The 228816-nt window shown below is 68.9% G+C and carries 216 protein-coding genes and 2 pseudogenes (2 of these 218 running past the window's edge); 149 read left to right on the plus strand and 69 right to left on the minus strand.

Annotated features, from left to right (window positions below; translation table 11 throughout):
* Positions 1-464, plus strand: partial view of a hypothetical protein gene (locus C2868_RS15300; RefSeq protein ID WP_146048092.1) — the 3' portion only. It extends 367 nt beyond the left edge of the window; only the last 464 of its 831 coding nucleotides appear in the window; its start codon lies beyond the left edge, outside the window; it ends in the stop codon at positions 462-464.
* 12 nt (positions 465-476) lie between these two features.
* On the opposite strand, the gene C2868_RS15305 is transcribed toward C2868_RS15300, so the two are convergent.
* Positions 477-1031 carry a pyridoxamine 5'-phosphate oxidase family protein gene (locus C2868_RS15305; RefSeq protein WP_100809778.1) on the minus strand — a complete coding sequence of 185 codons (555 nt, stop codon included), beginning with the start codon at positions 1029-1031 and terminating at the stop codon, positions 477-479.
* A gap of 108 nt (positions 1032-1139) precedes the next feature.
* Here C2868_RS15305 and C2868_RS15310 point away from each other — a divergent pair, with 108 nt between their 5' ends.
* On the plus strand, positions 1140-1757 hold the full coding sequence (locus C2868_RS15310; protein WP_100809779.1) for a cyclodeaminase/cyclohydrolase family protein: 618 nt from the start codon (positions 1140-1142) through the stop codon (positions 1755-1757).
* A 15-nt stretch (positions 1758-1772) separates the two neighbouring features.
* Here the strand turns inward: C2868_RS15310 and C2868_RS15315 are convergent, their stop codons facing one another.
* The 3 genes from C2868_RS15315 to C2868_RS15325 form a co-directional block, all read right to left on the minus strand.
* The gene (locus C2868_RS15315; RefSeq protein ID WP_100809780.1) at positions 1773-2408 is read right to left on the minus strand and encodes an NADPH-dependent F420 reductase; all 636 of its coding nucleotides are present in this window, start codon (positions 2406-2408) and stop codon (positions 1773-1775) included.
* 67 nt (positions 2409-2475) lie between these two features.
* A complete protein-coding gene (locus C2868_RS15320; RefSeq protein ID WP_181003483.1) occupies positions 2476-3747 on the minus strand; it encodes an RNA polymerase sigma factor in 1272 nt (423 codons plus the stop codon).
* Entirely contained in the window at positions 3720-4145 is a 426-nt protein-coding gene (locus C2868_RS15325) for a YciI family protein (protein ID WP_100809782.1), read from the minus strand. The genes C2868_RS15320 and C2868_RS15325 overlap by 28 nt, the downstream gene beginning before the upstream one ends.
* A gap of 158 nt (positions 4146-4303) precedes the next feature.
* Between C2868_RS15325 and C2868_RS15330 the strand changes: the two genes are divergently transcribed.
* Both C2868_RS15330 and C2868_RS15335 read left to right on the plus strand, forming a co-directional pair.
* A complete protein-coding gene (locus tag C2868_RS15330; RefSeq protein ID WP_100809783.1) occupies positions 4304-4507 on the plus strand; it encodes a hypothetical protein in 204 nt (67 codons plus the stop codon).
* A gap of 47 nt (positions 4508-4554) precedes the next feature.
* Complete coding sequence (locus C2868_RS15335) at positions 4555-5388, plus strand: aldo/keto reductase (protein ID WP_100809784.1); 834 nt, start codon at positions 4555-4557, stop codon at positions 5386-5388.
* Here the strand turns inward: C2868_RS15335 and C2868_RS15340 are convergent.
* Entirely contained in the window at positions 5385-6146 is a 762-nt protein-coding gene (locus C2868_RS15340; protein ID WP_308455403.1) for an SDR family oxidoreductase, read from the minus strand. The two genes, C2868_RS15335 and C2868_RS15340, sit on opposite strands and share 4 nt — an antisense overlap.
* An 80-nt stretch (positions 6147-6226) precedes the next feature.
* On the opposite strand from C2868_RS15340, the gene sigJ reads away from it, so the two are divergent.
* Positions 6227-7129 carry an RNA polymerase sigma factor SigJ gene (gene sigJ / locus C2868_RS15345; RefSeq protein WP_232711092.1) on the plus strand — a complete coding sequence of 301 codons (903 nt, stop codon included), beginning with the start codon at positions 6227-6229 and terminating at the stop codon, positions 7127-7129.
* On the opposite strand, the gene C2868_RS15350 is transcribed toward sigJ, so the two are convergent.
* Both C2868_RS15350 and C2868_RS15355 read right to left on the minus strand, forming a co-directional pair.
* Positions 7101-7523, minus strand: a complete 423-nt coding sequence (locus C2868_RS15350) for a VOC family protein (RefSeq protein WP_100809785.1) — start codon at positions 7521-7523, stop codon at positions 7101-7103. The two genes, sigJ and C2868_RS15350, sit on opposite strands and share 29 nt — an antisense overlap.
* A gap of 118 nt (positions 7524-7641) precedes the next feature.
* Positions 7642-8832 (minus strand): Xaa-Pro peptidase family protein, encoded by a 1191-nt coding sequence (locus C2868_RS15355; protein ID WP_181003484.1) that lies wholly within the window; start codon positions 8830-8832, stop codon positions 7642-7644.
* A gap of 136 nt (positions 8833-8968) precedes the next feature.
* Between C2868_RS15355 and C2868_RS15360 the strand changes: the two genes are divergently transcribed.
* Positions 8969-10015, plus strand: coding sequence for an extracellular solute-binding protein (locus C2868_RS15360; protein WP_100809787.1), 1047 nt, complete (start codon positions 8969-8971; stop codon positions 10013-10015).
* A gap of 32 nt (positions 10016-10047) precedes the next feature.
* Positions 10048-11304, plus strand: coding sequence for an FAD-binding protein (locus C2868_RS15365; protein WP_100809788.1), 1257 nt, complete (start codon positions 10048-10050; stop codon positions 11302-11304).
* A 36-nt stretch (positions 11305-11340) separates the two neighbouring features.
* Here C2868_RS15365 and C2868_RS15370 read toward each other — a convergent pair whose 3' ends face one another.
* The 4 genes from C2868_RS15370 to C2868_RS15385 all read right to left on the minus strand — a co-directional run bounded on the left by C2868_RS15370 (position 11341) and on the right by C2868_RS15385 (position 13486).
* Entirely contained in the window at positions 11341-11559 is a 219-nt protein-coding gene (locus C2868_RS15370) for a hypothetical protein (protein WP_100809789.1), read from the minus strand.
* Positions 11560-12305: 746 nt separating this feature from the next.
* Entirely contained in the window at positions 12306-12719 is a 414-nt protein-coding gene (locus C2868_RS15375) for a hypothetical protein (protein WP_011600627.1), read from the minus strand.
* Positions 12720-12761: 42 nt separating this feature from the next.
* Entirely contained in the window at positions 12762-13193 is a 432-nt protein-coding gene (locus C2868_RS15380; protein ID WP_011600626.1) for an OmpA family protein, read from the minus strand.
* A gap of 14 nt (positions 13194-13207) precedes the next feature.
* A complete protein-coding gene (locus C2868_RS15385) occupies positions 13208-13486 on the minus strand; it encodes a TraX family protein (RefSeq protein ID WP_258034464.1) in 279 nt (92 codons plus the stop codon).
* A gap of 109 nt (positions 13487-13595) precedes the next feature.
* Between C2868_RS15385 and C2868_RS15390 the strand changes: the two are divergent.
* A pseudogene (locus tag C2868_RS15390) lies at positions 13596-15039 on the plus strand (IS1182 family transposase).
* 194 nt (positions 15040-15233) lie between these two features.
* On the opposite strand, the gene C2868_RS15395 reads toward C2868_RS15390, so the two are convergent.
* The gene (locus tag C2868_RS15395; RefSeq protein WP_100810054.1) at positions 15234-16202 is read right to left on the minus strand and encodes a 3-methyladenine DNA glycosylase; all 969 of its coding nucleotides are present in this window, start codon (positions 16200-16202) and stop codon (positions 15234-15236) included.
* Between the two features lie 64 nt (positions 16203-16266).
* The gene (locus C2868_RS15400) at positions 16267-16983 is read right to left on the minus strand and encodes a winged helix-turn-helix domain-containing protein (RefSeq protein ID WP_100809790.1); all 717 of its coding nucleotides are present in this window, start codon (positions 16981-16983) and stop codon (positions 16267-16269) included.
* Between the two features lie 537 nt (positions 16984-17520).
* Between C2868_RS15400 and C2868_RS15405 the strand changes: the two genes are divergently transcribed.
* The 12 genes from C2868_RS15405 (at position 17521) to C2868_RS15460 (ending at position 31290) form a co-directional block, all read left to right on the plus strand.
* Positions 17521-18549: a LacI family DNA-binding transcriptional regulator gene (locus C2868_RS15405; RefSeq protein ID WP_100809791.1), complete on the plus strand. Its 1029-nt coding sequence runs from the start codon at positions 17521-17523 to the stop codon at positions 18547-18549.
* A gap of 121 nt (positions 18550-18670) precedes the next feature.
* Complete coding sequence (locus C2868_RS15410) at positions 18671-19984, plus strand: ABC transporter substrate-binding protein (protein WP_100810055.1); 1314 nt, start codon at positions 18671-18673, stop codon at positions 19982-19984.
* 72 nt (positions 19985-20056) lie between these two features.
* The gene (locus C2868_RS15415; RefSeq protein WP_100809792.1) at positions 20057-21028 is read left to right on the plus strand and encodes a carbohydrate ABC transporter permease; all 972 of its coding nucleotides are present in this window, start codon (positions 20057-20059) and stop codon (positions 21026-21028) included.
* Complete coding sequence (locus C2868_RS15420) at positions 21028-21927, plus strand: carbohydrate ABC transporter permease (protein ID WP_100809793.1); 900 nt, start codon at positions 21028-21030, stop codon at positions 21925-21927. The genes C2868_RS15415 and C2868_RS15420 overlap by 1 nt, the downstream gene beginning before the upstream one ends.
* The gene (yicI, locus tag C2868_RS15425) at positions 21927-24164 is read left to right on the plus strand and encodes an alpha-xylosidase (protein ID WP_100809794.1); all 2238 of its coding nucleotides are present in this window, start codon (positions 21927-21929) and stop codon (positions 24162-24164) included. The genes C2868_RS15420 and yicI overlap by 1 nt, the downstream gene beginning before the upstream one ends.
* Positions 24165-24166: 2 nt before the next feature.
* Positions 24167-25600, plus strand: a complete 1434-nt coding sequence (locus C2868_RS15430; protein WP_100809795.1) for a GH1 family beta-glucosidase — start codon at positions 24167-24169, stop codon at positions 25598-25600.
* A 63-nt stretch (positions 25601-25663) separates the two neighbouring features.
* Positions 25664-25963: a GNAT family N-acetyltransferase gene (locus tag C2868_RS15435; RefSeq protein ID WP_100810056.1), complete on the plus strand. Its 300-nt coding sequence runs from the start codon at positions 25664-25666 to the stop codon at positions 25961-25963.
* Between the two features lie 36 nt (positions 25964-25999).
* On the plus strand, positions 26000-26419 hold the full coding sequence (locus C2868_RS15440; RefSeq protein ID WP_100809796.1) for a DUF1622 domain-containing protein: 420 nt from the start codon (positions 26000-26002) through the stop codon (positions 26417-26419).
* A gap of 92 nt (positions 26420-26511) precedes the next feature.
* Positions 26512-26709: a hypothetical protein gene (locus C2868_RS15445; RefSeq protein WP_100809797.1), complete on the plus strand. Its 198-nt coding sequence runs from the start codon at positions 26512-26514 to the stop codon at positions 26707-26709.
* Entirely contained in the window at positions 26706-26984 is a 279-nt protein-coding gene (locus C2868_RS15450) for a hypothetical protein (RefSeq protein WP_232711093.1), read from the plus strand. The genes C2868_RS15445 and C2868_RS15450 overlap by 4 nt, the downstream gene beginning before the upstream one ends.
* 62 nt (positions 26985-27046) lie before the next feature.
* Positions 27047-28234 (plus strand): exonuclease SbcCD subunit D, encoded by a 1188-nt coding sequence (locus tag C2868_RS15455; protein WP_100809798.1) that lies wholly within the window; start codon positions 27047-27049, stop codon positions 28232-28234.
* Between the two features lie 2 nt (positions 28235-28236).
* Positions 28237-31290 (plus strand): AAA family ATPase, encoded by a 3054-nt coding sequence (locus C2868_RS15460; protein ID WP_232711115.1) that lies wholly within the window; start codon positions 28237-28239, stop codon positions 31288-31290.
* Between the two features lie 2 nt (positions 31291-31292).
* On the opposite strand, the gene C2868_RS15465 is transcribed toward C2868_RS15460, so the two are convergent.
* A complete protein-coding gene (locus C2868_RS15465; protein ID WP_100809800.1) occupies positions 31293-32249 on the minus strand; it encodes an aldo/keto reductase in 957 nt (318 codons plus the stop codon).
* A 64-nt stretch (positions 32250-32313) separates the two neighbouring features.
* Between C2868_RS15465 and C2868_RS15470 the strand changes: the two genes are divergently transcribed.
* From C2868_RS15470 to C2868_RS15490, 5 genes are all read left to right on the plus strand, one after another.
* The gene (locus C2868_RS15470) at positions 32314-32496 is read left to right on the plus strand and encodes a hypothetical protein (protein WP_100809801.1); all 183 of its coding nucleotides are present in this window, start codon (positions 32314-32316) and stop codon (positions 32494-32496) included.
* Positions 32497-32644: 148 nt separating this feature from the next.
* Entirely contained in the window at positions 32645-33658 is a 1014-nt protein-coding gene (locus tag C2868_RS15475) for a pyridoxal-phosphate dependent enzyme (RefSeq protein ID WP_100809802.1), read from the plus strand.
* The gene (locus tag C2868_RS15480; RefSeq protein WP_100809803.1) at positions 33655-34812 is read left to right on the plus strand and encodes a cystathionine gamma-synthase; all 1158 of its coding nucleotides are present in this window, start codon (positions 33655-33657) and stop codon (positions 34810-34812) included. Before C2868_RS15475 ends, C2868_RS15480 begins: the two co-directional genes overlap by 4 nt.
* A gap of 106 nt (positions 34813-34918) precedes the next feature.
* Positions 34919-35551, plus strand: coding sequence for a GntR family transcriptional regulator (locus C2868_RS15485; RefSeq protein WP_100809804.1), 633 nt, complete (start codon positions 34919-34921; stop codon positions 35549-35551).
* Positions 35552-35559: 8 nt separating this feature from the next.
* Positions 35560-36795 (plus strand): alpha-hydroxy acid oxidase, encoded by a 1236-nt coding sequence (locus C2868_RS15490; RefSeq protein WP_100809805.1) that lies wholly within the window; start codon positions 35560-35562, stop codon positions 36793-36795.
* 32 nt (positions 36796-36827) lie between these two features.
* Here the strand turns inward: C2868_RS15490 and C2868_RS15495 are convergent, their stop codons facing one another.
* Complete coding sequence (locus C2868_RS15495; RefSeq protein WP_100809806.1) at positions 36828-37871, minus strand: LacI family DNA-binding transcriptional regulator; 1044 nt, start codon at positions 37869-37871, stop codon at positions 36828-36830.
* A 121-nt stretch (positions 37872-37992) separates the two neighbouring features.
* Between C2868_RS15495 and C2868_RS15500 the strand changes: the two genes are divergently transcribed.
* A complete protein-coding gene (locus C2868_RS15500; protein ID WP_100809807.1) occupies positions 37993-39513 on the plus strand; it encodes an alpha-N-arabinofuranosidase in 1521 nt (506 codons plus the stop codon).
* Positions 39514-39545: 32 nt separating this feature from the next.
* On the opposite strand, the gene C2868_RS15505 is transcribed toward C2868_RS15500, so the two are convergent.
* The 4 genes from C2868_RS15505 to C2868_RS15520 all read right to left on the minus strand — a co-directional run bounded on the left by C2868_RS15505 (position 39546) and on the right by C2868_RS15520 (position 43550).
* Entirely contained in the window at positions 39546-40955 is a 1410-nt protein-coding gene (locus C2868_RS15505; RefSeq protein WP_100809808.1) for an aspartate aminotransferase family protein, read from the minus strand.
* A gap of 20 nt (positions 40956-40975) precedes the next feature.
* The gene (locus C2868_RS15510; protein ID WP_232711094.1) at positions 40976-41341 is read right to left on the minus strand and encodes a cupin domain-containing protein; all 366 of its coding nucleotides are present in this window, start codon (positions 41339-41341) and stop codon (positions 40976-40978) included.
* The gene (locus C2868_RS15515; protein WP_100810059.1) at positions 41338-42783 is read right to left on the minus strand and encodes an FAD-binding oxidoreductase; all 1446 of its coding nucleotides are present in this window, start codon (positions 42781-42783) and stop codon (positions 41338-41340) included. Before C2868_RS15515 ends, C2868_RS15510 begins: the two co-directional genes overlap by 4 nt.
* An 89-nt stretch (positions 42784-42872) precedes the next feature.
* Positions 42873-43550 carry a TetR/AcrR family transcriptional regulator gene (locus tag C2868_RS15520; protein ID WP_100810060.1) on the minus strand — a complete coding sequence of 226 codons (678 nt, stop codon included), beginning with the start codon at positions 43548-43550 and terminating at the stop codon, positions 42873-42875.
* 109 nt (positions 43551-43659) lie between these two features.
* On the opposite strand from C2868_RS15520, the gene C2868_RS15525 reads away from it, so the two are divergent.
* Both C2868_RS15525 and C2868_RS15530 read left to right on the plus strand, forming a co-directional pair.
* The gene (locus C2868_RS15525; RefSeq protein WP_100809809.1) at positions 43660-45084 is read left to right on the plus strand and encodes an MFS transporter; all 1425 of its coding nucleotides are present in this window, start codon (positions 43660-43662) and stop codon (positions 45082-45084) included.
* Between the two features lie 11 nt (positions 45085-45095).
* Positions 45096-45635 (plus strand): YaeQ family protein, encoded by a 540-nt coding sequence (locus C2868_RS15530; RefSeq protein ID WP_100809810.1) that lies wholly within the window; start codon positions 45096-45098, stop codon positions 45633-45635.
* Positions 45636-45640: 5 nt separating this feature from the next.
* Here the strand turns inward: C2868_RS15530 and C2868_RS17515 are convergent, their stop codons facing one another.
* Together C2868_RS17515 and C2868_RS15535 are read right to left on the minus strand one after the other, a co-directional pair.
* Positions 45641-45787, minus strand: a complete 147-nt coding sequence (locus C2868_RS17515) for a hypothetical protein (protein ID WP_157813860.1) — start codon at positions 45785-45787, stop codon at positions 45641-45643.
* An 80-nt stretch (positions 45788-45867) separates the two neighbouring features.
* Positions 45868-46272 carry an NUDIX domain-containing protein gene (locus tag C2868_RS15535; protein ID WP_100809811.1) on the minus strand — a complete coding sequence of 135 codons (405 nt, stop codon included), beginning with the start codon at positions 46270-46272 and terminating at the stop codon, positions 45868-45870.
* An 80-nt stretch (positions 46273-46352) separates the two neighbouring features.
* Here C2868_RS15535 and C2868_RS15540 point away from each other — a divergent pair, with 80 nt between their 5' ends.
* The 5 genes from C2868_RS15540 to C2868_RS15560 all read left to right on the plus strand — a co-directional run bounded on the left by C2868_RS15540 (position 46353) and on the right by C2868_RS15560 (position 52266).
* Entirely contained in the window at positions 46353-47834 is a 1482-nt protein-coding gene (locus C2868_RS15540; protein ID WP_181003486.1) for an SDR family oxidoreductase, read from the plus strand.
* Between the two features lie 197 nt (positions 47835-48031).
* On the plus strand, positions 48032-48940 hold the full coding sequence (locus C2868_RS15545; RefSeq protein WP_100809812.1) for a hypothetical protein: 909 nt from the start codon (positions 48032-48034) through the stop codon (positions 48938-48940).
* Positions 48937-50136, plus strand: a complete 1200-nt coding sequence (locus C2868_RS15550; RefSeq protein WP_100809813.1) for an acylneuraminate cytidylyltransferase — start codon at positions 48937-48939, stop codon at positions 50134-50136. Before C2868_RS15545 ends, C2868_RS15550 begins: the two co-directional genes overlap by 4 nt.
* Positions 50133-51005 carry an N-acetylneuraminate synthase family protein gene (locus C2868_RS15555; protein WP_100809814.1) on the plus strand — a complete coding sequence of 291 codons (873 nt, stop codon included), beginning with the start codon at positions 50133-50135 and terminating at the stop codon, positions 51003-51005. The genes C2868_RS15550 and C2868_RS15555 overlap by 4 nt, the downstream gene beginning before the upstream one ends.
* Before the next feature lie 10 nt (positions 51006-51015).
* A complete protein-coding gene (locus C2868_RS15560; protein ID WP_100809815.1) occupies positions 51016-52266 on the plus strand; it encodes a DUF6716 putative glycosyltransferase in 1251 nt (416 codons plus the stop codon).
* Position 52267: 1 nt separating this feature from the next.
* On the opposite strand, the gene C2868_RS15565 is transcribed toward C2868_RS15560, so the two are convergent.
* Complete coding sequence (locus tag C2868_RS15565; RefSeq protein ID WP_100810062.1) at positions 52268-53272, minus strand: LacI family DNA-binding transcriptional regulator; 1005 nt, start codon at positions 53270-53272, stop codon at positions 52268-52270.
* A gap of 139 nt (positions 53273-53411) precedes the next feature.
* Here C2868_RS15565 and C2868_RS15570 point away from each other — a divergent pair, with 139 nt between their 5' ends.
* The 7 genes from C2868_RS15570 to C2868_RS15600 are packed head-to-tail and all read left to right on the plus strand — an operon-like array spanning position 53412 to position 61891.
* Complete coding sequence (locus C2868_RS15570) at positions 53412-54698, plus strand: ABC transporter substrate-binding protein (protein WP_100809816.1); 1287 nt, start codon at positions 53412-53414, stop codon at positions 54696-54698.
* 10 nt (positions 54699-54708) lie between these two features.
* On the plus strand, positions 54709-55728 hold the full coding sequence (locus C2868_RS15575; protein ID WP_100809817.1) for a carbohydrate ABC transporter permease: 1020 nt from the start codon (positions 54709-54711) through the stop codon (positions 55726-55728).
* Positions 55725-56600, plus strand: a complete 876-nt coding sequence (locus C2868_RS15580) for a carbohydrate ABC transporter permease (protein WP_100809818.1) — start codon at positions 55725-55727, stop codon at positions 56598-56600. Before C2868_RS15575 ends, C2868_RS15580 begins: the two co-directional genes overlap by 4 nt.
* On the plus strand, positions 56597-58915 hold the full coding sequence (locus C2868_RS15585; protein ID WP_100809819.1) for a glycoside hydrolase family 3 N-terminal domain-containing protein: 2319 nt from the start codon (positions 56597-56599) through the stop codon (positions 58913-58915). Before C2868_RS15580 ends, C2868_RS15585 begins: the two co-directional genes overlap by 4 nt.
* Positions 58912-60117 carry a Gfo/Idh/MocA family protein gene (locus C2868_RS15590; protein ID WP_100809820.1) on the plus strand — a complete coding sequence of 402 codons (1206 nt, stop codon included), beginning with the start codon at positions 58912-58914 and terminating at the stop codon, positions 60115-60117. Before C2868_RS15585 ends, C2868_RS15590 begins: the two co-directional genes overlap by 4 nt.
* Positions 60114-60821: a ThuA domain-containing protein gene (locus C2868_RS15595; RefSeq protein ID WP_100809821.1), complete on the plus strand. Its 708-nt coding sequence runs from the start codon at positions 60114-60116 to the stop codon at positions 60819-60821. The genes C2868_RS15590 and C2868_RS15595 overlap by 4 nt, the downstream gene beginning before the upstream one ends.
* Positions 60794-61891: a Gfo/Idh/MocA family protein gene (locus tag C2868_RS15600; RefSeq protein ID WP_100809822.1), complete on the plus strand. Its 1098-nt coding sequence runs from the start codon at positions 60794-60796 to the stop codon at positions 61889-61891. The genes C2868_RS15595 and C2868_RS15600 overlap by 28 nt, the downstream gene beginning before the upstream one ends.
* Positions 61892-61900: 9 nt before the next feature.
* On the opposite strand, the gene C2868_RS15605 is transcribed toward C2868_RS15600, so the two are convergent.
* A complete protein-coding gene (locus C2868_RS15605) occupies positions 61901-63517 on the minus strand; it encodes an FAD-dependent oxidoreductase (protein ID WP_100809823.1) in 1617 nt (538 codons plus the stop codon).
* Between the two features lie 118 nt (positions 63518-63635).
* Between C2868_RS15605 and msrB the strand changes: the two genes are divergently transcribed.
* Entirely contained in the window at positions 63636-64145 is a 510-nt protein-coding gene (msrB, locus tag C2868_RS15610; protein WP_100809824.1) for a peptide-methionine (R)-S-oxide reductase MsrB, read from the plus strand.
* Positions 64142-64687 (plus strand): peptide-methionine (S)-S-oxide reductase MsrA, encoded by a 546-nt coding sequence (gene msrA / locus C2868_RS15615; RefSeq protein ID WP_100809825.1) that lies wholly within the window; start codon positions 64142-64144, stop codon positions 64685-64687. Before msrB ends, msrA begins: the two co-directional genes overlap by 4 nt.
* A gap of 19 nt (positions 64688-64706) precedes the next feature.
* Here the strand turns inward: msrA and C2868_RS15620 are convergent, their stop codons facing one another.
* Both C2868_RS15620 and C2868_RS15625 read right to left on the minus strand, forming a co-directional pair.
* Positions 64707-65828 carry an ice-binding family protein gene (locus C2868_RS15620; RefSeq protein ID WP_100809826.1) on the minus strand — a complete coding sequence of 374 codons (1122 nt, stop codon included), beginning with the start codon at positions 65826-65828 and terminating at the stop codon, positions 64707-64709.
* Between the two features lie 208 nt (positions 65829-66036).
* Positions 66037-67419 carry an aminomethyltransferase family protein gene (locus tag C2868_RS15625; protein ID WP_100809827.1) on the minus strand — a complete coding sequence of 461 codons (1383 nt, stop codon included), beginning with the start codon at positions 67417-67419 and terminating at the stop codon, positions 66037-66039.
* A gap of 109 nt (positions 67420-67528) precedes the next feature.
* On the opposite strand from C2868_RS15625, the gene C2868_RS15630 reads away from it, so the two are divergent.
* Positions 67529-68518, plus strand: a complete 990-nt coding sequence (locus C2868_RS15630) for a LysR family transcriptional regulator (protein WP_100809828.1) — start codon at positions 67529-67531, stop codon at positions 68516-68518.
* Here the strand turns inward: C2868_RS15630 and C2868_RS15635 are convergent.
* Positions 68464-68772, minus strand: a complete 309-nt coding sequence (locus C2868_RS15635) for an EthD family reductase (protein WP_100809829.1) — start codon at positions 68770-68772, stop codon at positions 68464-68466. The two genes, C2868_RS15630 and C2868_RS15635, sit on opposite strands and share 55 nt — an antisense overlap.
* A gap of 279 nt (positions 68773-69051) precedes the next feature.
* Between C2868_RS15635 and C2868_RS15640 the strand changes: the two genes are divergently transcribed.
* The 7 genes from C2868_RS15640 to C2868_RS15670 all read left to right on the plus strand — a co-directional run bounded on the left by C2868_RS15640 (position 69052) and on the right by C2868_RS15670 (position 76334).
* Complete coding sequence (locus C2868_RS15640; protein WP_100809830.1) at positions 69052-70020, plus strand: helix-turn-helix domain-containing protein; 969 nt, start codon at positions 69052-69054, stop codon at positions 70018-70020.
* 132 nt (positions 70021-70152) lie between these two features.
* Complete coding sequence (locus C2868_RS15645) at positions 70153-70626, plus strand: carboxymuconolactone decarboxylase family protein (protein ID WP_232711095.1); 474 nt, start codon at positions 70153-70155, stop codon at positions 70624-70626.
* Complete coding sequence (locus tag C2868_RS15650; protein WP_100809831.1) at positions 70623-71510, plus strand: NAD(P)-dependent oxidoreductase; 888 nt, start codon at positions 70623-70625, stop codon at positions 71508-71510. Before C2868_RS15645 ends, C2868_RS15650 begins: the two co-directional genes overlap by 4 nt.
* A 37-nt stretch (positions 71511-71547) precedes the next feature.
* Positions 71548-72099 (plus strand): TRAP transporter small permease, encoded by a 552-nt coding sequence (locus C2868_RS15655; RefSeq protein WP_157813861.1) that lies wholly within the window; start codon positions 71548-71550, stop codon positions 72097-72099.
* An 8-nt stretch (positions 72100-72107) separates the two neighbouring features.
* A complete protein-coding gene (locus C2868_RS15660) occupies positions 72108-73568 on the plus strand; it encodes a TRAP transporter large permease (RefSeq protein WP_100809833.1) in 1461 nt (486 codons plus the stop codon).
* Positions 73569-73732: 164 nt separating this feature from the next.
* A complete protein-coding gene (dctP, locus tag C2868_RS15665; RefSeq protein WP_157813862.1) occupies positions 73733-74887 on the plus strand; it encodes a TRAP transporter substrate-binding protein DctP in 1155 nt (384 codons plus the stop codon).
* A 37-nt stretch (positions 74888-74924) separates the two neighbouring features.
* Entirely contained in the window at positions 74925-76334 is a 1410-nt protein-coding gene (locus tag C2868_RS15670) for an aldehyde dehydrogenase family protein (protein WP_100809835.1), read from the plus strand.
* A 99-nt stretch (positions 76335-76433) separates the two neighbouring features.
* On the opposite strand, the gene C2868_RS15675 is transcribed toward C2868_RS15670, so the two are convergent.
* Both C2868_RS15675 and C2868_RS15680 read right to left on the minus strand, forming a co-directional pair.
* Positions 76434-77669 (minus strand): alpha-hydroxy acid oxidase, encoded by a 1236-nt coding sequence (locus C2868_RS15675; protein WP_157813863.1) that lies wholly within the window; start codon positions 77667-77669, stop codon positions 76434-76436.
* Positions 77666-79060 (minus strand): FAD-binding oxidoreductase, encoded by a 1395-nt coding sequence (locus C2868_RS15680; RefSeq protein ID WP_100809837.1) that lies wholly within the window; start codon positions 79058-79060, stop codon positions 77666-77668. Before C2868_RS15680 ends, C2868_RS15675 begins: the two co-directional genes overlap by 4 nt.
* A gap of 150 nt (positions 79061-79210) precedes the next feature.
* Between C2868_RS15680 and C2868_RS15685 the strand changes: the two genes are divergently transcribed.
* From C2868_RS15685 to C2868_RS15700, 4 genes are read left to right on the plus strand one after another with little or no spacing between them, the layout of a single operon-like run.
* Positions 79211-80134, plus strand: coding sequence for a fumarylacetoacetate hydrolase family protein (locus tag C2868_RS15685; protein WP_100810064.1), 924 nt, complete (start codon positions 79211-79213; stop codon positions 80132-80134).
* Entirely contained in the window at positions 80131-80577 is a 447-nt protein-coding gene (locus tag C2868_RS15690) for a nuclear transport factor 2 family protein (RefSeq protein WP_100809838.1), read from the plus strand. The genes C2868_RS15685 and C2868_RS15690 overlap by 4 nt, the downstream gene beginning before the upstream one ends.
* Positions 80578-80588: 11 nt before the next feature.
* On the plus strand, positions 80589-81551 hold the full coding sequence (locus tag C2868_RS15695; RefSeq protein ID WP_100809839.1) for a VOC family protein: 963 nt from the start codon (positions 80589-80591) through the stop codon (positions 81549-81551).
* A gap of 5 nt (positions 81552-81556) precedes the next feature.
* Positions 81557-82162 carry a carboxymuconolactone decarboxylase family protein gene (locus C2868_RS15700; RefSeq protein WP_100809840.1) on the plus strand — a complete coding sequence of 202 codons (606 nt, stop codon included), beginning with the start codon at positions 81557-81559 and terminating at the stop codon, positions 82160-82162.
* A gap of 36 nt (positions 82163-82198) precedes the next feature.
* Here the strand turns inward: C2868_RS15700 and C2868_RS15705 are convergent, their stop codons facing one another.
* From C2868_RS15705 to C2868_RS15715, 3 genes are all read right to left on the minus strand, one after another.
* On the minus strand, positions 82199-82561 hold the full coding sequence (locus tag C2868_RS15705) for a UBP-type zinc finger domain-containing protein (RefSeq protein WP_100809841.1): 363 nt from the start codon (positions 82559-82561) through the stop codon (positions 82199-82201).
* 108 nt (positions 82562-82669) lie between these two features.
* A complete protein-coding gene (locus C2868_RS15710) occupies positions 82670-83278 on the minus strand; it encodes a flavodoxin family protein (protein ID WP_100809842.1) in 609 nt (202 codons plus the stop codon).
* 110 nt (positions 83279-83388) lie between these two features.
* A complete protein-coding gene (locus C2868_RS15715; protein ID WP_103663540.1) occupies positions 83389-83964 on the minus strand; it encodes a flavin reductase family protein in 576 nt (191 codons plus the stop codon).
* Between the two features lie 264 nt (positions 83965-84228).
* Between C2868_RS15715 and C2868_RS15720 the strand changes: the two genes are divergently transcribed.
* The 4 genes from C2868_RS15720 to C2868_RS15735 all read left to right on the plus strand — a co-directional run bounded on the left by C2868_RS15720 (position 84229) and on the right by C2868_RS15735 (position 86818).
* Entirely contained in the window at positions 84229-84762 is a 534-nt protein-coding gene (locus C2868_RS15720; protein WP_100809844.1) for an NADPH-dependent FMN reductase, read from the plus strand.
* A 33-nt stretch (positions 84763-84795) separates the two neighbouring features.
* Positions 84796-85338: a flavin reductase family protein gene (locus tag C2868_RS15725; RefSeq protein ID WP_181003487.1), complete on the plus strand. Its 543-nt coding sequence runs from the start codon at positions 84796-84798 to the stop codon at positions 85336-85338.
* A 60-nt stretch (positions 85339-85398) separates the two neighbouring features.
* Positions 85399-86055, plus strand: coding sequence for a DUF1345 domain-containing protein (locus tag C2868_RS15730; RefSeq protein ID WP_100809845.1), 657 nt, complete (start codon positions 85399-85401; stop codon positions 86053-86055).
* 214 nt (positions 86056-86269) lie between these two features.
* Complete coding sequence (locus C2868_RS15735; RefSeq protein ID WP_100809846.1) at positions 86270-86818, plus strand: hypothetical protein; 549 nt, start codon at positions 86270-86272, stop codon at positions 86816-86818.
* Between the two features lie 141 nt (positions 86819-86959).
* On the opposite strand, the gene C2868_RS15740 is transcribed toward C2868_RS15735, so the two are convergent.
* Both C2868_RS15740 and C2868_RS15745 read right to left on the minus strand, forming a co-directional pair.
* A complete protein-coding gene (locus C2868_RS15740; RefSeq protein ID WP_232711096.1) occupies positions 86960-88060 on the minus strand; it encodes an acyl-CoA dehydrogenase in 1101 nt (366 codons plus the stop codon).
* The gene (locus C2868_RS15745) at positions 88057-88623 is read right to left on the minus strand and encodes a Dps family protein (protein ID WP_100809847.1); all 567 of its coding nucleotides are present in this window, start codon (positions 88621-88623) and stop codon (positions 88057-88059) included. The genes C2868_RS15740 and C2868_RS15745 overlap by 4 nt, the downstream gene beginning before the upstream one ends.
* 153 nt (positions 88624-88776) lie before the next feature.
* Between C2868_RS15745 and C2868_RS15750 the strand changes: the two genes are divergently transcribed.
* From C2868_RS15750 to C2868_RS15780, 7 genes are all read left to right on the plus strand, one after another.
* Complete coding sequence (locus C2868_RS15750) at positions 88777-89637, plus strand: transposase (protein WP_100809848.1); 861 nt, start codon at positions 88777-88779, stop codon at positions 89635-89637.
* A complete protein-coding gene (locus C2868_RS15755) occupies positions 89634-90350 on the plus strand; it encodes a GTP pyrophosphokinase family protein (protein WP_100809849.1) in 717 nt (238 codons plus the stop codon). The genes C2868_RS15750 and C2868_RS15755 overlap by 4 nt, the downstream gene beginning before the upstream one ends.
* Before the next feature lie 130 nt (positions 90351-90480).
* Positions 90481-91719 (plus strand): alpha/beta fold hydrolase, encoded by a 1239-nt coding sequence (locus C2868_RS15760; protein WP_232711097.1) that lies wholly within the window; start codon positions 90481-90483, stop codon positions 91717-91719.
* 10 nt (positions 91720-91729) lie between these two features.
* Complete coding sequence (locus tag C2868_RS15765) at positions 91730-92083, plus strand: DUF6804 family protein (protein ID WP_100809850.1); 354 nt, start codon at positions 91730-91732, stop codon at positions 92081-92083.
* 105 nt (positions 92084-92188) lie between these two features.
* Entirely contained in the window at positions 92189-93301 is a 1113-nt protein-coding gene (locus C2868_RS15770) for a 5-methyltetrahydropteroyltriglutamate--homocysteine S-methyltransferase (RefSeq protein ID WP_181003488.1), read from the plus strand.
* A 51-nt stretch (positions 93302-93352) separates the two neighbouring features.
* A complete protein-coding gene (locus tag C2868_RS15775) occupies positions 93353-94552 on the plus strand; it encodes a cation:proton antiporter (protein ID WP_100809851.1) in 1200 nt (399 codons plus the stop codon).
* Positions 94553-94587: 35 nt separating this feature from the next.
* Positions 94588-95493, plus strand: coding sequence for a TerC family protein (locus tag C2868_RS15780; RefSeq protein WP_100809852.1), 906 nt, complete (start codon positions 94588-94590; stop codon positions 95491-95493).
* A gap of 18 nt (positions 95494-95511) precedes the next feature.
* Here C2868_RS15780 and C2868_RS15785 read toward each other — a convergent pair whose 3' ends face one another.
* The 7 genes from C2868_RS15785 to C2868_RS15815 are packed head-to-tail and all read right to left on the minus strand — an operon-like array spanning position 95512 to position 103532.
* A complete protein-coding gene (locus C2868_RS15785; protein ID WP_100809853.1) occupies positions 95512-96204 on the minus strand; it encodes a response regulator in 693 nt (230 codons plus the stop codon).
* The gene (locus tag C2868_RS15790; RefSeq protein ID WP_100809854.1) at positions 96201-98795 is read right to left on the minus strand and encodes an ATP-binding protein; all 2595 of its coding nucleotides are present in this window, start codon (positions 98793-98795) and stop codon (positions 96201-96203) included. Before C2868_RS15790 ends, C2868_RS15785 begins: the two co-directional genes overlap by 4 nt.
* A 33-nt stretch (positions 98796-98828) precedes the next feature.
* On the minus strand, positions 98829-99440 hold the full coding sequence (gene kdpC, locus C2868_RS15795) for a potassium-transporting ATPase subunit KdpC (protein WP_100809855.1): 612 nt from the start codon (positions 99438-99440) through the stop codon (positions 98829-98831).
* A 21-nt stretch (positions 99441-99461) separates the two neighbouring features.
* Positions 99462-101609 carry a potassium-transporting ATPase subunit KdpB gene (kdpB, locus tag C2868_RS15800; protein ID WP_100809856.1) on the minus strand — a complete coding sequence of 716 codons (2148 nt, stop codon included), beginning with the start codon at positions 101607-101609 and terminating at the stop codon, positions 99462-99464.
* 2 nt (positions 101610-101611) lie between these two features.
* Positions 101612-103294, minus strand: coding sequence for a potassium-transporting ATPase subunit KdpA (gene kdpA, locus C2868_RS15805; protein ID WP_100810069.1), 1683 nt, complete (start codon positions 103292-103294; stop codon positions 101612-101614).
* A gap of 11 nt (positions 103295-103305) precedes the next feature.
* Entirely contained in the window at positions 103306-103395 is a 90-nt protein-coding gene (locus C2868_RS15810) for a potassium-transporting ATPase subunit F (protein ID WP_100809857.1), read from the minus strand.
* Positions 103392-103532 carry a hypothetical protein gene (locus tag C2868_RS15815; RefSeq protein ID WP_232711098.1) on the minus strand — a complete coding sequence of 47 codons (141 nt, stop codon included), beginning with the start codon at positions 103530-103532 and terminating at the stop codon, positions 103392-103394. Before C2868_RS15815 ends, C2868_RS15810 begins: the two co-directional genes overlap by 4 nt.
* Before the next feature lie 265 nt (positions 103533-103797).
* On the opposite strand from C2868_RS15815, the gene C2868_RS15820 reads away from it, so the two are divergent.
* Both C2868_RS15820 and C2868_RS15825 read left to right on the plus strand, forming a co-directional pair.
* Positions 103798-104292, plus strand: coding sequence for a glutaminase (locus C2868_RS15820; protein WP_232711099.1), 495 nt, complete (start codon positions 103798-103800; stop codon positions 104290-104292).
* A 41-nt stretch (positions 104293-104333) separates the two neighbouring features.
* Positions 104334-104651 carry an ATP-dependent DNA ligase gene (locus C2868_RS15825; protein WP_100809859.1) on the plus strand — a complete coding sequence of 106 codons (318 nt, stop codon included), beginning with the start codon at positions 104334-104336 and terminating at the stop codon, positions 104649-104651.
* Between the two features lie 172 nt (positions 104652-104823).
* On the opposite strand, the pseudogene C2868_RS15830 reads toward C2868_RS15825, so the two are convergent.
* Positions 104824-105123: pseudogene (locus C2868_RS15830) on the minus strand (hypothetical protein); the annotation flags it as partial.
* A gap of 187 nt (positions 105124-105310) precedes the next feature.
* Here C2868_RS15830 and C2868_RS17520 point away from each other — a divergent pair.
* The 10 genes from C2868_RS17520 to C2868_RS15880 all read left to right on the plus strand — a co-directional run bounded on the left by C2868_RS17520 (position 105311) and on the right by C2868_RS15880 (position 120621).
* Positions 105311-105469, plus strand: a complete 159-nt coding sequence (locus tag C2868_RS17520; RefSeq protein ID WP_157813864.1) for a hypothetical protein — start codon at positions 105311-105313, stop codon at positions 105467-105469.
* 69 nt (positions 105470-105538) lie between these two features.
* Positions 105539-107749, plus strand: a complete 2211-nt coding sequence (gene glgX / locus C2868_RS15840) for a glycogen debranching protein GlgX (RefSeq protein ID WP_103663541.1) — start codon at positions 105539-105541, stop codon at positions 107747-107749.
* Positions 107746-110124 (plus strand): malto-oligosyltrehalose synthase, encoded by a 2379-nt coding sequence (treY, locus tag C2868_RS15845; RefSeq protein WP_103663542.1) that lies wholly within the window; start codon positions 107746-107748, stop codon positions 110122-110124. The genes glgX and treY overlap by 4 nt, the downstream gene beginning before the upstream one ends.
* Positions 110125-110351: 227 nt before the next feature.
* The gene (locus C2868_RS15850) at positions 110352-111218 is read left to right on the plus strand and encodes an urea amidolyase associated protein UAAP1 (protein WP_258034465.1); all 867 of its coding nucleotides are present in this window, start codon (positions 110352-110354) and stop codon (positions 111216-111218) included.
* Between the two features lie 13 nt (positions 111219-111231).
* Positions 111232-111951 carry an urea amidolyase associated protein UAAP2 gene (locus C2868_RS15855; RefSeq protein ID WP_103663544.1) on the plus strand — a complete coding sequence of 240 codons (720 nt, stop codon included), beginning with the start codon at positions 111232-111234 and terminating at the stop codon, positions 111949-111951.
* 8 nt (positions 111952-111959) lie between these two features.
* Positions 111960-115556 carry an urea carboxylase gene (gene uca, locus C2868_RS15860; RefSeq protein WP_103663545.1) on the plus strand — a complete coding sequence of 1199 codons (3597 nt, stop codon included), beginning with the start codon at positions 111960-111962 and terminating at the stop codon, positions 115554-115556.
* Positions 115553-117241, plus strand: coding sequence for an allophanate hydrolase (atzF, locus tag C2868_RS15865; RefSeq protein WP_181003489.1), 1689 nt, complete (start codon positions 115553-115555; stop codon positions 117239-117241). Before uca ends, atzF begins: the two co-directional genes overlap by 4 nt.
* Positions 117242-117245: 4 nt before the next feature.
* A complete protein-coding gene (locus C2868_RS15870) occupies positions 117246-117914 on the plus strand; it encodes a TetR/AcrR family transcriptional regulator (RefSeq protein WP_100809865.1) in 669 nt (222 codons plus the stop codon).
* Complete coding sequence (gene treZ / locus C2868_RS15875; RefSeq protein WP_100809866.1) at positions 117911-119668, plus strand: malto-oligosyltrehalose trehalohydrolase; 1758 nt, start codon at positions 117911-117913, stop codon at positions 119666-119668. The genes C2868_RS15870 and treZ overlap by 4 nt, the downstream gene beginning before the upstream one ends.
* 128 nt (positions 119669-119796) lie before the next feature.
* The gene (locus C2868_RS15880; protein ID WP_100809867.1) at positions 119797-120621 is read left to right on the plus strand and encodes a tryptophan-rich sensory protein; all 825 of its coding nucleotides are present in this window, start codon (positions 119797-119799) and stop codon (positions 120619-120621) included.
* Between the two features lie 3 nt (positions 120622-120624).
* Here the strand turns inward: C2868_RS15880 and C2868_RS15885 are convergent, their stop codons facing one another.
* The 3 genes from C2868_RS15885 to C2868_RS15895 all read right to left on the minus strand — a co-directional run bounded on the left by C2868_RS15885 (position 120625) and on the right by C2868_RS15895 (position 122644).
* The gene (locus tag C2868_RS15885; protein WP_100809868.1) at positions 120625-121350 is read right to left on the minus strand and encodes a GMP synthase; all 726 of its coding nucleotides are present in this window, start codon (positions 121348-121350) and stop codon (positions 120625-120627) included.
* Between the two features lie 28 nt (positions 121351-121378).
* Positions 121379-121978, minus strand: coding sequence for a LysR family substrate-binding domain-containing protein (locus C2868_RS15890; protein ID WP_258034471.1), 600 nt, complete (start codon positions 121976-121978; stop codon positions 121379-121381).
* 258 nt (positions 121979-122236) lie between these two features.
* On the minus strand, positions 122237-122644 hold the full coding sequence (locus C2868_RS15895) for a transferase (protein ID WP_103663546.1): 408 nt from the start codon (positions 122642-122644) through the stop codon (positions 122237-122239).
* A gap of 172 nt (positions 122645-122816) precedes the next feature.
* Between C2868_RS15895 and C2868_RS15900 the strand changes: the two genes are divergently transcribed.
* Complete coding sequence (locus C2868_RS15900) at positions 122817-123524, plus strand: YitT family protein (RefSeq protein WP_374935790.1); 708 nt, start codon at positions 122817-122819, stop codon at positions 123522-123524.
* A gap of 50 nt (positions 123525-123574) precedes the next feature.
* Here the strand turns inward: C2868_RS15900 and C2868_RS15905 are convergent, their stop codons facing one another.
* Entirely contained in the window at positions 123575-124348 is a 774-nt protein-coding gene (locus C2868_RS15905) for a DNA-formamidopyrimidine glycosylase family protein (protein WP_100809871.1), read from the minus strand.
* The gene (locus C2868_RS15910) at positions 124341-129182 is read right to left on the minus strand and encodes a DEAD/DEAH box helicase (RefSeq protein WP_103663547.1); all 4842 of its coding nucleotides are present in this window, start codon (positions 129180-129182) and stop codon (positions 124341-124343) included. Before C2868_RS15910 ends, C2868_RS15905 begins: the two co-directional genes overlap by 8 nt.
* A gap of 157 nt (positions 129183-129339) precedes the next feature.
* Between C2868_RS15910 and C2868_RS17525 the strand changes: the two genes are divergently transcribed.
* The gene (locus C2868_RS17525) at positions 129340-130872 is read left to right on the plus strand and encodes a thioester domain-containing protein (RefSeq protein ID WP_181003490.1); all 1533 of its coding nucleotides are present in this window, start codon (positions 129340-129342) and stop codon (positions 130870-130872) included.
* 82 nt (positions 130873-130954) lie between these two features.
* Here the strand turns inward: C2868_RS17525 and C2868_RS15920 are convergent, their stop codons facing one another.
* The gene (locus C2868_RS15920; RefSeq protein ID WP_100809873.1) at positions 130955-131623 is read right to left on the minus strand and encodes an alpha/beta hydrolase; all 669 of its coding nucleotides are present in this window, start codon (positions 131621-131623) and stop codon (positions 130955-130957) included.
* Positions 131624-131775: 152 nt separating this feature from the next.
* Between C2868_RS15920 and C2868_RS15925 the strand changes: the two genes are divergently transcribed.
* The 3 genes from C2868_RS15925 (at position 131776) to C2868_RS15935 (ending at position 134982) form a co-directional block, all read left to right on the plus strand.
* On the plus strand, positions 131776-132441 hold the full coding sequence (locus tag C2868_RS15925; RefSeq protein ID WP_100809874.1) for an NUDIX hydrolase family protein: 666 nt from the start codon (positions 131776-131778) through the stop codon (positions 132439-132441).
* A gap of 17 nt (positions 132442-132458) precedes the next feature.
* The gene (locus C2868_RS15930) at positions 132459-133298 is read left to right on the plus strand and encodes a helix-turn-helix domain-containing protein (RefSeq protein ID WP_100809875.1); all 840 of its coding nucleotides are present in this window, start codon (positions 132459-132461) and stop codon (positions 133296-133298) included.
* A 328-nt stretch (positions 133299-133626) separates the two neighbouring features.
* Positions 133627-134982 carry a cell division initiation protein gene (locus C2868_RS15935; RefSeq protein WP_146048094.1) on the plus strand — a complete coding sequence of 452 codons (1356 nt, stop codon included), beginning with the start codon at positions 133627-133629 and terminating at the stop codon, positions 134980-134982.
* A 27-nt stretch (positions 134983-135009) separates the two neighbouring features.
* On the opposite strand, the gene C2868_RS15940 is transcribed toward C2868_RS15935, so the two are convergent.
* Together C2868_RS15940 and C2868_RS15945 are read right to left on the minus strand one after the other, a co-directional pair.
* Positions 135010-136080 (minus strand): low specificity L-threonine aldolase, encoded by a 1071-nt coding sequence (locus tag C2868_RS15940; protein WP_100809877.1) that lies wholly within the window; start codon positions 136078-136080, stop codon positions 135010-135012.
* A 54-nt stretch (positions 136081-136134) separates the two neighbouring features.
* Entirely contained in the window at positions 136135-137529 is a 1395-nt protein-coding gene (locus tag C2868_RS15945) for a DUF6421 family protein (RefSeq protein WP_100809878.1), read from the minus strand.
* A gap of 151 nt (positions 137530-137680) precedes the next feature.
* Here C2868_RS15945 and C2868_RS15950 point away from each other — a divergent pair, with 151 nt between their 5' ends.
* The 5 genes from C2868_RS15950 (at position 137681) to C2868_RS15970 (ending at position 142513) form a co-directional block, all read left to right on the plus strand.
* On the plus strand, positions 137681-138127 hold the full coding sequence (locus tag C2868_RS15950; protein ID WP_103663578.1) for an Lrp/AsnC family transcriptional regulator: 447 nt from the start codon (positions 137681-137683) through the stop codon (positions 138125-138127).
* Positions 138128-138203: 76 nt separating this feature from the next.
* Complete coding sequence (locus C2868_RS15955; RefSeq protein ID WP_100809879.1) at positions 138204-139493, plus strand: sensor histidine kinase; 1290 nt, start codon at positions 138204-138206, stop codon at positions 139491-139493.
* Complete coding sequence (locus C2868_RS15960) at positions 139490-140149, plus strand: response regulator transcription factor (protein ID WP_100809880.1); 660 nt, start codon at positions 139490-139492, stop codon at positions 140147-140149. Before C2868_RS15955 ends, C2868_RS15960 begins: the two co-directional genes overlap by 4 nt.
* Before the next feature lie 130 nt (positions 140150-140279).
* Positions 140280-141101: an ABC transporter ATP-binding protein gene (locus tag C2868_RS15965; RefSeq protein WP_100809881.1), complete on the plus strand. Its 822-nt coding sequence runs from the start codon at positions 140280-140282 to the stop codon at positions 141099-141101.
* Positions 141098-142513, plus strand: a complete 1416-nt coding sequence (locus tag C2868_RS15970) for an FtsX-like permease family protein (protein ID WP_232711101.1) — start codon at positions 141098-141100, stop codon at positions 142511-142513. The genes C2868_RS15965 and C2868_RS15970 overlap by 4 nt, the downstream gene beginning before the upstream one ends.
* 3 nt (positions 142514-142516) lie before the next feature.
* Here the strand turns inward: C2868_RS15970 and C2868_RS15975 are convergent, their stop codons facing one another.
* The 4 genes from C2868_RS15975 to C2868_RS15990 all read right to left on the minus strand — a co-directional run bounded on the left by C2868_RS15975 (position 142517) and on the right by C2868_RS15990 (position 145218).
* Entirely contained in the window at positions 142517-143044 is a 528-nt protein-coding gene (locus C2868_RS15975; protein ID WP_100809882.1) for a hypothetical protein, read from the minus strand.
* Between the two features lie 99 nt (positions 143045-143143).
* Positions 143144-143632 (minus strand): SprT-like domain-containing protein, encoded by a 489-nt coding sequence (locus tag C2868_RS15980; RefSeq protein ID WP_100809883.1) that lies wholly within the window; start codon positions 143630-143632, stop codon positions 143144-143146.
* 81 nt (positions 143633-143713) lie between these two features.
* Positions 143714-144241 carry a hypothetical protein gene (locus C2868_RS15985; RefSeq protein ID WP_100809884.1) on the minus strand — a complete coding sequence of 176 codons (528 nt, stop codon included), beginning with the start codon at positions 144239-144241 and terminating at the stop codon, positions 143714-143716.
* A gap of 104 nt (positions 144242-144345) precedes the next feature.
* On the minus strand, positions 144346-145218 hold the full coding sequence (locus C2868_RS15990) for a spermidine synthase (RefSeq protein WP_100809885.1): 873 nt from the start codon (positions 145216-145218) through the stop codon (positions 144346-144348).
* A gap of 62 nt (positions 145219-145280) precedes the next feature.
* On the opposite strand from C2868_RS15990, the gene pxpA reads away from it, so the two are divergent.
* From pxpA to C2868_RS16250, 52 genes are all read left to right on the plus strand, one after another.
* On the plus strand, positions 145281-146051 hold the full coding sequence (gene pxpA / locus C2868_RS15995; protein WP_232711102.1) for a 5-oxoprolinase subunit PxpA: 771 nt from the start codon (positions 145281-145283) through the stop codon (positions 146049-146051).
* Complete coding sequence (locus tag C2868_RS16000; RefSeq protein WP_258034466.1) at positions 146045-147661, plus strand: 5-oxoprolinase/urea amidolyase family protein; 1617 nt, start codon at positions 146045-146047, stop codon at positions 147659-147661. The genes pxpA and C2868_RS16000 overlap by 7 nt, the downstream gene beginning before the upstream one ends.
* Before the next feature lie 416 nt (positions 147662-148077).
* Positions 148078-151569: a DNA-directed RNA polymerase subunit beta gene (gene rpoB / locus C2868_RS16005; RefSeq protein ID WP_103663581.1), complete on the plus strand. Its 3492-nt coding sequence runs from the start codon at positions 148078-148080 to the stop codon at positions 151567-151569.
* Positions 151570-151648: 79 nt separating this feature from the next.
* On the plus strand, positions 151649-155521 hold the full coding sequence (locus C2868_RS16010; RefSeq protein ID WP_103663548.1) for a DNA-directed RNA polymerase subunit beta': 3873 nt from the start codon (positions 151649-151651) through the stop codon (positions 155519-155521).
* 154 nt (positions 155522-155675) lie between these two features.
* The gene (locus C2868_RS16015) at positions 155676-156359 is read left to right on the plus strand and encodes a hypothetical protein (protein WP_103663549.1); all 684 of its coding nucleotides are present in this window, start codon (positions 155676-155678) and stop codon (positions 156357-156359) included.
* A gap of 150 nt (positions 156360-156509) precedes the next feature.
* Positions 156510-157490 carry an ABC transporter gene (locus C2868_RS16020; RefSeq protein ID WP_100809888.1) on the plus strand — a complete coding sequence of 327 codons (981 nt, stop codon included), beginning with the start codon at positions 156510-156512 and terminating at the stop codon, positions 157488-157490.
* A 25-nt stretch (positions 157491-157515) separates the two neighbouring features.
* Positions 157516-157998 (plus strand): hypothetical protein, encoded by a 483-nt coding sequence (locus C2868_RS16025; RefSeq protein ID WP_146048095.1) that lies wholly within the window; start codon positions 157516-157518, stop codon positions 157996-157998.
* Between the two features lie 131 nt (positions 157999-158129).
* Positions 158130-158804 carry a spermidine/putrescine ABC transporter substrate-binding protein gene (locus C2868_RS16030; RefSeq protein WP_103663551.1) on the plus strand — a complete coding sequence of 225 codons (675 nt, stop codon included), beginning with the start codon at positions 158130-158132 and terminating at the stop codon, positions 158802-158804.
* 178 nt (positions 158805-158982) lie between these two features.
* Positions 158983-160122, plus strand: coding sequence for a serine/threonine-protein kinase (locus C2868_RS16035; protein WP_181003492.1), 1140 nt, complete (start codon positions 158983-158985; stop codon positions 160120-160122).
* Positions 160122-166094, plus strand: coding sequence for an Ig-like domain-containing protein (locus C2868_RS16040; RefSeq protein ID WP_103663553.1), 5973 nt, complete (start codon positions 160122-160124; stop codon positions 166092-166094). Before C2868_RS16035 ends, C2868_RS16040 begins: the two co-directional genes overlap by 1 nt.
* A gap of 37 nt (positions 166095-166131) precedes the next feature.
* Positions 166132-167097, plus strand: coding sequence for a MoxR family ATPase (locus C2868_RS16045; RefSeq protein ID WP_103663554.1), 966 nt, complete (start codon positions 166132-166134; stop codon positions 167095-167097).
* Positions 167094-168455, plus strand: a complete 1362-nt coding sequence (locus C2868_RS16050; RefSeq protein ID WP_103663555.1) for a DUF58 domain-containing protein — start codon at positions 167094-167096, stop codon at positions 168453-168455. The genes C2868_RS16045 and C2868_RS16050 overlap by 4 nt, the downstream gene beginning before the upstream one ends.
* Positions 168452-170947, plus strand: a complete 2496-nt coding sequence (locus tag C2868_RS16055) for a transglutaminase domain-containing protein (protein WP_103663556.1) — start codon at positions 168452-168454, stop codon at positions 170945-170947. The genes C2868_RS16050 and C2868_RS16055 overlap by 4 nt, the downstream gene beginning before the upstream one ends.
* Positions 170944-172413, plus strand: a complete 1470-nt coding sequence (locus C2868_RS16060; RefSeq protein ID WP_103663557.1) for a DUF5684 domain-containing protein — start codon at positions 170944-170946, stop codon at positions 172411-172413. Before C2868_RS16055 ends, C2868_RS16060 begins: the two co-directional genes overlap by 4 nt.
* Positions 172410-172904, plus strand: a complete 495-nt coding sequence (locus C2868_RS16065) for a hypothetical protein (RefSeq protein ID WP_100809896.1) — start codon at positions 172410-172412, stop codon at positions 172902-172904. The genes C2868_RS16060 and C2868_RS16065 overlap by 4 nt, the downstream gene beginning before the upstream one ends.
* A gap of 311 nt (positions 172905-173215) precedes the next feature.
* The gene (rpsL, locus tag C2868_RS16070) at positions 173216-173584 is read left to right on the plus strand and encodes a 30S ribosomal protein S12 (protein WP_036299939.1); all 369 of its coding nucleotides are present in this window, start codon (positions 173216-173218) and stop codon (positions 173582-173584) included.
* A gap of 5 nt (positions 173585-173589) precedes the next feature.
* A complete protein-coding gene (gene rpsG / locus C2868_RS16075; RefSeq protein WP_100809897.1) occupies positions 173590-174060 on the plus strand; it encodes a 30S ribosomal protein S7 in 471 nt (156 codons plus the stop codon).
* Positions 174061-174196: 136 nt separating this feature from the next.
* Entirely contained in the window at positions 174197-176311 is a 2115-nt protein-coding gene (fusA, locus tag C2868_RS16080) for an elongation factor G (protein ID WP_100809898.1), read from the plus strand.
* A 177-nt stretch (positions 176312-176488) separates the two neighbouring features.
* Entirely contained in the window at positions 176489-177682 is a 1194-nt protein-coding gene (gene tuf, locus C2868_RS16085; protein WP_100809899.1) for an elongation factor Tu, read from the plus strand.
* A 94-nt stretch (positions 177683-177776) separates the two neighbouring features.
* On the plus strand, positions 177777-178031 hold the full coding sequence (locus C2868_RS16090; protein WP_308455405.1) for a hypothetical protein: 255 nt from the start codon (positions 177777-177779) through the stop codon (positions 178029-178031).
* Positions 178032-178611: 580 nt separating this feature from the next.
* Complete coding sequence (gene rpsJ / locus C2868_RS16095) at positions 178612-178920, plus strand: 30S ribosomal protein S10 (protein WP_092547990.1); 309 nt, start codon at positions 178612-178614, stop codon at positions 178918-178920.
* A 7-nt stretch (positions 178921-178927) separates the two neighbouring features.
* Positions 178928-179587: a 50S ribosomal protein L3 gene (gene rplC / locus C2868_RS16100; protein ID WP_100809900.1), complete on the plus strand. Its 660-nt coding sequence runs from the start codon at positions 178928-178930 to the stop codon at positions 179585-179587.
* 4 nt (positions 179588-179591) lie between these two features.
* Entirely contained in the window at positions 179592-180254 is a 663-nt protein-coding gene (gene rplD / locus C2868_RS16105; protein WP_100809901.1) for a 50S ribosomal protein L4, read from the plus strand.
* The gene (gene rplW, locus C2868_RS16110; protein WP_100809902.1) at positions 180251-180562 is read left to right on the plus strand and encodes a 50S ribosomal protein L23; all 312 of its coding nucleotides are present in this window, start codon (positions 180251-180253) and stop codon (positions 180560-180562) included. Before rplD ends, rplW begins: the two co-directional genes overlap by 4 nt.
* Before the next feature lie 24 nt (positions 180563-180586).
* The gene (rplB, locus tag C2868_RS16115; protein ID WP_036299955.1) at positions 180587-181426 is read left to right on the plus strand and encodes a 50S ribosomal protein L2; all 840 of its coding nucleotides are present in this window, start codon (positions 180587-180589) and stop codon (positions 181424-181426) included.
* Between the two features lie 13 nt (positions 181427-181439).
* Entirely contained in the window at positions 181440-181721 is a 282-nt protein-coding gene (gene rpsS, locus C2868_RS16120; protein WP_100809903.1) for a 30S ribosomal protein S19, read from the plus strand.
* Between the two features lie 22 nt (positions 181722-181743).
* Positions 181744-182142, plus strand: coding sequence for a 50S ribosomal protein L22 (rplV, locus tag C2868_RS16125; RefSeq protein ID WP_036299959.1), 399 nt, complete (start codon positions 181744-181746; stop codon positions 182140-182142).
* Complete coding sequence (rpsC, locus tag C2868_RS16130; protein WP_036299961.1) at positions 182142-182903, plus strand: 30S ribosomal protein S3; 762 nt, start codon at positions 182142-182144, stop codon at positions 182901-182903. The genes rplV and rpsC overlap by 1 nt, the downstream gene beginning before the upstream one ends.
* Positions 182903-183322: a 50S ribosomal protein L16 gene (rplP, locus tag C2868_RS16135; RefSeq protein ID WP_100809904.1), complete on the plus strand. Its 420-nt coding sequence runs from the start codon at positions 182903-182905 to the stop codon at positions 183320-183322. Before rpsC ends, rplP begins: the two co-directional genes overlap by 1 nt.
* The gene (gene rpmC / locus C2868_RS16140) at positions 183322-183636 is read left to right on the plus strand and encodes a 50S ribosomal protein L29 (protein WP_100809905.1); all 315 of its coding nucleotides are present in this window, start codon (positions 183322-183324) and stop codon (positions 183634-183636) included. The genes rplP and rpmC overlap by 1 nt, the downstream gene beginning before the upstream one ends.
* 152 nt (positions 183637-183788) lie before the next feature.
* Positions 183789-184055, plus strand: a complete 267-nt coding sequence (rpsQ, locus tag C2868_RS16145; RefSeq protein ID WP_036300008.1) for a 30S ribosomal protein S17 — start codon at positions 183789-183791, stop codon at positions 184053-184055.
* Between the two features lie 34 nt (positions 184056-184089).
* Positions 184090-184458, plus strand: coding sequence for a 50S ribosomal protein L14 (gene rplN, locus C2868_RS16150; RefSeq protein WP_103663558.1), 369 nt, complete (start codon positions 184090-184092; stop codon positions 184456-184458).
* 2 nt (positions 184459-184460) lie between these two features.
* Positions 184461-184820, plus strand: coding sequence for a 50S ribosomal protein L24 (gene rplX / locus C2868_RS16155; protein WP_100809906.1), 360 nt, complete (start codon positions 184461-184463; stop codon positions 184818-184820).
* A complete protein-coding gene (rplE, locus tag C2868_RS16160; RefSeq protein ID WP_103663559.1) occupies positions 184820-185401 on the plus strand; it encodes a 50S ribosomal protein L5 in 582 nt (193 codons plus the stop codon). Before rplX ends, rplE begins: the two co-directional genes overlap by 1 nt.
* Positions 185402-185475: 74 nt before the next feature.
* Positions 185476-185874, plus strand: coding sequence for a 30S ribosomal protein S8 (rpsH, locus tag C2868_RS16165; RefSeq protein WP_103663582.1), 399 nt, complete (start codon positions 185476-185478; stop codon positions 185872-185874).
* 6 nt (positions 185875-185880) lie between these two features.
* Entirely contained in the window at positions 185881-186417 is a 537-nt protein-coding gene (gene rplF / locus C2868_RS16170; protein ID WP_103663560.1) for a 50S ribosomal protein L6, read from the plus strand.
* A 2-nt stretch (positions 186418-186419) separates the two neighbouring features.
* Entirely contained in the window at positions 186420-186779 is a 360-nt protein-coding gene (rplR, locus tag C2868_RS16175; protein ID WP_103663561.1) for a 50S ribosomal protein L18, read from the plus strand.
* Positions 186776-187474, plus strand: coding sequence for a 30S ribosomal protein S5 (gene rpsE, locus C2868_RS16180; protein ID WP_374935791.1), 699 nt, complete (start codon positions 186776-186778; stop codon positions 187472-187474). Before rplR ends, rpsE begins: the two co-directional genes overlap by 4 nt.
* Positions 187474-187659: a 50S ribosomal protein L30 gene (gene rpmD, locus C2868_RS16185; protein WP_036299980.1), complete on the plus strand. Its 186-nt coding sequence runs from the start codon at positions 187474-187476 to the stop codon at positions 187657-187659. Before rpsE ends, rpmD begins: the two co-directional genes overlap by 1 nt.
* The gene (gene rplO / locus C2868_RS17600) at positions 187659-188354 is read left to right on the plus strand and encodes a 50S ribosomal protein L15 (protein ID WP_100809908.1); all 696 of its coding nucleotides are present in this window, start codon (positions 187659-187661) and stop codon (positions 188352-188354) included. Before rpmD ends, rplO begins: the two co-directional genes overlap by 1 nt.
* 180 nt (positions 188355-188534) lie before the next feature.
* Positions 188535-189857 (plus strand): preprotein translocase subunit SecY, encoded by a 1323-nt coding sequence (gene secY, locus C2868_RS16195; protein WP_100809909.1) that lies wholly within the window; start codon positions 188535-188537, stop codon positions 189855-189857.
* Positions 189854-190450, plus strand: coding sequence for an adenylate kinase (locus tag C2868_RS16200; RefSeq protein WP_100809910.1), 597 nt, complete (start codon positions 189854-189856; stop codon positions 190448-190450). Before secY ends, C2868_RS16200 begins: the two co-directional genes overlap by 4 nt.
* Before the next feature lies 1 nt (position 190451).
* On the plus strand, positions 190452-191282 hold the full coding sequence (gene map, locus C2868_RS16205) for a type I methionyl aminopeptidase (RefSeq protein WP_100809911.1): 831 nt from the start codon (positions 190452-190454) through the stop codon (positions 191280-191282).
* A 20-nt stretch (positions 191283-191302) separates the two neighbouring features.
* Positions 191303-191983 (plus strand): thioredoxin domain-containing protein, encoded by a 681-nt coding sequence (locus C2868_RS16210; RefSeq protein ID WP_232711104.1) that lies wholly within the window; start codon positions 191303-191305, stop codon positions 191981-191983.
* Positions 191984-192188: 205 nt separating this feature from the next.
* Positions 192189-192410 carry a translation initiation factor IF-1 gene (gene infA, locus C2868_RS16215; RefSeq protein ID WP_017201569.1) on the plus strand — a complete coding sequence of 74 codons (222 nt, stop codon included), beginning with the start codon at positions 192189-192191 and terminating at the stop codon, positions 192408-192410.
* Positions 192411-192498: 88 nt separating this feature from the next.
* Positions 192499-192615 (plus strand): 50S ribosomal protein L36, encoded by a 117-nt coding sequence (gene rpmJ, locus C2868_RS16220; RefSeq protein WP_036299987.1) that lies wholly within the window; start codon positions 192499-192501, stop codon positions 192613-192615.
* Between the two features lie 163 nt (positions 192616-192778).
* Positions 192779-193159: a 30S ribosomal protein S13 gene (rpsM, locus tag C2868_RS16225; RefSeq protein ID WP_100809912.1), complete on the plus strand. Its 381-nt coding sequence runs from the start codon at positions 192779-192781 to the stop codon at positions 193157-193159.
* Positions 193160-193206: 47 nt separating this feature from the next.
* Positions 193207-193605 (plus strand): 30S ribosomal protein S11, encoded by a 399-nt coding sequence (rpsK, locus tag C2868_RS16230; protein ID WP_036299990.1) that lies wholly within the window; start codon positions 193207-193209, stop codon positions 193603-193605.
* A 175-nt stretch (positions 193606-193780) separates the two neighbouring features.
* Positions 193781-194770 (plus strand): DNA-directed RNA polymerase subunit alpha, encoded by a 990-nt coding sequence (locus C2868_RS16235; protein WP_100809913.1) that lies wholly within the window; start codon positions 193781-193783, stop codon positions 194768-194770.
* A gap of 39 nt (positions 194771-194809) precedes the next feature.
* Complete coding sequence (gene rplQ / locus C2868_RS16240) at positions 194810-195361, plus strand: 50S ribosomal protein L17 (protein ID WP_100809914.1); 552 nt, start codon at positions 194810-194812, stop codon at positions 195359-195361.
* Positions 195362-195489: 128 nt separating this feature from the next.
* Complete coding sequence (locus C2868_RS16245; RefSeq protein WP_258034467.1) at positions 195490-196158, plus strand: hypothetical protein; 669 nt, start codon at positions 195490-195492, stop codon at positions 196156-196158.
* Between the two features lie 172 nt (positions 196159-196330).
* Positions 196331-197815: a glycosyltransferase family 2 protein gene (locus C2868_RS16250; RefSeq protein ID WP_181003493.1), complete on the plus strand. Its 1485-nt coding sequence runs from the start codon at positions 196331-196333 to the stop codon at positions 197813-197815.
* 39 nt (positions 197816-197854) lie between these two features.
* Here the strand turns inward: C2868_RS16250 and C2868_RS16255 are convergent, their stop codons facing one another.
* The 3 genes from C2868_RS16255 to C2868_RS16265 all read right to left on the minus strand — a co-directional run bounded on the left by C2868_RS16255 (position 197855) and on the right by C2868_RS16265 (position 202118).
* On the minus strand, positions 197855-198922 hold the full coding sequence (locus C2868_RS16255) for a response regulator transcription factor (RefSeq protein ID WP_100810084.1): 1068 nt from the start codon (positions 198920-198922) through the stop codon (positions 197855-197857).
* A gap of 112 nt (positions 198923-199034) precedes the next feature.
* Entirely contained in the window at positions 199035-200036 is a 1002-nt protein-coding gene (locus C2868_RS16260; RefSeq protein WP_232711106.1) for a glycoside hydrolase family 6 protein, read from the minus strand.
* 72 nt (positions 200037-200108) lie between these two features.
* Positions 200109-202118, minus strand: coding sequence for an acyltransferase family protein (locus C2868_RS16265; RefSeq protein WP_100809916.1), 2010 nt, complete (start codon positions 202116-202118; stop codon positions 200109-200111).
* Between the two features lie 147 nt (positions 202119-202265).
* Between C2868_RS16265 and truA the strand changes: the two genes are divergently transcribed.
* Positions 202266-203135, plus strand: a complete 870-nt coding sequence (gene truA, locus C2868_RS16270; RefSeq protein WP_100809917.1) for a tRNA pseudouridine(38-40) synthase TruA — start codon at positions 202266-202268, stop codon at positions 203133-203135.
* Here the strand turns inward: truA and C2868_RS16275 are convergent, their stop codons facing one another.
* Together C2868_RS16275 and C2868_RS16280 are read right to left on the minus strand one after the other, a co-directional pair.
* Positions 203136-203732, minus strand: coding sequence for a TetR/AcrR family transcriptional regulator (locus C2868_RS16275; protein WP_198519491.1), 597 nt, complete (start codon positions 203730-203732; stop codon positions 203136-203138).
* A gap of 1 nt (position 203733) precedes the next feature.
* Positions 203734-204573, minus strand: coding sequence for an alpha/beta fold hydrolase (locus C2868_RS16280; RefSeq protein ID WP_100809919.1), 840 nt, complete (start codon positions 204571-204573; stop codon positions 203734-203736).
* 149 nt (positions 204574-204722) lie between these two features.
* Between C2868_RS16280 and C2868_RS16285 the strand changes: the two genes are divergently transcribed.
* Together C2868_RS16285 and C2868_RS16290 are read left to right on the plus strand one after the other, a co-directional pair.
* Positions 204723-205460, plus strand: coding sequence for an endonuclease/exonuclease/phosphatase family protein (locus C2868_RS16285; RefSeq protein WP_100809920.1), 738 nt, complete (start codon positions 204723-204725; stop codon positions 205458-205460).
* 113 nt (positions 205461-205573) lie between these two features.
* Positions 205574-207145, plus strand: a complete 1572-nt coding sequence (locus tag C2868_RS16290) for a helix-turn-helix transcriptional regulator (protein WP_157813866.1) — start codon at positions 205574-205576, stop codon at positions 207143-207145.
* 218 nt (positions 207146-207363) lie between these two features.
* Here the strand turns inward: C2868_RS16290 and C2868_RS16295 are convergent, their stop codons facing one another.
* Entirely contained in the window at positions 207364-208674 is a 1311-nt protein-coding gene (locus C2868_RS16295; RefSeq protein ID WP_100809922.1) for a UDP-glucose/GDP-mannose dehydrogenase family protein, read from the minus strand.
* Positions 208675-209216: 542 nt separating this feature from the next.
* On the opposite strand from C2868_RS16295, the gene C2868_RS16300 reads away from it, so the two are divergent.
* A complete protein-coding gene (locus C2868_RS16300) occupies positions 209217-210767 on the plus strand; it encodes an HNH endonuclease signature motif containing protein (protein ID WP_157813867.1) in 1551 nt (516 codons plus the stop codon).
* Between the two features lie 73 nt (positions 210768-210840).
* On the opposite strand, the gene C2868_RS16305 is transcribed toward C2868_RS16300, so the two are convergent.
* The 9 genes from C2868_RS16305 to C2868_RS16345 form a co-directional block, all read right to left on the minus strand.
* Complete coding sequence (locus tag C2868_RS16305) at positions 210841-213063, minus strand: malate synthase G (RefSeq protein ID WP_100809924.1); 2223 nt, start codon at positions 213061-213063, stop codon at positions 210841-210843.
* Between the two features lie 28 nt (positions 213064-213091).
* On the minus strand, positions 213092-214006 hold the full coding sequence (locus tag C2868_RS16310) for an NAD(P)-dependent oxidoreductase (RefSeq protein ID WP_100809925.1): 915 nt from the start codon (positions 214004-214006) through the stop codon (positions 213092-213094).
* 19 nt (positions 214007-214025) lie between these two features.
* Positions 214026-215174 (minus strand): mandelate racemase/muconate lactonizing enzyme family protein, encoded by a 1149-nt coding sequence (locus C2868_RS16315; protein WP_100809926.1) that lies wholly within the window; start codon positions 215172-215174, stop codon positions 214026-214028.
* A 177-nt stretch (positions 215175-215351) separates the two neighbouring features.
* Positions 215352-216500 (minus strand): hypothetical protein, encoded by a 1149-nt coding sequence (locus C2868_RS16320; RefSeq protein WP_103663562.1) that lies wholly within the window; start codon positions 216498-216500, stop codon positions 215352-215354.
* A gap of 46 nt (positions 216501-216546) precedes the next feature.
* Positions 216547-217335, minus strand: a complete 789-nt coding sequence (locus tag C2868_RS16325; protein ID WP_100809928.1) for an ABC transporter permease — start codon at positions 217333-217335, stop codon at positions 216547-216549.
* A complete protein-coding gene (locus C2868_RS16330; RefSeq protein ID WP_100809929.1) occupies positions 217332-218069 on the minus strand; it encodes an ABC transporter ATP-binding protein in 738 nt (245 codons plus the stop codon). The genes C2868_RS16325 and C2868_RS16330 overlap by 4 nt, the downstream gene beginning before the upstream one ends.
* A gap of 96 nt (positions 218070-218165) precedes the next feature.
* Complete coding sequence (locus C2868_RS16335; RefSeq protein WP_198519492.1) at positions 218166-218798, minus strand: helix-turn-helix domain-containing protein; 633 nt, start codon at positions 218796-218798, stop codon at positions 218166-218168.
* A gap of 57 nt (positions 218799-218855) precedes the next feature.
* Positions 218856-219440, minus strand: coding sequence for a nitroreductase family protein (locus tag C2868_RS16340; protein ID WP_100809930.1), 585 nt, complete (start codon positions 219438-219440; stop codon positions 218856-218858).
* Positions 219441-219497: 57 nt separating this feature from the next.
* Positions 219498-220427 (minus strand): LysR family transcriptional regulator, encoded by a 930-nt coding sequence (locus C2868_RS16345; RefSeq protein WP_181003494.1) that lies wholly within the window; start codon positions 220425-220427, stop codon positions 219498-219500.
* 87 nt (positions 220428-220514) lie between these two features.
* Between C2868_RS16345 and C2868_RS16350 the strand changes: the two genes are divergently transcribed.
* The 3 genes from C2868_RS16350 (at position 220515) to C2868_RS16360 (ending at position 223998) form a co-directional block, all read left to right on the plus strand.
* Positions 220515-222164, plus strand: coding sequence for a thiamine pyrophosphate-binding protein (locus tag C2868_RS16350; protein ID WP_198519493.1), 1650 nt, complete (start codon positions 220515-220517; stop codon positions 222162-222164).
* A gap of 66 nt (positions 222165-222230) precedes the next feature.
* On the plus strand, positions 222231-223208 hold the full coding sequence (gene folP, locus C2868_RS16355; RefSeq protein ID WP_100809933.1) for a dihydropteroate synthase: 978 nt from the start codon (positions 222231-222233) through the stop codon (positions 223206-223208).
* Positions 223209-223251: 43 nt separating this feature from the next.
* Positions 223252-223998: a dihydrofolate reductase family protein gene (locus C2868_RS16360; RefSeq protein WP_100809934.1), complete on the plus strand. Its 747-nt coding sequence runs from the start codon at positions 223252-223254 to the stop codon at positions 223996-223998.
* A 28-nt stretch (positions 223999-224026) separates the two neighbouring features.
* Here C2868_RS16360 and C2868_RS16365 read toward each other — a convergent pair whose 3' ends face one another.
* Positions 224027-224551 (minus strand): flavin reductase family protein, encoded by a 525-nt coding sequence (locus C2868_RS16365; RefSeq protein WP_100809935.1) that lies wholly within the window; start codon positions 224549-224551, stop codon positions 224027-224029.
* A gap of 211 nt (positions 224552-224762) precedes the next feature.
* Between C2868_RS16365 and C2868_RS16370 the strand changes: the two genes are divergently transcribed.
* The 3 genes from C2868_RS16370 to C2868_RS16380 form a co-directional block, all read left to right on the plus strand.
* Positions 224763-226043: an acyl-CoA dehydrogenase family protein gene (locus C2868_RS16370; protein WP_100809936.1), complete on the plus strand. Its 1281-nt coding sequence runs from the start codon at positions 224763-224765 to the stop codon at positions 226041-226043.
* 215 nt (positions 226044-226258) lie between these two features.
* Positions 226259-227431, plus strand: a complete 1173-nt coding sequence (locus C2868_RS16375; RefSeq protein WP_181003495.1) for an ABC transporter ATP-binding protein — start codon at positions 226259-226261, stop codon at positions 227429-227431.
* Positions 227428-228816, plus strand: partial view of an iron ABC transporter permease gene (locus C2868_RS16380; protein ID WP_100809938.1) — the 5' portion only. The gene runs 378 nt beyond the window's last position; only the first 1389 of its 1767 coding nucleotides appear in the window; its start codon is at positions 227428-227430; its stop codon lies beyond the right edge, outside the window. Before C2868_RS16375 ends, C2868_RS16380 begins: the two co-directional genes overlap by 4 nt.

Here is a 228816-nt window from a genome sequence, read left to right on the forward strand (position 1 = left end):
TCACCGCGACCGTCACGGGGCTCGTGTCGCGGCGCATCCAGGCGGACCCGCGCGAGATCGCGGTGCTCGGCGTCGATACCTTCGCCGAGTGGCCGGGGATCTTCGCCAACTACACCGAGAACGGCACGCGTGAACCGGCGGACGTGCCCGAGGGAGGAGCGGCGTTTCAGACGTTTCACGGCCTGTCGTTCTTCAAGATGCGGAACGGAATGTTCGCCTACGCGCCCGACCAGGCCTGCCTCATGGTCGTCGATTCGAGCAAGATCGACAGCGAGTCCAACTCGTTCGAAGGGGCGATCTTCTCCGGGTGCGCTGCGGGAATGTTCCCCGCGACCGTCGAGATCATCGTGACCTCCGGTCCACAACAACTGCCCGACGAACTGCTCGAGGCCTTTCCCGAGGGAACGGCGCTGCAGTTCGTGCTGGACGGTGACGAGGTCGTGGTGCTCAGCGACCAGGACTGACGATCGAGCGGCTCACGCCTTCGGCGGCGGGTGATGCGGGATCGGCCGCGGAGGCTGCGCCCGCTTCGAGTTGACGATGGGTCCGGTCACGGGTGTCGACCCCGAGGACGTGTCAGCCGCATCGAGTCGGATCCTTCGCCCGCTGACCGTCACCGGGCGAAGGCGGATCACGTAGGGCTTGCCGCCCCGATTCGTCGAGGCGAGTCGCAGGACACCGGATGCCTCGATCTCGGCGTCCGTGGCAGCATCCACATCGGTCTCCAGGCGCGCAGCGGGGCCGCGGGCGACGACGCTCCAGCGATAGCCGTCCTTCTCCCCATCGAACTCGATGGCCGCCTCGGGGTGATCGGCGATGATGCTCAGCTTCGATCCTGCCGCCGAACGGGCGTAGAGCGCGCCATCGTGTGCCAGGACGTTGAGGGGAAACACATCGGGCGTACCGTCGGCACCCGTGACAGCCAGGCGGCCGACCTCGGCCCCATCGACCAACTGCCAGCACTCCTCGACGCTCAGATGTTCAAAGGCGTGGGCTCCCGACACTCCGGGTCGTCCGTTGGATCGCGTCATGACACACGTCCCTCCTTCGGCTCTCCTTCGATTCAACTCCGTTAGAGCCCGCGTCGCTAGGGGTCAAGACCCCGGACGGGTCGGACGTACGTGACTAGGGTGTCGGGCATGGCCGAGGATTCGCGTGTTCCCGTCTCTCTATCGCTCGACGCGTGGCTCGATCGTCTGTCGCAACGGGGCGGCGAGCCCGGCGGGGGTGCGGCCTCGGGCGTGATGCTCGCGATCGGGGCGGCGCTGCTGCACATGGTTGCGGCGTATACCCCGGACGATGAGCGCGCACAGCGGTGCGGGCGGCGTGCGGTCGAGCTTCGCGGCGACGCGCTGCGGGCGGCGGAGGACGACGGTGTGCGTTCGGCGGCTCTCGGCGCGGCGCTCGCCGCCGACTCCTCGCCCGAGCGGGACGGACGGATCGTCGACGCCGGCACCGCGGGCGGCGAATCATCCGCGACGCTCGTGGCGATCGGTGAGGCCCTCGCCGCCGAGCTGCGCGTCCTCGCCGATCGCGGCAATCCGAACCTCATCGCGGACGTCGCGGTCGCTGCCGAGGCGATCGGTGCGGGCCTCGGCGGCGCGCTCACGAACCTGCGCGCTTGCCTCGCCCTGACCCGGCGGCATCTGCCCACGGGTCAGGCGGAGCTGCCGAGTCGCTTCGACGAGGTGGTGCGGAAGGCTGCCGCCGCGCGGGAAGACGTCGCGCTCCTCGCGCGGGCCGTCGAAGAGCGCTAGGTCAGCGCCGTCTGATCAGCGCTGCGCCGCGGCGAGGTTGGCACGAAGCTCGTCGGCGTCCTGGCGCACGCCATACGCCGGGGTGTCGCGCTCGACGCGCCAACTCTCCGCGAGCGAACCGATGTCGACGGTGTCGTAGCCGAAGGCGTCGTACAGGTCGGTCACGAACCGTGCCGCCTCGGGCGAGTCGCTCGCCGTCGCGAGAGCGCGACGCCGTGACGTTCCGGCCGGCTCGCCGTCGGTGAGGATCTGCGCCGCCACGATGTGGTTGAACGCCTTGGCGACCTTCGCGTCGGGAAGGTGGCGCTGCAGCAGCTGCGACGTCGTGACCCGCTTCTCGTCGAGCTCGACGATGTGTCCGTCGCGCTCCCAGTAGTAGTTGTTCGTGTCGAGCACGAACTTTCCCGCGAGGGGGCCCACGGGAACCGTGTCGATCGCCCGGAGCGGGACCGTCACGATGACCCATTCACCGGATTCCGCCGCCTGTTCCGGTGTTCCCGCGGTCGCGCGCGGCCCGAGCGTGTCGACGAGCTCGGTGAGTGTCTCCGGCCCTCGGGAGTTGCTGATGACGATTTCGTATCCGCGGTCGACCAGCCCCTGTGCGAGCGCTGATCCGATGCGGCCTGCCCCGATGATTCCTACGCGTGTCATGTCGAGGTCAACACCGCGCCTCCGTCCGCGCATTCCCGGGAGCGGAGAACCTGCGGGGACGCTCCCCTCAGAGGGCGTCGGCCTTCGCCTCGAGCACGGCTCGCTCGCGCTCATTGGCGGCCAAGCCTGCGGCAACCAGCAGCTCCGAGCGTGCCTCGCGGGTGCGCCCCAGCCGGGCGAGCAGTTCGCCCCGAACGCTCGGCAGCAGATGAGATCCCCTCAGGACGCCCTCCGAGGCCAGACCGTCGACGATGCGGAGCGCGCTCGCCGGGCCCGTGGCCATCGACACGGCGACCGCGCGGTTGAGTTCGACGACGGCGCTCGGCGCGATCCGGCCGAGCGCCTCATAGAGGATGACGATGCGCTCCCAATCTGTCTCGGCCACGCTCGGCGCGACGGCATGGCATTCGGCGATGGCCGCCTGCAGGGCATACGCGCCTCGTCCCCGAGCGCGGTCGCGGCCCCAGGCATCCGCTCGCGACAAAGCCGCGCGCCCACGGGCGATCTGTGCATGGTCCCATTTCGCGCGGTCCTGATCGGCGAGAAGCACCGGTGATCCATCGGCCGCCGTGCGCGCGCCGAAACGGGATGCCTGCAGCTCCATCAGGGCGAGCAGCGCCTGCACGTCGGGCTCGCGCGGCATGAGTGTCGCGAGCACCCGCCCGAGCCGGATCGCCTCATTGGCGAGCTCGACGCGGACCCACCGATCGCCCGAGGTCGCCGCATACCCCTCCGTGAAGACGAGATACACCACGCTCAGCACGCCGGTGAGGCGCTCCGGCCAGGCCGACGGATCCGGTACCTCGAACGGCACGGCCGCCGCGGCAAGGGTCTTCTTGGCGCGGGTGATGCGTGCCTGCACGGTCGCGACGGGCACCAGCAGCATCCGTGCGATCTCTTCGGTCGTCAGCCCACCGACGACGCGGAGCGTCAGTGCGACCTGCGACTCCCGCGAGAGCACCGGGTGGCACGCGATGAAGACCAGGCGCAGGACGTCGTCCTCGATCGGCTCCCACGTCTCGCCATGATCCGATCTCTCGGTTTCAACGGACAGGTCATGGGCGATCGCGGCATACCGCTCGTCGAGCCGCTCGCGTCGCCGCCACCCGTCGATCGCGCGGCGCTTCGCGACGGATGTCAACCACGCTCCCGGGTTGCGGGGCACCCCGTTCTCCGGCCAATCCTCGAGCGCCTCGACGACCGCCTGCTGCGCGACATCCTCGGCGAGCCCCACGTCTCCGGTCACCCTGACGAGGGTCGCGACGATGCGGGCTCCCTCGATGCGCCAGACGGCGTCGACGCGCCGTCGGATCAATTCGTGCCGAGTTCCTGACGCCACTGTTCTTCCTTCTGCACGTACTCGTTGTCGGCGTAGTCCGCGAAGTCCGTCTCGTCGGTCACCCGCCGCACTTCGAGCTTGCTGCCAGGACCGAGGGGGCAGCGCTTCGCCCACTCGGCGGCTTCTTCTTTCGAGGATGCCTCGATGATCCAGAATCCGTTGAACAGCTCGTGCGTCTCGCCGTAGGGGCCATCCGTCACGATCGGGACCTCGCTCGCGAAGTCGACGACGAAGCCCTCCTTCGCGTCCGCGAGGCCCTCGCCCGCGAGCAGGACGCCCGCCTTCATCATCGACTCGTTGTACGCGCCCATCGCGTTGATCACGGCTTCGAAATCCATGGTCGCGTAGTCCTCGACCGCGGCCTCGTTCGATCGCATGATCAGCATGTACTTCGTCATCTTTTGCTCCTCGTCGTTGCTCGGCCGATCCGCGGCCGCCGGTGGGGGCTCCTGCGTCCTCCTACTATCGCGTCGAACCGCGACGAGCGAAATCGACATCGTGAGCGAAGTTCCCGGTACGGCCCGCTCGCGGTCGCGCGGTGCCTACCCTGGGCGGTATGGAATACCTCATCGTGCTGGCGGTCACGGTCCTGCTCCTCGCGATCTTCCTCGTTTGGGCGTGGGTGCACTGGCGACGCACGCGCGCGATGCGTCGTGATGACCTGCGGCGGGTCGGTGATGAGACAGAGGTGACCCCGGCCGAGGCGTCGCGGCGGGCCGAGGGCGAGGCGGCCTGGACGCGCATCAGCGGCGGACTCTGACTGTCAAGGGGTCGCTCGCCGATCCCCACCTGCGTCAGGATGTCCGCATGCTCACGATTCCCGAAGTCACTCTCAACGACGGTCACCGCTTCGCAGAGCTCGGTCTCGGCACCTATGGTCTGCGCGCCGAAGAAGGGGTCGTCGCGGTCGCCTCGGCCATAGATTCGGGCTATCGGCTTCTCGACACGGCGCTGAACTACGAAAACGAGGCCGAGGTGGGCGAGGGGATTCGCCGCAGCAGCGTCGACCGCGACGAGCTCATCGTCACGACGAAGCTGCCGGGGCGCCACCACGGGTACCGCGAGACGATCGCGAGCGCGCGGGCCTCCCTCACGGAGCTCGGGCTCGACCGGATCGATCTCTATCTGATCCACTGGCCGAACCCGCGCGTCGACAAGTACGTCGACACGTGGAAGGCGATGATCCACCTCCGTGACGAGGGTCTGCTCGGCTCGATCGGCGTCTCGAACTTCACGATCGGGATGCTGGATCGCCTCGTCGACGAGACGGGCGTTGTGCCGGCTGTCAACCAGGTCGAATTGCACCCCTACTTTCCGCAGGAGCAACTGCGCGCCTATCACGCGGCCCACGGCATCCGTACCGAGAGCTGGAGCCCGCTGGCCAGGCGCAGCGAGCTCCTGGACGAACCCATCGTCCAGGAACTCGCCGAGGTGCACCGCGTCACGCCCTCGCAGCTCGTGTTGCGCTGGCACGTCGAGTTGGCCAGCACACCGATCCCGAAGTCCGCCGATCCCGAGCGCCAGCGCGAGAACGCCGACGTCTTCGGGTTCTCGCTCGGCGCCGAGGAGGTCGCCGCCATCTCGGCCCTCGAGCGCGGTCGGCTGTGGGACGGCGACCCCGAATCGCACGAAGAGTTCTAGCGGCGGACGGGTCCGAGCGCGGACAGCCACTCCGCGAAAGTCTGGCGTCCGAGCACGGCGTCGGGCGTGGCGAGCAGCGAGCCGTCGCGTTGCGCGCGACCCAGTGCCCCCGGCAACGAGATAGCGGGGATCCATCCGCGATGCCCCGTCGCGACCGCATAGGCGCGGATCATCTCGACCAGAGACTCTTCACGGGGCCCGGCGAGGTCGGGCACGCGACCCGCGGGGCCGGCCTCAACGCTGTCGATCAGCCTCTCGGCGACCTCGCGTGCAGCGACCGGCTGCGTGCGCATGCGCGGTGCCAGATGCACGGGTCCCAGCTTCGCCCGGACGTACAGTTGCGCCGCGAAGTCATGGAATTGCGTCGCGCGCTGGATGGTCCATGGCACGGCGCCGGTTTCGACGAGCGCCTCTTGCGCCACCTTGCCCGCGTAGTACCCATCGGGGGCCCGATCGACTCCCACGATCGAGAGCACCAGGTGGTGACCAACACCGGCGCGCTGCTCTGCGTCGAGAAGCATCCGTGTCGCCCGTTCGAAGAAGGCCACGGATGCATCGCGCGACGTCGTGGACAGGTTGGTGGTATCCACCACGGATTGCACGTCGGCCAGGGCGCGATCCAGGCCCCCGCCCGTCAGCACGTCGACCCCCTTCGCACGGGACAGTATCCGCACATCGTGTCCGCGCTCGCGCGCCACGTCCACGACGTGCCGCCCGACCGCCCCCGTACCGCCAGCCACCGCAATATTCATGTTCATACTGAGATGACGATTTCACTTGCCAGAATGTGAGGCGGTGGGTCGGTCAGGCCGCCGCGGTACGAGCGTGGGAGGTGCGGTTGAGCGAGACGCACGTGCCGGTGGCGGGCTCGGAGATCGCCGGTGAGCGCCACCATCTGATGAAGATCGCGTATCGCCTGCTGGGCACGGTGGCCGATGCCGAGGACGCGGTGCAAGAAGCGTTCGCGCGCTGGTACCGGCTCGCGGAAGCCGATCGCGTTGCGATCGATGTGCCGCGAGCGTGGCTGACACGGGTCACGAGCCGGATCTGCCTCGATCACCTGGGTTCGGCGCGGGCGCGTCGGGACACGTATGTGGGGGAGTGGCTGCCCGAACCTGTGCCCGCCGAATCGTATCTCGCGGCGAGTGATCCGCTGGCGCGGGCGGCGCTCGCCGAGGACGTCGGACTTGCCCTGCTGGTCGTACTCGAGACCCTCACACCGGCCGAACGGGTCGCCTTCGTGCTCCACGATGTCTTCGCGCTGCCATTCGGCGAGATCGCGGAGATCGTCGGGCGCACCCCGGCCGCGTGCAGGCAGCTTGCGACCGCCGCACGGCGCCGACTTCGCGCGGACCGAGCCTCGCGCGCTCCTCGTACGCGGCACGACGAACTCGCTCGCGTGTTCGCCGAGGCGTGCTCGGGTGGAGACCTCCACGCACTGATCGCCGTGCTCGACCCTGCGGTGGTGCTGCGATCGGACGGCGGGGGGCGCGTCTCCGCGGCGCGGCGCCCCGTTTTCGGTGCGGATGCCGTCGCGAGATTCGTACTCGGGGTGCTCCGCAAGAACCCCGAGGTCCAGGTCGAGCCGCGCCTCATGTCGGATGGCGTGGTGTTCGTCTGGCAGCGCGCGGGCCGCGCGGCCGGGGTGCTCGCGCTCCGCGCTTCGAGTGAGTGCATCACGGATGTCTGGATCGTGATGAACCCCGACAAGCTCAGGGCGTGGGACTCTGCGACGCGTTGAGCGCGATCATCCAGTCGATGCCGAACCTGTCGGTGACCATTCCGAACCGGCCGCCCCACGGCGGCGTCTCGAACGGCATTCCGATCGTGCCGCCATCGGCCAGCGCATCCCAGTATCCCTGGAGCTCGTCTTCGTCGTCACCGCTGACCGAGATCGAGAACCCCGCCGCCGGGACGTACGGCATCGAGCTCGGAGTGTCAGCGGCCATCAGCACGAAGCCCGCGGGCGACTCCAGCTGTCCATGCATGATCAGATCGTTCTCGCTCGGGTCCTGTCCCATGTCGAACGAGGCGAACGTGTCGAGTTCCAACTCGCCGCCGAACACGGATCGATAGAACTCCAGCGCGGGCCGCGCCTGATCTCGGAACGCGAGGTAAGGGTTGAGACGGGACATATCGGCTCCTCTCCGGATGCGAACGCCGCGCCGCGCGGCACGCCCAGTGTGATCCGGGCTTCCGACATCCGCAAGGGCACCGTCCGCAAGGCGTCATCCGTCAGACCGTCCCGGGCGTTCAGCCGACCATCAGCAGCTCCCGGGGGATACCGGACAGGCTCCGCAGGCCATCCGCCGTCATCGCAACGGTGTCGATCGCCGCGGCTTCGTCGTGCGCGAGCGTATCGCGCAGGATCGACTCGAAGTTCGAGACGTACCCCTCGCGCAACGTGATCCGCTGGGGACCGTCGTTGGCGAGGTAGGTGTGACCCACCCAGCTCGGCGGGAACGAGATCCCGAGCGCGTAGCCGCCCGTCCACCAGATGTCCTCGTCGGCGACGCGCTCGCGCAGCGTCCGCTCGGCCGCGGCCATGGCGATCGCGGGATCCGCGTCGAGTTCGGCGGTCGCGCAGAGCGTTTCGAGACTGGCGGCCGCGCCGGCGAGGAGGTCCGAGACACGCTGGTTGGGGCGCCCCAGGGAGAAGACGCGGCTGAGGTTGACGTGGTACCTGTCGACCACGGCGCTCGCGTCGATCGACACGATGTCGCCCGGCTCGAGTCGGCGTGTCGAGGGGAACCCATGCACATCGCGCCACGCGGTCGGGCCGGACGAGACGAGCGGATGCTGCGCCGGAACCTCCCCGCCCTGTTCCGACATCAGGTTCGTGACGAGCGCGGCCACCTCGAGCTCCGACATCCCCGGGCGCAGCCGCTCGTGCAGCGCACGAAACGTCGTGTCTGCGATGCGTGCCGCGGCGTGGACGCGTTCGAGCTCGGCCGGGGACTTGTAGACACGCAGACCGTCGACGATCCAGTCGCCCGCAACGACGGAGCAGCCGCGCGCGGTGAGCTCGGCGGCCACCCCGTTCATCACACCCGCTACGGGCGTGGGCGACGACCACTCGAGCGCAACGCGGACTCCCGGGGTGCGGCGCGCGATCTGTTCAGCGACAGTGACGTGGCCCGTGCCGTATTCGACGAACTCTGCCTCGTCGTAGAGCGCGTCGTAGAGGAGGAACTCGGCGTGGCGTGACCAGTCGAAGAAGACCGTGTCGCCGAATACCGTGTCGCCACCTGCCCACACGGCGAGTCCGACGGGAAGGCGCGGCGGGTACCAGGACGCCTCGTAGTCCGAGAGCCAGTAGAGGTTCGCCGGGGAAGTGACGAGCAGCACGTCGATGTCGGCCGCGCGCAGCGCGGTGCGGAGATCCGCGAGGCGCCGAGCGTATTCGTCCAGCGGGAAGGTGGGGTTCTCGGGGACGTTGCGCACGGACATTCCTCCTGAAAGATTGGATCCCAATGGCTTAACTGTGGATACTATCCTCACGAGGTTCGTCATCGTTCGCCTCATGCTCCTTTCGCACCACAGCACGACCTGCCCCCTGCTGCTCCCGGAAAGGCTTCACATGCGCGTTATCCGTTCTCTCACCGCCGGTTCGGCGGTTCTCGTTCTCGCCGCCCTCGTCACGTCATGCGCATCCACCGCATCCGACGGTTCCCCCGCCGAAGCGGGCGGATCGCTCGTCTGGGCCGACTACGGCGGCTCCACGAATGCGGCGTTCACCGACGTCTTCTTCGACGACTTCACCGCCGAGACCGGGATCGAGGTCATCTCGACCACGATCGCCGGGGCCGTCCAGTACGAGATGTTCGACGGGGGCGAAGGCGACTACGACCTGCAGATGACCGGGCTCGCCGAGATCGAGCTCTACCAGGACAACCTGCTCGAGTTGCCGGGCAGCGTGCCGCGCGGTGACCTCCTCCCGGACGGGGTGGAGGACTACGCCGTCGGCACGATGCAGATCGGCTACGCGCAGGGCTACCTCGACGAGACGTTCCCCGATGGCGGCCCCCAGAACTGGGCGGACTTCTGGGACGTGGAGGCTTTCCCGGGGATGCGCGCCGTTCCCGGGGAATACCACGATTTCATGTTCGAGGCCGCCCTGATCGCCGACGGGGTCGCCCCCGAAGACCTGTACCCCCTGGACTTCGATCGCGCGATCGCCAAGCTCGACGAGATCAAGCCCTACCTGACGTACTACACCGAGTACCCGCAGGTGCAGCAGCTGCTCTCGTCGGGCAGCGCCGCGATAGCCTTCGGCCCGAACGGGCTCTTCGCCGGCCTCTCGAACGAGGGACTCGATGTCACGGTCGTCTGGGACGGAGCCTTCGTCGAGGCCAACATGTTCGTGATCGCCTCGGCCGCCCCCAACTCCGAGAACGCGTTCGCGCTCGCCGAGTTCCTGGCAGACCCGGAACGTCAGGCGGCGTTCTCGGAGCGGACGAACTACGGACCCAGCATGTCCGAAGCGTTCGACTACATGGACGACGAGCTCATCGAACGCCTGCCGAATGCGCCGAGCCACACCGCGATCATCCCGGCGAACCCGAGCGGCCGCGCCGATGCCTACGAAGAGTCGGTAGACCGCTACACCGCCTGGCTCGCCGGGTAGGCGTCACGCTCCCGGGGCGACAGGATGGAGGGATGACGACCCTCAACTGGTCCGGGAACGTTCGCTTCGGCGCGAGGTCGGTGGAAAGCCCCGCCGACCTCGCGCAGTTGCGCCGTCTGGTCACCGGCAACGAGAGGGTGCGCGCGCTCGGCTCACGCCACTCGTTCAACGCGATCGCCGACACCGACGGCGTGCTGATCGACCTGTCGCGGCTCGACGTGCCCTACGAGATCGACGAGGACGCAGGCTCCGCGTGGGTTCCGGCGGCCGCTCGGTATGCCGAGATCGCGGCCACGGTCGATCGTCGTGGCCTGGCGCTGCGCAACATGGGCTCGTTGCCGCACATCTCCGTCGGCGGAGCGATCGCGACGGGGACGCACGGCTCGGGTGATGGCAACCGCATTCTCGGGGCATCCGTCACGGGTCTCGAGATCGTCCGTGCCGACGGGCGCCTCGACACGATCGAGCGTGACGATCCGCGCCTCGCGGGGTCGATCGTCGGGCTCGGCGCGCTCGGCATCACCACGCGCGTGCGCCTCGAACTCGTGCCCTCGTTCGACGTTCGGCAGGACATCTTCCTCGGCGCCCCCTGGGGTGAGGTGCTCGATGGCTTCGACGCCGTGATGGGTGCCGGCTACAGCGTCAGCCTGTTCATCGCGGAGTGGGGAACGGATGTCGTCGACCAGGTCTGGGTGAAGACGGTGACGGATGCGACGAATGCCGAACCCGCTCTGCCACCGGGCGTGACGGCCGAGCGCGCCACGCGGCAGATCGGGCCCATCGCATCCGGTCCCGCCGATTCGGTCACCCCGCAGCTCGGGGTACCGGGGCGCTGGCTCGACCGGCTGCCGCACTTCCGTCGGGACGCGCCGCCCAGCAACGCGGGCGACGAATTGCAGTCCGAGTACTTCGTGGCGCGGCAGGACGCCCCGGCGGCCCTGCTCGCGCTCCGCGCCCTCGCCGCGAGCATCGCGCCGGTGCTGCTCGTCTCGGAGGTACGCAGCATCGCGGCGGACGAGCTGTGGTTGAGCGGCGCGTACGGCCGCGAGACGATCGCCCTGCACTTCACCTGGAGGAACGATCCGGACGGCGTCGCCGCTTTGCTGCCGACGATCGAGGCGGCGCTCGCGCCCTTCGACGCCCGCCCCCACTGGGGCAAGCTCTCGGCCGCGGGTGGAGGGACGACGGTCGACCGCTACCCGAAGGGCGGGGATTTCCGTGCACTCGTCGCGGCGGAAGACCCCGACGGACGATTCACGAACCCGTACCTCGAGCGCGTTCTCGCCTGAGCGGACCGGCGCTTCAGAGGAACGGCACTTCAGAGGTCAGAGCTGGATGCCGTGGTTCTCGTCGTTCACGCCGGCGTTGCGGCCGCGCCACGATTCGTAGGCGATGAGCCAGCCGAGCGACACGGCGACGCCGATCACGATGCCGAGCCAGACATTCGACAGGCCCAAGCCCACGAGCGCTCCCGCGATGATCAGACCGATGGTCCCGAGCAGCCACTGCACCCGGCCGCGCGGCCAACGCTTCTGTCCTGACATGACCCCAGCCTAGGTGCTGTTCCAGAGTCACCGCGCTAACAGCCGCACCAGGAGCGATAGAGCGGGTGCCGATATCGCGGCCTGTAAAGCTGGGCATATCGCGGGAAACGTCCAGACAGTGCGCAAGTTCATGCACCATAACCCCTTTAATCCAAGGGGTGGGATCGGAGCCGGTGAAGCCTTTTAGGACATTCGCCGGATTCAAGACCAGATCACAGTAGCCAGGCCCTACGTACATAAGCGCCGGGATCGAGTGTGGTAGTGCAACGGTGTTCGTGTTCCAACCAGACACAGCGGATGAAAGCACGACATGCACACCGTAATGTTCAAGCGCAAACTTTTTAAGGAAGGGGAAGCCGTCCGCGTCGGCCACAAAGGCGCTGCGGGCGGCAGCGTATCGCTCGCTTGAAACTCGTTCTAGCGCAATGCCAGACAGCAGAGCTATGGCATAGGTCAAAACAGGAATCAGGGCGACGGAAAGACCGATTCCGATACGGCGTTCTATCGGATTTCCCGTTCTCACAATCCAGGGTTGTCTGGAAGCCCATAAGCCAGCCGCAACAGCTAAGGCAAACCACAGGCCGCCGAACAACATCCAGTCATTGCCGACTGCCCTGCCAGCTAGAGCAACAAGTGATACCAATGCTACCCATGCCAGCGGGGCTAGTACGTCCAATATCGCAGAAATGTTAAGCGGATGATTCTTTCGCTTAATGTCCATGATCGGCGGCCGTTTCCTTGCTGGGCTAGAACGTCGCGTCTTTCAAAGAGATTGCGCAGCCGTTGAAGTCATAGGACACGTCCGTAATGACACCGGAGGCGCGGGCCGTCTTGCCGACTGTCAACGCGGTGACGTTGGCCTTGTTGTCGGTGCCGGCGTGAATCGACACTTGGCCAGCTTTCAACAGCACGCGATAGTGAGGCTGGAAGCCTTCATTGACTGACCGGACTTCGCCAGTCATGGCCAGGCCCTTACCGACATACGTGCTATTGGCTTGCACCTGGTTGTTCTTCGCCGCTTGGCAAATCTGCGGCAGCGTATCCGTCACCATGACCGGGGCCGTGGCCTTTTGAATGTCCTTGGCGACCTGATCCAGCGCGGCGCAACCGGCAAGGGCCAGGATCGGCAAAGCAAGAGCTAGGCGGTTTATAGATTTCATGCAGCAAACTCCTTATCAGTGAAAAAAGTGGACGGCCCGTGCCTAGAACATGGGCACGTAGATCAATTCGATTTCAACACGTTGGTTCTGGTAGCGCCCTTCGGGCGTGATGTTCTCGGTCACGTAGTCGGCGGCCGACGCGAAATTCACCATGATCTTGAGCGGCGACACGCCACGATCCACCAGGTACTTGCGCGCCGACAAGGCACGCTTCAATGCCAGGATTTCATCGCGGGCGCTGGGCCGGTTCGTACTGGTGCGGCCGTTGACATAGATCATCGAGGCGGCGCGGGCGTCAGCAAGGACGGCGGCCACGTCCGCCGGCGGCTGGAACGTGGTGCTGCTGTCCGGGAAGGAAACCATCACCATCGAGGAAACAGGCGTGCTATGGGCGGTGCCGTAGTCGGCGGCCAGCGCGCCTTGCGCGAAGATCATGGACGCCAAGGAAATGGCCAGGAAGAACGCTTTACGCATCGGACAGACTCCAATCAAAAGAATAGGTATCCGGCCTTGCTCATGGGAATGCGGATCAACCAGAGCGCAGCCAGGTGCAGCGGGTAATAGGCATAGAAAGCCCAGCGCAGGCGCGGCATGGACAGATCAATGCGAGAGGCGACCAGGAGCAGCGGCAACACCGCCAAGGCCCACAGGTTGCGATTGATGAACCAGAGCGCGGCCAGGGCCAGCAGCGCGACCGCCGCGGCTGTCCAGGTGGGGCGCTTGCAATAAGACCAGATCCACCCGGCCCCGTTGCATGGCCCAAACAACCTAGGTGCGTGGGTCAGATCCTTCCGTTAACGCGCCGGGGTGAATCCGGTGGATAGCGCGGGGTGCTGGGAGAATCGATTCATGACGGTGACTGCCAGCCTGGAGGGTCTGTTCGAGGTCGAGCCGGGTGAGGCGCGGGCGCCGGGATCGGCTGCACCGGCGGGTGCGGGCAAGACGTTCCGTGGGTATGACCAGGGGCAGTGTTTCCTGCTCCCGCCGAGTCTGGATGACTGGCTGGACGAGGATGATGAGGCCCGGTTCATCTCCGAGGTCGTCGAAGAGCTCTTGGATCTGACGCCGGTCTACGCGTCGTACGCGTCCGCCTCGGGTGCGCCTCCGTATGACCCGCGGATGATGTTGAAGCTGCTGCTGTTCGCGTACGCGACGGGCGTGACCTCGTCTCGTGAGTTGGAGCGGCGCTGCAAGCGCGATATCGCCTTCCGGTGGCTGTCGGGCAACCAGGCGCCCGACTACCGGTCGCTGGCCCGGTTTCGTCGGCGTCACCTGGATGCCCTGCCGGGGTTGTTCCTGCAGGTGCTGCGGGTCTGCGCGGAGGCGGGGCTGGTGCGGTTGGGGCGGGTCGCGCTGGATGGCACGAAGCTGGCTGCGAACGCGTCGCGGCATAAGGCGATGAGCTATGACCGGATCGTGCCGAAGATCGATCAGCTCCAAGCCGAGGTCGCTGCGCTGCTCGCCGAGGCGGAGGCGGTCGATGAGGCCGAGGATCAGCAGTTCGGCCAGGACCGGCGCGGGGACCGAGGTCGCCCCGGAGCTGGCCCGCCGTGAGGGGCGCCTGGCAAAACTACGTGCCGCGAAGGACGCGATCGAGGCCGACGCCGCCGAGAAGGCGGCAGCCGTGGCGCGGAAGAAGGCCGACGCCGCCGGTCAGCCCCCTGAGCAGGCCGACGCGGCCGTCGCGACTGCGGTGGACACGGCGGCGCCGAAGCCGAAAGCGCAACGCAATTTCACCGATCCTGAGGCGCGGATGATGAAGACGGTCCGCGGCTTCGATTACGCGTTCAACGCGCAGGCCGTTGTCGATGAGGGCCACCAGATCGTGTTGAGCGCCGAGGTCACCCAGCAGGCCACCGATATCCAGCAGTTCGTCCCGATGGCCGAGCAGACCCTACGGAACCTCGACGCGGCAGGAATCGAGCGTTCCCCAGAGGTCGTCCTCGCTGACGCGGGCTACTGCTCGGAAGCCAACCTCGAAGCCGCCGACGATCTGGACGCACAGGTGTTGATCGCGACGGGACGGCAACGTCACGGCGAGAGCTTCCCTACCGCCGGCGCCCCGGACCCGGCCCCAGAGGACGCGAGCCGGCGGGAGCGGATGGCGCACGCGCTGCGCACCGAGCAGGGCCGCACCGACTACGCGCGCCGCAAAGCCATCGTTGAACCCGCGTTCGGGCAGATGAAGACCCGGCAAAACGCCGGACAGCTCCGGCTACGCGGACTCGCCGGCGCCCAAGGCGAATGGCTACTCCACACGATCTGCCACAACCTCCGCAAGCTCCGCGTCGCTACAGCCGCCGGGCTGGCGCCCGCATAGGCCTCCCCAGGGGTCCCTGGGCGTCACAGCACGCACCGACAGTCGCCACGAGCCCCTCGCCGTGCGATCCCGCACGCTCTCACACCGCAACGGCCCGCCCGTTCCCGTTCGCGACCGTCAGCGCGCGATGCCAGAGTCAACGCCGCGCGCCACGCCACCCGATTCTGACCCGCGCACCTAGGGGGCCGTGTCCGTCAGCGCGTCCGGTGATCTTCGGGGTGCAAGCGCGGTCCTCGCCGCGGCTCGCGCGCACCGCTCAGCCGGATCAGGCGGATGACGCGCTGGCGCTGCCCGGCCCACGGCGCGAGCAGTTCGAGCATGCCGTCGTCGTCGACGCGATGCCCGGTCAATGCGTAGCCGACCTCATGGGCCAGGTGGTAGTCGCCGACGCTGACGGCATCCGGATCGCCGAAGGCTCGGATGCGTGTCTCTGCCGCCGTCCAGGGGCCCACGCCGCGCACGCTCGTCAGCACGCGGTCACGATCGCCGCCGCCCGCCCCGCGTTCGGCCGCGGCCACCAGCGAACGGCCGATCCGCGCTGCCTCGACGATGGCACGCGACTGCGGTGGTTCGACCCCCGCACGATGCCAGGACCATGACGGGATGCTCCGCCACCCGTCGATCGTGGGTGGGGCGAACAGGGCCACCGGTGTCGGGCCCGGGGCTCGTTCGCCATGCCGGCGCACGAGGCTGCGCCAGGCCGCGAATGCCTGCATGCCCGTGACCTTCTGCTCGATGATCGCGCCGGCGAGCGCGTCGAAGACGAGGTCGGTGCGACCGAGCCGCAGCCCGATGCTGCGGCGATGGGCTTCCCCGAGAAGGGGGTGATCGCCGGGTCGGAAGGCCGCGGGGTCGTCGGACGCGCCGCAGAGGTCCGGGACCTGTGCGAGGGCCCACTCGGCGCCGGCACCCCATGCCGCGACGCGGACGGCACCCGAGGCATCCTGTCGCAGGGCGACCGTCGCCGTGCCCATCGGGGTGCGGCTCGCACGCCAGATGACGGGGCCATCGCGAACGATGGTCGGATCGGCGGCCCCGCGTCGCTGGAACATGACGACCTGCGCCAGGTTCAGAACGTGCGCGGGGCGGTAGACGGACTCGCGGGGAGGGGTGCGCCGGGCGACGGGCACCGCGATTGCGGTGGCGCCCACCGACGTGCCCATCGTCATGCGCCCACCATACGGCGGGGGTCCGACGCGGACACCATTCCGGATGCCGCGAAGGCGCTCAGAACCGGTCGGGGGAGGGCGTTCCGTGCCCGTAGCGGATCGAGACATCCGCGTGCCGGTCGAACCGGTAGCCGACGCCGCGCACCGTGCGCACGATGTCTTCGTACCGGCCGAGCTTGGCGCGCAGGCGTCGCACGTGCACGTCGATCGTGCGCTCGCCGGGGGCGTCGTCGTCGGTCGCTGACCAGAGCGACGACACCAGCTCCGTTCGTTCGATCGTGCGGCCTTCACGCAGGACCAGGTACTGCAGCAGCTCGAACTCCTTGTACGTGAACGCCGCGGATTCGCCGTCCAGAAGCACCTTCTTGCGCGAGATGTCGACGATCACGCCGACGGCCGAGTCCCCGGTGTCGTCCGCGTCACGCCGACTGCGGGCGACGGCGGAGGGCTCGTGCAGGGCGAGGCGAACGAGGTCGACATCGCGTCCGCCCGCGTCCGTCGGCGCGAGTGCGACGGTGGCGTACGTCTCGGCATCCGGTGCGAGGTCGGCGAGGGTCCGCCGGAGCGCTTCGACGAGGGTGCCGAGGCTGACGCCCGCGGCGGCGGCCTTCTGTTCGTCGAGGCCGACGTACAGGGCGAAGCCGCGGGGTGCCGTGCGGGCCGCAGCCGCACGCGCGGGTGGGACGGCAGGGGCTGCGGGGGAGGGAAGCGACGCCACCGGACGCAGGTGCGCGGGGCGAGCGGCGGGGGCTTCGAGAAGGGCGGTGTTCGACATGATGAGGTCTTCTTCCGGAAAGGAACCCTGCGGGTTCTCCGAGGTACTGCGAGGTGTCGGCGTGTGGCCGGGAAAGGGGTGTCCGTCGGCCCCGCCAGAGGCGGGAGCGGCACCCGGGGCCATCGCGGCCACGTCGGCGGCGGCGGGTAGGCCCGGCTGGGTCACGTGATCAGCGACACATTCGACAACAGATGGCAACGCGACACATGACGGCGCGACCGGCGCTCATCATGCCGGCACTCCGGTTCGCCTCCCAGGCGGACACAGGGCGTGCGTTGTCACTCATGCCGCCGATTATCTCCGAGATCGTCAGGATGTGTCAAACCGCCCAGGTGACGCCCCCCTCGCATCCCCCGACGGTGCACATTGTTCAGTCCGGGACACGGGCACCCGGTGGAATATGTTGCCAATTTCGACATAAGTGTTGCATTGGTGGGGTAGACCTGGCTATGGTCTGTGTCGAAGCGCTTCGACGAAGCGTTTCGATCCGCTCGAATCCTTGAAGAGCGCGGGTCGTGCAACGACGATGGAGTCCCGATGGCGAAGATTCACGAGGTGGCCGAGGCCGCCGGTGTATCGATCAGCACGGTGTCGTACGCCCTCAGCGGCAAGCGGCCGGTGTCGCCGGACACGCGTCGACGGATCGAGGACGTGGCTCGTGCTCTCGGGTACGAACCGAATGCGGGGGCCCGGATGCTCGCGGGGAGCCGCACCCACATCTTCGCGCTCACCGAGCCGTTGCGTGCTGATACCCACGCACCGACCCACATGGCGTTCGTGCTCGCTACCGCGGTCGCCGCGCGCAGGCAGGGCTACGACATCCTGCTGCTGACCGATGAACAGGCCTCGGCGGGTATGCGCCGGGTGGCGGCAAGCGATCTCGCGGACGCCGTGCTCGTGCTCGACGTCGCCCCCGAGGACGAGCGCGTCGCGATCGCGCGCTCGATCGCCATCCCGACGATCTTCATCGGGATCCCGAACGATAGCGAGGGTCTGGTCTGTGTCGACCTCGACTTCGAGGCGGCCACCCGGATGGCGGTGGATCGCGTCGCGGACGCCGGTCACCGGCGAATCGCGATGATCGGACAGCCCGCGGTCGCGTACCGACGCTCGAACTTCCCCCCGCGCGTCCGCTCCTCATACGAGGCGCACGCGCGGGCGCGCGGCCTGGCGCACTCGTTCGCGGTGAGCGGCGAGACGCAGATGGATGCGGTCACGGTTCGTGCCGGACTCGCCGCGTCGATCGATGCGGGCGCGACTGCGCTGCTGCTGCACGGGGCGGACGACATGCACGTCGTCGTCCTGGCCGAGCTCGCGGCACGCGGCCTGGAGGTGGGTCGTGACATCTCGGTCCTCTCGGTCGCCGCGTCGTTCGACAGCGCGCTGCTTCCGACCCCGCTCGACACGATCCCCCTCATTCCGCAGGCTTCGTGCGAACGTGCCGTCGAACTGGCGGTGCAGGCTCTCGGTCCGAATCGGCTGCGTCCGGCGGTTCACCTCATCGACCCGGTCTATATCGCCGCGGGCAGCGTCTCCGCGCCCGTGGCGATCGCCGAAACCGCGTGAGCGGAACAACATGCGGCAGACCATGACCTCGATCGAAGCGCTTCGACAAGACTCCGCGCCCTGCCCGCGCGCGGCCAACCGATCCCGACCAATGCGGGTCACCAAGAAAGGAGTGCCGACGATGGCACAGCAACACAACAGGAAGAAGCACACGCGACTCGTCGCCGCCGTCGGCGCGCTCGCCGTCGGCGCGCTCGCCCTCAGCTCCTGCTCCGGAGGCTCGGGCGGAGGCGAGGACGACAACACCCTGACGCTCTGGCACTACGAGGGCGCCGACAGCGCCATGGGCATCGCGTGGGCCGAGGCGATCAAGGTGTTCGAAGAAGAGACCGGTGCGACGGTGGAGTTCGAGGAGAAGAGCTTCGAGCAGATCCGCTCGACGGCGAGCCAGGTCCTCAACTCCGATGAGGCCCCGGATCTGATGGAGTTCAACAAGGGCAACGCCACCGCGGGTCTGCTGGCCAGCCAGGGACTTCTCACCGACATCAGCGACGCGGTCGAGCAATACGGGTGGGACGACAAGCTCGCCCCCGCGCTCCAGACGACCGCGAAGTACAACGAGGACGGCGTCATGGGCTCGGGTGCGTGGTACGGCATCCCGAACTACGGCGAATTCGTCACGGTCTACTACAACAAGGATGCCTTCGCGGCGGCGGGCCTCGAGATCCCGACGACGTACGACGAGTTCCTCGCCGTGATGGATGCATTCGTCGCACAGGGCGTCACGCCGCTCGCCGAGGCCGGGCTCGAGTACCCCCTGGGTCAGCTCTGGTACCAGCTCGAGCTGAGCCAGGCCGATCGCCAGTGGGTCAACGACTATCAGCTCTACGAGAACCCGGTCGATTGGCAGGGCGAAGAGGTCACCTACGCCACCGAGACCCTGCTCGACTACGTCGACAAGGGCTACATCTCGCCCGATGTGTCGGGCATCAAGGCCGAGGATGCCGGTGTCTCGTTCATCGGCGGCGACGCGCCGATCTTCGTCTCGGGCAGCTGGTGGTACGGCCGCTTCACCAATGAGATCGACGGCTTCGACTGGGGCATCTTTCCGTTCCCGGACAGCGACCTCAGCCTCGGCTCGTCCGGCAACCTGTGGGTCGTGCCGGAGCAGGCCAAGAACAAGGACCTCGCCTACGAGTTCATCGACATCACGATGCGTCCCGAGATCCAGGCCCTGATCGGCAACAACGGCGGGCTCCCCGTCGCCGCCGACGTCGCCGACATCACCGACGAGAAGAGCCTCGAGCTGATCGAGGCTTTCAACGCGGTGAACGAGGTGGACGGTCTGTCGTTCTACCCGGACTGGCCCACGCCCACGTTCTACGACGTGCTGGTCGCCCAGCTGCAGGAACTCGTGAACGGCACGAAGACCGCCGCCGAGGTTCAGGAAGGTCTCGGCGCGGAGTACGACTCCTACGTCGACGACTTCCGTTGATCCCCGATTGATACCCGGGGGCGGTCCGTCGATGTGCGGACCGCCCCCTCCACCCCCTCCCAGGAGTCGGTCATGACCGCTGTTCCGTTCGTCCGCAGAGAGCGCACGAAGCTCCCGCCCGAAGAGCCGCTGATCCCGCAGCGCGGCCGCGGGTCCGCCGGGTACTGGCTGTACCTGCTGCCCGGCTTCGTCCTGCTCACCGTGATCGTGCTCATCCCGCTCGGGTGGAACGTGTACCTCAGCTTCACCGAGTGGCGGGGCATCAAACCTCCCGAGTTCATCGGTCTCGACAACTGGATCGAGCTGATGGGCGACGCCAAGTTCTGGGCGTCCTTCCGCAACAGCATCTGGATGATCCTGGCCATGGTCGTCGCGCCGACGATCGTGGGCCTCATCCTCGCCGCTCTGCTCTTCGACCTCATCGGACGCAAGTTCGGCGGCCGCCTCGCGAGCTTCCTGCGCGCGACCTACTACCTTCCCCAGATCCTCCCCGCCGCGATCGCGGGCATCGTGATCGGCTGGATCCTGCGCCCGCAAGACGGTGCCCTCAACACGATCCTCGAGAACATCGGGCTCGGATTCCTCGCGCAGAACTGGCTGGGAAGCCCCGACACCGCTCTCGGCAGCATCATGGTCGTCCTGGTCTGGATCCAGATCGGATACCCCGTGGTCGTCTTCATGGCGGCACTGCAGCGCGTCGACCCGGAGCTCTACGAGGCCGCCGAACTGGATGGCGCGAACTGGTTCCAGCGATTCCGCGCGATCACGGTGAGCATCATCCGTCCCGAGATCTACGTCGTCACGCTCACCTGCACGATCGCCGCGCTCAAGGTCTTCGGCCCGGTCTACGTCCTGACCCGCGGCGGACCGGGCGACGCCACGATCGTGCCCGCGTACTACGCGTACAGCGAGTTCTTCCAGGCGCAGCAGGTCGGCTACGGCGCGACGATCGCCACCGCCCTCACGATCGTGATCGCGATCGTCTCCATCGTCTTCATCCGCGCGCAGAACGCCGCGGAACGCAAGGAAAGGGCGGGTCTGTGATGGTCGCCACGATCGCCGTCGCCCCGACGGACAAGAAGAAGCCCCGTGCCACCGGGCGCGCGCGTGGATCGATGACGCGCCCCCGCGGCGTCGACTGGCTCATGCTCGCCTTCGCGGTGGTCACCGCGATCCTGATCATCGCGCCGTTCTACCTGATCCTCGTGAACTCGTTCAAGTCGCCGGCGGACTACTCCAACGGGGGACCGCTCGCGCTGCCCTCGAGCCTGTACTTCGACGGCATCGTCACCTTCTGGGAGCGCGTCAACTTCCCCGAGAAGGTCTGGAACTCGGTCTTCATCTCGGGGATGGTGGCGCTGCTCGCCGTGCTTATCTCGGTGCTGAACGCCTTCGCGATCGGCATCGGCCGCGTGCGCGGACGCTCGTGGATCGTGCTGCTGTTCCTGCTCGCGAACCTGCTGCCGCAGGAGGCCCTCCTCTACCCGCTGTACTACATGTTCAAAGAGGTCGGGCTCTACAACAACGTGTGGTCGGTGATCATCATCTTCACCGTCATCCAGGCGGCCTTCGGCACCTATCTGCTCTCGGCGGTGTACGGCACCTTCCCGAAAGAGGTGCTCGAGGCCGCCGCGATAGACGGGGCGAGCCGTTGGCAGATCCTCTGGCGCGTGATCTTCCCGATCAGCCGCCCGACGCTCTCGGTGCTCCTGATCTTCTTCTTCATCTGGACGTGGAACGAGTTCCTCATCCCGCTGACGTTCCTGGTCTCGAACGCCAACCAGACCGTGCCGGTGGCCATCAGCGTCCTGCAGGGCGATCGCCTCATGGATGTCACGACCACCAGTGCCTCGGCGCTGCTCGGCCTCATCCCCACCCTTCTCTTCTTCCTCATCTTCCAGCGCACGCTGACACGCGGTATCACGGCAGGAGCAGTCAAGTAATGAAGTTCACCGATGGGTTCTGGCAACTCCGACCCGGAGTCACGGCCCTGTACGCCCAAGAGGCATACGACATCTGGCAGGTCGCCGACACCGCCGACGGGCCGGGCCTGCGGGTCACGGCGCCGACGGCCGTCATCGCCAAACGCGGCGACGTGCTCAACCGGGCGACGCTGACGGTCACGCTCTCGTCGCCCCTCGAAGGCGTCGTACGCGTTCGGATCGCCCACCACGAGGGCGGCCGGCGCGAGCCCGGTTTCGAGCTTCCCGGTGCGGTGGCGGGCGGCGTCGGCGAAGCATCCGTCACCGAGACCGCCGGCACGCTCGTGACCGGTCCGCTCACCGCGCGGATCGCGCAGGGCGCGCCCTGGGCGCTCTCGTTCGAAGAGGGCGGTCGGCGCCTCACCGGCAGCGGCCACAAGGCCCAGGGATACATGCAGTTGACCTCCGACGCGCAGGTCGACTCCGGCATCGTCGGCAACGCCCGGGCCGCGCAGGCGCGACCCGCGGCGTCCGCGTTCGTGCACGAACAGCTCGACCTCGGCGTCGGCGAGCTCGTCTACGGTCTCGGCGAGCGATTCGGCCCGCTGGTCAAGAACGGCCAGAGCGTCGAGATCTGGAACGCCGACGGCGGAACCTCGAGCGAGCAGGCGTACAAGAACGTGCCGTTGTACCTTTCGAGCCGCGGCTACGGCGTGCTCGTCAACGACACGGGCCACGTGTCGTTCGAGATCGGTTCGGAGGCCGTCGAGCGCACGCAGTTCTCGGTCTCGGGCGAGGCGCTCGAGTACTTCGTGATCGCGGGGCCGACGCCCAAGGACGTGCTCGAGCGCTACACGGCGCTCACGGGCCGCCCGCCGGTCGTGCCGGCGTGGTCGTACGGCCTCTGGCTGTCGACGAGCTTCACGACGGAGTACGACGAGGCGACGGTGACGTCCTTCATCGACGAGATGGCGCGGCGCGAGCTGCCGATCTCGGTCTTCCACTTCGACTGCTTCTGGATGCGCGAGTTCAACTGGTGCGACTTCGAGTGGGATCCCCGGGTGTTCCCGGATCCCGACGGGATGCTCGACCGCTTGCACGAGCGCGACCTGCGTGTGTGCGTCTGGATCAACCCGTACATCGCGCAGCGCTCGCCGCTGTTCGCCGAAGCCGAGGCCGCGGGCTACCTCGTCCGCCGGGCAGACGGCTCGGTCTGGCAGTGGGACCTCTGGCAGGCGGGCATGGGGCTGGTCGACTTCACCAACCCCGACGCGACCGCGTGGTTCCAGGGCAAGCTGCGCGCGCTCGTCGACCAGGGTGTCGACTGCTTCAAGACCGACTTCGGCGAGCGCATCCCGCTCGACGTGGTCTGGCACGACGGCGCAGATCCTTCTCGCATGCACAACCTCTACACGCACCTCTACAACAAGGCCGTGCACGACGTGCTGGTCGACGCGCGCGGCGCCGGCGATGCCGTCCTGTTCGCGCGTTCGGCGACGGCCGGGGGGCAGACGATGCCCGTGCACTGGGGCGGCGACTCCACGTCGACCTTCCCGTCCATGGCCGAGACGCTCCGCGGTGGGCTCTCGCTGGCCCTCAGCGGCTTCGCGCACTGGAGTCACGACATCGGCGGATTCGAGGGAACCCCGGATGCGTCGGTGTTCAAGCGCTGGACGGCCTTCGGCCTGCTCGGCAGCCACAGCCGCTTCCACGGATCGCAGTCGTACCGGGTGCCGTGGATGTTCGACGACGAGGCCGTCGAGGTCACGCGCGTCTTCACGCGGCTGAAGATGCGTCTCATGCCGTATCTGTTCCAGGTCGGCATCGACGCGACGCGCACCGGCGCGCCGATCATGCGTCCGATGGTTCTGGAGTTCCCGGATGACCCGGGCGCCGCGTACCTCGACCGTCAGTACATGCTGGGCAGCGACATCCTGGTCGCGCCGGTGTTCACCGAGTCGGGTGAGGTCGAGTTCTACCTGCCCGCGGGAACCTGGACGCACCTGCTGACGGGCGAGAAGGTCGAGGGCGGGGGCTGGCGCCGCGAGCGGCACGACTTCCTGAGCCTGCCGATCTACGTCCGGCCGGGCGCTGTGCTGCCGTGGGGTGCGCGCGAGGACCGACCCGACTACGACTATCTCGACGGTCTGACGCTGCGCGTCTTCCCGGGTGGGAGCGGTACCATCGAGGTTTCGGTGACAACCCCGGATGGCCGTTCAGCGTCGTTCCCGGTCGATCGTGCTGAGGTGACGGAGTGAACATGGGGCAGCAGGGCAACGCCGACTTCCGGGATGCGGGGCTCGTCTTCCCCGACGGCTTCACGTTCGGGTCGGCGACCGCGTCGTACCAGGTCGAGGGTGCTTTCGACGAAGACGGACGCGGGCCGTCGATCTGGGACACCTTCAGCAAGACGCCGGGCAAGGTCTGGAACGGCGACACGGGTGATGTCGCGTGCGACCACTACCACCGCTTCGCGTCCGACCTCGATCTGATGAAGGACCTCGGCCTCGGGGCCTATCGGTTCTCGATCGCCTGGCCGCGCATCCAGCCCACCGGCACGGGCGCGCCCAACCAGGCGGGGATCGACTTCTACTCGCGCCTGGTCGACGGACTGCTCGAGCGGGGCATCCGTCCCGTCGCGACGCTCTACCACTGGGACCTCCCGCAGCCGCTCGAGGACGCGGGCGGCTGGGCCGTGCGTGAGACGACGGATGCCTTCGAGAAGTACGCCGAGATCATGGGCGCGGCGCTCGGCGACCGGGTGCAGACGTGGACGACGCTCAACGAGCCGTGGTGCTCGGCCTACCTCGGCTACGGCCAGGGCGGCCATGCCCCCGGACGCCACGAGCCCGACGCGGCCCTCGCGGCCGTGCACCACCTCAACCTCGCGCACGGCCGGGCGATCCAGGCCCTCCGGGCGACCTCGACGGGTGATCCCGAGTACTCGGTGACGCTCAACTTCCACGTCCTGCGCGGACAGGGAGACGGTGCCGCGCACGCGATGCGCCGCATCGACGCGCTCGCGAACCGCGCCTTCACCGGACCCATGCTGCGCGGGGAATATCCTGCCGATCTGCTGGAGGACACGGCATCCGTCACCGACTGGTCGTTCGTGCGGGACGGCGATCTCGCGGCGATCCATCAGCCGATCGACGTGCTGGGGGTCAACTACTACTCCACCGCCACGGTCCGGCTGTGGGATGGCGTCTCGCCCAAGCAGCAGAACGACGGGCACAAGGGCGCCGAGGGCGGCACGGCGTGGCCGGGCAGCAGCGAGATCGTCGAGTTCGTCGAGCAGCCCGGGCCGTACACCGCCATGGGCTGGAACATCGCGCCCGAGGGGCTCGAAGAACTCCTGCTGTCGTTGCGCGAGCAGTTCCCCGATCAGCCGCTCATGGTCACCGAGAACGGGGCCGCCTTCGAGGATGTCGTCGCCGAGGACGGTTCGGTGCCCGATCCGGAGCGCCTGGACTACCTGCGGCGCCACTTCACGGCGGCGCATCGTGCCATGGAGGCAGGCGTCGACCTGCGCGGGTACTTCGTGTGGTCGCTGCTCGACAACTTCGAGTGGGGGTACGGCTACGCCAAGCGCTTCGGGATCGTCCGCGTCGGCTTCGACTCGCTCGAGCGCACGGTCAAGGACAGCGGGCTCTGGTACCGGGAGCTCGCCCGCACGGGTGTGCTTCCCGCCTGAACGGATGACGACACTCAGCGTGCGCCCAGCCTCGCCCGGTCGAGGCGGGCGTACGCTGTGCCGGTGACTTCGTTGACCTTCACCCACGAACCGGATGCCTCGCGGTACACCCTGCACGCCGGTTCCGACCTCGTGAGCGCCCTCGACTATCGCGACGACGGCCGTACCGTCGCGCTGACCCGGGCGTACACGGTGCCCTCGTTCCGCGGACACGGATACGCCGGCGAGATCGTCGACCGTGCCGTCGCAGCGCTCGAGCAAGCCGGCGACCGAAAAGTGCTGCCGGTGTGCTGGTACGTCGCCGAGTGGTTCGAGGCTCACCCCGAGCGCGCGGGCATCCTCGCCGAGCGCAGCCGCGCGTAGCAGGCAGCGGGACCTCGCCGCCCCTATGCTGGCCGGGTGGATACGGAGCAGGTCTTCATCGGTGTCGCGGTCGTCTTCGAGGCGGTCGGCGCGCTCGCGATGATCATCGGCGCGGTCATCGCGATCGTGCTCGGAATTCGCGCCCTCAGCCGCGGTGCCGGGGGGAGCGCGGCCTTCACGACTTTGCGCACGACCTTCGGCGGCGCCATCCTCCTCGGCCTCGAGGTGCTCGTCGCCGCGGATCTGCTTCGCACGATCACGTCGAAGCCGTCGCTCGAGGATGCCGTGATCCTGGGGATCATCGTGCTGATCCGGACCATCCTGTCGATCTCGATCCAGATCGAGATCGAGGGTGTGCTGCCGTGGCGTCGTGCGCTGCTGACCAGCGGCGCGAACGTCGTGGCGGGCGAAGTCGCCCGGGACCGCCGCGCCGCCGCGGGCCGCACGAGGACCTAGTCGCGCGGCCCGGGCCCGTCAAGCCCCTTGGTCTCGCTCCGCTCTCGGGTGATGGTTGTCTCAGACATCCGAATCCAGCATGAGGAGACCCGATGACTTCGTCACGCGACGACCTTCCCGAAGGCGTCATCAACGCCGATCCGACGGGCGGCTGGCAGAGCGGCGAGACCGAGGAGCGCGTCTCGGACGAACTCGTCGCGCCCGACGCCCCGATCGAGGGTGCTGAGGCCGGGCAAGCCGCCGACCCCGATCTGAGCGACGACGCCGACAGCGATGGGAGCGACGCATGACCCCGGGTGACCCGGCGCCGGACAAGGCCATGCCGGACCGGGACGCGGCGCACGATTCGCCGATCGTCCGCACGGGGGATATCGTCCAGAACGCGCCCGCCATGGACATGAACGACACGACGACGTCCGAGAGGGTGGACGGCATCGTCGCCCAGACCCGCGCCGATCACGCGGCCGATGGACAGGAACGCATCATCGAGGTCCTGAAGCAGCGCCTCGATCAGGCGGGCATCGAGCTCACGGACGACGAGGTGGCGGAGCTCGCACGGGGCTGACTCTCGGCGAACCGCGGCCCGGGCTCCGGGCCGATGTCGGTGGACCCGCATAGCGTGTGAGCATGCGCATCCTGCACACCTCCGACTGGCACATCGGGCGCTCGTTCCACGGGCACTCGACCGTCGCCGCGCTCGCGGTCGTGCTGGACGAAATGGTGGCGCAGGTCGCCGAGCACGACGTCGATCTGGTGGTCCTGGCCGGCGATGTCTTCGACTCGGCAACGCCCGCCGCCGGATGCTATCCGCTGCTGACCGACACGCTCGCCGCGATGCGTGCGGCGGGGGCCGAGGTCGTCGTCACGAGCGGCAATCACGACAGCGCAGCGCGACTCGGTTTTCAGGCGCCCTTCGCCGCGGCAGCGGGCATCCACATCCTCACCCGTCCCGAGCGAGTGGGTGTCCCGGTCACCCTTCACGATGAGCACGGTCCCGTTCACGTCTACGGCATCCCTTTCCTCGAGCCCTCCCTCGTGCGGCACGTATGGCCGGAGGTGACTCTTCGCACGCAAGAGCAGACGCTGGCCCACGCCATGACACTCGTCAACGACGATCGGGCCGAGCGCGGCGGACGCTCGATCGCGATCGCCCACTGCTTCGCGGCGAACGTCGAGGCGACGCCGGGCGTCGAGCGCGAGATTCGCCAGGGAACCCTCGATGTCGTACCGCTGTCGACCTTCGACGGCCCCGACTACGTCGCCCTCGGGCACATCCATGGGCGTAACGAGCTCTCGCCCCGCGTCCGGTATGCGGGGGCCCCGTTGCACTATTCGTTCGGTGAGCAGCACAAGCCTCGCGGTTCGTGGCTGATCGACCTGGATGCCTCGGGCCTCGCCTCGACCGAATGGTTGCCGCTCGCGGTGCCGCGGCGCCTCGTCACGATCTCGGCAACGCTCGAGGAGCTCCTGACCGATGTCCGCTTCGACGGCGAGACCGAGGCGTGGGTGTGCGCGCAGTACACGGATTCGACCCCGCAGCGGGATCCGATGCGGCGCCTGCTCGCCCGCTTCCCGCACTGCGCGACCGTGCAGCACGTGCCGACCCTCGTGCAGCAGATGGCCGAGAAGTCGTATGCGGCTCGGGTTCGCGAGGCGCGTGATGACCACGAGCTGATCTCGACGTTCCTCGCCCACGTGCGACAGGGGCAGGCCGCCGATGAGGCCGAGGCCGAAATCCTCGCCGACGTCATCGTCGAATGCGCCGACACCGACAGCACAGCAACGCGGCGCACGACGGACGGCGTGCTCGCGTGAGGATGCATCGCCTCGAGGTCGAGGGCTTCGGGCCGTTCCTGCGTCCCCAGGTCGTCGACTTCGACGCGTTCGCCGAGGATGGCATCTTCGTCATCTCGGGCCGGACGGGCGCGGGCAAGTCCAGCATCCTCGACGCGATCTGCTTCGCGCTGTACGGGTCGGTTCCCCGCTATGACGCGGGCGAGAAGCGCCTGCGCAGCGATCACAGCGGACCGGACGACCCGACGCTCGTCGCGCTGGAGTTCAGCGCGGGCGGCGAGCGGTGGCGTGTCGAGCGCTCACCCGAATACGAGCGCGCCAAGCGCAACGGCGCCGGGACGACCACGGCGCCGCCCCAGGCGCGGCTCTTCGTCTGGGCGGGCGAAGGCTGGGAGGGCCGCGCGGCGCGACCACGCGACGTCGGCGAGGCGCTGCACGAGATCCTTCCGCTCACGCAGGAGCAGTTCCTGCAGGTCATCCTGCTCGCGCAGAACCGGTTCGCGCGCTTCCTGCTCGCGAGTCACAGCGAGCGCCAGGCGCTCCTGCGGACACTCTTCGGAACACGCCGATTCGAGGAGTACGAGCAGGCTCTCGAGAGACGGCGCAAGGATTCCGAGGCGCGCGTCGCCCGCGATGGCGACACACTGGCGCATCACCTCGACGAGGCCGAGCGCTTGATCGCGGATCGGGCGCTCACGGGCGACGACGCGGATATGGAGGGCCCGGCCGATGCCGCGTCGCGGATCGAACGGGTTCGGCAGGCGTCACAGCGCGCGGCGTACCGGGCCGAGACGGCCGCGCTCGCGCAGGAGGCGGCCCGCGTGGCGAGGGACGCCGCCGAAGTCGCACTCGCCGACGTGCTCGCCCGCCGCGATCAGCAGGAGAGGCGTGATCGCGCGCGTCGGACCGTCGCGAACCTCGAGTCGGATGCCTCCCGCATCGTCGCCGTCCGTGCGGAACGTGACGCCGCGAACCGCGCAGAGCGGGCACGCGAGGGCATCCGCGGGCTGGACACGGCGCGCGCCGATACAGAACGCGCGGAGTCGGATCGACGCAGGGCCCTCACATCTTGGATCGCGCTCAGAGATCGCGCCGCCGCCGAAGACGCGGCCGCAGCCGGCGCCGCGAGCGAGCGCATGCCGACCACGTCTCAGCTCGCCGATCGCATCGACGAGCTGAAGCACGCGGTCGGCGGATGGACGCTCCTGCTCGCACGCGAAGAGAGCATCGCCGAGCGTCGCGCGGAGTATGCGCGGAGTCGGGCCGACCTCGCGGAGCTGACCGCTGCCGTCGAGACGAGCCGTGCGGAGCGCGGGGTCGCGATCACGCGTCGCGACGAGCTCGATGCGCGATTGATGGAACTCGCTCCGACCCTCGGCGGACGCGCTGCGGCCGAAGCTCTCCTCACGGACCTGGACGACCGCATCGCCGCGGCCGCGGAGGCCGAGCGCCTGGTGGAGGAAGCCGCCGCGGCCGAGCTGGCGGCGTTGCACGCCGACCGGGCCCTGGCCGAGGCATCCGCCGCCCTGGTGGACATGCGCGAACGGCGACTCCGTGGTCACGCGGGTGAACTCGCCGCTCAACTCGTTCCCGGTGAACCGTGCGCGGTGTGCGGGGGGACCGAGCACCCGGCGCCCGCACCGCGGGGCGAAGACCCGGTGAGCGCCGACGACATCGATGCGGCCGAAGCCCGGGTCGCGCTCGCCGTGGTGCAACAGCGCGACGCATCCGAGGCGCTGGCGCGTGTCCGCCAGGACGCGGCGGGCGCGCGTGGGCGTGCGGGCGAGCGATCGGGTGCTCAGCTCGCCGAGGACCGCACCGCGGCTGCGCGGGCTCTGGCGGTCATCGCGGATGCCGAACGCGAATCGACGATGCTGCGCGCGGAACGAGAGGACTGTGCGTCGACCCTCGCGGCGCTCGAGTCCGCGCTCGATGCCGCTGCGCCCCGCATCGAGACTCTCGACCGGTCTCTCATCGTCCTCGACGCGGGCATCGCGGCGGATGATGAGGCTCTGACGGAGGCGCGGGGCGAGTTCCCCACCGTTGCCGAGAGAATCGCCGATGCCGAGCGGATCGCCGACGCGGCAGAGCGGCTGCGGGATGCGATCGCGGTGGCGGAGCGCTGCGTACGGGCAGAAGAGACCGCGCGGGCGCGGGCCGAGGCGGACCTCGCGGAGGCCGGCTTCGAGACGGCGGATGCCGCGGTCGAGGCGCTCCGGGATGCCGCCGCACGAGCCGCGCTCGACGAGACGATCCGCGAGCACGAGACCGCGCTGGGGGCGGCGAAGGCCGTGCTCCTGGATCTCGAGCTGTTGGTGCTGCCCGACGAGCCGATCGATACGCGATCGGCCGAAACGGTGCGCCAGGATGTCCGCGACGCCTGGACCGCCGCCGTCCAGCAGACCCTCGCTGCCGATCAGACGCGCGAACGGCTCGAGGCGCTCGCACAGCAGGCGGAGCTGGCGCAATCAGGAATCGCCGCGGCCTTCGCCGAACACGAGATCATCGAACGTCTCGCCGCCACGGTCGCGGGCAAGGCCCCCAATACTCATCGGATGAAGCTCGAGACCTTCGTCCTCGCCGCCGAGCTCGAAGAGATCGTGCAGGCCGCCAACCTGCGCCTGGACGAGATGTCCGACGGCCGGTACCGTCTGCTGCACACCGACTCCCTGGCCGCCCGAGGTGCCGCCTCGGGCCTCGGGCTCGAGGTGCTGGATGCCTACACGGGACGACCGCGCCCGGCGCAGTCGCTATCGGGAGGCGAGACCTTCCTGGCCTCCCTCGCGCTCGCGCTGGGCCTGGCCGAGGTCGTCACCGGCCGCGCCGGAGGCATCGCGCTCGACACGCTGTTCATCGACGAGGGCTTCGGCTCACTCGACGCCGAGACCCTCGACACGGCCATGCGCACGCTCGACGAGCTGCGCCAGGGTGGGCGAACGGTCGGGGTCATCAGCCACGTCGAGGCGATGAAGGATCAGATCCCCGCGCAGTTGCTCGTCGCGGTGGCGGAGGACGGATCGAGCGAGGTCGCCGCGCACGCCCTCCTGCCGGTCTCGCTGACCGGCCGCGGGCGCTGAGCTCAGGTCGCGGGCGTCCAGGTCGAGACCCGGTCGAGCTCCGCGATCTCGGCGGCGGTCAGGTCCAGCGTGCCCGCCGCGAGCAGGTCCGCGACCTGGTCGACGCGCGAAGCGCTCGCGATCGGTGCGGCGACGGTCGGCTGGACGCGCAGCCAGGCCAGCGCGGTCGCGGCGATCGAGGCGCCGTGCGCCCGGCCGATGGACTCGAGCGTGTCGATGATCGCGAGTCCCTGGGGTGTGGCGTACTTCACGGCGCCCTTCGCGCGCGGTGAGGTGTCCGCGGCATCGGGGACGTCTGCCGAACGGTACTTGCCGGTCAGGAATCCGCTCGCGAGGGAGTAGTAGGGCACGAGGCCCAGACCGAACTCTTCGGCGACGGGGACGATGGTCTCTTCGACCGCGTTGCGGTGCACGAGGTTGTAGTGCGGCTGCACCGCGACCGGCTGAGCGCTACCCGCGGCGGTCGCGTAGCCGATCCACTCGCGGATCCGCTCGGCGCTGTAGTTCGACACGGCGGTGTAGCGCACGAGGCCGTCCGTGACCAGGTCGCCGAACGCCGCGACGGTCTCTTCGAGCGGCACCGTCTCGTCGTCGTAGTGGGCGTAGTACAGGTCGATGGTGTCGACGCCGAGTCGCTTGAGCGAGGCCTCGGCGGCGGCGCGGATGTTCTGCGCGGACAGGCCGCGGAAGTCGGGGTGCTGGCTGACCTTCGTCGCGACGACGACGTTCTTCGGCTGCCGAGCCGCGAGCCATTCGCCGATGATCCGCTCGCTGTCGCCACCCGTATTGCCCGGAACCCAGGCGCTGTAGGAATCAGCGGTGTCGATGAAGTCGCCGCCGCCGGCGTGGAAAGCGTCGAGGATTCGGAACGACTCGTCGCGATTCGCGGTCCACCCGAACACGTTGGCACCCAGGCAGAGGGGGAAGATATCGAGGTCGCTGGGGCCGATGCGGGTCAATGCTGCTCCTTGTTCCGAGATCTGGGTGCGACGAGGGCACCGTGGATCAGCCTAGGCTTGAACCATGAAGAGCGGCACCCTGTGGACAGTCATCGGCGTCATCGTCGCCATCATCATCGCGTGGGTGCTCGTGAACGTCCTGTTCTCGGTGCTCGCCTTCGTCTTCAAACTCTTGGCGGTCGCGGTCGTCGCGCTGATCGTGTTCGTGATCCTGCGGATGCTGTTCGCCCGGTCCTCGGACGACTGAACCGCTGGCTCTAGGCATCCCGCCGCTCGCCTATGTAAACTGGCCGCGTGCTGTCCTGTCTTTGTTGCCGCTGAGTGCCTCGCACTCCCCTCAACGACCCCTGACATCACCCGCGACAGCGTCGCGGCCCGCAGCTTGGACACATCCCGTGCGATACGCGCAGAGCGTCACAGATCTGATCGGCAACACCCCCCTCGTCCGCCTGAACAACGTCACCGATGGCATCGCCGCGACGGTGCTCGCGAAGGTCGAATACTTCAACCCCGGCGGGTCATCCAAAGACCGCATCGCGGCGAACATCCTCGACGCCGCCGAGCGTGACGGCCTGATCGGCCCGGGCGGCACCATCGTCGAACCGACGAGCGGCAATACGGGCGTCGGCCTCGCGCTCGTCGCCCAGCAACGCGGCTACCGCATGATCTTCGTCGTACCCGACAAGTTCGCGGGCCCCAAGGTCGCCGTCCTCGAGGCCTACGGTGCCGAGGTCGTCGTAACCGACACCAGCGTGCCTCCCGATGACCCCCGCTCGTACTACAGCGTCTCCGACCGCCTCGCTCGCGAGATCCCGGGCGCGTTCAAGCCCAACCAGTTCGCGAACCAGAACGGCCCGCGCGCGCACTACGAGACGACGGGTCCCGAGATCTGGAGCGCGACCGAAGGACGCGTCACGCACTTCGTCGCGGGGGTCGGCACGGGAGGCACGATCACCGGAACCGGTCGCTACCTGCGCGAGGTCTCGGGCGGCCGAACCCGGATCGTCGGCGTCGATCCGGTCGGCTCGATCTACTCCAGCTCGGACGTCCACGGTTACAAGGTCGAGGGCGTGGGCGAGGACTTCTGGCCCGAAACCTTCGACCCGTCCGTCGTGCACGAATGGCAGCGCGTGACGGATGCAGAGTCGTTCGGCATGACACGTCGTCTGGCCCGCGAAGAGGGCCTGCTCGTCGGCGGATCGAGCGGGATGGCGGTCGTCGGCGCACTCCGTGCCGCTCGAGAGCTCGGTGCCGAGGACGTCGTCGTCGTGCTGCTCCCCGACCATGGGCGGGGCTACCTCGGCAAGATCTTCGACGACGACTGGATGACCGACAACGGGTTCTCGGTCGATCACGCTGTCGAGCGGCCCGCAACATCCGCACCGAACGCCGATGGAGGCATCCGATGAACGAATCCGAGTTCGGGGGCTTCGAGAGCCTCGCCATCCACGCCGGTCAGGCGTTCGACCCGACGACGGGCGCGGTCATCCCGCCGGTGCACTTCTCGACCACCTATGCGCAGGACGGCATCGGCGGCCTCCGTGGAGGCTACGAGTACGGCCGCAGCGGCAACCCGACCCGCACGGCTCTCGAGACCCAGCTCGCGGCGATCGAGGGTGGTCGCCACGGTCTGTCGTTCGCTTCGGGGCTCGCCGCCGAGGACGCCCTGCTGCGGTCGGTTCTCAAGCCCGGCGACGAGGTGCTGCTCGGCAACGACGTCTACGGCGGCACCTACCGCCTGATCTCGCGGGTCCTCGGGCCGTGGGGAGTCGGCGTGAGGGTCGTCGACATGAGCGACCTCGACCAGGTCGCCGCCGCCCTCGAGGAGCGCCCCGCCCAGATGGTGTGGGTCGAGACTCCGAGCAACCCGCTGCTGCGCATCACCGATATCGCGGGACTCGCCCGCCTCGGGCACGCGGCCGGCGCCGTCGTCGTGGTCGACAACACGTTCGCCTCGCCCGCCCTGCAGCGCCCGCTGTCCCTCGGCGCGGACGTCGTCGTGCACTCGACGACCAAGTACCTCGGCGGGCACTCCGATGTGGTCGGTGGCGCTCTCGTCATGAACGACGACGCCCTCGCCGAGCAGGCCCGCTTCCTGCAGTTCGCGGCGGGCGCGGTGTCCGGTCCGCTCGACGCGTGGCTCACGACCCGCGGCATCAAGACACTCGGCGTGCGGATGCAGCGGCACAGCGAGAACGGTGACGCCGTCGCCCGGTTCCTCGACGCCCACCACGGCGTTGCTCATGTCTACTATCCGGGGCTCGAATCCCACCCCGGTCACGAGCTCGCCGCGCGCCAGATGTCGGCGTTCGGCGGCATCGTCTCGCTCGCCCTGCCGGATGCTGCCAGCGCCCGCCGCTTCGCCGAATCCACGCACCTGTTCCAACTCGCCGAGTCGCTCGGCGGGGTCGAGTCGCTGCTCAACTATCCCGATGCGATGACCCACGCATCCGTCCGCGGAACCGAACTCGCGGTTCCCGAGGAGGTGGTGCGCCTCTCGGTCGGCATCGAGAGCCGCGACGACCTGCTGGCGGACCTCGAGCAGGCCCTCGCCGCGGTATAGACACGGCGGGCGCGAGGCCGCGAAGGCGCGGAATTGAGAATTGCCAGGCAATGAGGATAGGTTGTCTATCAATCTAGCGTCGAGGTGGGTCTCGTGAGGTCGTCCGATGGTTGTTGCTGAAGCTCGCGTGGCGCCTGCTGCGATCGCCGACCAGCTACGAAGACGAATCGTGGCGCAGGTGCTGCCGCCCGGATCGACCGTGACCGAGGCGTACGTCGCTGCTGACTTCGGTGTCGCGCGCCCCACCGCTCGCTCGGCGATCGATCGTCTGGTGGCCGACGGGTTGCTTCGGCGCGAAGCTCATCACGCAGCCCGCGTGCCGGACTTGGGTCGGGATGAGGTGATCGACCTGTACGACGCGCGGGGAGTGATCGAGAGCGCGGCCGTGAGTCGGTTGGCGGCCGTCGGGAGCGTTCCGGAATCGGCGCTGGCGGCGCACCGCGAGTTCGCACGAGAGCCAGACTTCGCCCGCGCCGACATCGCCTTCCATCGCGCGCTGGTCACCGGCGCGCCCGGTGTTCGCCTCGCCCGCATGCATGGGGTCCTCATGGGCGAGGTGGAGTTGTGCATCGGTCGCGTGCAAGCAGCAGAGCTGATGTCGGCAGCGCACGTGGCCGCACAGCATCAAGCCATCATCGACGCTGTTCTCGCGGGCGACAGTGCTGGTGCGGCGCGCGAGATGCGGCAGCACATCACCACTTCGCGCGACGTCCTTCTCGCCCATCTCTCAGCCGAATAGGGGACTTCATGCCCAAGCGCCAACTGCCGGACGTGCGAGCGCTCAGCCAACTGATGCGGTTCGAGCGACCGGATCTCAACGGTCGGCGTCGACGTCTCGCCGCGGCTCTGACGATCGGTGATCTTCGATCGATCGCGCAGCGACGCACGCCGAAAGCGGCGTTCGACTACACCGACGGATCGGCCGAAGACGAGCTCTCGCTGGCTCGTGCAAGGCAGGCGTTCTCGGATGTCGAGTTCCACCCGTCGATCCTTCGTGATGTCTCGACGGTCGACACCCGGACGCAGATCCTGGGCGGGACATCGAGCTTGCCCTTCGGGATCGCTCCGACCGGCTTCACCCGCCTGATGCAGACCGAGGGAGAGATTGCCGGAGCGGCGGCGGCGGGCGCAGCGGGGATCCCGTTCACATTGTCGACGCTGGGGACGTCGACGATCGAGGACGTCAGGGCGGCAAACCCGTCCGGGCGCAACTGGTTCCAGCTCTACGTGATGCGCCAGCGTGAGATTTCGTTCGGTCTCGTCGAGCGCGCCGCGGAAGCCGGTTTCGACACCCTGATGTTCACGGTGGACACGCCCATAGCCGGTGCGCGTTTGCGCGATAAGCGCAACGGATTCTCCATTCCACCGCGGTTGACCCTCGGCACGATCGTGAACGCCCTTCCACGACCGTGGTGGTGGTTCGACTTCTTGACGACTCCGCCGCTGGAGTTTGCCTCTCTTTCCTCGACCGGCGGCACCGTGGGGGACCTGCTGGATGCGGCGATGGACCCTTCGGTCGTCTTCGACGATCTGGCGACGATCCGGAAGCTGTGGCGCGGAAGACTGGTCGTCAAGGGAGTGCAGAACGTCGAAGACGCCAAACGCCTCGCAGACCTGGGCGTGGACGGGATACTGCTCTCCAACCACGGTGGCCGCCAACTGGATCGGGCGCCCGTGCCGTTCCACCTGCTACCGAAAGTGGTTCGCGAGGTGGGGCGAGACACCGAGGTCATGGTCGACACGGGCATCATGAGCGGTGCGGACATCGTCGCATGTCTCGCCCTGGGCGCGAAGTTCACCCTGGTGGGTCGTGCCTACCTCTACGGGTTGATGGCGGGAGGGCGACAGGGTGTCGATCGGGCCATCGAGATTCTGTCTTCCCAGATCGTCAGGACGATGAAGCTGCTCGAGGTCACATCCATCGCGGAACTGGGTCCGAACCACGTCACACAGCTGCAGCGGTTGACGCCGATCGTCCCCTGATGCTCGCCCGCGCACGCGGCCTCCTGCCGAGCTCAGTCGGCGGTGCTCGCGAAGCCCGTAGATTCGCGCTCGATGATGCGGAAGCGGGGCATGAGGGTGCGCGGCGGCACCCGCTGGCCCTTCTCCGCGATGCGCTCGATCAACAGGTCGACGGCGAGCATCGCGATCGTGTCTCGCCCCGAATCGACGCTCGAGAGTGACGGCACGGAAAATCGCGTCTCGTCGATGTTGTCGAAGCCGATGACGGCGACATCTGCCGGAACGTCGACTCCGGCCTCGCCGAGGGCGCGCAGTGCGCCGAGGCCCAGCGTGTCGTTCAGCGCGAACAGGGCATCGAAGGGGATTCCCTCATCGAGCAGTCGCCTCGTCGCTTCCGCGCCGGCCGCGCGATTCCAAGAGGGGGTCGTCCGGATGAGCTCCGGGACGACCTCAAGGCCGGCCGCGGTCAGCGCCTGCCGGTAGCCCGTGACACGCAGACTCGCGGAACTCGTGCTGTCCCGCGTGTCCTCGAATGTCGCCTCTTCCGCGCCGATCACCGCGATGCGGCGCCGACCGGCATGCAGCAAGTGCTCGACGGCGGCTCGAGCTGATGCCGTGTTGTGCATCGTGACGTGGTCGGTCGGGCCGCCGAAGATGCGCTCGCCGAGGAGAACCAGCGGGAAGTCGACATCGAGCGCTGTCGCGTCGTCCTGTCCGAGTCCGACAGGGCTGAGCAGGAGTCCGTCCATGAACTTGCGGCGCCCGCCGGACACCGCGAGCAGCTCGGCATCGCGATCGCCGTTCGTCTGTTCGACCATGACACCGAGGCCGTGTTCCTCGGCGGCGCGGATGATCGAGTCCGCGAGCTCGGCGAAGTAGTTCTCACGCAGGGCGGGCACCGCGAGCCCGATGACGCCGGTTCGGCCCGAACGCAACCCGCGGGCGGAGAGATTGGGACGATAGCCGAGCAGGGCGATCGCCTCGAGAACCCGTTGCTTCGTCGCCGCGCGGACGTGCGGGTAGTCGTTGACCACGTTCGACACCGTCTTGATCGAGACCTGAGCGACCTCGGCCACATCGCGCAACGTGGGGCCCATCGCTGCTCCTGTCGCCGAATCGATCTCCGAAACTCTATCCACCCGCCTGTTGACAGGGGCATTCGGCCTCGCGGTATTCTCTCCACCACGGATATACAACGTTGTAAATAGGAAGAGGACCATGATCCGCGCACGCGTCACGATCGATCCCCACTTCATCGTCGGACCGGTGAACCGCCGTCTGTTCGGTTCGTTCGTCGAGCACCTGGGTCGCTGCGTCTATGACGGGATCTACGAACCCGGTCACGAGACGGCGGACGAGAACGGATTCCGGGGCGACGTCGTGGAGCTCGTGCGTGAGCTGGGAGTTTCGGCGATCCGCTACCCGGGCGGCAACTTCGTCTCGGGCTACCGGTGGGAAGACGGGGTCGGGCCGCGCGATGAACGGCCGCGACGTCTCGAACTGGCGTGGCACTCGACCGAGACGAACCAGATCGGCCTGGACGAGTTCGCGACCTGGCTCGAGCTCGTGGACGCCGAGCTGATGTACGCCGTGAACCTCGGCACCCGCGGTGTGCTCGAGGCGCTCGACGTGCTCGAGTACGCCAACATCCCGGCCGGTACGGCGCTGTCCGACATGCGCGTCGCGAATGGACACGCAGAACCCCACGACGTGCGGATGTGGTGCCTCGGCAACGAGATGGACGGCCCGTGGCAGCTCGGCCACAGCACGGCGTACGAGTACGGTCAGCTCGCGGCGCAGACCGCGAGCGCCATGCGTCAGATCGACCCCGACCTCGAACTGGTCGTGTGCGGCAGTTCGGGTGCTCAGATGCCGACGTTCGGCGAGTGGGAACGGGTCGTGCTCGAGGCGACGTACGACAACGTCGACTACATCTCGTGCCACGCGTACTACGAGCCCCAGGGCGACGATTACGGTAGCTTCCTCGCCTCCGCGGTCAATATGGATCGCTTCATCGAAGAGGTCGCGGCGACGGCCGACCACGTCAAGGCGCTCAAGCGCAGCGACAAGACGATGTACATCTCGTTCGACGAGTGGAACGTCTGGTACATGACCCGCTACAACGAGGTCGACAAGATCACGGACATCGCCGACTGGCCTGTCGCGCCGCGACTGCTCGAGGACTCGTACTCGGTGATGGATGCGGTGGTCTTCGGCAGCCTGCTGATCTCGCTCATCCGCCACGCCGACCGGGTGACGGCCGCGAGCCTCGCGCAGCTCGTGAACGTCATCGCCCCGATCATGACCGAGCCGGGCGGTCCCTCCTGGCGGCAGACGACGTTCTTCCCCTTCTCGATCACGTCGCGCCTGGCACGCGGGGTCGCGCTCGAGTTGACGCTCGAATCACCGACCTACGACACCAAGCAGTACGGTGCCGCGCCGCTCGTCGATGCCGTGGCCACGCACGATCCCGAAACGGGTGACATCGCCGTGTTCGTCGTGAACCGCAGCATGACGGAGGAGGCCGCGTTCGACATCGACACCCGCGTGCTGGGCGATGTCGAGATCGTCTCGGCGATCTCGGTGCACGACGACGACATCCATGCCGCGAACACGCTCGCGGACAGGGAGCGGGTCGCACCGCGCGAGAACACCTCGGTCCGGCTCGGTGACGCGAGCGTCGACATCACCCTGCCGCCGGTTTCGTGGACGGCCATCTCGCTCCGGGCGCGGGTCTGATCGGGCCACGTCCTGATCAGCTGTCGTCCGGATCAGACCACGTACTGATCGGAGACGTCGAGCGCGTCGTCGATGATGTCGAGGCCACGCATGAGATCGGCCTCCGAGATCACCAGCGGCGGCGCGACGTGCATGCGGTTGACGTGCGTGAACGGCCAGAGCCCCGCGCTCTTGCACGCGGCCGCGAGGGCACCCATGGGTGCCGCATCCGTCCCGCCGGCGTCGTACGGAACGAGCGGTTCGCGGGTGTGCGGATTCTTGACGAGCTCGATGGCCCAGAACAGTCCGAGACCCCGGACCTCGCCCACGGATGCGTGCCGCTCGGCCATCGCGCGCAGCCGGGGCTCGACGACGCGTTCGCCGAGGTCGCGCACGCGCTCGAGGATGCCGTCCCGCTCGAAGACCTCGAACGTCGCCACCCCCGCGGCGCAGGCCAGCGGATGCCCCGAATACGTCAGCCCGCCGGGGAACGCGACGGTGTCGAAGTGCTTCGCGATCCGGTCCGAGATCACGACACCGCCGAGCGGGACGTAGCCCGAATTGATCCCCTTGGCGAAGGTGATCAGGTCGGGCACGACATCGAAGGCCTGGAACGCGAACCATTCCCCGACGCGGCCGAAGCCGACCATGACCTCGTCGGCGATCAGCACGATGCCGTACCTGTCGCACAGGGCGCGCACCCCGGGCAGGTAGCCCGGGGGAGGCACGAGCACCCCGTTGGTGCCGACGATCGTCTCGAGGATGATCGCGCCGATCGTCGAGGCCCCCTCGAGCACGATGACCTGCTCGAGGTGCTCGAGCGCGCGCTGCGATTCCTCCTCGGTAGACGTGGCGTGGAAGGCCGACCGGTAGGCGTAGGGGCCGAAGAAGTGCGCCACCGACCCGTCGGCGGGTTCGTTCGCCCAGCGGCGCGGGTCGCCCGTCAGCGTGATCGCGGTCGAGGTGTTGCCGTGGTAGCTGCGGTACATCGACAGCACCTTGCGTTTGCCGGTGACGAGGCGCGCCATCCGCACGGCGTTCTCGTTCGCGTCGGCGCCGCCGTTGGTGAAGAACACCTTGTTCATGCCGTCGGGCGCGACCTCGGCGATCCGTCGCGCGAGCTCACCGCGCACGTCGTTCGACATGGACGGCTGGATGGTCGCCAGGCGCCCCGCCTGCCGCTGGATCGCCGCGACGAGATCGGGATGCTGGTGCCCGAGGTTCAGGTTGACGAGCTGCGAGGAGAAGTCGAGGTAGCTGTTGCCCGCATAGTCCCAGAAGGTCGCCCCGGAACCGCCCGCGACGGGGACCGGATCGATGAGGGCCTGGGCGCTCCACGAGTGGAAGACGTGGGCGCGGTCGTCGCCGCGGACGCGCGCGTCGGCGTCGGGGTCGGGGGTCGGGTAGGGGTCGGGGGTCGGGTCGGGATCGGGGGCGAAAGCGGTGGTGCTCGTGTCGGTCATGGTGATCCGTTCGGTGGGGTTCAGGGTGCGACGAGCACCTTGCGGAGGGTTGCTCGCACGGTCCAGACGGTGCTCATGCCGTCTTCGAGGCGGACGAGCACGCCGGGGCGCAACTCGATCGCGGGCAGCGCGGGCTCGACGAACTCCAGCGTCGCGTCGCCCGCCAGGACGACGAAGACCTCGTCGGTCTCGATATCGCGCGAAATGCCGACGGTGTGTTCCCACACCCCGACCTCACGTTCGGCGGTCGTGTCCAGGGCGACGTAGCGCGTCGACGGTTCTCCCTCGATGACCTTCGCCGCTTCGAGGGGTTCGAGCGCGGAGCTCAGGGCGGAAGCATCCGTCGCCGTTCCCGCGGGGATCCGGGTTTCGGGCGCGTGCGTCACGAGTCGAATCCGAGGCCGAGCGCGTCGAGGGTCTTCAGCAGCAGGTTGCGGCGGCCGCCGTTGTGGTCGGCGCGGTCGAGCGCCCAGCGCGTCATGTTGATGCCGATCGCCGCCGCGGGCTCGGGCGGGAACGGCAGCGGGCGCTTCCGCACCATGTCGAGGCGTGTGCGCTCGGTGTCGGCGCCCTCGAGCAGGTCGAGCATGACCTCTGCGGCGAACCGGGATGCGCCGACCCCGAGCCCCGTGAAGCCGGCCGCGTAAGCGATCCGTCCCGCTCGGGCCGTGCCGTAGAAGGCGCAGAACTGCGTCGACGTGTCGATCGCGCCCGCCCACTTGTGGCTGAATCGGAGGCCGTTCAGTTGCGGGAACGTCGTGAAGAAGTGGCTCGCGAGGGTCTCGTAGCTCGTGGGCCGGTTCTCGTAGGCGGGGCGGACAGCGCGACCGTAGTGGTAGACGGCGTCGTAGCCGCCGAACAGGATGCGGTTGTCGGCGCTCAAGCGGTAGTAGTGGAACTGGTTGGCCAGGTCGCTCAGGCCCTGCCGGTCCTGCCACCCGATGGAGGCCAACTGCTCGGTGCTCAGCGGCTCGGTCATGAGCACGTAGTCGTAGACGGGGACCGTCATCAGGCGGTTGCGCTTGAGGAGCGCGGGGAAGACGTTCGTCGCGAGCACGACCTGAGCCGCGCGAATCGTCCCGGTCGTGGTGATCAGGCGGATCCGCCCGTCGGCGTCGACCGGGTCGATGCGCTTGACGAGCGAGTGCTCGAAGATCTCGATGCCCCTTTCGCTCGCGACGCGGGCCAGCTCGGATGCGAGCTTTCCGGGGTGGACGAGCGCGGTGGACCGCTTCTCCCACACGCCGCCGAGGTATGTGGGGGAGCGCACCGCATCGCGGACCTGGGTCTCGTTCAATCGCGCGACGGTGCCGCCCTCGCCACGCGCCGCGGCGTCCACGACCCAGTCGTCGAGCCAATCGAGCTGGTGCTCTTCGACCGCGACGCTCATCGCGCCCACGCGTTCGAAGTCCGCGTCGGCTCCCCACACCTCCAGATCTCTCTGGACAGCGTCGAGATTGGCCAGGCCCATCCGCTCGAGGTCGTCGAGTTGGTCGGGCCACCGCGCGAGCCCGTTCTCGCGTCCGTGCGTGAGGCTCGCCTCGCAGAACCCGCCGTTGCGACCCGAAGCGGCCCATCCGATCTCCCTCGCCTCGACGAGCGCGATGCGCGCACCGGGATCGCGGCGCTGGGCGAGCAGGGCCGTCCAGAGGCCCGTGTAGCCACCGCCCACGATGACGAGGTCGGCACTGAACTCGCCCGTCAGCGCGGGGTGCGCCACTCGCGGGGGCAGATCGTCGAGCCAGAATGCGCTCTGCCGGGTGCCCGTGAGGGCGTGGCGGATGACGGATGCGGGGGGCTTCTGGCGTTCGAAGACGGTCGATCCCACGGGAATCACCCTTTCCGGAGTGGCTATCGCCCCATCCTGGCGGGTCCGCGGTGCCGCGTCGACCCGCGCTTCTGCCCGGATCCCGCCGGCTACGAAGCGGGCGAGGGGCCCGGGTGGGCAGCCGGGGTGCCGCGCACCCCGGTGATGGCCGCCTCGACGACGGCGGACGCCAGAGCGTCGATCACCGGCTCCGGCTGCCACTGCAGCGGCCCATGGACCGCGATCTCGGCGAAGCCGTGCACGGTCGCCCAGCACGCCCACTCGGCGTGGGGGCGTCGTGCCGGATCGAGGGCGCCCGCGTCACGCATCGCATCCAGTGCGTCGAGGAGCAGCTGAAACGGGGCCACGACCTCATCGTCGAGGGTGACGATCCCGGCGCTCGGCTGCTCGTCCTGCACGGCGAAGGCGAGGCTGAACAATCCGCGCTCGTCACGTGCGAAGTCGATGTATGCCAGCCCGATGCGGCGGAGTCGTTCGATCGCGGCTTCGGCGGGGGAGAGGTCTGCGGGTGCGGCGTCGATGCGGGCACGGATGGCCCGGGCCAGGGCGAGTTGGGCCTCGGCCGCCACCGCGCGCAGGAGATCGCGGCGATCCGCGAAGTGCCGATAGGCGGCATTGGGGGACACCCCGACCGCGCGGGTCACCTCGCGCATCGTGATGGCATCGGGGCCGCCCGCCCGCGCGCGCCGCAGGCCCTCCTCGACGAGTGCGTGTCGGAGGTCACCGTGATGATAGGTGCGCGCTGCGGAAGGCCGTGCTCTTGCCATTGCGTCCGAAATGTCGGGTGTGTACCGTGTGATCACGGGATGTGAACGGTGTACACATCCACGATAGTCCTCCTCGGCGGATCCGCCGAAATCTGACGAAGGAAACCGCATGACCGTGCCCGTCGCCCCTCCGAGCCAGCGCACCGTGCCGAGTCAGCGGACCGTGCGGGCGTTCTATCAGGTGCTCGCGAACACCGCGATCGCGAACGTCACCTCGAGCTACCTGTGGTGGGCGCTGACCTTCTGGGCCTACCTCGAGACGCGGTCGGTGCTCGCGACCGCGATCATCGGCGGGTCGTACATGCTGTTGGTCGCCGTGTTCGGCGTCGTGTTCGGGGTCATCGTCGACCGCACCAAGAAGAAGGCCGTGATGGTGCTGTCGAGCACGATCACGCTCGTCACGTACCTGCTCGCCGGTGCCCTCTACCTGTCGTTCCCCGAGAGTGTGCTGGTCAACTGGGGCGGACCCTGGTTCTGGGTCTTCGCGGGCGTGATCCTCGTCGGCGGAGTGGTCGAGAACCTGCGCAACATCGCCCTCTCGACCACCGTGACCTTGCTCGTTCCCGCCGATCGCCGGGACCGGGCGAACGGGCTCGTCGGTGCCGTGCAGGGCATCGCCTTCATGGTCACGAGCGTGTTCTCGGGCCTGTCCGTCGGGCTGCTCGGCATGGGCTGGACCGTCGTGATCGCGATCGTCGCAACGGCGATCGCGCTCTGCCACCTCTTCTTCGTGCCGATCCCCGAGCGCGGCATCGCCCACGTCGAGGGGGCGCCGAAGGGCTTCGGCTTCCGCGGGGTCATCCCGGCGATCGTGGTCGTGCCGGGCCTGCTCGCTTTGATCCTCTTCTCGACGTTCAACAATCTCGTCGGCGGAGTGTTCATGGCCCTGATGGACCCCTACGGCCTGACGCTGTTCTCGGTCGAGGTGTGGGGCGTCGTCCTCGGGATCACGAGCATCGGCTTCATCCTGGGTGGCGCGCTCGTCGCGAAGTTCGGCCTCGGCAAGAACCCCGTGCGCACGATGTTGCTCGTGAACGTCGGTATCGCCCTGCTCGGCATGACCTTCGCCATCCGCGAGTGGTGGTGGCTGTATGCCATCGGAATCCTCGTCTTCATGTGCCTGATGCCCATCGCCGAGGCCGCCGAGCAGACGATCATCCAGCGGGTCGTGCCCTTCGAAAAGCAGGGGAGGGTGTTCGGCTTCGCCGCGAGCCTCGAGTCCGCCGCGGCGCCGCTGTCATCGTTCCTGATCGGGCCGCTCGCGCAGTTCTGGCTCATCCCGTTCATGAACACTCAAGCCGGGCAGGACTCCCTCGGCTGGCTGCTGGGCCCGGGTCAAGCTCGCGGCATCGCGCTGGCGTTCGTCGCCGCGAGCGCGGTACTGCTGGTCGTCGTGCTGCTCGCATTCGTCTCGAAGCCCTACCGTCGCCTGACGGCGGCATACGCGGATGCGCCGCCCTCGATCACGACACAGGATGACGCTGCACCGGGCACCATGCCCGATATGCACGTCACGCACCTGCCCGCGCCGTAGACTCGGGCCCTATGGCCGCGGGCGCAGTAATCCACACCTTCGCGGTGCAACTGGCCGATGTCGACCGCGGTGTCTACGACGAGGTGACGCTGCGCGTGGCGAGGCATCCGTCCGAAACCGACGCGTACATGATGACGCGCGTGCTGGCGTACCTCCTCGAGTTCGAAGAGGGTATCGCCTTCAGCGAGGGGATCTCGTCGACGGACGAGCCCGCCGTGTTGGTCCGAGACATGACCGGTCGCATCACGGCGTGGATCGAGATCGGTGCGCCGGACGCAGCGCGCCTGCACTACGGCAGCAAGCTCGCGGAACGCACGACCGTGTACACGCACCGCGATCCCGCGAAGGTGCTCTCCGCACTGTCGGGGAAGCCGATTCACCGCGCAGACACGATCGCGCTGCACAGCTTCGACCCCGGCTTCATCGACGCAGCAGTGGCCGTGGTCGCGCGCCGGAACGCGATGACGCTGTCGGTCACCGAGCGCCAGCTCTACCTCGAACTCAACGGCGCCACCATGACGTCGGCGGTCCACGACCACCCGCTGGTGTGAGGGCGCTAGCGGTTCTTCACCCGCGTCACCGCGTCGGTGTTCTCGACGCGTGAGCTCGCCGCCCTCTTGTCGGCCTTGGCGGTGCGCTTCTCCTTGAGGGTCTTGGAGGCTGCGGTCTTGCCACTTTCCTTGCGCGCGGACTTGTCACCCATGGACGTGCTCCTTCGAGAGCCGCGGTGACCCTGTGGGGCTGACGTTACACGTCGGGGGTGTGAATCGAGCCGGGACGGAATCAGGCGGGCAGAAAATACTCGCGGGCGAGTGGCGCGACCTCGAGCCCGTCCGCGTCCGCGCGGGTTATCCAGCGCAGCTCGGCGATCTCGGCCGCGACGACGGGGTTCTGGGCACCGATGTCGGCGGAGAACACATCCGCCACCACCTCGAACCCCGGCTCGTTCGCGGCGGCGGCGGTGAACTCGCCGAGCGGACGCAGGCGATCGGGCTCGATGTTGATCCCGACTTCCTCTGCGAGCTCTCGGCTGAGCGTCTCGGCCGCTGTCTCTCCCGGCTCGGGCTTGCCGCCGGGCTGCATGAACGCGGTCGTGCCCGCTTTGCGAACCACGAGCAAGCGGCCCTCGTCGTCGATGATGACGGCGGCCGAGACGCGGATGCTGCGGTTCGTGGAGTCGGCGTGCACGTTCGCACGCTAACAGGTCGCGACCGTTCGCCGTCGAGGTGCGGCACGTACCGCCCGCGCAGACCGACGTAGAATCGCGTGTGCCCGACGAGACCTCCGCCCTGCCCGATCTGCCTCCGAGCGGCATCGACCCCGCGGAGCTGGCCATCGCGCTCAAGGTCCTCGCCGGCATGTCGGACGTCGATCAGACACATCCCGACTACGTGGCTGTTCGCCAGGCGACGGCCGCGATGTTCAAGGCCGTGAAGAAGGTCCGTCGCCGCCAGATCCGCGATGCCATCGCGCAGGCCGACCGGGAAGTCGTCGCCGCGACCGCGACGGGTGCGCCCGATCGGATCGACGACGAGACCCGTGGCATCCCGATCAGCACCGCCACGACCGCGCCGACCGCGGGCACCCTGATCAAGGCGCGCGGCTGCTACATCTGCAAGAAGCCGTACACGCTCGTGGACGCCTTCTACCACCAGCTGTGCCCGGAGTGCGCCGCCATGAGCCACGAGAAGCGCACCGCCCGCACCGACCTGACCGGTCGGCGCGCGCTGCTGACCGGCGGGCGGGCGAAGATCGGCATGTACATCGCGCTGCGGCTCCTCCGCGACGGCGCACACACGACCATCACCACGCGCTTCCCGCGCGACGCCGTGCGGCGCTTCAGCAGCCTGCCCGACTCGGCCGACTGGATCCACCGGCTCAAGATCGTCGGCATCGACCTGCGCGACCCCGCCCAGGTGATCGGCCTCGCCGACGACGTCGCCGCCACCGGGACCCTCGACATCCTGATCAACAACGCCACCCAGACGGTGCGCCGATCGCCGGGTGCATACCAACCGCTGGTCGATGCCGAACTCGCCCCGCTCCCGGATGGTCCGCTGCCCGAGCTGATCACCTTCGGGCACACGAACGACCCGCATCCGCAGGCGCTCGAGCGTTCGGTGACCGCGCATCCGATCCTCGCCGCGGCGGCCTCGCGGGCGGAGGAACTCACCGAACAGGCGATGGCGGCGGGATCGAGTTCGCTCGAACGTCTCGCCGCAGGTACGGCGATCGACGCGGGCGGGCTCCTTCCCGACCTCGATCACATCAATTCGTGGACGCAGCGCGTCGACCAGGTCGATCCGCTCGAGATGCTCGAGGTTCAGCTGGCGAACACCACCGCACCGTTCCTGCTCGTCTCGAGGCTGCGTCCCGCGCTCGCCGCCAGCCCGGCGCCGCGGACGTACATCGTGAACGTCAGCGCGATGGAAGGAGTCTTCGGTCGCGGGTACAAGGGCCCGGGGCACCCGCACACCAACATGGCCAAGGCCGCCGTGAACATGCTGACACGAACGAGTGCGCGCGAGATGTTCGAGACCGACGGCATCCTGATGACGAGCGTCGACACCGGGTGGATCACCGACGAGCGCCCGCACCCCACCAAGGTGCGTCTCGCCGAGGAGGGGTTCCATGCGCCGCTCGATCTGGTCGACGGCGCCGCCCGCGTGTACGACCCGATCGTGCGCGGCGAAGCGGGCGAGGAGTTGTTCGGCGTCTTCCTGAAGGACTACGCGCCCGGCGCCTGGTAGTCCGGGCCCTCCGCGGCGTCGAACGCGGCCTTTAGCGTCGGTCCCACCGAGCTCGCCTTCGATCCCGAGAGTTCACGCTTTCCGCTCCGATCGTTCACGCTTTCGATCCGGCCGCTTCACGCGTCTGGTCACAAGCGTTCACGCTGGTCGTGCAACGTGGAATCTCCGTCCGAACGCGCAACGGAGTGGAGGCGGGAATGAGTCCGGAACCGATGCCGGTCGTGGCCTGGGTCGAATCACCGCTGCAACTCGTGGGCGCCGCGGAGTGGGCGGCGGCGCATCGCCGTCGCGTGCCGATCGCGGGACGCCTCACGGCGCAGATGCCGGAGACGGCCGATGAACTCATCGCGCGTGGCGCACCTTTCGGTCGGTGCGAGCCGTATCTCGGCATTCCCTGGAAGTTGCTTTCGCGCCACAAGCACTGGCTCGTCGGAGACGGCTTCTCCGGACAGTTCCGCCTCGCGGCGAGCATCCTGCGGCCCCAGCGCATCACGTTCCTCGACGACGGGGCCAATGCGCTCGCCTTCGCCGACACTCTGATCGGCCGTCGACCCTTCACCCGCCCCGGGATCACCGAGCGCGGCCTGACCACCCACATCGCCCCTTTCGCGCTCGACCAGATCGCGGGCCGCGGTCGGGTGGGTCACGTCGACTTCTTCACCGCCTTCGAGTTCGGCGAATCCCGGTTGTGCGAGCTCGACGATCGCGGTTACGCCGTTTCTCGCCACGCCTTCGAGTGGACTCGCCGGACCGCTCGGGCGTATGTGACCACCTCCGCGGGGCGCATCCTTCTCGGAAGCGCTCGTCCCGTGGACGGGAGAATGCCGCTCGCGGAATATCTCGACTGGATCCGGCTCGAAGCATCCCGAGCATCCGTCACGTACCTGCCCCACCGGCGCGAGCCGGAGAGCCAGCTCGCCGCCGTCGCCGCCATCCCGGGCGTCTGCGTGGATCGGCAATCGTTGCCCGTCGAGATGGTGCTCGCGGGGGCGATCGAGCGACTCGAGATCGTGACGCTGCCATCCTCGACGACCACGACTCTGCCCCTCGTCCTGCGCCCTGACTCTGCCCTTCGAAGCGTGGCCCCGCGCAGCGTGGACGCATGAGCGGCGGCAGAAGCGAGGTCGTCGCCGTCATCCCCGCACGCGGCGGTTCGAAGGGCGTTCCGCGCAAGAACGTCCGTCGCGTCGGGGGAGTGCCGCTCGTCGCCCGAGCGATCGCCGCGGCGCGAGCGACGGCATCGATCGACCGCGTGATCGTCTCCACCGATGATGCCGAGATCGCCGCGGTAGCCGAGGAGTGGGGCGCACAGGTGATCGCGCGCCCGGCCGACATCGCCGGCGATACGGCATCCAGCGAGAGCGCCCTGCTGCACGTGCTGGACATGCTGGCGGCGGACCGGGTCGACGTCGATGTTCTCGTCTTCCTGCAAGCGACATCGCCGTTCATCGATCCCCGCGACCTCGAGAGCGCAATCGGGCTCGTGCGTGGGGATTCCTTCGATTCCGTGTTCTCGGCGATCGAGACCTACGGATTCCTGTGGTCGGCGGATGCGTCGGGCACGGCGCGAGGAATCAACCACGACCCGGGCATGCGACCCAGGCGCCAGGACCGCGAGGCGCACTACCTCGAAACGGGCGCGTTCTACGTCATGCGTTCGCTCGGCTTCCGCGGAGCTCGTCACCGGTTCTTCGGGCGGGTCGGTGTCGTCGAGGTCGCCGAACGCTCGTCGATCGAGATCGACACGGAAGAGCAGCTGGCGCTCGCGAGCGCGATCGCTCCCCTCATCGAGCAGCGCGGCGGCCGCGGCGGGTTCACGAATATCGAGGCCGTCGTCACGGATTTCGACGGCGTGCACACCGACGACACCGCCACGGTCCACGCCGACGGAGGCGAAACCGTACGTGTGAGCCGCTCGGACGGGATGGGCGTCGCCGAGTTGCGGCGCGCCGGCATCCCGGTGCTGATCCTGTCGACCGAGACGAACCCGGTCGTTTCGGCGCGAGCCCGCAAGCTGCGGGTGGAGGTGCGCCAGGGCGTCGACGACAAGGCCGCGGCGCTGACCGAATGGGCGACGCAGAACGGTCTGCCGCTCGCCAACATCGTGTATGTCGGGAACGACATCAACGACCTCGCCTGCCTGAACCTGGTCGGCTGGCCCGTCGCCGTGCCCGACGCGCACCCCCTCGTACTCGCTGCCGCACGTGTCGTGCTCTCGCGGACGGGCGGCCGCGGCGCCGTCCGCGAAGTCGCCGACGGCGTGCTTCGCTCACTCACCCCCATCGAAAGGCCCATCCCATGACGGTAAGCATCGGATCTCGTGTGATCGGTGGGGGACGACCCGCCTATGTCATCGCCGAGATCGGCCTGAATCACAACGGTGACGTCGACATCGCCAAGCAGCTGATCGACGTGGCGGCCGATGCCGGCGCGGACGCCGTGAAGTTCCAGAAGCGCACACCCGAGATCTCGACCCCCGTGCACATGCGCGACACGCTGCGCGAGACGCCGTGGGGCACGATGACGTACCTCGACTACCGCTATCGCGTGGAGTTCACGCGCGAGCAGTACGTCGAGGTGTCGGATCACGCGTTGCTGCGGGGTCTCGACTGGTTCGCCTCGCCGTGGGACGTCCCGAGCGTCGGCTTTCTCGAGGACCTGAACGTCGTGGCGCACAAGGTCGCCTCTGCGTGCCTCACGGACATCCCGCTCCTGCAGGCTCTCCGCGACACCGGCAAGCCGATCATCCTCTCCACCGGGATGTCGACGATCGCCCAGATCGACGCGGCGCTCGAGGTGCTCGGCACCGACCGGCTCCTCCTGATGCACGCCACGTCGACCTACCCGATGGAGCCCGAAGAGGCCAACCTGCGCGTCATCCCGACGCTCCGTGACCGGTACCCCGGGGTCCCGGTCGGCTACTCGGGTCACGAGCGGGGCCTGCAGATCTCGGTCGCGGCCGTCGCGCTCGGCGCGGTCGCGGTCGAACGCCACATCACCCTCGACCGCACCATGTGGGGATCCGACCATGCGGCGTCGCTCGAGCCCGCGGGGTTGCAGCACCTCATTCGCGACATCCGGATCATCGAGCAGGCGCTCGGCGACGGAGTGAAGCGTGTGTTCCCGGGCGAGCAGGCGCCGATGGCGAAGCTGCGACGTGTCCTGACATGACGGACGCCCTATGACGGGCGCCGCACTGCGCGTCGTCGCGCTGGCCGACACCGACTCGTATGTGAAATGGGCCGCGGCGATGCTCGGATCACTGCCCGCGGGCACGGATGCCGAACTGCTGATCGTCGAGACCGCCCTGGTCGTCAGCCCCGCGCAGCAGACGACCGCGCTGGCTCGGAGCGGACTGGACCCGTCGCGGGTCCGTCGCATCGGTTACGAGGACCTCGCGCGCGTCCTGGGTGACCTCGCGCCGGACGCGGTGCTGGTCGCGGCGCGGGGGCCCGTCGTCCGTGTCCTGACGGCGCTCGTCGCCACGATCGATCCACGCCCCGTCATCGTGTCGGGCCTGCCCGGGATCTCGATTCCCGCCACGACGGCGGCGATGGTGCACCGCACGCAGTGCGACCTTTTCGTGTTGCACTCCACGCGCGAGATCGCCGCGTTCGCGGCGCTCGCGCGTCAGCGGGGTCTCACGCAGAGATTCGCGCTCGCGGGGCTGCCGTTCGCGCGCGCCGCCGCCGACGAACGACCGAGCGCCGAGCGCACGGACCTGGTGTTCGCGTCGCAAGCGATCGTTCCTCGCGAGCGCGTCGACCGGCTGCGCGTTGCGCGACTGCTGATCGAGACGGCACGCGAGAACCCCGACAAGCGCGTAGTCGTGAAGGAGCGGGCCACGGCCGGTGAGCATCAGACGCACGCGCAGCAGCACGGCTACCCCGATCTGCTCCGGCGGATGGGGCCGTTGCCCGCGAACCTCGTCGTCTCGACGGATTCGATGGCGCACGCCCTCGACACGGCCGAGGGGCTCGTGACGATCAGTTCCACGGCTGCTGTCGAGGCCATCGCCCGCGGCATCCCGGTGATCGCGCTCGACACGTTCGGCGTCGAAGACGGTCTGATCAACACCGTCTTCGTCGGGAGTGGTCTGCTCGGGTCCGAGGGTGATGTCGTCCAGAGGGACTTCCGTCTGCCCCCGACCGCGTGGCTCGCGCGCAACTACTTCCACGATCCGGCGGAAGAGGACTGGATAGCCGAGATGGCTCAGCTGGTCGAGCTGCGCCGCGCGGGCGAGCTGCCCCCGAAGCCCGGTCGGACGCGTCGCGGTGGGCGGGTGCGCGACGTGTGGGAGCGGCGGCTGGCACTGGGGCGGAGGGATCGGTCGGTCGCGGGCGCGATCGTCTGGGCCGTCGGCGTACCGGCGCGGATGATCCTGCGACCCGTTCTGCGTCCGTACTACCGGCGTCGCCTCGAGTCCGTCTGAATCACGCCCTGCGCGGCGGCGCCGTCGTGGCGCGCGGCACCAGTCGGGTCGGCAGCACGAGATGCGTGGCGGGTAACGGGTCGCCGTTCAGCAGCAGCACGAGCATATTGGCGGCCTCGGCACCGAGCCGCCGCATCGGCTGGCGCACGGTGCTCAGCGGTGTCGAGAATTGGGATGCCTCGGGAATGTCGTCGAAGCCGACCACCGACAGGTCGCGCGGCACCTCCATCCCGATCCGGCGTGCCACCTCGAGGATCGCGATGGCGGAGAGGTCGTTGGCGGCGAAGATCGCGGTCGGCGGGCGGGGGACCTTCAGCAGCGACATGGCCGCGTCTCGCGCGGTGCGCGGGTGGTACATTCCGACACGGGTCAGATCGGGGTCATGGGCGATACCCGCCTCGTTCAGCGCGAGACGGTAGCCCGACTCGCGCAGGACGGCGGAGCGCAGGTCGGGACGCCCGGCGAGGAAGCCGATACGGGTGTGCCCGAGTTCGATGAGATAGCGCGTCGCCATCCGCGCACCCTCCAGACTGTCTGATTCGACGGTAGGCAGGTCGGCGCGCCCGGTGTGCGGGTCGATCGCCACGATCGGGATCTCGGAGGACGCCCCGACGACGGTCGGCGTGACGATGATCGCGGCGTCGATGAGGGTGCCGCTCAGTCGCGAGAGCGAGCGACGTTCCCAGCCTTCGCTTTTCCCATGCTTGGAGCCGCTGTACGCGAGCAGGTCGAACCGGGAGTCGCGGAGCGCGAGCCCCACACCCTTCAGGATCTCGGCGCTGAAGGGCTCGAAGTCGGCAACGAGCACGCCCACGACACCGGTCGCGCGAGCCCGCATGCTGCTCGCGACGAGGCTCGATTCGTAGCCGAGGTCGCGCACGACCTCGTTGACGCGCTCGACCGTGGCGCTCGCGACGCCGTATCGGCCGTTTACCGCCTTCGACACGGTCGCGACCGAGACACCCGCCGCCTTCGCGACGTCGTGGATCGTCGTTCGCTTGCTCACCGGGCCACCGTAGCGCACCTGGAAACTGTTTTCGAAAACGTTTGACGACGACATTTCGCCTTGCGACACTGAGGCACCGTACTCCAGGCATCGCGCAGCGTGGTCGATGCCTCTCAACGAAGAGAAACAGGTGAATCACATGAAGCGTTCCAAGATCCTCGTGGGATCGGCAGCACTCGCGATCGGTGCCCTCGCACTCAGCGGCTGTAGCGGCGGCGGTTCCGGAGGCGACGACGGCGACGTCACCATGACGCTGTGGCACAACAGCACGACCGGCCCCGGATCGGAATTCTGGGACACGACGGCCGCGGCCTTCGAGGCGGACAATCCGGGTGTCACGATCGAGGTTCAGACCGTTCAGAACGAAGACCTCGACGGCAAGCTCCAGACGGCGCTCAACTCCGGCGACGCCCCCGACATCTTCCTGCAGCGTGGCGGCGGCAAGATGGCGGAGATGGTGAAGGCCGGCCAGCTGAAGGACCTGACGGGAAGCCTCTCGGGCGCCGCGACGGACGAGATCCCCGAGACCGCCTACGACGCCAGCACCATCGACGGCAAGATCTACGCCCTCCCCGTGGCGGTTCTGCCCGGTGGCCTGTTCTACAGCCAGGACCTCTTCGACGAGGCCGGCATCACCGAGAACCCCACGACGATCGAGGAGTTCGACGGCACGATCGAGCAGCTCAAGGCCGCGGGCATCGCGCCCATCGCCCTCGGTGCGAAGGATGCCTGGCCCGCCGCGCACTGGTACTACTGGTTCGCGCTGCGCGAGTGCAGCACCGAAACGCTCGAGACGGCAGCCGCAGACCTCGACTTCACCGACGACTGCTGGATCAAGGCGGGCGAGGACCTGCAGGAACTCGCCGCGCTCGAACCGTTCAACGACGGCTTCCTGACCACCTCCGCCCAGCAGGGCGCTGGTAGCTCGGCCGGTCTGATCGCCAACCACCAGGCGGGCATGGAGCTCATGGGCGCCTGGAACCCCGGCGTGATCGCGGGCCTGACGCCCGACGAGATGCCGCTTCCCGACCTCGCCTGGTTCCCGTTCCCCGAGGTTCCCGGTGGTGCCGGTGAGCCCGCCGCCATCATGGGTGGCGTCGACGGATACTCCTGCTCGGTCGATGCACCGGACGCGTGCGTCGACTTCATGAACTACCTCGCCACGGCGGAGGTGCAGACGAACTACTACAAGGCGTTCAACGCGCCGCCGGTCAACACCGTCGCCCAGGAGGCCGTGACCGAACCGTACCTGCAGCAGATCATCGAGGCGTACAACGCAGCTCCCTTCGCACCGCAGTGGCTCGACACGAGCTACGGCCAGAACGTGGGTAACGCGCTGAACGTCGCCGTGGTCGACATGCTCGCGGGCAACGGTTCGCCCGAGGACATCGTCAAGGCCGTCAACGACGCCGCTGCGCGGGCGTAAGGCTCAGACCATGCCGCATCGCGAGAACATCCTCGAGGTGGAGACCACGACGGCGGATCTCGCGAACGGGGATGGGGGCGGCAACACACCGTCCTCATCCCCGGCGCGCCGGCTCCGCTCACGCGGACTCGGCTGGGCGGGCCGACTCGAGGTCCTGATCCTCGTCGGCCCGGCCATGATCGTGTTCCTGGCCTTCGTCATCTTCCCCGTCCTGATGGCCGCCTACTACGGCTTCTTCAGCTGGGGAGGTTACGGACCGGCGACGGACTTCATCGGGCTTCGCAACTACGTCAACATCCTGACCGACCCCGCCTTCATCGAGGCGCTCGGCCACAACGGCTTCATCGTCATCTTCTCCCTGATCCTTCAGGGACCGGTGGCCATCCTCCTGGCGCTCCTGCTGAACCGGCGGATGCGTGGACAGTCGCTCATCCGGGTGCTGATCTTCGTCCCCTACGTCATCGCCGAGGTCGTCGTCGGCACGGGCTGGAGCCTCATGCTCCAGACCAATGGTGCGGTCAACGGCATGCTGGAGAAGCTCGGGCTCGGCGCGCTCCAGCAGGACTGGCTGTCGAACCCGGACATCGCGATCTGGACGCTGATGGTGATCATCACCTGGAAGTACATCGGGTTCGCGGTCATCCTGTTCCTCGCGGGCCTGCAGGGCATCCCCGAGGAGCTCTACGAGGCTGCCGCGCTCGATGGCGCATCCTTCTGGCAGATGCAGCGCTCCATCACGCTGCCCCTGCTGGCTCCGACCATTCGGATCTGGGCGTTCCTGTCGATCATCGGCGCTCTGCAGCTGTTCGACCTCGTCTACATCATCTGGGGGCAGTACGTGGCCGCCACCGCGGGCACCTCGACGATGGCGACCTACATGGTGGCCACGGGCCGCAACGCCGGCAACTTCGGCTACGGAAACGCCGTGGCGGTCGTGCTGTTCGTGATCTCGCTCATCGTCGCCCTCATCTATCAGCGATTCGTGCTGCGCCGTGACACGGCGGGCGCTCTCACCGAGGGGAAGCGATGATGGCCACGCTTGCACCGACCGTCCGCCGAGCCGACCGGAGCCGCGGAGCGGCCAACCGCGCACGGGGCAACCCGGGCGTGTGGTTCGTCGCGCTCGTCGTGATCGCGCTCATGCTCGGGCCGGTCATCTACATCATCATCGGCGGCTTCCGCACGAACTCCGAGATCACGACGGACCCGGCCGGGTTCCCCTCCGTGTGGAACGTCAACAACTACCTCGACGTCCTCACGGGCGGGGTGTTCTGGCAGCAGGTGCTCAACTCCACGATCGTCGCGGTCGCGACGAGTGTCGGCGCCGTGACGCTGGGCCTGATGGCGAGCTACGTGCTGGCCCGGTACTCGTTCCGGGGCCGCGGGGTGCTGTACGCGCTCTTCGCCGCGGGGCTGATGTTCCCCCTCACGGTGGCCATCACGCCGCTCTACATCATGGTCAGGAGCCTCGGCCTGATGAACTCGCTCGGCGGCATCATCCTGCCGCAGATCGCCTTCGCGCTGCCGGTGACGATCATCATCCTGGTGCCTTTCCTGCGGGCGATCCCCGACGAGATCCAGGAGGCCGCGTTCATCGACGGATGCAGCCGACTCGGCTTCTTCTGGCGCATGGTCGTGCGGCTGTCGATGCCGGGTGTCATCACCACCGGCATCCTGGCCTTCATCGGATCCTGGAACGCCTATCTGCTGCCCCTGTTCATCCTGAACAACGATGCGATGTTCACGCTCCCGCTCGGGGTGCAGAGCTTCTCGTCGCAGTACTCGGTCGACACGGCGAAGGTCATGGCGTTCACGGCGCTGTCGATGCTGCCGGCCCTGCTGTTCTTCAGTATCTTCGAGCGCCGGATCGTCGGCGGCCTGACAGGAGCGGTCAAGGGATGAGCACGATTGATGTGCCCGCGGCATCGACCCGGGTACGGGAGCTTCTCGCGCGCATGACGCTCGAGGAGAAGCTGGCGCAGCTGGTCGGATTCTGGGTCGACAAGGGCGACGAGGCGGTCGCGCCGATGGCCGGCGAGATGTCGGTCGCGGCGCAGTACGAGCAGGCGATCGGGGACGGCATCGGGCATCTCACCCGCGTCTACGGCACCCGCCCGGTCGACCCCGTGGAGCGTGCCGGATGGCTGTGGGAGCAGCAGCGGCGTCTGCGCGAGCAGACGCGGCTCGGTATTCCGGCGATCGTGCACGAGGAGTGCCTGACGGGGCTCGCAGCGTGGAAGGCCGCGACGTACCCGACCCCGCTGGCGTGGGGGGCCTCGTTCGACACCGAGCTCGTGGAGGAGGTCGGTCAGGCGATCGGGGCCTCGATGCGCGAGCTCGGCATCCACCAGGGGCTGGCGCCCGTGCTCGACGTGATCCGCGACGCCCGCTGGGGTCGCACCGACGAGTGCATCGCCGAGGACCCCTACGTCGTGGGCATGCTCGGCACGGCATATGTGCGCGGACTCCAGGCCGCCGGGGTGCACGCGACGCTGAAGCACTTCGTGGGATACTCGGCCTCGCGTTCGGGTCGTAACCACGCACCCGTGCACGCCGGAGCCCGCGAGGTGCGCGATGTGCTCCTGCCGCCCTTCGAGATGGCGGTTCGCGAGGGCGGCGTGCGCTCGGTGATGAACTCCTATGCCGAGATCGACGGCCTTCCCGTCGGCGGGGTCCCCGACTACCTGACCGGCATCCTCCGCGACGAGTGGGGTTTCGACGGCGTCGTGGTGTCGGACTACTTCTCGGTGGCGTTCCTGCACACGATGCACGCGGTCGCCGCGGACCTCGGTGAGGCGGCGGAGAAGGCCCTCGCCGCCGGCATCGACGTCGAACTGCCCACCGGGCACGCATTCCTCGGGCCGCTCGCCGAACGCATCCGGGCCGGACTCACGGACGAGGCACTCGTCGATCGAGCGGTGCTGCGCGTGCTGGCGCAGAAGGAGGAGCTGGGACTGTTCGACGAGACGTTCGACGAACCCCCCACGAGCGTCGACCTCGATTCGCCGCGTCACCGGGCCCTGGCTCGGCGGTTGGCCGAGGAATCCGTCGTGCTTCTCACGAACGACGGCACGCTGCCTCTGAGCTCGGCGGACGGCACGGCGGCGTCGCGCGTGGCGGTCATCGGCCCGAACGCGGACTCGCCGGAAGCCCTCATGGGGTGCTATTCGTTCGCGAACCACGTGCTCGCGCACCACCCCGGAGTCGCGCTCGGCTTCGAGATCCCCAGCGTGCTCGATCGCATCCGGGCCGAGTTCCCGGATGTCTCGATCACCCACAGCCGCGGTTGCGACGTCGAGGGCGACGACCGCTCGGGATTCGCCGCTGCGGTCGAGGCCGCATCGGGCGCGGACGTCGCGATCGTCGTCGTCGGCGACCGTGCGGGCCTGTTCGGGCGCGGCACGGTCGGCGAGGGCAACGACGTCGAGTCCCTCGACCTTCCGGGCGTCCAGCGGGAGCTGGTCGAGGCGATCGTCGCGACGGGCACCCCGGTCGTGTTGACGCTCCTCACGGGTCGTCCCTACGCGCTGGCATGGGCGGTCGAGGGCGCGAACGCGCCCGCCGCTGTCCTCCAGGCCTTCTTCCCGGGCGAAGAAGGCGGGTCCGCCCTCGCCGGCGTGATCTCGGGGAGGGTCTCGCCCTCCGGCCGCCTGCCCGTTTCGCTGCCGCGTTCCGCGGGGGCGCAGCCGTACTCCTACCTGCATCCGCTGCTCGGCGGACCCAACCCCGTCACGAGTGCAGACAACACCCCCGTCCTGCCGTTCGGGCATGGACTGACGTACACGCGGTTCGAGCGTTCGGCGCTGACCGCCCCCGCCGAGGTTCCCGCGGGCGGGGAGTTCTCGACGAGCGTACGGGTCACGAACGTGGGCTCTCGAGCGGGGACGGATGTCGTGCAGCTGTACGCACGCGATCTATACGCGAGCGTCACCCGACCCGTGGCTCAGCTGCTCGCGTTCCAGCGCGTCGAGCTCGAGCCGGGCGAGTCCGCGATCGTCACCTTCACGGTGCCGACCTCGCGCCTGGCGTTCACGGGCCGTGACGGACACCGGATCGTCGAGGCCGGTCGGGTCGAGATCTGGGTAGGGCCCTCGTGCGCGGAGCGGGACACCGAGACGTCCATGGAGGTTTCCGGCCCTGACCATCGTGTGGTCAAAGAGGATCGGCTGATCGCCCGTGTCGATACGGTTTCGGCCGGCGACGCCACGCGCGTCTGAGCATGGACAAGCCCGTGCGAGTCGCCGTCATCGGTACCGGATTCATGGGGCGGATGCACGCCCAGGCGTGGCGTACCGCGCACCGCTTCTTCGACCTGCCGGGCACGCCCGTGCTGTCGGTCCTGGTGGGCACGAACGCCGAGCGAACCGCGGCCGCCGCGGGTCGGTGGGGGTTCGACGAGACCGCGACGGACTGGCGGAGCGTCGTCGGGCGCCCCGACATCGACGTCGTCGACATCTGCACGCCGGGTGACACGCACGCCGAGATCGCCCTGGCCGCTCTGGCGGCGGGCAAGCACGTGATGTGCGAGAAGCCGCTCGCGAACGACGTCGCCGACGCCGACCGAATGGTGGCCGCCGCCGGCCGGGCGGCGACGCAGGGCGTCGTGAGCATGTGCGGCTTCAGCTACCGCCGGACGCCCGCCCTGTCGCTCGCTCGGCGACTGATCGAAGACGGCCGACTCGGAGAGATCCGTCACGTCCGTGCCCAGTACCTGCAGGACTGGCTGAGCGACGCCGAAGCGCCCTTCACCTGGCGCCTCGACAAGGAGCGGGCAGGTTCGGGAACCCTCGGCGACATCGGCGCGCACAGCATCGATACCGCGCAGTGGCTGACGGGCGATCGGATCGACGGCGTTTCCGCGACGCTCCGCACGTTCGCCCTGACCCGACCCGTGCTCGGTGAGCAGGTGGGACTCGGGGGTCGCGCGCACGAGGGCGCCGAGCGCCGGCACGTGAGCGTCGACGATGCCGTGGCCTTCACGGCGGCCTTCTCGGGCGGGGCGCTCGGGGTCTTCGAGGCGACACGCATGGCCACGGGGCACCGCAACTCGAACCGGATCGAGATCAACGGCGACCGCGGCTCGGTGGCCTTCGACTTCCGGTCGATGAACGAGCTCGACTTCTACGACGCGGCCGACCCGGCGGGTGAGCAGGGCTTCCGACGCATCCAGGCGAACGAGGCCGAGCACCCGTATGCCGGCGCGTGGTGGCCGCCCGGACACGGGCTCGGTTACGAGCACCTGTTCACACACCAGGTCGTCGACTTCGTCCGAGCCGTGGCGGGTGACGGCGTCGCCCATCGAGAGCTGGCGAGCCCGACGTTCGCCGACGCGGCCCGTGTGCAGAGGGTGCTCGCGGCGGTCGAGAGCAGCGCGGCGCGCCAGAGCGTCTACACCCCGATAGAAGGAGTCTCCCGATGACCGCACGCAAAGCCCTCGTGGTCCGCGGCGGGTGGGAGGGGCACAGTCCCGTCGAAGCGACGGAGCTGTTCCTGCCGTTCCTCGAGGCGAGCGGGTTCGACGTGCGCGTCGAGGAGTCGAACGAGGTGTACGCCGACGAGGAGGAGATGGCCGCGACCGACCTCGTCGTGCAGTCGGTCACGATGTCCGAGATCTCGCGCGAGGCGTCCCGGGGGCTTCGGGCGGCGGTCGAGCGCGGCACGGGACTGGCGGGCTGGCACGGCGGTATCGCCGACTCGTACCGCAACGACGCCGACTACCTGCAGCTGATCGGGGGGCAGTTCGCGACGCACCCGTCGAAGCACCCCGACCAGTGCGCCGGGGATGAGACCGACAACTTCCTGCCCTACACGGTGGACCTCACCGGCCTCGGCCGATCGCACGCGATCATGGCGGGCCTCGACGACTTCGAACTGCGCACCGAGCAGTACTGGGTGCTGCACGACGACCTGAACGACGTGCTGGCCACGACGACCCATCCCGTGCAGCCCTACCACCCGTGGCACCGACCGATCACCTCGCCCGCCGTGTGGACGCGGCTGTGGGGAGCGGGTCGCGTGTTCGTGGCCACGCCGGGTCACAGCCCGGACGTGCTGCGGGATCCGAACGTCCGAACCATCGTCGAGAGGGGCATGCTGTGGGCCAGCCGCACGGAATCGGCATAATCGGCCTCGGTGTCATCTCGCGGCAGTACCTCGCGACACTCCAGGGTCTCCCCGGCATCCGCATCGTCGCCACGGCGGACCTGGACGCGGAACGCGCCGCCGCCGTCGCCGCCGACATCCCCGGGTGCCGTGCGCTGAGCGTGGACGAGCTCGTCGCCGATCCCGCGGTGCAGACGGTCATCAACCTGACGATCCCCGCGGCGCACGCCGAGGTCGCGCTCGCCGCGCTCGCCCACGGCAAGAACGTGTACGGAGAGAAGCCGCTCGCCGCGACGCTCGCCGAGGCGGGCGGGATGATGGATGCCGCGGGGTCGGCGTGGGTCGGCTCGGCTCCCGACACGGTGCTCGGCACCGGGATCCAAACGGCGCGTGCCGCGATCGATGCGGGCCGCATCGGCCGCCCCACAGCGGCCACGGCGACCTGGGTCTCTGCGGGACACGAGGCGTGGCATCCGCACCCCGACTTCTACTACCGCGAGGGAGGGGGCCCGCTGCTGGACATGGGCCCCTACTACCTGACCTCTCTCGTCCACCTGCTCGGCCCCGTCGCCCGCGTGAGCGGAGCGTCCTCGCGGACGCGCGACACCCGCCGCATCGGATCGGGCCCGCGCGAGGGCGAGATCATCCCCGTCGAGGTCGACACCCACGTGACGGGCGTGCTCGAGCACGTCGGTGGCGCGGTGTCCACGGTCGCCTTCAGCTTCGACGCGGTGGCCACGACCGCCGCCCCGCTCGAGATCCACGGTGAGACCGGCAGCCTCACGGCTCCCGACCCGAACACGTTCGACGGCGAGGTGCGCGTGCGCGGCGCGGGTGAGGAATCGTGGCAACTCCTCGAACCGAGCGCGGGGTACGAGGGCGCCGGGCGGGGGATCGGGGTCATCGACTTCCTCCGCGACGGTGAGCGCGGCGGCCGCGCGAGCGGCGCGATGGCCCTGCACGTGCTCGAGATCATGACCGCGCTGCTGGATTCCGCGCGCACGGGGGCCCGCGTGACACTGCAGACGGTCGTCGAGCGCCCCTCGGTCGTGCCGCTGACCTCGTACGACGAATGGAGCCGGTCGGCCTGAGGCCGCGGGTCAGCCCGCGAGCGCCCGGTGGACGGATGCGACGGCGCTCGAACCTTCGCCGACCGCCGCCGCGACCCGCTTCATCGAACCGCGCCGCACATCACCCGCGGCGAAGACCCGGGGGAGGGACGTCTCGAACGGGAGCGGCTCGCGACCGAGCTGCCGCCACTGCAGTCCGAGCGCCGAGATGTCGACGCCCGTCCGCAGAAAGCCGTCGTCGTCCCGGTCCAGCGACGAGAGCCACGACGTCGCGGGATCCGCGCCGATGAAGCAGAAGAGCCCGCGCGCGCTGACGTCGCCCACGCTGTCGATGCGCACGCCCTCGAGCGCCTCCCCGCCCGCGAGGGCGACGACGTGCGAGCCCGTGTGGACCTCGACCCGCGGGTCCTCGACCAGACGATCGACGAGATAGGACGACATCCGCTTCCCCAGATCGTCGCCACGGACGACCAGGCGCACGGGGCATCCGTTCGCCGCGAGATACAACGATGCCTGCCCGGCCGAGTTCGCACCGCCCACCACGACGACGGGGGATTCGAGCACCTGCCGCAGCTCGAGCTGGGTCGCCGCGTAATAGATGCCCGCGCCCTCGAAGTCCGACCACCGGTCGAGCGGGAGCGTGCGGTAGGCGGCTCCCGAGGTCACGATCGCGCTGCGGGTGCGGATGATCCGGCCATCCGTCAGCGTGACGTCGAGCAGGTCGCCCACGGGTGTCAGGGCGACGGCCTCGCACGGGGCATACACGCGCACCCCGAACTTCAGGGCCTGCAGGGACGCTTGACCGATCAGGTCCTCGCCGCTCACGCCGAACGGAAAGCCGAGGAAGTTCTCGATGCGCGACGTCGTGGCGGCCTGTCCTCCCGGTGCGACCGCATCGAGCAGCACCGTCGACAACCCCTCCGACGCGCCGTAGATGGCGGCGGCGAGCCCCGCCGGTCCGGCACCCACCACGACCAGGTCGACGACCGTGTCGGCCACGGCCTGATAACTCAGCCCGAGGCGGTCCGCGACGAGACCGGGTGTGGCGCGCACGAGTGGCTCGCCCTGGATGAAGGCGACCGGAAGATCCTCCGCGGCGAATTCGTGGGGGGCGAAGTGCTCGCGGTCTTCGGGGGTGAGCTCATACGCCGAATAGACCAGGTCGAGGCGCTCCGCGAAACGGCGGAGCGCCATGAGCTCGGGGGACGACCCCGCGCCGACGAGCTTGAGGGTGAGCGCAGCGGGCCCCCGTCGCAGGTGCTCGCGTCGGGCCCAGAGCGCGTGCAGAACGATGTCGCACAGTTCATCGTCCTCCGCCATCAAGCGCCGCAGCGCTGACCGTGGCACGCGATACACCGTGCCCCCGCGTGTGACGCGTGCGGAGAGGAACGCCCCCTGTCCATTGAGCAGTCCCAGCTCGCCGACGAAGCTGTGCGGCCCCATCGGTGCGATGACCACCTCTTCCATCCAGCCGAGTGCGTCGCGCACCACCTCGACCTCGCCGGTGTCCACCAGGATCAGGTCGTACTCCGCGTCGCCCGAACGGAAGACGTAGTCGCCGACCTCGGTCTTCTGCGGCGTACCGTAGGTGAGCATCCGCTTCCACTGCGCGGTCGTGAGGGTCGGCATCTCGAGTTCGGTACCCATGCCCACAGGCTAATCACGGAACTCACGGCTCGCTCCCAGCTTGGCGGGACCAAAACAGAGGACTCATCCGTTCTCTTACATGACGCGACAGCCAGCCGCGTCTGACCGAGGAGGAACCGTGGCGAACGACTATCGCAAGACTCCCGAGGCGCTTTCGCGTCTCACCCCCGAGCAGTACCGCGTGACGCAGGAGGACGGCACCGAGCCGGCCTTCCGCAACCGCTACTGGAACAACCACGATCAGGGCATCTACGTCGACGTCGTGTCGGGGCAGCCGCTCTTCTCGTCGACCGACAAGTACGACAGCCGCAGCGGCTGGCCGAGCTTCACCCGGCCGATAGATCCCGCGGCCGTGACCGAGAAGGTCGATCGGACGCTGTGGATGAAGCGCACCGAGGTGCGTTCCACCGGAGCCGACAGCCACCTCGGGCACGTCTTCGACGACGGGCCCCGCGAGGCGGGCGGCCTGCGCTATTGCATGAACTCCGCAGCCCTGCGCTTCATCCCCGTCGCGCAGCTCGAGACCGAGGGCTACGGTGAGTTCCGCGCCCTCTTCGACAACGCTGTCGCCGAAAACACAGACACCGCCAACTCAGACACCACGACCACCCAGGAGCAGACATCATGACCGACGACGGAAGCATCACCCGCACTCCCGGAACCGAGACCGCGGTCCTCGCCGGCGGTTGCTTCTGGGGCATGGAGGACCTGATTCGTCGCCAGCCCGGTGTGCTCGACACCCGGGTCGGCTACACGGGCGGTCAGAACGATCACGCGACGTATCGCAACCACCCCGGTCACGCCGAGGCGGTCGAGATCGTCTTCGACCCCGCGAAGACGACGTATCGCGACATCCTCGCGTTCTTCTTCCAGATCCACGACCCGTCGACCCTGAACCGCCAGGGCAACGACATCGGATCGAGCTATCGCTCGGCGATCTTCCCGCTCGGCCCCGAGCAGGAGAAGGTCGCACGTGACACGATCGCCGACGTGGATGCCTCGGGTCTCTGGCCGGGCAAGGCCGTCACCACGATCGAGCCCGCGGGCCCCTTCTGGGAGGCCGAGCCCGAGCACCAGGACTACCTGCTGCGGATTCCGAACGGCTATACGTGCCACTTCCCCCGGCGGGGATGGGTGCTGCCCGAGCGCGAGGCGTCCGCCTCCGTCTGAACGGACTCGTCACCCGGCGTCAGCGGCGTCGAGTTGTTCGTGCGCGCTGCGCGAGAACCAAAGCCATCCCGGCCGCCAGCAGCGCCCCTCCGGCGAGAAGGGGAATGGTCGGGTCTGAGCCCGACTCGGCGAGTCGCGGGGTGAGATCGGCCGCGATCACGAGGGTGTAGGTCGCGACAGCATCCGGCGCGGTGCCGTTCGCCGCGGTGACGGTGAAGGTATACGTTCCGGGTGCTGTCGGACGGCCCGAGATGGTGCCGGTCGTCGCATCCAGGGTGAGCCCCATCGGCAGAGCGCCGCTCGTGACCGTGTAGGTCGCCGTCGGGGTTCCCGAGGTCGTGAGCGTGTACGAGTAGTCGCTGCCCTCGACACCGGCGAGCGGTCCCGCGGAGGTGAAGGTCGGGCTGGTTCGGACGGTTCCGCCGGCCGCGGAGCAGCCGGACGGGCGCGTGATCGTGTTCTGGTCCAGGTTCACCGCGCCGATTCGTGCAAGCAGGCGGCCCGATACCGTCGCGCCGGTCACCAGGGTTATCGACTGGTCGGCCATGACCGTGCCGACGAAGGCCGCGCCCCCGCCGATCGTCGCGGATGTGCCGACCTGCCAGAACACGTTGCACGCGCTTGCGCCGCCGGTCACGGAAATGACTGCACCTGTCGCAACGGTCAAAGTGGAAGCCGCCTGGAACACCCAGACGGACTCCGCCCCTCCATCGAGCGTGAGCACGCCGGACACGGAAAGCGCGTCACCCGAGTAGACGCCGGGGCCGTATGACGGCCCCGTCAGGTCGGCGAGTGCTGAGAGGTTGGGGCTCAGGCTCGCAGCGGTGTTGAATGCGGTAGTCAGGTCTACCTTTGCCTGATCGGCGACACCGGTGGCAATCTCGTAAGCGCCCGAATGCGTCAGTGCGTTATAGCCAGTCACGGCCGTGCCCGGGCTGAGCCCGATGTCGCCGATTATCGGGTTGGCCGGCACCATGGTGACCGTCGAACCGGCGAGCACGGCGAACGTTTCGGCGGTGCCGAGGCCGATGGGGCCATCGATCGTGGTGTCGGCATGCGCGGCGCTCGGGATGATCGCGACGCCGATCACGGCGACGGATGCGAGGAGGACGGCGCCTCTGTGAATGAACGTGTGGACCATGGTCGAGGTCCCTTCCTGATCAGGAGGGAAACGTCGAGGACCCCGGTCAAACACGCCTACCTGTGCCCAGCGTCACACGCTTTCGGGTGCAACGGGGGAATCGGGCACAACGGATGCGCGATCGACACCTGCCGGACATCCGCCGGACGCCAGAACCGCGGGGCGGGAGCTCTCCGCTCCCGCCCCGCGGTTGTGTTCGGTGCGTGCGTCAGGCGTTCGCGTTCGCGCGATACGTCGTGCGCGCCTGCTCCGTCAGTGGCGCAGGCTGAACCGTCGCGCGGATCTTCACCTGCACGTGGTCCTCGACCTGCAGCTTCGTGGACGGAGTGTCTTCGCCCCAGACGACGGTGACCTCGGTGCCGGGCTCGGCGTAAGCCGGGTCGATGACCGCGAGCGAGAGGATCGCGCGCTCGTTGGCCGAATAGCCCGTCCAGGTCGAAACGCCGACCGTCTTGCCGTCCGCCTCGACCCGGTCGAAGTGGAAGGTGTCGTACAGCGACATCGGCAGGTTGAAGTACTTCGCCCCCGGACCCTCGTGGAACATCGATCCGACGGCCTCAGCCACGTCGTCGCCGTTCCAGACGAGCGTCACCTTGCGGCGCGTGTCCGTCTTGCCCTCGGCGACCATGCGCTCCAGTGCCTCGCGGCCGATGAAGTCGTGGTCGAACCCGATGATCCGGCCGTAGTCGAGCTCGAACGGCGTGACGTAGTAGTCCTCGATGTTGTCCGTGTGGTAGCTGCCACCGAGGGGCGACACCGTCTCGTAGGCGTTGGCCGTGAGCCAGCGGCGGTAGTCGGCGAGGCGCTCGTCGGTGTAGATCGCGGGCAGGGGACGGGGGAGCCATCCGGACTCGAGCGCGTTGGTGTGGTACGCCCGGCCGCCGACCTGAACGAGGTCGAACTCCTTGCCGGCCTCGAGAAGCGCGGCGTGCACGATCTCGTTGTCCTCCCACGGACCCCACATCTCGTAGCCGGGCTCACCGGCCATGCCGTGACGAAGGGCGCGGACTTCCTTGCCGCCGATCGTGAAGCGCGTCATGCCGAAGAACTTCAGCTTCGGCGGCTCGGCGCCGGTCGCCTTGCGGATGACCTCGAGAGCGCCGGGACCCTGCACCTGGTAGCGGTAGACGACGGGGTCGCCCTTGCGCACGAGCGAGTTGTCGTCGCGCCAGACCTCGACGTCGTACCCGCCGGTGACGGCGTGGTAGTGCATCCAGTTGATCGACGGCGGGATGCCGACGGCCTGGTACTCGTCCTCTTCGAGGTGGAAGAGGATGTTGTCGCCGATGACGTAGCCGTCGTGGTTGACCGCGACGAACTGCTTGGCCATGTCGACCGGGAAGTTCGCGACGCTGTTGATCGCGAGGTCGCTGATCAGCTTGAGGGCGTCGGGACCCTTGATGTTGAGGTCGGCCATGTGGTGCGACTGATCGAACAGAACGGCCGTGCGACGCCAGGCGAGCTGCTCGTCGCGCCAGTTGCTGAACTCCTGGACGACGCGCGGCACGACGGCCGGCGGGGACTGCGACTCCCACAGCAGCTCGACCGGATTTCCGGCAGCGGCGATGGCTTCCTCGAGATTGTTCGGCACGGGTGATTCCTCCTTGAATGACAGCCGGCTTTCGACCTCCCCAGTGTTGTCACGTGCTTGAACCCGTGTAAAACATATTTATCCAACGTTTCACCACAGGAGATCTTTCATGTCCGCGATCCCCTTCACCCTGCGCCAGCTCGAGTACTTCGAAGCGATAGCCAGCGAGGGCTCGCTCGCCGCCGCCGCCGAGCGGTGCCGCGTCAGCCCACCGGGCCTCGCGCTCGCCCTCGACGAACTCGAACGGCACCTGGGGGTGCAGCTGTTCGTCCGTCGCAAGGGCAAGGGCATGACGCTGACGGCCGTCGGGTCCCGGATGCTCTCGCACGCCCGGCGACTCCTCGCGGGGGCCGAGTCGCTCGCGGGCGAGGCGGGTCAGTCGATCGGCGCTCTGACGGGCCGTTTCGCGATCGGATGCTTCGCCACGTTGACGCCGTTCTTCCTCCCGGGCATCCTCGAGCACTTCCGCGAGGCGCACCCCGGACTCCAGCTCGACATCGTGGAGGCGGATGCCGCGCACCTGGACGAGATGCTCCTGCGGGGACGGATCGATGTCGCGCTGCTCTACAGCGTCGACGTGTCGGGCCACCTCTCGTTCGATCCCGTCCAGAACTTCCGCCCGCACGTGCTCGTGGGCGGTCGTCATCCCCTCGCGGAGCGTCGCAAGGTGCACCTCGCCGAACTCGCGAAGGAGCCGCTCATCGCGCTGGATGTCCATCCCGCTCGCAAGAACACCGAGCACATCTTCGAGACGCTCGGCCTCGAGCCCTCGATCGGTTACGTCACGGGCAACTACGAACTGGTGCGGTGCCTCGTCGGGCGCGGCCTCGGCTACGCCGTCATGTTCCAGCGCGCCGCGACATCGCGCACCTACGACGGGCACGTCGTCCGGCGCCTCGACATCGCGGATCGCGTGCCGCCCACCATCGTCGGGCTCGCCCGGCCGGCGGGCGCGCCCCGCACCGCTCGCTACGGCGCGCTCCTGGACATGCTGATCTCGACCGCCGGCCGAGCGGGCCTGCACGATGCCGCACCCTCGGGCGATCAGGGAACGGCTTCGACCTCGAAGTCGAGCACGATCGCGCCGCCCGTGGCGTAGTTGGGGACATCGCCCTGGACAGCCTGGCCCTCGGGCGAGGTGATCGCCGCGATCATGGCGGCCTTGTCGACGAAGTCGGCCTCGAAGATCGCGAAGTACGGGCTCTCTCCCTCGGCGGCGTCGACCGACAGCGTGAAGCGCTGCGCAAGCGTTCCGGGCAGCTTCTTCGCGAGCGGGAGGTGCGTATTGCGGTAGTACTCCTCGAACGCAGCGGGGTCCTCGGGTGCCGGGTACAGGACGATGAGCTTGTGCACGGATGCCTCCTCGCATGGGTGGGACCTCAGTCTGGCGATCAGGTTCAGTCTGGCGATCAGGGTGCCATCCGCCGGCCGCGCCGTCGCGATCCGCCTACGACTGTGCGCGTGTGGACAAGCCGCGCCGGAATCCATGCGTCTGCACCCTCCCCGAAGAGCGGGCGCCCGGGCTACCCTGGCAACGATCGGAAGGTCCGGAGAGGCGTCGTCATGGTCGACGATGCCTCGTGACATGGGCGATGGCGTCCATGCGCGGGCCGAGTCTTCGAGGGAGCGCACGTGGCCCATATCATCGAGCATCACTCATCCGACCTGGGCGTCGAGTCCGCGACCGCGTCGTCGCTCGGCGAGTGGCGCCTCGTCGCCGGCAACCGCTTCGTGCCGCTGCAGATCGCCGCGGAAGGCCGCTTCGAGGGGTCGATCCGCTGGCGGTACATCGATGAGACGTGCATCACCCAGATCGTGGCGAGCCCCCATCGCGTGCTCCGGACCGACTCGCTCATCTCGCCGAGCGATCCCAAGCACTACAAGCTGAGCCTGCAGTTGGACGGTTCGGGCATCGTCGCGCAGGACGGTCGTGAGACGGTGCTGCGCCCGGGGGACATCGCGCTGTACGACACGAGTCGCCCGTACACGCTCGAGTTCACCAGCGACGTGCGATGCCTCGTGATGGCATTCCCCCAGAGCGTCTTCGACGTGCCCTCGAGCCTGATCCGACGCATCACCGCGATCCGGCTGCCGGGCGACGAGGGGATCGGCGCGCTCATCTCGCCGTTCATGCGGCACCTGGGCGAGAACCTCGACAGCCTTTCGGGGATCGCGGGCGTCCGGATCCTGCGGAGCGTCCTCGATCTGCTGACGGCTCTGGTCTACGCCCAGTTGTCGGAGGAGGAGGACCACTGGGGCGAGTCACGGCGTGCCGAGATGCGCGTCTTCAAGCTCTACATCGATGCCCACCTGAACGACCCCGACCTCAGCGCCGGGACGATCGCGCGCACGCACTTCATCTCGGTCCGCTACCTCCAGTACCTGTTCCGGGAGGAGGGCTTGACGGTCTCGAGCTACATCCGCTCGCGTCGGCTGCAGCACTGCGAGATCGATCTGAGCGATCCGGCCCAGACGTCGCTGTCGGTGTCGGAGATCGCGCAGCGCTGGGGATTCCCGGACGCGAGCCACTTCAGCAAGATCTTCAAGGCGCATTTCGGCCAGGCACCCCGCGAGTTCCGCAGCGCCCGGCTGAGCGCCTGAATCGCCCTCTTCCGTGCGTGCGCCGTTGACGCACTGTGGTGCGCCATCCGACAAGACGGCCGCCGCGGGCGTCGCGCAGACTGAGCGGAGTCCACGGCGAGGAAGCCGGACACGGAGGGATCCACAGTGGTAGTGCGAGACGAACTGTACGAGATCGGCATTGTGCAGCGGAGGAAGATGTTCGGCTCCGCGGGCGCCGAGGACCAGGTGGATCACACCACCGATCTGAACGACAAGCTCCAGGACTTCGTGACCAGGTACTGCTTCGGCGACATCTGGCAGCGCCCCGGCCTGTCGATTCCCGACCGCAGCAAGGTGACGTTCGCCATGCTGGTCGCGACCGGCAAGCCGCACGAGATGAAGGTGCACGCGCGCGGCGCGATCGAGAACGGGGTGACGCCGCTCGAACTGCGCGAGATCGTGGTGCAGGCGGTGTTGTACTGCGGCATTCCGGCGGCGGTGGAGGGGCTGCGCGCGCTCGACGCCGTTTTCGCCGAGATGGGCGTCGAATCGAACCTCGACGGGGAAGCGGCCGCCACCGTGGCGACGGGAAAGACATCCGCGCCCTCTTCGCGCGCGGGATCAGGAAAGAAGGCGAGTCGATGACGGGTAACCAGAAAGAGATCGTCGGGTTCATCGGGCTCGGCACGATGGGGGCGCCGATGGCGGCCAACATCGCGGCGGGCGGCTACGACCTGCGCGTCTACGACGTCGATCCGGATGCCGCGCGAGCGGTCGCCGAGCGCATCGGCGCGACGGCGGTGCAGGATGTGACCGCACTCTCGGAGTGCGCCGTCGTCGTGCTCATGCTCCCCACCAGCGCGATCGTGCGGTCGGTGCTGCTCACTCCCGAGGGTGGCTCGCGCATCCCCTTCCGACCCGGCGCCGTGGTCGTCGACATGAGCTCCTCGGATCCGACCGAGACCGTCGAGACGGGCCGGGCGCTCGCCGCGGCCGGCGTCGCCATGGTCGACGCGCCGGTCTCGGGTGCGCGCGAGCGCGCCGTCGCGGGAACGCTCGCGATCATGCTGGGCGCGGACGACGACGCTGCGGCCGAGCGCGCCGTTCCGGTGATCGAGACCATGAGCCGGGCGATCTACCGTACCGGCAAGCTCGGAACGGGCCACGCCATGAAGGCGCTGAACAACTTCGTCGCGGGTGCGGCGTTCGTCGCGACCTCCGAGGCCCTCGTGGCCGGCGAGCGATTCGGTCTCGACCCGCAGCTGATGGTCGATGTCTTCAACGACTCGACCGGACAGAGCTTCTCGACGACCCACGTGTTCGGTCCGCATGTCGTCGAGCGCCAGTTCGCGAGCGGTTTCGCCCTTCCTCTGATCACGAAGGACGTGCGCATAGCCCGGGAGCTGCAGCACGCGGTCGATCACGATGCCCCCGTCTGCGAGGCGGTGACACGTGCTCTCGAGGATGCGCTCGAGGCGCTCGGTCCCGTCGATCACACGCGGGCGTACACCCACTGGCAAAGCCGATAGGTCGACCCCCGCCGTACCGCGCCCGAGAGGGGGAGCAATGGAACGATTCGTCATCGCGCTCAGCCGGGTGATGGCCGTGATAGCCGCCGCGGCGATCGTCGTGCTCATGACGGCGATCGTCGTCGACGTCACGGGGCGGTTCGTCACCAACAGCAGTGTCCCGGCGATGCTCGAGATCTCGGAAGGGGCGCTCGTCGTCGCCATCTTCTTCGCACTCGCGTGGGCCGGCGTCACGGGCGCCCACGTCTCGGTCACCCTGCTCGCCGATCGGCTCGGGGAGGGGTGGAATCGTGTGTTCGACATCTCCACCTGGGTGTTCTGCTCCCTCGTCGTCGCCTGGCTCACCTTCGCCTCGGCGACACGGGCGGCGAGCGCGACTCGGCTGAACGAAACGCGCATGGGCCTCGTCCAGTGGCCGACGTGGCCGCTGCGGTGGATCATCGTCGTCGGCTTCGCGGCGCTGCTGCTCGTCTGCCTGGTGAACGTCGTCCGCTCCCTCCGCCATCGCGCGGTGCTGGGTCGGCGCAACACGGAAGAGCTGATCATCACCGAGACCGCATCCGAGTCCGCCCCGACCGAGCGAGCCTGAGGAACGTCATGCAGATCTACCAGATCGTCATCCTGACGTTGCTCGTGATGTTCGCGCTGCTCGCGATCAAGGTGCCCGTCGCCGTCAGCCTCGCCGGCGCGGGCGGCCTCGGCCTGATCCTCTTGCAGGGCTTCGGCTACGCGAGCAACACTCTGGGCGCCGCACCGTTCACGACGTCGGCGAGCTTCACCCTCACGATCATCCCCATGTTCATCCTGATGGGGATGCTCGCGGTCCGTGCGAACATCGCCGAGAACGTCTTCGCCGTGGCCAATCACTTCGTTCGGCGTGCACCCGGGGGGCTCGGCGTCGCGACGGTCATGGCCTGCGCCGGATTCGCCGCCGTCTCCGGCTCGAGCATCGGCACCGCCGCAACCATGGCGAAGCTCTCGGTGGATCAGATGCGTGCCAAGGGGTACCCCGCGAGCCTCGCTACCGGGATCGTCGCGATCGCCGGAACGCTCGGTGTGATGATCCCCCCGAGCACGTTCCTGGTGCTCTACGCGGTCCTCGCGGGCGAGTCCGTCTCACAGATGCTCGCCGCGGGCATCATCCCGGGCCTGCTCTCGGCCCTGGGCTACATCACGTACATCATGGTCGTCGGGCAGCGGACGATCCGTCGGGACGCCGGTGGCGACCTCTCCGAGGCGGTCGACGATGCCCGTGCCGAGTTGCGGGAAAAGCGGAAGTCGGCGGGCGCGGGCCGCGCGGCGCGTGCGATGTCGACCGACACGACCGTCCGGACGGCGGAGCCCCGCACCGCCGCTGTGAAGGCGGCCATCGCTCCGCGCCCGTCGCTGCGGGCGCTGCCCTGGCGCGGAGTGGTCTACATCGCCATCCTGTTCACCGTCGTCCTCGGGGGGATGTACTCGGGCATCTTCACCGCGACCGAGTCCGCCGCGATGGGCGCCCTGGCAGCGCTCATCATCCTCGTCGTCGAGAATCGTCGGCAGGGCGTCCGACGCATCCTCCGAGCGTTCCGGATCTCCCTGCTCGACACGGCCGAGACGACCGCCATGGTCTTCTTCATCGTCATCGGATCGGCGATCCTGTCGACCTTCTTCGTGGCCGCCGGGGTCACCCGCGCCATCTCGGACTGGGTCGGCGCGCTGCCCTTCCCCCCGATGCTGGTGATGGCGCTGCTGCTGCTCTGCCTCGTGCCGATGGGAATGTTCCTGGAGTCGATGTCGATCCTCGTCATCACGGTGCCGATCCTGTACCCCGTGGCCATGGAGTTCGGCTTCGACGGGATCTGGCTCGGCATCCTGATCGTCAAGCTCATCGAGATCGGAATGGTGACCCCGCCCGTGGGGATCCTCACCTTCGTGGTCGCGGGGACCACCGGTGTCAAGCCCGAGACCGTCTTCCGCGGGGTTCTTCCGCTCGTGGGGATCGACTTCGTCACCACGACGATCCTCTTCCTCTTCCCCGCGATAACGCTCTTCCTTCCTTCTCTCGTCGCGCGTTGACCGGAGGACGGAGGACCGCGCGGGGATCTGCGCGCGCGGACCATACTCCGTTCGCCGGTGGACAACCGCACGGACCGCGGGCGGGCGAAGGTGGAGGAACACGATCGGCGACGGGGATGTCGCCGGTTCGCCATCACTCTGATGCACGGAGAGGACGAACAACGATGTTCACACAGCGATCCACACGCGGCCGGAGGGTGTTCGCTCTCACCGCCCTCGTCAGCGCCGGGCTCCTCGTCAGCGCCTGTTCCGGCGTCGTCGCCGAGCCCGACGGCGACGCGTCGGGCGACGGCGGTGGTGAGCCGGAGGTCACGCTCACGCTGGTGACCGCGGCCATCGACGGCACTCCCAACGCCGCCGTCCAGGACTGGTTCCTCGACGAGATCGAGGAACGCAGCGACGGCAAGGTCGCCTTCGAGCGGACCGAGGCCTACTCCCTCTGCGCCGCCCCCGAGATCGTCGAGTGCGTGCGCGACGGACGTGCCGACATCGGTGTGACCATCCCCGATTACACGCCTCAATATTTCCCGTCGACGAGCGTCGTCAGCATCCCGTTCATCGGCCAGAATTGGCAGGCCATCATGCAGTCGCTGTACGACCTGCACCAGGAAAACCCCGACGCACAGGCCGTGATGGAGGGCAACGAGCTGCACTACCTGGCGACCTGGCCGGTCGGTCGGCTGCTGCTCGGCACGAAGGAGCCCGTCACCGACACCGCCGGCCTGTCCGGACTCGCGGTGCGCGTATCGGGTCCGCTGGCGCAGCAGCTGTTCCAGGGCGCGGGCGCGAACATCGTCGCCCTCCCCGCCAACGAGACCTACGAGGGTGTCGAGCGCGGGCTCGCCGACGCGGTCGGTGCGGGCATGGACTTCCCCGTGAACTACCGGCTCAACGAGTTGCTGCCCTACTGGACGGACCCCGGCTTCGGGCAGTATTCCGCCTTCGGCATGTGGCTCTCGGCCACCGCGTACGAGGGTCTGTCGGATGAACTCAAGGCGGTCTTCGACGAGGTGGCCGAAGAGCTCAACTCCGGCGCCGGTGCCGAGGCGTACAACGTCAAGGCCGCCGAGCAGTGCCCCGCGATGCTCGACGCACCGACCGTCCAAGACCTCAACGCCTGGGGCGAGGCCGAGACGGAAGCCTGGGAGTCGGCAACGGGCGACTCGATGCTCGACGCATGGGTCGAACTCGCGACGGGCCAGGGTCTCGAGAACGCCCAGGGCGTGCTCGACGACTATCTCGCGGGCCTCGAGACCTACGCCGATGTCGAGGTGGGCGACGCCACGCTCGAGTGCATCGCGGAGTTCGCCGACCGCTGACATCGCATCCGACATCCATCTACCAGAAGGGCATCTCATGACAAACGACACCTCGACACTCCTCGATGCGATATCCGTCGCAGCCGAGGAGGGCCGGGCGGTACCGGACGCCGCGTCGGGCGAGACGATCGGTCACGTCCGCGAGCAGACGGTCGCCGACCTCGACGCTGCCATCGGTCGTGCCACAGCGGCGCAGCCCGAGTGGGCGGCTCTGGGGCACGCCGAGCGTGCGCGACTGCTGCACCTGGCGGCGGACGAGATCGACGCGCACGCCGAAGAACTCGCGCAGATCATCGCGCGCGAGCAGGGCAAGCCGCTGAACGGTCCGGGCGCGCGCTTCGAAGCCGCGGGATGCGCGGTCTGGATCCGCAGCGCCGCCGACACCGTCCTCGAGACCGAGGTCCTCTTCGAGGTCGAGGGGACCAGATCCGAGCTGCACTACGTCCCGCTGGGGGTCGTCGGTGCGATCGGACCGTGGAACTGGCCCGCGCTCATCGCCATCTGGCAGATCGCACCCGCCCTGCGAATGGGCAACACGGTCGTGACCAAGCCGAGCGAGTACACGCCGCTCAGCGTGCTCGCCGTGGTCGAGTTGATGAACCGTCATCTGCCGCGGGACGTGCTGCAGGTGATCACGGGCGGACGTGAGGTCGGGGCGGCGATCGCCTCGCACCCCGGGATCGACAAGGTCATGTTCACCGGCTCCACCAAGACCGGGCGGGAGATCGTCAAGGGGTCGGCGAGCAACCTCGCCCGGCTGACCCTTGAGCTGGGCGGCAACGATCCCGGCATCGTGCTGCCGGGCAGCGACGCGAAGGCGATCGCCGAGGGTCTGTTCTGGGGGGCGTTCATCAACACCGGTCAGACCTGTGCCGCCCTCAAGCGGCTGTACGTTCACGACTCGGTCTATGACGACGTGGTCGACGAGCTGGTCCGGGTCGCGGAATCGATGCAACTCGGTCCCGGCACGAGCGAGGACAGCCAGCTCGGCCCCCTCTCGACGGCCCAGCAGTTCGACATCGTGACGCGTCTGGTCGACGATGCGCGTTCGCGCGGTGCGCGCATCGCCACGGGAGGAGAGGCGGCGCCCGAACTCGGACCGCACTTCTACCGGGCGACCGTCGTGGCCGACATCGAGGACGGCGCACCGCTGGTCGACGAGGAGCAGTTCGGCCCCGTCATCCCGGTGCTCCGCTACACCGACATCGACGATGCGGTAGCCCGGGCCAACTCGTCGGAACAGGGCCTCGGGGCATCCGTCTGGGGCGATCCCGTCGAGGCGCGTCGTGTCGCGGACCTGATCGAGAGCGGGACGGTCTGGATCAACCAGCACGGCACGTTGAACCCGATGGTCGCGTTCGGCGGCGTCAAGGGCTCGGGATACGGACTGGAGTTCGGCGTGAACGGGCTCAAGGCCGTCGCCGCCCCGAAGGTCATCACGATCTGATCGGCATACGGAGGCGGGGAGTGGGGCGTCGCGTGGCGGCGTCCCGCTCCTTCGCGTCCGTGGTAGACGAGCTCGGGGATCGGAGGAGCCCGGCGGCGGTCAGTCTCGCGCGGGAACGTGCAGCATGTCCGCCGCGATGTCGCCGATCGTCGCGGCGCCGAGCAGGGCCATCGTGCGCGCGAGACCGGACTGCAGCATCCGGCCCGCCCGGAGGGCCCCCGCCTCGCCTCCCGCCATCAGCCCGTAGACGTACGCGCGGCCCATGAACACGGCGTCCGCGCCGGCCGCCAGCGCCGCGGCGATGTGCGTTCCCGAGCGCACGCCCCCGTCGAGATAGACGGCCGCGCGATCACCGACGGCTGCGCGCACGCTGCCGAGCGCGTCCCAGGTCGAGATGACGTTCTCGAGCTGACGGCCGCCGTGGTTCGAGACGACCACGGCGTCCGCGCCGAGCCGCACGGCCTCCGCGGCGTCGGCGGCGGAGAGTATCCCCTTCACGACGAGCGGACCCGTCCACATGCCGCGCATCCAGGCGAGGTCGGCGAAGGTCGTCGACGCATCCAAGATCGCGTTCGACTGTTCCGCGAATCCTCCCGGCTTCAGATCCAGCGCCGCGAACCCGAGCGGTTCGCTCCGGAGGGTCCGTGCCAGCCAGCGCGGATGGCGGGCGAGCCCGGCGACGGAGCGGAGCGGGAAGCTCGGCGGAAGAGTCATGCCGTTGCGTGCGTCGCGGAGCCGCTGGCCCGCGACCGGCACGTCGACCGTGAGGACGAGGGCGCGGTACCCCAGTGCGCTGGCGCGGCGGATGAGCGCCTCGGACGCGGCGCGGTCCTTCCAGAGGTAGAGCTGAAACCACCGGTCGGCCTCGGGCGCCGCAGCCGCGACGGCCTCGAGGGATGACGACGCCATGGTCGACAGGACGTAGGGCACGCCCAGGCGCGCGGCTGCCCGCACGGCCGCGAGCTCGCCGTCGGGGTGGGCGAGGCGCGTCATGCCGACCGGGGCGAACCCGAAGGGCGCGCGGGCGGCGGACCCCAGGAAGTGCGTCGAGGTATCGATCCGCGAGACATCCCGCAGAACGCGTGGGACGAGCGAGGCCGTTTCGAACCGCTCGACGTTCCGGCGGACGGCCACCTCGTCCCCCGCCCCGCCGTCGATGAAGTCGAAGATCGGCTTCGGCACGGTGCGCCGCGCCATCGCGCGGAGATCGGCGATGGAGTACGCCGAGGCGAGGGCGCCCGGTGCGTCGGATCGTGCACCGCGCCACTGGATCATCGCCGCGATGTCGCGGACCCCGAGCCTCGAGCGCCTCCCGCCTCGTGTGGAACGGGTCATGCGCCGAACACCTTTCCGGGATTGAGGATGCCGAGCGGATCGAAGACCTGCTTGATCTGCCGCTGCAGCTCCCACTGGTCCTCTCCCAGCTCGTCCGCGAGCCATCGGCGCTTCAGCAGTCCGACGCCGTGCTCGCCCGTGAGGGTTCCGCCGAGCCGGAGTGCCGAGGTGAACAGATCACCGGCGGCCGCCCAGACTTCGTCGGGGACCTCGGGACCGGTGAACACGAAGCTCGGGTGCAGGTTGCCATCTCCCGCGTGGGCGATGGTGGGAATCGTCAGGCCGTATTCGCGCTCGATGCGCCCGATCTCGTCGAACATCGCCGGCAGGGAACTGCGCGGCACGGCGACATCCTCGAGCAGGGTGTCGCCGAGCGCCGTCATCGCCGCGTGCGCGGAACGGCGGATGGTGAGAAGACGCTCTCCCTCAGCCGCGTCGTCCGAGAGCGTCGTCTCGGCGCCGAGCGCACGCAGAATCGAGTCGATCGCCGCGGCCTCGGCGCCGGCCGCCGCGCCATCCGTCTGGATCGTCAGCTGGGCCGCCCCCGCCGTCGGGGCCGGAAGTCCCAGGAGTGCGTGCACGGCACCGAGCGACGCGGCGTCCATGAGTTCCATGATCGCCGGCTGGACGCCCGAGACGACGACGGCGGCGGCGCCCGCGGCGGCCTCGCGGACGGTCGCGAAGGTCGCCAGCACGGTGTGCGGCGAGCCCGGGGGACGACGGCGCAGTTTGAGGGTGGCCGACACGATGACCGCGAGGGCCCCCTCCGATCCGATCAGGAGGGAGGTCAGATCCAGCCCCGTGACGCCCTTCACGCTCCGGCGCCCAAGGCGCATCATCCGTCCGTCCGCGAGCACGACATCCATCCCCAGCACTGCGTCCCGCACGGTGCCGTACTTCGCGCAGAGCAGACCGCCCGCGCCCGTCGCGATGTTGCCGCCCACCGTCGAGATGTCGCGACTGGCCGGGTCAGGCGCCCACCAGAGGTCCTGCTCGGCGAGCACCGCATTCAGGTCCCCGTTGAGGATCCCCGGTTCGACGACCGCCAGCAGATCGTCCGGTCGGACGTCGAGGATGCGGTCCATCCGCGTCGTCGACAGCACGATCTCGCCCGGGCCGGCGATCGCGGCGCCGGCGGCGCCGGTACCGGCGCCGCGCGTGACGACCGGCGTGCGCGTCGCCGTGGCGACCCGGAGCGCCGCCTGGACGTCCGCGACGCTCTCGGCCGCGACGATCGCCACGGGAGGGCCGGGGGAGAGATGGCCCGAGGCATCCGCCCGGGTTTCTTCGAGCGCCCGGACGTCGGAGGTCACACGGGGACCCAATTCGCGGGTGAGGCGCGTGACGACCTCAGGGTCGATCGTGTCGCGACCCGCGTCGCTCGCTGACATGGCGTCAGCCTAGGCGGCCGGTCCGAGGCGCCGCGGCGTCGTGCGCGCCTCGACAACTATCGGGCGGGACTGTCATGTCGGGGGCCTCGTCGGCCCTTCTAGAGTCGACCGCGTCGCGTGATGTTCCTGCGCGCGGACGAGAGGCGGAACATGCACATCGGATCCATCGAGATCGACGGCTCTCCGGCCGTCGTGGTGCGGGCCGACGAGGAAAGCGCGGTCGTCCTGCCGGAGCGCTACACCGACGTCGAGAGTCTTCTGCGCGAGCCCGTCGACCGCCGGCGCGCAGCGGTCGACGAGGCCCTGCGAGGCGGCGAGCGTCTCCCGATCGCGGGGATGACGTGGCTTCCGCCCGTCGGCCGGCCCGGGAAGGTCCTCTGCGTCGCGCTCAACAACAGCGCCAATCCCGACCGCATCCTCTCGGGGCCCGACACGCCCGCGATGTTCGTCAAGCCGTCCTCGTCCCTGATCGGTCACGGCCGTGCGATCCGGTTGCGCCCCGAGTTCGGGCGCGTCCACCCCGAGCCCGAACTCGCCGTGGTGATCGGCCAGGGCGGATCCGACATCCCCGTCGACGCAGCGCTGGATCACGTCTTCGGCTACACGATCATCAACGACCTGACGTCGCCCACGATGCGGGACGCCGACACGTTCCACTACCGGGCCATCCATCCCGATCCCGCGGCCCCGGACGGCATCCGCTACGTCGAGAGCTGGGTCAGCTATCCCGCGCGCTACAAGGGCACCGACACCTTCGGCCCGATCGGGCCGTGGGTGGTGACCTCGGACGCGATCCCCGACCCCCACACCCTGCGCATCACGTGCTCGCACGACGGGCGGCTCGTCACCGACGACAACACCGCCAATCTGCGCTTCAGCGTCGCGGAGGTCGTCTCCTTCGCCTCGAGCTACCTGACCCTCGAGCCCGGAGACATCATCGCGATGGGCACGGCGCTCAAGCGTTCGTCCGCCGGGGGCGCCGTGCAGAACGTCGACCTGACGACGCTCGGCGGCGTCATCGAGGTCGCGATCGAGGGGATCGGGACGCTTTCGAACCCCGTGGAGCGACGGTGAGCGTCCTCGACCTCGAGACCCGCGCCGCGATCGCCGACCTCAACGCGCGCTTCGCCTGGGCGCTGGACTCGGGCGATCCCGACGCGCTTCGCGCGGTGCTCGCGCCCGACGTGCACTACGTCAGCGTCGGACGCGAATTCCACGATGTGGAGCGGGTCGTCGCGTCGTTCCTCGCGCGCGAAGGCACGCGCACGACACGTCACGGCCTCGGGAACCTCCTCCTCGAGGACGGCCCCGACGGCACGGTCCTCGGGCGGAGCAGCTGGCACACGTTCGCCAGCAACGCGGATCCCCCGGTCGGCGTCGAGATCTACATGGTCGCCGACTTCCAGGACACCTATCGGCGGGTGGACGGTGCGGGCTGGCGGATCGCGGAGCGCATCATCCGTCCCGTGTTCCGTCAGCCGGGCCTCGCACCGGGTGCCGCCCCGAACCCCACGTGAAAGCAGGAGAGATGACCACGCACCCCGCAGAACCCGTCCACGACCTCGCCCACCTCGGCCACCACGCGATCCTGACGCCGACGATCGAAGAGACGCTCGCCTACTTCGTCGACCTCCTCGGCATGCAGGTCGTCGCGGTGGAGGGCGACGCGCACTACCTCCGCGCCTTCGGCGACTACGAGGCCTGGTCGCTGAAGATCATCGCGTCCGACCGTGCGGGCCTGGGCTTCGTCTCGTGGCGGATGACCAGCCCGCAGGCCCTCGAGCGGCGCGTCGCCTGGCTCGAGCAGAACGGGCACGGGGGGAGCTGGGTCGAGCCCGATCACGGCATCGGCCCGGCGTACGAGTTCGCCGACCCCGACGGTCACCTCTTCCGCCTCTACTACGACACGACGCGGTACGAGGCGCCCGACGGCGAGCGTCCCGTGATCCCCACGAACTTCCAGAAGTACGCGAGCCGCGGCGCGAACGTGCGCCACGTCGACCACGTCAACCTGCTCGCGCGCGACGTGCGCGCTTGCCGCGAATTCTGGGAGCAGGGCTTCGGACTGCGCACCTACGAGATCATCCGCCTTCCCGACGACACCGAAGCCGGGGCGTGGATGAGCAGCTCCATCCAGGGTCACGAGCTGATCTACACGCAGGAGAAGACGAGCGGGAGCGGACGCCTGCACCACTTCGCCTACCTCGTCGACACGCGCGAAGAGGTGCTGCGCGCCGCCGAGATCTTCGCCGACGCACGGATCTACATCGAGGCGGGTCCCTCGCGCCACACCGCGATCCAGGGCTTCTACCTCTACACCCGCGAACCCGGCGGTAACCGGATCGAGGTCGCCAACGGCGGGTACCTGGTCTTCGCGCCCGATGCCGAGCCGTACGTCTGGTCGGCCGAGGAGTGGGCGAAGAAGCCCGGCTGGGGTGCACCCATCCCTCCCGAGTTCCACGTCTACGGGACGCCCGTCGTCGTCGACTGACCGCCATGGCATCGGATCGCCCCCGCTATCCCCTGCGTCCACCGGGGGAGTTGGCGCCCGACCAGCGTGCGCTTCACGACCGCATCACCACGGGTCCGCGGGCGTCGACGCCCGCGGTGCCTCTCGTCGACGCGTCCGGCGCCCTGCTCGGCCCCTTCGCCGTCATGACGATCGCTCCGGCCGTCGGCGACGCCGTGCAGGCGCTCGGGGCGGCGCTGCGCTACGCGGGGACCCTGACACCCCTCGTCCGGGAAGGGGCGATCCTGCAGGTCGCCGCGCATCACCGCTGCGAATTCGAGTGGATCGCCCACGAGGGAGCGGCGCGAGCCGCAGGTCTCGGAGACGAAGCCCTCGGCGTGATCCGGCGCGGCGGCGCTCCGACGGGATGGTCGCCCGATGTGGACGGCGCGTTCGCAGCCGTTGCGGCCATGCTCGCCACGGGCCGCCTCGACGACGACCAGTACGACCGCGCGATGACACAGCTCGGCGAACGGGCCCTCGCCGAACTCGTCTGGTTGTGCGGGTACTACTCGATGCTGGCGCTGTCGCTCGCGACCTTCGAGCCGCCGCACCCCGTGCCCGACCGCGTATTCGGCGACACGGGTCGCTGACCGAAGGGAAGGGCGGCGTCGGGTGCTAGGCGCGCCTCACCGGGCGCGCCGCGCGAGGATCCTCTGCCAGTCGCCCGGCACGCGTGCCGTCGGTCCGGGGACGCCCTGGCCCCCGGGGCGCGCCTGCGGGGGAGCGAGCGGCGGTCCGTCGACCTCGCTCTCGGTCTCGAAGTCCCAGAACCAGTCCTCGCCCGGCTCGAACGAGCGCATGACGCGGTGTCCGGTCTGCCGCCAGTGCGAAGTCGCATGGCGTCCGAGCGAGTCGTCGCAGCAGCCGATGTGCCCGCACGCCGCGCATCGACGCAGGTGCACCCACCAACTGCCGGACTCGTCGCACTCGACGCAGCCGTCACCGCTCGGCGGAACCTCCGGGTGGATGAAGCTCGACAGATCGCTCATGATCGTCTCCCGTTCTCGCACGAGTCCCGCTGGAGACTACGAATCTAGGCCGTTCGCGCGCTGCGCGCTCGGTCGGGCGTCGACGCGGTCCCCGCGGCCCGGGTCGGATCAGCTGGCGGGGTACGGGCGCTCGCGCAACACGGTCGCCAGATGCACGGCATTGCGGGCGAGCGTCGCCGTCGCGCTCGCCACGGCTTCCGGGGTCTCGTCGAGCTCGCGGTAGTCGACGGCCTGCATCGCCTCGCCGACCCAATAGGTTCCGCCCTGCGCGGGCAGGGTGAATCCGACGTCGGACAGGCCCTGGTAGAGGTCCGCGGTCGCCTTGTGCGCGCCGTCTTCGTTGCCGACGATCCCGGTGACGGCGACCTTGCCGAAGAGGATCGGCCGTCCCGCGTCATCCGTCTCCGAAAGCTCGGCGTCGAGCCGCTCGAGCACGCCCTGCGCCACGCTCGACATGTGGCCCAGCCAGATGGGCGTGCACAGCACGACGATGTCCGAGGCGAGGATGAGCTCGCGGATGCGTGGCCAGCCGTCGCCGTCGCCCATGTCCTTCTCGACGCCCGGCGACACGTTCTCGTCGATGATGCGCACGTGAGAAGTGTGGGCTCCGAGGTCCGCGAGGGCCGTCAGGATCTGATTCGTGAGCAGCTCGGTGCTCGAGGGAGCGGGGGACCTCGTCAACGTGCAGTTGAGCGCGATCGCGCGAATGTCGGCCATGAGCCCACCTTCCGTCAGGGTGTGGTCCGAGGCTACGAGCGTGCGTCGCGGCGGTCACCGGGGTTGACACGGGGCGGCTGCCCTGACAGCGCCGTTGTGGTGCGAAGCGGTCAGTCGATGCGCGAGTGGTCGCCGAGACGGTGCCAGGTCCGGTTGTGGTAGACGAGCGCGTTGCCCGCCTCGCCCGGTGCGGGGTCCCGCGACAGGCTGGACTGCAGCGCGTGCACAGCGAAGATCGTGGAGCCCCCGGCATCCATCCGGTTGACGACGGCGCCCCGGATCCAGGCCCGGACGCCGTGATAGACGGGTTCGCCGGTGACGAGGCGCGACCAGGATCCGGTGTCGGCGAAGCGATCGACTCCGCTCGTGGATCCGAGGCGCGCGAGGGGTAGATCGTCGGCATCGAGCAGATGGACGACGACGGTCTTCGCCGCGGCGAGCGCGCGTGCGCTCGACGACTGCGCCGAGACCGAGAACACGAGCAGCGGCGGATCGGCGCTCACGGACGACACCGAGGTCGCTGTCAGCGCGACGGGCCCTGTGCCGTCATCGGCGGTGATCACGGCGACGCCACCCGGGTGCCCGCGGAACACCGCCTTGAAGTCGTCGGCCGAGAGCGAGGGGAAAGCGGGGACACCATCGGCCGGCGTGATCCGGTCAGCGGTCGGCTCGGATTCGGTCGTCATGCTCACACGCTATCCCCCGAATCGGGCGGTGGCTCCGATGGGCGACCCGCGACGTCATGTCGGTTCGCATTCGGGAATTCGTGACACGAGCGAAACAAAGAGGGTGCATACTGATTTCGCAGCGTAAGCCGTTGCGGGCCCCCCGGGCCAAAAAACCCCGGTGGTGTGAAGGTGTCGTCAGCCCTCGTCCCGGCTCGGTATGCGCGCTCAGGGCGACACGACTCCTTCGATTTCCTGTCAATCGGTACAGATGTGAGAAGTGAAATGTCGCTCAAAGTCACGATCGTCGTCGGCAATCCCAAGCCGGCATCCCGCACGCGCAAGGTCGCGGAGCTCCTCGTCGAGAAGCTCCTCGCCCCCGGCACGTATTCGCTCGAGGTGATCGACCTCGCCGATCACACGGCCGAGATCTTCGCCTGGCCCTCGGAGGAGATGGCGGGACTCAATGCCTCCGTCGCCGAGAGCGACCTGGTGGTCTTCGCATCCCCGACGTACAAGGCCACCTACACAGGTCTGCTCAAGGCGTTCCTCGACCGCTACCCGGCGAACGGCCTCGCGGGCGTCACGGCGATCCCGGTGCACACCGGTGCGGACTTCAGCCACGCCATGGGGCCGACCTACAACCTCGCGCCCCTGCTCGTCGAGTTGGGCGCGATGGTCCCGGGCCGCGGCTTCTACCTCTCGTTGACCCAGATGGATCAACTCGAGGATGTCGTGGGCGCGGCGGCGGCAGAGTACGCGGCGAACCTCGCGCGCCTGGCGCACGTGGCCGGCGCGACGGCGACACCTCTCCCCTGAACCCGGTTGTGTCATCTCGATAGGAGGAACACCATGCACGAGTCAGCATTCGCCCCGGCGCCCATCTCGGCGCCGACGGGCATCGACGCGCGCCTGTTCCGTGACACGCTCGGGCACTACGCATCGGGCATCACGGTCATCAGCGGGCTGGAGGCGGACGAACCCGTCGGTTTCACCTGCCAGTCGTTCTACAGCGTCTCGATCGACCCGCCCCTCGTCTCGTTCAGCGTCATGCTGACCTCGACGACCTACCCGCGCATCAAGGAGAGTGGACGCTTCGCGGTCAACGTGCTGGCGCACGACCAACACCACGTCTCGAATCAGTTCGCGCGCAAGGGGACGGACAAATGGGCGGGAATCGAATGGACGCCCGCCGCATCCGGCAATCCCGTCATCCACGACACCCTGATGTGGGTGGACTGCGAGCTCTGGGACGAATACGTCGCGGGCGATCACCTGATCGTGATCGGCAAGGTCGTCGAGATGAGCGCCCCCGAGTGGCACACGCGTGAGCCGTTGCTGTATTTCAAGGGGTCGTACCGTCACCTGCGCGAACCGGATCAGATCGCGAGTTGAGCGGGTCGTCCGTCGGGACGGCGTCGCGCTTTCGGGTCGCCGTTCCGACAGACTGAGCGCATGACCACGCCCGCGAAGACCCGGGCACCCTTCGAGCACCGCTGGCCGGCGATCGCGGGCGTGCTCGCCGTTCTGGTGCTGTGGCTGCTCCTGCCGAACTTCTTCCTCGAACCGTTGCGGTGGATCGCCGTCGGAGTCTGCGCCCTCCTGGTCATCCCGCTGATCGTGCTGAATCCTCATCACCTCGTGCGGCAGACGACCTGGTCCCGCTGGTTCTCGGTGATTCTCGGCGTCATCCTGCTGCTCGTGACGCAGGCGCTGCTCGTGCAGCTGGTCTATGAACTGCTGACGGCCCCGGATGCCGAAGGCATCAGCATCCTGCTCGCCGCGTTGCAGCTCTGGGTGACCAACGCGATCGCGTTCGGGCTGCTGTATTGGGAGCTCGATCTCGGCGGCCCGGTCGCGCGCGCACGCGGGACTCGCGATGTCGCGGAAGCAGACTTCATCTTTCCGCAGGACTCGACCCCCGGATTCGGCGCGTGGCAGCCCCGCTACTTCGACTATCTGTACATCTCGCTGACGGCCGGCATGGCGTTCTCTCCGGCGGATGCGCTCCCGATTACGCGGCGCGCGAAGGCGTTCATGGCGATCGAGGCTCTCGCGGGATTCATCATGTCGGTGCTCGTGATCGCCCGCGCCGTCTCTGCGATCACCTGACGCATCGTCGGAGGGCCACCCGGGGCGGATGGCGGCTCACACGAACCTGCCAGGAAGCGGCGCCGAGCCGCGACTTCGCGGGCCAGCCGCGGTGTTCGACACGTCGGACGCGGCTCTCCTGCGCCGGTGCGACCCATCCGATTCTCGAGGGGCATCGGATGACCCCTCGTGCGGCGGAAGTCGCACGTCACGAAAGCGATGTGAAGGAGAAACCATGCGCAAGAACACGACTCGAATCGGAATGATGAGTGCTGCGGGACTGGGAGCTGCGGCGCTGGCTGTCGCCGGCTTCGCGATTCCCGCGAACGCGGCGGAATCCACCACCGAAGACACGTCGACGCAGACGAGCGTCGCGGGAATGTTCGACATCGTCGACGACCTCCTCGCCGGTGTCTCGGCTGGTGACCTGCTGGTTTCGCCCGACACGAATGCGGGCAATGTCGGCGTCGACGGCGGCATCATCGACGCACCCGTGATCGAGGGCCCCGTGGTGAGCGACTCTCTGAACGGCGATGTGCTGTCGGGCAATGACACCCCGATCGGATCCGGCAACGAGGTTCAGGCTCCCGTCGGATCCGGCAACGACATCCAGGCGCCGATCGACGCGCCGATCGGGTCCGGCAATGACACCGACACGGACACCAGCGTGGGTGACGTCGGCGGCATCGATGACATCGACGCGGGCGTGGACGACCTCGTCGACGGCGTCACCGGAGACATCGGAGCCGATGTCGACGGCATGCTCGGCGACATCCTCGGCTGATCCGTCGACACCCGGACGGACCCGCATCGCGTACCGCGGTGCGGGTCTTTCCGCGTCCGGGGGTGGCCCGTGTGACGAGCACGTGGTTCGCAGTTCAGCCTCGGGGGAGCGCCCCCGCGCGTCGACATGCGCGGGATGCGCTCATGTCGTGCCCGGGGAAATCGGATGCGTGAGCGTCCGGCCCAGCCGAGCCAGATCCCGTTCGGCGTGATGCTGGCGCAGGTAGGTCCGGAGGTCGCCGACACGGCGTGCGTGCGCTTCGTCGGAGGCCAACGGACCCGGGCCCAGGGCGCGATCGGCGACCGACAGCACCGACTCCACGGCATCCGCGACGATCGCGCGCACGCGCTCGCTGATCAACCGCACCGGCCCGGGGTCCATCCGGTCCGCCCGACTCGCGGCGTCCGCGAGGGCCAGTCGCGCGGCCCACATCCGCGCATCCGCGGTGCCGTAGTACGTGTCGGCGAGTTGGTCCGCGTCGGGCCGGGCAGCCGCGCGCGCGAGGGCGTCGAGAAGGGGAAGGGCACCGCCCCACCAGCATGCCGCGACGCCGACGCCACCCCACCAGAAGCCCTCCCGGCGCAGGTACCAGCCATCATCGCCGAGCGGCAGGGCGGGTGCGTCGACGAACTCGACCGGGCTACTGCGGATCTGCGCGAGACCGCGTGAGACCCAGGTGTCGCGCTGCGGGTGCACGTGGGGTTCTTGCATCGCGACGCCGAAGAGGCGCCGTTCGGTCGGTCCCGTCCACGCCGTGACGAGGGCGTGCGACACGCAGTCGGCGAGCGAGCACCAGGGCTTGACGCCGTTCAGGAGCCACGAGCCATCCTCGCGCCGACGCGCCTCGAGACGGACGCCCTCGCCCTCCGCGGCGAACACACCCCACGACGAATACGCATCGGCGCCCAACCGGGCGAGATCCGCGGTCGTCACGTGACCCTCGGCCGAGGCATCCGCCAGGATCGCGAGCGCGTCCAGGTGCGGTTCGAGCACGCGTGCCCCGGCGACGTCCGCACGCGCCGCCGTGGCGAGGGTCTCCCAACGCTCGAGCGTGCTCCCTCGACCGGGCGTCGGCACCGAGCCGCCGAGTTCGACCGCCCAGTCGATCGTTGCATCGACGTGGGTGCCGAACGCGACGACCGACCGCAGGCTGGTCTCGGCGCGCGCAGCAGCCCGGCCGGGCTCGTCACCCGCGAGAGAGACCGCGATCGAGGGCTCCGCAGAGACGAGCGATGTCGTCACTTCGCGGGTGTGCGGTTCTCGGCGCTGACCATCCAGGCGAACTGCTCGAGGCTTTCGAGCACGGCATGCAGGATGTCGGCGCTCGTCGGGTCTTCGTCATCCACCGGATCATGCACCTCGCGGACGGTCGAGATCGTCGCCTCGAGGCGCTCCGTGATCAGGTCGATCGTCTCGGTCGTGTCGACCTCACCGTGAGGGAACTCGGGCAGCGTCGTCGTCTCGGCGACCGTGTCGGACCGACCGTCCGGCACGGCATGGAGCGCACGCATCCGCTCGGCGACCGTGTCGCTGAAGCCGCGTGCGGCCTCGATGATGTCGTCGAGCTGGCGGTGGGTGTCGCGGAAGTTCGTGCCCACGACGTTCCAGTGGGCCTGCTTGCCCTGAAGCTGCAGCTCGAGCAGGTCGACGAGCACCTTCTGCAGGTTGTCGCCGAGCTCCTTCGACGCCTGAAAACCGCTCTCGGCGTTCTGCTCGCTCGTCAGGGCGGCGCCGGCGCCGCCCTTCGCGGGTCGGCGGCGTCCTCGCGTGCCGGTCTGCGTGGTCTTCGTGGATGCGTTAGCCATCGGATTTCTCCTCTCGAGCGGCGGAGGCCGCTGCTTCGTGCGCGCGGCCGCGCGCCGCCGCGGCTCCACGGTAGGGCTGCGGTGCTCGGGATCGGCGGGGGTTGCCGGGGCGGCCCGGGGGTGCTACCGGCGGTGATCGGAGAGAATGGTCCGATGGTGGAGACGACGTTCGAGGGCGCTGCCGAGGAGCTGTACGGGCTCGTTCCGAGCGCTTTCGTCGCGGCTCGCACGGCGCTCGCCGCGTCCGCGACCGACCGCGAAACGGCCGCCCAGATCCGGGCTCTCCGCAAACCCCCGGCCGCGGCGTGGATCGTCAACCTGCTCGCGCGCGGGGCTGCGGCGGACGTCGCCCGGCTCGCCACGCTCGCGGCCGAACTGCGCGAGGCGCAGGACGACCGAGATGCCACGCGCCTGACAGCACTCAACAAGGACAGGCGGATGCTCGTGGCCGAGCTCGTCCGCTCGGCGACGGCTCTCGCCGAGCGCGAGGGGGTGACGGTCGGCGCCGGCATCCTCGCCGAGGTCGAACGGACCCTGGGGGCCGCAGCGCGGGACGAGGCGGCCGCTGCGGCGGTTCGCACCGGACGCCTGCTGCGTGCGCTCGAGGCCTCTGGTGTGGATCCGGTCGACCTGACGGACGCGGTCGCGGGGGAGGCGCCCCTCGCACCGGGACCCGCTGCCGCTCCGGCCGGCGAGTCCGGTCGCGACGATCTCGCCGAGCGTCGTGCTCGTCGCGATGCCGAGCGCGCCGCGGCCGCCGCGCGGCGAGAGGTCGCCGAAGCCGAGCGGGAGGCGGCTCGAGCCGAGGCCCGCGTCGCCGCCGCGCGGGAGAGCGACGCGCGCCAGCGGGAACGCGTGGAGGCGCTGGAGCGCGAGCTCGGCCGCGTTCGCGCCGACGCCGACGCCGCCGCGGTCGAACTGCGCGAAGCCGAGCTGGCGCTCCGCGAGAGCGCCGAGCGTCAGCGGACGGCTCACGGTGCCCTCATAGAACCGAGTCCTACCGTGGAGGCATGAGTATGCCCACCGGTGAGCTGCCCTTCACCGCGACCCTCGCCGAGATGCGGGCGATGCGCGACGAGTTCCAGCGCTTCCTGCTCGAGTACCGCTTCGGCTTGCAAGAGGTCGAGACGAAGATCACGATCCTGCGCGACGAGTTCCAGCTGATGCACGACTACAACCCGATCGAGCATGTCTCGAGCCGGGTCAAGACGCCCGACAGCCTCGCCGAGAAGGTCGCACGCCGCGGAATCGACCCCGACTTCCCGACGATTCGGCAGCACATCACCGACATCGCCGGCATCCGCGTCACGTGCAGTTTCGTCGCCGACGCATACCGGCTCTTCGACCTGCTGACCGCCCAGGACGACATCACCGTGCGAGCAGTCAAGGACTACATCGCGGTGCCCAAAGACAACGGCTACAAGAGCCTGCACGTCATCGTCGATGTGCCCGTGTTCCTCTCGAGCGGCCGCGTGGACGTGCCGGTCGAGGTGCAGTTCCGGACGATCGCGATGGATTTCTGGGCGAGTCTCGAGCACAAGATCTACTACAAGTACGACAAGCAGGTGCCCTCGCGGCTGCTCGACTCGTTGCGCGATGCGGCCGAGACGGCGGCCGAGCTCGACGAACGCATGGAACGCCTGCACCGCGAGGTCCACGGCGGCGAGGTCCACGGCGGCGAGGTCCACGGCCCGGCGCGCCCGGGCGCGAGGCCGGTCGAGGTCTAGCGGCCGCCCGCCCCACGACGGCTGCAGTTCGCGCCATCCGCGCCACCGATGAACGCAACGGATGTCCCGAACAGGCGCCATCCGGTGGCCAGACGTGCGCTCGGGCCCACCGCCATGAGACCGTAGCCGTGTGACAGCAGAGAGCCCGGTTCGCGGGAGAGCGGGCGCGCACCGGCACTCGATATCGCACCGCTGGCTGGTCCCGTTCTTCGCCGCCGTGCTGACGCTCGTGGGCGGCGGTGTCGCCGTGTTCGAGGCCCGTATCGTCGGTGACCTGATCGAGCGTCCGGGACTGGAGGAGTTCTACCTGGATCCCGTGCCCGAGGGCTCGGGCGAACCCGGCGAGATCGTTCGGCAGGAAGAGCTTGTCGGCCTGCCGTTCGACACGCGCGCATGGCGGATCCTCTACCGCTCGACGGACCTCAACGGCGAACCGCTGATCGTCTCGGGCATCGTCGTTGCACCGCTCGGTCCAGCACCCGCTGGGGGGCGGACCGTGCTGTCGTGGGGGCACCCGACGACAGGCTCCGCGCGCGACTGCGCCCCGTCGCTCGCGGCCGATCCCTTCCTCGATATCGAAGGGCTCCGGCTGATGCTCGACCGCGGGTACGTCGTCGTCGCGACGGACTACGCGGGCATGGGCTATCCCGGACCGGATTCGTACCTGGTGGGCGAGACCGAGGGCAACAACGTCCTCGATGCCGTGCGGGCCGCACGGTCGATCCCGTCCGCGGGTGCCGGCGATTCGGTCATCCTGTGGGGTCATTCGCAGGGTGGTCAGGCGGTGCTCTTCGCCGCCGAACGGGCCGCCGAGTACGCGCCCGAACTGGACGTGCGGGCGGTGGCCGTCGCGGCACCCGCGGCGGATCTGACGGCTCTGCTCGACGCCGACATCGACGACATCTCGGGCGTCACGATCGGCTCGTACGCCTTCACGGCGTACGCGGGCGTCTACGGCGACAGCGTGCCCGGCGCGAAGCTCGAGAACATCCTGACCTCCGCGGCCGTCGAGGCCGCACCCGCGATGAACGAGCTGTGCCTGCTGACCCACACCCGGGAATTGCACGCGATCGGCCAGCCGCTCGTGGGTGACTTCGTGCTGAGCGACCCGACCACGACCCCGCCCTGGGACGATCTGCTCGTTCAGAACTCCGCGGGCAGCACCGTGTTCGACGCGCCGCTGTACATCGCGCAGGGGCTCGAAGACACTCTGATCCACCCCGAAGACACCCGCGAGTTCGCGAAGCACGAGGCATCCCTCGGCATCGATGTCACGCTCGCGGAGGTTCCCAACGCGACGCACGCCACGATCGCCTACTTCACGCTCCCAGGACTGATGGCATGGCTCGACGGCCACGTGGGTCTGTGAGGATGGACCCATGGCCGCCACACCCCCGAAGAACCAGACGTACCGCCCCGCGTTCATCCCGAGCCTGATCGCGGCTGCGGCTCTGCTCTCGGGGATTCCCCTTCTGCAGGCGGACTGGTATCTGCTGATCCGCTTCATCGTGGCGATCATGGCGCTGATCGTCGCCTGGTACGCGCTCCAGGGTGCGCAGTGGTGGTGGACGATCGTGTTCTTCGCCGTCGCGATCGTCTGGAACCCGGTCTTCCCCGTGCCGACTGACGGTCCATGGTGGATCGTCGCGCACCTGGTGGTCGCGGCGCTGTTCGCCGTGGCCGGTGCGGCGGTGCGCGTGCGGCGCGAGACGCCGCCCACGCGGCGCCGCTGACGGACGGATGACGCGGCACCGACTGCTTCGCCGTGTGACGCATCGACTGGTTCGCCGTGTGACGGGCGGGGCGCGGCGCCGGGATCGCGCCGATAAAGTGGCGGGGTGAGCATCAACCCGCCCTATCGCGCCGACATCGTCGGCTCCTTCCTGCGTCCCGAAGCGCTCAAGCGCGCGCGTGCTGCCCACGCCGCAGGCGAGATCGACGCCGATGCGCTGCGTGCGGTCGAGGACAGCGAGATCGCCGATCTCGTGCGCAAAGAGGCTGACAACGGCCTGCGCGTCGCGACCGACGGCGAGTTCCGCCGCTCGTGGTGGCACTTCGACTTCTTCGGCATGCTCGACGGCGTCGAGGTGGTCGAGCTCGACCACGGCATCCAGTTCCAGGGTGTGCAGACTCGCCCGCGCGGCCTGCACCTGGGCGCCCCGATCGGCTTCTCCGACACGCATCCGTTCCTCGAGCACTACCGGTCGCTCCAGGAGATGACGGCCGGCACCGGACTTCTCCCGAAGGCGACGATCCCGGCGCCCACCGTGCTGGACTTCCGACTCGAGCCCGACCACATCGACCCGCGCGCATACGCGGGCCGCGACGACATCGTCGACGACCTGGTGCAGGCATACCGCGACGCGGTGACAGCGTTCTATGACGCCGGATGCCGCTACCTGCAGTTCGACGACACGGCCTGGGCGTATCTGTGTTCCGAGGAAGAACTCGCCAAGGCGCGAGACCGCGGCATCCGGACCGACGGTCTCGCCGACCGCTACGCCGACCTGCTGAATCGTGTTCTCGAGGCCAAGCCCGACGACATGGTCATCACGACGCACGTCTGTCGCGGGAACTTCCGCTCCACCTGGATCTCGTCGGGCGGCTACGAGCCCGTCGCCGAGCAACTCCTCGGCCGGGTCGCGTACGACGGGTTCTTCCTGGAGTACGACAGTGAGCGCGCCGGAGGGTTCGAGCCTTTGCGATTCCTGCCCGAGGGCGACCAGACGGTCGTTCTCGGCCTGATCACGTCGAAGTCGGGTGAGCTCGAGGATGTCGACGCGATCAAGAAACGGATCGACGAGGCATCCGTCTTCGCGCCGCTCGGGCAGCTGGCGCTGAGCCCGCAGTGCGGCTTCGCCTCGACAGAAGAGGGCAACGTGCTCACCGAGGACGAGCAGTGGGCGAAGATCCGCGAGGTCGTGGCCATCGCGGACGACGTCTGGCGCTGAGCCGGGGGGCGCCGCCGACGCGCTGGAGCGCGCAGACGATAGCGTGAGCGCGTGCAACTCAGAGATCTCGACTTCGTCGTCATCGCGGCGATCGCCGTGATCGCGCCGTTGCTCGTCCGCGGGCTCTCGAGTCGCCTGCGCATCCCCATCGTCGTCTTCGAGCTCGTGCTCGGCATCATCGCGGGGCCGAGCGTGCTCGGATGGATCCAAGAAGGACCCATCTCCGAACGCCTCGCGGATTTCGGTCTGGCGCTGCTGTTCTTCATGGCCGGGAACGAGATCGATTTTCGCGTTCTGCGCGGCCGTGACGGCATGCGCGCCGCCGGTGGCTGGCTCATCGGGCTGATCGCGGGGATCGCGGTGGGTCTGCTGATCGCACCCGGCGAGGCCGCGGTCGTGATCGGTATCGCGTTGTGTTCGACGGCGCTCGGCATGCTCCTGCCGATCCTGCGCGACGCCGGGATGCTGCCGACGCCGTTCGGGCGTGCGGTCATGGGCATCGGTGCGGTGGGCGAGTTCGGGCCTCTCGTCGCGATCTCTCTGTTCCTCGGCGGCCGCAATCTCGGCACGGCCTCGATCGTGCTGTTCTTCTTCGTCGTGGTGGCGGCCACCACCGTGTTCTTCGCGTCGCGGATGCCGCACGGACGTCTGCACCGCATCGTGACGGCGACGCTGCACACCTCGGGTCAGTTCGCGGTGCGGATGATCGTGCTGATCCTCGCGCTGCTCGTGGCGCTCAGCCTGTTGCTCGACCTCGACATGCTCCTCGGCGCTTTCGTCGCCGGGGTGATCTGGCAGCTGATCATGCGCAACGCCCCCGAGGGGGATCGCGCGCAGGTCGAATCGAAGGTCGAAGCGGTGGCGTTCGGTTTGCTCGTGCCGATCTTCTTCATCTACACCGGGGTCACGTTCGACCTCGATGCGCTGCTCGCGAGCGGCTCCACCATCGTTCTCGTGCCCGTCTTCCTGCTGCTGCTGCTGGTCATCCGCGGTCTGCCGTCGATGCTGTCGGCGCCCGCCGGGTCGACGCCACGGGACAGGCTCGCCCTGGCCTTCCTCGGCGCGACGGGCCTGCCCGTCATCGTCGCCGTCACGAGCATCGGCACGGCGGAGGAACTGCTTTCGCCCGGGCTCGCCGCCGCGCTCGTCGGGGCGGGGATGCTCTCGGTCCTGCTGTATCCGGTGATCGGGACGACCCTACGCGGTGCGTCCGCCGTGGATCGCGACGTGGTCGACGAGGATGTGGGCTGAGTCCGAGCGCTGAGTCATCCGCCTAACATGGGCGAGTGGACTTCTCCCTGGACCTGTCGCCCGACCTGATCGCCGTCTTCCTGACCCTGTTCGTCCTCGAGATCGTGCTCGGCGTCGACAACGTCATCTTCATCTCGATCCTCGCGAGCAAGCTCCCCGTCGAGCAGCAGGCCAAGGCCCGCAACCTCGGCCTGACGCTCGCGATGCTCATCCGTGTGATCCTGGTGTTCTTCGCCGGCTGGATCATCACGCTCAAGGACGACATCGTCGTGCTGTTCGGGATGGGCTTCTCGGTGAAGGACTTCATCCTGATCGCGGGAGGGCTGTTCCTGGTCTACAAGGCCGTGACCGAGATCCACCACAAGCTCGAGGGTGCCGAAGAAGAGCACGGCGGTGTGGGTCCGAAGACGATCACGTTCGCCTCGGTGCTGACGCAGATCCTGCTGCTCGACATCGTGTTCTCGCTCGACTCGGTCATCACCGCGGTCGGCATGACCGAGAACCTGCTGGTCATCATCACGGTCGTCGTGCTGTCGTTCGGCATCATGCTGTTCGCCGCGCGATTCATCTTCACGTTCGTGAACAAGCACCCGACGGTGAAGATGCTGGCGCTGTCGTTCCTGTTGTTGATCGGTGTGTTCCTGATCGCCGAGGGCTTCGGCATCAAGATCGACAAGGCGCTGATCTACGCCCCGATGGCGTTCGCGATCCTGGTGGAGGCTCTCAACCTCACGTACTCGTCGCGCAAGGCCAAGCGCGAACGGAAGCGTCTGCAGGCCGTGCAGTTGCGCCCGCGCTACACCGACGTCGACGAGTCCGTCGCGGTCGCCGCCGCCACGGCGAAGGGCACGGAGGCGGGTGCCGTGGGGCTCTCGCGCAAGCCGGTCGCGGGTCATGTGACCCCCGACGACGGTCACGAGGACCGCGCGGGCCTCGGCTGACTCTCGGGCCCGGGCGCCTCAGCCCGGGTCGAGAACGAGACGGTAGCCCATGCCGGACTCGGTGAGCAGGTGCACCGGATGCGCGGGGTCGTCCTCGAGCTTCTTACGCAGCTGTGCGATGTACAGGCGCAGGTATCCGGTGTCGGCGACGTGCTCGCTGCCCCAGATCTCGGTGAGCAGTGTCTGACGCGTGACGAGGCGGCCGGGATTTCGTACGAGGAACTCCAGCACCCGCCACTCGGTGGGGGTGAGTCGCACCGAGTGGCTGTCGGCACCCCGCGTCACGGTGTGGGCGACCAGGTCGACGGTCGCGTCGCCGAACCGCACGATCGGTGAGCCCTCTGGCGCCGCCGTGGCCGTACGGCGCGTGAGGGCGCGGATGCGGGCGAGCAACTCGTCGATCTGGAACGGCTTGGTCACGTAGTCATCGGCCCCCGCATCGAGCGCGTCGACCTTGTCGCCCGAGCCCGTGCGGCCCGACACGACGACGATCGGTGCGGCCGTCCAGCCGCGCAGCGCCTCGATGACGCGGACGCCGTCGAGCCTCGGCATCCCGAGGTCGAGCAGGACGAGATCCGGATGCTCCCGACCGGCGAGGGCGATTGCCGCTGCACCATCGGCCGCGGCGATGACCTCGTACCCGTGGGCCGACAGCGTTATCCGCAGGGCGCGGACGATCTGCGGGTCGTCGTCGGCGATCAGGATCTTCATGCGTCCGGCGCCTCTGAAGCGGCGGGGAGGACCGCGGTATCGGGGAGGGCTGAAGCGGCGGGGAGGACCGCACCGTCGGGGAGGGCTGCGGCGACGGGGACGACGGGGAGCGCCACGACCATCGTGAGTCCGCCGCCCGGTGTGTCCTCGGTTGAGAGGGTGCCGCCCATGCCCTCCGTGAAGCCCTTCGACAGTGCCAGGCCGAGCCCCAGCCCGGTGGTGTTGTCGGTGTCACCGAGCCGCTGGAACGGTGCGAACACGTCGTCCCGGCGTTCGGCCGGAATGCCCGGCCCGTGGTCGATGATGCGCAGTTCCGCGGTCTCGCCCAGGCGGCTCGTGGTGATGCGCACCCGTTCGCCCGCGGGCGAGTGCCGTCGGGCGTTCGCCAGGACGTTCACGAGCACCCGCTGCAGCAGCACCCCGTCCGCGATGAGGGGCGGCAGCTCGGGATCGAGCGCGAGGTCCACCTCGCCCGGCCCGATGCCGAGCTCGTCGAGCGCGGTCAGCACGATGTCGGCGGCGTCGACGGGGCCGAGCGAGACCGCCAGCACGCCTGCCTGCACCCGGCTGACATCGAGCAGATCGGTCACGAGGGTCGTCAGCGTGGTCAGGCTTTCGTCGGCCGTCGCGAGCAGCTCATCTCGGTCCGCTGCCGAGAGCGAGGGGCCCTCGGTCCGCAGCCCGCCGACCGCGGCGACCGCCGATGCGAGGGGACGTCGCAGGTCATGGCTGAGGGCCGACAGCAGGGCGCTGCGCACCTGGTCGGTCTCGGCGAGCGTGTCCGCGGTCCGCGCCGTCTCGGTCAGAGCCGTGCGTTCGAGGGCCGCGCCGAGTTGGGCGGTGATCACGTCGAGCAGGCGTCGTTCCGAGGCATCCAGATCCGGACCGTGCAGTTCGAGCACCGCGTCCGCGTCGGTCGAGCCGGCGAGCGGCACCGGCACGCGCGTGTGGCGACCGTCGCGCAACGGTTCGCCGTCGGTCGCCAGCACCGTGCCATCCGCGGCGATGAGACGGATGCCCGCCAGCCCGAACGCCTCGCGGGTGCGCGACACGAGGGCGGGCACGGCGCTGTCCCCGCGCAGAACGCTCCCCGCGACCGTCGCGAGCATCTCGGATTCGGCGGCCGAGCGCGCGGCCGAGCGGGCACGCCGCGCGGCCTGGTCGACGATCGAACTGACGAGGATCGCGTTCAGCACGTACAGGACGAGCGCCCACAGGTGCAGCGGATCGGCGATCCGCACCGTGTAGAACGGCTCGACGAACAGGAAGTCGAGGGTCAGGCCCGAGAGCACCGCCGCGAAGAGCGCGGGCCAGATGCCTCCGACGAGCGCGACGATGACGACGAGCAACTGGAAGGCCAGCACGTCCGAGGTGATCGATTCGGGACTGCGGAACACCACGAGCAACCAGGTCAGCAGGGGCCCGCACGCGAGCGCGACGACGAAGCCCAGGACGCGCCGCCGCACGCTCAGGGCGCCGCCCGTCAGGCTCGGCAGGGCCAACCGCCCGCCCGCCGCGGCGTGTGTGACGATGTGCACGTCGATATCGCCGGACTCGCGGATGACGGTGGCGCCGATTCCCGGACCCGTCACCGCGGCGGCCAGACGTCCGCGGCGGCTCACGCCGATCACCAGCTGCGTGGCATTGACCGATCGTGCGAATTCCACCAGGGCGTGCGGCACGTCGTCGCCGACGACCTGGTGGTAGCTGCCGCCGAGCGATTCGACGAGCGCGCGCTGCTGTGCGAGGGCGGCGGCGCTGCCCTGTCGGAGCCCGTCCTGGGTCGAGACGTGCACGGCGAGCAGTTCGCCGCCCGCGGTTCGCGCCGCGATCCGGGCCCCGCGGCGCAACAGCGTCTCCCCCTCGGGCCCGCCGGTCAGAGCCACGACGACGCGCTCGCGCGCCTGCCACGTGCCCTCGATGCCGTGTTCGGCGCGGTAGTCCTTCAGCGCCGAGTCGACCTCGTCGGCGAGCCAGAGCAGCGCGAGTTCCCGCAGAGCGGTGAGGTTCCCCAGACGGAAGTAGTTCGAGAGGGCGGCGTCGATCCGTTCCGCCGGGTAGACGTTGCCCGCCGATAGGCGGTCGCGCAACGACTGCGGTGCGAGGTCGACGACCTCGATCTGGTCCGCGCTGCGCACGACCGCGTCCGGGACGGTCTCGCGCTGGGCGATACCCGTGATCTGCTCGACGACGGCGCCGAGGGATTCGATGTGCTGCACGTTCACCGTCGTGATGATGTCGATTCCCGCATCGCGGAGCAGCTCCACGTCTTGCCAGCGCTTCGCCGTACGCGACCCGGGCGCGTTCGTGTGCGCGAGTTCGTCGACGAGCGCGACATCCGGGTGCCGCGCCAGAACCGCGTCGACATCCAGATCGGACAGCTCGACCCCGCGGTGCGAGACCATGCGGCGGGGAACGACGGGCAGGCCCTCGGCCTGCGCGGCGGTCGCGGCGCGACCGTGGGTCTCGACGATGGCAACCACGACGTCGCGGCCCTCGGCGAGCAGGCGCCGCCCCTCTTCGAGCATCTCGTACGTCTTACCCACGCCGGGCGCCGCCCCGAGCAGAACCCGCAGCGACCCGCGCTTCATCGTTCTACCTCTCCGCCGTGACCCCCGTCGCGCTCAGCGCCCGAGGGCATCGAGCGCGAGGTTGAGTTCCAGCACACTCACGCGGGGCTCGCCCAGAAAGCCGAGGTCCCGTGCCTGAATCTTAGACTCCACGAGCGCGCGCACTTCCGCCTCGTCGAGGTCGCGTGCCGCGGCGACGCGATCGACCTGCAGCAGCGCGTAGGCCGGACTGATGTGCGGGTCGAGACCGGACGCGGACGCGGTCAATGCGTCGGCCGGGACATCCGCCGGATCGACGTTCTCGAACGCGGCGACCGCAGCGCGGCGCTCGGCGATCGCCGAGACCAGGTCGACGTTCTCGGGGCCGTAGTTCGATCCGCTCGATGCCCCGCCGTCGTATCCGTCGCCCGCCGCGGATGGCCGCGACTGGAAGTACTCGGGCAGCGGCGCCCCATCCGCATCGAGGAACGACTGACCAATGAGCATCGATCCCGTCGTGGATCCGTCGGCGGCCGCGACCGGCGAGCCGTTCGCCTGCCACGGCAGGGCGACCTGCCCGACGGCGGTGATCAGCGCGGTGTAGCCGATGCCGAGGACGAGGGTGAAGACGAGCATCGCGCGAAGGGCGGCTCCGGCGGTGCGAAAGGTGGTGCGTGCGGTGGACATGGTGTGTCTCCAGGGGACGGGTCAGAAGCCCGGGATGAGGCTCACGACGAGGTCGATGAGCTTGATGCCGATGAAGGGGACGAGCACGCCCCCGAGGCCGTACACCAGCAGGTTGCGGCTCAGGATGGTCGACGCACTCGCCGGCCGATAGCGCACGCCGCGCAGCGCCAGCGGAATGAGGAAGACGATGACGATCGCGTTGAAGACGATCGCGCTCGTGACGGCGGATGCGGGGGAGTGCAGCTGCATGATGTTCAGCGCCGCGAGCCCGGGAAAGACGCCCATGAACATCGCCGGGATGATCGCGAAGTACTTGGCGACGTCGTTCGCCAGCGAGAACGTCGTCAGTGCGCCGCGCGTGATGAGCAGCTGCTTGCCGATCCGGACGATGTCGATGAGCTTGGTCGGGTCGGAGTCCAGGTCGACCATGTTGCCGGCCTCTTTCGCCGCCGAGGTACCCGTGTTCATCGCGACCCCGACATCAGCCTGAGCGAGAGCCGGGGCATCGTTCGTGCCGTCGCCGGTCATCGCGACGAGGTTGCCGCCCTGCTGTTCGCGGCGGATGAGGGCGAGCTTGTCCTCGGGCGTCGCCTCGGCCAGGTAGTCGTCGACCCCGGCCTCGGCCGCGATCGCCTTCGCCGTGAGCGGGTTGTCGCCCGTGATCATGACGGTCCGGATGCCCATGGCCCGGAGCTCGCCGAAGCGCTCGCGCAGCCCCTCCTTGACGATGTCCTTGAGGTGCACGACGCCCAGCACACGGCCCCTCCCCGCCGGGTCGAGGGTCGCGACGACCAGGGGTGTGCCGCCGCCCTGCGCGATCGCATCCGTCTCGGCCGTCAGCTGGGCGCGCAGATCGGCCGCAAGTTCGACGCCGGATGCCTCGAGCCATGCCGTGACCGCCGACCCCGCACCCTTCCGCACCTGCGTGCCGTCGCCCAGGTCGAGCCCGCTCATGCGGGTCTGCGCGGTGAACGGCACGAACACCGCGCCAGCCGGTTGCGTCGCGGTGAACCCCCGCGCGGTTGCGAGTTCGACGATCGAGGTACCCTCGGGCGTCGGATCCGCGAGCGACGAGAGCGCAGCCGCACGGGCCAGTTCGTCATCGCCGACCCCGGACATCCGCACGAAGTCGCTCGCGCGACGGTTGCCGTAGGTGATCGTTCCGGTCTTGTCGAGCAGCAGGGTGGTGACGTCGCCCGCCGCCTCGACGGCGCGGCCCGAGAGGGCCAACACGTTCCGCTGCACCAGCCGGTCCATGCCGGCGATGCCGATGGCCGACAGCAGCGCTCCGATCGTCGTCGGGATGAGGCAGACGAGCAGTGCCACGAGCACCGGAATGCTCACCGGCGAAGCGGCGTAGGACGCGATCGGGTTGAGCGTCAGCACGACGATCAGGAACACGATCGACAGGCTCGCCAGCAGGATCCCGAGGGCGATCTCGTTGGGGGTCTTCTGGCGGCTCGCCCCCTCGACCAGGGCGATCATCCGGTCGACGAACGTCTCGCCGGGCTTGGACGTGATGCGCACGACGATGCGGTCCGAGAGCACACGGGTGCCGCCCGTGACGGCGCTCCGGTCGCCGCCCGATTCGCGCACGACGGGGGCCGACTCGCCCGTGATGGCCGACTCGTCCACGGTCGCGATGCCCCACACGATGTCCCCGTCGCCGGGGATGAGCTCGCCCGCCGTGACGACGACGTGGTCGCCCGGGCGCAGATCCCCGGAAGGCACGGTGGCGAACTCGGCGCGTTCGGCCGAGGCATCCGCTCCCGCGTCGTATCGCGTGATGACGGACGCCATCGTGCTGGTGCGCGTCTTGCGCAGGCTCGCCGCCTGCGCCTTGCCGCGCCCCTCCGCCACCGACTCGGCCACGTTCGCGAACAGGACCGTGATCCAGAGCCAGATCGCGATGCCCCAGGTGAAGCCCGCGGGAACGGGCGCGCCGCCCGAGGACTCGGCCCCGCCCACGAAGGACTCGGCGACGGCGATCAGCGTGGTCAACGCCGCGCCGACCCACACGAGGAACATCACCGGGTTTCGCACGAGGGCGCCCGGGTTGAGCTTGCGGAATGCCCCGGGCAGGGCTGCCAGGAGGGTTCCCCACCCGAACGCGCGGGCGGGTGCGGCCTGGGTGTGAGTGTGGGCGGGGGCGTGGGCTGCGGTGGACATGATCAGACAAGCCCTTCGGCGAGAGGCCCGAGCGCGAGCACGGGGAAGTAGGTGAGTGCGGTGACGATGACCGTGACTCCGACGAGCAGCCCGACGAACTGGGGCCGGTGCGTCGGGAGGGTGCCGGATGTCGCGGGCACCGAGTCCTGAGCGGCGATCGACCCGGCAAGCGCGAGCACCAGCACCATCGGTACGAAGCGTCCGAGCAGCATCGCGACGGCGAGTGCCGTGTTGAGCCACGGGGTGTTGGCGGTGAGCCCCGCGAAGGCCGAGCCGTTGTTGTTCGCGGCCGAGGTGAACGCGTAGAGCACCTCGCTCAGCCCGTGGATGCCGGGGTTCCAGATCGACACCGATTCGACGTCCTGCCGCACCCCCGGGACCGCGAAGCTCGCGGCCGTGCCGAGCAGCACGAGCGACGGTGTGACGAGGATGTACAGGCTCGCGAGCTTGATCTCGCGCGGTCCGATCCGCTTGCCGAGGTATTCGGGCCCGCGGCCGACCAAGAGCCCGCCGATGAACACCGCGAGGACGGCGAGGATGAGCATGCCGTAGAGCCCGGACCCGACTCCGCCGGGCGCGACCTCGCCGAGCATCATGTTGAGCATCGGCATCATGCCGCCGAGCGCGGTGTAGCTGTCGTGCATCGAGTTGACGGCGCCCGTCGATGTCAGGGTCGTGGCCCCGGCGAACAGCGTGGAGCCGAGGATGCCGAAACGGGTCTCTTTGCCCTCCATCGGGGCACCGGCGAGCTGCGGCGCCGTGCCGTGCCCCATGGCTTCGAGCCACGACCCGATCGTGATCGACGCGATCGCGATGGTCGCCATGGCTGCGAGGATCGCGTAGCCCTGGCGGTTGTCGCCGATGATCCGCCCGAACGCGCGCGGCAGACTGACGGGGATCGCGAGCAGCAGCAACAGCTCGACGAGGTTGGTCCACGGAGCGGGGTTCTCGAACGGGTGCGCGGAGTTGGCGTTGAAGAAACCGCCGCCGTTGGTACCGAGGATCTTGATGGCCTCTTGTGACGCGACAGGGCCCCCCGGGAGGCTCTGCGCGGAGCCCGAGAGGGTCGTGACGTCGGTGAAGCCCGAGAAGTTCTGGACGACGCCGCCGGCGATCAGGACGATCGCCGCGACGATCGAGACGGGCAGCAGGATGCGCGTGACGCCGCGGACGAGGTCGACCCAGAAGTTGCCGATCGTGCCCGAACGGCGAGCCGCGAAGGCCCGCACGAGCGCGATCGCCACGGCGATGCCGACGGCCGACGAGACGAAGTTCTGCACCGCGAGCCCCGCGAGCTGGACGGTATACCCCAGCGTCAGCTCGGGCGAGTACGACTGCCAGTTGGTGTTGGTCACGAACGAGATCGCCGTGTTGAACGCGAGCCCCTCGCCGACGGCGGGCAGGCCGAGCGAGCCGGGCAGGATCGCCTGCGTGCGCTGCAGCGCGTACACGAACAGGACGCCGACGAGCGAGAACAGCAGCACGCTGCGCAGGTATGCCTGCCAGGTCTGGGTGGCCCGTGGGTCCACGCCGATCGCGCGGTAGGTCACGCGTTCGACGCGCAGGTCGCGCGGACTCGTATAGACGTGCGCGATGTAGTCGCCGAGGGGACGGTAGAGCAGGGCGAGCAGGATCAGGAGCGCACCGCCCTGCAGCACGCCGAACAGGACCGTCTCGGCGTTCATGAACGGGTTCATCAGAAGCGCTCCGGATCGACGAGGGCGACCACGAGGTACACGAGGGCGGCCACCGCGAGGATCGCCGCGAGGACGGAGAAGAACGTCATCCCCGGTCCCCTCCATCGATCGCTTCGCGCTGGACGGAGCCTCCGGATCGTGGGCCCAGTCGCTCGACTCCCCGGGCGACCAGGGCGACGAGCGCGAACAGCGCGGCGGTCGCGAGGACATAGATCAGATCGAGCACGGGAACTCCTGGTGAGGTTCTGGATGACGGGGCGTGCGGCGCCCGCGACCTCGATCTCACTCCTCGGGGCGTGCGTTGCGCGTGATCCTCACGATTTCCATACGGCCGTGGGCAGAATCCTCACGCGGCCCTCATGGATTGCCCGAACACCGGAAAGGAACCGTGGTGCTCCTGACGCCCTGTGAGGCCGGCCTCGGGGCCATCGGGCCGCATCGTTCCTTCCGGATGTACGCCGCGGTGTCGATGAGCCGAGCACAATAGCGATGTGGTGGATGACGCGGAGACTCTCCTGGATGCCGCGCGTGCTCGTCTTCGGGCCGCAGGCGCACCGCGCGAGCGGCTCGGCGAGGTCGTGCGTCCTCGGGTCCTGGCGGGGCTGCGCTCGCCGAAGATCGTGCCCCGCGGCGACGCGTGGCGCCTGGGTGTGCTCTTGATCGGCGAGCGGGACGTCTACGCGGCCGGGAACGTGGTGCGAGCGGGTGACCCCGGTCGCCGCGGGTTCGCCTCGGATGCCGCGCGCGCTCGGGCAGAGGTCGCCGCGGCAGCGACGCGCGGTGGCTTCGCGGACGGCGAGACGGTCCACCTGGACTGGAGAGTCCTCGACCTGTCGGCGCTCGGACGAGGGGAGCCGACGGGGCCGCTGGCCCTCGTGGCAAGCGCACCCAGCATCCGTTGGAGTCCCGCTGCCGGACTCGTCCCGCTCGCGGGCTACCTCGATGAGCGTCTCGCGCTTCTGCTGGACCCGCCGCCGGGGGCATGACGGCGGTGTCGCGCGGCGGTCCACGCCGTTAGGCTCGCCCTATGGGCCGCTTCATCTACGACACACTCAACAACTCGATCGACATCGAAGACCGGACGCTTGCCCACCTGCGGATCGTGATCATGAACAAGCTCCGCCGTTCGGAGTCGTTCATGTTCACGGTCGATCTCGACAGCGAGGGCATTTCGCGGCGGAGCTTCTGGATGCACCCGTCCGTGCCGATGCAGTTCGCATTCCACGGGAGCCGCGAACCGCGTCTCAACCGCCTCTGGATCGAGTCACTCATGGTTTCTGCGAGCAGCCCGAACGGCCTGTTCGTCGTCCCGGAACCGCAGGAAGAGATGCCGTTCGACTCCTGACGAGCGCCCGCGTGACGCCGGTGGCTCAGTCGCCGACGTCGACCTTGGACTTCGGCCGCGACTTCGGCGCGGCCTTCCGCCGGACCGATCCCACCGTGGCGTTCTCGACGTCGACGTCCTTCGCGACGATGGCGCCGACCTCGATCGTCGTCTCGTTCTCCGACGCGTCGACGTCGAAATGCTCGGCGACGAGCATGATCCCGCCGGACGAGTTGGCGGACTGAGCGAGTTCTTCCATCCATTCGCGGCTCAGCACGGCGGGTTCTGGGTCGTCGAAGACGAAACGCAACGGGATCGACGGGCTCAGCCACACCGTGCTGCGCCCCCGCGGCTGACCTTCCGGGTGTCGCCAGGTGAGCGTGAAGCTCTCACCGCGGCGGAGCTTTGTTGCGATGACGACCTTCAGGTGCGCCAGCGCGCGGTCCTCGATGTCGATGGCAGATGCGTCGCCGCCGTAGTAGATAGTGCCCACACGTTCAGACTAATCGCAGACTGCGGGTGCGCCGACGGGTTTCGTCCCGTACGCGTGTCTCGTCGCTAAGTCAATCGGGTTACGCGGACGCGTGGACTGCCGCACAGTGGGTATCGATGCAGAACAGCGGGTGTCGATGCAGAGCGGTGCGAGCGAAGCCAGGGGCGCGGAGAATCAGGGGTGCGGCATGACCGGCGAGAATCCGACGGGTGCGAATCGATCTCCGACGAGCCTGCCGCGCGAGTTCTTCGACGGGGGCGTCGAGTACGAGATCGTCGAGGGCGAGCTCCTGCCGCGCGGGCCTCACGCTCGTGCGTGGGATCCGGCCATCGACCTTCGCTTCTAGCTCATAGGGCACCCGTTCCCGAAGCGCAAGCCACCACGGGCTGACAGCCGCGGTCGGTAGTCTGTGCCGGTGCAGACTTGGCCTGGCTCGACATATCCACTCGGTGCGACATACGACGGGAACGGCACCAACTTCGCGCTGTTCAGTGAGGCGGCCGAACGCGTTCAACTCTGTCTCTTCGAGGAAGACGGGACCGAGACACAAGTCGACCTGATCGATGTCGACGCCTTCGTCTGGCACGCGTACCTGCCGCAGGTGGGGCCGGGGCAGCGCTACGGATATCGGGTCCACGGGCCCGATGATGTCGCCGAGGGGCACCGCTTCAACCCCAACAAGCTGCTCCTGGACCCCTACGCCAAGGCCGTCGCCGGCCAGGTGAACTGGGGGCAGGCCGTCTTCGGCTACAACTTCGGCGATCCCGATTCGCGCAATGACGAGGATTCGGCGGCCGACATGATGATGGGCGTCGTCATCAACCCCTTCTTCGACTGGGCGGGCGACCGACAGCCCCGGACCCCGTACGCGTCGTCGTTCATCTACGAGGGCCACGTCAAGGGCCTGACGATGCTGCACCCCGGCATCCCCGACGAGATCCGCGGCACCTACAGTGCCATCGGCCACCCGGCCATGATCGATCACCTCGTCAAGCTCGGCGTCACGGCGATCGAGCTCATGCCGGTGCATCAATTCGTCAACGACAGCACGCTCGAAGAGAAGGGCCTGTCGAACTATTGGGGATACAACACCATCGCCTTCCTCGCCCCGCAGAACACGTATGCATCCCAGGGCGATCTGGGACAGCAGGTGCAGGAGTTCAAGGGCATGGTGCGCTCGCTCCACGCCGCGGGCATCGAGGTCATCCTCGACGTCGTCTACAACCACACCGCCGAGGGCAACCACCTGGGTCCGACGCTGTCGATGCGTGGCATCGACAATGCCGCGTACTACCGGCTCGAAGACGACGACAAGCGGTACTACACCGACTACACGGGCACCGGCAACAGCATGAACGTCGGCAATCCGCACACCCTGCAGCTCATCATGGACTCGCTGCGGTACTGGGTGCTCGAGATGCACGTCGACGGCTTCCGGTTCGATCTCGCCTCGACGCTCGCTCGTGAGTTCTACGAGGTGGATCGCCTGTCGACCTTCTTCGAGCTCGTTCAGCAGGACCCCGTGGTCTCGCAGGTCAAGCTCATCGCCGAGCCGTGGGACATCGGACCGGGCGGGTACCAGGTGGGCAACTTCCCGCCCCAGTGGACCGAGTGGAACGGCAAGTACCGCGACACGGTGCGCGACTTCTGGCGGGGCGAGCCGCAGGCGCTCGGCGAGTTCGCCTCGCGTCTCACGGGGTCGGCCGACCTGTACGAGCACTCGGGGCGCCGACCCGTCGCATCCATCAACTTCGTCACGGCGCACGACGGATTCACCCTGCGCGACCTCGTGAGTTACAACGACAAGCACAACGAGGCCAACGGCGAAGACAACAACGACGGGGAGTCGCACAACCGATCGTTCAACTTCGGTATCGAGGGGCCGACGGATGACCCCGAGGTCCTCACCCTGCGTGCTCGCCAGCAGCGCAACTTCATCGCGACCCTGCTGCTCTCGCAGGGCGTACCGATGCTCCTGCACGGCGACGAACTGGGCCGGACGCAACAGGGCAACAACAACGGGTACGCGCAGGACAACGAACTGACGTGGGTCGACTGGAGCGCCGTCGATCACCCGCTGCTCGAATTCACGGCCGCGGTCGCGCGGCTGCGGAAAGACCACCCGACGTTCCGCCGGTCACGCTTCTTCGACGGTCGCCCGGTGAAGATGCACGAGGGCGCGCCGATTCCGGACATCGTGTGGCTGCGTCCCGACGGATCCGCCATGCAGCCCGAGGACTGGGACTCGGGCTTCGGGCGCGCGATCGGGGTGTTCCTCAACGGTGGCGGTATCCGCGAGCGGGACCGGCGGGGCGAGCCCATCGTCGACAAGCACTTCCTGATCCTCTTCAACGCGGGCGACGAGGTCGTCGACTTCCACATCCCGGACGTGGCCTACTCGCCGAAGTGGGACATCATCGTCGACACGGCGGGAGAGCTCGCCGACAGCGAGCCGGCCGAGCCCGGCGGCGTCGTGAGTCTCGCGGCGACGTCCCTCGTCGTGTTGCGTGCCCACACCGTCCCCGAGCCGGAAACCGACCACTCCGTCGCCGCGTCGCTGTCCGTCCTGGCGCAGAGTCAGGTCGACGAGACGTCGGGTGATCCGATCCGGTCGGAGCTCCCGTGACGACACGCCGTCCCGTCTCGACCTATCGGTTGCAGATCCGCCCCTCTTTCGACCTGCATGCGGCGGCATCCATCACGCGATATCTCCGTGATCTCGGTGCGGACTGGGCGTACCTGTCGCCGCTGCTGAAGGCGACCGAGGGCTCCGACCACGGTTACGACGTCGTCGACCCGAGCCTCGTCGACCCCGCACGGGGTGGGGCGGAGGGACTCGACCGGTTCGTCGCATCCGCTCGTGATGCGGGCCTCGGGATCCTCGTCGACACGGTGCCGAACCACATGGGCGTCTCGGTTCCGGCGCAGAACCCGTGGTGGTGGGACCTGCTCACCCACGGGCGCGGCTCCCGGTACGCCGAGGCGTTCGACGTGGACTGGGAGTTCGGCGGGGGGCGCGTGCGCGTCCCGGTGCTGGGTGGAGAGCTGGGCGACATCATCGACGCCGGCGAGATCCGCATCGAGCTCGCGCAGACGCACCAGGCTCCGCACGGCACCCTGCACTATTACGACAACGTCTTGCCGCTCGCGCCGGACTCGGTCCACGGCGACGAGCGCGACGACCTCGAGAACCCCGAGGTCGTGCGGGCGATCGTCGACCGCCAACACTACGAGTTGATGTTCTGGCGCCGCGAGGCCGCCGAACTGAACTACCGGCGCTTCTTCGCCGTGACGACCCTCGCGGGCGTCCGGGTCGAGATTCCGTGGGTGTTCGACGAGGCGCACGCCGAGATCCTGCGCTGGGTCGACGACGGCCTGGTCGACGGCATCCGCGTCGACCACCCCGATGGCCTGCTCGATCCGGGCGCCTACCTCGACCGGCTCGCCGAGGCGACCGGGGGCGCATACGTTCTGGTCGAGAAGATCCTCGAGCACGGCGAGACGCTGCCCAGCTGGTGGCGGACGGATGGCACGACCGGATACGACGCGCTCGCCGTGATCGATCGCGTGCTGATCGACCCGGCGGGTGAGGACGCGCTCGACGCGATCGACGCCGCCGTGCGTGCTGACGACGGGCTCGCGCCGCAGGCATCGTGGGACGACCTCATCCACGACACCAAGCGCACCATCGCCGACACGATCCAGGGTGCCGAGGTCGCGCGCCTCGTGCGCCTGCTCGACGAGCCCGTCTCGGGTGCCGCGGACGCGATCGCCGAATTGCTCGCCTGCTTCCCCGTGTATCGCTCGTACCTTCCCGCCGGACGCGAGGCGCTCGACGCCGCGGCGGAGCTGGCGATGAGTCACCGCCCCGACCTGGCCGGGGCCTTCGACAGCATCGTGCCGCAGCTGGCGGATGCCTCGCTCGAGGTGGCGCGTCGGTTCCAGCAGACGACCGGCCCCGTCATGGCGAAGGGCGTCGAGGACACCGCCTTCTACCGCGCCTCGCGCCTGGGCACCCTGACCGAGGTGGGTGCCGACCCGTCCGAGTTCGCTGTCGATGTGCGCGGGTTCCACGCGGCGCAGGCCGTGCGCGAGGCATCCTGGCCGCGCGCGATGACGACCCTCTCGACCCACGACACGAAGCGCGGCGAGGACGTCCGCGCACGCCTGTCGGTGCTCTCGGAGCTTCCCGCCCGCTGGCTCGATTCGCTCACGGCGCTCCGCGCCATTGCCTCGACCGGACACGGCGGGTTCGACAACCTCCTCTGGCAGGCGATCGTGGGGGCGTGGCCGGCTTCGCGTGAGCGCCTGCACGCCTATGCGGAGAAGGCGGCGCGGGAGGCCGCCGAATCGACCGGATGGTGGGATCAGGACGAGGCCTTCGAGGTCCGGATGCACGAGCTGGTGGACGCCGCGTTCGACCACGCCGAGGCATCCGCGATCCTGGAGACGCTCGTCGCCGAGATCGCGCCGTACGGGTGGTCGAATTCGCTCTCGGCGAAGCTGCTGCAGCTGACCGCGCCGGGTGTTCCCGATGTCTACCAGGGGTCGGAACTGTGGGAGATGAGCCTGGTCGACCCCGACAACCGCCGTGCCGTCGACTTCGCCGCGCGCGCCGAGATGCTCGCCAGGATCGATTCGGCATTCGACGCGGGGGAGTTGCCGGCCGTGGATGCCTCCGGTGCCGCCAAGCTGCTCGTGACCTCGCGCGCACTCCGCACGCGGCGCCATCGGGCCGAGCTCTTCACGCGCTACACACCCCTCACGGTCATCGGGTCGGCTGCCCACCACGCGATCGCCTACGATCGCGGCGGTGTCCAGACGGTGGCGACCCGCCTGCCCGTGGGCCTCGAGGCGCTCGGGGGATGGCGGGACACGGTTCTGCTGCGCCCCGCTGTCCCCGCGGTCGACCTGCTGACCGGGCGACGTTACGAGGGCGGCGAGGTTCCGCTCGCGGTTCTGTTCGCGACCTATCCGGTCGCGCTCCTCGCGCCGCAGTAAGTCGCGGGTCGCTTGAGCGGCTCCTCCCGTGCTCGAGAGGACGCAACATGCCGCGTGGTGTCGCCGCGACACGGCATGTTGCGTCCTCTCACGGGGATCGCGGACGAGGCAGGATCGCGGGCGAGTGGGGTTCCGGATGCATGGGGTCGCGGTTTGCGGCGTCTTGAAACATGGGGGAAACGTTCGTCTGGTGCAATTTCTGTCAGTTGACAGAAACCGGAGCCGACATGCCCCTCGACGACTCGACGCTCGACAACATGGGCCGCGCTGAGGCCCTCGGCAGCGTCGGGCAGGCGCGCGCGGATGCGCGGGCACGCGAGACGCAGTCGCGCTGGATGCCCTACGTTCCCGCGAGCGGGACCCCCAACCCGCCGGAGGGGGTCGACCGGGCGGCGCTGCTGTGGTCCGAGACCGTGGCCCCGGGCGGCTACACGCACCTGCGTGTGGCGCGGGGCACGCGCATTCGTCTGGAGGATCCCGAGGGGGATGCCTCGGCGAGCGTCGTGATCTTCAATGCCGTGAACGCGGGGGAGCGGCTGAACGTCGCCGACACGCAAAAGATCCCGTGGCAGGCCTACCTCGGCGCGCACCATCCGCTGCTCTCGGGTGACGGACGTGTGCTCGCGACGATCCTCGAAGACACCTCGGGTCATCACGACGCGTTCTGCGGGGCGTCCGGCGACGCGTGGAACGTGCAGAAGTACGGCGACGCGACGCCCGAGGGCCCGACCCCGTCGGGCCACGCCCTGCTCCGCATGGCGGGATCGAAGCACGGCCTCGATCGCCGCGACATCCCCCCGGCCGTGTCGTTCTTCCAGGGCGTGCGGGTACTCCAGGACGGAGCGCTGGATTGGCGCGGATCCGCCGGTGCCGGGACGCACGTCGACCTGCTCGCGGAGCTGCCGCTCATCGTCCTGATCGCGAACGCGCCGCACCCGCGCGACCCGCGCCCCGACTACGTCGTCGCGCCCCTGCGCGTGCACGCGTGGAGCGAGCGCGCGAGCCGCGAGGGCGATGCCCACGTCGACGCCACCCCCGAGCGGCAGCGCGCCTACCGCAACTCGATCGCCTACGCGGCCCTCGCCGGACTCTGAAGGAAGCAGCGTCATGGTTCACACGACCGTCCCCCCGCGTCCCGTCTACGCCGAGGGCAGCCCGCTCGACTGGTCCGAGGCCTTCGTCCCGGGCACGAACGTCGTCGACGACGTCATCGCGCCCCGCGCATCCTGGTCCGCCATCGTGCGGGCGGGCGAGGTGTTCACGCTCGTGGACGTCGGTGGCAACCAGTCCGGCGACTGCCTGATCTTCGCCCTCGGCGACACCTCCGAGCGCTACAGCGTGCCCGACACCCTCGCCTGGCAGGGCAACGCCTACGTCGACGTGGGCACGGTGCTGCGCTCGAACCTCGGAGAGCCTCTCATGACGGTGGTCGGCAACGAGATCGAGCGCCAGGACACGATCGGGGGTGCGTGCAGCAAGGAGTCGAACACGCTGCGCTACGGCCACCACACCGCCTACCAGCACGCGTGTCGCGAGAATTTCCTGTTCGAGGGCGAGAAGTGGGGGCTCGGTGCGCGAGATCTGGTGTCGAACCTGAACTGGTTCATGAACGTCCCGGTCGAGGCCGACGGGGCGCTCGGGATCGTCGACGGGATGTCTGCTCCCGGCAGACGCGTGGCCTGCCGGGCCGAGAAGAACGTCATCGTCGTGATCTCGAACTGCCCGCAGATGAACAACCCCTGCAACGACTTCAACGTCACCCCGCTGCGCGCCATTGTCACTCAGCCCGCCAGGCAGCCCGTCACCCAGCCCGCCACGCAGCCCTGAGGCCTCCGATGTCCTTCGACACCCTGCTCGTCGCGAACCGCGGCGAGATCGCACGCCGCATCATCCGTTCCGCGAGAGAACTCGGGCTGCGCACCGTCGCCGTCTACTCGGACGCGGACCGCGCCGCCCCGCACGTGCGCGAGGCCGACGTCGCCGTGCGCCTGGGCCCCGCGCCTGCCGCCGAGTCGTACCTGCGCGGCGACGCGATCATCGCCGCGGCGATCGAGCACGGCGCGGGTGCCATCCACCCGGGCTACGGCTTTCTGTCCGAGAATTTCGAGGCGGCCCGCGCGGTCGAGGCGGCGGGGCTCGCCTGGATCGGCCCGACGCCCGAGCAGATCCAGACGTTCGGGCTCAAGCACACGGCCCGCGAGTACGCCGAGGCCGCGGGCGTGCCGATGCTCGCGGGCACGGGGTTGCTGTCTTCCGCCGAGGAGGCGGTCTCAGAAGCCGAGCGCGTCGGACTGCCCGTCATGCTCAAGGCGACCGGCGGCGGCGGGGGGATCGGGATGCGCGTCTGTTCGACCGCCGACGAGGTGCGCGAGGGGTACGCGGCGGTCGCCGCCATGGCCGCGCGCAGCTTCGGGGCGGGCGGGGTGTTCCTCGAGCGCCTGGTCACGCACGCGCGTCACGTCGAGGTGCAGGTCTTCGGCGACGGCGAGGGCCGGGTCGCGGTCTTCGGCGACCGCGACTGCTCGCTGCAGCGACGCAACCAGAAGGTGATCGAGGAGGCCCCGGCACCGCACCTCCCCGATTCCGTCCGGCGACAGATGCACGACGCCGCGCGTCGGCTCGCGGCATCCGTGGGCTATCGGTCCGCGGGCACGGTGGAGTTCATCTACGACCCGGTGGGCGAAGAGGCGGCCTTCCTCGAGGTCAACACGCGCCTGCAGGTCGAGCATCCCGTCACCGAGGCCGTGTTCGGCATCGATCTCGTCGCGCTCATGCTGGCGCTCGGGCGCGGCGGCGCGAGCGCGCTCGACGATGCGGTCTTCGAGACCGAGCACGTTCCGAGCGGCCACGCTTTCGAGGCCCGCGTCTACGCCGAAGACCCCGCACGGGGGTTCGCGCCCTCGCCCGGACTCGTGACGAATGCGTCGTTCCCCCGGGGCGACGGCATCCGCGTCGACGCGTGGATCGAGACCGGGCTCGAGGTCACGCCCGACTACGACCCCATGCTCGCCAAGGTCATCGCGTCCGCCGCTGACCGTGACGCCGCGCTCGACCTGTTGGGCGACGCGCTCGCCGAAACCCGCATCGACGGCATCGTCACGGGGATCGGGATGCTCGAGGCGCTGTGTCACGATCCCGTCGTGCGCGCCGTGGCACATGACACGGGCACCCTCGGCGACCCGGATGACCCGCGCCCGCGTATCGATGTCCTGGCCCCGGGGCTGATGACGACGGTGCAGGATCTGCCCGGTCGTATCGGGCTCTGGAACGTGGGCGTGCCGCCCTCGGGGCCCATGGATCCGGTGTCGTTCCGCGAGGCGAACCTCGCCGTGGGGAACGATGCCGATGCCCCGGCGCTCGAGATCACGATGTCGGGCCCGCGCCTGCGCTTCTCGGCCCCGGCCGTCGTGTGCGTGACGGGCGCCGAGGCTCCCGTGACGGTCGATGGCCGCATCGTCGGGTCGTGGGAGCCGTTCGAGGTTCCGGCCGGCGGCGTTGTCGCGGTGGGCGCGACGACCCTCGGCATGCGCGCCTACCTCGCCGTGCGTGGAGGGTTCGATGTGCCGACCTATCTCGGCAGCGCATCGACGTTCACGCTCGGCGGGTTCGGGGGACACGGCGGTCGCGCGCTGATCGCCGGGGATGTTCTGCGACCGGGGGCGCTCGAGGGGACCGCCGCACCCGCGGCGACTCCGATCGAGCGGCGTCCCCGCCTGACACACGAATGGGTGATCGGGGTGCTCGAGGGGCCGCACGCCGCACCCGAGTTCTTCACCCGCGACGACATCGACGAGCTCTACCGCGCGGTCTACGAGGTCGATGTGCAATCCGCCCGCACCGGCGTACGGCTGCGGGGGCCGAAGCCGCAGTGGGCCCGCGAGGACGGGGGAGAGGCGGGCCTGCACCCGTCCAACATCCACGACACCCCCTACGCCGTCGGTGCGCTCGACTTCACGGGCGACACCCCGATCATCCTCGGGCTCGATGGCCCGAGCCTCGGCGGATTCGTCTGCCCCGCCGTCGTCGCCAGCGGCGAGTTCTGGAAGGTCGGGCAGCTGCGCCCCGGCGACACCGTCCGCTTCGCCGCGATCCGAGAAGAAGACGCGCTCGTGTTCGCGGCGCCGCTCACCGCGACGGCCGGTTCTGGCGGCGGAGACGGAGACGACGGCATCCTCGCCCGACGCGAAGCGATCACCGCGGGCGACGAGATGCTCGCCCCCACCGTGACTTACCGGCGTGACGGCGACGCCAACATCCTGGTCGAGTACGGCGACAACGTGCTCGATCTCGGCCTGCGCATGCGGGTGCACGCTCTCGAAGAGGCCGTGCTCGCGCGCGGAATCGATGGCGTGCGGGATGTCACCCCCGGCATCCGTTCGCTGCAGATCCAGACCGATCCCCGCATCCTGCGCGCCTCGGAGCTGCTCGCCGAGCTGCAGCGGATCGAAGAGGCGCTCCCCGCGTCGCGCGAACTCACGGTGCCCTCGCGCATCGTGCACCTGCCGCTGTCATGGGACGACCCGGCCACGAAACTCGCGATCGACCGGTACATGTCGAGCGTTCGCGATGACGCCCCGTGGACGCCGTCGAACATCGAGTTCATCCGCCGCGTGAACGGGCTCGACAGCACCGACGAGGTGAAGCGCATCGTTTTCGAGGCCGATTACCTCGTGCTCGGGCTCGGCGACGTGTACCTGGGCGCGCCGGTCGCGACCCCCGTCGACCCCCGGCACCGCCTGGTGACGACGAAATACAACCCCGCCCGCACGTGGACGGCCGAGAACTCGGTCGGAATCGGCGGGGCGTACATGTGCATCTACGGCATGGAGGGTCCCGGCGGGTACCAGTTCGTCGGCCGCACGGTGCAGATCTGGAATCGCTTTCGTCGAGGCGCGCTGTTCGATGAGAACCCCTGGGCGCTGCGGCCCTTCGACCGCATCAAGTGGTACCCGGTGTCGGCCGAGGAACTGCTCGACCTGCGCGCAGACGTGGACGCCGGGCGCGGTGACTTCCGCACCGAAGAGGGCCGCTTCGCGCTCGCCGAGTACGAGGAGTTCCTGGCGGCGGAGGCCGAATCGATCCGGGCGTTCCGAACGACCCAGCAGGCCGCGTTCTCGGCCGAGAAGGATGCGTGGCGCGCTTCGGGCGAGTTCGAGCGCACCTACGACGCACCTCCCGCCCCGGCCGCCGACATCGTCGTGCCCGAGGGGTGCGAGGCCGTGACGGCTCCGTTCGCGGCGAGCGTGTGGCGCGTCGACGTGGAGCAGGGGTCGCAGGTCGAGGTCGACGACCGGCTCGTCGTCCTCGAGGCGATGAAGATGGAATCGCCCGTCCTGTCCCCGGCGGCGGGTCGTGTCGCCGCCGTCTATGTCTCACCCGGCGAGCGTGTCGCCGCCGGTCAGGTTCTCGCAGCAGTGGAGGTTTCGTCATGAGTGTCGTGAGCGCGGTCGAAAAGGTCCAGCAGGCGTACGAGCGGATGGCTTCTGCCGACCGCCCCGAGGTGTGGATCGCCCTGCGCGACGAGTCCGATGTGCTCGCCGAGGCGCGCGCGCTCGACGCGCGGGTCGCCGCGGGCGAGCGCCTCCCGCTCGCGGGCGTGCTCGTCGCGGTCAAGGACAACATCGACGTCGCCGGACTCTCGACAACCGCCGGATGCCCCGCGTTCGCGTACGCGCCCGAGGCGGACGCGCCATCCGTGGCCCGGCTGCGGGCCGCGGGTGCGATCGTGCTCGGCAAGACCAACCTCGATCAGTTCGCGACGGGCCTCGTCGGCACGCGCAGCCCTTACGGCGCCGTCCGCAACGCGTGGCAGCCCGACCGCATCTCGGGTGGCTCCAGCTCGGGATCCGCGGTCGCCGTCGCGTTGAGTTTCGTCGACATCGCCCTGGGCACCGACACCGCCGGGTCCGGCCGGGTCCCCGCGGCCCTGAACGGCATCTACGGGATCAAGCCGAGCGTCGGACTCGTCCCGACGACCGGCGTCGTGCCGGCGTGCTGGTCGATCGACGTGGTCACGGTGTTCGCCCGCGACCTCGGTCTGGGTCGTCTCGCGGCCGAGACGATGGAGGGTGCGGACGGGATCGATCCGCTCGTGCGGGTCGCGGAGCCCGGGCCGGGACTGGGGGCCGCGCCGCGCGTCGCGATCCCGACCGTCGAGCACCTCGAGGGGCTCGCGCCGGGCTGGGCCGAGGCGTTCCAGGGCGTCGTCGAGCGACTCGCGGCGTCGGGGGTCGACGTCGTCGAGGTCGACATCGCCCCGCTGCTCGATGCGGCGGCATTGCTGTACGGCGGGGCCTTCGTCGCCGAGCGGACCGCCGCGGTGGGCGACTTCATCCGCCAGAACGCGGAACTCATCGGTGGCGAAATCGACCCGACGGTCGCGACGATCGTCGGAGGCGGCGAGCGGTTCACCGCCATCGACGCCTTCCGGGACCGCGAACGCCTGCGCCGCCTGGGCCTTGCGGGAGCCCGGCTGCTCGAGGGGACCGACGCGCTCCTGACCCCCACGACGACCTGGCATCCGACGCTCGCCGAGGTCGCCGCCGACCCGATCGGCGCCAACGCGCGCATGGGTCGCTACACGAATTTCGCCAACCTCCTCGACTACGCCTCGCTCGCGGTCCCCGCGGGAACGGTCGGCGGGTTCCCGTTCGGCGTCATGCTGACGGCGCCCGCCTTCAGCGACCGCCGCCTGGCCGAGCTGGCGCGACGGATCGGGGATGCCCAGATCGACATCCTGGTCGTGGGCGCTCATCTCACGGGTCAGCCGCTGGGCCACCAGCTGATCGCCGCGGGCGGACGATTCTCGCGCCGGGTGCGCACGTCGCAGTCCTATCGCCTGCACGCGCTGCCGACCGTGCCCCCCAAGCCGGGGCTTCGCCGGGTCGAGCGTGAGGGGTACGCGATCGAGGGTGAGGTCTGGACACTTCCGGCGCACGGCTTCGGTGCGTTCGTCGCGTCCCTGCCCCAGCCCATGACGATCGGCCGGGTCGCGCTCGAGGACGGCACCGCGGTGGCGGGATTCCTCGCTGAGCCGGTCGTGTTCGAGGACGCGCCGGACATCAGCGGGTACGGCGGATGGCTTGCCTATCTCGCGCGGGATCAGAGCGCAGAATAGAGGGATGACGAGGTCGATGCCAGGCCGTCCGCGCCTCCAGCCCGGCGAGCCCGGCGTCGAGTCCCGTCAACAGCTCGTCGACGCGGCCGCATCGCTGTTCGCCGAGCGGGGGTACGCGGCGACCAGCACGCGACGGATCGCGGAGCGCGCCGGCATGCGGCAGGCGAGCATGTACTACTACTTCGCAGGCAAGGAAGAGATCCTGCTCGAGCTGCTGCAGGCATCCATCCGTCCCACCCTCGACCGGGCGGCGGAGTATCTCTCGGAGCCGGACGCGCGGCGGGCCCTCGCCTCCTTGGTGCGGGCGGACGTCGAGACCCTGCTCGCGGAGCCGCACAATATCGGAACGATGTACCTCTCGCCCGAGATCGCGGGGGACGCCTTCGCGCCGTTCCGTGCTGCTCGGGACGAGCTCATCGGCATCTATGGCGAGCTCGCGACGCGGATCAGCCCGGGCGCCGACGCCCAGTTCCTCGGTACCTGCTGCATCCAGCTGGTCGACGTGGTCGTGCGATTCCGCCAGGAGGGCGCGGTGCCCGCGGACCTGCCCGACCGGATCGCGGCGGCCTGCCTGCGCCTTGTGGAAGACAGCGGCCGTCCGTCGGTAGTGACGGAAGCGAGGGGCGTCAAGGGTGTGTTCGACGCGGACCGTGATGACAGGCTGGACCCATGAGCATCGAGGTGTGGGCACCGAAAGCGCGTCAGGTCCGACTGCGGCGGGGTGATGCGAGCGAGATCGACCTCGAACGCGGCGCGGACGGCTGGTGGTCGAGCGATGTGAGGCTTGACGACGGCGAGGAGTACGGCTTCGTCCTCGACGGCGGGGCGCTCCGGCCCGACCCGCGCTCGAAGCGCCAGCCTCGGGGCGTGCACGAGCCATCCGCACACATCGATCTGACCGACTTCGCGTGGACCGACGCGGACTGGACAGGACGTCAGCTGGCCGGCGGGATCATCTACGAGTTGCATATCGGTACGTTCACGCCCGAGGGCACCCTCGACGCCGCGATCGAGCGATTCCCCCACCTGGTCGGCCTCGGCGTGACGCACATCGAGCTGCTCCCCGTGAACGGTTTCAACGGCGTGCACAACTGGGGCTACGACGGGGTGCTCTGGTACACCGTGCACGAGGCGTACGGCGGCCCGCGTGCCTATCAGCGGTTCGTCGACGCTGCACACGCGGCGGGGCTCGCGGTGATCCAGGACGTCGTCTACAACCACCTCGGTCCGAGTGGCAACTACCTGCCCGAGTTCGGCCCGTACCTGCGCTCGGGCGAGCGCAACACCTGGGGCGACTCCATCAACCTCGACGAGCCGGCCGTACGCTCCTACATCGTCGACAACGCGCTGATGTGGCTGCGCGACCACCACGTCGACGGGCTGCGCCTCGATGCCGTGCACGCGCTGCTCGACAACAGCGACACGCACATCCTGCGAGAGCTGGCCGAGGCATCCGATGCCCTGTCGGCCCACCTCGGCCGGCCGCTGACGCTGATCGCCGAGTCCGACCTGAACGACCCCAAGCTGATCCTGCCCCGAGAGGCGGGAGGCTACGGTCTCACGGCGCAGTGGAGCGACGACTGGCACCATGCCGTGCACGTCGCCGTGACCGGTGAGACCGTCGGCTACTACGAGGACTTCGGTGCGCTGGACGCGCTGCCGAAGGTCTGGACCGAGGGGTTCTTCCACAACGGCACGTACTCGTCGTTCCGCGAGCGGGAGCACGGCTTCCCGATTCCGACCGAGGTGCCGACGTGGCGTCTCGTGACGTTCGCTCAAGACCACGACCAGATCGGAAACCGCGCCGCCGGCGACCGGCTCTCGCAGTCACTGTCGTATGGGCGTCTCGCCGTCACCGCGGTGCTCACCCTGACCGCGCCCGGAACGCCGATGCTCTTCATGGGTGAGGAGTGGGGCGCCTCGACCCCGTGGCAGTTCTTCACCTCGCACCCCGAGCCCGAGCTCGGCGAGGCTACCGCGAAGGGGCGGCTCGAGGAGTTCACCCGCATGGGCTGGGACGAGTCCGTCGTGCCCAACCCGCAGGACCCCGCGACGTTCGAGCGTTCGAAGCTCGACTGGGCTGAGACATCCGAGGGTGATCACGCGCGCCTGCTGCAGCTCTATCGCGACCTCGGGGCGTTGCGCCGCGCGTGGCCCGAGCTCACGGACCCGTCGTTCGCGGCGCTGCGCGCGGCCTCTGCCGAGAGTGCCGCGGGCGGGGGAGCGTCGGGCGGGGTCGGCGCCCGCGCCTTCGCGCTGGGCCGCGGCGACCTCTCGGTGCTCGTCAACCTCACGGACGAGGCCGTGTCGTGGGATGTCGCTCCCGGCCGCGTGATCGTGCTGACGACGGACGCCGCGGCCCTACTCGTGGATGGGGAGGCCGTCGTGCCGCCCGAGGCCGCGGTCGTCGTGGGCCCGCTGCGCTGAGGCACGGGTGCCTCGAGTCGCGTCGACCGTGTTCCCGAGAATCTCGCGGGGTGGCCCTGGCTGCGGGGTCGCGCAGACTGAGTTGTCAACGCCTCGCCTCGCCGTGGTCGTCCCCATAGGCTGAGGAGATGACCATTCCCGGACGGCCGAACGAGGCGAGGAGCCTCGACCTCGTGCGCCAGATCGTCGTGATCTCGGCCCTCGTATTCATGCTCATCGCGGCGATGGTGGGTGTCGGTGTGTTCGGAGGCACGCCGATCGCCGAAGCTCAGGGAGGTGCGCTCGCCGCGGACGCGACCCTGCTCGCGCCGGCCACGCCCGCGTTCTCGATCTGGTCGGTCATCTACGTCGGCCTCGCGGCCTACACGGTCTGGCAGGCTCTGCCGACACAGCGCGCCGCGGCACGCCAGCGTGCGACGGGGTGGTGGATCGCATTGAGCATGGTGTTGAACGGACTGTGGATCGTCACGGTGCAGATGTTCACGCTGTGGGGAACCACTCTGGCGATCTTCGTGCTGCTCGCCGCGCTCTGCATCACGTTCCAGCGCGCGGTGGCGACACGGATGCCCCGCGGCGGGGTCGTCGACTCGCTGCTGATCGACGGGGTGACGGGTCTGCACCTGGGGTGGGTCGCCGTCGCATCCGTCGCGAACGTCGCCGCCTGGTTGACCGCCATCGGACCGACCGAGTGGGCGGATCACGCGCAGGCGTGGGGCATCGCCGTGATCGTCGTCGTCGCGCTCATCGGGCTCGCGATCGCCTGGGCGAGCGGATGGCGCGTCGCGCCCGGACTCGCGCTCGGGTGGGGGCTTGTCTGGATCGCGGTCGGGCGGCTCGCCGACCAGCCGCGGAGCGAGGCGATCGGCATTGCGGCGATCGTGGCGGCTGTCGTCGTCTTGGGCACTCCGCTCGCGATCGCGGGACTGCGGAGCCTGCGCCCGGCGGGCGACTGACTCTCAGACCAGGCGCGCCGCGAAAGCGCGGACGATGCGCGTGGGCTCGGTGATCGATGCACCGAGCACGCGAGCGGCGATCTCGTCGAACGCGCGGGCGTCGAAGTACCCGTCGTTGCGGTAGACGGCCATCCGTTCGGTGAACGCGCGACCCGTCGGCTCCGGATGGAACTGGGTCGCGTAGAGCGTGTCGCCGACGCGATACGCCTGCACCGGGCAGACGTCGTTCGTGGCGAGCAGCTCGGCACCCGGGGGAGGCGTCGCGGCGCCTTCTTTGTGAGCCGTGAGGGCAGAGAAGCGCGGGGGAAGCGACCCGAAGAGCGGGTCCTGCGCCGCGGTGTCGGTGAGGGTTATCGTCGCGGGTCCGGTGTCTTCGGGGTGGGCGCGGGTGACCTCGCCACCGAGCATGCGGGTCACGATGCCGATGCCGTAGCAGGTGAACAGGGCCGACGTGCGACCGGATGCTGCGGCATCCGCGATGCTCTCCAGATCCGCCTCGAGGCGGATCTGGACGTCGGTCTTGGTGCTCGTCGGGTCCGCGACGTTGAACGGGCTGCCCCCGACCACGAACCCGGCGTATTTCTCGAGTGCATCGGCGGGCAACGGCTCGCGCACCAGATCGTGGGCGTGGAGGCGCTCCTCGTCGAGGTGCGCGGCCTCGCGGAACGAACGGTATTCGCCCTCGGCGGCACCCGCCTGAGGTCGCGCGCACAGGTAGAGCAGCGTCATGTTGCCCGAGTGTAATCGGCGCGCGCGGTCATCCCCGCGACGAGCGGGTCGTGCGGCCCCGGACGATGCCGACGAGCGCCTCGATCTCGGGACTCGTGCGCTCGGCGAGCCACGCGAGGGCGACGGCGGATGCCGGGGCGCCCACGAGGGGTCGGTGTGCGACGTCGCGGCGGCGGTGCATCCGCACGAGCGACAGCGGAAGGATCACGATCCCGACCCCCGCGGCCACCGTCTCGAGCGCTTCGGCCGTCGTCTGCGGACGCGGTCCGCGTGCCGCCACGACTCCCGGGACCTCCAGGGGGCCGAGGACGTCGTCCGTCGGAACGAACAGGATCTCGCCCGCGAGGTCGTCGAACGTCAACTCCTCCGCGGCCGCGAGCGACGAGTCGGAGCCGAACGCCACGACCGTCGTCTCTTCGTAGAGCGGGATCACGTGCAGCCCGCCGCGATCAACGGGAAGCCGGACGAGCGCAGCGTCGACCTCCCCGGCACGCAGCGCGCGTTCTTGGTCGGCCGCCTCGGTGGGGATGAGCTCCAGGGGCACATCGGGCAGACGGTCCCGCCAACGGTCGACCCAGATCCCCGGCGATGCTCCCGGGAACACGCCGAGTCGAAGCGGGCCGACCAGGACGGGGCCCGCCGGTGGTTCAGGCGGCGGGGAAGACTTCGGGCGTGTGGCCCTGGCCGACGCAGGGGGGCGGGCTGACGGCTGACGCCGGGGACGCCCCGGTCGTCTGGGGGCCCCACCACCCTTCGCCATCCGGCCAGCGTAGTCCGGGAGCCACGCCGCCGAGCGCAATCCGCGCTTGTGAGTGCTTACGCCGCCAAGCGCAATCCGCGCTTGTGAGTGCTTACGCCGCCAAGCGCAATCCGCGCTTGTGAGTGCTTACGCCGCCAAGCGCAGTCCGCGCTTGTCGGTAGCCACGATCTGGCCGTCGGCGACGATTTCGTCGTCGCGAATCTTGGCGCCGACCGCCACCCGTGCCCGCTCGCCGACGGTCGCGCGAACGCCGATGCGTGCGCCGGAACCGACTGCGGCGCCCGTACCCACGTGCGCGTGCTCTTCGATCACGGCGTCGGGGCCGATCACGGCATCCGACTCGATCCATGCTCCGCGCAGCACACGCGCTCCGGCCGCGACCTGCGCGCCCGGTTCGACATAGGCGCCAGCCTCGATCAGCGCGCTCGCATGCACCTTCGCGCCGTGCGCGATCAGTCCACGACCATTGACGTGCTTGCGGTAGCGGAGAGTCTCTCCACTGTCGCGTTCGATGTCCACGTAGTTCTTGCCCACGATTCCCTCCTACGGCGGTAAATGAAGCCGAAGTCACCGGTTGTAACTCATTCGTAGGCATGGGTATTCCGGATGGGTCATTCCAGAACTACTTCACGCGGACCCGCCGGATTCGTTTGACAGGATGGACGAGGGATCGCCCCGCACCGTCCGGAATCATCCGAGAGGACACGTGACTCACGCCCCCGACGGCTCATCCGAGCCGCGCCCCGCCACCGGGCCCGCCACCGGTCCCGTCGCCGCACCGTCCGCAGACGAGATCGCCGACCCGGTCTTCGGTGTGCAGAGCATGGCGCACACCGTGCCCGAAGACATCCTCGGGCTGCTGACGGGAGCGTTCACCGCCTCGCTCGGGCTCCACCTCCTGCAGGCGAGCGGAGCCGTCACCGGCGGGACCGCGGGCGTGGCCCTGCTGCTCGACTACGCCACCGCACTACCGTTCTGGGCCCTCTTCGCGATCGTCAATCTGCCCTTCGCGGTGCTCGCGCTCTGGAAGAAAGGGATCGACTTCACGGTGCGGACGGTCGTCTCGATCGGCCTCGTCTCGGCGTTCTCGGTGCTTCACAACGCTGCGTTCCCGATCCGGCAGATCGATCCCGTCTACGGCACCTTCGCGGGCAATCTGCTCATCGGGATCGCACTCCTGATTCTCTTCCGTCACCGCGCGAGTCTCGGCGGCATCACGATCATCGCCCTGATCGTCCAGGAGCGCTGGGGTTTCCGGGCCGGGTGGGTGCAGATGGTCTTCGACGTGACGATCATCGTCGCGGCCCTCTGGGTCGTGCCGTGGCAACTCGTGCTGTTGTCGGCCGCCGGGGCCGTGTTGCTGAGCCTGGTGCTGGCGCTCAACCACCGGCCGGGGCGCTACGTCGGGCACTGATGGTGCTCAATCGGCGTGTCCGCCCGGTCGCTGAGGGAGCGGATCGGCCGTCACGTCTGGCAGTTCGGGCACCAGAACACGTTCCGCTCCGACGTCGCCGTCGCCCCGAGTGAGCCCTCGCGGATCGTCGTGCCGCAGCGACGGCATGGGCGCCGAGCGCGCCCGTACACCCAGGTCGTGCGCCCCGCGCGGGCGTCGCCCGTGAAGGTTCGGGGCGTGCGGTCGCGGTTGGCGCGGAGCATCCGCGCGCCCACGTCGATGACCGCGGCCGCGTCGACCTCGGTTGCCGGGCGAGCGGGCAGGATGCCTCGAACGAACAGGATCTCGTTCGCGTACTCGTTGCCGAACCCGGCCACCGTGCGCTGATCGAGCAGGGCGACGTGGACGGGTCGGGGATCAGCGGCGAGAAGCCGCGCGGCTTCGACCGGGTCCCAATCGTCGGCGAGCGGGTCGGGCCCGAGGTGGCCGATGACGCGGTCCTCGTCGTGGGTGGGCAGCACCTCGACCATCGCGAGCTCGAAGCCCACCGCATCCCAGGCGTCGTTCCCCACGATCGCGCGCGCTTGGAACGCGGGCCTGCGCCATTTCTCACCCCGCCGATAGAGGTGCCACTCGCCCTCCATCTTGAGGTGGGAGTGCAACGTGAAATCACCGATGCGATGCAAGAGGTGCTTGCCGCGGGGCACCACCTCGTGCACGGTCTCGCCCCGCAGGTCGGCGGTCGCGCTGCCGGGCACCCGGATGTCGAACCGTGTCACGATCGAACCGGCGAGGGCCTCGGAGAGGCGCCGCGCGGCGCGGAAGACCGTATCGCCCTCAGGCACGAGCGCCCGCCCGGACGGCGTCGCCCGCCGTCGTGCGGCGCAGGGTGAGGCCGCGCGGGGACTCCACGAAACCCGCGGCGCGCAGCGCGCGTGCGGTGGCCGAGCCATAGACGAACACGCCGTTGACCTGCTCGACGGTCAGCGTGTCGAGGCGTCGGGCGCGAGCCGTCGTCGCGAGGTCGAGCGCCGCCGCGGCGAGGACCTCCTCATCTTCGGTGAAGACGAGCGCGCTCTTGCCGCCGCGCTCGAGGTACGCGGCGAGCTCGCCGTCGACGACGACGACGATGCCGCCGGCCTTGCGCCCGGGCCGATGGGTGACCCCCTCGATGACCGGCCAGGGGAGGGCGGCGCCGTACGGATTCGCGGGGTCGGTGGCCGCGAGCGTGACGGCACGTAGCGGCGCCGGGTCGGGCAGGGCCGCGAACTCGCGGAGCCGGTCGATCGTCGCGGATGCGGCGAATTGAGCGGCTCCCAGACCTTCGATCAGATAGCCCCGGCGGCAGTGTCCGGCCTGTTCGAAGCCCGCCAGCACTCGATAGGCCTGCGCGAATCCGCCCGCGATCCCCTCTGACTGCACCGAACCACGGGTGACGACGCCGTAGCGGTCGAGCAGCAGAGCGGCGGATGCGGTCGCCCGGGCCGAAGCATCCGCCTCGGGCTGTGGCAGGAGCGACCAGCGTCCCCCGATGCCTGTCGGCCGTGGGGGAGCGGCCGGACGGGGTAGGGCGGCGCCCCGGAACAGGCGAGCGCGGGGTGGGCGTCGTGTCGTGCGATGCGCTTGAGATCCGCCGCTCGTGAGGGCGCGGAGGGGTGCGAAGGTGTCGTTCGTGACATGACCCGACCAGGTGAGGCGCCACAGGGCATCCGTCACGGACTGCTCGTTCTCGGCCTCCGCGGCATCGCGCAGCTGGGATGCGAAATACGCGCCGCCCACGGCCAGGGCCTCGAGCACGCGCCGATCGAGTGATCCGTCGGCGGGCTCGTTTTCGGGCAGCGCGAGCGTGTACGGCGCGGCGTCCGCGGGGTGGAGCGCGACCCATCCGTCGCGGCCCGGCAGCGAGCCGTGGCCGGACCAGATGACCTCACCGGCGGCGGTGAGCTCGTCGAGAAGTCCCGGAGTGTAGTCCGACACGCGCGACGGCAGCACGAGAGACTCCCACGCACTCGCCGGGAGCGGTACGCCCGCGAGCTGATCGATCGCGGCGACCACCCCGTCGATTCCCGACAGGGGCCGCGCGACGTGCTGCCACACGGGCAGGAACCGCGCGAAGGCCTCGGGGGGCACGGGCTCGACACTGCCGCGGATGGCGGCGAGGGAACGCATGCGCAGGCGGCGCAGGACCTCGCTATCGCACCACTCGGTCTCGTCTCGCCGGTCGGCGCTCGCCGGCAGGAAGAATCCACTCGTCACCCGACCCTGCGATTCCAGGCGGAGCAGCGTGTGCCTCGCCACCGCGGGGCCGATCCCCAGCCGACCGGCGACCGCATCCACCGCGAAGGGCGCGTGCGTGCGGGCGTGGCGGGCGACGAGGTCGCCGAGCGGGTCCTCGGTCGGCTCGAGGAAGGCGAGCGGGATGCCGACGGGAAGCGCCGCCCCGAGCGCGTCACGCAAGCGCCCCGCGTCCTCGATAGCCGCGACCCGGTGCGTGCCGCCGATCGTGACGGCTATCGCGCGGCGCGAGTCCACGAGGGTCGCGAGCAGAGCGGATGCCTCGGCCTCCGTTGCGGCGGGCAGTGCCGGTGCGGGGCCGTCCGCGGTGGAGTCCGCGGTCGAGCCCGTTGCCGATTCCGCGGCCGGGGCCGCGGGACCAGCCGGATCCGCCCGTACCGTGCGCACGGCGGACACGTCCGCATCGCCCGGGACCAGGCGGGCGGCGACCTCGGCGGCATCCAGCGGCCCGAGCATCCGCAGCAGATCGGCGACACCCTCGATGCCGTGGACGCGGCGCGAGGGATCGAGCCGTTGTGCCTCGTTCTCGAACTGCGCGATGACGTCGGGGTCGAGCAGTTCCCGCATCTCGATGCGGCCGAGTAGCTCGGACAGCAACGCCGGGTCGACCGACAGGGCCGCCGCGCGGCGCTCGGCCAGGGGCGAGTCGCCCTCGTACATGAAGGCCCCGACGTATCCGAACAGCAGATCGCGCGCGAACGGCGAGGGCTGGGTCGTGGTCGTTTCGACCAGGCGGATGCGGCGCTCGGCGATTCCGCGCGCCAGACCCAGAAGCGCGGGCAGGTCGTAGACGTCCTGCAGCACCTCGCGGAGCGTCTCGAGGATGATCGGGAACGTCGGATGCCTCCGCGCGACCTCGAGCAGCTGTGCCGATCGCTGGCGTTGCTGCCAGAGCGGGCTGCGCTTGTTCGGGTTGACGCGCGGCATCAGCAGCGCGCGTGCCGCGCACTCGCGGAATCTCGAGGCGAAGAGCGCGGATCCGCCCACCTCGTCGGTGACGATCTGTTCGAGTTCGTCCGCTTCGAAGACGAAGAGTTCGGCGCCGGGCGGCTCGGCCGCAGCATCGGGGACTCGCGCGATGATGCCATCGTCGCTCGCAACCGCGGATCCCTCGACGCCGAGGCGCTCGCGGATCCGCGCGTTGACGGCGAGGGCCCACGGTGCGTGCACACTCATGCCGTACGGGGAATGCAGGATGATGCGCCAGTCGCCGACCTCGTCGCGCCCGCGCTCGACCGTGAAGGTCGTGTCGGTCGGTAGCGTGCCGGTCGCCTCACGCTGCTCGGCCAGATATGCCAACAGGTTGTCGATCGCCCGCTCGTCGAGGCCGTCGTCGCGCAGTCGGCCGCGAGCAGCTTCGGGCGCCGCCTCGGACAGATCCTTCGAGAACCTGCCGAGCGCCTCGCCGAGCTCGGCGGGACGCCCGAGGCCGTCGCCGTGCCAGAACGGCAGCTTGCCGGGTTGTCCGAAAGCGGGCACGACGTTCACGCGATCGTGGGTGATCTCCACGATCCGCCAACTCGTCGTCCCCAGGGTGAACACGTCGTTGACGCGTGACTCGTAGACCATCTCTTCGTCGAGTTCGCCGACGCGGCCGCCGCGCGACTCGCCCGCGACGAAGACGCCGAAGAGACCACGGTCGGGGATCGTGCCGCCGCTCGTCACCGCCAGTCGCTGGGCGCCCGGGCGGCCCGTCAGCGTTCCGGCATCGCGATCCCAGACGACGCGGGGTCGGAGTTCTGCGAATTCGTCCGAGGGGTAGCGCCCGGCGAGCAGGTCGAGCGTGGCCTCGTACGCCGAGCGCGGCAGCGTTCGGAAGGGGGCGCTCTTGCGCACCGACTCGTACCAGTCCTCGACGTCGATCGCCCCGAGCGCGCACGCCGCGACGGTCTGCTGAGCCAGGATGTCGAGAGGATTCTGCGGCACCGAGATCGACTCGATGCGTCCGGCGAGCATGCGCTCGGTCACGATCGCGGTGTGCAGCACGTCGGCACGGTGCTTGGGGAAGAGGAACGCGCGACTGACCTCGCCCACCTGGTGACCCGCACGCCCGATGCGCTGCAGCCCGCTCGCGGCCGACGGCGGCGACTCGACCTGGATCACCAGGTCGACCGCGCCCATGTCGATGCCGAGCTCGAGGCTGCTGGTCGCGACGACACAGCGCAGGCGCCCCGCCTTGAGTTCTTCTTCGACCTGCGCGCGCTGTTCTTTCGACACAGACCCGTGGTGGGCGCGGGCGAGCACGGGGTCGGCCCCCGCGGTCGAGCCGGCCTGCGCCATCATGGCCGCGGGGACCGCGGGGTCGGGCATCTCGAGACCGAGACGCTCGGAGTAGATCTCGTTCAAACGGCCGGTGAGGCGCTCGGCCAGCCTTCGTGAGTTCGAGAACACGATCGTCGAGCGGTTCTCGAGGATGCGGTCGACGATGGCCTCTTCGACGTGCGGCCACACCGACCCGGTCATCTCGGTCGCCTCGGGCCGCAGTCGGCTGTCGGCGGCGTACCACTCGTCGCCGTCTCCACCAGCGGCACCGTCTCCGCCGGCGTCGCCCCCAACGTCATCGCCCGGCGCTGATGAACCGGGCGCACCAGATCCGGGTGGCGGGGGCGGATTGAGCATGTCGTCGATCGGGACCGTCACGCGCAGATCGAACGTCTTCGACGCGGGTGGGGCGACGATGTCCACCGGTGCCGCCCCACCGAGGAAGCGGGCGACCTCGTCGATCGGACGCACGGTCGCCGATAGTCCGATGCGCTGCGCGGGACGCTCGAGCATGGCATCGAGCCGCTCGAGACTGACGGCGAGATGCGCGCCGCGCTTGGTTGCGGCGACGGCATGAACCTCGTCGACGATCACCGTGTGCACGCCCCGCAACGTCTCGCCCGCCTGGCTCGTGAGCATCAGGTAGAGCGACTCGGGGGTTGTGATCAGGATGTCGGGCGGGTTCTGGACCAGCCGACGCCGCTCGTTCGAGGGGGTATCGCCCGATCGCACCCCCACCGTGACCTCGGGCAGCGCGATCCCCAGGCGACGCGCGGACTGCCCGATGCCGACGAGGGGCGAGCGCAGATTGCGCTCGACGTCGACCCCGAGGGCCTTGAGGGGAGAGATGTAGAGGATGCCGGTGGTCGGGCGTGGAACATCCGCTCGTCGACGGCGCCCGGACGGGGCCTCGGCCTCGAGGGGCTTCTCACGAAAGACCCGGTCGATCGCCCAGAGGAACGCCGACAGCGTCTTGCCCGAGCCGGTCGGGGCGACGACGAGGGCATGCCGCCCGGCCGAAATGGCCCCCCATGCACCGACCTGTGCCGGTGTGGGCTCGAGAAAGGCGCCGCGAAACCAGTCCTGCGTGGCAGGACCGAACTTCGCCCAGACATCGGCCATCCATCCATCTTCGTCCCCCGCGCCGACATCGGCGCCGGTCTTTCACCGCGAGACATTCTGCGGTGCGCCATACGCACCGAGCCGGCAACGCTTGAGAGAGTGGACGCGAACGTCGCCGGACCCGTCCGGTCGCCTTCGCCGTGAGACCAGGAGTGTCATGATCGCGTCTCGTCGACTCCGCCGTGGATCGACTCGATCCGCCCGCCGCCCAGCGGTCGCCGCAGCCGTCCTCGTCGCGCTGCTCCTGACCGGCGCGGTCGCGAGCCCCGCCCTCGCCGTTCCGGACGCGGATGGCGCGGGGGTGACGGACCCCGCCGGACCCGCGACCGAGGCGACGATCGTCGAGATGCTGCACCAGGGCGGGCTGTACGGCGGGCACGTGACGATCGATCCCGCCACCACCCCTTACCCCACGAGCGGAATCACGAACTTCCGGCCGGTCGAGACGGCGCAGATCGTGCTCGACGACCCCGGCGTGCCCGGGCGTCAGGACCTGCTCACGTACTGCATCGACCTCACGACAGAGACCGAGATCGGTGTGCACTACGAACTGGGCGACTGGACCGAGGCGAACGTGCCGAACCTGTCGTACGTCACGCACATCCTCGAGAACTACTATCCGGCCGTGCCCGGTGCGCCCTCGACGGGCACCGACGTCGAGAAGGTGCAAGCCGTGCAGGGTGCGATCTGGTACTTCACCGACAGCTTCGTCGTTCCGACGTCGTACCCGGCCGAGCACAACGCGATCAAGGCGATCGTCGACGCGACACTGGCCGCCGTGAACGGCCCGCCACCCGCACCCGCGCCGGCGCCCGTGCCCCCGACGCTGACGCTCACTCCGGACGCCGCGGATGCCCCGACCACCGGCCAGCTCGTCGGTCCGTTCGCCGTCGGGGGCAGCGTCGCGTCCTCCACCCTCAGTACGTCGGGCGTCGAGGTCTTCGCCGACGCAGCCGGCACGATTCCCGTCCTGCCCGGCGACAGCGTCGCCCAGGGCGCCGAGCTCTGGGCGCATCACGTCTCGCCGACCGCCACCGAGGGCTTCGCCCTCTCGGCCGTCGAGTCGGTCGTCGGGGGGAACGTGTTCCTCTACGACGGTGGCAACCCGGGGCGTACGAGCGCGCAGAAGTTGATCCTCGCCGTCCAGGCGAACGTTCCGGTGCGCGCCGCCGCCGCGATCACGCCCTTCGCGGCCGGGACACTGCAGGTGGACGTCGTCGTCGCCGGGGCCGCGGCGGGACGCCAGTCGGCGGTCACCGTCGAAGCCCGGTGCGATACGGGCGGGACCCTCACGACGGCGGCGGGGACCGTGCCCGCGGGCAGCGCGGCCGCGACCTACGACGCGATCACGATGACACCCCTCGCGGCGGGCACCGTGTGCACCGTGACGACCACGGCGAGCGGCGCGAACGCGACCGCCGCGCTCGCGCGTTCCACGACGGTTCCGACCTCGGTCACGATCGCCGATCTCGCGACGGGCACGATCGTCGTCACCCAGGACTTCGCCCTTCCTGAGCCGACGCCCACCCCCACACCCACGTCGACCCCGACCGGCACCCCCACCCCGTCGTCGCTGCCCGATACCGGCGGCGCGGCCCTGCCGTGGGCGGTGCCGATCTCGCTCCTCGCGGGCGGACTGGCGCTCGTGCTTTTCGCGCGTCGTGCCCGAACGTCGCGGCGCACGGGCTGACCGCGCGGCACACGGGGTGCAACCGCGCACGGGCTGAACGAGCGCGTGCGGAGCAGGCGCGTGCGGAGCAGGCGCGCCGAGGTCAGTCGGAGGCGTCCTTCAGCCGCGCCTCGAGAAAGCCGCGGACATCATCGAGTTCGGCCTGCGAGACGCTGTGCGTCAGGCCCGGATAGACCGACCCGCTCAGGGTGCTGTGCCCGGGCAGCCACGCGGTCGTCTGGGCGATGAGGGGTTCGGGGATGACGTCGTCGTGCGTTCCCCTCCCCCAGAAGACGGGCGGTCGAGTGGCCGCGAGGACCTCGTCGCCCGGCAGGGTTCCCGTACTCGCGTACCCGCTGAGATTGACCGCGAACGCGAACCGCTCGGGCTGCAGCCGCAGCGCCTGGAGGGCGATCGCCGCGCCCTGCGAGAAACCGAGGAGCCCGATCGAGGTCGCCCCGCCCGCATGATCGTCGAGCCAGGCGCAGAGCCGCTCGGCGGCGCGCGTCACGGTGGCGGAGTCGCGGCCGTTGAGTCCATCGAGGGCGTACCACGAGTAGCCCGGGGCCGGCCAGGGCGGCGACAGGGGTGCGCGTGGCGCCGCGAAGACGAAAGCGGGCGGAAGGTGGGGAACCAGGCCGAACAGGTCGCGCTCGTCCGACCCATAACCGTGCAGCAGCACCAGCAAGGGGCGCCCGGTCGGGGCATCCGACCACAGCGCGGCGTCTGGATCGAGGTGCGGCGGATCGAGGGCAGGTGGCTCGGGCGACATGCCCCTATCCTGGCAAACCCCGCGGACACGACGAAGGAACGGTGTCCCGCACGGGGCTGACGATGCTCTGCGGCCGCCACTTCCGCCACATCCGTCCCAGGGATCCTTCCTGATGTACGGGCTGGCGCGAGCGCCTGAGGTATACAAGAGACATGCCGGTGCGCACCCCAGACCCCGATCCCTCCGAAGACGACGGCCCCGATGGGCGCGATCGGTTGAGCGGCATGGGCGCATCTTTCGGGCGTTCGAGCGATCCGCGCGACGACGGCTCCTTCGGTTCGCCGACCGCGGGCAGCGCGGCGAACCCCGGATGGCTGAGCGAGGTCGAGCTCGCCGAGGCGCGGCGGCGGCTGCCGATGCTCTACGTCGAGGCGGTACCGGTGCGGACGGATGGCGTCGGCTCGGTCATCGAGGTCGGCATCCTGCTGCGGGCCACCCCCGTGGGCGAGATCACCCGCTCGCTCGTCAGCGGTCGCGTGCGGCACGGCGAGACGGTGCGCGACGCGCTCTTCCGTCATCTCGAGAACGACCTCGGCCCCATGGCCTTCCCCCTGCTCCCCCCTCAGGCGACGCCCTTCACCGTCGCCGAGTACCTGCCGATCCCCGGCATCACCGCCTTCCACGACGATCGTCAGCACGCCGTCTCGCTCGCCTTCGTCGTGCCCGTGACGGGAACGTGCGAGCCGCGACAGGACGCGCTCGAGGTCACGTGGATGTCGCCGGAAGAGGCCGCGTCGGACGCGCTGGCCGCCGAGATGGAGGGCGGCCGCGGCACGCTCGTCCGTCTCGCGCTCGCGAGCGTCGGCGCCCTGCGCTGAGCGGGAGCGAATAGCGGATGCCTCAGAGCCCCCTCCTCGTCGAGTTCGCCGTCGCTCTGCCCGTCGCGCTCGCGTTCGCGTACGCCGTCGCGTGGGTCGTGCGCAGGCTCTTCGGGCGTCGACTGCGGCTGAGCTTGACCACGATGGCGCTGATCTCGCTGCTCGGCATCAGCGTCGGGCTCTTCATCGCGGGGCTGTTCTTCTATGGTCAGTACCTCTGGATGCCGACGACGCTGCTGCTGGCGTTCGGGTCGAGCATCGGGCTCGCGTTCGTCGCGGCGGCTGTCGCGGCGCTCGTCCGACCGGACTACGGCGACGTGGATGTCGCGGCGGTCCTCGCCGCGGGCGAATCGGATCAGGTCGAGTTCAAAGAGACCGCCCGGTGGAATGTCCGCGAGAACAAGAAAGACCCGCGGATGGAGCTTGCGATCGCCAAGACGGTCGCCGCGTTCCTGAACAGCACCGGCGGCGTGCTGGTGATCGGCGCGAGCGACGACGGCGTCGTGCGCGGGCTGGAGCGTGACCTGGCGACGCTGCGGACACCCGATCACGACCGGTTCGAACTGTGGCTGCGCGACCTGTTGTCGGCGTTCGTGGGTCGCAACGCGGCCGCGCTGCCGCACGTCCAGTTCGCGACGCTTCCGGATGCGGGAACGGTGTGCGCCCTCAACTGCCCGCCGTCGCCGAAGCCGGTGTTCTTGACGTCGCCGCGCGATGGCGGGCCCGTCACGGACCTGTGGGTGCGGGTCGGCAACTCCACGCGTGCACTGGGCGTGCACGAAGCGGTGGACTACGTTTCGCGGCACTGGCGGCCGACTCTCGCGTCGCTCGTGACGGGTCGGCCCGGAGGACGCTGACCCTGCAGCGTTTCCACGATGAGGCCGCGGGCGGGCATTCGGCTGGGCGCCGTTTCCGTCCGGAGCTGTGGATGCGTTCTCGTTGCGGATAGCTCGTAGCGGTATTGTTCGTCCTGATCGGGCGGCACCCGCTACGCAACACCCGATCACCGTCATCCGCCCGCGGTTGGCTCGTGCAACTCATCCTCGTTCCGCGCATACCCGGCGCGGTGCGAGGCGGAAACCGCGCCGCCCTCGTCGGGGGGCCGGACGCGTGCGTGCGTGGCGGAAGATCGGGCGATGGTGCTTCCTGGCCGGGGTCCGGAAGCGGAGAGACGGGATCGTGCACATGACCACGCAGAACGCGGGAAACGAGCAGGCGGGCGACGGCGCATCGGCCTTCGACGAGCTGATCGGTGGAGCCGGGGCGCAGGGCGACGTCCTCTCGTTCACGACGGCCTTTCGTGGGTATGAGAAGCACGAGGTCGATGCCGCGATCTCGACCCTCACGGCGCGTCTGCATGAGCGTGGCGAGCGCGTCTCGGCGCTCGAGGCGCGGATCCGGCGCGGCGAGAAAGCAGCCACGACCCGCAGTCGCGAGCTGACGCAGGCCCGTCAGTCGATCGAGCAGCTCGAGGCCGATCTGCGTGAAGCGCAGGCGAAGTCCGCCGAGATCGAGCAGCAGGTGCAGGCGCTGAGTGACGAGCTGGTCGGCGCGACGTCCGAGGCATCCGAGGGCCGTCAGCAGTTCGAAGAGATCCTGCGCGTCGCCGAGGGGCAGGCGAGTGTGCTGATCAAGAACGCGACCGTGCAGACCGAGCGACTGCTCGAATCGGCGCGCGAAGAGATCCGGACGCGGCGACGCGAGGCGGAAGCGGATGCCGAGGCGATCCGATCGCAGGCCGAGAGCGATGCCCAGCAGGCCCGTCTCCGCATCGAGACCGAACTGACGGCGCACGAGGCGATGCTCGAGCGGGAACGCGCGCACGCCGCCGAGAAGGTGGCACAGGCCGAGCAGGAGGCCGCCGCGATCCGCACCGAGGCCGAGAAGGGCGCCGCCGCGTTGCGGGCCCTCGTCTCGCGCGAGACCGCCCAGGACCGTGCCGATGCCGAGGCAGCGGTCCGTGAGATGCGGGCGCGCGTGCTCGAGTTCGAGGAGTCGCTGACGCGGCGTCAGGATGACGCGCAGCAGGAGTTCCTCGTGCTGCACAACCAGGCGGTCGCCCACGCGGAGCGCATCACGCAGGACGCGAACGAGCAGGTCGCGGCATCCCTCGAGCACGCGCAGCGGATCTCGGCGAAGGCCGAGGACTACGAGCGGCTCGCGAGGGCCCAGGCGGCGCAGGTCGAGGCCGACGCGAACGTGCGTGCCAACGAACAGCTCGATCGGGCGCGCGACAAAGCGCAGCGCATCATCGACATGGTCACGACGCACTCGGTCGGCGTGCTTCGCGACGCCGAGGACCGCACGCGTCAGCTGCGGTGGCAGCAGCACGAGATGTCGAGCTTCATGGCCGGCGTCAAGGAGCTCATCCGCGGCGAGGTGCCGCTGGACGACGATCATGATGCCGAGGACGAGGATGCCTCGGCGGGCGGTGTCGCCGAGACCGATACCCAGCCCGAGCCCGAGCCCGAGTCCGAGCCCGCGCCCGCGCCTGAGCCTGAGCCTGAGCCTGAGCCCGAGGTCTCGTCCCAGAAGTCCTGACGGGCCGACCAGCGCCCCCGGGTAGGTCTAGACGGCGCTCGTGACCCGCGCGATGTCGGCGACGAACGCGTCGATGTCGGAAGGCTCCGTGTCGAACGAGCACACCCAGCGGACCTCGGATCGCGCAGCATCCCAATCGTAGAACCGCACCCGCTCCCGCAGCTGGTCGGCAGCGCCCGCGGGCAGCGTCGCGAAGACGCCGTTCGCCTGCGTCGGCTGACTGAACGCCACGCCCCGGATCGAGCCATCCTGGATGCCCGCCTCGATGCCCGCGCGCAGCCGCGCCGCCATCGCGTTGGCGTGCGCGGCGTTGCGCAGCCACAGGTCGTCCTCGTACAGCGCGATGAGCTGCGCCGAGACGAACCGCATCTTCGACGCGAGCTGCATGTTGAGCTTGCGCAGGAACTTCAGGCCCTCGGATGCCTCGGGATCCAGCACGACGATCGCCTCGGCGAGCATCGCTCCGTTCTTCGTGCCACCGAGGCTCAGGACGTCGACTCCCGCATCCCGGGTGAATGCGCGGAGCGGCAGCCCGAGGGACGCCGCGGCGTTCGACAGGCGCGCGCCGTCCATGTGCAGCCGCATCCCGAGTCCGTGCGCGTGGTCGGCGAGCGCGCGGACCTCGCCCGGCGTGTAGACGGTGCCGAGCTCGGTCGACTGCGTGATCGAGACGACGAGGGGTTGTGCGCGGTGCTCGTCACCCCACCCCCAGGCCTCGCGGTCGACGAGTTGGGGGGTGAGCTTGCCGTCCTCGGTCGGCACGGTGAGCAGCTTGATGCCGGCGACCCGCTCGGGGGCGCCGCCCTCGTCGACGTTGATGTGCGCGCTCGCGGCAGCGACGACCGCACCCCACCGCGGCAGCATCGACTGCAGCCCGACGACGTTCGCGCCCGTTCCGTTGAAGACGGGGAACGCCTCGGCGCCCTCGCCGAATCGGTCGGCGATGACGTCGTTCAGGCGTGCGGTGTAGGCATCCTCTCCGTAGGCGACCTCGTGGCCCTCGTTCGCTGTTGCGATCGCGGCGAGAACGTCGGGGTGGATGCCGGAGTAGTTGTCAGAGGCGAAGCCGCGCACGGCGGCGTCGTGGAGTCGAGTCACGCTCTCAGCCTAGATCGGGAGATGCGGAGCTCAGGCGTCGCTCAGGCATGGGCGTCAGGCATCCCCGCGGATGCCGGTCGTCGACGCGATGACCGGCGCCATCTTGCGGTCGAGGGCCTCGTAGAACATCGACAGGGGGAACTCGTCGTCCATGACGGCATCCGTGAAGCCCTTCGGCGGACCGATCAGGATGTCGCGCGGCAGCCCCGCGGCCCAGATTGAGCCCGGGTGGGGTTCCAGCACGCTCCGGATCAGGTCGTACGCGGCCAGCCAGTGCGCGGTCTTCGGGCGGTCGATCGAGCGCCAGTACAGCTCGTCGATCGCGTCGCCGAGGGCGACGACAGCGGCGGGCACTTCGTCCCAGTCGAGGGCGAGCTGTGTGTCGGTCCAGTGCAAGACCCCGCGCTGGTGCAGCCACGCGAACAGCAACTGGCCACCGAGCCCGTCGTAGTTGCGCACCCGCGAACCGGTGATCGCGAACCGGAAGATGCGGTCGAAGATCACCGCGTACTGCACGAGCTGGGCGTGCTCGAGCGTTTCCGCGTCGGTCGTTGCCTGCTCCTGGGGTCCCGTCTCGCTGAGGCGCCTCTCGATCGCGACGCACTCGCGGAACGCCGTCAGGTCGCACCGCAGTTCTTCGAGCGAGTACAGGAAGTACGGCATCCGCTGCTTGATCATGAACGGGTCGAAGGGCAGGTCCCCGCGCATGTGGGTGCGGTCGTGGATGATGTCCCACATCACGAACGTGCGTTCGGCGAGGGCCTGGTCATCCAGCAGGCGAGCGACCTGCTCGGGCAGCGCGAGGCGGGTGATGTCGGCCGCCGCGCGAACGACCCGGCGGTAGCGGGCCGCCTCGCGATCCTGGAAGATCGCGCCCCACGTGAAGGTCGGGACTTCGCGCACCGCGACCGTTTCGGGAAAGAGTACGGCCGAGTTGGTGTCGTAGCCGGGGGTGAAATCGATCAGGCGCAGCGAGACGAACAGGCGATTCGCGTAGTCGCTCGCCTCGAGCTGTGCGATGAACTCGGGCCAGATCGTCTCGACGATGAGAGCCTCCACAAACCGGTTGCTCGACCCGTTCTGCGTGTACATGGGAAAGATCACGAGGTGCCGCAGCCCATCGACGCGGTGCTGCTGCGGCTGGAACGCGACGAGCGAATCGAGGAAGTCGGGGACGCCGAAGCCATCCGCCGCCCAGCGTTCGAAATCGGTGACGGATGCCTCGAGGTACGCCGAGTCGTGGGGAAAGAGGGGTGCGAGCTCGCGGATGGTGCGCACGATCGTCGCGACCATCCGAGCGGCCCGGGCGCGGTGCGCGGGGTCGGGGATCGAGCCATCGTGTGCCTGGATCGCCTGGAGTTCGGTCGCGGCGTCGCGGAGCGATATCCACGCGTCGCTCGTCTCGACGCCGCCCAGGGAGCCATCGAGCAGTGTCGCGTCCATCGTCATGACCTTCTCCGTTCCGTGCCCTCGCATCTCTCGGACGAGGCACACGAGGATTCTAGGAAGACATACCGCAGATGCGCTGAATGCCAGGAAATATTCCTGTTGCTATGCTCGCGGCATGGAAGAAGAGGACGTGGTGACCCATCCACCGACCCTGGATGACCCGGTCGATCTGATGATCGTGCGCGAGATCTCGCGCGACGCCCGCGCCACGCTCGCCCAAATCTCGGAGGCGGTCGGCCTGTCGGTCTCGGCCGTGCAGGCGCGCATGCGTCGGCTCGAAACACGCGGCGTGATCGCCGGCTACCGCGCCGTGGTCGATGTCGAGGCCGTCGGAAAGCCGCTCGCAGCGTTCATCGAGATCACCCCGCTCGACCTCGCGCAGCCCGACGATGCGCCCGAGCGGCTCGAGCACATCACCGAGATCGAATCGTGCCACTCGATCGCGGGCAACGCGGCCTACATGCTCTTCGTCCGGGTCGCGTCGCCGCGCGCGCTCGAGACGCTCATCCGCCGCATCCGCGGAGTGGCCTCGGTGAGCACCCGCACGACCGTCGTGCTGCAGACGTTCTACGAGAACCGCCCGATCCTGCCCGCGTGAGCGCTGCATGGGGTCCAGCGCGAGATACATCCGCAGACGGATGCCTCGGCTCCCACGCTCCCGTAGCGTGACAGGCGTGTTCCGCCCGCTCAAGCCCTACCAGATCGCCATCGACGTAACCGCGGCGGTGTTGGTGGTGCTGGCGGCACTCGCTCTCGACGTCGTGCTCGCCATGATGCGGATCGAGGGCTCGGTGGGAGAACGCTTGCCGCTCGCCTGCATCGTTCTCGTTCTCGTCGCCGCGCTCTCGCTGCGGCGGGCATCGCCGGGACTGGCGCTCGCGGCGGTGTGGGTCGCGGCGCTGATCCAGATGGCATTCGGGATGCCGCCGCTCGTCGTGGACATCGCGATCTTCGGTGTCCTCTACGCGACCGCAGCCTATGGATCGCGCGTGGTGATGTGGTTGGGGTTCGCCTCGGGAATCGTCGGGGCGACCCTGATCTCGATCTATCTCATCGTTCCGCCCCTGCTGCGCGGCGGCTGGAGCATCACGGACGTCCTCGGCCAGTCGTTCGTCGCCGGCCTGGCGCTGTGGGTCGCCGCGACCTTCGCGCTGCTGCTGTCGTGGACGGTCGGAGCCCTCGTACGGACGGCCCTCCGGGCGCGCGCGAACCGTGAAGCGCAGATACGGGCGCAAGAGGACGCGATCGCCGAGCATCAGCGCACGACGATCGCCCGCGATATGCACGATGTCGTCGCCCACTCGCTCGCGGTCGTCATCGCGCAGGCGGATGGCGCCCGCTATGCGTCGGCGACGGACCCGTCGGCCGCGGCATCCGCGCTCGGCACGATCTCGACGACGGCGCGCGCGGCGCTCGCCGATGTGCGCCTGCTGCTGACGCAGCTGCGGCACAGCCAGGCCGACGGACCGCAGCCGACGCTCGCCGATCTGGAGGGGCTCTACGCACAGGTGCGCGCGGCGGGCGTTGCCCTGCGCGTCGACGTCGAGCCCGTGCCGCGGACGGATCCCCCCGCCGCGGTTCAGCTCGCGCTCTACCGGATTCTGCAGGAGGCGCTCACGAATGCCCTCCGACACGGCGCGGGTGGCGATGTCTCCGTGGCCCTCGCCTGGCACCCCGAGCGCGTCGACCTGACCGTCCGCAACGGCATTCGCCTGTCGCAAATGGCGGGTGATGCGCACGCCAACCCGCCACATGTGACAGGCGACGATGCCTCCGGCCCGACGGCGGCGCAGGGGCAGGGCCAGGGCCACGGGCTGATCGGCATGCGCGAGCGGGCGCAGCTCGCGGGCGGAACGCTCGCGGCCGGGCGGGCGGGTCACGAGTTCGTCGTGAACGCTTCGATCCCGTTCAGTATCGCTCCGTCGGGCGGGCCGTTCGCCCGCGCAGCGGGGGAGCCGGCGTGATCCGTGTCGCACTGGTCGACGATCAGGCGCTCTTCCGGGCGGGCATCCGCATGCTCGTGGACTCCCAGCCGGACCTCGAGGTCGTCGCCGAGGCATCCGATGGGCGCGCGGCGATCCGTGTCATCGGCGAAACCCATCCCGACGTCGTGCTCATGGACATCCGGATGCCCGTGCTCGACGGCCTCGGTGCGACGGCCGAGATCCTCGCCGATCCCCGATATTCCGGCCCCGACCAGTCCGGACCGCCGCGCATCGTGATGCTCACCACGTTCGACCTCGACGAGGCGGCCGCGCGTGCCATCCGGGGCGGGGCGAGCGGCTTCCTGCTGAAGGACGCGGACCCCGAGTTCCTGCTCGCGGCGATCCGCACGGTGCACGCGGGGTCGGCCGTGATCGCCGCCTCCGCCACCCGCGAACTGTTCGCGCACTTCGCCGAGTCCCCGCGTCCCGTTCCGGCGTCCTACAGCGGGCTCACCGACCGTGAACGCGAGATCTTCGCGCTCGCCGCGCGCGGGCTCAGCAACGGCGAGATCGCGGGCCGCGAGTTCCTGTCCGAGGCGACCGTGAAGACCCACATCAGCCGTATCCTCGCCAAGCTCGGATTGCGCGACCGCGTGCAGCTGGTCGTCTTCGCGTTCGAGCACGGGCTCGCCTGAGCCGACCGGCCGGGCCGCCTCCGCGCGCCGGATTCGTCGCAGCGACCACACGAACGTCATCCCTCAGACGGATGCCGCGGCTACCTGCGACGGACGCGCTCCGTACCGCGCGATCCATAGCGTCGAAGACATGCAGATCTCCTCAACAGACCTCGGGCTCGCCGCCCGCGTGCACAACCTGTCCAAGTCCTACGGATCCGGCGAGGGAACGGTGCGGGCGCTCGACGATGTCACCGTCGGCATCCGTCGCGGTGAGTTCACGGCGATCATGGGGCCGTCCGGTTCCGGCAAGTCCACGCTCATGCACGTCATGGCCGGGCTCGATGCCCCGACCTCGGGTCGCGCGTGGATCGGCGACGTCGAGATCACGGGAGCCTCCGACCTCGACCTGACGATCCTGCGGCGGCGCCGGGTGGGCTTCGTGTTCCAGGCCTTCAACCTGGTGCCCACGCTCGACGCTATCGGTAACATCATGCTGCCGTTCGATCTCGACGGTCGGCGCCCGAGCGCCCTCGAGCGCGCCCGGATCGATGACCTCGTCGAGACCCTCGGGCTGAGCGCCCGCCTGCGACACCGGCCGCATCAGCTGAGCGGCGGCCAGCAGCAGCGCGTCGCGATCGCCCGCGCGTTGGCCACGGCGCCCGACCTCGTGTTCGCCGACGAGCCGACCGGAAACCTCGACTCGCGCTCGGGGCGCGAGGTGCTCGCGCTGCTGGCGGCGGCCGCGCGCGAGCACGGGCAGAGCATCGCGATGGTCACGCACGATCCGATCGCCGCGAGCCACGCCGATCGCGTGCTGTTCCTGGGTGACGGACGCATCGTCGCGGACCGATCCCGACAGACGGCCGAGCAGATCTCGGCGCACATGCTCGCGACCGAGCGCGCCGATGAACGGGCCGCGGAGAACGCCGCGGGGCGAGCGCACGAGCACGAGCAGGGGGTGTCGGCATGACGCGTCTCGCATGGCTCCGCGAACGCGGGATGGGGGCGAGCATCCTCGTCGCCGCGCTGTCGAGCGCATTCGGGGTCGTCCTCATCGCGGCGACCGGATACATCGGAGCGATCCTGCTCGCGGACAGGTTCATCGGCGAATCCGAAACGCTGGCGATCGTCGTCGGCATCCTCACCGTCCTCCTGGTCGGTGTCGCCGTGTTCGTCGCCGCGATCGTGACGGCGAACACGTTCGCGACGATCGTCGCGGGCCGGGTACGCAACATCGCGCTCATGCGGCTGATCGGCGCCTCTGCGCGATCGCAGCGCGCCGAAGTCGCCCGTCAGGGTCTCGTCGTCGGGGTCATCGGAGCGTTCATCGGCCTGCTCGTCGGCACCGCCGTCGCCGCGGCCGGAATCTCGATCGGGGATGCGTTGCTGGATGCCCCGAGGGCTCCGTTCGCGCTGGTGCAGCCGACGCTGCTGCTGCCCGCCGCGATCGTCGCGGTGACGACCTGGGCCGCCGCCTGGACGGGTTCACGGCGCGTCCTGTCGGTCACCCCCCTCGAAGCGCTCGGTGGCTCGGTGGAGCGGGCCCACTCGGAGCTCGTGCGGCGACCCGGCCGCAATGTCGCCGCGATCACCCTCTTCGTCGTCGGCGGTGCGCTCCTCGCCCTCGGGATCGTGGCCGGGCTCGTGACGCCGCTCGGTGTCGTGATCGCATTCCTCGGCGGTCTGCTGTCGTTCACAGGCCTCGCCCTCGGGGCCCATCTCGTGATGCCGCCGGTCCTGCGACTCGTCGGGCGCGCCTTCGGTTCGTCTGCGACCGCCCGGCTCGCCGCCGAGAACGGGATGAGGCATCCGGAGCGCTCGTCGCGCATGGCGATCGGCGTGGTCATGGGCGTCACCCTGGTGACGATGTTCGCCGTCGCGATCGCCTCGACCAAAGCCGTGCTCACCGCCACCGCGGGCGGCGAGCTGCCCGAGTTCATGGCCTCGCTGCTGGATACGTTCTCGGTCGTCATGATGGCGCTCGTCGGGGTGTCCGCCGTCATCGCCGCCGTCGGACTCGTGAACCTGCTCACGATCGGCGTCGTGCAGCGCCGCCGTGAGCTCGGACTGCTGCGTTCGCTCGGCCTGTCGAACGGTCAGGTGCGCCGCATGATCCTGTTCGAGGCGGCGCACGTCACGATCGCGGCACTCGCGCTCGGCCTCGTGCTCGGTGTCGTCTATGGGTGGGCCGGCGCGCAGTCGCTGCTCGGGTCGGTCCCCGTCATCCCGGGCGGGGCGGCCGCAACACTGGTTCTGCCCGCGCTGCCGATCGCGCCCATCGCCGTCGTCATCGGCGCCACGGCCGTGCTGACCCTGGTCGCCGCGGTCGTGCCGACGCGGCTCGCAACGAGGGTTGCGCCGGTCGAAGCCCTCGCCGAGTAGGGCTCAGGCGGTGTGGCCGGGCTCGGCCGCGGACGTGGCCTCGACGTCGTGGGCCCACGACGGCGCGAGCGAGCGGATGCGCTGGGCCCGCCACTGCCACGCGGCCCACAGGCCGGGCCAGAGCAGGGGAGCGGTCGGGCCGCCGATCGTCAGGCGCTCGCGCCAGAGGGTGCGGGAGGGGTCGCCCGGGGCGGGCGCAACGGCGAGCTGGTGGTCCCAGACGTCCAGCGACGCGAGCGGTCCGGTGAGCGGAATGCCGCTGTCCCGGAAGATCCGTACCTCGCCCCGCGAGTCGCGCGTGATCCGGTCGCTCGCGTGGATGAGCTGTCGCCCCATCGGCACGATCCCGGCGAACGACATGTCGACGACGGCATCCGTTCCCGGCTCCCACCGCGTCGGCAATCCGCCCGTCTCGGCGGACTCGAGGCGGACGAGCGAGCCGTACAGCTCGGCCACCGCGCGGGGCGAGTGCAGGGCACGCCACGCCGCATCCGCGTCGCAGTCGATCACGAGCTTGAGCAGGATGCGCATGTCCCCAGTGTCGCACCGGTGCCGCCCGTCCGGCGTGTGCGCAGCGGAGCCCGTTGCTGAGCTCGTCGAAGCGACTTGCGTGGCGTGCGCGGGGCCGGCTCAGCGCTCCCTCATCGCGGCGAGGCGCTCGGCGGGCGTGATCTCGCGCTTCTCCCACCGGAACAGGTGACGCTCGTCGAATCGCGGCGCACACTTCACACACGACGCGGCCCGCGTCGGCTTCCGATGCCGGTACGCGACGTGGCCGGCGGGGCAGAACCCCACCCACGGTGCGAGCTCGGTCGCCGTCTCACCCGCGTGCGTCGTGCCGCCGACGTAGCCCAGCTCGCGGGCCACCTGTTTCCACCGCTGCCCGTGCCCGGCGGCCGGCCCCGCGACCGCGTGAGCGACCTCGTGCAACAGCGTCTGGTGATTCGTGTCGTCGTCGTACCGCGCCGACAGGTAGCGCGAAACGCTGATCCGCTTGCGCGTGTAATCGCAGAGCCCCGCGCGGCGTTTGGCGTTGTCGAACCCGAACGACCACGAAGCATCCAGGTGGAGCGCGATGAGGGCTTCGGCCCAGGTGCGCACGCGTTGCAGATCGGACATGTCGAAAACCTAAACCGTCCCTACGACATCGGATGCCGCGCGGTCAGACGCGCCCGTTGCACCGCACCGCTGCGCGGTGACTCAGCTCGCGACCGACGCCCGGGCGCGACGACGGTCCGCCGCATCGACGGCGAGCAGCGTCGCCTCGAGCTGCTCATCCGGGGCGCCCGATTCCTGGCGCAGAAACAGGGCACGTTTGAAGTCCCGACGCGCGGCCTCGTAGTCACCGGCGTCGTAGTGCACCTTGCCGCGGTGCTGGTACGAGAACGCGGCGATCGCGGACCAGCCCTGACCCTCGGCCTCGCCGGCGCAGGTCGTCAGTTCGTGTTCGGCCGCGGCGTACGCGCCGCGCCACTGCTGCACGGTCGCGTGCAGGATGCGGGCGCGAAGCAGGTCCTTGCGCGTGCCGGCCATGCGGGCGACGCGCACCGACTCGTCCGAGACGACACTGGCGTCTTCGAGGCGGTCGAGCACCTTCAGCAGCCAGACGCGCTCGAGCAGGGCGGGCAGGCTGCGCTGATCACCGAGCTCCAACAGGCGTTCCCGGCACTCGTTCGCGTCGACGATTTCACGCAGGGTGTCGGGGTCGTACCCGTGGATATAGCTCATCGTGACCTCCTCACCGCGTGTTTCGCCTCTCCAGTGTGCAACGGTTCGGCGTACAACCGGCCGTGCCGCGCCGAGCGTGCCGAGGCTTGCCGCACGTTGTTCGCTCAGCGATCGAACAACGACGAGGACGGCGCCGGAGAATCGGTGGCGTCGGCATCCGTCGTCGCCGAAACCCCCGCGACGAATGCGTCGAGCTCGGCGCCCTCGGCGACCTTGGCCGGGTGCGGGCCCGCTGCCATCAGGCGGGGCAACCACGCCGTCGGGAGTCTGGCGGCGGATGCGGCGATCACCAGGTTGCCGAAGCGTCGACCTTTCAAGACCTGCACCTCGGCGAGCACGATGACGTTGGGCAGCACCTCGCGCACCGTCGCGACCTGGCGGCGCGCATAGCGCAGGCCGGGTCCGTCGGCGACGTTGACCAGCAGCACGCCGTCCGGGGCGAGGACGGCCGCGGCCGCGCGGTAGAACTCGACCGAGGTCAGATGCGCGGGGGTCTGCGCCCCGGCGAACACGTCCGATACGAGCAGATCGACCGTGCCGACGAGACCCACGGGGAGCCGCCCGAGCACGGCGCGTGCGTCGCCGATCCGCACCCGGATCGATGCGCCACTCGGCAGCGGCAGTTCGGCGCGCACGAGATCGACGAGGGCGGGCTCGATGTCGACGACCTGCTGACGCGATCCCGGTCGCGTCCACGCGATGTATCGCGGGAGGGTCAGCGCTCCGGCGCCGAGGTGCACGGCGGTGAGGGGTTGCCCCGGCAGCTTGAGTCGGTCGATGACGGCGCCCATGCGGGCGATGTACTCGAAGTGCAGGTGCGTGGGATCGTCGAGATCGACATGGGATTGCGGGGTGCCCGCGACATCCAGTTCCCATCCCGTCGTGTACGGCGAGGGCACGACGCGGGCGATCGAGCCGTCCGAGAGCCGGGTCGAGGGGGCGGATGCCTCGGCATCGCCATCTCGCTTTCTGCTCACCCGCCCACGCTAGCCGAGCGGGGCGCGCGAGACCCGCGCGAGCCACCAGCGAGAATGGTGCCGTGCACCCCGTGACAGCCGCATCCGTGGACCTGAACGCCGACCTCGGCGAGACGGTCGACGGAGCGCCCACGGCCGACGACGAGGCGATGTTCGCGGTCATCTCGAGCGCGAACATCGCGACCGGCGGGCACGCCGGGGACGCTTCGTCCATGCGCCTGGCGGTCGAGCGCGCCGCGCGGTACGGCGTCGCGGTCGGCGCGCATCCGTCCTACCCGGATCGCGGCGGGTTCGGCCGCGCCGCGATGGACCTCGCACCCGCGGAGCTGACGGTCGTCGTCTCGGGCCAGCTCGCCGCGCTGCGCGCAGCAGGGGCCGACATCCGCTACGTCAAGCCGCACGGGGCGCTGTACCACGCGGTCGGGATGGATGCCGATCTCGCACGGGCGCTCGTTCGGGCGGTCGTGGACCTCTCGGACGCCCTCGGCCGCGCCGTGCCGGTCCTGGCGTTGGGCGCTGCGGCGGCCGAGGCATCCGCCGCTGCGGGGCTGCCCTTCGTGCGCGAGGCCTTCCTCGATCGCGGATACACGCCCGGCGGCGAGCTCGTGCCGCGGGGGATGACGGGGGCGCTGCTGCATGATCCGTCGGTCGTCGCCGAGCGGGCCGTGCGGCTCGCGCGCGACGGCGTCGTCGAGGCGATCGACGGGACGCTCGTCGTGGCGGACGCGGCCTCGCTGTGCCTGCACGGCGACACGCCCGAGGCGGTCGCGATGGCCCGGGCCGTCCGTGCCGCCCTCGATGTCGCCGGGGTCGAGGTCCGCGCCCCGTGGTGAGTGCAGCCCGTGGTGAGCGCAGCCCCATGGTGAGTGCGTCGCGGACCCTGCGGATCCTGCCCATGGGGGAGCGGGCGCTGCTGGCCGAGGTCGCCGGCCTCGCCGACGTCCTGGCCCTGCACGCCGCGCTCTCCATCTCGGCCTCCGCCTTCCCGGGGATCGTCGACCTCGTGCCCGCCGCCCGCACGATGCTCGTGCCGTTCGACCCCGCCCGAACCTCCGCGGCGGCGGTGCGGGACGTGATCGAGCGCGCGTGGTCGCAGGCGACGGATGCCGCGGCACCCCCGTCGCCCGCCGACCCGATCACGCTCGATATCGCGTACGACGGCCCCGACCTCGCCGAGGTGGCCGAGATGCTCGGGCTCGGCCCCGGCGAGCTGGCCGAAAGGCACGAGCGCGCCCCGTGGACCGTCGCGTTCACGGGTTTCGCGCCGGGCTTCGGGTACCTGACGAGCCCCGCGTGGACCTTCGACGTGCCCCGTCTCCACGTCCCGCGCACCCGCGTGCCGGCGGGCGCGGTGGGCATCGCCGGCGCCTTCTCGGGCGCCTACCCGCGCGAGACTCCCGGCGGGTGGCGCCTGATCGGCACGACTACCGCAGCCCTGTTCGATCCGGCCGCCGCGCGCCCGGCGCTTCTCAGGCCGGGCGATCGCGTCCGCTTCCGCAGTATCGGGCGTCCCTCGGTCCGCGCGACGCCCACCGCATCCGTCGTCCCCGCAAGAACCGCGGGCGAGGCCGAATCCCCGGCGATCCGGGTGGTCGAGCCCGGCCTGCTCGCGACGGTGCAGGATCTCGGGCGTCCCGGCCATGCCTCGATCGGGGTGGCCCGATCGGGTGCCCTCGACCGCGAATCGCTCCGTATCGCCAACCGTCTCGTGGGCAACGCCGAGGGACGGGCCGGGATCGAGGTCGCCCTCGGGGGCTTCCGGGCGGTCGCGGCGCGCGATCTGTGGATCGCCGTCTCAGGGGGTTCGGGTCCGCTCACGATCGACGGTCGCCCGGTCGGCACACATGTCGCGCGCCCCTGGCCCGCGAGGTCCGAGCTGCGGATCGGATGGCTCGAGCACGGCGCGCGCGCCTACCTCGCCGTGCGCGGCGGCATCGTCGCGGACGAGGTGCTCGGATCGCGATCGACCGACACCCTCGCGGGGCTGGGCCCGGGCCCGCTCCGAGCCGGCGGATCGCTCCCGGTGGGGCGCGCGCCGCGCGACCCCGTCCCTCCGCTCGATATCGCGCCCTGGGGTGCGCCGCCCGACCACCTCGAGCTCGAACTCGCGCCGGGCCCGCGCGCCGACTGGTTCGAGCCGTCCGCCCTGCGCGCGCTGTTCGAATCCGTGTGGACGGTGTCGCGCGACGCCGACCGGGTGGGCGCCCGGCTGGACGGTCCCGAGCTCGTGCGCGCCGTTCCGGGCGAGCTGCCGAGTGAAGGCATGGTGCCGGGCGCCCTGCAGGTGCCGCCGGGTGGGCGTCCGACCGTTCTGCTCGCCGATGGACCCGTCACAGGTGGTTACCCCGTGATCGCGGTCGTGACGGATGCCTCGCTCGACGCCCTCGGGCAGGCCCGCCCGGGCACTCGCATCCGTTTCCGTCACGCTCGCTCGCACGCCTGACGCACCTCCGCCGCCCTGTGCGGGTGCTTGGGGCGTCGGATTCGCGTTGGGGCGCCGGAACTCGCGCCCCAACGCGATGCTGTCGCCCCAGCCCCCCGGCGGCGGGTGCAGGGCTGGGGGAGGACGCGGGTGCAGGCCCGGGTATCTGGACGGGTGCAGAGCCGGGGAATAGGAAGAGGCGCGCGCGGTTATACCGCAGGAAGCAACACTCGTCAAGAATCCGACTGGACAGTCGGCCGTTCGCGACGTATAGTTGTTGTTTGCGCTCCTAGATTCCCCCTGCCCTCATATGGTGGTCGGCTGTGCCTGTGTGCCCCCCGCGAAAGCGGCGTGCGGCCCTCTGGTTTCGGGGAAGGTGAGCGATCCACCCACGACGAGGAAACACGAGCCCTTCTGGGCCCATGGAGGTTTTTCCCTTGGCCGCTGCGCGCAACGCATCCACCACCACTCCCAAGACCGGTCGCGGAGCATCCCGCCTCTCGTTCGCGAAGATCTCTGACACGCTGACGGTCCCCGACCTTCTCGCGCTGCAGACCGAGTCCTTCGACTGGCTCGTCGGCAACGACGCCTGGAAGGCGCGCGTCGCCGAAGCCAAGTCCGTCGGTCGGACGGATGTCCCGGAGGTGAGCGGCCTCGAGGAGATCTTCGAAGAGATCTCGCCGATCGAGGACCTCTCCGAGACGATGCAGCTGTCGTTCACGAACCCCTACCTCGAGCCCGAGAAGTACTCGATCGAGGAGTGCAAGGAGCGCGGCAAGACGTACGCCGCCCCGCTGTACGTCGAGGCCGAGTTCATGAACCACCAGACCGGTGAGATCAAGACCCAGACCGTCTTCATGGGCGACTTCCCCCTGCAGACCGGCAAGGGCACGTTCATCATCAACGGCACCGAGCGCGTCGTCGTCTCGCAGCTCGTCCGCTCGCCCGGTGTCTACTTCGACAAGACCCCCGACAAGACGAGTGACAAGGACATCGTGTCGGCGCGCGTCATCCCGAGCCGTGGCGCCTGGCTCGAGTTCGAGATCGACAAGCGCGACCAGGTCGGCGTGCGCATCGACCGCAAGCGCAAGCAGTCGGTCACGGTGTTCCTCAAGGCCCTGGGCCTCACGAGCGAAGACATCATGACCGAGTTCGCCGGCTTCGACTCGATCGAAGAGACGCTCGCCAAGGACACGATCGTCACCAAGGAAGACGCGCTCCGCGACATCTACCGCAAGCTCCGTCCGGGCGAGCAGGTCGCCGCCGAGGCCGCGCGTGCGCTGCTCGACAACTTCTACTTCAACCCGAAGCGCTACGACCTGGCCAAGGTCGGTCGCTACAAGATCAACCAGAAGCTGGGTCTCGACGAGCCGCTCTCGGCCTCGGTCCTGACCGTCGAGGACGTCGTCGCGACGATCAAGTACCTCGTCCGTCTGCACCGCGGCGACGCGACCTTCTCGGGTCTGCGCAACGGCAAGCCGGCCGAGATCCGCATGGACACCGACGACATCGACAACTTCGGCAACCGTCGCATCCGCGCCGTCGGCGAGCTCATCCAGAACCAGGTCCGCACGGGTCTGTCCCGCATGGAGCGCGTCGTCCGCGAGCGCATGACCACGCAGGACATCGAGGCCATCACCCCGCAGACCCTGATCAACGTGCGCCCCGTCGTCGCCGCGATCAAGGAGTTCTTCGGAACGTCGCAGCTCTCGCAGTTCATGGACCAGAACAACCCGCTCGCGGGTCTGACCCACAAGCGTCGCCTCTCTGCGCTCGGCCCCGGTGGTCTGTCGCGTGAGCGTGCCGGCGTCGAGGTCCGTGACGTCCACCCCTCGCACTACGGCCGCATGTGCCCGATCGAGACCCCGGAAGGCCCGAACATCGGCCTGATCGGATCGCTCGCATCGTTCGCGCGCATCAACGCCTTCGGCTTCATCGAGACCCCGTACCGCAAGGTCGTCGACGGTCGCGTCACCGAGCAGATCGACTACCTCACGGCCAGCGAAGAGGACGACTTCATCGTCGCCCAGGCCAACGCGCCCCTCAAGGGCGACGGTCATTTCGTCGAAGAGCGCGTGCTCGCCCGCAAGAAGGGTGGCGAGGTCGACCTCTTCCACCCCGAAGAGATCGGGTACATGGACGTCTCGCCGCGCCAGATGGTGTCGGTCGCAACATCCCTCGTCCCCTTCCTCGAGCACGACGATGCACAGCGCGCCCTCATGGGTGCCAACATGCAGCGTCAGGCCGTGCCGCTCCTGCGCAGCGACTCGCCGCTCGTCGGTACCGGTATGGAGGGCTACGCGGCCATCGACGCCGGTGACGTCGTCACGGCAGAGAAGGCCGGTGTCGTCATCGAGGTGTCGGCGGATGTCGTGACGCTCCAGCTCGACGAGGGCGGAACGCAGGAGTACTACCTGCGCAAGTTCGACCGCTCGAACCAGGGCACGAGCTACAACCAGCGCGTCATCGTCTCGGCCGGCGACCGCGTCGAGGTCGGCGCGGTCATCGCGGACGGCCCGGCGACGGAGAACGGCGAGCTCGCGCTCGGCAAGAACCTGCTCGTGGCGTTCATGCCCTGGGAGGGTCACAACTTCGAGGACGCGATCATCCTGAACCAGAACCTGGTGAAGGACGACACCCTCTCGTCGATCCACATCGAGGAGTACGAGGTCGACTCGCGCGACACCAAGCTCGGCAAGGAGGAGATCACCCGTGACCTCCCCAACGTCGCGCCCGACCTGCTGAAGGACCTCGACGAGCGCGGCATCGTCCGCATCGGCGCCGAGGTCCGTCCCGGTGACATCCTCGTCGGCAAGGTCACGCCCAAGGGCGAGACCGAGCTGTCGGCCGAGGAGCGCCTGCTCCGCGCGATCTTCAACGAGAAGAGCCGCGAGGTCCGCGACACGTCGCTGAAGGTCCCCCACGGTGAGCAGGGCACGATCATCGCCGTCAAGGAGTTCAACGCCGAGGACGGTGACGACGAGCTCGGTTCGGGCGTCAACCGCCGCGTCGTCGTCTACATCGCCCAGAAGCGCAAGATCACCGAGGGCGACAAGCTCGCCGGTCGTCACGGCAACAAGGGTGTCATCGCGAAGATCCTGCCCGTCGAGGACATGCCCTTCATGGCCGACGGCACCCCCGTCGACGTCGTGCTCAACCCGCTCGGCATCCCCGGTCGCATGAACTTCGGTCAGGTCCTCGAGACCCACCTCGGGTGGATCGCGAAGCAGGGCTGGAAGGTCGAGGGCACCCCCGAGTGGGCCGCCAAGCTGCCGCAGGAAGCCTTCGAGGCCGCCCCCGGCACCAAGGTCGCGACCCCGGTGTTCGACGGTGCGAGCGAGGCCGAGATCCAGGGCCTGCTCGACGTCACGATCCCGACCCGCGATGGCGACCGCCTGATCGACGGCACCGGTAAGGCGCTGTTGTTCGACGGCCGCTCGGGCGACCCGTTCCCCGCGCCGGTCTCGGTCGGTTACATGTACATCCTGAAGCTGCACCACCTCGTCGACGACAAGATCCACGCGCGTTCGACGGGCCCGTACTCGATGATCACGCAGCAGCCGCTGGGTGGTAAGGCGCAGTTCGGTGGTCAGCGATTCGGTGAGATGGAGGTGTGGGCCCTCGAGGCCTATGGCGCCGCCTACGCACTGCAGGAGCTCCTCACGATCAAGTCCGACGACATCCTCGGCCGCGTCAAGGTGTACGAGGCCATCGTCAAGGGCGAGAACATCCAGGAGCCCGGCATCCCCGAGTCCTTCAAGGTGCTGATCAAGGAGATGCAGTCGCTCTGCCTGAACGTCGAGGTCCTCTCGGCGGACGGCACGGCGGTCAACCTCCGCGACACGGATGACGAGGCCTTCCGCGCGGCGGAAGAGCTCGGCATCAACATCTCCAGCCGGTTCGAGTCGTCGTCCATCGACGAGATCTGACCCTTCGACAGGTTCAGGGATCGTCCCGATTCCGGCCCGACTCACGTAACTGACTTAAAGATTCGACACAGGAGAACACGTGCTCGACGTAACAACTTTTGACGAGCTTCGCATCGGTCTCGCCACCGCCGACGACATCCGTCGTTGGTCCTTCGGCGAGGTCAAGAAGCCCGAGACCATCAACTACCGCACGCTCAAGCCCGAGAAGGACGGCCTCTTCGGAGAGCAGATCTTCGGACCGAGCCGTGACTGGGAGTGCGCCTGCGGCAAGTACAAGCGCGTCCGCTTCAAGGGCATCGTCTGCGAGCGCTGCGGCGTCGAGGTCACCAAGTCCTCGGTCCGCCGCGAGCGCATGGGCCACATCGAGCTCGCCGCGCCCGTCACGCACATCTGGTACTTCAAGGGTGTCCCCTCGCGTCTCGGCTACCTGCTCGACATGGCGCCGAAGGACCTCGAGAAGGTCATCTACTTCGCGGCCTACATGGTCATCTCGGTCGACGACGACGCTCGTCACGCCGACATGCCGCAGCTCGAGAACGAACTGCGCCTCGAGCTGAAGACGCTGGGAGACCAGCGCGACTCCCGCATCGCGACGCGCCTGCAGACGCTCGAGACCGAGCTGGCAGCGCTGGAGGAAGAGGGCGCCAAGGCCGACCAGAAGAAGAAGGTCAAGGACGCCGCCGAGAAGGAGATGGCTCAGGTCCGCAAGGGCTTCGACGAGCAGATCACCCGCCTCGAGCGCGTCTGGGAGGACTTCCGCAACCTCAAGGTCGGCGACCTCAAGCCCGAGGACGACGTCTTCCAGGAGCTGCAGGACCGCTACAGCCTGTACTTCGAGGCCCACATGGGCGCCGAGTCGATTCAGCGTCGCCTCGCGGCGTTCGACCTGGCCGCCGAGGCCGAGAACCTGCACCTGCAGATCTCGGAGGGCAAGGGCCAGCGCAAGATCCGTGCGATCAAGCGCCTGAAGGTCGTCAACGCGTTCCTCTCGACGGGCATGAGCCCCGCCGCGATGGTGCTCGACGTCGTCCCGGTGATCCCGCCGGAGCTGCGCCCGATGGTGCAGCTCGATGGTGGCCGCTTCGCGACATCCGATCTCAACGACCTCTACCGTCGCGTGATCAACCGCAACAACCGTCTGCGTCGCCTGATCGACCTCGGTGCACCCGAGATCATCGTCAACAACGAGAAGCGGATGCTGCAGGAGGCCGTCGACGCACTGTTCGACAACGGCCGCCGCGGTCGTCCCGTGACCGGTACGGGTAACCGCGCCCTCAAGTCCCTCAGCGACATGCTGAAGGGTAAGCAGGGTCGGTTCCGCCAGAACCTGCTCGGCAAGCGCGTCGACTACTCGGGCCGTTCGGTCATCGTCGTCGGCCCGCAGCTGAAGCTCCACCAGTGTGGTCTGCCCAAGCAGATGGCGCTGGAGCTGTTCAAGCCGTTCGTCATCAAGCGCCTGATCGACCTCGGTCACTCGCAGAACATCAAGGCCGCCAAGCGCGCCGTCGAGCGCACGCGCCCCGAGGTCTGGGACGTGCTCGAAGAGATCATCCGCGAGCGCCCCGTGCTGCTCAACCGCGCGCCCACGCTCCACCGTCTGGGTATCCAGGCGTTCGAGCCGCAGCTCGTGGAGGGCAAGGCGATCCAGCTGCACCCGCTCGTCTGTGCCGCGTTCAACGCGGACTTCGACGGTGACCAGATGGCCGTCCACCTGCCCCTGTCGGTCGAGGCCCAGGCCGAGGCGCGCATCCTGATGCTCGCCTCGAACAACATCCTCAAGCCCTCCGACGGTCGCCCCGTCACCCTGCCCTCGCAGGACATGATCATCGGCCTCCACCACCTGACCACGGTCAAGGATGGAGCCGCCGGTGAGGGACGCGCGTTCGGTTCCGTCTCCGAGGCGATCCTCGCCAAGGACGAGGGAACGCTCGACCTGCAGGCCAAGGTTCGGATCCGCATCCCGGGTCTGTCGTTCCTCGAGGGCGAAGCGCCCGAGGGTTACGAGCGCCACGGCCTCGTCGAGTCCTCGCTCGGACAGGCGATCTTCAACGACACGCTCCCGAAGGGCTACCCCTTCGTGCGCGACATCGCCGACAAGGGCAAGCTGTCGCAGATCGTCAACAAGCTCGCCGAGGAGTACCCGGCCGAGGTTGCGGCGACGCTCGACCGCATCAAGGACGCCGGCTTCTACTGGGCCACCCGTTCGGGTGTCACGGTCGCCCTCTCCGACATCCTGACGCCGCCCAACAAGGCGGAGATCGTCGGACGGTACGAGAAGGACGCCGCGAAGGTCCAGGACGACTTCGACATGGGCTTCATCGACGACTCCGCGCGCCGCAAGGAACTCATCGACATCTGGACCAAGGCCACCGACGAGGTGCAGGTCGCGATGCGCGAGAACTTCCCCATCGACAACACCATCAACCGCATGGTGTCGTCGGGTGCTCGTGGTAACTGGCTGCAGATCCGCAACATCGCGGGTATGCGAGGCCTGGTGAACAACCCCAAGGGTGAGATCATCCCGCGTCCGATCATCTCCTCGTACCGCGAGGGTCTGTCGGTCGCCGAGTACTTCATCGCCACGCACGGTACCCGTAAGGGTCTCGCCGACACCGCCCTGCGTACCGCCGACTCGGGTTACCTGACCCGTCGTCTGGTGGACGTCTCGCAGGACGTCATCATCCGCGAGGACGACTGCGGCACCGGCAAGGGCCTCGAGTACACGATCGCCGCCCCGGGCGCCGATGGTCAGCTCGTGCGCGACAAGAACGTCGAGAACTCGGTGTTCGCCCGCACGCTCGCCTCGGACGTCGTCGACGCCAAGGGCGAGGTCGTCGCCTCGGCCGGAGACGACGTGGGCGACGTGCTCATCGATCGCCTGATCGAACTGGGCGTCGAGTCCATCAAGGTGCGCTCGGTCCTCACGTGCGACTCGGCCGTCGGTGTCTGCGCGAAGTGCTACGGCCGTTCGCTCGCGACCGGCAAGCTCGTCGACATCGGAGAGGCCGTGGGCATCATCGCGGCCCAGTCGATCGGTGAGCCCGGAACGCAGCTCACGATGCGTACCTTCCACACCGGTGGTTCGGCCTCGGCCGACGACATCACGCAGGGTCTGCCCCGCGTGCAGGAGCTCTTCGAGGCCCGTACCCCCAAGGGTGCGTCGCCCATCGCGGAGGCCGCCGGTCGGATCACGATCGACGAGACCGATCGTGCCAAGAAGGTCATCATCACGCCCGACGACGGCGACGAGCCCAAGGTCTACCCGGTCCTGAAGCGCGCGACGCTTCTGGTCGAGGACGGCCAGCACGTCGAGGTCGGCGAGGCGCTGCAGGTCGGTACGCGCGACCCGAAGGACATCATGCGTGTCCAGGGTGCCCGCGAGGTGCAGAAGTACCTCGTCAACGGCGTCCAGGGTGTGTACCGCTCGCAGGGTGTGCCGATTCACGACAAGCACATCGAGGTCATCGTCCGCCAGATGCTGCGGAAGGTCACCGTGGTCGACCACGGCGACACGACGCTGCTGCCCGGTGAGCTCGTGGACTCGCGTCGCTTCATCGACATCAACCGCCAGACGGTCGCCGAGGGCAAGCGCCCCGCGTCGGGTCGTCCGGAGCTGATGGGTATCACCAAGGCGTCGCTTGCGACCGAGTCGTGGCTGTCGGCCGCCTCGTTCCAGGAGACGACCCGCGTGCTCACCGAAGCGGCCATGCAGGGTAAGAGCGATCCGCTGATGGGGCTCAAGGAGAACGTCATCATCGGAAAGCTCATCCCGGCGGGTACCGGCCTCGGCAAGTACCGCAACGTCGTCGTCGAGGCGACGGAAGAGGCCAAGAGCGAGCGCTACCCCAACCGGGTGTTCGCGTCCGACGGTGTCTACTCCGAAGCCGACCTCGGGTTCGTCGATTTCGACAGCTTCTCGACGGACGACTTCACGCCCGGCACGTACAACTGAGTAGTCCCGAAAAGGGGGTCCGCGTCGAGCGGGCCCCCTTTTTCGTGTCTGCGCAGAGCGCACCGCGTTGCGGACCGGCGGTGACGGCGAGTCCGGCTTAGCCTGGGCGCGGGGAACGTCCGGGGAAGAGGGGCAGGCACGACGGGAGACGACGGTGGCGAAGATCGGGGGACGCAACACGGTCTTCGCGTGGTTCGTCGGTCTCGTGACCCTCGCCGTCGTGGCGGGTCTCGTATGGCTTGCCGCCCCCATGACACCCGTGGTGCTCGCGTGGACCGGGCAGATCGTCGACAGCGCTCTCGACCCCCGCGCCGCCCCGCCGAGTGCACAGCCGTCACCATCGCCCACTGTCAGCGTTCCTCCTCCGGCGCAGAACGAGGCGGTGGGTGCGCCGACCGCGTGCGGTGATCTGTATCCGCGTGCGCTGTGGGATCAGCTCAAGGCGGCGGACGGGACCTCCCTCGACGAGTCCATCGAGTTCCCTCCGTCATCGGTTGCGGGGCTGCCGGAGGCGCTCGGCGCGCAGGTCACCATCGGATGCGCGTGGACGGATGCCTCGGGCGCAGCCACCGTCACGGTCGCCGATGTCGACCCCTCCGCCGTCCAGACCGCGCAGAACGTCCTCCCCGCGACGGGGTTCGTCTGCACGCCGCTCCCCGACATCCCGCTCACCGATGGGGTCCGGTGCGACCTCCCGGCCGGCGACCAATCCGCCGCCGAGACGCACGTGTTGCGGACCGGTCGGTGGCTTGCCGTCGTACGCACGTTCCCCGGGCCCCCGTTCGACCAGGCGAACGCCGAGGCGCGCGTCTGGCCGTCCAACTCGACCGGGGGGTGAGCCGGGCGCCTCGGTATCATCGTGCGCGGCCATCCGACACACGGCGGCATGGCTGACCGACGTCGCCGCGACACCGGGGTAGCCTGAGGCCCGCGGGGAGTGCCCCGCACAGAATGGGCGGATGACCGTCCCCGCGTGAGGAGCATACCCATGAGCGACGCCAGCAAGGAGCCCGGCGCACCCGTCGAGGACCCGCGGCCGGTGGATGACGTCGTGGGCCGCGCGCACGAAGGCCTCGCAGACGCCGAAGCGGCCCAGCGCGACATCACCCCGACGACCTCGCGTGGCGAGGACATCGACTATGCAATGTACGAGGCCGCGGCGGCGACGCCGGACTCGGCCGATGTGACGCCCGCGGACGGCGACGCCGCGCCCGCGGCCGGTGCCCCCGTCACACAGGCAGCGGACGCGGATGCGCCCACGACGGCCTACGCGTCCGGCTCCGACGCCCCGACCACCGCTTATGCGGCCCCCGCCGCGGTGACGCCGAGCGAGCCGGCAGCCGACGCTTACGTCGCCCCGGCCGCGGTGGCCCCGGTCGCCTTCCCGAGCCCCCAGCCGATCTTCGTGCAGGCTCCCGAGCCGCCTCGTCCGCGCGGCAACCGCGCCGCCGCCGGTCTGATCGGCCTGCTCGCCGCCCTCAGCTTCGCCGTGCTCTATCTCGCTGCGGCCCTGGCCTTCGGCCTGATCGACCGATCACTCACTCTCGACACGGTCGCCGACACGGCGATCACCGCGCTCACCTCGTGGTGGCTGTGGATCACGACGGCCGTCTTCTTCATCGGCTTCTGGCTGCTCGGGGCGATCATCAACCGAGGACGCTGGGCCCACTGGGTCGTCTGGGGCCTCCTCATCGGGTTCGTCGCCTACGGCGCACACCTCGTCGGTCAGCTCTTCCAGGCGCCGTTCTGGCAGCTCACGCGGAGCGAGGGCGCCGACCTCGTCGAGGCGCAGCTGGTTGCGCCGCTCGCGTTCGCCGCCTTCGTCATCGGCCGTGAGCTCACGATCTGGTTCGGAGCCTGGGTGGCCGCGCGCGGTCGACGGGTGAGCGAGCTGAACCTCGAGGCGCAGCGCGAGTACGAGCGCACCCTCGAGGCGGGGCCGACGCTCGCGCGTGCCGCGCAGGGCTAGACACAGATTTCAGACACGGGCCGAGATGGCTGACGTGAGCGCGGCCGATCGCCGGCGCTCACTGATGATTCTGGTATTCGCCGCCGTCGGCTTCGTCGCGCTCCTGATTTCCGGGCTCGGCATCGTCGGCCTCGTGCTGGATACGGCGGTCATCGTCGAACCCGGGATGACGCAGCTGCCCGGGGTCCTCGGCACGGTGTTCGCGATCCTCGGGTTCGCGGCGGTGACCTATCCCGCCCTCGCACGGCGGGCGAGTGTGGGAATGGCGCTCCTCGCGGGGATCGCCGCGGCCGTCGGCTACGTCGTCGGTGTCGCGGTCGGCGCGCTCATCTCGGGCGTCGACCCGCTGCGGGCACTCGGGGTCGCGGGAGGCATTGCCGTGTCGTGGCCGACACCCGTGATCGTCGTCGCGGGCGTCATCTCGGCGGCGATCGCCCTCGCGGTGGTGCGTGCGGGCCCGGGCGGTGCTCGGTGGCCGTGGGAGCGTCCGGAACACGACGAGGAGTGAGCCCGAGACGAATGGAGTGAGCGCGGCGACGGCTGAACGCGAGCGTTCGTTCGACCCCGGGGCAGCGCCACGAGCGTGCCGAGCCACGGATGTCTGCCGTGTCGCGCCGTCCCGGTACTACCGTTGGTCACGTGGAGCGTTCTCTGGAGACGCAGGTCAGCGGGGCGGTCGACGCCTGGCTGCGCTGGCTCCCGCGTTGGGAACCGTCCACCCACCGGGGGAGGGTCGCTCCCTGCCGCCGTTGCTTCGGGTCGCCCGTGCTGTCGGCGGCGGGCCTCGGCTCGGACGTGCCGCACGCCGTCCAGCACGGCCTCTCGACGCGCATCAAGTCGATCGTCGATCAGGCGGTCGCCGTCTACACGTCGCTGAACCTGCCGATGCTGCAGGCCGAGCTCGACCAGCAGGCCGCGCGGAACCGCGCGCGCAGCTACCGTCCCGCGGACGGTCTCGAGCCGGAGTACGAGGGTCTGCCGATGGATCCCGATCCGGTCGCGGGTGCTCCGTTCCTCTTCACGATCGCGGGTCTCGCGCAAGAGGTCGACGCCGAGGTTCCTCCTCTCCCGGCCCTCACCGACGAGGCGAAGGCCGCCCTCCGTCAGGAGGTCGGGTTGGCCGACGACTACGCCAACCTGATCGGCCGCGAGGTGTGCGCCATCCTGCTTCACCACCGTCTGCGGATCCAGGCCGCCGTCACCCGCTACGTCGAGCCGCAGGTCGATGCCCTGTTGGCCGAATTGTCGCAATCGTTGGATGCCCCGTTCGACCCCGGCGTCCCGCCGTTCCCGGCGCCCGGCCCCGACGCCTGAGGGACTGTGGATCGGCAGCCGGCTCACGGTTGCACTTTGTTAGCATGTGTGGAACCATCGCGGTCGCAAGGGCGGCGTTCTCAGTGCGGGGGCCAGTGAGCGTCTGAGGTGGTCGAGGGCATCGGCGCGCGGATCCTTATCGGGACTGCCGTCCGGAATGCAGTCTGGGGGACAACACGTGGCCAAACGGCTGCCGTCCGCGCCCCCCATCCTGCCGGGTCTGACGTACGTTCGGCCGCTCGGTTCGGGTGGGTTCGCCGACGTGTTCCTGTACGAACAGGACATGCCGCGTCGCAATGTCGCCGTCAAGGTTCTGCCGAGCGACGTGAGCGACGCCGACCTGCTGCGCATGTTCAACGCGGAAGCGGACGTGCTGGCGCACCTGTCGGCGCATCCGTCGATCGTCACGGTCTATCAGGCGGGCGTCTCGGCCGAGGGTCGTCCGTACATCGTCATGGAGTATTGCCCCGGTTCGCTGTCACAGCGCTATCGCGTGGAGCGGATCCCCGTCGCCGAGGCGCTCTCGATCGGCGTCAAGATAGCCAGCGCGCTCGAGACCGCGCACCGGGCGGGGCTCGTCCACCGCGACGTCAAGCCGAGCAACATCCTGGTGACGAGTTTCGGCGCCCCCGTTCTGGCCGACTTCGGAATCTCGTCGTCGCTGGCGCGCAACCAGGCGGATGAGATCCTGGCCATGAGTGTGCCCTGGAGCGCCCCCGAGGTGATCACGGAGAAGACCTCGGGAACGGTCGCCAGCGAGGTTTGGGGGCTGGGCGCGACCGTCTATTCGCTGCTCGCGGGTCATAGTCCCTTCGAGCGGCGAGAAAAAGGGCAGAACACGCGGGAGCAGCTGCGTCGACGCATCGCCCACGCGAGCTACCCGCCGCTGGGTCGCGCCGACGTACCCGCGTCGTTGCAGGACGTGCTCGCGACCGCGATGAACCGCGATCCGGCGCGTCGGTACCCGGGCGCACTGTCGTTCGGCGAGGCGCTCCGCTCCGTCCAGTCCGAGCTCGGCCTGCCGCAGACCCCCCTCGAGGTCGCCGTGGACGAGTGGGCCGCGCCCACGGCATCCGTCGACTTCGCCGACGCCGGTCTGCGCGGCCCCGCGCGCCCGTGGGTTCCGCAAGAGACGACGCGCAAGGCGCCCTCCCGTCGGGGGGTTGCGGCGTTCGCGCGCGACGAGGACACCGACATCTCGGGCAGCGTCCCGTCCACGCCTCGCAAGTGGCCGTGGATCGTCGGAGCGGCCGTCGTGGTTGCGGTCGCCGCCATCGCCGGCGCGCTGGGTGCGCTGTTCGGGTCGGGGGGCCTCTGATGCCGCGTCGGCGGATCCTGATCGCCGGGCTCGCCGCGGCCACGGCATTCGCGACCATCGTCGGCATAGCGATCGTCTGGCCGGGGCTCGATGCGCGCGAGACGCCGTCGGTCGACACGTCGGTGTGGGCACTCCAGACGGGTGACGGTCGCCGATATGCGCGCGTGAACACGGCCGTCGGCGAGCTGGACACCGTACGGACCGTCGCGGATCCGACATTGGTGGCGCAGGGCGCATCGGGTGCCTACCTCTTCTCCGAGAGCTACGGCAGGGTGACCCGCGTCGACGAGGCATCGCCCCTGGATCTCGACGATGAAGCGCTCCGCGACTCGCCCGCCACCCCCGCGGGGACGACCGATGTCTCTGTCGCCGGTGACTTCGTGGCGTACCGGACCGACACGGGAGCGGTGTGGGTCGGTCGGTTGTCCGACACCGCTCCGACCCAGGTCGATCCGGACGAGACGTCGGGCGACGGGTCGGAGGAGGGACCGCAGTACGCGGCCGACGCGATCGCGGTCGATGACGCCGGCATCCTGTACAGCTACTCGCGGGTCGATGCTTCGGTGCTCCGCTACGACATCGGCTCTCGAACGGTCCGCGGCGTGGACGAACTCGAGATCGAGGCCACCGAACCGGCGATCTCGGCGGCGTCGGGCGTGTGGTTCGTCGTCGACCTCGACACCGGTGTCGCGTGGCGGAGGGACGCGGCCGAGCCGATCGAGACGGACACCCTGAGCGGTCGTGTCCTGAGCCGGCCGTCGACCTCCGCGGACGCGGTCTACGTCGCGGACGAAACCCGATTGGTGCGGCTGGAGGTGAGTGGTTCGCCCGCCCTCCGCGAGGTGGGAACCGGGCAAGAGGTGCTGGGGACGCCCGCGCGACCCGTAACCGTCGACGGCACGACCTATGCAGCGTGGCTCGCGCCGTCGGGCGGGGGAGTCCTGTGGAATTCCGCGGCAGGGCAGTCGGTGCTGGACTACGCCGGGCTCGAACTCGACGATCAGCGGCGCCCATCCTTCCTCGTCGGCAGCGGTGTCGTGGCTCTGAACGAGACGCGCTCGGGATGGGTGTGGACCCTGCCCGACGGTGAGCTGGTACCGACGAGCCAGGACTGGTCGCTCGATGATCGTGTCGACCCGACGACGGAGGATGCGCAAGAAGAGGCGGCGGTCGTCCTCGACCCGAAGCCGCCCGTCGCCGAACCCGACGCCTTCGGCGTGCGCGCGGGCGCCCTCGTCGTCCTGCCCGTGCTGTTGAACGATCACGACCCCAACGAAGACGTGCTGAGCGTGGACGCCCTCTCGGTCGGGGGGCTCGACCCCGCCTTCGGCGAGGTTGCGGTCATCGACAGCGGCCAGCGGCTCGCGATCCGGGTGGCGGACGGTGCGCGTGGCTCGGGATCGTTCACATATCGCGTCAGCGACGGCACCAGCGTCGGCGCCAGCGACGGCGGACTCTTCTCGGAGCCGACGACCGTCGCCCTGACGATCGCGCCCGAGGCATCCAATGCCGCTCCGGAATGGTGTGGGAGCGTCGGATGCCTCGCCGAATGGCCGACACCAGAGGTTGCGAGGGGCGGAACGGTTTCGGTGCCGGTGTTGCCCGGCTGGGTCGACCCGGACGGCGATCCGTTGCTCCTGCTATCGGTCGAGAACCCCTCCGGCATCGGCGTGGTCACGGCGTCTCCGTCGGGGGAGGTCGTCTACCAGCATGCCGACGACGGTTCCGGTGCGGCCCAGCTGATCGATCTGCAGGTCACCGTCGCCGATACCCGTGGCGCCACGTCCACCAGGCCACTCTCCGTGCGTGTCTCGACGCAACCGCGCCTGCGTGTGCAATCGTTCGCGGTCGTTGACACGGTCGGCGCGGGCCTGACGGTCGATGTGTCGCCGCACGTCACCGGAACCGCGGGGCAACTCACACTCACCGCGGTGCGCGTCCTCGACGATGCCCCCGCGAGCGTGGTGGCGACGCCCGGCGGGACGGCCTTCGATCTGACGACCGAACAGCCGGGGATCTACCGCGTCAGCTTCTCGGTGGGCGACGGGCTGAGCGAGGCGACGGGTACGGCCCGGATCACCCTGCTCGCCGACGACGCGGCCGCGCAGCTCGCGACGGCACCGGTCGTTGCGTTCGTGCATCCGCGCGAGGACGCGACGGTCGACGTTTTCGCGGCGGTCTCGAACCCCACCCGCCGGGTGCTGCTGCTGAGCGACGCGGCCCCGCGCATCGATCCCGGCGCCTCGCTCAGCGTCGATGTCGTCGGGCAGAGCTCGCTGCGGGTCTCGGGGACGACCGCCACGGGCGATCCCGGCCGTCTCGGTACCGTGTCGTACGTCGTGAGCGATGGAACGGCGGATGTCGGCGCCCGCGTCTTGGGCGAGGTGACGGTATACCTCTTGCCGCCGGCTCCCGAGCTGGCACCCATCGCCGTCGGCGACTCGGTCGTCGTCCGTCAAGGCGCACAGGTCGACATCCCGGTGCTCGCGAATGACGTCGCGCCGTCCGGATCGGGTCTGACGCTGAATCCCGCAACGGTGCTGTCGTCCACGTCCGAGGGTCTCGCCTTCGCCTCGGGCGGTGTGCTGCGCTACCTCGCGCCCGAGACCCCCGGCGAATACGTTGTGCAATACGGCGTGTTCGCGACGGGCGCGCCCGCCCTGGCCGATACCGCCGAGGTACGGATCCTCGTGCAGTCGGACGACGCGAACCGTGATCCGCTCCCCGAGACGCTCGAGGGTCGCGTGCCCAGCGGTCAGACGACGACCGTCGCGTTCGATCCCTTCGGTATCGACCCCGACGGCGACGCGGTGGCACTCGATACCGTCCTCACCCAGCCCGAATCCGGGGCCGCATCCATCTCCGCCGACGGCGCATCCATCGTCTACTCGAGCGTCGCCGGGTTCCGTGGGCAGGTCTCGTTCCTCTACCGCGTCGTGGACGCCGCGGGTGCGACGGGCGTCGGAACCGTGCGCATCGGAGTTCTGGATGGCCAGTCCGACCCCGGCCCGGTGACGTTCACCGACTACGTCCAGGTGCAGGCGGGCTCGGCGAACGCGATCAACGTGAGTCCCCTCGCGAACGACATCGATCCCACGGGTGGCACGCTTCGTCTGACCGACGTGCAACCGGACCTGCCGCCCACGCTCGAGGACGGATCGGCGAGCGAGGAGTACGAACGGCTCGCGGGCCTCGTCCGGCCCATCGACGACTCCACGATCGCCGTGACGGCCGGCACCGAGCCCGGGACGATGTCGTTCCTCTACGACGTCGAGAGCGACTCGGGCAACACCGCACGCGGCCTGGTGGTCGTCCGGATCGTGCGCGAGGCCGTACCCGATTACCCGGTCGTCATCGACACCGTCCTGACCGCCGAGACGCGGGATGGGTTCGTGCGGGGCGTCGACGTCGTCTCCGGCAAGGTGCGCTGGACGGGTGGCGATGTCGGGGATCTCACCCTCAGCCTCTGGGGGGTGCCGACCGATCTCGAGGTCGATGGCTCCACGATCTCGGGGCCCCTGCCGTTGACGAGTCGGATCATCGCGTTCGAGCTCACCGGTGAGGGGGCTTCCGGATCGGTCACCACGTACGGCTTCCTCAGGATCCCCGGTGAGCGCGAAGTGAAGCTCGCGCTGCGCAGCGAGGCTGGTGCGCAAGAGGTGACCGAGGGGCGCTCGAAGACGTTCGATGTGGCCGGACTCGTGCCCGTGCCGAACGGCACGCGACTGCAGGTGTCACCGGACGTCGCGGCCTCCGGTGCGCGACCGCAGGGCTCATGCGAACTCGAATCGGGCACGACCGTCCGCTACGTCGCGGGACTGGCGGCCCCGTGGGCGGACGCCTGCTACGTTCCCGTTCGCCTGGCCGGCACTCAGGAGTGGACCGTCCTGGCGATCCCGATCCGGGTGCTCGCCGTCGCGCCTCAGCCGCAGTTGCGCGGTGGTGCCCTGACGATCGCGCCGGGGGCCAGCGCCGACTTCGATCTGCGCACCTTGACCAGCTGGCAGGGCCGCGACGAGTGGGATCGCATCGCGTACGCGATCGATTACCGCGGTTCGTCGTTCGTCGTCGATGCGGAAGACGGGCGACTGACGATCACGGGTGCGGACAGCGCCGTTCCGGGGACGCAGGAGGCCGTCACCGTCTCGATCACGAGTCACACGGGCGTCGAGCCGGTGCGACTGATGTTGAAGGTCGGAGCGACGCCGTCGACACTGCCCATCGGCGGGACGCTCACGCAAGTCTGTTCGCAGGCGGGGGCGTCATCGTGCGTCATCCCCGTCGTCGGCGCCGCGGGAGAGGTCAACCCCCTGCCGCGGACCCCGCTCGAGGTCGTCGGCGTCGCGGCCACGGGTGCCTGCGTGGGCGTGACGTTCACGGTGGCATCGACGAGCAGCGTGCTCGCGGAATGGACGGACGATGCCCCCGGGGCGACGTGCACGGCCACTTTCGCGCTGCGCGATGCGCAGGGCCGGACGACCGGCGGTGGCCGCGACGGTGCGCTCTTGCTCGATCTGCAGGGCTTCCCGCAGTCGCCGACGAGCGTGCGACAGGTCGCCTATGCCGATGGATCCGTCACCCTCCGGGTCGACCCGGGCGCCGCCAGCCAGGCATACCCGGCGCTGACCGAGTTCGTGGTCCGATCCTCGGCATCCGGATCCGGTTCCGGGTCGATCGTCGCGACGTGCTCGGTCGACGGGGTGTGCCCGAGCATCCCCGCGCCGAACGGCGTCGAGCGCACGTACGAGGTCGTCGCGGTCAACGACACCGGCGAGTCGCGCAGGGGCGTCAGCACGGTCGCGTGGGCATACGACACGCCCGCGGCTCCGGGGTCGGTCTCGTGGGCTCCGATCGTCACCGGCGGCGAGGGCGGCTTGATCAGCCTCACGATCGAGGGGATCGACCAGGCGGAGACCGGCTCGGTGCAGATCGCCAGCGTGGCGGGCGAGACCGTGGTCGTCGACGTGCCGAGCGGTCGCGACACCGTGAGCGTTCCGTCGTTCCGGGTGGGGTCGAACACGTCCACGACGGTCGTCATCACCCCCCAGTCCCGGTTCCCGCTCCCTGCCGGACTCGCGGGCAGCACCTCGGGCGCGGCCGTCATGATCCAGGCAAACGGGATCGGCGCGCCCACGGGGATCGCCCTGACCCTCTCGTCGACGTCGGACGGTAACGGCACCTCCACGATCCGCGCCGAGGCCACCGCCGGATCGGGCGGCGACGGATCGACTCTGCGATTCGGCGTCTCGCGCGCGGACCAGACCTGCTCGCCGACGAGTGCGGACGGCTCGGCCGTCTTCACGGTTCCCGACGGCCTCGAGTACGCGTTCACCGCGTGTGCGGTTTCGCGATACTCCGGCAGCACCTTCGGGTCGGCCGCCATCCAGCGGTCGGTGCGCGCCGTGCAGAGCGCCGCGCCGCCGCAGGGCTTCACGTTCGTCGTTTCGCCGACACCGGATATCGGGACGAACGGCGCCCGGTGGGTCATCCGCGACCTTCCGTCCTCGAGCGAGGAGGCCCCGACCCTGAACGTGGCCCAGTTCGAGGGCGCGCCACCGAACCCGATCTTCGATGTCGACCCCGGCATCCGCGTCCGCTACACGCACACCCAGTGGGGCACGTCGAGCGAGTGGGCTGCGGTCACGCCCGCGCCCGGAAGCGCGCCCTTCCAGGTGCAGGTCGCCTGGCAGGTCGCGTCCTGCGTCGGCGGCGAGCAGCTGCAGCTCACGGGTTCGTCGACCGGGGGACGCGCGGAGTTCTCGTCCGACATCAGCTCCGCCGTCTTCACGGATGAGGCGGGCAACACCCTCGCGTTCGACCCGGCTCTCGGGATCGTGCCCATCGGCGCGGTCTCGGTCCAAGGCATCGGCGTGACCGCCTCCTGGGACGCGCAGGGCTGGGGCCTCGATCCGGCATCGGGCACCGTCGGCGGTGCCTGTACCCCGAACAATCCGGTGCCGCCCGCACCATGATCATCGAATCCCGATCCCCGAAGGAAGAGTCGTTCTCATGAGCGTGACGCAGGAGCAGGCCACGTGGTTCGCGGAGACGTTCTCGCAGCTCGCCGACAACGTCGAGCGCGCCGTGCTCGGCAAGCGCCACGTCGTCGAGCTCGTGCTGACGGCGATGATCAGCGACGGGCACGTGCTGCTCGAGGATGTCCCGGGAACCGGCAAGACGTCTCTCGCACGTGCGCTCGGCCAGTCGGTGCAGGGCACCAACACGCGCATCCAGTTCACCCCGGACCTGCTTCCCGGCGACATCACCGGCATCACGGTCTACGACCAGAAGACGGGCGCCTTCGAATTCCACGCAGGCCCCGTTTTCGCCAACATCGTTCTCGCCGACGAGATCAACCGCGCGAGCCCGAAGACCCAGTCGGCCCTGCTGGAGGTCATGGAAGAGGGGAGCGTCACGATCGACGGCATCAGTCGCCCCGTCGGTGACCCCTTCCTCGTGATCGCCACGCAGAACCCGGTCGAGCAGGCCGGCACGTACCGCCTTCCCGAGGCGCAGCTGGATCGATTCCTGCTGAAGACCTCGCTCGGATACCCCGATCACGCTTCGACCGTCCGGATCCTGAGCGGAGCCGCGGTTCCGACCTCCGAGCTGACGGCGATCGTCGCTCCGCAGGCGCTCATCGGGATGGCGGACATCGCGAAAGACGTCTACATCGACGCGCTCGTCCTCGACTACATCGCTCGCCTCGTCGACGCGACCCGCTCCGCGGACCAGGTTCGCCTGGGCGTCAGCATCCGCGGTGCGCTCGGGTTGACGCACGTCAGCAAGACACGCGCGGCATCACGCGGCCGGACCTACGTGACTCCCGACGACGTGAAGTCGCTCGCGGTCGCCGTGCTGTCGCACCGCCTCATCCTGCACCCCGAGGCCGAATTCGACGGTGTCAGCCCCGAGTCGGTCATCGGTCAGGTTCTGCTCGACGTCGCCCCGCCGACCCAACGCGAGTCCGGATGACCGCACGCACCGACTCACCTCTCACCCGGACCTCGTCGTCGTCCGGGTCTGCCGCGCGCACCCGCGTCACGACGACCGCGCGCGGTGCGCGAGGCGCGCGCGCCGGCGTCTGGGCCGTGGAAGCGGGTCGTGCCGTCGGCGAGGGCGTCCGTGATGTCGTCGAGCGCGCGGGAGGGGCGATCATGCCGGCCGGATGGCTCGCGCTGGCCGCCGCGACGCTCGGCCTCGGTATCGGAGTCGCTTTCGGATGGGTCGAATGGATCGTCGCCGGCGCCGCGTCCCTCGTCATGCTCGCGCTCTGCGTTCCGTTCCTCTTCGGCGCGCGCGCGTACGACGTCGTGGTGCGCCTCGCCCACGAGCGCGTGGTGGTGGGCGGAGAGTTGACGGGCGAGATCGTGATCCGCAACCGTGGGCGCTCGACGGCACTGCCCGGACGGCTCGATCTTCCCGTCGGCGATGGACTGGTCGAGCTGGGTGTTCCCCTCATGCGCGCCGGGCATTTCGTCGCACAACCCCTCACGATTCCGGCAGTCCGGCGCGGGATCATCACGGTCGGCCCGCCCACTGCGGTCCGCACGGATCCCGTCGGGCTCCTCCGCCGGGAACGGGCCTGGGACGATGTGCGCCGCGTGTACGTCCACCCGCGAACGGTCGCGGTGCCCTCGACGAGTGCTGGGCTGGTGCGCGATCTCGAGGGCCAGCCGACCCGTCGTCTCGTCGATGCCGACATGTCGTTTCACGCCATCCGTGAGTATGCGCCGGGTGACGCACGGCGACAGATCCACTGGAAATCCACGGCGAAGACCGGCCAGCTCATGGTGCGCCAGTTCGAGGAGTCGCGACGGTCGCGGATGGCGGTGGTGCTCGGACTCTCCGAGAAGGAGTTCGCCGACGCGGACGAGTTCGAGCTCGCCGTCGGCGCCGCTGCATCGCTCGGCGTCCAGGCGGTGCGCGACGGCCGGGACCTGGATGTGGTCACGGGCGCCGAGATTCCGCGCGTCGTGCGCGGTCGGCTACGCGCCATCCGCGGCATCTCGGCGGCCTCGCCGCGCGCCCTCCTGGACGGGTTCTGCACCGTCGAAGTCCTCGAGCACACGATGCCGCTGGAGGGCATCTGTCGCCTGACAGCCGAGACGAAGAACGACCTCTCGATCGCCGTGATCGTGTGTGGTTCGCGCGTGACGACCGCGACCCTGCGTCGTGCGGCCCTCGCCTTCCCGGCGGACACGGCCGTGATCGCCGTCGTGTGCGACGAGCGCGCCCATCCACGGATGCAGGGCATCGGTGGATTCACGGTGCTCACGATCGGGGTGCTCGACGACCTCGCGAGCCTGATGCTGCGCGGAGCCGGCGCATGAGAGAGCGCGTGATCGAGCGGAAGGCAGGCGCGCGGATCGCGGCGGGCAGCCTCTATGTCGCCACGATCACGGTCCTCGCCGCCGTCGCCGCGTGGCCGATCTACCGTTCGCTGTCGTTCCTCATCCTCGTCCTGGCCGCAGTCGTCGCGGGCACAGCGATCGCCGTTACGGCGCGAGCGCTCCGCTGGCCGGCCTGGCTCACCGCGCTGATCGCGTTCGGCAGCTTGATGGTGCTCGGAGTCCCGGTCGCCGTGCCCTCGAGGATGACCTCCCTGCCCGAGGCCATCGCGGGCCTCGGTGAAGTGCTGTGGGGGAGCATCACCGCCTGGAAAGACCTGCTGACGGTCGAGCTGCCGGCGGGCGCCTATCGAAACCTGCTCGTTCCGGCGCTGATCGTGTTCCTCTTCGGGATCACGGCCGCGCTGCTTCTCGCGTGGCGTCGTCCACCGACCGCGGCGCTCGCGGTCCCGGTGGGGCTGGCGATGGTGGCCTTCGGGCTGCTGTTCGGCAGCCCGAGCGTGAGCGCCCCGCTCGTTCTCGGGGGACTCGCGTTCCCCGCGCCCGTCGAAACGGCCGTCGGCGCGCTCAGTCTGGTGGTGAGCCTCGTCTGGCTCGCCTGGCAGACGTACGAAGAGCGCTCGCGTGCACTCCGCCGCGCGGCATCCGCGAGCGGGGTGCGCCTCTCGCGCTCTCGCGGCGGGTCGGACGCCCGGCGGATGGTGCTCGGCGCCGGAATGATCGCCGTGTCCGTCGCGGTGGCGGCCGTGCTCGTGCCGGCCGTCGCTGAGGGCGCGGAGCGGACGGTGCTGCGCTCGGGCGTCGGACCCGATACGGCGCTGAGTACCGCCATCAGCCCCCTCACCCAATACCGCGGGAACTTCAGCGAACCGCGCTCCGGATCGGTGTTGTTCCGAGTCGAGAGGACCGACGGCGCCGCCGACCGCGTTCGGTTGGCGACGCTTTCGCACTACGACGGCGAGACCTACCGCGCCGTCGATCCGCGCGGGAACGTCGACGCCGGGCGCTACCTGCGGGTGCCCGCGCGCCTCGACGCGGGCGCGGGCGCGACGGTGACCGCGGACATCCGGATCGGTCAACTCACGGGCATCTGGCTGCCGACGCTCGGACGGGTGCAGTCCATCGCTTTCGAGGGCGCGCGGGCGAGCGCCCTCGCCGACTCGTTCTACTACAGCGGCGACGCCTGGGGCGGCATCCAGGTCGCCGACGGAGGGGTCCGGGCCGGCGATGCCTACACCGTCACGGCCGTCATGCCCTCGGGCGTGGAGTTGAGCCGGATCGATGCGCCCGGCGTCCCCGCCGATCAGGTCGAGGCGCCCGAATCGCTGCGCCGCTGGGTCGACGAACACGTCGAGGGACAGGGCGGCGCCGCGCTCGCCGGTCTCGTCGACCTGCTGCGCGGGCGAGGCTATCTCTCGCACGCCGTCTCGGTCGACCTCGAGGCGCCGCCGACGTGGTTGTCGGAGATGCCTGGCTACGTCTTCGAGTCGAGTGCGTCCGGGCATTCGCTCGCCCGTATCGACTCCCTCTTCCGTGCGCTCCTGGATCGAGAGGCGGAGGTGGGCGGCGCCGAACTGCCGCTCGTCGCGGCGATCGGTGACGACGAGCAGTTCTCGGTCGCGGTGGCGCTGATGGCCCGCGAGCTCGGATTCCCCGCGCGCGTGGTCGTCGGTGCACGGCTCACATCCGACGACGGGCTGCGCACCTGCGACAGGGGCGCGTGCCGAGGCGGCGACATCGTCGCCTGGACGGAAGTGCAGTCGGCCACGGGCGACTGGGTGCCCATCGACGTCACGCCCCAGAGCGCCGTGGCACCCCAGACCGACCTGACCCTGCAGCGCGACCCCCAGAACGAGACGGAAGTGCGTCCCGAGAACGCGGAGGAGGTCGTGCCCCCGGATCCCGTGCAGCAGGATGCTCCTGCCGCCAACGATTCGGACGACGAGGCCGCCGCCGACCTCAGCGGCCTGTGGGCCGTGGTCCGGGTCTCGGGCATCGCCCTCGTGATCGCGGGCCTGCTCCTGGGCCCGTTCGGCGTGATCACGGCAGCGAAGGCGTTCCGCCGCCGGGCCCGTCGCCGGAGCGAAGACCCGGTCGTCCGCATCGTCGCGGGCTGGGACGAATACGTCGATGCCGCGGTCGACCACGGACAGCCGGCGCCGCGCACGCACACCCGAGAAGAGACCGCGGCCGGCTTCGCCACCCCCCGCGGTATCCTGCTCGCGGACCGAGCGGATCGGGCCGTGTTCGCGAAGGACGCGGTGACGACGGCGGAGTCCGACGAGTTCTGGGGCATCGTCGAACAGGAGCGTCGCGTGTTCTCTCAGCGAGAGAGCGCATGGCGCCGGCTGATGGCGGCCGTATCGTTGAGATCGTTCACCCGGGAAATCTCGCCGAAGAGTGCCCCATCGGGCGCTTCACGTCGTCAGGAGAGGAGGTCGCGGCGCCGCGACGGCGGCTCGCGCCCATCATGAACACAACGGAATTGATCACGACCTCGCTGGTCGTCGCACTCGTCCTGTACCTCTGGGTCGCGCTCGGCCTCTCCGCCGTCTTCCGCAAGGCCGGGGAGCACCCCTGGCAGGCCTGGGTTCCGATCCTGAACACGGTCGTCTTCCTTCGTCTCGGAGGGCTCTCGCCCTGGCTCGTGCTGCTCGCGTTCGTCCCCGTCGTCGGCACGCTCGCGTTCTTCGTGGTCGCGATCATCGCCCTCCAGCGCATCAACCGGTCGTTCGGGTTGGGCGTGGGAATGACGGTCCTGGGCGCCTTGCTCTTCCCCGTGTGGGCCAGCATCGTCGGCTGGGGATCCGCGCGGTGGCTGCCCGGTTCGGCCGCGATCGCACCCGCTCGGCGCAGTGTCGGTGTTGACGCCGGGTGGGGCACACCCGATCCGTCGCCCCGCACGCCGTCGGCGACACCTGCCGACGGAGCGGTGCTCGGCTCGGTCTTCGGAGCCCACGGTCCCGCCGGTGGTCCCGAACTGCCACCGCGTCCCGCCCCTCCGACCATCGACGGGTATCCATCGGTCGTGCCGGTCCCGGTGGGGCGCGGCGGGGTGCCGCTGCGGTCGGACTCCGCACGCGAGGCGCCGACGCTCCCGCCGGTCCCGACCTTCCGCTCGACGATGCAGGAAACCCCGGCCGCGTTCGCGACGGGGGATGGCGCGGGCGAGCCATCCGGCGTTCCCGCCCGCGCATTCCTGCACGCGACGTCCCCTCGGCGCTCCGCTCCGGGAACTCACGGCGCATCCGCCGACGATCTCGGAGTTCCCGGTTCCCGGCCCTCGTTCACACCGGAAGACATGGATGACACGGAGGGGGCGCGTCCGCAAGCCGAACCGCCCGTTTCGGCTCGGCCGTCGACCGAGCCCTGGGCTCCCGCGGCGTCCGCCGCGGTGCGCCCCGCGGCGTTCCAGCCGTTCCTGGGTTCGTCGGAGCTGACCTACGAATCCTCGGCCGAGGTGTCGGCCGAGCAGGGGGCGCCGACCTCCGGTGCACCCCGTTCGGCGCGCACCTCGGTGTCGGCGCAGCACAGGCGTCCCGAGATTCCAGACAACGAGGCTCTCGACGAATCGTTCGACGAGACGATCGTCGCCGTGCGTCGCCGCACCGTATGGACGCTGGTGCCCACTCTCGGTGCGCCGATCCCGCTGACGGCCGACGTCGTGATCATCGGTCGTCGTCCCCACCGCGAGCCCGACTACGGTGATGCTCAGCTCGTTGCGATCCCGGATGAGACGCGCACGGTGTCGAAGACCCACGCGCGCATGGAGCTGACCGCAGACGGGTGGACGATCGTCGATCTCGACTCGACCAACGGGGTGATTCTGATCGGTGAGGACGGCGCCGAGAAGGATGCCCCGGCGGGTTGCCCCGAGCGACTCACCCCGCGCTTCCTGCTCGGTGATGCGGAGTTCGGGCTGCGGCGGGAGGGCGAGTGACCGGCACCCCCGTGCCGGGCGCCGACGGTGGTCCGGACGGTTCGATCGGCGACACGACCGTGCGTCGACCCCGCATTCCGTCCTCGCCCGAGGCGGCAGCGCTCGTGGAAGGGGACCAGGCGAACGACACCGTCGTCGTGCGTCGCGTATCGCGCGACCGCGGCGCTGCAGGGTCTCGCCCGCTGGGCGAGTCGTCGTCCCCTGGTCTCCAGGAGACGAGCACGGGGGCTGTCGCGGCTTACCCGAGCCGCGTCGCGGCGCCGGTGCGCGGCTCGCGCAGGACGCAGCCGCCGCCGACACACCGAGGCGGGGGCGACTCCCGTGTGCCGCTCCCACGGGTGGAGCATCCGCTTCCGGATGCCTCGGGCATCCGTCGCGCCGTCCGTGCCCGCGCGCGTCGCCGACTCGTCGCGGTCGTCGTCGCCATCGTCGCCCTGGTCGTGGTGCTCGCGGGCGCGCTCATCGCGCTGGTGTTCGCTGTCGGCGTCTGAGGGCCGACGGCACTCGTTTGACCCCGTGCCGAACCCCGGCGTATCATGGATGGGTGTGCGCTCGCGCGCGCCATGTGACGTGCCTCGGGTGCGGAGCGGTTCATCCGCGACGTGCTCTCGGCCCAACACAGGTCGCAGACGCCACATCTCAGGGAAGGGCCTGCGAACAGGTCACCCCCACGGCATACCCCCACCACACGCGGCAGTCATCTGGCGCGTCGGAGGGTCGACGTGAACCCGACAAGATCTCCGGATCGCGTCGGGCAGAGAACACGCTCGCTGTCACCGTGCAGCACCATCAAGGAGAAGAAGTGCCAACTATTCAGCAGTTGGTTCGCAAGGGACGGACGCCGAAGGTCGTTAAGACCAAGGCTCCCGCCCTGAAGGCGAACCCGCAGCAGCGCGGCGTCTGCACGCGCGTGTACACGACCACCCCCAAGAAGCCCAACTCGGCGATGCGCAAGGTCGCCCGTGTGAAGCTGTCGAACGGCACCGAGGTCACGGCGTACATCCCCGGCGAGGGACACAACCTGCAGGAGCACTCGATGGTGCTCGTGCGAGGCGGTCGTGTGAAGGACCTCCCCGGCGTGCGTTACAAGATCGTGCGTGGCGCTCTCGACACGCAGGCCGTCAAGAACCGTAAGCAGGCTCGTAGCCGCTACGGCGCGAAGAAGGGTTAAGCACCATGCCTCGTAAAGGCCCCGCCCCGAAGCGCCCCGTCGTCAACGACCCGGTATACGGCGCTCCGATCGTCACGCAGCTCGTGAACAAGATCCTCGTCGACGGCAAGAAGTCCCTCGCTGAGTCGATCGTCTACAACGCCCTCGCGGGCGTCGAGGCGAAGAACAGCCAGGACGCCGTCGCGACGCTCAAGAAGGCGCTCGACAACGTCCGTCCGACCCTCGAGGTCCGCAGCCGCCGCGTCGGTGGCTCGACCTACCAGGTCCCGGTCGAGGTCAAGCCGCACCGCGCCAACACCCTGGCGCTGCGCTGGCTCGTGAGCTACGCGAAGGGTCGTCGTGAGAAGACGATGACCGAGCGTCTGCAGAACGAAATCCTGGACGCCTCGAACGGCCTGGGTGCCGCGGTCAAGCGCCGCGAAGACACCCACAAGATGGCCGAGTCGAACCGCGCCTTCGCGCACTACCGCTGGTAACCCGCCGGCAGGTCCGGGGAGCGCGGCGATAGCCGAATGGTTCCCCGGACCTGCCGAAGGGTCCGCCCCCAGCACCTGGTCGCTCGGCCGAGCGACAAGCAGCCCGATCGACCGAGTCGAGAAGTAAGGACACCCCGTGGCACAAGACGTGCTCACCGACCTCACGAAGGTCCGCAACATCGGCATCATGGCCCACATCGATGCCGGCAAGACGACGACCACCGAGCGCATCCTGTTCTACACGGGCGTCAACCACAAGATCGGCGAGACGCACGACGGCGCCGCGACGACCGACTGGATGGAGCAGGAGCAAGAGCGTGGCATCACGATCACCTCCGCTGCCGTGACGTGCTTCTGGGAGAAGAACCAGATCAACATCATCGACACCCCCGGGCACGTCGACTTCACGGTCGAGGTGGAGCGTTCGCTCCGCGTGCTCGACGGTGCCGTCGCCGTCTTCGACGGCAAGGAGGGCGTCGAGCCCCAGTCCGAGACGGTGTGGCGTCAGGCCGACAAGTACGACGTTCCCCGCATCTGCTTCGTCAACAAGATGGACAAGCTGGGCGCGGACTTCTACTTCACGGTCGACACGATCATCAACCGTCTGAAGGCGAAGCCCCTCGTCATCCAGCTGCCAATCGGTGCCGAGAACGACTTCGTGGGCGTCATCGACCTCGTCTACATGCGCGCCCTGGTCTGGCCCGGCGATGCCAAGGGTGACGTGACCATGGGTGCCAAGTACGAGATCCAGGAGATCCCGGCCGACCTCGCAGACAAGGCCGCGGAGTACCGCGAGAAGCTGCTCGAGACCGTCGCCGAGTCCGACGAGGTTCTTCTGGAGAAGTACTTCGGTGGTGAGGAGCTCACGGTCGACGAGGTCAAGGGCGCCATCCGCAAGATGACGATCGCCTCCGAGGTCTACCCCGTGCTCTGCGGCTCGGCGTTCAAGAACCGCGGTGTGCAGCCGATGCTCGACGCGGTCGTGGACTACCTGCCCTCGCCCCTCGACGTCCCCGCCATCGAGGCGCGCGACCCGAAGGACGAAGAGAAGATCATCGAGCGTCACGCCGACAGCGAGGAGCCGTTCGCGGCCCTGGCGTTCAAGATCGTGACGCACCCGTTCTTCGGTCGCCTGACCTACATCCGCGTCTACTCGGGTCACCTCGACTCGGGTGCCCAGGTGGTCAACGCCACGAAGGGCAAGAAGGAGCGCATCGGGAAGATCTTCCAGATGCACGCCAACAAGGAGATGCCGGTCGACTCGGTCACCGCGGGTCACATCTACGCCGTCATCGGCCTCAAGGACACCACGACGGGCGACACGCTGTCGGATTCGCAGCACCAGGTCGTGCTCGAGTCGATGACGTTCCCCGAGCCGGTCATCGAGGTCGCGATCGAGCCGAAGACCAAGGCTGACCAGGAGAAGCTGGGCACCGCGATCCAGAAGCTCGCCGAAGAGGACCCGACGTTCCGCGTCGAGCAGAACGCCGAGACGGGCCAGACGGTCATCAAGGGCATGGGCGAGCTCCACCTCGACATCCTCGTCGACCGCATGAAGCGCGAGTTCAAGGTCGAGGCGAACGTCGGAAAGCCGCAGGTCGCGTACCGCGAGACGATCAAGAAGGCCGTCGAGCGTCACGATTACACGCACAAGAAGCAGACCGGTGGTTCGGGTCAGTTCGCCAAGATCCAGTTCGCGATCGAGCCGCTCGAGGTCACGGCCGAGACGACGTACGAGTTCGTGAACAAGGTCTCGGGTGGACGCATCCCGCGTGAGTACATCGCGCCGGTCGACCAGGGCTTCCAGGACGCCATGAACGTCGGCGTTCTCGCCGGCTACCCCATGGTGGGTGTCAAGGCGAGCCTGCTCGATGGTGCGTCACACGATGTCGACTCGTCGGAGATGGCGTTCAAGATCGCCGGCTCGATGGGCTTCAAGGAGGCCGTTCGCAAGGCGAACCCCGTCATCCTCGAACCGATCATGTCGGTCGAGGTGCGTACTCCCGAGGAGTACATGGGCGACGTCATCGGTGACCTCAACAGCCGCCGTGGACAGATCCAGTCGATGGAGGATGCCGCGGGCGTCAAGGTCGTGCGGGCGAACGTCCCGCTGTCCGAGATGTTCGGCTACATCGGTGACCTGCGCTCGAAGACTTCCGGTCGTGCCGTCTACTCCATGGAGTTCGACAGCTACGCCGAGGTACCGCGCGCGGTGGCCGACGAGATCGTCCAGAAGAACAAGGGCGAGTAGCTCGATTTCCGGCCCCTCGCCCGCCGGGGAATCGTCCTGAGCTTGTCGACGGGGCCGGTCCACAACTTCACACAGAATCACTTCAACTCTCTCTACTAAGCTGAGAACCAATCCCCGTAGAGAACCGGTCGCAATCCAGCGCCCGGAGGATCTACACGAATGTCCTAGGAGGACCCAGTGGCTAAGGCCAAGTTCGAGCGGACCAAGCCGCACGTGAACATCGGAACGATCGGTCACGTCGACCACGGCAAGACCACGCTCACCGCCGCAATCTCGAAGGTGCTCGCCGACAAGTACCCGTCGGCCACCAACGTGCAGCGTGACTTCGCGTCGATCGACTCCGCTCCCGAGGAGCGCCAGCGCGGCATCACGATCAACATCTCGCACGTCGAGTACGAGACCCCGAAGCGTCACTACGCGCACGTCGATGCACCGGGTCACGCCGACTACATCAAGAACATGATCACGGGTGCCGCCCAGATGGACGGCGCAATCCTCGTGGTCGCCGCGACCGACGGCCCGATGGCCCAGACGCGTGAGCACGTTCTGCTCGCCAAGCAGGTCGGCGTGCCGTACCTGATGGTCGCGCTCAACAAGTCGGACATGGTCGACGACGAAGAGATCCTGGAGCTCGTCGAGCTCGAGGTTCGCGAGCTGCTCTCGAGCCAGGACTTCGATGGCGACAACGCCCCGGTCGTTCGCGTCTCGGGCCTCAAGGCTCTCGAGGGCGACGAGAAGTGGGTCAACGCGATCGTCGAGCTCATGGAAGCCGTCGACGAGTCGATCCCCGACCCGGTGCGTGACAAGGACAAGCCGTTCCTCATGCCCGTCGAGGACGTCTTCACCATCACCGGCCGTGGCACCGTCGTGACGGGCCGCGCCGAGCGCGGTACCCTCGCGATCAACTCCGAGGTCGAGATCGTGGGTCTGCGCCCGACGCAGAAGACGATCGTCACCGGTATCGAGATGTTCCACAAGCAGCTCGACGAGGCCTGGGCCGGCGAGAACTGTGGTCTGCTCCTGCGCGGCACCAAGCGTGACGACGTCGAGCGCGGCCAGGTCATCGTGAAGCCGGGCTCGGTCACGCCCCACACCAACTTCGAGGGCACGGCGTACATCCTGTCCAAGGAGGAGGGTGGCCGTCACAACCCCTTCTACACGAACTACCGCCCGCAGTTCTACTTCCGCACCACCGACGTCACCGGCGTCATCTCGCTGCCCGAGGGCACCGAGATGGTCATGCCCGGTGACACCACCGACATGACGGTCGAGCTGATCCAGCCGATCGCCCTCGAGGATGGCCTCGGCTTCGCGATCCGTGAGGGTGGCCGCACCGTCGGCGCCGGAACGGTCACGAAGATCCTGAAGTAACACCTGCTTGCCAAGAAGTGCCCCTCGACCTCGGTCGGGGGGCACTTCTGCGTTTCGGCGGGCTGGATGTCGCGGCCGCGCCGGAGGAAGATGGATGACGGGTGCGCCCGCGTGGGCGCCAGAGGAGGACACCGTGGGCGTCGACGACATCGTCAATAAGGGCAAGCAGATGTTCGAGCAGAACCGCGACAAGATCGAACAGGCTCTCAAGAGCGAGAAGGCCGAGGACGTCAGCGACGAGTTCCTCGCGGGCGCCGCCGACGCGATCAAGAAGGTCGTTCCCGAAGAGCACCACGCGAAGGTCGACGAGACGCGCGACAACGTCGACAAGCACATCGGCAACCAGTAGCGCCGGCTCAGCCGTCTGGGGTGTCCCACTTCGCCCCGGAAATTTGTCGGGTTCGCGCGAGAGAGTGGGACGCGCCCCACACGCATGTCCCACTTTCCACCGTTACCCGGCGCGCTTACCGGCCCAAAGCGGGACACGGAGCCAACAAAGTGGGACATGGGTCGCGGAGTTCGGCGTGGTGGTCATGCGATCGGCCCGGCCATCTCCGCGCGACACGCCGTCGACGACACGCCCGAGTTTGCGACACGCCCGGGCGACACGTAGACTAGTCCAGTTCCACATTCCGGCGTGCCATATGGTGCGCGCAGGATCACTGCCAGGCAGTGCATAGTCCGCGCGGAAGCGCAGGACTAGGCCGCGGGCAGCAGAACAATCCACAGGCCCAGCCGCACATGCGCAGCCGCGAAAGCGGGATTCGCACGCGTGCGTGCGGGGCGGTGATCCGGATGCTCAGGCATCCGGTGTGACATCAGAACAGCGGTGCAGCAGAAAGTGCCAGAGGCGCGCAAGCGTCACATGCGTCCAATGCGTCCGGAGAGATCCGGGAACCGTACGACGCGATATAGAGAGTGAGCAGACAATGGCGGGACAAAAGATCCGCATTCGCCTGAAGTCGTATGACCACGAGGTCATCGACACGTCGGCGCGGAAGATCGTCGACACCGTGACCCGTGCGGGAGCAACCGTCGTGGGCCCCGTGCCCCTTCCGACGGAGAAGAACGTCATCGCAGTCATCCGTTCTCCCCACAAGTACAAGGACAGCCGCGAGCACTTCGAGATGCGCACCCACAAGCGTCTGATCGACATCATCGACCCGACGCCCAAGGCCGTCGACTCGCTGATGCGTCTCGACCTGCCGGCCGATGTCAACATCGAGATCAAGCTCTGAGGACGACATGGCTGACATCAACAACAAGATTTCGAAGGGACTGCTGGGCACCAAGCTCGGCATGACCCAGGTATGGAACGAGCAGGGCAAGCTCATCCCCGTCACGGTGATCGAGCTCGCACCCAACGTCGTCACCCAGATCCGCACGCCCGAGAAGGACGGTTACAACGCCGTCCAGATCGCGTACGGGCAGATCGACCCGCGCAAGGTGAACAAGCCCCAGACGGCTCACTTCGAGGCCGCGGGCGTCACTCCCCGTCGTCACCTCACCGAGATCCGCACCGCGGACGCCTCTGACTACTCACTCGGTCAGGAGCTCACCGCAGAGGGCACGTTCGAGGCCGGCCAGCTCGTCGACGTCGTCGGCACGAGCAAGGGCAAGGGCTTCGCCGGTGTCATGAAGCGTCACAACTTCAAGGGCGTCTCGGCATCGCACGGTTCGCACCGCAACCACCGCAAGCCCGGCTCGATCGGCGCCTCGTCGACCCCGAGCCGTGTCTTCAAGGGCATGCGCATGGCCGGCCGTATGGGCGGCGAGCGCGTGACCGTCATGAACCTCACGGTGCACGCCGTCGACGCCGAGAAGGGTCTGCTGCTCGTCAAGGGCGCCGTCCCCGGCGCGCGCGGCCGCATCGTCTACGTCCGCAACGCAGTGAAGGGGGCTTGAGCAGATGACTGACTCGACTCTCGCGCTCGACGTGCGGGGTACCGACGGCAAGAAGGCCGGTTCCGTGAACCTGCCCGCCGAGGTCTTCGACGTCAAGACGAACATTCCTCTCATCCACCAGGTCGTCGTCGCGCAGCGCGCGGCGGCTCGCCAGGGCACCCACTCGACCAAGCGTCGTGGCGAGGTCTCGGGCGCCGGCCGCAAGCCCTTCAAGCAGAAGGGCACGGGTAACGCCCGTCAGGGCTCGATCCGCGCGCCGCACATGACCGGTGGTGGCATCGTCCACGGGCCGAAGCCGCGCGACTACGCGCAGCGCACGCCCAAGAAGATGATCGCCGCAGCGCTCCGCGGAGCCCTCAGCGATCGTGCGCGCGGCAACCGCCTGCACGTCGTCGAGTCGCTCGGTGTCGCCGGCGCCCCGTCGACGAAGGCCGCGGCGACGTACCTCGCCACGGTCGCGCCGACCAAGAACGTCCTGGTCGTCATCGAGCGTGACGACGAGATCAGCATCAAGAGCATCCGCAACCTCGCGTATGTCCACGTGCTGACGTTCGACCAGCTCAACGCGTACGACGTGCTCGTCTCGGACGACATCGTCTTCACCAAGGCCGCCTTCGACGCGTTCGTCGCATCCAAGACGGTCTCCACCACGGAGGTCTCGGCATGAGCGCCCTGAACAGTGCCCTGAACAAGGACCCGCGCGACGTCATCCTGAAGCCGGTCGTCTCGGAGAAGAGCTACGGGCTCATCGACGAGGGCAAGTACACGTTCCTCGTGGACCCCCGCGCCGACAAGACCGAGATCAAGCTGGCCGTCGAGAAGATCTTCGGTGTGAAGGTCGCCTCGGTCAACACGATCAACCGCGTGGGCAAGGCCCGCCGCACCCGCTTCGGCACCGGCCGCCGCAAGGACACCAAGCGCGCCATCGTCACGCTGAAGTCGGGCACCATCGACATCTTCACGGCAGTCGGCTGACGGTCGGGATAGGGACGAGACACCATGGCAATTCGCAAGTACAAGCCCACGACCCCCGGTCGACGCGGCTCGTCGGTCTCCGACTTCGCCGAGATCACGCGCTCGACGCCGGAGAAGTCGCTGCTGCGCCCGCTCTCCAAGACGGGTGGCCGCAACAACCAGGGCCGCATCACCACGCGCCACATCGGTGGTGGACACAAGCGTCAGTACCGCGTCATCGACTTCCGTCGTCACGACAAGGACGGTATCGACGCGAAGGTCGCTCACATCGAGTACGACCCCAACCGCACGGCACGCATCGCGCTGCTGCACTACGCGGACGGCGAGAAGCGCTACATCATCGCTCCGAACAAGCTGTCGCAGGGTGACATCGTCGAGTCGGGTTCCGGCGCCGACATCAAGCCCGGCAACAACCTGCCGCTGCGTAACATCCCGACCGGTACGGTCATCCACGCCATCGAGCTCCGCCCCGGTGGCGGCGCGAAGATGGCCCGTTCGGCGGGCGTCTCCGTGCGTCTCGTGGCGAAGGATGGCCCGTACGCTCAGCTGCGTCTGCCCTCGGGCGAGATCCGCAACGTCGATGCGCGCTGCCGCGCGACGATCGGCGAGGTCGGCAACGCCGAGCAGTCGAACATCAACTGGGGCAAGGCCGGCCGCAACCGCTGGAAGGGCATCCGCCCGACCGTTCGTGGTGTCGCGATGAACCCCGTCGACCACCCGCACGGTGGTGGTGAGGGTAAGACGTCCGGTGGACGTCACCCGGTTTCGCCGTGGGGTCAGGCCGAAGGCCGCACCCGGCACGCCAACAAGGAGAGCGACAAGCTCATCGTCCGCCGCCGCACGGCCGGCAAGAAGCGCAAGTAGGTAGGAACAGAAGATGCCACGCAGTCTCAAGAAGGGCCCCTTCGTCGACGAGCACCTGCTTCGCAAGGTTGTCGTCCAGAACGATTCGGGTTCCAAGAACGTCATCAAGACCTGGTCACGCCGGTCGATGATCGTGCCGGCCATGCTCGGCCACACGATTGCCGTCCACGACGGTCGCAAGCACATCCCCGTGTTCGTGACCGAGACCATGGTCGGCCACAAGTTGGGCGAATTCGCCCCGACCCGCACCTTCCGCGGCCACGAGAAGGACGACAAGAAGGGCCGTCGCCGCTGAGGCGGCGACAGAGGAGAGAGAAATGGTGGAGTCCATCGCACGCGTGCGACACATCCGCGTGACCCCTCAGAAGGCTCGTCGTGTCATCGCACTCATCAAGGGGAAGCAGGCCGAAGAGGCCCTCGCGATCCTGAAGTTCGCGCCGCAGTCGGCGTCGGAGCCCGTATCGAAGCTCGTCGCCTCGGCGATGGCCAACGCGCGGGTCAAGGCGGACAAGGACGGCGAGTTCCTCGACGACCGCGACCTGTACGTCGCGAACGTCTACGTCGACGAGGGCACGACGCTCAAGCGTTTCCGCCCCCGCGCACAGGGCCGCGCATTCCAGATCAAGAAGCGCACGAGCCACATCACGGTCGTGCTCGCGACGCCCGTGGCCGCTGACGCCCCGGCGTCCGCCAAGACCAAGAAGGCGAGCAAGTAATGGGACAGAAAGTCAACCCGTACGGCTTCCGCCTCGGGATCACCACGGACCACGTGTCCCGTTGGTTCTCGGACTCGACCAAGGTCGGCCAGCGTTACGCCGACTACGTCGCCGAGGACATCCGGATCCGTAAGCTCCTGCAGGTCTCGCTCGACCGTGCCGGCGTCAGCCGCATCGAGATCGAGCGCACCCGCGACCGCGTCCGCGTCGACATCCACACCGCCCGCCCGGGCATCGTGATCGGTCGTCGTGGTGCTGAGGCCGAGCGCATCCGCACCGACCTCGAGAAGCTCACGGGCAAGCAGATCCAGCTGAACATCCTCGAGGTCAAGAACCCCGAGGCCGACGCTCAGCTGGTCGCCCAGGGCATCGCCGAGCAGCTCACGGGTCGTGTGGCGTTCCGCCGCGCGATGCGCAAGGGTCTCCAGGGCGCGCAGCGCGCCGGAGCCAAGGGCGTCCGTATCCAGGTCTCGGGTCGCCTCGGCGGCGCGGAGATGAGCCGTTCGGAGTTCTACCGCGAGGGTCGCGTACCCCTGCACACGCTCCGCGCCAACATCGACTACGGCTTCTACGAGGCCAAGACGACGTTCGGCCGCATCGGCGTGAAGGTCTGGATCTACAAGGGTGACCTCACCAACAAGGAGCTCGCTCGCGAGCAGGCCAACGCCCCCAAGGCGCCCCGTGGCCGCGATGACCGTGGTGGCGACCGTCGCCGTGGTCCGCGCAACGACGCCCCCGTCGCAGAAGGAGCGTCTGCCTGATGCTTATTCCCCGCAAGGTCAAGTACCGCAAGCAGCACCACCCCGGCCGTTCGGGTCAGGCCACCGGAGGCACCGAGGTTTCCTTCGGTGAGTTCGGCATCCAGGCCCTCACGCCCGCTTACGTGACGAACCGTCAGATCGAGTCCGCTCGTATCGCGATGACCCGTCACATCAAGCGTGGTGGAAAGGTCTGGATCAACATCTACCCGGACCGTCCGCTCACCAAGAAGCCGGCCGAAACCCGAATGGGTTCCGGTAAGGGTTCGCCGGAGTGGTGGGTTGCCAACGTCAAGCCGGGTCGCGTCCTCTTCGAGGTCGCCGGCGTCAGCGAGGAGCTCGCCCGCGAGGCACTGACCCGTGCCATCCACAAGCTGCCCCTGAAGGCACGCATCATCAAGCGCGAGGAAGGCGACGCGTAATGGCTATCGGTACCAAGGAGCTCAGCCCGTCTGAGCTCGACACGATGGAAGACCACCGCCTCGTCGAGGAGCTGCGCAAGGCCAAGGAAGAGCTGTTCAACCTGCGCTTCCAGTCGGCCACCGGCCAGCTCGAGAGCCACGGCCGCATCCGCGCCGTCAAGCGCGACATCGCGCGGCTCTACACCGTCATCCGTGAGCGCGAGCTCGGCATCCGTGCCACGCCCGCACCCGCTGAGGTAGCGACGAAGGCCAAGAAGACGAAGGCGAAGAAGACCGAGGATGCCTCGGCCGGCGCCGAAGGAGAGGCTGAGTAATGGCCACCGAGAAGGCAACTGAGACCAAGGCTGCCAAGCCTGCCGCCAAGAAGGCACCCGCCAAGGCCGCCGCACCGAAGGCCGCTCAGGCCGAGGTCGTGGAGCCCGCGGCTGCCGTCCAGGCATCGGGACACGAGTCGTCCGCACACGACGTGCGCGACGCCGCGGCCCGTGGTTACCGCAAGTCGCGTCGTGGCTACGTCACGAGCGACCGCATGGACAAGACGATCGTCGTCGAGGTCGAAGACCGCGTGAAGCACCCGCTTTACGGCAAGGTCATCCGCCGCACGTCGAAGGTCAAGGTCCACGACGAGGCGAACTCCGCCGGAATCGGCGACCTGGTCGTCATCAACGAGACCCGCCCGCTCAGCGCCACCAAGCGCTGGCGCCTGGTCGAGATCCTCGAGAAGGCCAAGTAGGCCCTCGGCCCACTTGGAACCCAAGGAGTAAGAAGTGATTCAGCAGGAATCCCGCGTCAAGGTCGCCGATAACACCGGTGCCAAGGTGCTGCTCACCATTCGTGTGCTCGGCGGCTCGAAGCGCCGCTACGCCGGACTCGGTGACACGATCGTGGCGACCGTCAAGGACGCCATCCCGGGCGGAAACGTCAAGAAGGGCGATGTCGTCAAGGCGGTCATCGTCCGTACCGTCAAGGAGACCCGTCGTCCCGACGGCTCCTACATCAAGTTCGACGAGAACGCCGCCGTCATCCTGAAGGCCGACGGGGAGCCCCGCGGCACCCGCATCTTCGGGCCGGTCGGCCGCGAGCTTCGTGACCGCAAGTTCATGAAGATCGTCTCGCTCGCACCGGAGGTGATCTGATCATGGCCAACATCAAAAAGGGTGATCTCGTACAGGTCATCACGGGCGCCAAGCCCGAGCGTGGCGGAGACCGCGGTAAGCAGGGCAAGGTCCTCGAGGTGCTGACCGAGCGCAATCGTGTGATCGTGGAGGGCGTCAACTACGTCACCAAGCACACGCGCGTCGGCCAGACCCAGCGCGGCACCAAGACCGGTGGTCTCGAGACCCTCGAAGCCCCCATCCACATCTCCAACGTCGCCCTCGTCGACCCCGAGACGAAGAAGCCGACCCGCGTCGGTCACCGCGTCGAGGAGCGGACGAAGGATGGCGTGAAGCGCACCGTGCGCGTCCGCTACGCGAAGAAGTCAGGTAAGGACCTCTGATGAGCACCCCCACTGCCGTGGAGGCTGGCAAGATCCAGCCCCGCCTGAAGCAGAAGTACCGCGCCGAGATCCAGCAGAAGCTGCAGGAAGAGTTCGGGTACGCCAACGTCAACCAGATCCCCGGTCTGGTCAAGGTCGTCGTGAACACCGGTGTCGGCGAAGCCGCGCGTGACAGCAAGGTGATGGACGGTGCGGTCGACGACCTCACCCGCATCACCGGCCAGAAGCCGCTCGTGACGAAGGCCCGCAAGTCGATCGCCCAGTTCAAGCTGCGCGAGGGTCAGCCCATCGGCGCCCACGTCACGTTGCGTGGCGACCGCGCCTGGGAGTTCATCGACCGTCTCGTGACGCTCGCCCTGCCCCGTATCCGCGACTTCCGGGGCCTGTCGCCCAAGCAGTTCGACGGAAACGGCAACTACACGTTCGGTCTCCAGGAGCAGTCCGTGTTCCACGAGATCGATCAGGATCGGATCGACCGCGTCCGTGGTTTCGACATCACCGTCGTCACCACCGCGAAGTCGGATGACGAGGGTCGCGCATTCCTGCGTCACCTCGGCTTCCCGTTCCGCGCCGAGGCGTAATACTCCACACCACCACCACAGGTCGTCTGCCTTGCACAGGCATCCGAAACCTGGTGAACGAAGGAAACAAGCACATGACAATGACAGACCCGGTCGCAGACATGCTGACCCGGCTGCGCAACGCGAACTCGGCACACCACGATTCCGTGAGCCTGCCGAGCTCCAAGCTCAAGTCGCACATCGCCGAGATCCTCAAGCGCGAGGGTTACATCGCGGAGTGGGAGATCGAGGACGCCCGCGTGGGCCAGACGCTCACCATGACGCTGAAGTACGGTCCGAACCGCGAGCGCTCCATCGCGGGCATCAAGCGCGTTTCGAAGCCCGGACTGCGTGTCTACGCGAAGTCGACCGAGATCCCGCGCGTTCTCGGTGGCCTGGGCGTCGCCATCCTGTCCACCTCCTCCGGTCTTCTCACCGACCGTCAGGCCGAGCAGAAGGGCGTGGGTGGGGAAGTCCTCGCCTACGTGTGGTGATCGCAGATGTCACGTATTGGAAGACTGCCCATCGACATTCCCTCGGGCGTCACCGTCACGGTGACCGGTCGGGATGTCGCGGTCAAGGGACCCAAGGGTGAACTCGGCCTGACCATCGCCCGCCCGATCGAGGTCGTGGTGGAAGAGAACCAGGTCGTCGTGACGCGCCCCGACGACGAGCGCGAGTCGCGTTCGCTCCACGGGCTCACCCGTACCCTGATCGCCAACAACATCGTCGGTGTCACGACCGGCTACACCAAGGGGCTCGAGGTCGTCGGCACGGGTTACCGCGTCGCGCAGAAGGGCGGCTCGGTCGAGTTCGCTCTCGGCTTTTCGCACCCCGTCCTGGTCGACCCGCCCGCGGGCATCACATTCACGGTCGAGGGCAACAACAAGGTCACCGTCAGCGGGATCGACAAGCAGGCCGTCGGCGAAGCCGCGGCCAACATCCGCAAGATTCGCAAGCCCGAGCCCTACAAGGGCAAGGGTGTGCGTTACGCCGGCGAGGTCGTGCGTCGCAAGGCCGGAAAGAGTGGTAAGTAACCATGGCTGTCAAGTCAAAGTCAGACGCCCGTTCGCGTCGCCACGCCCGCCTTCGCAAGAAGGTCGTGGGCACCGAGTTGCGCCCGCGCCTCGTCGTGACCCGCTCCGCACGCCACGTGTTCGTCCAGGTCGTCGATGACGCCAAGGGCCACACCGTCGCGTCGGCATCCACCCTCGAAGCGGACCTTCGTTCGTTCGACGGTGACAAGACCGCCAAGGCGCGCAAGGTCGGCGAACTCGTCGCCGAGCGTGCGAAGGCTGCCGGCATCGAGGATGTCGTGTTCGACCGTGGCGGCAACCGCTACGCCGGCCGCGTCGCTGCGATCGCCGACGGCGCCCGCGAAGGGGGACTGAACCTGTGAGTGACAACAAGGAGACCGAAGTGGCAGCGACTGCCGAGCAGGCCGCGCCCGAGGCGACGGCTGCTGCAACCGAGGCGCCGGCCGAGCGTGAGCGCGAGCCGCGTCGCGGTGGCCGCGAGCGCAACGCCAACCAGCGTGACCGCGGTTCGCGTGATGCCGACAAGAGCCAGTTCCTGGAGCGCGTCGTCACCATCAACCGCGTGTCGAAGGTCGTCAAGGGTGGTCGTCGCTTCAGCTTCACCGCTCTCGTGATCGTCGGAGACGGCAACGGACTCGTCGGCGTTGGATACGGCAAGGCGCGCGAGGTGCCGCTGGCCATCTCCAAGGGTGTCGAAGAGGCGAAGCGGAACTTCTTCCGCGTTCCCCGCGTCGACAAGACGATCCCGCACCCCGTGCAGGGTGAGGCAGCAGCGGGCGTCGTCCTGCTCCGCCCCGCCGCCGCCGGTACCGGTGTTATCGCGGGCGGTCCCGTCCGCGCCGTACTCGAGTGCGCCGGCATCCACGATGTCCTGTCGAAGTCGCTCGGCTCGTCGAACACGATCAACATCGTGCACGCGACGGTCGCCGCGCTGAAGCAGCTCGAGGAGCCGCGCGCCGTCGCCGCACGTCGTGGCCTGGACTTCGATCAGGTCGCCCCCGCGCGCCTGGTTCGTGCCGAGGCCGACGCCGCTGCGGCAGCAAAGGCAGGTGCATGATGGCTGCACGACTGAAGGTCACGCAGATCAAGTCCAAGGTGAGTGAGAAGCAGTACCAGCGCGACACGCTGCGTAGCCTCGGCCTCAAGCGGATCGGCGACTCGGTCGTCCGTCCCGACGACGCCCAGAACCGTGGTTATGTCAACACGGTTGCTCACCTCGTGAAGGTTGAGGAGATCGACTAATGGCTGACAAGGACAACACGGCCGAGGCCGCAGAGCCCCAGAAGGCTGCGGCCGCCAAGAAGGCGCCCGCCGCCAAGGCTGCACCGAAGGCTGCCAAGGCTCCGGCCGAGAAGCCTGCTGCTGAGAAGGCGCCCGCAAAGGCTCCGGCCAAGGCATCCGCTGCCAAGGCTTCGGCTTCCGCCGACGCCCCGAAGGCTGCGACGGCCAAGGCCCCCGCGAAGAAGACGCCCGTCCAGGACGACGCTCCGGCGTCGCGCCCCGGCGTGTTGAAGGTCCACCACCTTCGTCCCGTCCCGGGAGCCAACAAGCCGAAGACCCGTGTGGGTCGCGGTGAAGGCTCGAAGGGCAAGACGGCCGGTCGTGGCACGAAGGGCACCAAGGCCCGCAACACCGTGCGCGTCGGCTTCGAGGGTGGGCAGATGCCTCTGCACATGCGTACCCCGAAGCTGCGCGGGTTCAAGAACCCGTTCCGCGTCGAGTACCAGGTCGTCAACCTCGAGAAGCTCGCGGAGCTCTACCCGAAGGGTGGCGACGTCACCGTCGCCGACCTCGTGGCCAAGGGCGCCGTTCGCAAGAACGAGAAGGTCAAGGTGCTGGGTGACGGCGACATCGGCGTCAAGCTCACCGTGACCGTCGACAAGGTCTCCGGCTCGGCCGAGCAGAAGATCGTCGCGGCCGGCGGTAGCGTCAAGTAGTTCGGACGAACTGTTCTCAAACAGGGGGTCGGAGGCATCCTCCGGCCCCCTGTTTCCGTTCCCGGGACACATCACTCGTCGTAGCGGATCTCGGGCATGGGCCGCTCGCGGTGACAGCCTGGGCTAACCTAATGTTTGGCCCGCCCGCGGGCATCTCCCTTCCCTTCAGGAGGATCCTTCTTGTTCAGCGCTATCGCGCGCATCTTCCGGACACCCGACCTGCGCCGGAAGATCGCCTTCACCTTGGGCATCATCGTGCTCTATCGGCTGGGTGCTCATGTGCCGACGCCGTTCGTCGACTTCGCGAACGTGCAGTCCTGCATCGGGCAGAACCAGGGCATGGAGGGCCTCCTCTCCCTCGTCAACCTGTTCTCGGGCGGCGCCCTGCTGCAGTTGTCGATCTTCGCGCTGGGCGTCATGCCCTACATCACCGCGACGATCATCACGCAGCTGCTGCGCGTCGTCATCCCGCACTTCGAGACCCTCTACAAAGAGGGCCAGGCCGGACAGGCGCGTCTGACGCAGTACACGCGCTACCTGACCATCGCGCTCGCGCTGCTGCAGTCGACGACGCTCGTCACGGTTGCGCGCAGCGGCCAGCTCTTCGGCAACACGGGTGTTGCCGCCTGTGACAACCTGCTGACGAACGTCGCGTGGTGGGCCCAGCTGCTCATGATCATCACGATGACCGCCGGTACCGGCCTGATCATGTGGTTCGCCGAGCTCGTCACCGAGCGCGGTGTGGGCAATGGCATGTCCCTCCTGATCTTCACCTCGATCGCCGCGACGTTCCCTGCCGCCATGTGGTCGATCTGGCAGGCACGTGGCTTCGAGACCTTCCTTCTCGTTCTCGCTGTCGGCATCGTGGTGGTAGCGCTGGTGGTGTTCGTCGAACAGTCGCAGCGGCGTATCCCGGTGCAGTATGCGAAGCGGATGGTGGGGCGTCGAACGTACGGCGGCACCAACACCTACATCCCGATCAAGGTCAACATGGCCGGTGTGGTGCCGGTCATCTTCGCCTCGTCGCTGCTGTACATCCCGGCGCTGCTCGCGCAGTTCAACCAGCCGGCCGCAGGTCAAGAGCCCGCGGCCTGGGTCGTCTGGATCTCGCAGAACCTCACCACGGGGGACCACCCGCTCTACATGGCGGTGTACTTCTTCCTGATCATCGGCTTCACGTACTTCTACGTCGCCATCACGTTCAACCCCGTCGAGGTCGCCGACAACATGAAGCGCTACGGCGGCTTCATCCCCGGCATCCGCGCGGGTCGGCCGACGGCCGAGTATCTGGACTACGTCCTCACCCGCATCACGCTTCCCGGCTCGATCTACCTCGGTCTGATCGCGCTGCTCCCGCTCATCGCGCTAGCCACGGTCGGCGCAAACCAGAACTTCCCGTTCGGCGGCGCATCGATCCTGATCATCGTCGGGGTCGGTCTCGAGACGGTGAAGCAGATCGACGCGCAGCTGCAGCAGCGCCACTACGAAGGGCTGCTCCGATGACCACCACCCGCCTGCTGATCGTCGGACCGCAGGGATCCGGCAAGGGTACGCAGGGCGTCCGGATCGCGGAGGCCTACGACATCCCCGTCGTGTCGACGGGAGACGTCTTCCGGGCGAACATCAAGGACGGTACGGAGCTCGGTCAGCGTGTGCAGCAGATCGTGGAACAGGGTCGCCTCGTTCCCGACGAGTTGACGAGCGAGATCGTGCGCGATCGCCTGGCGCAGCCCGATGCGGCGGCCGGATTCCTGTTGGACGGCTATCCGCGAAACCTCGGCCAGGTCGCGCATCTCGACGACTTCCTCGCCAGCCGCGACGAGTCCCTCGACGCCGTGATCGAACTGCGCGTTCCGCGGACCGAGAGCATCGCGCGTCTCGGACTGCGCGCCGCGCAGGAGGGTCGTTCGGATGACACCGACGACGTCATCGCGCACCGCCTCGACATCTACGAGAACGAAACGGCACCGATCCTCGACGTTTACGGCGAGCGGGGCATCGTCGCGACGATCGACGGTGTCGGAACGCTCGACGAGATCACCGGCCGCATCTTCGCCGCGCTCGAGGCCCGCGGGCTCGTTCGCCGCAACGCCTGACGTGTCGCTGCGGCGCTCGATCTACAAGACCCCCGCGCAGTTGCGGGCGATGGTGCAACCCGGGCTCATCACGGCGCGTGCCCTGGACGCCGTGCGCGAGCTCGTCGTCCCCGGGGTGACGACGCTCGAACTGGATGCGGAGGCATCCCGCGTCATCACGGCGGCCGGCGCGAAGTCGAACTTCCAGATGGTGCGCGGCTACCGGCACACGATCTGCACGTCGGTCAACGGGCAGGTCGTGCACGGTATCCCGGGCGATCGCGTTGTGGAGGCCGGAGACATCTTGTCGGTGGATGCGGGCGCCGAATACCAGGGATGGAACGGCGATTCCGCGTTCACGATCGTTCTGCCCGATCCCTCACGCCCCGAGCTCGTCGCCGCACGTGAGGAGCTCTCTCGGGTGACCGAGGGGTCGCTCTGGGCGGGGATCGCCGCCCTCGCGTCGGCACGGCATGTGAACGAGGTCGGAGCCGCGATTCAGGACTACGTGGATGCGCAGGGGGATTACGGCATCCTCGCCGACTACGTCGGGCACGGCATCGGGCGGAAGATGCACGAGTCGCCGTCGGTTTTCAACTACCGCGTGAGCGACGCAGGCCCCGCGGTTCGACCGGGTCTGGTGCTCGCGATCGAGCCCATGGTGGTCGCGGGTTCGCCCGAGACGCTCGTCGAGGACGACGACTGGACGGTGTCGACGGTTGACGGTTCAGCCGGCTCACACTGGGAACATAGCGTCGCCGTGCATGATGGGGGCATCTGGGTGCTGACGGCACCCGACGGCGGGGCCGCGGGCCTGGCCGCGTTCGGGATCGAACCTCGGCCGATCGGCTGAGGCGGAAGTAGGAGCACGCAATGATGGCCACTGCTGGCAAGCGCACGAACTGGTTCGCGATCTGGGTGAGCGTCGCCGTGGTCGCGGTCGTCGTGGTGGCGGGTGTCGCCGTCGTTCTCATCAACAACGCGGCGTCGGACCCCGGCCCGGCGCCCGAGGCCGCCATCGTCAACACCGAGACCGGTGCGATCTCGGTCGGGGACGGTCCGGACGTCGTCGCGACCTACATCGACTTCATGTGCCCGATCTGCAAGCAGTTCGAGGGGGTCTACGGCGAGACGCTCAACAAGCTCGTCGCCGACGGGTCGATCACGCTCGAGTACCACCCCGTCGCGATCCTGGACAGCAGGTCGCAGGGCACCGCGTTCTCGACGCGCGCGGCGAACGCGCTGTACTGCGTCGCGGTCACGACGCCCCAGGCGGTCACGCCGTTCGTCACCGCCATGTACGCGAAACAGCCCGCCGAGGGCACGCCGGGACTCACGGACGACGAGATCATCTCGATTGCGACGGATGCCGGGGCGGGGGACATCGCGTCGTGCGTCACCGACCGCACCTACGGTGGCTTCGTCACGACGCAGACGAAGACGATCCCCCGGAACTCCCAGGGCCAAGCCGGCACCCCCACCGCCACATTCAACGGCGAGCGGATCGATCTGACCGGTGATCCGCAGGTTGATATCGTCAACCGCCTGCGCTGACGGCTGCGGCGTCCGTGCCCGGTTCGCCGGAGGCGTAGCGCAGCGTGCCGCAAGCATTTGCCTCGGGCATCCGTCTCGGATACCATAGATCCTTGGTGCCTTGCGCCGTCTATCGGCGTGTCTCACGACCTCGCTCTCGGGCGAGTCGTCGCACCGAAATCCCACCCACCGCAGACCGACCGGTCTGCCCAGCGTTAGCGAGTGTATGGCCAAGAAAGACGGTGTCATCGAGATCGAGGGCGTGATCTCCGAGGCGCTTCCCAACGCGATGTTCCGCGTTGAGCTGAGCAACGGACACAAGGTCCTGGCCACGATCTCGGGCAAGATGCGGCAGAACTACATCCGCATCATTCCCGAAGACCGCGTCGTCGTGGAGCTGAGCCCCTACGACCTCACGCGCGGTCGCATCGTCTACCGCTATCGCTAGACCGGTCGAGAAGTAACGGCCTGTTTCGGCAGGCTCAGCAACCGTGCTGAGCCGGTCGCAGGTACGAAGACAGCGAACAGGAAACATCATGAAGGTCAACCCCAGCGTCAAGCCCATTTGCGATCACTGCAAGATCATCCGCCGTCACGGCGTGGTCATGGTGATCTGCAAGAGCAACCCGCGCCACAAGCAGCGCCAGGGCTGAGACGCTCCCGCTCTTTCTGCAAGAACAGCAACACAGCACACAACTGAACACATACGGCAGTTTCAGAACCCCGTCCCGAGAAGTCAGGGCGGGGGGACACCCCGGGCGGAGGCCCGGGCACCGATTCTGCTCCACACCTCCACACACCTCCTAGGAGAGCCGCATGGCACGTCTTGCTGGCGTCGACATCCCGCGCGATAAGCGCGTGGTCATCGCCCTGACCTACATCTACGGCATCGGCCGTACCCGTTCCGTCGAGATCCTGAACGCCCTCGAGATCGACCCCGACGTCCGCGTCAAGGACCTCGCGGACGAACAGCTCGTTCAGCTGCGTGACCACATCGAGGCCACGTACAAGGTTGAGGGTGACCTTCGCCGCGAGGTCGCCTCCGACATCCGCCGCAAGGTCGAGATCGGGTCCTATCAGGGGATCCGCCACCGTCGTGGCCTGCCCGTCCACGGACAGCGCACCAAGACGAACGCCCGTACGCGCAAGGGCCCCAAGCGCACCGTCGCCGGCAAGAAGAAGGCGGGCCGTAAGTAGTCCTCGCGGGCTCAGGCACCGGCTCCCAGGTTTAGGAGAACAACGCAATGGCACAGGCCAAGACCGCCGTACGCAAGCCGCGGCGCAAAGAGAAGAAGAACATCGCGCTGGGTCACGCCCACATCAAGTCGACGTTCAACAACACGATCGTTTCGATCACCGACCCCTCGGGTGCAGTCATCAGCTGGGCCTCGTCGGGCGGCGTGGGCTTCAAGGGCTCGCGCAAGTCGACCCCGTACGCGGCCGGTATGGCCGCCGAGTCGGCCGCTCGCCAGGCTCAGGAGCACGGAGTGAAGAAGGTCGACGTCTTCGTCAAGGGACCCGGTTCCGGACGCGAGACGGCGATCCGTTCGCTCACGGCCGCGGGCCTCGAGGTCGGTTCGATCCAGGACGTCACGCCGCAGGCACACAACGGCTGCCGTCCCCCCAAGCGCCGCCGCGTCTGATCCCCGAGCCGGGGCGCCTCGTGCGCTCCGGCTATCGGTCGTCGCGCCGTCTCACTGATTTGCGGATGCCTGGACGTGCGCTCTATGCGCGGGTACGAGCATCCCCCGAGAAAAACTCAACAACCTCACCCATGCAAGTGTCATATAGCGGGCACTTAGCCGAAAGGAACACACAGTGCTCATCGCACAGCGTCCCACTCTGACCGAGGAAAAGATCGCGGAGTTCCGCAGCCGCTTCATCATCGAGCCGCTCGAGCCCGGATTCGGATACACGATCGGCAATGCGCTCCGTCGTAGCCTGCTCTCGTCGATCCCCGGTGCAGCCGTCACGAGCATCCGCATCGATGGCGTCCTCCACGAGTTCACCACGATCCCCGGTGTCAAGGAAGATGTCACCGAGATCATCCTGAACATCAAGCAGCTCGTCGTTTCGTCCGAGCGCGATGAGCCCATCACGGCTTACCTGCGCAAGACGGGTGCCGGCCAGGTCACGGCCGCCGACATCTCCGCTCCCGCGGGCGTCGAGATCCACAACCCCGAGCTTGTCATCGCGACGCTCAACGACACCGCGAAGTTCGAGCTCGAGCTGACGATCGAGCGTGGCCGTGGCTACGTGTCGGCGACGCAGAACCGCAACGAGTACGCCGAGGCCGGTCAGGTTCCGATCGACTCGATCTACTCGCCGGTCCTCAAGGTCAGCTACCGGGTCGACGCGACGCGTGCCGGTGAGCGCACCGACTTCGACAAGCTCGTGCTGGACGTCGAGACCAAGTCCTCGATCGCCCCGCGTGACGCGGTCGCCTCGGCCGGTCGCACGCTGACCGAGCTGTTCGGCCTCGCCCGCGAACTGAACGTCGAGGCCGAGGGCATCGAGATCGGCCCCGCGCCGGTCGAGACCGTTCTCTCGAACGAGCTGTCGATGCCGATCGAAGACCTCGATCTGTCCGTCCGTTCGTACAACTGCCTCAAGCGCGAGGGCATCAACACGGTCAGCGAGCTCGTTGCGCTCTCCGAGACCCAGCTGATGAACATTCGCAACTTCGGTCAGAAGTCGGTCGATGAGGTGCGCGACAAGCTCATCTCGCTCGGCCTGTCGCTCAAGGATTCCGTGCCCGGCTTCGACGGCGCGCACTTCTACGGCGGCTACGACGACGAGACCGTCTGACCGCGGACCCCGACCCGATTCATCCTGGAGTAGATACTCATGCCCAAGCCCACGAAGGGTCCCCGCCTCGGCGGCGGTCCTGCCCACGAGCGCCTGCTGCTTGCGAACCTCGCCGCGGCCCTCTTCACGCACAAGTCGATTCAGACGACCGAGACCAAGGCCAAGCGCCTCCGTCCCCTCGCTGAGCGCCTGATCACGTTCGCGAAGCGCGGTGACCTGCACGCGCGTCGTCGCGTGCTGGGCATCATCGGCGATCGCGAGGTCGTGCACGTGCTGTTCACCGAGATCGCCCCGCTGGTCGCGGAGCGCGAGGGTGGCTACACGCGCATCGTCAAGATCGGCAACCGCAAGGGCGACAACGCCCCCATGGCCGTCATCGAGCTCGTGCTCGAGCCGGTGACGCCGAAGGTCAAGTCGTCGAAGAAGTCGGATGCCGCGGCCCCCGCTGCGACGCCTGCCGCTGTCGAAGAGGCGCCCGCCGACGAGACTCCGGTCGCCGTCGAAGACGCCGATGTTGAGGTGTCGGACACCGACGCCGAGGCCCCGGCCGGTGCCGCGGAGGCTGCCGCCGAGGACGCCGAAGCGAAGTAGTACTCGTATGCCGTCATGAGGCCCGCGCCCCTCCGGGGGTGCGGGCCTCATGCTGTGTGCGGCGCGTCGCGGCGCGGATTTCATCTGCACCCGCATCCAGTGCAACACTTAGCGCTGGAGGGATCTCTGTGATCAATTTTGACTTGGAGAACGCGGTAACGCTGTCACATCGCTCGATTTCGGCGCGTTCCGACGTCCGTCGTCGTGCGCTTCGCGCACTCGCCGCGATGGCGATGGTCTCGGCGCTCGCTTTGACGGGGTGCTCGGGGGGCTTGCCGTGGGATCAGCCATCCGCATCCGCCGGGGCATCCGGTACCACCGTGCCCGCACCGGTCCCCAATGACCTGTCGAGCGGCTCGACCGCACGCACCCTCTCGGCCGGTGCCGTGGGGGTCTCGATCAACTACTGGTCCACGCTCAACATGGCCGACTGGACCTCCGGCGCGCTCAAGCCTGTCAGCATCAGCCTGATCACGAGCGTCACCCCGAACGATGGCCAGAAGGTCTACCTGCAGCGCGCGACGATGGTGGCCGTTCCGGGAACGCTCGACACGACTTTTGACCCGCTCGCACCCCAGAACGACCAGTCCACCGTTGCCCCCGGGTATCTTGTTCTCGACCCCTACAGCTACTCGCAGACCTTCAACGTCGGCCCGGTGCCGGCAGAGGCGACGCTCGTCACCCTCCAGTTCACCTACGACTTCCTCGTCCAGACGACGCCGACATCCACCGAGTACGCCAAACAGAGCGCGTCCGACACCCTGACCGTCGCAATCGTCCCGCAGCCCACGGAGTAGTAACATTCGCGAGTAAGACCCTTTTCCCCAGGTGCCGCACCTGTCAGTCTTCGACAGATCCTGCGGTGCCGCCAAGGCCGCACTGAGCATCCCCTGAGTCAGTGCGGACACAATCGAACAACAGTCACCCGTATTTATTCCCCCGGCGTCCGCGCCGAAACACGAGGTCCCCATGTCGATGCCCCCGCCCGCCGGACAGAAGGTCATGCCCTACTCGCGTCCTTCCTCCGCGCGCCCCGCTCCCGAGCCCGAAGCCGTCGAGCCCGATAACGCATTCCCGCAGGATTTCGCCGCGTCCTTGCAGGACCTGAACACGCAGCGCGCGACGATCGGATGCGTGATCCCGGCCTATAACGAAGAGGAGTCGATCGCCGGAGTGCTGCAGGGTCTGCTCGAGCAGTCGCGCGTACCCGACGTGATCCACCTGGTCGTCAACAACTCGAACGACAAGACGGTCGCGATCGCCTCCGAGTTCGCGGGTCCGCACGAGATCACGACCGAGCTGGGTGAGCAGTTCACCGAGGTCTTCGTCCATGACATCGGCAAGAACCCCGACAAGAAGGTCGGCGCGCTCAATTACGGGTTCGCGCTGGTGGAGGGCTACGACTTCCTTCTCGGTGTGGACGGCGACACGATCGCCGACCGTCGTGCGGTCGAGTTTCTCGAGACCGAGATCACGAGCGACACGCGCATCGGGGGCATCTCGGCGATCTACTCGATCGATGACCACCCGTTCCGCGGGCTCGCGCGCTTCCTGATCACGGGCCAGCGCTCGCAGTTCGCGGCGTTCAACCTCCACAACCTGCTGCGTGGACGCAACATGGCCGTCCTCGGCGGACAATTCTCGATCTTCTCCACGCGGGCGCTGCGCGATGTCATGCGCGAGAACCACCAGCAGACTCCGTGGGTGAAGGACAGCGAGGTCGAGGACTCACTCCTCTCGCTGCAGATCAAGAGTGCCGGATATCTCACCAAGATCAGCCCCTATGCCCGCGCCGACGTGGGTGGCATGACGACGCTGCGCGGCCTCGACGCCCAACAGGTCAAGTGGAACTACGGTGCCATCGAGCTGATGTGGCCCGGGCAGCGCGGCGACACGAAGGGGCAGCCGTTCCACCCGAACCTGCGCGTGCGCTGGCTCGAACAGTTCAGCATGCTCGTGAACCTCTTCGTGCGCGTGGGTTTCGTGACGCTGCTGGCCGGTTCGCTGTCGATCAACGCGTTCATCTTCTCGGCGTTCTGGCTCATCCCGATCGCGATGGCCATGCTGCTGAACCTGCGGATGGCTCTGTCGATGAAGAACCGGGACCGGCACGACGTGCTCTTCGCCGCGCTGATCGTTCCGGCCGAGCTCTACATGTGGATCAGAATCGGGCACTTCCTGCGGTCGTGGACACGCTTCCTGTCCCGTAAGAAGGTCGACAACTGGGCCATGCAGGCCAAAGCGGAGCGCGGCGCGGGTATTGGCCACTGGACGCCGATGTTCATCGCTATCGGTGTCGTGGCCGCGGTGGCGATCTCGTGGCAGCTGATCCCGATCACGCTGCAGTCCGGGATCCTCGCGGTCGGCTGGCCCGTGCTGGGCGTGATCACCGTGCTGCAGACGCTGAGCATGTTCATGCGGCTCATGCGCCGTCAGCACGGCTTCAAGGTCTGACGCACCGACCGCGGTAGTGCCGAGCCGAAACCGTCGAGGCTAGTTGTCGACCTCGGGCGTCATCCGGTAGCCCACGTCGCGCACGGCTTCGAGGTACATCGGAATCGGCGAGTCCATCTCGCCGAGCTTGCGTCGCAGGCTGTCGACATGGGCCTGCACGGCTCGCTTGTCGGCGTCGCCGACGTAGTACGACGTGACGTAGGACTCGCCGCGCAGAACCAGTGTGAGGTCCGCTTTGCTCCGGATGCGGCGCCGGGACGACATGATCGTCAGCAACAGCTCGAACTCGGTTTCGGTGAGGTCGATCGGCTGGCTTCCGACCTCGACCCGGCGTGACTCGGGTTCGAGATACAGGTCGCGATGGCGCATCCAGCCGATGTGCGGGTCGCGGCGCTCGAGCTCCGAGCCGGGTCCATCGATCTCGCCCACGATGACGTCATCGTATGCCGGGTCCAGATGGTCGTACTCAGCGCGCGGGATCACCCGCATGGCTGGGACCGGCTCCTCGGCCCTCTCCCACTCGCTCGGGTGGGGCTGACGCGGGGGCGGCGCCTGCTCGTATAGGCGCGTGCGCGGCGGCCCGCGATAGATCGGGGGTTCGACAGGCGGAGGAGCGACGGGCGGAGCAGGGGCCTGGACGGGGATGCTCGAGGTGTTGATGCGGGGGAAAGACGGCCCGGCGCTCTCTTGCTGACGCGGAGTGGGCGTCACGGGCGCTTCGGTGCGCGCGGGTCTGCGCAGGAAGGCATCGATTCGTGCCCGGAACTCGCGCGGGCGGAACGGCTTGACGATGTAGTCGTCGGCGCCGGCGCCGAGTCCTTGAATGACATCGGACTCTTCGGCCATGGCGCTGACCATGATGATGAAGGTCGGGCTACCACCCGCGCGGATGCGGCGGGCAGCTTCGAATCCGTCGATGCCGGGCATGCTCACGTCGAGCGTGGTGATGAGGGGCTTGTACGCCAGCGCAGCGCGCACGCCGTCCAGTCCGTTGCCCACCGAGACGACGGAGAAGCCTGCGGACTCGAAAACGCTCGCGATCAGGTGTCGGACGTCGGGGTCGTCCTCGACGATGACAGCGGTACGCAGCTCATCGGCATCGGCCATGCGGGCGCTCCCCTTGCTGATGATGGATCCCGTCGAATTCTCGCATACGTACGGCCCCGTCATTCACCGCCTGTGGACCGTGACCCGACGTGATCGCGTGTCCCGGGACCGGTCATTCGGTGCCGTCGTCCACGACGACCACGTCGCGCGTCAGTTCCACCGCGGCCATCGGCCACCAGGCGCCGGCCGGGGGCCCGCCGTTGCAGGCGCCATCGCTCTCGCCGGGCACTTTGATCCACAGATTCGTGTCGACGACGTCATCGTGCACGCTGCCCGCTGGCGCTCCCACGCGGCGGTTCGGCGGGTTGCACCAGTCGCCCGTCGCCCCGACCCCGTTGCGCGACGAATCGATCACGGCGTGAGCGCCTCCGAGCTGCCTCGACAGTGCGTGCGCATACGAGATCTCGTCGCCGTCCGTGTTGTAGTTCGAGACGTTGGTCGCGAACCCGCGGACCTGGTCGATGACCCCGATCTCACGGATGAAGCCCGCCATGACCTCGGGGGAGTGCCACGTCGAGTGGCCGCCGTCGATGTAGATCCGGGCATTCTCGGCCGAGAGATTTGCGGCGGCGCCCTGCAGCTGCGGTGCGCGCTCGGCCAGGTTGCCGCACTCCTGGGCGAGCGCTATCGAGTCCGGCTCGAGCATGATGATCGTGTCGATGCCGGATGCGCGAACTGCCGCGCCGATCTCGGCGGTCCAGATGGCGTACTGGTCCTCGGAGAGTCCACCCGCGGAGAAGTTGCCGCAATCGCGGCCGGGAAGACCGTAGATGACGATCGTCGATGTCGCGCCCTGGTCGGACGCCTCTTGTGCCAGGGACGTGACCCGCGGCCCGACCTCACCGATCGGATCGCGCTCGGGCACCAACCAGAAGGCAGTGGGCTGCCCCGCCAGGTAGGCCGCTGCCGCCCGCTCTGGCGAACCCTCGGGCGCGACCGCGGCCTGCACGGCGGCCTCCGTGTTGCTGTACACAGCCACCCGGATGTGCGCGTCCGGCGTCGCGACGTTTCCGCTTCCGTTCAGCAGAACCCACGCCGCGACACCGCCGCCGACGATCACCAAGAGCACCACGAATGTCACGACGATCGAGCGTCGTCGGCGAGAGGACTTCACCGCTCGAATCTATCGCGCCCGAGCGGGCGGGACCGTCCACGAGGCCGCCGCGGCGAGAGCGGGGAGCCTGCGTTACCCGTCGCCATCCACGAGGCGCGAGGCGAGGGCCGATACGCGCACGGATCTGTCGAACGCGGCCTGGGCGCGTGCATCCTCCACCCCTTGCACGGCCGCCGCGACGGTCTCGGCGAACAGCCGTCCACCCGTCGCACCGGGGTGGATCCGGTCACCCGCGAGCAGGTCTTGGTGGGCCGCGGCGGTTCCCGCCCAGTCCGCGACGACGACGTCGGGTTGCGCGGCATCGAAGGCCGCGAGCTCTGCGTTGACCCCCGCGATCCAGTCCCGTGGGGCGAATGCGTTCACGAGCACGAGGTGCCGGTCCGGGCCGATCGCCTGTTCGAGGCGGGCGAGCGCTTCGGCACTGATCGGCCCGTTCGTGCCGAGCGCGACGACGACGTAGGGGCGAAGCTGGCCCGCGGCCGCCTGGGCCTCGGCGATCCCGACACCGGCATTCATCGACCGAGACACGGATGCATCGATCTGGATCCCCGGGAGTCGTTCCATCAGTCCCGGCGCGGACGCGAGCATGACCGAGTCCCCGATCGCGCTGACCTGATCGCCGGGCACCGTGGTCGGGCGCGGCCCGGGAACGGGCTCATCGCCGGTCTGCACGGCGAGCGGCGGCGAGACCTCGATCGCGGTCGGCGTCGGCGAGGGGGATGCCGAGGCTTCGTCCAAGGCCTGCTGGCCCGCCTGGACCGCCGCGGCCCCGGACGTCGCCTGCGGCGCGATCGCGATGGCGCTCGTCGTCGCACCCGCCGCGAGGACGAACGCGGTCACAGCTCCGAGGGCGACGAACCGGCCCGCGGGGGCGCCGGACAGGCGTGCGCGCAGCGCCGCGAGGGAGGCGCGGAAGCCGTGGCGTCGGACCGGAGTCTCGATGAACCGGTAAGACACGGTCGCGGCCACCAGGGTGATGGCGAGCGCCCAGAGGCCTACGGCGAGCGGCGGCTCGTCTCCGGGTGCGATGGCCGTGCCCGCCATCAGCAGGACGAGGACCGGCCAGTGCCAGAGGTAGATGCCGTAGGACCGCACCCCGACCCAGCGGAGCGGCGCGACATCGAGCGTGCGTCCCAACACCGAGCCCGGCCATGCGCCCGCGGTGATGGCGGCGACGGTGAGCAGGCAGGCGGCGAGCAGGGCGCCCGGGAACGTCGCGGTGTCGGGCGCGGGTGGCACTGTCGCGACCGCGACGATCGCCGCGACCGCGAGGACGCCGACGGCGGTGACGCCGCGTCGAACGTTCGGGCGAACCATCCAGGCGGTCGGTTCGTGGAGCGCTCGGCCGACGGTGAACGCCAGCGCGACCCCGAGCAGGATGCCGAAGCCGTGTGAGTCGGTTCCGAAGTAGGCGCGCGTTACGTCCGCTGCCGCACCGCCCGCCGTCGCACCCGATACCAGGACTGCCATCCAGAGGGCCGAGCCTGCCGCCGCGACGGCGGCGACACCGGCACGGATGAGCCGCGAGGGGATCAGCAGGAGGAGAGGGAAGAGCAACGGCCAGAGGACGTAGAACTGCTCCTCGACCGCGAGCGACCACAGGTTGCGGAACAACTCGGGCGTGCCGGACTCGAAGTATCCGCTGCCCGCCGAAATCGACATCCAGTTGAAGGTGAACGTGAGGGCGCCGAGCACCTGACGACCGAAGCCGACCAATACGTCGCCTCCGACGGACCATGCCCAGAGGCCGCAGACCACGATGAGCGTGATGAGCGCCGGCAGAAGCCGGCGGGCTCGGCGCCGCCAGAACTCGACCAGCGAGATGCGTGGGCCGCGTCCCTCTGCCGCGGACACCCCGGCCTCGCGCAGCAACAGCGAGGTGATCAGGAATCCGCTGATGACGAAGAAGACGTCCACACCGATGAAACCCTGCGGCAGCCACCACGCGGGGAACAGGTGATAGGCCACGACCAGCGCGACCGCGATCGCGCGCAGTCCATCGAGGCCCGCGTAGCGCCCGCCGACAGGATCGGGGCGGGGTGCGGGAGCGGCAGCGGAGGGAAGGGGGTCAGTGCGAGTCATGGGTGCGGTGGTCCGCGCATCACACGTGCATTTCGGGGCGTGCGCATGGGCGCTGCGGGTGTGGCGTTGACGCTCGCCAAGTTTACGTCGGGGGCACCGACACCGCGAGAACGAATGGCTCGTCGCGCGCGGCAATAGGCTGTCCGGGTGCGGATCCGCCTCGACATCGCCTACGACGGCACGCATTTTCGCGGCTGGGCCCGCCAGACGAACCTGCGTACCGTCCAGGGCACACTCGAGGATGCGCTCGCCCGCGTGCTCGGGTCCGGACACATTCCCGGTCACGCGCACGGCAAGATGCCTCGGCTCGTCGTGGCGGGGCGTACCGACGCGGGCGTGCACGCCGCCGGTCAGGTCGCGCACCTCGATCTCGACACACGGCTCCTCGAAGCCCTCGGTCGGTCGCGCCCGAAGTACGGCACACCCCTCGACCTGCTCGCGCAGAGGGTGCGCGGCGTGCTGGGCAAGTACGCGGATGTCACGGTCCGCGGCATCCGTGAGGCTCCGGATGGGTTCGACGCCCGGTTCTCGGCCGTGTGGCGCCGATACGCGTATCGCATTGCCGATTCCACGGCCGGTTATGACCCCCTCGAGCGCACCCGCACGACGAGTGTCAACGCTCACCTGGACGTGGCGGCGATGGATGCCGCGGCGCGGTCGCTGATCGGACTGCATGACTTCGCCGCGTACTGCCGCCCCCGAGAGGGCGCCACGACGATCCGTACCCTGCTGGAGTTCGACTGGCGGCGCAACGACGAAGGCGTCCTGATCGCGAACGTGCGGGCGGACGCGTTCTGTCACAGCATGGTGCGCGCCCTCGTCGGCGCGTGCGTCTCGGTCGGGCGCGGCCGGTTGAGCGTCGAGGATGTCGCGAGTCTGCGGGATGCGGGGGAGCGGACGAGCGCGTTCCCCGTGCTCGCGGCGCGGGGACTCACCCTGATGGAGGTCGGCTACCCCGCCGACGATCAGCTCGCCTCGCGCGCCGAGGTGACCCGCGCCCGTCGCGACGAGGAGTGATCAGGTCCCGTCGACGCCGGGGGACGAAAGAGTCTCGGACTCTTCGGTCCAGCGTGTCAGCGCCACGGTGAAGCCGTGCACCAGGCGCTCGAAGCTGCGCTCGATCGAGGCTGACAGGGCGAAGCCGCCCTGGGCCTCGAGCGCGACGAATCCGTGCAGGGCCGACCGGAATGCGCGGATCGCGTCCACCGCGTCGTCGCCCTCGAGGCGGTAGGCGGCGAGAACGTCGGCGATGACCTGGACGACCGCGCTCGCGGTGGACTCGCTTTCGAGATCCCCGGGGATGGGTGCCATCTGTGACGCTTCGTAGCGTGCGGGATGCAGCAGGGCCCAGCCTCGGTAGGCGTGCGACATCGCGTGGATCGCGTCGGTGCCCGCTCGCCCGACCGCGGCTCGGGCGAGCACGTCGCCGAGCTCGCGCTGGGACCGGAGCGAGATGCTCCGCTGCAAACCCGCCATCGAGTCGATGTGCTTGTAGAGCGAGGGCTGGCGCACACCCAGCTTCTCGGCCAATGCGGCGAGTGTCAGTCGACTGAGACCGACCTCGTCGGCCATGATCGCCGCCTCGGCGACGACCCGGTCGCGGGTGAGGCCCACCCTAGGCACCGTGCGTCACTCTCTCGAGGAAGCGCAGCACGGCGTCCGCGGTGATGTCGGGCTGCTGCGCATGCGGGTAGTGCCCCGCCTCGGCGACCATCACGACCTCGCCCTTCAGGGCGTCGCCGATCCATCGTGCCTCGGCCGCGGGGTCCCTGAAGTCCGGGTCCCGGTCGCCCATCACGACGAGCGCCGGTGCGGCCACGGCATCGAGCGCGGCCTCGGCCGGATCGTGGTCGGTCTGCTGGGTCGTGAGCGAGAACGCCTTGCCGTATGCCGGGCGCCGCAGGCTGGCGATGACCGCGGTGCGGTACTGCTCGAAGTCGGCGGGCTTCTGGCCGGCGTACAGCGTGGGCATGTAGCTCTTCCAGACGCTGGCGATCCAGAGCGGCGCCATCATCGCCCGGAACAGCGCGCGCGTGATGGCGCTCACCGGCGGGTTGCGCACGAACGGACCCACGAGCACGAGACCCGTCACCTGTTCCGGGTGTTCCGCCGCGACGATCACGGCGGCTCCCGCCGCGAGCGAGTTCCCGACGATCACGGCACTGCCACCGAGATCCGCGATCAGGGCCGAGATGTCACCCGCCGTCGCGACGTCGCCATACGACGAGAACGACGTGTCGCTGTCGCCATGACCGCGCAGATCGGTCGTTGCGACCCGGTAGCCCGCCTCGACGAGCAGGGGAGTGAGGTGACGGTAGGACGAGCGCAGCTCGCCCATGCCGGGAACGAGTACGAGCAGCGGCCCCGACCCCTGGACGTCGTATCCGATGCGCCCCTCGGGACGGGCCAGGTAGCGCGTCGCGGCGTCCGAAACCGAAGCGGAGGAGGAAGTCATGAAAGCTAGACTCCATCATCTACCAGCTATTGTCAATAGCTTAAGTGGTCAGCGCGCGATGGGGCTCACCTGGGAGTTGTCAAAGAACCCCGCGATGGCGAGCCGGACGTCACCCGCCGGTAACGTCCCGCGCCTATCCTGGTGGCGGTATGAAGGTCATCTCTTACAACCTGCGCAAGCATCGTGCGGCAACCGAGCTCGCGGCGCTCGCCGAGCGCTACGAACCCGATGTGCTCTGCCTGCAGGAATGTGACTCCACCGACATCCCGAGCACGATCCACGGACTGACGCTGGCGGATGCGACGAGTCGCAATCGCCTCGGACTCGCGGTGTACTTCCGTGAGAACACCTACCGTGCTGAGGCCGTACGGGCGATGAGCCTGAAGAAGTCCTTGCACGACCGCGTCCTCAAGCCCGCCGAGGAGCGGCTGCTCGGCGTCCGCCTGCACGACATCGACGCGGGCCACCAGATGATCGTCGCCTCGTTTCACGCCGCACCGCTGACGGCTCTGAACTCACTGCGCCGCCACCAGATCCGTACGGCGCTCGACGAACTCGATGCGCTCGGACCGGGCCTGCCCACCCTCATGGTCGGCGACTACAACTACCCGGTATTCAAAGAGAACCTCGGCCAGCGCATCCGTGATCAGGGCTACGAGTTGAACCTGAGCGACGCCCGCACCTACACCCGCTACCGCTTCTTCCGGGGGCACTACGATTTCGCGACGTCGGTAGGTTTCGAGATCGAGAAGGTGCGGACCCTGCCGCAGGGCCGGTCTGACCACAAACCGATCCTCGTGACGGGCAGAGCTGTGGCTGCGACGACGGCCACCGTCCATGACGCGACGACAGCGGACGTGCCCCTGATGCCCAGAGCGAGCGCCTGATTCCGCTGGCTCCACTCGCGTCATGAAACGCCCGGACGCGCGTCTCATGAGAGGGCCCGACCGATCGCCGCGCCCTCTGCCGGGGTTGAATGCGTCGAAGGGTGGTCACTCCCATGAGCGACGAAGAGCAGGTCGATTCTGCGCGTGACAGGGTGGTCGTCGAGCCCGAGCGCCTGCGTTCCGCGATCGAGGATGCTGCTCGCGACCATGGCTGGCGGGCCGCAGCCGATGTCTTCCAGCGCCACTGGGATCTGTACGCCACGCGCGTCCCCCGGGTGATGCTCGAGGCGCTGAAGGGTCTGCCGGGCGAGGTCTTCGTCGAACGACCCAGCATGTTGATCGCCGCTGACTACCTCCAGCAGGTGGCGTCAGGTCAAGGCGCGGGGCGATTCCACGACGGTGCGCGTGACACCTACGGCGGCGCCCGTGAGCCCCGCGAACTGCTGGATTCTCTCATCGCGTTGACGGGCCGCGCGGCCGGGGCACGTGCGGAGGGCGGGCTCGACACGGCGCGGCTGCGTTCCGCCGAGGCGCGACGCACGCTGGAGCGCGCCGACGAGTCTGCGCGCGGGCGCGCCCGCGAGGCGTTGCCGCATCTGATGCTCCAGTGGGGGCGCTGCCGGGAAGCCGCCGATGCGGACGGCGCCATTGTCGAATACGAGCAGAGCCATCATCTCGGCACGATAACCGGGCAGACCGAGGTCGCGGGGCGCGCGGCAGCTTCGTTGGCGTGGCTGCTCGCGGAGCGCGGTCGCCTCTCCGATGCACGAGAGTGGCTCGCCCGCGCGCGCGCCACCGGCCGCGTCAGCCCGCGACACGGAGCGGTCCTGCACCTGACCGATGCGTTGATCGCCGCTGACCAGCTCGACGACGAGCTCGCCGAGCGCGCGCTGGCCCGGATCGACGACAACGGGATCGGCGAATATTGGGCGGCGCTGCTGTGGGTGCGGGCGATGATCGCCCGTGGACCGATCGCACCCCTGATGATCCGTCACGACTTCGTCGGCGAGACGGAGCGCCGCGCGCGCAAGCTGTACGACGAGGGTGCAAACCGCCGTTATCTCGTGCGTGCCGCCGACGCCATCGAGCGAGAGATCGAGCCGTGCGAGCCCCCCATCCCCGCGGCGAGCCCCGAAGCGCCCAGCCCAACGGACATCGTGCGTCAAGCCAGCGCCCTCTGCAGATCTGGTTCGTTCGCGGCAGCGAGGGGGCTCGCTCGAACGGCGCTCGCCGCGTCCCCGCCGGTGCGTGACGAGGCCGCGGCCCAGTTGATTCTGGCGGCCTCGGAGTTCGCGCTCGGGGGATCGGATGCCGCCCGCTCCGCGTTCTGTCGCGCCCACGCTCTCATCGCTCACGAGGGGTTGCTCCGCAGCTACGGCACCATCGGCGCGGCAGACCTCCGGGCGCTCGCCGAGCTGTCGGGTCTGCGCATTCCGGCTCTCGCGACCGTTGCTGACGCCGCCGAAGCAGCACGTCCTGGTCCAGCAGAGAGCGCGAACATGGCGGCGCTCACACGGCGGGAGCGCGAGCTGCTCGTCCTCATCGCCGAGGGTCGGCAGTTCGCCCAGATCGCGGAGTCGCTCTTCATCAGTCTCAACACGGTCAAGACCCTCACCCGCAGCCTCTATCGGAAACTCGGCGTGCACAGCCGCGGCGAGGCCGCCGCTCTCGCTCGCACGCTCTGACGACGGCGCCCGCACGGGTGAATTCGGGGCGGTTCGGGGGTGATATCTCCCGAAAGCCCGTGGAGCTTTTATGAGGGCGCTCTAATGTTTCTCGTCGAACGCCCTGCGCCGAGCGGGGGTGTGACAGGCGGTTCGGGCCGTATCCGGGGGGACGGGTCCGAACCGCCTGTCACACCGCCCGACCCGCGGAGCGTGCTCGTTCACGACGCCCGAGATCCTCAGGGCCGTCCCATGCCGTGGTACGTCCATCCCGCGGCACGCCACGCCGAAGCGTCGAGGCAGTTGCGCCCGTCCACGATGACCGGCGACGAGACGAGCGAGGCCGCGTGCTCGGGCGCGAGGTCGCGTCTGTACTCGTCCCACTCGGTCACGACCACGACGACGTCGGCGCCGCGCAGGGCTTCATCGCGGTCGGCGACGAAGTCGAGTTGCGGATGCAGCCGCTCGGCGTTCGCGATGGCCTGCGGGTCGGTCACCGTGACCCACGCGCCGAGTCCGCGCAGACGTACGGCGACATCCAGGGCGGGGGAGTCTCGCACATCGTCGCTGTGCGGCTTGAACGCTGCGCCCAGCACCGTGACGTTCTTCTTGAAGACCGAGCCCCCAAGGGCGGCAATGACGAGATCGACAGCGCGGTCGCGGCGTCGCAGGTTGATCGCGTCGACCTCGCGCAGGAACGCGACCGACTCGCCACGCCCCAGCTCTTCCGCCCGCGCAGCGAAGGCGCGGATGTCTTTCGGCAGGCATCCGCCACCGAACCCGATTCCGGCGCCCAGGAAGCGACGCCCGATGCGCACGTCATGCCCGATCGCGTCGGCGAGCTGGGTCACGTCCGCGCCCGTGACCTCGGCGATCTCGGCCATCGCGTTGATGAACGAGATCTTCGTGGCGAGGAAGGCGTTGGCCGCTACCTTGACGAGCTCGGCCGTGGCGTAGTCGGTGACGAGAAACGGCGTGCCCAGCGCAACGGCCGGGTGGTAGACCTCTCGCAGGACATCGGCCGCGCGCTCGCCGGAAAGGTCCGTCGGGACCCCGACGACCAGTCGGTCCGGGTCGATCGTGTCCTGCACGGCCCATCCCTCGCGCAAGAACTCGGGGTTCCAGACGAGGGTGGCGCCCGTGGATGACACCGTGGGGGCAAGCCGGGTCGCGGTCCCGACGGGGACGGTCGACTTACCGGCTACGACGTCGCCGGGTGAGAGGTGCGGGACGAGCGCATCGAACGCCGCGTCGACGTAGGTCAGGTCGGCCGCATAGCCGTCCGCACGCTGGGGAGTCCCGACTCCGACGAAGTGCACCGCGGCGCCACGAGCGTTCGAGATGTCGGTCGTGAACCGCAGATTGCCGGATGCGATACCCGCCTGGAGCATCTCCTTCAGGCGCGGTTCGAATAATGGGGCGTCTCCGCGCGAGAGCACCTCGATCTTCGAGTCGTCGACGTCGACGCCGATGACGTCGTGTCCGATGTGCGCCATCGCTGCTGCGTGGACGGCACCGAGGTATCCGCACCCGATCACCGACAGTCGCACGCGAGTCCTCGGCGGGGGCGGGGACTCGGTGGAACGCGCACGCTCTGGAGGGCAGGTGCCGACATGATCCGCGAGCGTATGCAGGGCTCACGACCTGCGCGTGAACGCCGCGCGAACACTTGTGTCGGCAGCGCGGCCTGCCGGCGGGTGAACCGGGCCAGCACGACCAGCAGGCTCAGCCGGGATTCCGCCGCGATCGTCACCGCCGGGTGGCAGTGCCGCTTCGCGCGCACGGCGCAGGACCAGCGTGATGAGGAACACGAAAGGCGCGAAGAGAAGGAGGTTCGATGGCTCTCGGCGGACCCGCCAACGAGGTGTCGCGCGGCCGGCATCTCGCTCGTGGCGTGCGGCCTGCTCGGTCGAGGCATCCGTCGGTACTAGCGTGGCAGCATGCTGTTCGCGGATGCTCCGGTCCTGTCGAATGCGCACGTCGAGTCCTCCACAGGCGGGCTCTTTCTGCTTTCTCCACGGGTTCAGATTGTTCCTCCGATCTGGCCGTTCTGCGCGCCGCTAATGTCGGTGGCCCTCGCCAGAATGGAGTTATGGAACCGGATCTCGAGGCACTCCGAGACGTGGATGCTGCGCTCGCCGCGGCCCTCGCGCCGGTGTTCGCGAGCGATGCGGTGCACGAGGCATCCGATGCTCACGTGCTCGAGGCGATGGCGGTCGCGGGATCGATCCTGCGGCGGGTCGAGGGGTTCTTGGTCGAGGCGACGGACGTGGTGCGCGGGCGATCGGCGGGTCCGCGAGATGAGCGGATGACCACGCGCGCGGGGTGTGGGTCGGTGGTGGAGGTCGTGCAGCGGGCGACCCGCGTGTCGGGGGCATCGGCCGGCGCGCTGGTGCGTGCGGCCGGGGTGGTGCATCGCGAGCGTTCGATGACGTCGGGGGAGTGGTTGCCCGCGCCTCTGCCCGCGCTGCGCGACGCGATGATCGCGGGTGCTGTGGGGAGCGACGGTGTGGCTGCGGCGTCCGTTCTGGTCGAGGCATCCGCTCGCATCGATCGAGACGCTCTGCTCGTCGCGGACGCGGCGTTGGGCGAGGCGGCGCTGGGCGTGACGCGCGATGTCGCGACGGGTGCGGTCGAGACCGGACCGCATGCGTCGGCGAACGAGTTGCGGGTGCTGGCGCAGGTGTGGGCGAGCGTGCTCGACCAGGACGGCGCGGAGCCCATCGAGGCGTCGGCGATGCGGCGGCGCGGCCTGACGGTCGGTCCCGTGCGCGATGGGCTGGCGCGGGTCAGCGGCGACGTGCTCGCCGAGGTCGCCGCACAGTGGCAGCGCACCTGCGACGCGCTGTCGAACCCCAGGGTTCGGGCTGGGGTCGGGTTCGCGCCGGACGGTGGTGCCGATGGTGCTGGCGGCGGCGGTGCTGGTGCTGGTGGTCTGGACGATGCGGTCGCCGACCCCCGCGACACCCGGACGCGCGCGCAGAAGATGCACGACGCGCTGGCGACGTCGCTCGACGTCGCGGCTCGGTCGGGCGAGCTGCCCACGGTCGGTGGCGGTGCGCCGACGCTCGTCGTCTACGCGCGCGAAGAGGATCTGGTCGCGGGAACGGGATGGGCCGAGGTCGAGGGCATCGGCGAGCCTGTCGGCATCGGGGTAGCGGAGCGGGTCGCGTGCAGTGGGAGCATCCAACGCGTGACACTGAACGATCGGGGCCGGATCGTGGGACTCGGTGTGGCGGATCGGGTCTTCACCGCCATCCAGCGCAAGGCGATCAGTCTGCGCGACGGTGGTTGTGTGATCCCGGGCTGCCAGGTTCCGGCCGGATGGTGTGAGATCCACCACGCGACAGACCATGCGCTAGGTGGACCGACGCACACAGACAACGGTGTCTTGCTCTGCTGGCACCACCACAGAACCTTGGCGACATCCGGGTGGTCGGTGATGATGATCGACGGGGTGCCGCACATTCGCGGGCCCGCCTGGTGGGATCCGGAGCGAAGATGGCGACCCGCCGCGGGGTCACGGTTGCGGCGAAGAGTGCGCGTCGACGCAAGCCGACACGGAGGCGCCCCGCCCGACGGGCTCCGCACGCAGGATGGATCGCCCGAAGGCCGGCTCCTCCAGCGATCGCGATCGCGGTAGAGGGAGAGGGAGAGGGAGAGGGGGGAGGGGGGAGAGGGGGAGCGAGAGGTAAAGGGAGCCGTGCTGCCCACCCTCAGGCGCGTGTGGGACTCACGGTGTCCGCGGCGTTGTCTCGCACTCGGTCCCGGTCCTTCGCGGCACGGCGGAAGCGGTGCAGCACGGGCTCGGTGTACCCGTTCGCGGCGGCCGTGCCGCCGAACACGAGCTCGAGCGCGGCCGCGTAGGCCAGACTCGACGCCAGGTCATCGGTCATCGGCCGATACCCCGCGTCGCCGGCATTCTGCGCATCGACGACCTCGGCCATCCGTTCCATCGTCGTGCGCACCTGATCCTCCGTCACGACTGCGTGCAGCAGCCAGTTCGCGACATGCTGACTCGAGATCCGCAACGTCGCGCGGTCTTCCATCAGCCCCACGCCCTCGATGTCGGGAACCGTCGAGCATCCGACGCCCTGGTCCACCCACCGCACGACGTAGCCGAGGATCGACTGCAGATTGTTCTCGAGCTCGCGCTGGATCCCATCGACAGACCAGGACCCCGGGTCACCGAGCGGGATCGTCAGGAGATCGTCGAGGGGATCCGTGGGCTCTGCCACGAGCTGCGCCTGCCGCTCGAACACGTCCACCCGCAGGTAGTGCAGGGCGTGCAGGGTCGCCGCCGTCGGCGACGGGACCCACGCGGTCGACGCCCCGGCGAGCGGATGCGCGACCTTCTGCGCGAGCATCGCCGCCATCCGATCGGGCATCGCCCACATGCCCTTGCCGATCTGCGCCCGGCCACCGAACCCGGTCGCAAGCCCGGACGCGACGTTGCGCCGCTCGTACGCGCGCATCCAGGGCTGATCGCGCAGATCGCCCTTCGGTACGAACGCACCGGCCTGAATGGAGGTGTGGATCTCGTCTCCCGAGCGATCGAGAAAGCCGGTGTTGACGAACACGAGGCGCGAGCGGGCCTCGGTCAGACACGCGACGAGGTTCGCCGACGTGCGGCGCTCCTCGTCCATGAGCCCGAGCTTGAGCGTCTGCGGGGCAAGGCCGAGGAGCGCCTCGACGCGCCCGAACAGATCGACGACGAACGCCACCTCGTCCGGCCCGTGCAGCTTCGGGACCACGATGGGGAGCGCCGCGTGAGTGGCATCGGTGGGGCGACCGATGGGGCGCGCGCACAGCGTCGTCACCACGGCATCCACGATCGTCTCGCTCACGGGCTCGCCGTCGCCATCGACCACGGCATCCGTCGCCATGTGCAGCCCGACGTTGCGCACGAGCATGAGCGAGCGCCCGGGCAGGATGATCGGCGCACCCATCGGGGCGCGATACTCGCGATCGGCGGCGAGCGCGCGCTCGATGATCCGCCCCCGCTTCTCGAACGCGTGCGTGAGGTCGCCCCTGTTGAGGCCGAGCCAGATGCGGTACGCGGCGACCTTGTCGTCGGCGTCGACGGTCGCCACCGAATCCTCGAAGTCCACGATCGTCGACAAGGCGGACTCGAGCAGCACGTCGTGGAGTGCCGCCGCGTCCCGCGACCCGACCGGGGACTGCGGGTCGAACTGCAGCTCGAGATGCAGGCCGTGATGCTCGAGGAGAATCGCCGTGGGCGACTCGGGGCGGCCCCGGTATCCGCGGAACTGCGAGCGGTCCGCCAGGTTCGTCAGGCCCCCGTCGGCGAGCGCGATCACGAGGGCGCCGTCGATGACCGTGTACGCCCGCGAAGCGCGATGGGTGCTCCCGGCCCCGGCCAGGGGCACGAACTCGTCGAGCAGGTCCCGCACGTGCGCGACGACACGGTCGCCCCGCTCGACGTCGTATCCGGATGCCGACGGATGGACGGGCTCGATCGCATCCGTGCCGTACAGCGCGTCGTACAGCGACCCCCACCGCGCGTTCACGGCGTTCAGGGCGTACCGCGGATTGGTGACGGGAACCACGAGCTGCGGTCCGGCGAGCGAGCTCAGCTCGGGAGCGATGCCCGTCGTCGTGAGGCGACACGGCGATACCTCGGGCACGAGATATCCGATCTTCAGCAGATGCTCGCGATACGCGGCGGCGTCGTCATGGTCGGTGCGGCCGTCACCGTCGCGAGTTCGCCGTGTGCGGTGCCAGTCGTCGAGCTCGGCCTGCAGCCTGTCGCGCTCCGCGAGGAGTTCGGCGCGGCGGGGCGCGAGGTCTTCGACGATCGCGGCGAAACCTGCCCAGAAGGCCGACGCCGAGGCATCCGGTGCGAGCGCTTCGTTCGCGATGAATTCGTAGAGGGGGCGAGCGACGCGCACGCTGCCGGCGTCGACGTAGTCCGTCATGGGGAGAGTCCGATGATCGTGTGGCGCCTCAGGGCGCGGAGGGGGAAAGGGGAGTGCCGTCCGGGGCGAGGTGATCGCGCCACGAACGCGACGCCGTCCAGCCGAACAGGCGCGCGGCCTTCGACGAGTCGATGCCGCTCGCATCCACGCGCGGTACCGGGCGCAGCTCGACCTCGGGGTGCACGCGGGCGACGCTCGCGAGCAGGTCGCGCCCGCCGATGTTGTCGGCCGCCGCGGCGTACACGACCTCGTGCCCCGGGGTCGGGGTGCGCAGGCACGCGACGACGAGGTCGGCGAGATCCCGCACATCGATGTACGCCCAGAACACGGCGCTCGGCAGATCGGGGTCGTCGAAGAACGGCCGCAGGTTCGCCGCATACGTCTCGGGCGTCAACACCCATGTCGGGCGGATCGACACGGCGCTCGCGCCGCCGCCGCCACCCGCACGGGCCACGAAGGCGTCGCACAGCAGCTCGGTGACGCGCTTGGACATCCCGTACGCGTCGTGCGCGAGATCGGGATGCGACTCATCGATCGGGCAGAACGACCCGAGGAACGGCCGATGCGCCCACGTCATGCCCGACACCGAGTCGCTCGACAGGTTGATCAGGCGCCGGATGCCGCGGGCCTCCATCGCTTCGATCACGTTGAACGTCGACTGCGTGTTCGTGGCGAAAACGGTGTGCGCCACGTTCTTCGTCGGCTCGGGGATGCCGGCCGTGTGCACGACCGCGTCCACGTCGCGCACGACCGCGAAAGCGTCACCGGCGTTCGTGAGGTCGGCCTGCACGTAGGCGGCGACGTTCGTTTCGTCGGCGTCGTACACGGGCCGGGCGATGTCGGTCGCCCGCACGTCGAACCCGGCCGCCACGAGGGCGGCGACGACGTGACGGCCGACCTTGCCGCGGGATCCGGTCACGAGCACGCGCTGAGGAAAGGACATGTTCACGATTCCACGGTAGTCAGGCGTCGAGGAACGCCCGGCGTCCCGCCTCGATCACGTCGACGTCGACGTCGATCCCGAGCCCGGGGCCGGACGGCACCGCGACCGTCCCGTCCACGATCGACGCGACCCCGAACCCGGAGTCGGGCGCGACGCGCTCGAGCATCGGCGAGAGGTGGAACGGGTACTCGATCAGGTCGATGCCGGGGATCGCCGAGGCGACGAGCGCGTTGGCGGCGAACGTCACGGGGCTGCCGTGCGTGTGCATGACGACGCGCGCCCCGCGGCCGAGGGCCGTGCGCGCCATCAGATCGGCCTCGGCGATTCCGCCGCAGATGGATGCGTCGGGTTGCACGACCGAGATGGCCGCGCCATCCATCGTGTCGAGCATGTGCTCGGTGCTGAAGATGTGCTCGCCGTACGCCACGGGCACCGGCGATGCCGCGGCGATGCGGGCGATCGCGGGGAGCCGGGCCGCCGACACGGGCTCTTCGAACCAGCTGATGCGGAGGTCGGCCAGGCGCGCTGCCATCTCGATCGACTCGGCGACCGAGAACAGCTCGCTGCCGTCGACCATGAGATCGATGTCGGGGAGGGTGGTGCGCAGGTCCGACAGCACGCGCATCGCGGAGCGCCAGTCGGGGCCGATGCGCATCTTCACCATCGAGACGCCGCGCTCGAGCAGCGGCGTGAGCAGCTCGACATGCCCGGCCGCGTCGCGCGACTCGAGGAAGTGGCTGTTGCCGGCGTAGACGCGCAGGCGAGCGCTCGCACGTCCCTCGACCGGTGAGAGCGAGACGCCCGCGCTGCGGGCCTGGGCGTCGCGGATCGCGATGTCGACCGCGCCGAGCGACTGCGCGGCGGAGTGGCTGAAGCCGAGCGTGCGGGCGACCGCGCGGCGCTTGGCGTCGAGCGCCGCGAGGGCCGCCGTGCAGGTGGCATCGACCGCGACCGGGCCCCAGACATCCTCGACGAAACGCGCGAGCACCGTCGGGTACGAGATGCCGAAGCTGTCGCAGCTCTCGCCCCAGCCGACGACCCCGTCGCTCGTCTCGACGCGCACGAGGAACAGCGTCATCTCGGCGTAGTCGGTGGGCAGGCGCAGCGGATAGGGAATTATCGAGGCGATCGTCGCGGTCGTCGTGGAGGTCATGGTGGAGGTGGTCATGAGGTTGCTGCTTTCGATCGCGCGGGGCGGGCGCTCGGTGGGGCTTGGTGTCTGTCGGGTTCGTGGGGTCTTCGGTGGATGCGGCCGTTCGCCGCGATGCCGGTGGGCGGTGCCGGTGGGTGGTGCCGGTGGGCGGTGCGGGCGGGTGGCGCCGAACGGACGCCACCCGCCACACCGTCAACCCGCGTAGCTGATGCTCGGGTCGAGGAATTCGTTCGTGTAGATGTCCTCCGCCGTGAGTCCCTCGGCGATCTCGACGCCCGACTCGGCGTAGATGTCGGCCAGGAGTGCGGTCATCCGATCCATCCGCTCGGCGTCGAACGAGCCGAACACGCCGTCCGTGCCATCCGCGACGATGCCCTCGTTCTTCATGACCCGGTGGATCTCGGCACCCAGCTCGGGCGTCACCTGGAAGAACTGGTCGATCTCGACGAGGTAGTCTGCGATCGCCTGGTTGACCGGCTCGGGGTCGTTCATGTAGTCGATCTGCGCCTGCTGCATGGCGGGGACGAGCTGCGCGAGGCACTCGGACTGCGCCTCGACGACCTCGGGCTTGCCCGACCACGCGGCCGGGTAGATGTCGTACCCCGAGTCGGCGATGAGGAAGGAATCGACGTCGCGACCGTAGTCGGGGAAGTCGACCTTCGGGCGGTAGGGCTCCTGCGTGATGTAGCCCTGCATGACGACCGGCTCGTCGGCGACGAGGCGCGTGACCGAGCCGTCGAACGATCCGTCCACCTGATCGGCGCGCACGTCGCCCTGGGCGATGAGGTAGTCCATGTAGGTCGCGCCCTGGAAGTAGAGCACCGTCGCGTCGCTCTCGGCGATGTCGGAGATCTCACCGAACGAGTAGCGCTCGGGGTCCCACAGCAGGATCTGCGGGTTGATCTGCAGCGGCGTGTACACCGCCTTCGTGGGCTGGTCGGCGGACAGCTTGACCGACTCGTCGGTGTCGATCATCGCGAGCATGATCGAGTCGTCCGAGTACAGCAGGGCCGTCGACTGCTGGAACCCGATGAAGGGTCCTCCCGAGCGCACCTCGATGGTGATGTTCGGGTCGGCGATGGCCGGACCCGAGTAGATGCCGGCATCGGGATCGGTCGTCGCTTCGGCGGGGTCGATCAGCGCGTACGCGGCGGAGTGCTCGGGCTCGGGGAACCAGTTCGTCTGCAGCACGACCGTCGCGGGGCACGCGCCGAGCGCGCCCTCGCCGCCGGCGGCTTCGGCGTCCTGCGCCGTGGGCTCGGGGCTGCTGCAGCCGGCGAGGGCGACCGTGAGGGCGGCCCCGATTCCGACGGTGGACACGAGAAAACGGGTGCGGTTCATGTGATCTCCAGGTGATTTCGGGTGGTGTGGGTGGAGCAGGACCGGATCAGCGCGTGTCGGGCTGGTACCACGAGCCGACGACGAGGCGCGAGAGAAGGCCGAAGAGCCAGAAGACGACGAGGCCGAACAGCGACGCCAGCAGGATGGCGCCGTAGAGCATCTCGCCGTCGAGGCGGTTGCGGTAGGTGTCGATGGCGAGACCGATGCCGGAGTTGCCCTGGCGGAAGAAGAAATCGGCCACGATCGCACCGACGACGGCCATCCCGGCCGAGATGCGCAGCCCCGTGAAGAGGGCGGGGAGTGCGGCGGGGAACTGCAGACGCCACATCATCGTCCATCGGCTTGCCCGCTTGAGCCGGAACAGGTCCTTCATCTGCGCGTTCGCCGAGTGGAGCCCGAAGAGGGTGTTCGTGACGATCGGGAAGAGCGCGATCAGGATCACGACGAGGATGCGGCTGCCGAATCCGTATCCCAGCGCGAAGGCGATCAGCGGCACGAGCGCGAGGATCGGCACGCTCTGCAGCGCGACGGCGTAGGGGTAGAGCGTCGTCTCGACCCACTTCGCCTGGCTCATCAGGATCGCCGTGATGATGCCGATCGCCGCAGCGATCGCGAGGCCGGTCATCGCGACGACCGCCGTCGTGCCCAGCTGACGCAGCAGATCGCTCAGGTTGGCCGGGTCGAGGAAAGCCACGACGAGGATCTCGTGTGGCATCGGCAGGATGAACCGCTTCGACGGCGACAAGAGGAACGCGCTGGTGACGTACCAGAGCGCCAGCACCGCGGTCGCGAACGCGACGGGCAGCAGGACGGACTTGACGGACACGCGACTCATACCATCGCCGCCTTCAGCAGATCGGAGATCTCGGCCGACAGCTCGGCGAACTCGGGGGAGTAGCGGGTGTGCTCGTCTCGTTCGTCGCCGAAGGGAACGGCGTACTCGCCGATGATGCGGCCGGGCGCGGCTCCCATCACGATCACCCTCGTCGCCATGTACACGGCCTCGGCGATCGAGTGCGTCACGAACACACCCGTGAACCCCTCATCGCGCCAGAGGGCGCGCACGTCGTCGTTCAGCTTCTCGCGCGTGAATTCATCGAGCGCACCGAAGGGCTCGTCGAAGAGGAACAGAGCAGGGTTGTTGACGAGTGAACGGGCGAGCGAGGCGCGCATGCGCATGCCGCCGGAGAGCTGGTGGGGTAGGTGCTTGGCGAACCTCGTGAGCCCGACCAGGTCGAGGGCGTGCTCCACGCGCCGCGATACTCCTGCCTGGGGCAGGTGATCGAGCTCGCCGAACAGCGCCACGTTGCGTTCGACGTTCAGCCAGGGCAGCAGCGTCGCGTCCTGGAAGACATAGCCGATGCGATCGGTGTCGGTCTCGGTGTGTCCGGACGTCGCCACGTCCAGCCCCGACGCCAACCGCAGGAGGGTGGACTTGCCGCACCCGGACGGTCCGAGGAGGGCGACGAATTCGCCGGGCCGGATCGACAGGTTGACGTCGTCCAGCGCGACGGTTCCGTTCGGGAACCGCATCGCGACGTCCGAGAAGACAAGCTGTGCGCCGGCCATCGATCCTCCTGAGAAATATTGACAAGATCAATATTGTCTCGGGATGTTTCGGGGTGATTTCAGCTCAATTGCCGTGTGATGAAGGTCGGTCGAGTGTCATATATGCTCGCTGACAATATTCTCGCTCGAGGTGTTCGTCCCCGCCTGCGTGACCAGGAGGCGGGCGGGCCAGAGCCCTACGACGCGCCAGCGGTGGCGCACGTTCCCCGCGAAGTACAGGGTGTCGCCGGGGCCGATGCGATGGATGCCCTTCTCGGCGAGGTCGACCTCGAGGTGGCCCGATATGACATAGATGAACTCCGCGCCGGGGTGCTGGTAATAGTCCTCGAACTCGGTGACGCTGGTCACGAACTCGAGGGGATACATGGCGCGCTCGCCGACGACGAGCGACTTCGCCTGGCCGTTGGACTGGGTGACCATCGATCCCTGGTCGACGCGCACGAGGCTCACGGCGTCCTCGTCGATCTCGGCCGCCGATCCGTTGCCGTGCTCGCCGCCCGACAGGAGCGCGGGCGTCGTGGTTCCGAGCGCGGATGCCAGACGGTGCAGGGAGGGCATGCTGGGGCGGGCGCGTCCCCGCTCGATCTGGCTCAGGAAGGGCTGTGAGAGATCGGTTCGCGCGGCGAGCGCCACGAGTGTCAGGCCGCGCTCCTTGCGCAGGACGCTGATCCGGCGGCCGAGCTCGAGCGTCATGCGCGCGTCGGTGTCGTCGCCGGGGGTCGCTGCCATGCCTCACACCCTAAGGGCAGATCCGGTCGTGTCCCGTTCGGGTCCGGCGCTGCACCGCTAGACGCCCGCGAGCACCAGATCCTTGACCGCGTGACGCGTGCGCGGCGCGAGTTCGCGCTCGCGGAGCTCCTCCGTGGCCTCGGCGATGTCGCCCAAGGCACCCACGGCCATCACGGTCAGGGGAGCGAACCGCGACTCCAGTGAGAACTTCGCCGAGATCGCGTCGGCGTCGAACCCGCCCATCTGATGGGTGTGCAATCCGCTCGCGTGCGCCTGGACCGTGAAGTGCGCCGCCGCCTGGCCGAGGTCGTACGCGGCCATGCGCAGCGGCGTGCCATCGGCGGTCTCGGTCTCGGCGACGAAGACCACGAGCAGGGATGCCGCGGTGGTCCACGACTGGTTGAAACCGCGCAGCGCGTCGTGCACCGCCTGGAACTCGGCCGTGCCGCGTCGCGCCACGATGAAGCGCCACGGCTGGGTGTTGTTCGCCGAGGGAGTCCAGCGGGCCGCTTCCAGCGCGCTCTGGATCGCAGCCTCGTCCAGCGGTGCCTCGGCGTCGAAGACGCGGGTGCTCCAGCGCTCCGCCAGCACATCGAGGATCGGTGCTTCGGTCTGGGCGGGGTTCGCGTGCGCGATGGTCATGAGGCTCCTCAGGGTCGAACGGGCGGTTCCCCTCGCCCAACCGCCCCGGCGCCGTCCCTATTCCGGCGGGACGGGGCGCGTGGCCCGGCGGACGATGTCGAGGAACCACCGCTGCGCGGGACCCAGGGTCTGCGGACGCGCCGAGAGCAGCATGACGTCGGCGGTCGGCGCCGGGTAGGGGGGATCGAGCACCTGCGTGCCCGCCGGCGGGGGAGTGTGCGCGAAGGCATCCGACGGTACGGCGGCAAGGAATCCCTGGTCCGCCACGAGTGTGGGTAACGCCGAGAAGCTCCGCACGGTGACGCGCGGCGCGATCGCCATACCCGCAGCCTCGGCCGCCCGGGCCATCATCGTGTGACCGGTGTTGGCGGCGACCGCCGCCCACGGCATGGAACGGAACGCCTCTTCCTCGATGCGGCCGCCCGGCGCCGCGAGCGACGCGGGGGCGAGGCATCCGTATCGGTCGGTGAAGAGCGTCTCGTGACGGCCCGCGCCGCGCACGTGCGTGCTCGCCACGGCCGCATCGACCGCGCCCTCGGCCAGGGCGGCGCCGATCCTCTCGGTGTCCAGGGGCAGCACGTCGAGCCGGGCGCCGGGCGCTTCGATCGCGAAGAGGCGCACGATGGCGGGCAGCAGCGTGGTCTCGCCGAGATCGGTGAGGGCGATCCGAAAGCGCTGCGTCGACGTCGCCGGGGTGAAATCGACGGCGCCGGCCAGTTCCCGGGCGATCTGCTGCAACGGCTGCGCGATCGCGTCGAACAGCGCGGTCGCGACGGTGGTCGGCCGGACTCCCGAACCGCTCCGGACGAACAGGGGATCGGCGAAACGCCGCCGCAGACGATTCAGTGCGTGACTCACGGCGGGCTGCGAGAGGTTGAGCGCCTGCGCCGCCGCGGTGATGCTGCGGTGCCGGTAGATGGTCACGAAGGTCTGGAGCTGGTTGAGGTCCATCCCTCGGCCCGAACCCAGATCATTCGTCATCGTCATGTCGACTATCAACATAATGCATTGGACTCATGTTCCACCGCGTGCCTACGGTGAAGCGGTAGGGATCGAGCGCAAGGGAGCGCCTGTATGGGTAGAACGGTGACGGTGGGCGACGCCGTGGGCCAGGCTCTACGTGAACTTGGGGTCGCGCAGATATTCGGCGTCGTCGGCAGCGGGAACTTCGTCGCCACGAACGCGATGATCGAGGGCGGGGCGCGCTTCGTCGCCGCCCGGCACGAGATGGGCGCGGCCTGCATGGCGGACGCCTACACACGCCTGACCGGGGAGCTCGCGGTCGTGAGCGTGCACCAGGGGTGCGGGCTCACCAACGCGATGACGGGGATCGCCGAGGCGGCCAAGTGCCACACCCCGATCCTCGTCGTGACGGGAGACACAGCGCTCGGCGACGTGTCCACCAACTTCGCGATCGATCAGGACCGCGCCGTCGAGGCGCTCGGAGCCGTCGCGATGCGGATCCACACCGCCGAGACCGCGGTCGCCGACGCCGTCGCCGCCTACGACCGCGCGATGCGTGACCGTGTCACCGTCGTCCTCTCCCTCCCCATCGATCTGCAGGCTCGGCCCTGGCAGGGCGAGGTCACCGTGCCGCCGCGCGGCGAGGTCCTTCCCGCGGGTGCTTCGGACGAGAGCATCGCCCGGCTCGCCGACGCCCTCGCGAGCGCCGAGCGACCGGTGATCGTCGGGGGTCGCGGAGCCCGACACGCCTCGGCCGAGCTGCGCGCGCTCGCGGAGCACAGCGGCGCCCTGCTGGCGACGTCCGCCGCCGGGCGAGGCCTCTTCGTCGGCGACGAATGGGCCCTCGACGTCATGGGCGGCTTCTCGACGCCCGGAGCGGCAGAACTCATCCGCGAGGCCGACCTGCTCGTCGGGTTCGGGGTGGCGCTGAACGGATGGACGACGCACCGCGGCACGCTTGCGGCGCAGCCCGTGGTCATCCAGGTCGACGACAGGCGCGAGGCCTTCGGGCTGCACCGCCCCGTGTCGCTCGCCATCCTCGGAGACACCGCGCAGGTCGCCTCGGCGGTCACGGCCGAACTCGCCTCACGCGGCGACGCGCGCGCCGGATATCGCACCCCCGAGGTCGCCGAACGGGTCCGCGGCGCCCGCAACTGGGTGGATCAGCCCGTCGACGAGCCCGACGACGACGGACTGGTCGGCGCGAAGGCGCTGACGAACGTCCTCGACGCGATGCTGCCCCTCGAGCGTGTCGTCGTGCCGGACGGCGGAAACGTCAACTTCTTCGCGGGTGCCTTCCTCCGGGTGCCGGATGAGAAGGGCTACGTCGTCCCGCTCGGCTTCCAATCGATCGGCCTCGGGCTGGCGAGCGCGATCGGCGCGGGCGTCGCCCAGCCGCAGCGCCTGCCGATCCTCGGCACCGGCGACGGCTCGTTCATGATGAGCCTGGTCGAGCTCGACACGGCCGTGCGCCTGGGTCTCGGCATGGTGATCGTCGTCTACAACGACGACGCGTACGGCGCGGAGGTGCACCTGTTCCCGGGGCAGCAGGATCGCCACGGAGTCGTCCGCTTTCCGGAAACGGATGTCGCGGCCATCGCCCGCGGATTCGGATGCGAGGCGATCACGGTGCGGAGCCTCGGCGATCTCGGCGGCGTCGAGGACTGGCTGGCGGGGCCACGAGATCGCCCGCTCGTGATCGACGCCAAGATCGCCGGTTACCCGACGCCCCTCATGGAGGACGATGCTCCGCACCACTGAGCCCGCCGAGGGCATCCCGTCCGTGGGAACCTGGTCCGGTGCGCCCCGATCCCGTGTCGGCAAGGCATGACTCGCTACCGAGAGGGGACAGACATCGTCGAAACCGCCCGCATCCCTGCGACGACCGAACGTGACCCACTCCTACGGCTCGACCCGGCGATCCCCCTGCGCGACGACAGCGTGCGGCGCATCGGGGGGCACGACTTCGACTTCGCCCGCCGCGTCGCCGTCATGGCGATCGTGAACCGTACACCCGACTCGTTCCACGATCGAGGAGCGGACTTCGCGCTCGAGCGTGCCGTGGAATCGTCGCTGCGCGCGGTCGCGGACGGGGCCGACTGGGTCGACATCGGGGGAGTGCCTTTCGGGCGCGGCCCGGACGTTTCGGTCGCAGAGGAGCTCGATCGCGTCGTCACGACCGTCGAGGCCGTGGCAGCGGCGTCCGACGTGGTCATATCGGTCGACACCACCCGAGCTGTCGTCGCCGACGCGGCGATCGCGGCGGGCGCTTCGGTCATCAACGACACGAGCGGATTCTGGGACCCGGACATGCCCGGGGTCGTGGCGCGCACCGGCGCGGCGGTCGTTCTGACCCACAGTCTCGGCCCGCCCAGATCCGAGCCGCCCCGACCGCACTACGACGACGTCGTGACGGCCGTGTGCACGCGGCTGAGTGGACTGACCGAGACGGCGCTCGCCGCGGGTATCCGTCAAGACCGCATCGTCGTCGATCCCGGCCATGACCTGAACAAGAACACGATGCACTCGCTCGAACTGATCCGGCGCCTGCCCGAGGTCGTCGCGCTGGGCTATCCCACGCTCGTCGCGCTGTCCAACAAGGACTTCGTCGGCGAGACGCTCGGGCGCGAACGCGGTGACCGCTTGGTGGGCTCCATCGCCGCCGCGGTCTCGTGTGTGCTGGCCGGAGCGCGCCTCGTGCGCGCCCACGATGTTCGGGCGACGGTCGACGCGCTCCGGATGACCGAGGCCATTCTCGGAACACGGGAGCCGCTGCGCGTCTGGCACAACAACGGGCAGAACTGATGAGACCCGGGCGGGCGCGCTCGCACGGACGGAGGTGCCCGATATGACGATCCGACTCGCGAGCGGTGCGGGTGCGGAGCTCGACGTCGACGGCCTGGCGAGCCTCTATGCGCGGCCCGACACCCAGGAGCGCACGCAGCCGTGGGTGCGCGTGAATTTCGTCTCGACGCTCGACGGCTCGGCGGTCGGACCCGACGGGCTGAGCGGATCGCTGTCTTCAGCATCGGATCGCGAGGTCTTCGGCGTCCTGCGCAGGCTGACCGATGCCGTGCTCGTCGCGGCAGGCACCGTGCGCGCCGAGGGGTATGCCGGGGCGCTGGTCGACCAAGCCCAGAGCGACTGGCGTGGCGCGCACGGACGGGCAGAGCATCCGGACTTCCTGATCGTGTCGCGAAGCCTCGACATCGATCCCGCGACCCTTGACGCGTCGCCGGTGCGGCCGGTCGTCATCACGACGCGCGACGCTCCCGCCGACGCGGCGCGCTCGCTGGCCCCGTACGCGACGGTGGTGGCGTGCGGCGAGCGGGACGTGGACGTGGCGGAGTTGCGTGCGTGGCTCGAGCGCGCGGGCTATCGGGATGTGCTGTGCGAGGGTGGCCCGAGCTTGCTCGGTGCGCTCGTCGCCGCGGACGGGCTGGACGAACTGTGCCTGACGCTGGCCGCGCAGCTCGTCGCGGGGCAGGGGCCGCGCATCGCTGTCGGTTCGCCCGCGGAGCGTGGGATGTCGCTGGAGCACGTTCTACGGGGAGACGCGGGAGACCTGCATCTGAGGTACACGCGGACACGCTGACCGCGCCGCCGCGGATTCGGCCCCGGCGTCAGGCCAGGTTGGCGTACCGGCCGCTGTAGAACACGAGGGGCTCGCCCTCACTGGGCTGTGAGCATGCGTTCACGCGGGCGATGACGAGTTCGTGGTCACCGGCATCCGCCACGGTCTCGATCGTGGCATCGAACCAGCTGAGGCAGTCCTCGAGGATCGGGTGCCCCGAGGGGCTCGTCAGCCAGGACGATTCCGCGAACCGGTCGATTCCGCGTTGCGAGAAGCGGCGTGCGACGTCCTCGTGGTGGAGCCGAAGGACCGAGACGGCGAACCGTCGGCCGGGACGGATGCCCGCCCATGACGCGCTCGTGAGCATCGCACAGAACGAGATCAGCGGTGGCGACAACGACACGGAAGTGAACGAGTTCACGGCCATTCCGACCGGGCCGTCCGGCGTCGCTGCGGCGACGAGCGCGACACCGGTGGGATAGCGACCCAACGCGTCGCGAAAGCCGCGGGAGTCCTGGTGGGTGTCGATCGCCGCGAGGGGGCGGACGACCGGGGACGGAGTTGCAGTGCTCATCTTCGAGACCTCTTCTCAGTTCTGGCGAACGATCATCACGATACGAGAAGTACTAATGAGTAAACAAGCAGTACTTTAAAAATACGCTGCACGGAACCTTGACGACGTTGCGCTCGGTGGGGAACACTGGCCGAAAGTACGAAGAAAGTTCAGTACGTGTCATAAAAATACCCCTGATGGATTCCCGTCACGGGTCAGGGAGGACCGAACGATGAGTATCACCGTCGATACACCGCAGGCCCCGCCGGTACCCGGCGTCGATCGACCCACATTGCTCGAGGCCGCGCGCGCGATGGAGCCGATGCTTCTGGCCGCCGAGGAGGTCATCGAGAACGAGCGTCGCGTCCCGCAGGAGATCACCGATGCTATGTACGAGAACGGGATCTACCGCGCGTTCCTGCCTTATGAACTGGGTGGGATCGAGGCCCACCCGCTCGAGTGGCTCGATGCCGTGGAGGAGATCTCGCGGGTCAACGGCTCGGTCGGATGGCTCTGCATGCTGCACTCCGGACAGACCTTCGTCGAGGAGGGCGTCATGCACGACCTCCTCGAGCAGGACAAGTGGATCACGGCCTCGAACGTCGGCCGCGCTGCGGGCAAGGCAGTGCGGGTGCCGGGTGGCTACCGCATCAGCGGACGGTGGCCCTTCAGCAGCGGGTCCCCCGAGGCCACCTGGCTCTCGGGGCGTTCGGTGCTCTACGACGAGCACGACGAGCCCGTCACGCACCCGCATGACGGACTGCCATGGTTCATCGTCGCGATGTTCCCCGCCTCGGAAGTGACGCTCTACGACACCTGGGACGGCCATGGCCTGCGCGGCTCGGGGAGTGGCGACTTCGAGGTCAAGGATCTCTTCGTGCCCTCGGAGATGGTCAACGAGGCCGGCATCTGGGAGCGCAAGTACGATCGTGCGCTGTTCCGCTATTGGTTCAATGTCATGGCCCACGGCGCGCACGCCCTCGGGCTCGCGAAGGGGGCGATCGAGGAGTTCGTGAATCTCGTCCACGTGTCGGCGAAGCGCGGTTCGTACCGCCAGGCGCGTCTGGGCAAGGAGGCGATGCATCAGTACGCGCTCGGCAAGGCCGACACGATGGTGCGGGCGGCGCGCGCGCACCTATGGGACCTGGTGGGTCAGGCGTACGAGAACGCCGAGAAGCAGTGGCCGATCGACTATGAACTGCGTGTCCTTCTGCACGGTGCGGTCATCAACGCCGTCCACACCTCGCGCGCGGCGGTGGACCTGATCTTCCAGCAGGCCGGCGCACCCGCGGTGTTCCGTGGTCGTCGCATCGAACGGATCCACCGCGACATGTTCACGGCGGCCAACCACGCCCTGATGGCCGAGTCGTCATATGACCGGATCGGGCAGTACATCATGTCGAAGGACAGCCCCACGGGGCCGGAGATCGAGATCCGCGAGATCGGCTACGTGCCGGGCCCGCACCCTCAGCACGATCGGAAGAAGGCGGAAGGGGCGCAGGACCGAGCGTGACGGGAGACGTCCGTGGGGGTCTTCGGCCGCACGGATCTCGCCCTCGACGCGGACGCACAAGTGTCCTGCGCGAGACCAGAAGTAGACGCGACAGACACCATTGATACTTTCGATTGGTGGCGGTCGAGTGCGCTGACGGACCGCGACAGAGCAGTGCAACTAGATACCGAGGCTCTCGACGCAGAGAGTCACCCTGGCAAACGATGGAGTTTCCCTTGTCTTCAATCACCGTGCGCGCCCTCGATAAGCGATTCGGCGACTACCAGGCCATCCGCGGCGCTGATCTCGCCGCATCCGACGGCGAATTCGTCACCCTGCTCGGAGAGAGCGGATGCGGAAAGACCACGACCCTGCGCTGTATCGCCGGCCTGGAGACGCCCACGTCGGGGCACATAGCGATCGGTGACCGCGTCGTTTACGACAGCGGCGAGCGGATCGATGTGCAGCCCGAGCGGCGCGAGACGGGCATGGTGTTCCAGAGCTACGCGCTGTGGCCGCACCTGACCGTGCTCGAGACGATCCTGTATCCCCTCAAGCGCCACAAGGTCCGTGGCAAGGAGGCGATGCAGCGGGCGCGGGACGTGCTCGAGACCGTCGGCCTCGGTCCTTTCGCCACGCGACCCGCGACATCGCTCTCGGGTGGACAGCAGCAGCGCGTCGCACTCGCACGTGCGCTCGTGAGCCGCCCCGAGCTGATGCTGTACGACGAGCCGCTGTCCAACCTCGACCCCTCGCTTCGCCGTCAGGTCCGCGATGAGATCCTGCGCTTGCACCGATCCAACGGCACCACGTCGCTGTATGTGACGCATGATCTCGAGGAGGCGATGCATCTCTCCGATCGCATCATCGTGATGCAGTCCGGTCTGCTGGAGCAGTCGGGTACCCCCGCGGAGATCTTCGCCAAGCCCACCAACGAGTTCGTCGCCAAGTTCGTCGGATTCGAGAACCTGCTCGCCGCAAGCGTCGAGGCGGTCTACGCCGACGAGGTCACCCTGCGGATGGAGGCGGCGGGGGTCGATGTCACCCTGCCCCGGTCCACCACGACAGGCCCCCTCTCCCGCGGCGACGAGGTCGTCGTGGCCTTCCGATCGGCCAACGCGGTCGTGGTGTCGGAATGCGAGCCCGGCGCGCCACGGCTGGAATTGGCCGGTGTCATCGAGAGCGTCGACTTCCTCGGCTCGCGCAACGAGTTCCGCATCAAGAGCGGTGGGGCGTCGCTGCGCGTCGCCGAATCGGAGCGTGACTACCGTCGCCAGAAGCTGCGCCGCGAAGCTGGCGCCCGCGTCTGGGTCGAGGTCGACGCGGAGCTGTGCTCGGTGATCCCGACCGGTCGGCGCAGCGCCACGACCTTGCCCGAGCCGGTCGCCGTCACGGGTGCGGTCGTATGACGCGTCTGCCCGCCGAGTGGCGGGGCGAGCGGCTGTTCGGCAAGGTGCTGCTCGGGGTCGCGATCGCGATCCTGTTCATCCTCTTCCTGTGGCCGCCGGTCATGATGGCGATCGCCGCATTCCGTGTGGGCAACCTCGCGGGCCAAGGGGAGTGGAGCGTCGTTCCCTTCATCGAGACGCTCTCGCGCGAGAGCACCTGGCGCGTCTCTCTGAACTCGATCATCCTCTCGGCCGCATCCAGCATCGGGGCCCTCGCGATCGGCACCTTTCTCGCCTGGGTCGCCGTTCGCACGACGACGCCGCTGCGACGGTGGATGACGCCCATCATGGCCGTCATCCTCGTCATCCCCTCCCTCTTCTACGGTCTCGGCTGGTACCTGGTGGTCAACGGCAACGCGGCTCCCGTGAACATCATGCTGCGAGAGTGGTTCGGGATAACCGGATCGCCTCTCGGTTCAGGCTGGCCCATCATGCTCTTCGTCGTGATCGGCTTCGTCATCCCCGTCGGCTACCTCTTCATGGTCGGCCCCATGGCGCGCATGGACGCGGCCCTCGACGACGCCGCGCGAATGAGCGGCGCGACACGCGGCAACGCGTTCTTCACGGTAACGCTGCCACTCCTGCGCCCGACGATGTTCGGCGTCTTCGTGCTCATGACGTCCTACGGGTTCAGCGCGTTCGAGTTGCCACTCCTCTTCGGCATCCAGGCCGACATCAACGTCTTCTCGACAGCGGTGTACACCACGCTGACGGCGCAGGAGGCGGTGCCCAACTACGCGGGTGCGAGCACCCTGTCGCTCATCCTGATGGCGCTCGTGATCCTGCTCGTGCTCGTGCGCTCGCGAATCCTCGGCGGACGCCGCTTCTCCACGATCACCGGCAAGGGTTTCCGCCCCGAGCCCAAGAGCTACGGCCGCATCCAGTGGCTCTTTCTCGCGATCTTCATCGCGGTGGTGTGCTGGGCGGGATTGATCCCGCTCGTGCAGATGATCCTCGGCTCGTTCCAGCCGATGTTCGGCGTGTCGCTCGGCTTCACGACGGCCAACTACGAGCTGCTCCTGCGGGACCCCGGGACCGGTTCGCTGATCGTCTTCACGCTGATCCTCGCGGCGATCGGCGGATTCGTCGCAGCCTCCGTCGCACTCATCATGAGCCACCTGTCCGCGCGCTCCGGCCGCTTCCTGCGCGGCGTCACCGGGCTCGTGAGCTGGGCACCGGTTGCCATCCCGGGGGTCCTGGTCGGTCTTGCGCTCATCACCGCGTACCTCCCGATCCCGGGCCTGCGGAACATGATCGGCACGCCGTTCATGCTGCTGCTCGGATTCATCGTCGTGGTCACGCCGATCGCGACGCGCGCCATCGAGGGCGGGGTGCTGCAGATCGCG

This window comes from Microbacterium sp. CJ77, assembly GCF_002911615.1.
Lineage (GTDB): Bacteria > Actinomycetota > Actinomycetes > Actinomycetales > Microbacteriaceae > Microbacterium.

Bases quoted from the DNA above. Each gene is read 5' to 3' on its own strand.
- C2868_RS15305 (WP_100809778.1), bottom strand. From the start codon at position 1,031: ATGACGCGATCCAACGGACGACCCGGAGTGTCGGGAGCCCACGCCTTT.
- C2868_RS15310 (WP_100809779.1), top strand. From the start codon at position 1,140: ATGGCCGAGGATTCGCGTGTTCCCGTCTCTCTATCGCTCGACGCGTGG.
- C2868_RS15315 (WP_100809780.1), bottom strand. From the start codon at position 2,408: ATGACACGCGTAGGAATCATCGGGGCAGGCCGCATCGGATCAGCGCTC.
- C2868_RS15325 (WP_100809782.1), bottom strand. From the start codon at position 4,145: ATGACGAAGTACATGCTGATCATGCGATCGAACGAGGCCGCGGTCGAG.
- C2868_RS15330 (WP_100809783.1), top strand. From the start codon at position 4,304: ATGGAATACCTCATCGTGCTGGCGGTCACGGTCCTGCTCCTCGCGATC.
- C2868_RS15335 (WP_100809784.1), top strand. From the start codon at position 4,555: ATGCTCACGATTCCCGAAGTCACTCTCAACGACGGTCACCGCTTCGCA.
- C2868_RS15340 (WP_308455403.1), bottom strand. From the start codon at position 6,146: ATGAACATGAATATTGCGGTGGCTGGCGGTACGGGGGCGGTCGGGCGG.
- C2868_RS15350 (WP_100809785.1), bottom strand. From the start codon at position 7,523: ATGTCCCGTCTCAACCCTTACCTCGCGTTCCGAGATCAGGCGCGGCCC.
- C2868_RS15360 (WP_100809787.1), top strand. From the start codon at position 8,969: ATGCGCGTTATCCGTTCTCTCACCGCCGGTTCGGCGGTTCTCGTTCTC.
- C2868_RS15365 (WP_100809788.1), top strand. From the start codon at position 10,048: ATGACGACCCTCAACTGGTCCGGGAACGTTCGCTTCGGCGCGAGGTCG.
- C2868_RS15370 (WP_100809789.1), bottom strand. From the start codon at position 11,559: ATGTCAGGACAGAAGCGTTGGCCGCGCGGCCGGGTGCAGTGGCTGCTC.
- C2868_RS15375 (WP_011600627.1), bottom strand. From the start codon at position 12,719: ATGAAATCTATAAACCGCCTAGCTCTTGCTTTGCCGATCCTGGCCCTT.
- C2868_RS15380 (WP_011600626.1), bottom strand. From the start codon at position 13,193: ATGCGTAAAGCGTTCTTCCTGGCCATTTCCTTGGCGTCCATGATCTTC.
- C2868_RS15395 (WP_100810054.1), bottom strand. From the start codon at position 16,202: ATGGGCACGTCGGTGGGCGCCACCGCAATCGCGGTGCCCGTCGCCCGG.
- C2868_RS15400 (WP_100809790.1), bottom strand. From the start codon at position 16,983: ATGTCGAACACCGCCCTTCTCGAAGCCCCCGCCGCTCGCCCCGCGCAC.
- C2868_RS15405 (WP_100809791.1), top strand. From the start codon at position 17,521: ATGGCGAAGATTCACGAGGTGGCCGAGGCCGCCGGTGTATCGATCAGC.
- C2868_RS15410 (WP_100810055.1), top strand. From the start codon at position 18,671: ATGGCACAGCAACACAACAGGAAGAAGCACACGCGACTCGTCGCCGCC.
- C2868_RS15415 (WP_100809792.1), top strand. From the start codon at position 20,057: ATGACCGCTGTTCCGTTCGTCCGCAGAGAGCGCACGAAGCTCCCGCCC.
- C2868_RS15420 (WP_100809793.1), top strand. From the start codon at position 21,028: ATGGTCGCCACGATCGCCGTCGCCCCGACGGACAAGAAGAAGCCCCGT.
- yicI (WP_100809794.1), top strand. From the start codon at position 21,927: ATGAAGTTCACCGATGGGTTCTGGCAACTCCGACCCGGAGTCACGGCC.
- C2868_RS15430 (WP_100809795.1), top strand. From the start codon at position 24,167: ATGGGGCAGCAGGGCAACGCCGACTTCCGGGATGCGGGGCTCGTCTTC.
- C2868_RS15445 (WP_100809797.1), top strand. From the start codon at position 26,512: ATGACTTCGTCACGCGACGACCTTCCCGAAGGCGTCATCAACGCCGAT.
- C2868_RS15450 (WP_232711093.1), top strand. From the start codon at position 26,706: ATGACCCCGGGTGACCCGGCGCCGGACAAGGCCATGCCGGACCGGGAC.
- C2868_RS15455 (WP_100809798.1), top strand. From the start codon at position 27,047: ATGCGCATCCTGCACACCTCCGACTGGCACATCGGGCGCTCGTTCCAC.
- C2868_RS15460 (WP_232711115.1), top strand. From the start codon at position 28,237: ATGCATCGCCTCGAGGTCGAGGGCTTCGGGCCGTTCCTGCGTCCCCAG.
- C2868_RS15470 (WP_100809801.1), top strand. From the start codon at position 32,314: ATGAAGAGCGGCACCCTGTGGACAGTCATCGGCGTCATCGTCGCCATC.
- C2868_RS15480 (WP_100809803.1), top strand. From the start codon at position 33,655: ATGAACGAATCCGAGTTCGGGGGCTTCGAGAGCCTCGCCATCCACGCC.
- C2868_RS15485 (WP_100809804.1), top strand. From the start codon at position 34,919: ATGGTTGTTGCTGAAGCTCGCGTGGCGCCTGCTGCGATCGCCGACCAG.
- C2868_RS15490 (WP_100809805.1), top strand. From the start codon at position 35,560: ATGCCCAAGCGCCAACTGCCGGACGTGCGAGCGCTCAGCCAACTGATG.
- C2868_RS15495 (WP_100809806.1), bottom strand. From the start codon at position 37,871: ATGGGCCCCACGTTGCGCGATGTGGCCGAGGTCGCTCAGGTCTCGATC.
- C2868_RS15500 (WP_100809807.1), top strand. From the start codon at position 37,993: ATGATCCGCGCACGCGTCACGATCGATCCCCACTTCATCGTCGGACCG.
- C2868_RS15505 (WP_100809808.1), bottom strand. From the start codon at position 40,955: ATGACCGACACGAGCACCACCGCTTTCGCCCCCGATCCCGACCCGACC.
- C2868_RS15520 (WP_100810060.1), bottom strand. From the start codon at position 43,550: ATGGCAAGAGCACGGCCTTCCGCAGCGCGCACCTATCATCACGGTGAC.
- C2868_RS15525 (WP_100809809.1), top strand. From the start codon at position 43,660: ATGACCGTGCCCGTCGCCCCTCCGAGCCAGCGCACCGTGCCGAGTCAG.
- C2868_RS15530 (WP_100809810.1), top strand. From the start codon at position 45,096: ATGGCCGCGGGCGCAGTAATCCACACCTTCGCGGTGCAACTGGCCGAT.
- C2868_RS17515 (WP_157813860.1), bottom strand. From the start codon at position 45,787: ATGGGTGACAAGTCCGCGCGCAAGGAAAGTGGCAAGACCGCAGCCTCC.
- C2868_RS15545 (WP_100809812.1), top strand. From the start codon at position 48,032: ATGAGTCCGGAACCGATGCCGGTCGTGGCCTGGGTCGAATCACCGCTG.
- C2868_RS15550 (WP_100809813.1), top strand. From the start codon at position 48,937: ATGAGCGGCGGCAGAAGCGAGGTCGTCGCCGTCATCCCCGCACGCGGC.
- C2868_RS15555 (WP_100809814.1), top strand. From the start codon at position 50,133: ATGACGGTAAGCATCGGATCTCGTGTGATCGGTGGGGGACGACCCGCC.
- C2868_RS15560 (WP_100809815.1), top strand. From the start codon at position 51,016: ATGACGGGCGCCGCACTGCGCGTCGTCGCGCTGGCCGACACCGACTCG.
- C2868_RS15570 (WP_100809816.1), top strand. From the start codon at position 53,412: ATGAAGCGTTCCAAGATCCTCGTGGGATCGGCAGCACTCGCGATCGGT.
- C2868_RS15575 (WP_100809817.1), top strand. From the start codon at position 54,709: ATGCCGCATCGCGAGAACATCCTCGAGGTGGAGACCACGACGGCGGAT.
- C2868_RS15580 (WP_100809818.1), top strand. From the start codon at position 55,725: ATGATGGCCACGCTTGCACCGACCGTCCGCCGAGCCGACCGGAGCCGC.
- C2868_RS15585 (WP_100809819.1), top strand. From the start codon at position 56,597: ATGAGCACGATTGATGTGCCCGCGGCATCGACCCGGGTACGGGAGCTT.
- C2868_RS15595 (WP_100809821.1), top strand. From the start codon at position 60,114: ATGACCGCACGCAAAGCCCTCGTGGTCCGCGGCGGGTGGGAGGGGCAC.
- C2868_RS15605 (WP_100809823.1), bottom strand. From the start codon at position 63,517: ATGGGTACCGAACTCGAGATGCCGACCCTCACGACCGCGCAGTGGAAG.
- msrA (WP_100809825.1), top strand. From the start codon at position 64,142: ATGACCGACGACGGAAGCATCACCCGCACTCCCGGAACCGAGACCGCG.
- C2868_RS15620 (WP_100809826.1), bottom strand. From the start codon at position 65,828: ATGGTCCACACGTTCATTCACAGAGGCGCCGTCCTCCTCGCATCCGTC.
- C2868_RS15630 (WP_100809828.1), top strand. From the start codon at position 67,529: ATGTCCGCGATCCCCTTCACCCTGCGCCAGCTCGAGTACTTCGAAGCG.
- C2868_RS15650 (WP_100809831.1), top strand. From the start codon at position 70,623: ATGACGGGTAACCAGAAAGAGATCGTCGGGTTCATCGGGCTCGGCACG.
- C2868_RS15655 (WP_157813861.1), top strand. From the start codon at position 71,548: ATGGAACGATTCGTCATCGCGCTCAGCCGGGTGATGGCCGTGATAGCC.
- C2868_RS15660 (WP_100809833.1), top strand. From the start codon at position 72,108: ATGCAGATCTACCAGATCGTCATCCTGACGTTGCTCGTGATGTTCGCG.
- dctP (WP_157813862.1), top strand. From the start codon at position 73,733: ATGTTCACACAGCGATCCACACGCGGCCGGAGGGTGTTCGCTCTCACC.
- C2868_RS15670 (WP_100809835.1), top strand. From the start codon at position 74,925: ATGACAAACGACACCTCGACACTCCTCGATGCGATATCCGTCGCAGCC.
- C2868_RS15675 (WP_157813863.1), bottom strand. From the start codon at position 77,669: ATGACCCGTTCCACACGAGGCGGGAGGCGCTCGAGGCTCGGGGTCCGC.
- C2868_RS15680 (WP_100809837.1), bottom strand. From the start codon at position 79,060: ATGTCAGCGAGCGACGCGGGTCGCGACACGATCGACCCTGAGGTCGTC.
- C2868_RS15685 (WP_100810064.1), top strand. From the start codon at position 79,211: ATGCACATCGGATCCATCGAGATCGACGGCTCTCCGGCCGTCGTGGTG.
- C2868_RS15695 (WP_100809839.1), top strand. From the start codon at position 80,589: ATGACCACGCACCCCGCAGAACCCGTCCACGACCTCGCCCACCTCGGC.
- C2868_RS15700 (WP_100809840.1), top strand. From the start codon at position 81,557: ATGGCATCGGATCGCCCCCGCTATCCCCTGCGTCCACCGGGGGAGTTG.
- C2868_RS15705 (WP_100809841.1), bottom strand. From the start codon at position 82,561: ATGAGCGATCTGTCGAGCTTCATCCACCCGGAGGTTCCGCCGAGCGGT.
- C2868_RS15710 (WP_100809842.1), bottom strand. From the start codon at position 83,278: ATGGCCGACATTCGCGCGATCGCGCTCAACTGCACGTTGACGAGGTCC.
- C2868_RS15715 (WP_103663540.1), bottom strand. From the start codon at position 83,964: ATGACGACCGAATCCGAGCCGACCGCTGACCGGATCACGCCGGCCGAT.
- C2868_RS15720 (WP_100809844.1), top strand. From the start codon at position 84,229: ATGTCGCTCAAAGTCACGATCGTCGTCGGCAATCCCAAGCCGGCATCC.
- C2868_RS15725 (WP_181003487.1), top strand. From the start codon at position 84,796: ATGCACGAGTCAGCATTCGCCCCGGCGCCCATCTCGGCGCCGACGGGC.
- C2868_RS15730 (WP_100809845.1), top strand. From the start codon at position 85,399: ATGACCACGCCCGCGAAGACCCGGGCACCCTTCGAGCACCGCTGGCCG.
- C2868_RS15735 (WP_100809846.1), top strand. From the start codon at position 86,270: ATGCGCAAGAACACGACTCGAATCGGAATGATGAGTGCTGCGGGACTG.
- C2868_RS15745 (WP_100809847.1), bottom strand. From the start codon at position 88,623: ATGGCTAACGCATCCACGAAGACCACGCAGACCGGCACGCGAGGACGC.
- C2868_RS15750 (WP_100809848.1), top strand. From the start codon at position 88,777: ATGGTGGAGACGACGTTCGAGGGCGCTGCCGAGGAGCTGTACGGGCTC.
- C2868_RS15755 (WP_100809849.1), top strand. From the start codon at position 89,634: ATGAGTATGCCCACCGGTGAGCTGCCCTTCACCGCGACCCTCGCCGAG.
- C2868_RS15765 (WP_100809850.1), top strand. From the start codon at position 91,730: ATGGCCGCCACACCCCCGAAGAACCAGACGTACCGCCCCGCGTTCATC.
- C2868_RS15785 (WP_100809853.1), bottom strand. From the start codon at position 96,204: ATGAAGATCCTGATCGCCGACGACGACCCGCAGATCGTCCGCGCCCTG.
- C2868_RS15790 (WP_100809854.1), bottom strand. From the start codon at position 98,795: ATGAAGCGCGGGTCGCTGCGGGTTCTGCTCGGGGCGGCGCCCGGCGTG.
- kdpC (WP_100809855.1), bottom strand. From the start codon at position 99,440: ATGTCCACCGCACGCACCACCTTTCGCACCGCCGGAGCCGCCCTTCGC.
- kdpB (WP_100809856.1), bottom strand. From the start codon at position 101,609: ATGTCCACCGCAGCCCACGCCCCCGCCCACACTCACACCCAGGCCGCA.
- kdpA (WP_100810069.1), bottom strand. From the start codon at position 103,294: ATGAACGCCGAGACGGTCCTGTTCGGCGTGCTGCAGGGCGGTGCGCTC.
- C2868_RS15810 (WP_100809857.1), bottom strand. From the start codon at position 103,395: ATGACGTTCTTCTCCGTCCTCGCGGCGATCCTCGCGGTGGCCGCCCTC.
- C2868_RS15825 (WP_100809859.1), top strand. From the start codon at position 104,334: ATGGGCCGCTTCATCTACGACACACTCAACAACTCGATCGACATCGAA.
- C2868_RS17520 (WP_157813864.1), top strand. From the start codon at position 105,311: ATGACCGGCGAGAATCCGACGGGTGCGAATCGATCTCCGACGAGCCTG.
- C2868_RS15850 (WP_258034465.1), top strand. From the start codon at position 110,352: ATGCCCCTCGACGACTCGACGCTCGACAACATGGGCCGCGCTGAGGCC.
- C2868_RS15855 (WP_103663544.1), top strand. From the start codon at position 111,232: ATGGTTCACACGACCGTCCCCCCGCGTCCCGTCTACGCCGAGGGCAGC.
- uca (WP_103663545.1), top strand. From the start codon at position 111,960: ATGTCCTTCGACACCCTGCTCGTCGCGAACCGCGGCGAGATCGCACGC.
- atzF (WP_181003489.1), top strand. From the start codon at position 115,553: ATGAGTGTCGTGAGCGCGGTCGAAAAGGTCCAGCAGGCGTACGAGCGG.
- C2868_RS15870 (WP_100809865.1), top strand. From the start codon at position 117,246: ATGACGAGGTCGATGCCAGGCCGTCCGCGCCTCCAGCCCGGCGAGCCC.
- treZ (WP_100809866.1), top strand. From the start codon at position 117,911: ATGAGCATCGAGGTGTGGGCACCGAAAGCGCGTCAGGTCCGACTGCGG.
- C2868_RS15880 (WP_100809867.1), top strand. From the start codon at position 119,797: ATGACCATTCCCGGACGGCCGAACGAGGCGAGGAGCCTCGACCTCGTG.
- C2868_RS15885 (WP_100809868.1), bottom strand. From the start codon at position 121,350: ATGACGCTGCTCTACCTGTGCGCGCGACCTCAGGCGGGTGCCGCCGAG.
- C2868_RS15910 (WP_103663547.1), bottom strand. From the start codon at position 129,182: ATGGCCGATGTCTGGGCGAAGTTCGGTCCTGCCACGCAGGACTGGTTT.
- C2868_RS17525 (WP_181003490.1), top strand. From the start codon at position 129,340: ATGATCGCGTCTCGTCGACTCCGCCGTGGATCGACTCGATCCGCCCGC.
- C2868_RS15920 (WP_100809873.1), bottom strand. From the start codon at position 131,623: ATGTCGCCCGAGCCACCTGCCCTCGATCCGCCGCACCTCGATCCAGAC.
- C2868_RS15925 (WP_100809874.1), top strand. From the start codon at position 131,776: ATGCCGGTGCGCACCCCAGACCCCGATCCCTCCGAAGACGACGGCCCC.
- C2868_RS15930 (WP_100809875.1), top strand. From the start codon at position 132,459: ATGCCTCAGAGCCCCCTCCTCGTCGAGTTCGCCGTCGCTCTGCCCGTC.
- C2868_RS15935 (WP_146048094.1), top strand. From the start codon at position 133,627: ATGACCACGCAGAACGCGGGAAACGAGCAGGCGGGCGACGGCGCATCG.
- C2868_RS15945 (WP_100809878.1), bottom strand. From the start codon at position 137,529: ATGACGATGGACGCGACACTGCTCGATGGCTCCCTGGGCGGCGTCGAG.
- C2868_RS15965 (WP_100809881.1), top strand. From the start codon at position 140,280: ATGCAGATCTCCTCAACAGACCTCGGGCTCGCCGCCCGCGTGCACAAC.
- C2868_RS15970 (WP_232711101.1), top strand. From the start codon at position 141,098: ATGACGCGTCTCGCATGGCTCCGCGAACGCGGGATGGGGGCGAGCATC.
- C2868_RS15975 (WP_100809882.1), bottom strand. From the start codon at position 143,044: ATGCGCATCCTGCTCAAGCTCGTGATCGACTGCGACGCGGATGCGGCG.
- C2868_RS15980 (WP_100809883.1), bottom strand. From the start codon at position 143,632: ATGTCCGATCTGCAACGCGTGCGCACCTGGGCCGAAGCCCTCATCGCG.
- C2868_RS15985 (WP_100809884.1), bottom strand. From the start codon at position 144,241: ATGAGCTATATCCACGGGTACGACCCCGACACCCTGCGTGAAATCGTC.
- C2868_RS16020 (WP_100809888.1), top strand. From the start codon at position 156,510: ATGAGCGACGCCAGCAAGGAGCCCGGCGCACCCGTCGAGGACCCGCGG.
- C2868_RS16025 (WP_146048095.1), top strand. From the start codon at position 157,516: ATGGCTGACGTGAGCGCGGCCGATCGCCGGCGCTCACTGATGATTCTG.
- C2868_RS16040 (WP_103663553.1), top strand. From the start codon at position 160,122: ATGCCGCGTCGGCGGATCCTGATCGCCGGGCTCGCCGCGGCCACGGCA.
- C2868_RS16045 (WP_103663554.1), top strand. From the start codon at position 166,132: ATGAGCGTGACGCAGGAGCAGGCCACGTGGTTCGCGGAGACGTTCTCG.
- C2868_RS16050 (WP_103663555.1), top strand. From the start codon at position 167,094: ATGACCGCACGCACCGACTCACCTCTCACCCGGACCTCGTCGTCGTCC.
- C2868_RS16055 (WP_103663556.1), top strand. From the start codon at position 168,452: ATGAGAGAGCGCGTGATCGAGCGGAAGGCAGGCGCGCGGATCGCGGCG.
- C2868_RS16060 (WP_103663557.1), top strand. From the start codon at position 170,944: ATGAACACAACGGAATTGATCACGACCTCGCTGGTCGTCGCACTCGTC.
- rpsG (WP_100809897.1), top strand. From the start codon at position 173,590: ATGCCTCGTAAAGGCCCCGCCCCGAAGCGCCCCGTCGTCAACGACCCG.
- C2868_RS16090 (WP_308455405.1), top strand. From the start codon at position 177,777: ATGACGGGTGCGCCCGCGTGGGCGCCAGAGGAGGACACCGTGGGCGTC.
- rpsJ (WP_092547990.1), top strand. From the start codon at position 178,612: ATGGCGGGACAAAAGATCCGCATTCGCCTGAAGTCGTATGACCACGAG.
- rplC (WP_100809900.1), top strand. From the start codon at position 178,928: ATGGCTGACATCAACAACAAGATTTCGAAGGGACTGCTGGGCACCAAG.
- rplD (WP_100809901.1), top strand. From the start codon at position 179,592: ATGACTGACTCGACTCTCGCGCTCGACGTGCGGGGTACCGACGGCAAG.
- rplW (WP_100809902.1), top strand. From the start codon at position 180,251: ATGAGCGCCCTGAACAGTGCCCTGAACAAGGACCCGCGCGACGTCATC.
- rplB (WP_036299955.1), top strand. From the start codon at position 180,587: ATGGCAATTCGCAAGTACAAGCCCACGACCCCCGGTCGACGCGGCTCG.
- rpsS (WP_100809903.1), top strand. From the start codon at position 181,440: ATGCCACGCAGTCTCAAGAAGGGCCCCTTCGTCGACGAGCACCTGCTT.
- rplV (WP_036299959.1), top strand. From the start codon at position 181,744: ATGGTGGAGTCCATCGCACGCGTGCGACACATCCGCGTGACCCCTCAG.
- rpsC (WP_036299961.1), top strand. From the start codon at position 182,142: ATGGGACAGAAAGTCAACCCGTACGGCTTCCGCCTCGGGATCACCACG.
- rplP (WP_100809904.1), top strand. From the start codon at position 182,903: ATGCTTATTCCCCGCAAGGTCAAGTACCGCAAGCAGCACCACCCCGGC.
- rpmC (WP_100809905.1), top strand. From the start codon at position 183,322: ATGGCTATCGGTACCAAGGAGCTCAGCCCGTCTGAGCTCGACACGATG.
- rplX (WP_100809906.1), top strand. From the start codon at position 184,461: ATGGCCAACATCAAAAAGGGTGATCTCGTACAGGTCATCACGGGCGCC.
- rplE (WP_103663559.1), top strand. From the start codon at position 184,820: ATGAGCACCCCCACTGCCGTGGAGGCTGGCAAGATCCAGCCCCGCCTG.
- rpsH (WP_103663582.1), top strand. From the start codon at position 185,476: ATGACAATGACAGACCCGGTCGCAGACATGCTGACCCGGCTGCGCAAC.
- rplF (WP_103663560.1), top strand. From the start codon at position 185,881: ATGTCACGTATTGGAAGACTGCCCATCGACATTCCCTCGGGCGTCACC.
- rplR (WP_103663561.1), top strand. From the start codon at position 186,420: ATGGCTGTCAAGTCAAAGTCAGACGCCCGTTCGCGTCGCCACGCCCGC.
- rpmD (WP_036299980.1), top strand. From the start codon at position 187,474: ATGGCTGCACGACTGAAGGTCACGCAGATCAAGTCCAAGGTGAGTGAG.
- rplO (WP_100809908.1), top strand. From the start codon at position 187,659: ATGGCTGACAAGGACAACACGGCCGAGGCCGCAGAGCCCCAGAAGGCT.
- C2868_RS16200 (WP_100809910.1), top strand. From the start codon at position 189,854: ATGACCACCACCCGCCTGCTGATCGTCGGACCGCAGGGATCCGGCAAG.
- C2868_RS16210 (WP_232711104.1), top strand. From the start codon at position 191,303: ATGATGGCCACTGCTGGCAAGCGCACGAACTGGTTCGCGATCTGGGTG.
- infA (WP_017201569.1), top strand. From the start codon at position 192,189: ATGGCCAAGAAAGACGGTGTCATCGAGATCGAGGGCGTGATCTCCGAG.
- rpmJ (WP_036299987.1), top strand. From the start codon at position 192,499: ATGAAGGTCAACCCCAGCGTCAAGCCCATTTGCGATCACTGCAAGATC.
- rpsM (WP_100809912.1), top strand. From the start codon at position 192,779: ATGGCACGTCTTGCTGGCGTCGACATCCCGCGCGATAAGCGCGTGGTC.
- rpsK (WP_036299990.1), top strand. From the start codon at position 193,207: ATGGCACAGGCCAAGACCGCCGTACGCAAGCCGCGGCGCAAAGAGAAG.
- rplQ (WP_100809914.1), top strand. From the start codon at position 194,810: ATGCCCAAGCCCACGAAGGGTCCCCGCCTCGGCGGCGGTCCTGCCCAC.
- C2868_RS16250 (WP_181003493.1), top strand. From the start codon at position 196,331: ATGTCGATGCCCCCGCCCGCCGGACAGAAGGTCATGCCCTACTCGCGT.
- C2868_RS16255 (WP_100810084.1), bottom strand. From the start codon at position 198,922: ATGGCCGATGCCGATGAGCTGCGTACCGCTGTCATCGTCGAGGACGAC.
- C2868_RS16265 (WP_100809916.1), bottom strand. From the start codon at position 202,118: ATGACTCGCACTGACCCCCTTCCCTCCGCTGCCGCTCCCGCACCCCGC.
- C2868_RS16280 (WP_100809919.1), bottom strand. From the start codon at position 204,573: ATGACTTCCTCCTCCGCTTCGGTTTCGGACGCCGCGACGCGCTACCTG.
- C2868_RS16285 (WP_100809920.1), top strand. From the start codon at position 204,723: ATGAAGGTCATCTCTTACAACCTGCGCAAGCATCGTGCGGCAACCGAG.
- C2868_RS16290 (WP_157813866.1), top strand. From the start codon at position 205,574: ATGAGCGACGAAGAGCAGGTCGATTCTGCGCGTGACAGGGTGGTCGTC.
- C2868_RS16300 (WP_157813867.1), top strand. From the start codon at position 209,217: ATGGAACCGGATCTCGAGGCACTCCGAGACGTGGATGCTGCGCTCGCC.
- C2868_RS16305 (WP_100809924.1), bottom strand. From the start codon at position 213,063: ATGACGGACTACGTCGACGCCGGCAGCGTGCGCGTCGCTCGCCCCCTC.
- C2868_RS16310 (WP_100809925.1), bottom strand. From the start codon at position 214,006: ATGTCCTTTCCTCAGCGCGTGCTCGTGACCGGATCCCGCGGCAAGGTC.
- C2868_RS16315 (WP_100809926.1), bottom strand. From the start codon at position 215,174: ATGACCACCTCCACCATGACCTCCACGACGACCGCGACGATCGCCTCG.
- C2868_RS16320 (WP_103663562.1), bottom strand. From the start codon at position 216,500: ATGAACCGCACCCGTTTTCTCGTGTCCACCGTCGGAATCGGGGCCGCC.
- C2868_RS16325 (WP_100809928.1), bottom strand. From the start codon at position 217,335: ATGAGTCGCGTGTCCGTCAAGTCCGTCCTGCTGCCCGTCGCGTTCGCG.
- C2868_RS16330 (WP_100809929.1), bottom strand. From the start codon at position 218,069: ATGGCCGGCGCACAGCTTGTCTTCTCGGACGTCGCGATGCGGTTCCCG.
- C2868_RS16335 (WP_198519492.1), bottom strand. From the start codon at position 218,798: ATGGCAGCGACCCCCGGCGACGACACCGACGCGCGCATGACGCTCGAG.
- C2868_RS16340 (WP_100809930.1), bottom strand. From the start codon at position 219,440: ATGACCATCGCGCACGCGAACCCCGCCCAGACCGAAGCACCGATCCTC.
- C2868_RS16345 (WP_181003494.1), bottom strand. From the start codon at position 220,427: ATGACGATGACGAATGATCTGGGTTCGGGCCGAGGGATGGACCTCAAC.
- C2868_RS16350 (WP_198519493.1), top strand. From the start codon at position 220,515: ATGGGTAGAACGGTGACGGTGGGCGACGCCGTGGGCCAGGCTCTACGT.
- folP (WP_100809933.1), top strand. From the start codon at position 222,231: ATGACTCGCTACCGAGAGGGGACAGACATCGTCGAAACCGCCCGCATC.
- C2868_RS16360 (WP_100809934.1), top strand. From the start codon at position 223,252: ATGACGATCCGACTCGCGAGCGGTGCGGGTGCGGAGCTCGACGTCGAC.
- C2868_RS16365 (WP_100809935.1), bottom strand. From the start codon at position 224,551: ATGAGCACTGCAACTCCGTCCCCGGTCGTCCGCCCCCTCGCGGCGATC.
- C2868_RS16370 (WP_100809936.1), top strand. From the start codon at position 224,763: ATGAGTATCACCGTCGATACACCGCAGGCCCCGCCGGTACCCGGCGTC.